Consider the following 222486-nt stretch of genomic DNA (forward strand, 5'->3'; position numbering starts at 1 on the left):
GTTTTTTCTCCCCCCCCCCGCGCGCCGGTGGGGGTTTTGTCGCCCACCCCCCCGGTTGTTTCGGTGGTTGTGTGGGGGGGGGGCCGGGGGGGGGGGGGGGGCCCCCCCCCCCCACCCCGAAACCAAGACCCCCATCGCGTACGGTCGGAGCAGAGGCGCCTGAAGCCGTTGTGAACGGGGGGTTCTCCGTGCAGATGCGTTACCACAGCGCGGTGGAGGTGACCGTCGGCCTGATCGGCGGCAAGGGGCGGGCGGCGGTCCTCGCCCACCTGCACCACGGCGTCCGGCACGACGCGGAACTGCGCCGCCGGATGCCGGACGTGGGCGAGCTGACGCTGGTTCAGCTGCTGCGCGAGCTCGAGGTGGAGGGCCTCGTCCAGCGGCGGGAACTGCCCGGGCACGAGGTGGAGTTCGCTCTGACCGAGGAGGGCCGGAGCCTGGCGCCCGTGCTGCAGGCGCTGCACGACTGGGGTCTCGCGCGGGCGCGACGGCACGACGTGGTCGTCGACGAGCCGGGCCGGGCCGACACGCGCCGGCTGGCGGCGGCCTCGCTCGCGCGGGGCGACGCCACCGGGTGGTTCGAGAAGCTCTACGCCGAGGCGGGGGACGGCCGTGCCGAGATCCCGTGGGACCGGCCGGAGCCGAGCGCGAACCTGCTCTCGGCCGGCCTGCCCGAGGGCGAGGGGCGGCGCGCGCTCGTGGTGGGGTGCGGGCCCGGCCGCGACGCCGAGCACGTCGCCCGGCTCGGCTATGCGACCACCGCGTTCGACATCTCCGAGACCGCGATCCGTTCGGCCCGCGAGCGGCACCCCGACTCCGCCGTCGACTACCAGGTCGCCGACCTGCTGGCGCCGCCGGCGCGGTGGCGGCACGCCTTCGACCTGGTCGTGGAGAGCAACAACGTCCAGGCCCTGCCCCGCGACCTGCGGGAGCGGGCGACCGGCAGCGTGACCGGCTTCGTCGCGCCCGGTGGCACGCTGCTGGTGCTGGCCGCTGCAGCGCAGGAGGCGTCCGGCGACGGTCCGCCGTGGCCGCTGACCCGCGCGGAGGTGGAGGCCTTCGCCCGCGACGGGTTGCGCGCCGAGAGCGTCGAGGAGCTCGAGTCCCCCGACGACCCCCTGGTGGTCCGCTGGCGCGCGACGTTCCGCCGCTAGGCCCTCGGGGTGTCAGAGGCCCCAGCCGTATCTGATCCGGCCGGCGCCGCTGCTGTTGCGGACGGTCAGTGTCTGGTTGGTTCCGCTGCCGGACCGCGAGTACATGGAGTACGGGTCCCAGGTCTTCCCGGACGCGATCTTGCCGCCGATGGCCGGCCAGTAGACGCCGCCAATGCCGAGGGCGCGCTGGCGTTCGGTGACGGCGCGGAGGTACCGGACGAAGTTGTCGGTGCTGCTCGCGTTGTTGTAGTTCAGGCCGTTGTCCATCTGGGCGCCGTATTCGGTCAGGACCGCCCGCGAGGCGCAGGCGCCGAGGCGGGTGTTGAAGTCGCTGAGCCACTGGTCGTAGGTTTTCGTGCCGTAGAAGAACGCGTAGTAGTGGTAGGACAACAGGGTGCCGCTGAAGCGGCTGTCGTTGCAGAGGTCCCGCAGGTCCTGGCTGTAGCCGGTGCCGCCGATGAGAATCCGGCCCCGGGGGACCGACGCGTGGGCGCTGATCCACGAGGCGGCGAAGTTGCGCCAGTCGGCCGAGCTGTAGCCGTGGGGCTCGTTCATCGGCTCGAAGTAGACCTGGCCGTTGGCGCCGTAGGCGGAGACCACCGTGTTCCACATCGCGGTGAAGGCGCTCGTACTGGTGATCTTTCCGCCGGAGGCCGCGCCGTCCTCCCAGTAGGCGAGGATGACCTTGAAGCCACGGGCGGTCGCGGCGTCGATCGTGCCGCGGTAGGCGTTCCACCAGCTGGTGCCGGCGTCCTGGGTGTTGATCGGCAGCCGGACGGTGTTGACTCCCAAGGCGGCCATGCCGTTGTAGATCGCGCTGGCCTTGGCCTGGACGGTGCTGTAGTTGTCGGAGCTGCTCAGCCCTTCGAGGACGTGGGTGCCGGTGGTGAAGTTGTCGCCCACGCGGGCCCAGTTCATGCCTTTGAACTGGTTGGTGGCCGCGGCAGCCGGTGCCGCGCCGCTGACGGCGGCGACCGGAACCAGCATCACCGCGGCCAGGATCCCGGTAAGGACATGACGGCCGGATCGCCGACGGGACGTCGATGGCTCGTCGTGTCGAGTGTTGTTCATGTCTCGTCCTTCCGCATGGGGCCGGTGTCGGCGGCCGCGATACCCAGCACCACTTTGGTAATCCAAGGTGAACGGTCACGCGATCTTTCGAACCGATCCAGCCACAAACAGACATGGACGAACATGTCCGAAGCTTTCAGACGATGATGAACGACGGCGGGTCGTGGCGTAGGAACTCGTGGTGGGAGATGTCCCAGCCGTAGGCGCCGGCCCGCCCGAAGACCAGGATGTCGCCGGCCCGCAGCGACTCCACGTGCTGGCCGCGGGTGAGGACGTCGCGCGGGGTGCACAGCTCGCCCACGGCGTCGACGAGGCAGTCCGTCACGGACGGACGCGGGTAGGGGTGCGGCCACGTGTCGACCGGGACCACGGTGAACGGGTGGCTGTATCCCCAGGCGGCGGGCAGCCGGAAGTGGTGGGTGCCGCCGCGCAGGACGGCGAACGTACGCCCATGGGTGGTCTTGATGTCGAGAACGGTGGCCGCGTAGACGCCGGCGTCGGCCGCCAGGAAGCGGCCCGGCTCGAAGACCAGGTCGATGCCCGGCGGCACGATCACGTCGCGCAGAGGCGACAGATCCATCGAGGTGGTGTTCAGGTAGTCGACGCCGAGGCCGCCGCCCACGTTGACCACGCGCAGGGAGAAGCCGAGCTCGCGCGCGGTCTGCACCGACCAGTCGAGGCTGTCGCGGACGAAGGCCGCGTGCGCGACGCCGTCCACGTTGTTCGACACGGCATGCAGGTGGAAGCCGATCACGTCGACGCCCGGCACCTGCATCGCCAGGGCGAGCTGCGACTCCTCGATCCCGAAGGGCGTCGGCGTCCCGGTCATCGTGTGGCTGCCCTGAAGGCCGCCGCCGGGCCGGTTGACCCGCAGGCACACCGACGGCGGCGCCGGCGCGAGAGACGCCAGCCGGCGCAGCTCGTGCACGCTCTCCACGTTGATCAGCGCCCCGGCCGCCACCGCCGCGGCCAGCTCGGCGTCCGTCTTGCCCGGGCCACCGAACACGATGCGCTTCGCGCCGGCGGCGACGGCCAGGGACAGCTCGCCGCCGGACGCCACCTCGAGCCCGTCGCAGACCGATGCCAGCGCGGCGATGACTGCCGGATTTCCGTTGGCCTTCACCGCGTACAGAAAAGAAGCCGAACCCGGCAACGCCTGCCGGACCATCGCGGCCCGTGCGCGCAGCGCCGCGGTGTCGTAGACGTAGGCGCACGACGGCGCGGGCAGCGCGCGCAGGATCTCATCGTGCATGCAGTGGGTTCCGCACCGGGATGTAGACGTCGCCCGCGCCCTCCAGGCGCATCCGGACCAGGGCCTTGTGCGGCACGAGCGGCGCCGTGAAGGCGGCGTGGTCGTCGCCGGAGCAGCAGCTGTCGAGCACGTCGCGGACGATGCGCCAGGCCCGGTCCTCGTCGATGTCGAGCCGCAGGATGATCTCGCCGAGGTGGGCCTGGAAGAGCGTGTAGCCGATCTTCGCGCGGAACACGCCGAGGTCGTCGGTGCCGACCACCGAGCCCGGCCACAGGGCGATGTCGTGCCCGGCCCCGGCCAGGCGGGGCCGGTGCAGGCGCAGGCCGGCGAAGTCGCGCAGGGCGAGGCGGTGGGGGCGGCCGCCGACGAAGGTGGGCAGGCAGTTCTGCAGGTGCGCCTCCAGCGCGACGCCCTGGGCGGTGAGGCGCATCAGCGGCGGGAGCAGCAGTTCCGCGTATTCCCGCAGCCAGGTCTCGGGATCGCCGGTGACCAGCTCGCCGAGCAGGAACGGCAGCGCGCCGCCCGGGACGACCCGCTCGCCCTCGCGCAGGCGGCCGGCCAGGCCGTCGCGGCGGATGGCCGACAGGTCGCGCCCCGAGCCGATCGGCACCGCCGCGCCAGAGGTCTCTGCCAGCAGCAGAATCCTTTGGTCCGCCACGAGGCGGTGCAGCAGGGTGGACACAGCCGGGCCGTTGCGGGTGCTGGCGACGCTGATGCTGCGTCTGGTGGAGGTGACCTGAATGTCGAGCGAGACCTTGAGATATTCGCCGAGCGACGGCACGAGCAGCGTGCGCAGGGCCGCGGTCGGCACGGCGTCGAGCTCCTCGTCGAGGATCCTCAGCGAGCCGTCGCGCAGCAGGTCGCCGTAACGGGCGGGCAGCACCGAGTCGCGCTGCCAGACGTGCACGGGCTGCACCCGGTAACCCGCCGGGGCGTCGATCTCGGGGAACACGTCGTCGCCGAGGTGCAGCTCGTCGCGGACGGCCACGAAGCCGAGCCGGGTCGACGGCGCCTCGAGGTCGTGGGCGAGCACGTCGCTGGTGTCCCAGCCGAGCCGGGTGCGTCCGCACGGGTGCAGGTTGTGGCCGGCGACCGCGAGCCGTTCGAGCCCGATCGCCTGCCAGTCGGGCCCGTCGCCGATGGGCGCGGCCGGGCGGACCATCGCGATCGCCAGGTTGATGACCGCGTTGCGCAGCTCGGCCGCGAAGCCGGGCGCGTCGATCCCGTCGATCAGCTCGACCGGGTCGCCGACGCCCGAGGCCGGGTATTCCACCCGGTTGAAGGCGTGCAGCGGCCCCGGGCCCATGTCGCGGATGCCCTCGCGGGTCAGTGCCCCGCGTAGCCGCCGGCCGACCGTGTCCGCGGCCTCGGGCAGCGCCGCGACGAAGTCGTCCACCAGCTCCGGGGCGTGCACGGCCAGGGCGGCCTCGGTGTGCGCCAGGCGTTCCAGGGAGAGACTGCGTGTCATTGTGCCGCCAGGGGGTTGTCCAGATAGGCCCAGATGTCGTCGAGCGGGTCGGCGGCGAGCCGCATCGCGGTGGTCGCCTTGACCGGCAGCGGCTCGCGCAGCAGGTGCGGCACGTCCGCGGTGCCGGTCTCGCGCAGCGCCGCCGCCACGATGCCCCACAGCCGCTGCGGGTCGGCGCCGTGCCGGCTCAGCGCCGCGATGATCTCCGCGGCGACGGTGCCGAGCGCGGCCGCCGCGAGCTTGGTGCGCAGCACCTGGGGGTCGTCGGTGGGCAGGTCGCCGCGCAGTCGCGGCGCCTCGAAGCCGGCTTTTTCGAGGCGGCGCGCGCTCACCCGCACCCCGCCGAGATCCCGGTAGACGATCCGCACCGGCCGGTGGCCGCGCAGCACCACGAGCGTGTTCTGCCCGTGGGCCTCCAACGCGATGCCGCGGTCGAGCACGCGTGCCAGCGGCGCGAACAGCACCTTGCCCAGCAAGACCATCATCTCGTACGGGTCGGGCACCGTCGCCAGCGGTTCGCTCGCCCCGTACAGCGCCAGCGGGACGATCGTCTCGCCGTCCGCCAGGCGCGGCGCCTGCCGCACCAGGTGGGCCAGGTGGCGCTGGGGCACGCCGTCCACCAGTACGGCGCCGGCGGCGATCTCCTCGAGCACGTCGATGGGCAGGTCGTTCGTGACCATCTTCAGCAGCCGCGACAGCACCGGCCCGTTCGCGACCGCCGCCGGCGAGACGGTGCGCACCGCCGAGGTCATCTGCACGTCGACCGCGGTCTTGACGTGCGGCCCGCCGCCGGCCATCGCCACGGTGCGCAACGACATCAAGGGCAGGGCCGGCCCGGTCTCCCCGTCGTCGGCCAGCCACGGGTAGCGGTCCCTCATCCGCGCCGCCTGCCAGGGGTGGGCGAGCAGAACGGGTTCGGCCGTGCCGTGCCACCGCTCGGCCGGCACCCGCAGGCGGCGCAGCCGGATCGTGGGGGAGTGCTCGGGCGCGTACGCGAGCACGTCGGCGACGCTCATGCCGCCGCGGGTGCGGCAGCAGGGGTGCAGCGGATGTCCGTCCGTGATGGACTGTTCGGCGATGGCCAGCCCGTCCGGCTCGCCGGCCTCCGGCAACGGCCGCTCCCGACGCCCTGCCCGCGCGAGTGCCATGTTGGCGACGCTGTTGTCGACCTCGGCCGCGAGGTCGCTGCCCGGCCAGAGGATCCGCACGAGCGTGCCCGGGTCGCTGACGAAGGCGCCCGGCGACAGCTCACCCACCCAGGCGTCGCTGTCCTGCCAGCCCTGCGCCGGTCGAGGGCCGGTCTCGGCGCCCCAGCCCGATGCGCTCAGCCCCGCCCACTCGTCCTCGGGCGCCGTCTCGGCCCGCACGGTCGCGGTCAGCCCTTCCTCGGCGCGGGCGAACGCCGTCGCGGCCCGCTGCGAATATCGCACTGTCACCCCGGGGAAGGACACCTCGCCGTGCCGGCGGTCGCTCAGCCCCGGCAGCGGCTCGCGGGCGAGCGCCCCCAGCAGCCGCGCCAGCACGGCCGCCCGCGCTCCCGCGAGCGCGGCGTCGTAGCGTTCGACCAGCTCGGGGCTTAGTTTGGTGAGCTCTTCGCGCGTCTGCGCGGCATCAGCGGTGTGCCGGATCGGCGGGGCGCTGTGCGGGGGTTGCGGCACGCCGCCCATTGTGCGCCCCGGGGTGTGCGCTTCTCGCCCCACCCATGCCCGCACGTGAGCGACGACGCAGTAACCCATCCATCATCCTAGGACGCTGTACGGGGTGTGCGCCGGGCCGCTGTCGGCGCACACCCCAAAACCAGAAAGGAATCAACGACATGCCGCCCTTTCGTTCTCGGTCGACGACCGATGGCCGGGTGGGGGCTCAGGGGCGCGCGGCGGCTCAGGGGCGCGCGGCGGCTCCGAGGCGGGTGGGGGCTCAGGGGCGGGTGGGGGCTCAGGGGCGGGCGCCGGGGCCGGGGAGCAGGTCGATGTCGCCGGCGTGCATGGGGGCGTTGCAGTGGGCGCAGCGCAGGTCGACGTGGCTGATCTCGCCGCAGGCGTGGTGGCGGTAGAGGACGGGTGGGCCGTCCTCGCCGGCCTGCCAGCGGTCGCCCCAGGCGACCATGACCATCAGCAGGTCCACGAGCTCGGCGCCCTTCTCGGTGAGGACGTACTCGTGGCGGGGGCGGCGGTCGTAGGGGCGGCGCTCGAGGACGCCGTGGTCGACGAGGTGGTTCAGGCGCTCGGTGAGGACCTTGCGGGAGATGCCGAGGTCGGCCTGGATCTGTTCGAAGCGGGTGAAGCCGGCGAAGACGTCCCGCAGGATCAGCGGGGACCAGGACTCGCCCAGCACGTCGAGGGTCCGGGCGATCGAGCAGGCCATGTCGCCGAAGTCGGTGCGTTGCATGGTCCCACTCTAGCGATTGGGGTTCCCTCAGGGAACTGTGATCTGGTACGGTCGCGAAGTCTCTTGAGGGAACTCAGTAGGGGAGAAGGACATGCTGGATCCGGAAGTTCGCCGCGTCCTCGACGGCACGCCGCTCGCGCACCTGGCCACTGTGCAGCCCGACGGAGCGCCGCACACCGTGCCGTTGTGGGTGGCGACGCGCGGCGAGCAGATCGTGTTCCTCACCGGCCCGCACGCCCGCAAGGTGCGCAATCTGCGCCACGATCCGCGGGTGGCGCTGTCGATCGCTCCGGCGGACAGCCCGTGGCGCCCCGTCGTCGTGCGCGGGCACGTCACGGCCTGGCTGGACGGCGACGAGGGCTGGGCGGTCGTCGACGAGATGGCGCGGAAGTACACCGGCAACGCGTATCCGAGGGACGAGGAGCGGATCGTCGCGGTGATCGAGCCGGATCGGCAGACCGTCGGCATCGGCTGACCCATCCATCCTAGGACGCTCTACACGTGGTGTGCCAGCTCACCGGCGCACCACAAGGTCAACCCCAAAAGCAAGAAGGAATCAACGACATCCCCTGGCTTGGTTCGTGCCGAGCGCCACGGCCGAATCCGGTTGCGACGGGCCGACGGTGGGGGCAGGGTGGAGGCCGGACCTGATTCCTAGGCAGCGGGGAGTGACTGTCTCCATGTGAGAGCCGGCTGACAAGCACGACGTCCGGGCGCGGTGCTCCGGGCGTACCCATGTCGGTTGTTGCCCTTGGAGATTCCCTTGCTGAAAGTTGTTTCCCTTGCCGCCGCCCACGACGGCGATCTGCTTTTCGAGGGTTTCGATCTGGTCCTCGGCGACGGTGACCGGATCGGTGTGGTCGGTCCGAACGGCGCCGGCAAGACGACCCTGTTGCGGCTGCTCGCGGGCGAGCTGCGCCCGGCGCACGGTTCGGTGACCTATGGTCCGGGGACGCGGGTCGGCTATGTCCCTCAGCAGATGCCGGATCCGGACGGCACGGTCGGCGAGTTCCTGGTCGGCGGGCTCGGTGAGTTGGCCGGGGTGACCGCGCGGTTGCGTGAGCTGGAGCGGGAGCTTGCGGCGGGCGGCGATGTGCTGGCCGAGTTCGGCGTGGTGCAGGAGCGGTGGACGGCGCTGGAGGGCTGGACGGCGGAGACGCGTCTGGCGGAGATCCGGCAGCGGCTCGGCATCGCGGATCTGCCGGATGATCTGGCGTTGCGTTCGGTGAGCGGTGGTGAGCAGGCGCGGTTGTTGCTGGCGCGGGCGTTGCTGGCTGCGCCGGATGTGATGGTGCTGGATGAGCCGACGAATCATCTGGATGCCGAGGGGGCGGCGTGGCTGCAGGAGTGGCTGCGTGCGTTCCCGGGTGGCGTGGTGGTGGTGAGTCATGACCGGGCGTTTCTGGATGCCGTGGTGTCGCGGATCGTGGAGTTGGACGGGATTCACGATGAGCCGCAGGACTTTCCGGGTGGGGGTTTCACGGCGTATCGGGTGGAGAAGCAGCGGCGGTGGGAGAAGTTGCTGCTGGAGTTCGAGGCGCAGGAGAAGGACCGCCGGCGGTGGGAGGCGGATATCGAGCGGACGAAGCAGCAGTCGCTGGGTGTCGAGCTGACGTCGGGGATGGGTGCGGCGGCGCCGCATCTGAAGCGGGTGGCGCGGTTGGTGGCGCGTAAGGCGAAGGTGCGGGAGCGGCGGTTGCGGCGGCGGATGGAGTCGACGCGGTGGATCGCGCGGCCTCGTACGCGGCCGCCGTTGACGTTGGCTTTTCCGGTTGACGATCAGGAGGCGGGGGAGGTGGTGCTGAAGGTCCGGGAGCTGACGGTGGCCTTCGGCGACAAAACCCTGCTGGATGCGGTCGATGTTGATGTGCGGCGGGGTGACCGGATTCTGGTGACGGGCCGGAACGGGGCGGGGAAGACGACGTTGATGCGGGCTCTGGCGGCGGCCGGGGGCGATGAGGTGGCGGTGTTGCCGCAGACGTCGGATGAGCTGCGTTCGGACGCGACGGTGATGGAGTTCTTCCGGTCGCGGGTTCCGGTGTATGTGGATGATGCCGAGCGTCTCCTGCAAGCGCATCAGTTCGGGACGGATCAGTGGGATGTGCGGACGCGGAGCTTGTCGGCGGGGGAGTTGCGGCGGCTTGTGCTGGCGGTGTTGGTGAACAGTCCGGCGCGGGTGCTGGTGCTGGATGAGCCGACGAATTTTCTGGATTTCGATGCGCTGGAGGTGGTGGAGGAGGCGTTGCGGCGTTTCCGGGGGACGCTGCTGACGGTTTCGCATGATCGGTATTTCGCGGCGGCGGTCGGGTATTCGCGGCGCTGGCATGTCGCGGGTGGTGGTGTGGCCGAGAGCTGAGACGATGGGCGCCATGCAGGTGGTGCCTCGGTCCGATGGCGGCGTGGTTGCGGAGATTCGGGCGGCTGAGCAGGTCACGGAGGCGTGGCTGGCGAATCGGCGGTTGTCGGAGCACACGCGGGCGGCTTATCGGCGTGATGTGTCGGGGTGGCTGTCGTGGTGCTCGCGGTCGGGGATTGAGCCGTTGCGTGCGTCGTTTCTCGAGGTCAACGCGTATGCGCGGGGTCTGGAGGCGCGGGAGCTGGCCGCCGCTACGGTCGCGCGTAAGTTGTCGGGCTTGTCAAGTTGGTACGACTTTCTTGTGAAAATTCGGGCTGTTGACGCCAACCCGGTGGGTGGCGCGGATCGCCCGTACGTGTCGCGGGATCATTCGGCGACGGTGGGTCTCGCGCCGCGGGAGGTCGATGCGCTGCTGGCGGCGGCCGGCCGGGCCGGTCCGCGGCATCGGGCCGTGGTGACCTTGCTGGCGGATCTGGGTCTGCGGGTGGGGGAGTTGGTCGGTCTGGATCTGGGCGATGTGGGCTGGGAGCGCGGGCATCGGACGGTCCGGTTTGTCGGTAAGGGTGGGCGGGCGCGGCGGCGGGCGCTGACCGATGGCGCGGCGGCGGCTCTCGACGACTACTTGGTGTTGCGGGGTCACGATGACGGTCCGTTGTTCGTGACGTCGACGGGCGCCCGGATCGATCGGCACGGCGTGTTCCGGTTGATCCGCCGGTTGGCGCGGGAGGCGGGCATTCCGGCCGCGGATCGGCTGTCGCCGCACTCGCTGCGGCACGCGTTCGCGACCGCGGCCCGGGACGAGGGCGTTCCGTTGGAGGATGTGCAGGACGCGATGGGTCACGCGGATCCGCGTACCACGCGCCGCTACGACCGTGACCGGCACAATCTGGATCGTGACCCGGCGTACACGCTGGCGGCGGCGCGTGCCCGCCGCGCCGGGGCGTGACACGTCCCCCTATGCTCATCCGCGGTCAGCGGTTCGGGACAAAGGCGGTCGGGTGTGAACATCTTCGAGGCGGTGCTGCTGGGTGCGGTGGAGGGGGTCACCGAGTTCCTGCCGATTTCGAGTACCGGTCACCTGACGATCATCGAGAAGCTTCTCGGGTACGAGATCGACTCGCCCGACATCACGGCGTTCACCGCGATCATCCAGTCGGGGGCGGTGTTCGCGACGGTGATCTTCCTGCGGAAGGACATCGCGCGGATCGTCCCGGCGTGGTTCAGGGGTTTGTTCAGCAAGGACGCGCGGAAGAACCCGGATTGGCGGTTCGGCTGGGCGGTGATCCTGGGTTCGATCCCGATCGGGATCGTGGGGCTGGCGTTCCAGGACACGATCGAGACGACGCTGCGGAGCCTGTGGTTCGTGGCCGGCTCGCTGGTGCTGTGGTCGGGGGTGATGGCGTTCGCGGATCACGCGGCGACGCAGGTGCGCCACGAGGACGACACGACCTGGAAAGACACGCTGATCATGGGGTTCGCGCAGTGCCTGGCCCTGATCCCGGGGGTGTCGCGGTCGGGCGCGACGATGTCGGCGGGTCTGCTGCGTGACTTCGACCGGGTGACGGTGACGAAGTTGTCGTTCTTCCTGTCGATTCCGGCGCTGCTCGGGGCGACGGTGTTGCAGGTGCACGACGAGGCGGGCAACATCTCCGCGGGGGTCGGCTGGCTGAACACGGCGATCGCGACGCTCGTGAGCTTCGTGGTGGCGCTCGGGGCGGTGTCATGGCTGCTGAGGTACATCGCGAAGCACTCGTACAGCATCTTCATCGCGTACCGGGTGGTGGTGGGGCTGCTGCTGATCGTGCTGCTGGCTACGGACACGATCGCGGCGAAGTGACTGTCCCGGCCCGGGCTCTGGATCATGTGCGGGCGCTGTTTCCGGCGCCCGGGCCGGCGGGTCTGTCGGGGCTTTTCGAGCGGGCGCCGATCACGGTGAGTTTCCACCCGGATCGGGTCGCGGCGTCGGGGCGGACGGTGGCGGAGTCGCTGGCGGCCGAGGGGGTGTACCGGTCGCAGTTCGAGACGGGGATCTCCAACGGTGGGCTTGGCGGTCCGCGGGTGTCGTGGGAGGAGCAGATGTTCCCGGGGGTGTATGCGGGGCCGCTCGGGCGTCCGGTCTACGGCGGGTTGAATCTGGCGGGGTATCCGGACGGGGCGTCGCCGCGGTTCGGCAGTTGTCATCTGGTGTTGCGGTCCGCGGTCGCCGAGCGGGCCACGTTCAGTCACGGGGACAGCGTGACGTCACCGACGGTGGTGGGGACGGCGGCGACGTTCGGTGCGGTGTGGGCCGCGTTGCTCGACGAGGTGGCCACGACCGGGTGGGCGCTGGGGCTGGCCGCCGATTCGCCCGATTCGTGGGTCTCGTTGGTGGGTGCGCCGCGTTCGGTGGCCGGGCGTGCTCTCGACAGCTATGTGGAAGCCCAGATCCACGGGGGACTCGCCCTGAGCGATGACGTCGCGGCCGTCGTTGCCGATCCTTCCTTTCGCGGTACGCCGTACGAGCGGCACCTCGCGTCGCTGACGGGGACCGTGACCTGGTCGCCGGGTTTCACCCTGCGCCCGGCGGAGTTTCCCGCGGATCTGCGCGGGCCGGAGGTACCGCCGCTGGCCGCCGAGATCGCCGGCCGGTACGGCGTCACCGAGCTCGACGCCGCGGTGATCGGGCGGGCCGCTCGCGAGCCCGGCGCCCCGCTTCAGCTGATCAAGTACCTGTGGCACATCCTGGTCCTGCTCGGCAGGCCGGCATGCTGACCGCGCGGCTCGAGTTGCGCCGGCCGACGGAGGCGGACGCCGACGCGATTCTGCGCATCCACAGCGATCCCCTCGCATGCGAGCACAACCCCTCCGACATGATCACGGTCCGGTCGGAGGCGGTGGACCGGTGCCGCCGCTGGCGGGCGCACTGGGAGCGGCACGGCTTCGGCTACTGGGTGCTGCGGCGGCGCGGCTCGGAGCGGGTGATCGGGTTCTGCGGGCTGAAGCTGGTGCGGTTGCACGACGCGCCGGCGCTCAATCTGTTCTATCGGCTCGACCCGGTCGCGTGGGGTGCGGGGCTGGCGTCCGAGGCCGCCATCGCCGTGGTCGCGGCCGCGCCGCCGGGTCTGCCGGTGATCGCACGGGTGCGGCCCGGCAACGTCGCCTCCGGGCGGGTCGCGTTGCGGGCCGGGCTGCACCGGGCCGAACATCTGGACACCGAGGGCGAGGACGGGCCCGACTGGATTTTCACCACGGCTACCCTGTGAGCTCATGGCGTTCCGTCGTGTGCAGATGAGCCGGCAGCATCCGTGGCGGGCCGATCACCCCGACGCGATCCGGGTGGACAGGTCCACGCGCTGGGGGAATCCGTTCAGCATCAAGGAGTACGGGTCCCGGGCGGCGGCGGTCGACGCGTACCGGGAGGCATTCGAGGCGGGGACGCTCGCGGTGACCGTCGAGGAGATCCGGGAGAACCTGGCCGGGCATGATCTGGCGTGCTGGTGCCCGCTCGACGGGCCTTGCCACGCCGACATCCTGCTGCGGGTGGCGAACACCTAGAGGGCGCGCGGGTCGGACAGGCCGGGGTGGGTGCCGGCGCCCGGGGGCGCGAACCAGCCGCCGGTTGCCGACAGGCGCAGTTTGGCCCATTCGTCGAGCTGCGGCAGCTCGCCGGCGGTGAACCAGCCCACCTCCAGGGATTCGTCGCCGTCCGGGCGGGCCTGGCCGCCGACGGGCCGGCAGCGGAACCACACGTGCAGGTATTCGCAGTGGTCGCCGTTCGGGTACGTCACCGGGTGGGTGGCGACGCCGCCGAGGCTCTCGATCGCGACGTGGACGCCGGTCTCCTCGTAGACCTCCCGCACGACCGCGTCGGAGGGCTGCTCACCCGGGTCGATCATCCCGGCCGGGAGCGACCATCTGCCGTTGTCGCCGCGCCGCACCAGCAGGAGGCGCTGCTCGTCGTCGTACACGATCGCGCTGGCCCCCGGCAGCAGGAGCAGGTCGTGACCGATGTGCGCGCGGAGCTTGCCGACGTAATCCGGTACCGTCATGACCGTACGATATCGTAGAATCCGAAATCGTGATATCGGCCCTGCTCGCCCTCCAGCGCACCACCCACCTCACCCTGCACGCGCTGACCGCCCGCCTCACCGACCTGCGCCTGACCCCCGCCGAGATCAACGCCCTCGGCGTCCTGGCCGACGGCCGCGAGCGCACCGTCTCCGAGCTCGCCGCCGACGCCGGCAGCCGCCCCACCACCCTGACCAGCGTCCTCGACCGCCTCGAAGGCCGCGGCCTGCTCGTTCGCGGCCCGCGCCCCGGCAACCGGCGGGTCGTCGTGCTGACCCTCACCCCCGCCGGGGAGGCCACCGCGTCCCGCATCCAGCAAGCGATGACCGATTTCGAGTACGGGGCGCTGGCCGCCCTTCCCGACGAGGCCGTTGCCGCCTTCCACACCGTGCTGGCCGCCTTGGCGGACGCCACCTGAATCGTTCTCCTGGAGGCGACATGACCACCTTCGAACGGCTTCTCACCGCCGTCGGCTCGCCGCTGAACCACCGCGCCCACGTGCACGTCACCTGGCTCGCCGTCCGCGCGGCCGGCATGCCCGCCGCGATCACCCTGGTCAGCGACGGCCTGCGCCGCACCGCCCGCTACGCCGGCGCCCCGCAGAAATACCACGCCACCGTGAGCCGGGCGTGGGTGGAGCTGGTCGCCCACCACGTCGCCGAGAACCCGGCGGCCGACTTCGGGTCGTTCGCCGCCGGCAACCCGGCGCTGCTCGACAAGCGGTTGCTCACCCGCTTCTACCGGCCGGCCACCCTCGCTGCCCCCGCCGCCCGCACCGGGTGGGTCGAGCCGGACCTCGCCCCCTTTCCCTGGCTGGCGTAGGGCCCGCACACCGAGCGAGCCCCCAATGTGCGGCGAACCCTGCCGCCGGGCTACGACATGAATGCCGCGCTGCCGCCGTCCCCCGCCAGCTCCGGGAACCAGGCGGGCGCCTGTGGCGCGGCCGTTGTCTCGATCCGCAGCATGGTCCGCTCGCCCAGCCCTGGAGGCAGCGCGTCCGGCGCGAACCAGCCCACCTCCAGCGATTCCTCACCGTCGGGACGGGCCTGCCCACCGACCGCCCGGCACCGGAACCACACCACGAGATACTGGCAGCGATCCCCGTTCGGATAGACCGCCTCGTGGTTGTCGACCCCGCCGATGCGCTCCACCTCGGCCCGAACCGTGACCGCATCGACCACCGCCGGGAAACGCACGCGGCTGCTCCAGGCGCAGCCGCTCCAGCCTCAGGTGGGCCATGACCTCAGCCAGCGGCGTTCCGCACGTCACCGTTGTCACGCAACGTCCCGGCGGGCGCCTCCGCGAGCGGCAGAGTCAGGTCAGCTGCCGCTCGCGGAGGCCAAAACGATGATGAGAACGACCAGCGCGACGGGAATCCCCACGCCGATCCAGCTCATCGGGCGCTGCAACAGCCGCGGGCCGGGGTCCATCGGCTGGCGACTGGGCGCGTAAGGGTGTGGCTGCGGCGGTGTGAGCCGAGCGACCTTGCCGCGGCGAATGAGATTCATGATGACCGTGATGGGGGTGATGATCATCGAGGCGTAGCCGTACCAGCCCTGCACCAGCGTGCGTGCGGTCATGTGCCGGAAGACCCCGAGCCCGCAGTCGCGGCAGAACGGCCCCGGGGTGCTGAGGAACTGCATCAGCACCAGCATCCCCCGATGCCCCCGGAAGGTGGTGTCGACAGCCGGCACGCTCCCGCAGAGCCGGCAAGCCGTGAACTCCATCTGTGCGCCTGGCGCGGCAACGCCGCCGCCAGGTCCGAACGCCGCCCCGTGGGCAGGCACGCCGAAGCCGGGCGCCCCCTGGACGGGCACGCCGAAGCCAGGTGCCCCCTGGACGGGCACGCCGAAGCCAGGTGACCCGTGGGCAGGCACGCCGTAGCCGGGTGCGCCGTGGACAGGTGCTCCCGGGGCAGGCACGCCGTAGGCCGGTGCGCCGCGGACAGGTGCTCCCGGGGCAGGCACGCCGTAGGCCGGTGCGCCGCGGACGGCTGCGCCGTGGGCAGGTACGCCGTAGCTGGGCGCTCCGTCGCCGGGATAGCCGGCGGGCGCCCCCGGGCCCGAGGCGCCGCCGTGCGGTGCCGGCGGGTACCCGGTCTGCGCGGCGGGATGACCCGGGGCGGCGGCCGGATAGGAGGGTTGCGCGCCGGGATGGCCCTGGGCTGAGGAGTGGCCGGTCGGGGCTCCGTAGGTGGGGCTTGCCGGTGTTCCGTAGGCGGGGGCGGACGGCGGGTGGTTGCCCCAGCCGGGCGGTGGGCCGTATGCGGGTGGCGCGCCGGGATCGCGGGGGTCCGGCGGGTAGTGGGGCTGGGACATATGAGGGCACCTCGGGGGTGGGGAACGGTCAGAGCCGCGTCAGGTTACTGGGTGATCGCGGTGCGCGCTGCCCCGTTGGGGCAGGTGCCGACAAGTGCATCGTGGCGAAGTCGCGGTGGCCGGGACATGAACGTCCGCCGATGTGATGGCTGGCCCCGACGGTGGGCGAGCCGGTTGCGCCGTCGCGCCGGATGAGTAGGGCGGGTGGGCTGGCCGGTTGCTCCGTCGCGGTGGGAGCGGGGCGGCACGGGAGCAAGCGCGGGCAAGGCCAGGCGGGGCGGGGTCAGAGGGACAGGGCGGCTCTCACCAGGGCCAGTGCCTGCTCGGGTGGGAGGCCCAACGCTCGGGTGGTGGCCGCGTAGGACTCGGCTGCCTGCTGGGCCTGGACCGAGGTGCCTGAGGCGCGGGCGGTGATGACGGTGCCGAGACGGCCGCGGGTCTCTACCAGGCCGGCGGACTCGAGCTCGCGGTAGGCGCGGGCGACCGTGTTGGCGGCGAGGTTGAGGGTGGCGGCCAGGGTGCGGACGGGCGGGAGTCTGGTGCCGGCGGCCAGGGTGCCGTCGGCGGCCAGTGCGGCTATGCGCTGGCGGACCTGGTCGTAGGGCGCGACGGGGGAGGCGGGGTCGATGTGGATGTCCATCAGAGCAGTCTGGGGGGTGTGTTGCCGGCGGCCTGGATGGCGCGGCGGATCGGGACCAGGGCCAGCAGGATTCCACCCACCAGGAAGAACACGACCAGGGAGATGATGCCTACGCGGTAGCTGTTGGTGAGCTGGAAGACGATGCCGAACAGCAGGGGGCCGAGCCAGCTGGTGCCCTTGTCGCTGATCTCGTAGAAGCCGTAGTACTCGCCCTCGCGGCCGCGGGGTATCAGCTGGGAGAACAGGGATCTGCTCAGGGCCTGGCTGCCGCCCAGGACCAGGCCGATGGCCACGCCCAGCAGCATGAAGGGCAGCGGCTCGCCGGCGGGGAGCCAGTAGGCGGCGATGACGACGCCCAGCCACAGGGCCAGGCTGAACAGCACCGTCTTGCGGGCGCCGATGCGGGCGGCCATGGCGCCCAGCAGCAGGGCGCCGCCGAAGGCGAGGAACTGGACCAGCAGGATCGTGATGATCAGGGTGGACTGTTCCAGGTCGAGTTCCTCGGTGCCGTACTGGCTGGCCAGGGCGATCACGGTCTGGATGCCGTCGTTGTAGATCAGGTAGGCGAGCAGGAAGAACAGGGTCAGCGGGTAGGCGCGGATGCCTTTGATGGTGTGGCCCAGTTGGCGGAAGCCGTCGAGCAGGATGTTGCCGCGGGCGGTGGAGGCCTCGGCGCCGGGGTGTTCGCGGAGCCAGGCAAGGGGGATCAGGGTGAACAGGGCCCACCAGACGCCGGCGGAGACGATGCACCAGCGGGCGATGTCGAGGGTGCGCTGGTCATTGCCGTCGATGGACAGGATGGTGACGGCCACCAGGTTGAACGCGAGCAGCAGGCCGCCGCCGAGGTAGCCGAGGGCCCAGCCGCGCGATGACACCTTGTCGCGTTCGTCGGGGCCGGCCAGCTGGGGCAGGAAGCTGTTGTAGACGACGATCGACGCGCCGCCGGAGATGTTGGCGATCAGGAACAGCAGGCCGCCGAGCAGGTAGCGGTCGCCGGTGACGAAGGCGAAGCTCACGGTGGCGGCGGACGCGATGAACGCGGTGACGGCCAGCAGCACCTTCTTGCGGGGGGCGCGGTCGGCGACGGCGCCCATGACCGGCAGGACGAAGACGGTGAGGAAGACCGACAGCGAGACGACGTACGGGAAGAAGGAGCCCGCGGCGACGGAGATGCCGAGCGGGTGCACGCGCCCGGCGCAGTCGTCGACGTCGGTGCTGAGCTGGCAGCCGGCGGCGACCTTGGTGACGCTGGTGAGGAACGGTCCGAGGAAGACGGTCAGGACCGTGGTGGAGAAAGCCGAGTTCGCCCAGTCGTAGAAGTACCAGCCGGTGCGTTCCCGGCGGCCGGCCGCGGGGACGTCGGTGGGGGTTCCGGTGGTTGCGGCCATCGTGGCGGCTCCTGCTCGTCGATCCGGTGCGCGGACACTATGCCATCCGCAACCGGTCGGCGGGGAGGTGCCGGGTACTCAGTTTTGCTGCCACCACTTGGCCAGGGCCGCGGTGGCGGGGTCGTCGGAGTCGGCGAGCGTGGCCCACGGATCGACGCCGGGCGGAAGGTCGGTCGCGGCGTACTCGGCGAGCTCCTCCGGGCGTACGGGATCGATGTGCTCTTGATCGTGCAGTGCGGCGGCGATGTCGGCCAGGCCGAGGCTGCCCGAGTCGATCCAGGGGAAGCCGTCGACCGGCTCGGGGAGCTCGCCGACGTCGACCGGCGGCGGGAACACCTCCTCGCCCGGCAGATCCGAAATGTCGGAAAGGCTGTGGGGGGCGGGCATGAGGGAGGCGTCGTCGACAGAGGAGTCAGGGGAGTCGGCGGGGTCGCCCTCGGAGGGAGAAAGGTGGGGCGCATCCAGGTGCGAGACGTCCGGGTGCGACACGTCGGCGTCGGGGGGGTCGAAGTCGTGGGAGAGGTCGTGGGAGAGTCCCGCGTCGTCCCACGCCAGGTGATCGTCGGGTGGGGGCGCGTGGTCGAAGGAATGGTCGTCGTCGAAGGAAAAGTCGTGGTGATCCGTCATCGGTTCTCCTCGTCGTACGGGACGGGCGTCAACGCCCGCGCCCGGATCAGCACGTCATCTGCCTGCCGTAGCTTCGCGCGCGCGGCGTCCAGGTCGGCCGTCGCCGCCGAGCGCCGTTTCGCCCGGCCCGCGGCGTCCTCGGCGGCCGCGGCGTCGATCTCCGCGATGTGCGCGTCGAGGTCGCGCAGCCTGCGCTCCACCGCGTCGTCGACCGCCACCGACAGGGCGTACTGCAGGTCGGTGAACCTGTTCACGATCTCGTCGGCGAGCGCCGCCCGGGCCTCGCCGAGCACGTCGCGCAGCCAGATCCGCGCCTGCTGCCGGTCGGTCTGCACCCGGCGCCGCCACAGCACGTAACCGCCGGCGGCCAGCCCCAAACCGATTCCCGCGACCGGAATGAGCAGCCCGCCGGCCGCGAACACCGATGCGCCGAGGATCGCCCCGCGCCCGGCCATGAACGCGATCCCGCCGGCGGACAGCGCGATCAGCATGTTCTCGCCGGACCCGTCGCGCGGCGGCGCCGCGGACAGCGCGTGCCGCAGCGTCGCGTTGAGCCGGCCCAGCATGCCGGCGCGTTCGGACTCGTCGAACACCTCGGCGAGGACCTTCCCGGCGACCTGGTGAAAGGTCTGCTCGAGCTGCCGCGACAGGGTCGCCGCCAGGGCCTGCAGCGCCGTGTCGACCGCGTCCGGCAGCTTGGCCAGCTCTTGCCCGCGCCCGGTGTCGATCCTTTCCGAGAACTCCTGCTGCAGTGCCGCGACCCGGGTGCGCAGCTGCCCGACCGTCTCGACCCGGGCCCGCTGGGTCTCGGTGCTCAGCAGCAGCGTCCACTGCCGTGCCTCGGTGCGCTTGCGGGCGGCCAGCGCCGAGCGTTCGGCCCGTACCGACGCGTTGCGGGCCGGGTCGGCCGAGGCGGCGTCGAGGCGGGCCTGCGCCGCGTCGACCAGCCGGGTCAGGTCGCCGCGGGCGGCGCGCAGCACGTTCGCCAGTTGCAGCTGATGTCCGCGGCCGGCCAGATCCACCAGCGCGTGCTGCAGGCCGGCGATCTTGGAGGCGTCCACCAGCGCGGCCTGCTCGCCGGGCGGGGACTCCAGCGCCAGGCAGGCGAGGGTCGAGGAGACCGGGAACCAGGGCGCTTCGGCGAAGCGCGGCGCGTGCGTGCGCAGCAGGGCACGGTTGTCGTCGGCGATGCGCCGCCACCCCGGATACGCGTCGATCTTGGTGAGGGCGAACACGACCGCGTCGACGCGTTCGCTGGCGGCGACCAGGAACGTCAGCTCCGGCGCGGACAGCGGCGCCGACGCGTCCGCCACGAACAGCAGCGCCGTCGCCTTGTCGACCGCGGCCAGCGCGACGGTCGCGTGCGCCGGGTCGAGCCCGCCGACGCCGGGCGTGTCGAGCAGGCTCAGATACTGCAGCAGCGGCGCCGGGTGGCTGACCTCGATCCGGCGGGCCTTCTGCTCGCCGGTCGCCCACCGGCGCAGGTCGTCGACCTCGATCGGGTTGGCCGCCCCCGGCACCCAGGCGAGGGCCCCGGCCTCGCCCGGCACGAACTGCAGGTAGGTGGCCGTGGCGACCGCCGCGTCGACCGGCGACAGGCCCGGCACCCCGAGCAGCGCGTTGACCAGCGAGCTCTTGCCGCGCTTGGTCTCCCCGACGATCACCACCGAGGGGCGGACGAGCTGCCGGCGGCGCAGCTCCGCGAGGTCGGCGCCGGCGTCGGCGTCGACACCGCGCACGTACGCGAGGGTGTCGCGCACCGCGGCGTCGAGAACGTTCGTCAGGTCGGCGGTCATGGGCGCACCTGCTGCGCGAGGAGGTGGAACCCGCGGTGCGCGACCTGCGCGACCCGTGATTGTGCCGGCCCGGCCCCGGCGACCGCGTACACGCGCCACCGGTTCGCCGCCTGGCGGGCCGCCGCGGCCAGCTCGTCGGCGCCGGCGCCGGGCAGCCGCAGGATCCACCGCGGATCGTCGGAGGTGGCCAGCCGGGTCAGCTCGGCCTCCCAGCCGGCCGGCAGCGGCACCGCCCCGGTGGCGACCCGCTGCGCCGCGTCGAGCAGCCGCAGCCGGTGATAGGCCGGGTCGCGCAGCAGCCTCTCGACGGCGTCGCGCAGGGTGTCGCGGTCCTGTTCGTCGCGGGTGTGCCCGGCCATCCGTTCCAGCCGGCCCAGCGCCCAGCCCGCCTTGATCGCGTCGGCGCGCCACCGGAACGCCTGCTCGAGGGTCTCGCGCAGCCGCGGGAACCCGGACGCCGCGACCAGCCGCCGTACCAGCTCGCCGGTGCCCAGCTGCGGCTCGGCGGTCAGCTGCGCCACGGCGAACCCGATCCCGTACAGGTCGAGCAGGGTGAGCAGCCGTTCGCGGCGCTCGGCGGGAACCGGGGCGGGCCGGGTGCGGAACAGGTCGACCGAGGCCAGCATCAGCCGCAGCTCACCGGCGGGCAGGGCGGCCAGCTGCCGCAGCGCGGCGCCGTCGGCGGCGGTCAGCCGCCCGGCCTCACCGGTCTCGGCCAGCAGCCCGATCACCGGGACGACATCGGAGACCGTACGGGCGAGCAGCGCCGCCTGCTGCTGTGCCAGCGGGCCCGCCACCGGCCACGGGTCGCCGGCCCCGCCGACCAGGGTGTCGGCCTTGCCGAACACGGCGAGCGCGTTGATCGGCGACGAGGCGAGCCGGGCCGACGCGTCCCGGAACGCGTCCAGGGCGCGGACGTCGTCGGCGCGCACGGCCTGGGTGAAGACGTAGACGACGGCCTCGGCCGCGGCGACCTCGGAGGCGGAGTCGGCGTCGATGTCCGCGTCGAACGGCGCCGTCGACACGCCGACCGCCTCCTGCGCGCGGGCCGAGACCATGGTGTCGGTCGAGGCGAGGCCGGGGGTGTCGACCACGGTCAACTCGCGCAGCTTCTCGCTGGTCAGCGTCACATCCACGTACGCGACCCGGCCCAGCGGCACGCCGAGACGCTGCGGGATCATGCCGTCGTCGTCGAGCGGCAGGCTGCGGCGCTCGCCGTCGCGGCACACCACGTCGACCCGGTCGGCGGGCCCGTAGCGGAACCGGGTGACCACCCGCGTGCATTCACCCACCGCCGTGGGCGCCACCCGCCGCCCGATCAGGGCGTTGACGAGTGTCGACTTTCCGGCTTTCAATCGACCCGCGATAGCAACGCGTAACGGTTCGCCGAGCCGATCACCGATCTGTCTGACCTGGCCACCGGCCTCCTGGCCCAGCCGTCCCGCGATCTGGTCACACAGCGTCGCTACGCTGGCGCTCAATGGGCCGTTCACGACGACTCGTCAGCCATGCATATCGTCAGCGAGAATGGGCTGACCACGGACCCTCCCACGGACGGGCGGGCTCGGGTACCCGCCGCAGACAGCCTACGGACAGCAGCGGAACACGGGATCCCGTGTTCGTGCCACAGGACAACACCAGGGAGGGGAGCAGGTGGCGGAAGATCAGGACCCGGTCTCCACCGCCGCTGCCCTGCTGCACCGCCCCGCCCTCGTCGTGCTGGCCGGACCGCCCGGCTGCGGCCGCACGAGCATGCTGCGCCGCGTCACCGAGGCGGTGCCCGGCCCGGCGTACGCGGGCGGCGGCCTGGCGATGCTGCGCGCCAACCCGGCCCTGGCGTTGTCGCGGGCGGTGCGGGCCCGGCTGCCCGCCCACGACGTGCACCTGCTCGCCGAGGCCGTGCGCTCGCGGGTGCGCGGCGGGCTGCTGGTCCTCGACGACCTGCAGTACGCCGACCCGGCGACCCTGGCCGCGCTGCCGCTGCTGGCCGGGCACTGCCGGGTCCTCGTCGCCCTGCGCACCCCGCACCGGCTGCCGGCCCGCGCCGCCGCGGCGCTGAGATCATCGGCGGCGGCGTGGCTGACGGTGCCGCCGCTGTCCCGCGACGCCGCGACCGACCTGGCCCGGCGCACGGCGGCGCAACTCGACCCGGGCGCCCTGCAAGCGGTGCTCGACCGGGCGGGCGGCAACCCCCTCGCGGTCACGGCGCTGGCCCGGCAGGCTGCCGCGGGCAAGGCGCCCGGCGGGTCCGGCATCGACCAGGTGGCGTACGCGATCGCGACCGCGCTCGCCGACCTGCCCCGCCCCGCCCGCACCGCCCTGGCCGCGCTCGGGCTGCTCGGCCGGCCCGCCCCGGCGGCGCTGCTGGGGCCCGGCGCCTCCGGCCTGCGCGCAGCCGGCCTGATCACCGACGGGCCCGGCGGCGACCTGGTGCCCGTGTCGACGTACGTGGCCGAAACCGCGGCGGGGCTGCTCGACGCGGCCGGCCGGGTCGAGCTGCACACCCGCCTCGCCCAGCTCACCCCGCCCGCCGAAGCGGCCCGGCACCTGGCGGCGGCCGGCGACCCGGCGGGCGCGCACCGGATGGCCCTCGCCGCGGCCGACCAGGTCACCGGCGGCGACCGGGCGGCGCTGCTGCTGTTCGCGTGCGACCTCGACACGCCGATCGACCCGCGGGTACGGGTCGCCGCCGCCGACGCGGCCCTCGCCGCCGGGCAGGCGGCCGCGGCAGCCAAGGTGCTGACCACCGGCACGCCCCTGGGGGTGGAGGCCGACGTGCTGCGCGGCGAGGCGCTGCTGCAGGCGGGATCGCCGGCAGCCGCCCGCGCCGCGGTGACGCCGGTGCCCGACGCGGCGCCCGCGCCGGTCCTGGCCGGCCGAGACCGGGTGCTGCTGCTCGCCGAACTGGCGACCGACCCGGCCTCGGCCCCCGACCTGGCCGGGAAGATCGCCGCCCGGTACCCGAACCCGCCGGCCGGGGTCGCGGCGGCCCTGGCGGCCGTGCACGCCCGCCACCGCACCCCCGGCTGGGACCAGGAACTGGCGACGGTCGCGACCGCCGGCGGGGACCGCCTCATCGCCCGGTACAGCGCGTGGCTGCTCGTCGAGGAACTGGTCGCCGACGGACGGCTCGCCGAGGCCGCCTCGGCGGCGCAGGCCGCGGCCCGGGAATGCGCGCTAGACCTGGCCTACGGGTGGCAGACCCGGTTCGCGGCCGCCGGGGACTGGGCCCTCGCCCTGCACGGCACGCTCCCGCAGACAGCGTCCGAAGGGGAGCCGGAACCGGAACCCGTTGCGGGGCAAGGGCCGGACGGCGTACTCGAAAGAAGCGGAAACCTCACCGACCGGGCCCTGCCCGACGAGGCCCGCGGTTATGCGACCGCGGCCGCGGCGCTGATCGAAGCCGACACCGGCCTGCTCGGCGCCGCCCGGGCCCGGCTCGACCGCGGCGTGGCGCATCCGGCGACGGCCTGGGTGGGCCGCGAGACCGCATGGCTCGACGGGCAGCCCGAACGTGCCGCCCACGCCGACGACGCCGGCACCCACGGGCTGCTCACCGGCCTGCACGCGATCACCGCCCGGTGGGCCGCCCACGACCTCGGACAGAAGGGGACGCCGCCGATCCCGGCGGGCCTCCCGCAAGCCGCCCGGCGGACGCTGACCGCCTGGGCCACCGGCACCGGCTTCACCGCCGCGGCCGACGGGTGGCGGCCCGTCGCGCTGCGGGAACAGGTCAGGTGCCTGCTCGCCGCCGGGCTCACCGACGGCGACCCGGCACGCGCGGTCGCCGCGCTGCTCGACGCCGAGAGGCTCGCCGACGCGGCGGGACTGACCGTCCTCGCCGGACGCGCCCGGCGCGGACTGCGGCGCCGGCACGTGCACCGCGACACCCGCAGCCCCCGATCGGGTGATCAGCTGACACGCCGGGAGACCGACGTGTTACGGCTGGTCGCCGAGGGGGAACCCACCCGGCGCATCGCCGGGCAGCTCGGCATCTCCGCCGAGACCGTCGACACCCACATCCGCGCCGGCATGCGCAAGCTCGGCGCCCGCACCAGAACGGAAGCCGCCGCCCTCGCCTTCGCCACCTTCCCCTCTGAGACGCCCAAGGACGGCCGGTGACCAGACAGCCCGACGCCCCTCGTCATGTCGTCGCCACACCCGGCGAGGCCGACACCGTGCTGCGCCGCCTGATCCGCGACGGCTGGGTGGCCCGCGACGGCTTCGCCCTGCCCGATCCGGTCTGGGACGTGACCGGTAACCGGCTGGTGCTGCACGGCCGGATCGCCGACCCGGAGACGCTGCAGCTCGCGGTGCTCGCCGCGGCGCGCGGGGCCGGCATCGTCGCGATCTGCGACGCAGAGTCCACGCTGGGGCGGGCGCTGATCGACGACCTGGCCCGGCTCGGCCCGGTCCGGCAGGGCGCGGCCGTCGAGGCCGCCGACGCGAGCCCGGTCGCCGACCTGGTGCCCGAGCAGCGGGCCCTGCTCGACCGGCTCGCCGCCGGCGACACGATCGCGGCGGCCGCCGCGGCCGAGTTCCTTTCGCTGCGCACCGCCAACCGGCGCATCGCCGAGGCCCGCCAGATGTTCGGGGTGCGCACCACACGCGAGGCCGTGCTCGCCTACCTGCGCCAGCGCGGACCACAGCCATGACGGTGATCGACTAGGGTGACCGGTCGGTAGAACGGACCGGGGTACGGGGGAACCGACGTGACGACCGAGGCATGGCCGACCGCCGCCCGGCTCGACGCGCCGCGCGTGCTCGAGCGGATCGCGTCGATCACGGGAGTACGGCTCGTCCTGGAAGGACCCGCCCCCGGCGGGGAGGTCGGCGCCGCGTACGTGCGGTGGCCGGACGGGCGCCGCTCGGTGCTCACCGCCGCCCGCACCCGCAGCGCCGTGCTCGTCGACCTCGCCCGCGCCGCCGGCGTGCCGACACCCCGGCACGAGCTGACCGCCCGCGTCGACGGGATACGGGTCGTGGTGCAGCAGCGACTGCCCGGGACACCGCCGGGCGACCTGGACACCGCGGTCGTGCGGCAGATGCTCGCGGTCAACGACCAGCTCGCCGGAGTGCTCGCGGCCGAACCCGACCCGCGGCCGGCCGAGCTGTACCTGACCTCGGACGGGCCGGGATTCTGCCTGCACGAGCCCCTCGAAGCGTTCAACGTCCGCACGGCGCGGCTTCTCGGGTGGGTGCGGTCGGTCGGGGCGGACGGGTCGCACATGGTCGGCGACGACCTGGTCCACATGGACTTCCACCCCGGCAACATCCTCGTCGACCGGGGCCGGCTCAGCGGTGTCGTCGACTGGGACGGCGCGGTGCGCGGCGACCGGCACTTCGACCTGGTCACCCTGCTGTTCCACCTGCGGGCCCACGCGCCCGCGCTCGCCGGCGACGTGCAGGACCGGCTCGGGATGCTGTCGTCGCGGCGGCTGCGCGCGTACTGGGCGCACATGAGCCTGCGGCAGGTGGACTGGTCGATCCGGCATCACGACGCGGCGACCGTCGACCGGTGGCTGGACGTCGCCGAGGCCGGCATCGCGTCGCTGTGAACCCGGTCGTGGTGGCTTAGCCCAGGCCCGCCAGGCGCTCGACGGAGACGCAGGAGATCAGGCAGCGTTCCTTCGCGTCGGCGCGCAGCTGCGCCGTCCACGTGGTGAAACCACCGTCGCCCAGCTCGACGTCGCCGGCGGTGATGCGCAGCGCCGCGCCGGCGTAGTAGCCGCGGCCGCGTTCCCGGTCCGGCTCCTCCCGCAGCAGCGGCACGTCGAGCGCCGCGAAACGCTCGCGCAGCGGCGGGCTGTCGAAGACCGTGTACCGCACCGCGGCGCCGGGCACCGGCTCGAGCACCCGCTGCCAGTAGGCGAGATGCCGGGTCAGCAGGCGGGCCTCGGTGCGGCCGGAACCCGTGTCGCGGGCCGAGGAGACCAGCGCGAACAACCGGAAATGCGCGCCCATGCCCGGCCCGAACACCTGGGCCCGCAACACCTGATGCGTCGCGGCGACATGCACCTCGCCCTGCTGGTCGCGGCGGGCGGCGGCCTCGATCGCCAGCGCGTTGGTGGGGTCGGAGAGCACCTCGACCGGGCGGGTCGCGGAGACGATCCGGTTCTGGCTGGTGGGGGAGACCACCGTGCAGGTACCCAGCGGCGTCACCGGGGACAGCTGCACCCCGTACACGTCATCGCCCAGCAGCTCCCACAACCGCGCCTCGACCCTGCTCACCTCGCGCGCGTCGGCGGCCGCCGGCCGCACGAAACGATCCTCACGCCAGCGGCGCAGCAGATCCGCCGGACGCGCCCGGGCGGCCCGCTCCCGCATCACCGGCATCAGCAACGTCTGCAACTGGCTGCCGGACAGCCCCGCGATCGCCTCGGCGGCGCCGGCGGGCATCCGGCTCCAGACCCGCCGCTCGGCATCGGACATCTCCACCCGGCCACGATCGCCGACCCGGCCCGGCCCGGTCCACCGGATTACGGCAACTCGGTGAGCACCTCGTCCCAATAGGCGAAGCTCGCCGTGCCGTGACCCGCACCCGGCAACGCGACCACGACCGAGCCGGGGATGCGGTCGGCGAGCCACCGGCCGTGCGCCAGCGGGACGAGGCGGTCCCGGTCGCCGTAGTACAGCCGGACCGGGCAGGTGATCGCGGTGACGTCGATGTCCCAGGCGCCGCCCCAGGCGACGTTGTCGCGGGCGTACCCGTCGAAACGCGACAACGCCTCCCGCAGGTCGGCCGCCCAGCTGCGCTTCTTCTCCCGGTCGAGCCAGCGCAGGTCGTCGGCGGGCGCGCCGTCGAGGTACGCGTCGACCAGCGCCTCGTCGTCCTCGATCTCCAGCAGGCCGCGGTGGTCGGCGACGGCGAGCGCGCGGAACCCGGTCAGCGCCGCCTCGGCCCGCCCCACGTCGGTGAGGGTGAGCAGGTCGCGTTCCGGGTCGCCCGGCACCGCCGGCTGGATGATCCGCCACGGCCCGATGCCCGCCACCACCGCGACCGCCGTCACCCGCAGCGGGCCGGCCAGCGCCGTCGCGAGCGCGTAGGGGCCGCCGCCGGACAGGCCCGCGGTCGCGAACCGGCCGACCCCGACGGCGTCGGCCACCGCGATCGTGTCCGCGCCGACCGAGGCGAGACCGGGCGGGGTGTCGGGGGCGGCGCCGTAGCCCGGCCGGTTCACCGAGATCAGCCGCACGCCGTGGCGCCGCGCGGCCGCCTCGACCAGGCCGGCCTGGTGCCGCGACGCCGGGGTGCCGTGGTGGAAGAACACGGGCGCGCCGTCGAGGTCCCCGCCCTCCCGGACCGCGACCCGCCTGCCGTCCGTCAGGGTGACCGTGCGCTCGACCGCCGCTTGGGCTCTCATGGCGCACCATGCTCCCACCTACGTTCGCGGGCCTGGCATCGCCTGTCACCACTGTGGAAACAAGCAGGCCACGCGGGCCGCCCGGGCGGCCTCAAGCCGGGTCGGCTTCAGCCGCGCCCGCTTCAGCCCCCTCAGGCCGGGCCGGCCTCCGTCGCCGGCGAGATGGGATGATCGGCGGGCCGCACGGGCAGCGTCTCGGCGCGCTGGTTCGGCAGCAGCGAGCGGCCCGGCCGGGGACGTACCCGCGAGTTGTCGACCGCCCGGGTGCGGTCGACCTCGCGGGGCATCTGCATCTCGCCGGCCCGCAGGTGGGCGAGGGTCTCGTCGATGCCCTCCATGATGAGCCGGGTGGCCTTCATCGCCCGCGCCCCCGGCGTCCCGGTCACCTGCGACAGATCGACCGCCGCGTCACCGAAACGCACGTACACCACCGGCCGCCGCCGCAACGCCCGCAACAGCGACCGGCCCAGCCCCACCGGCGTCGTGTACGGCAGCACCGTGTGGGTGTTCCACTGCGCGACCGGCAGCACCGGCGCCTCCGCCGCGTAGGCCATCCGCGCCACCCCGGTCTTGCCGCGCTCGGGCCACATCCACGGGTCCAGGCCGATCCGCCCCTCCGGGTAGACCAGCACCATCCCCCCGTCCCGCAGCGCCCGCACCGCGGCCGGCAACGCGTCGGCGACGCGGGTGGTGTTGCGGTCGACCCGGATGTGCCCCGCCGCCCGCATCGCCCGCCCGGCCACGGGCGCGTCGAAGATGCCGCCGGTGGCCATGAACCGCGGCGCTATCCCCACCTTGTGGCAGGCCGCCGTCATCACGATCGGGTCGAACGGGCTGACGTGGTTGGCCGCCAGGATCAGCGCCCGCCCCCGCAGCTCGTCGGGCACCCGCCCGGACACCCGCAACCGGCACAGCGGAAACACCAGAATCCGCGACAACCACAGCATGAACCGCCACATCAGCGGCGCCCGCAACGACGATCTCCCCATAAGGCCGCCAATAATGACACGCCCCGGTTGCCGGCCACGGCTCGTATCCGACCCCGGCTCGGCGGCCCCATTTACGGCTCGTATCCCGCCCGGCCCGGCGGTCCCGGCCCAGGCCCGGCGGTCCCGGCTCGGCGGCCCCGGCTACGGCTTGTGGCCCGCCTCGCCCAGCTCGGCCAGCCGCGCCTCGACCTCGGCCAGCTCGGCCCGTAACCGCTGCGCCTGCTGCTCGGCCTCGGACCGTTCCGCCGCCAGGATCTGCTCGACCGCCTCCTGCACCCCGGGCACGTCGACCAGCGACACCATCCGCAGCGCCTCGGTAGGCTTCACCACGTACGGCTTGGCCAGCACCTTGGAGCCCTGCGACGCGGAAACGGTCCACTCGCCCTCGCCGTACGCGAGGGTCATCGTCAACGCCGGCACCGGTTTCGCCTTGGCCGGCCGGGATGCCTTGCGGGGCGCGGGCGGCGGCGCTGCCTCCATCACTTCTCCACTCTTTCGCGGCGCCGGCGCGGCCGGCGACTCGGGGACCGGCGGCGGGCTCTTACGCGGCGCCGGCGGCTTCTCGATCGGTTTGTTGATCGGTTTGTCGATCACGAACTCGGGAGCGGGCCGGGCAGCCGGTGCCGGCGGCGGCGGGGGAGGAGCGGCCTTGCGCGCCGCCGCCCCACGCGGCGCAATGCGCAGGTCGCCGGGGGAGAAGGGCAACTCGTCCTTGCCGAACCGCACCACCACCCACTCGTCGGCCGTGGCCGGATCTTCCAGGGCCACGACCTGCCCGATCTGCCCGGCGATCTGCCCGGCCGTCTCGGTGAACTGCACCCGCGGCTTGCGCCCGGCGTCCAGCCCGTCACGGATCGTGGAAAGCTCCTCGGTGCTCAACCCCCGGGCCATCAACCCACCCACCTCACTCGTACGTTTGTGCGAATCTTTCTACCAGCACCCACCGACAATTCACTCGCCGCCACACCGGCCGCCCCGTTACGGTCCCCGGCATGGACGTTCTGGCCGAACAACGCGACTACTACCGCCACCGCGCCCCCGAGTACGACCAGTGGTGGCAACGCCAGGGCCGGTACGCCCTCGACCCCGAGGCCGAGCGTGGCTGGTTCGCCGACATCGACGAAGCCGAACAAGCCCTCGCCGCGTTCGCTCCCGCCGGCGACGTCCTGGAGTACGCGGCCGGCACCGGCTGGTGGACCGAGCGCCTGACCCGCCACGCCCGCCACATCACCGCCGTCGACGCGAACACCGAGACCCTCGACCTCAACCGCCGGCGCACCGCCGGCACCGGCAAAGTCACCTACCTGACCGCAGACATCTTCGCCTGGACCCCGCCCGAGAGCACCTTCGACACCGTCTTCTTCGCATACTGGCTCTCACACGTACCCGAAAGCCTGCTCTCGACCTTCTGGGCCCATGTCCGGCGAGCCCTGCGCCCGGGCGGCCGCGTCTTCCTCATCGACAGCTACCACCACGAACGCCTCGCCGGCGACCTTCAGCAGCGCCACCTCAACGACGGCCGCCAATTCCAGGTGATCAAACGCTACTGGCAGCCCGCCGAGCTCGAGTCCACTCCCGGCTGGCGCCTGAAAGCCCGGGTCACCACCCACCGCCAGGCCATCCACGCGCACGGCACGCCGATCTGATCAGGGCGTCCGCCCGGTCACGCAATACTCCCGCCCGGCCGGATCCCGCAACGTCGTCCACTGCCCGGGCACCCGCCGCACGACAACAGCCCCCAGCCCGACATGCCGCCCCACTTCACCATCAACCCCATCACCAGCAAAATCGAGGTGTACGCCCACAGCACCGTCCCCGATCCGCTGTAACAGCAGCCGCAACGGCAGCGCGGAGTCGCCCTGCAGGAACCGGAACTCCGGCAGATCCGAGCGGCGGTGCGCCCACCCGGTCAACGCCGCCCACAACGCCACCTCCGCGTCGTAGGCATCGGCGGGAATGTCGAGGGCGAGCTGGTCCACGAGGCTCGACTGCCCACCCGGCCACCGCACGGCCCGCGGCCGCACGCGCTCCCCGTGCCACGGCACCACACAGAACGGAATGCCGGCGGGGGAGAGCAGCACCACCAGATCCCCGTAGTCGCGCACGACGGATGCCCCGAGCGCCCCAGCCTCATCGGCGGCCGCCGACACGTCATCGACATGCAGATCGAGGTGCGCCCGCGCCGGCCCGTCGCCCACCACCTGCACGCGCAGACAGGCGTCCCCCTCGGCCGGCAGCAGCGTCGCGAACACTCCCGCATCCCGCCGAGCCGACAACGTCGTACCCGTGACCGCCAGCCAGAAAGCCTCCACGTCGGCCGACGGCGAATCGAGAAACCCGGTGACCCAGCGAACCAGCATCGGATGACCGTACAAGATCCGCCATGCCGCGCCACCCGCTCGAACCACACCTCGGACGCATCCGGGCGCGATCGGGAAACCGGCGGTTCAGCTCGGCCTCGACCAGCGGGCCGAGCGACGTACGCGGAGCTCTACGGCATCCAGGCCCGTGCGTATCGATGACGATAGGGCCGCTCCATCGACCAAATCCCAGGTCGATAATTGACATTATGTCAACCAACGTCAGTTAGGGTCGGCGCTATGACGCCAGCCCGCGCCACCAGCGCCTTCGACTCGCTGCGCCTCGACGCCGTGCCCGACCACGAGGCGCTGCGCCGGGCCTACGAATTCCCCAGCGATGCGGCCGTGCGCAAGCAGATGACCGAGCTCACCGAGCAGACCCGCCAGTTGATCAGCTGCTCGTCGCTGGTCTTCGTCGCCAGCGTGGACGCCGAGGGCAACTGTGACGTCTCTCCGCGCGGCGGCCCCGCCGGGTTCGCCGCCGTCCTGGACGCACGGACCGTGGCGATACCGGACGCGACCGGCAACAAGCGTCTGGACACCCTGCAGAACGTCATCGCGACCGGACGGGCCGGGCTGCTGTTCGTCATCCCGGGGCGCACCACGACGCTCAGGATGAACGGCCGGGCCTGCGTCTCCACCCGCCCGGATCTGCTGTCGCAGCTGACCGCCGTGGGCAAGCCGCCGGCCAGCGCGCTGGTGCTGGGCATCGAAGAGGTCTACCCGCACTGCCCCAAGTCGCTGCTGCGCAGCGGGGCCTGGAAGCCGGAACAGTGGCTGCCGGCGGACGCCCAGCCGACCTCGGCCGAGGTGACGCTGGCCCAGCTGCGGATGCCGGAGCTGACGATCGCCGACATCGAGCAGGCCGAGGCGGACATGCTGAAATACCGCTACGAGTAGACCGACAGAACTACGCAAATATGTCAAAATGCTGCATAATAGTGCTTATGCAGGATGGACGTGACGTTGCGGTGCTGACGCTGGTCGACGACTTCCTGACGGCTCGCGCCACTCGCAAGCCTTCGGTGCACACCCTCGCCGCCTACCGGCGTGATCTCCACGCGGTCATCGCGCTGGTACGCGGCGAGGCGATAACTCTCGGTGACCTCTCCCCTCGTTCGCTGCGTGGCGCTTTCGCCCGTTTCGCGGCGGATCGCGCGCCTGCCTCGGTGTCGCGGGCCTGGTCGTCCTGGAACGCGTTCTTCACGTTCCTGGTCACCGAGCAGCTGCTCCCGGGAAACCCGATGTCGGCGATCGACAAGCCGCGGATGCCGGCCTACTCCCCCAAGCCGCTGCGGGGCGAGGACACTCCCGAGCAGTTACTCTCCGCAGTTAGCCAGCGGGATGAGCGTCAGCGCGATCCCTGGCCGGAGCGCGATCTGGCGGTGCTGGCCCTGGCGCTCTGTGCTGGTTTGCGGCTTTCCGAGATGCTGGCGCTGCGGGCCGGCGACATCGTGGGCCGCGCCGGCGAGCGCCGTGTCGAGGTGGCCGGCAAGGGCGGCCGCCCGCGCACGGTTCCGATCGAGCCCGAGCTGGACTCGGTGATCGAGCGGTATCAGGTCAGCCGCCGGGCGCGGTTCGGTCGTTTCGATCCGCGTGACGCGCTGCTGGTGGATCGGGTGGGCGTTCCGTTGAAGCGTGGTGGTCTGCAGTATCTGGTGGAGTCGTGCTACCGGCGGGCCGGTGTCCGCGATCGGGTGCCGCGGGGTGCGCAGTTGCACGCGTTGCGGCATACGTTCGCGACGCGGCTGGCGGAGGACGGCGCGAACGCCTCGGAGATCATGCGGCTGCTGGGTCACGCGTCGCTGACGACGTCGCAGGGCTATATCGAGGTGACGGCGGAGCAGCAGCGGGCGGCCGTCCGGGCGAACCGCACCAACCGGGCGCTGCGCGGCCTGTAACCCGGTCAAGGTTCGCGGAGGTCGGTGATCAGGCGGGTCATGGCGCCGAGCGCTTCGCCGGCGGCCGTCCGCACGGGTTCCGGTGTGTCGGCCCAGGCGGCCCGGGGCGTGAAGGTCACGCCGCATGGTAGGGCGCGGTGGGGCGATGGTCGCGCTATGGCCTGGGGTGGCAGGTGGTCGCGTGGTGCGCCGGGGGCGGCCGGTGTTGTGGTTCGGGGGCGCGGTTGCCCGTACGTGTGAAGGGTTGTGACGCCGGAAGGGTGACCGGCGTCGCGACCGTGAGTGGTCAGGCCAGGCTGAGTTGGACGTCGATGTTGCCGCGGGTGGCGTTGGAGTAGGGGCACAGCTGGTGTGCGGTCTCCAGGAGCTGGTGGGCGGTGGTCTCGTCGACGCCGGAGATCTCGGCTTCGATGGTGGCCTTGAGCTGGAAGCCGCCCTTGTCGTTGGGGCCGACGCCGATGTCGATGGTGACGGCGGTGTCGGTGAGGGTGACTTTCTTCAGGCGGGCGGCGGCTTTGAGGGCGCTGTGGAAGCAGGCGGCGTAGCCGGCGGCGAAGAGCTCCTCGGGGTTGGTGAGGGCGCCGCCGGGGCCGCCCATTTCCTTGGGGACGGCGAGGTCGAAGTCGAGGACGCCGTCGGCGGAGCGGACGTGGCCGTTGCGGCCGTCGCCGGTTGCGGTGGCGGAGGCGGTGTAGAGGGCTTCCATGGTGTCCTTTCAGCGGGGGGTGATGCGGGTGAGCAGGGTGTGCAGCTGGCCGAACTCGTCGAGGGTCAGGCCGGTGGCGCAGGCGATCTGGGCGGGTAGCCCGGCGAGTTGGTCCTGCAGGGCGGTGCCGTCGGGGGTGAGGTGGATCCAGACGGTCCGTTCGTCGGTGGTGCCGCGTTCGCGGCGGATGCGGCCGGCTGTTTCGAGGCGTTTGAGCAGTGGTGAGAGGGTGCCGCTGTCGAGGTGGATCGCGGCGCCGAGGTCACGGACGGTGGTGGGGCCGCGGTGCCAGAGGACGCGCATGACGAGGTATTGCGGGTAGGTGAGGCCGGCGGCGTCGAGGGCCGGCCGGTAGAGGGCGGTCATCGCGCGGCTGGCGGCGTAGAGCTCGAAGCAGATCATCTGCTCCAGTCCGGTGGTGGCCTCCATGCCTCGAATCATTGCGCACAATCTAGTTGTGTGCAAACGGTGTGGCAGTGATCACCACTCTGTGTGAGCATGCTCGGCGTGCCGGAGATCCGATTTGTGAAGCTCTCCCCCGCGGCGCTGACCGCGCTGGTCGAGGGCGACCTGGCGGCCGCGAGCGCGGCCGCGGGCATCGCGTTGAGTCAATTCCTGATGGACGAGCAGTGGTTGTGGGAGATCCGTCTGGAGGACATCGAGCGGGATCCCGCGAGCGCCGACTGGATCGCCCGGGCGGCGGTGGCCGACGGGGTGGTCGTCGGGCACGGCGGGTTCCACGGGCCGCCGGACGCGGAGGGGGTCGTCGAGGTCGCCTATTCGGTGGATCCGCGGCACCGGCGCAAGGGGTACGCGAAGGCGATGCTGCGGGCGCTGCTCGAGCGGGCCGACGCCGACCCGGCGGTGACCGCGGTGCGGGCGAGCATCCGGCCGGACAACGTGGGTTCGCGGGCCACGATCGCCGGGTTCGGCTTCAAGAAGATCGGCGAGCAGTGGGATCCGGAGGACGGCCTGGAGGACGTGTATCTGCGTCCAGTTGCACGATGAGCGGCCGGTGGTCGGAGACGGGCGGGTGCGGGGCGCACACCTGAACGACGCGGCCGAGGCGCTCGGCGCCGCGCGGGTCGGCGAGGATGTGGTCGAGCTGGGCGCGGGGCGCGGGGCTGGGGAACGTGGCGGCCTTGCCGAGGGTTTTCCAGCCGGTGACGGCGCGGACCGGGGCGGTGGGCATGTTGAGGTCGCCGAGCAGCACGCGCGGGCCGGGCAGGTTCTTCAGGCTGCGTACGGCGTGGCGCAGCTGCCGCAGGTTCCAGCCGGGCACGAACGACAGGTGGGTGGTGGCGACGGTCAGCGGACCGTGCGGGGTGTCGAGGACGGCGGCGAGCAGCACCCGGGGCTCGTCCTTGAGCAGGCGCAGGCCGTCGTCGCCGGTGTAGACGGGCGAGCGGACCGGGGCGCCGGGCAGGGCGGTGATCTGCCAGCGGATCACCGGGTAGCGGCTGACCAGGGCGATACCGTACAGCGGGTGGATGTTGTCGTCCTCGGAGGCCCAGGCCTTCCAGGTCTCCCCCGGCGTGCCGGCGACGGCGGCGGCGAAGCGGTGGGTGGGGGCGCCGAGGGCGTCGGCGGCGATCGCGGTGAGGTCGAGCAGGCCGCTGCGGGGCTGGGCCCGGTCGACCTCCTGCAGGCCGAGGACGTCGGCGTCGAGCTCGGCGATCGCCGCGTGGACGCGGTCGGCGTGTACCGTGCCGTCGGACAGCGACCGGCCGTGCAGCAGGTTGAAGGTCGCCAGTCGCACGAGTACCGACCCTAACGAACCGGGAGGCGCCGGTGTTCATCAAGTTCCTGTGCTGTTCGATGTTGGTGTTCGTGGCCGTCGCGGCGATCGGCCTGTGGTTGCAAAAGGCGAGGCGTAAATGAGTGCGGAACTGATCGCGGAGATCGAGCGCCAGGAGCGGGAGCTGGTGTTCGATCGGTTCGACGAGGCGGACGCGTGGCGGCTGGGCTCGCTGCTGGTCTCGCTGGCCGAGGGCAAGCCGGTGGCGGTCGACATCCGGCGCGGGGCGCAGCAGCTGTTCCACGCGGCGCTGCCGGGCGCGGTGGCCGACAACGATCGGTGGATCGAGCGGAAGGTCCGGGTGGTCGAGCGGTTCGGCGTTTCGTCGTTCCTGTTCGGCCGGCGGCTGGCGCGTGACGACAAGGAGCTCAACCCGGGTATGGGTCTCGACCCGGCCGACTACGCCGCGCACGGCGGGGCCTTTCCCATCCGGGTGGGAAATGTCGGGGTTGTGGCGGTGGTGACGGTGTCGGGTCTCCCCCAGGCCGAGGATCACGCGCTGGTCGTCGAGGCGCTGACCCGGTTGCGCTCTGAGCGATAGCTCTTCCCGGGCGCGCACGCATCGGGCATCGTCGATGACCATGAAGCTGCTGATACTGGGTGGGACGGGTTTCGTCGGCCGGGCGCTCGCCGGTGAGGCGGTCGCCCGCGGCGACGACGTGACGGTCTTCAACCGCGGGTTACGCGGCTCCCCGTCCGGCGTGCGGGTGCTGAGCGGCGACCGGCTGGCGCCCGACGGCCTGGCCGCGCTGCAGATCGACCAGAGCTGGGACGCGGTGGTGGACACCTGGTCGGCGGGCTCCGGCGCGGTCGGCCGCACCGCCCGGCTGCTCTCGGGAAGAACAGGGCATTACACGTACGTGTCGAGCCGCTCGGTCTACAAGTGGGGCACCCCGGCCCCGTTGACCGAGCAGGCGCCGCTCGCCGACCCGCGCGAGCCCGGGTACGCCGGCGACAAGGTGCGCGGCGAGCTCGCGGCGGCCGACTTCGGCGGGCCGCTGCTGCTGGTCCGGGCCGGGCTGATCCTCGGACCGCACGAGGACGTGGGCCGGCTGCCCTGGTGGCTGCACCGCCTCGCCCGCGGCGGCCCGACGCTGGCGCCGGGGCCGCGGATCCTGCCGCTGCAGTACATCGACGCCCGCGACCTGGCGATCTTCATCCTGGACGCGGGCGCGGCCCGGCTGACCGGGGCGTACAACGTGGTGAGCGAGGCCGGGCACACCACGATGGGTGAGCTGCTCGACATCGGCAACCAGGTGACCGGCGGGCGGGCGCAGTTGCGCTGGGTGGATCCCAAGATCATCGACGCGTACGGGATCCAGGCGTGGACCCAGCTGCCGATCTGGCTGCCGCCCGGCCCCGACCACGACTTCCTGCACCGCGGCGACGTCTCCAAGGCCCTGGCGGCCGGGTTGCGTCCCCGGCCGGTGTACGACACGGTCGCCGACACCTGGCAGTGGCTGCGCTCGCTGCCCGGGGACGCGCCGCGCCGCACCGACCGCGGTGAACTGGGGCTCGATCCGGCGCTGGAGGCGAAGGTGCTGGCCGAGCAGTTCCGCTAGCCCAGCAGTTCCGCTAGCCCAGCAGTTCCGCCAGCCGGGCCGCGCCGACGTTGCCCCCCGAGATGATCACGCCGATGCGGGCCGGGACGGGGCTGACGTGGCCGGCGAGCAACGCGGCCACGCCGGAGGCGCCGCTCGGCTCCATGACCAGCTTGAGCCGGTCGACGGCGAAGCGCAGCGCGTCGCGGATCTCGTCGTCGGTGACCAGCACGATCTCGTCGACGAGCCGCCGGTTGATCGAGAAGGTGAGCTCGCCGGGGATCGGGGCGGCCTGCCCGTCGGCGATGGTGCGCGGCACCGGGATGCGGACCCGCTCCCCCGCTTGCAGGGAGCGTTTGGTGTCGTCGCCGGCGGCCGGCTCGACCCCGATCACGCGGATGCCGGGCTGCAGGCCCTTGGCGGCGGTGGCGCTGCCGGCGATCAGCCCGCCGCCCCCGACCGGGACGACGATCGCGTCGAGGCCGGGAACGTCTTCGAGCAGCTCGAGCGCGGCGGTGCCCTGCCCGGCGATCACGTCCGGGTGCTCGTACGGCGGGATCAGCGCCAGGCCCCGCTCAGCGGCCAGGCGCTCGCCGATCTGTTCCCGGTCGCCGGTGTACCGGTCGTAGGTGATGATCTCGGCGCCGTAGCCGCGGACGGCGTCGATCTTGGCGGCCGGGGTGTCGGCCGGCATCACGATCACCGCGGTGCTGCCCAGCTCGCGCGCCGCGAGTGCGACGGCCTGGGCGTGGTTGCCGGAGGAGTAGGTGGCAATGCCGCGGGCCAGCTGCTCGGGCGACAGCCGGGCGATCGCGTTGTACGCGCCGCGGAACTTGAACGCCCCGATCCGCTGGAGGTTCTCGGCCTTGAGGTGCACCTCGGCGCCGGCCAGGGCGTCGAGCGTGCGGGAGCGGATCACGGGGGTGCGGTGGGCGGCCCCCGTGATCCGCTTCGCGGCGTCGCGGATGTCCTGCAGGCTGACAGTCGTATCGGTCACGCCCAGATGTTAGGCAGCCTTGCGCAACCCGTGGGCGTCGGTGGCGGCCAGCCGGGTCGCCACGGTGCTGCGGGCGGCGATCTGCGCGGCGTACACGGCGCGGCGGCGGGCGACGCAGCCGTCCTTGGCGTTGCCGGTCTCCTGCTGCTCCATGTGGGTGGCCAGGCCGTCCTTGAGCAGGGCCAGGGCCTCGGTGCGCAGCTGCGACACCCGGGACTCGGTGACGCCCAGCTCGGCGGCGACCTCCGAGAGCGGCCGCTCCCGCAGGAACGACGCCTCGACGACGAACCGCAGCCGCTCGGGCAGCACGGCGACCGCGTCGTGCAGGTAGCCGATCCGCTCGCGGTGCAGCAGCAGCTCCTCCGGGTTCATGGAGGACTCGGTGACCATGTCCTCGGCGGTGCCGACCGCGAAGCCCTGCAACGACAGGACGGCGGCGCGCTGCACGTCGTCGTCGACGTTGGCGAGCTCGGCGACCGCGACGCCGAGCAGCTCGGCGAGCTCGGTCGGGGTCGGGGTGCGGCCCAGGCGGGTGGTCAGCTCCTGCCGGGCGACGTCGGCGCGGCGGGCCCGGGACCGCACCGAGCGGGTCGCCCAGTCCATGCTGCGCAGCTCGTCGAGCAGGGCGCCGCGGACCCGGGCGGCGGCGAACCGGCCGAACGGGATGCCGCGCTCGGTGTCGAACGCCTTGGCCGCGGTGACCAGCGCGGTGTAGCCGGCCGAGGCGAGGTCGTCACGGTGCACGTGGGGCGGGACCTTGAACAGCATCTCGCGGACCATGTGGCCGACCAAAGCCATGTTCTCGCGGATCAGTGTCTCCTGGGCGCGGGTGACGGTCTTCGTTGCGGCGCTCATGTTCGGTTCCCCCCTGTGTGGTTGCGGGGAGAACTTTTCGGGGCGCCGGGTGCAACGAACGGTCACTCATGGTTGCCGCCCGGTTGCATCGCGCGTTTTTCCTCAAGCTTCGAAGATCACGAAAGCAGCCATCCGTTGTCCAGGGCGAGACGCACGGCCTCGGCGCGGGTGCGGGCGCCGGTCTTGCCGATCGCCGACGACAGGTGGTTGCGCACCGTGCCCTCGGACAGGCGCAGGCCGCGGGCGATGTCGGCGACCGTGCCGCCGTCGCGGGCGGCGCGCAGCACGTCGGCCTCCCGGTCGGTCAGCGGGGACTCGCCCTGCGCGAGGGACTGGGCGGCCAGTTCCGGGTCGACCACCCGCAGCCCCTCGTGCACGCGGCGCACGGCGTCGGCGAGCTGGCGGGCCGGGGTGTCCTTGACGATGAACCCGGACGCGCCGGCGGCCATGGCCTGGCGCAGGTAGCCGGCCCGGCCGAACGTGGTGACCATCAGCACGCGGACGGCCGGAAGGTGTTTGTGCAGCTCACGGGCGGCGGCGACGCCGTCGAGGCCGGGCATCTCGACGTCCAGCAGGGCCACGTCGATCTCGTGGTCGCGGGCGGCGGCCAGGACCTCGTCGCCGCGGCCGACCTCGGCGACGACCTTGATGTCGGGCTCGAGGTCGAGCAGGGCCGCCATCGCGCCGCGGACCAGGGCCTGGTCGTCGGCGAGCAACAACTTGATCATGTGGGGACCTCCACGCGTACCCGAAAACCCGCCTCGCCGTCGCGGCCACCCGCGGTGAGGTGACCGCCCAGCGCTTCCGCTCGCCGGCGGAGCCCGGCGAGACCCTGCCCACCCTGCCCGATGTGTCCCTGAAAGACGCCGTCGTCGGTGATCTCCACGCTGCCCGGGGACAACGCGACCGACGCGTGCCGGGCCTTGCTGTGCCGCACGACGTTGGTGACCGCCTCCCGGATCGTCCACGCGAACAGCTCCCGGTTGCGGCTCGGGATCTCGTCGGCCGCGCCGGGCAGCGTCGCCTCCACGTTCGCCGCCGCCAGGGCCTCGCGCGCGGCGGCGATCTCGCCCGGCAGCGAGATCCCGCGCATCCCCATCGCCGTCGACCGCACGTCGGCGAGGGCGTCGCGGGCCAGGCCTTCGAGGTCGGCGAGCTCCTTGCGGGCCCGGTCCAGGTCGATGTCGAGCAGCCGCTGGGCGAGTTCGGCCTTCACGGTCACCACGGTCAGCGAGTGGCCGAGGATGTCGTGCAGGTCGTTGGCGATGCGGGCCCGCTCGTTCTGCACCGCGAGATCGGCGATCTCCTGCTGCGCCACGACGAGGCGGGTCTGCCGCTCGGAGGCGAGCCGGATCCCCCAGGTGGCGAGCGAGCCGAGCAGCACCGCCAGGCCGTAGCCGTTGTCGTGCCAGCCCGGTACCAGCGCCGGCAAGGCCTCGGACAACGCCACCAGCAGCGCGGCGAACGGGATCGCCCGCACCAGCGGCAGGCTCACCATCGAGAACGCCGCGATGTACACCAGGCAGGTCAGCGCGTGCGCGCCCGCGCCCGGGATCTGCAGCAGGAACAGCCCGAGCATCGCCGCGATGCCGAACCCGGCACGGCGGATGTCCCGCCGCGCCGGGGCCGACGTGCGCCGCATGACGCCGGCCAGCCGGACCATGGTCATGTAGGCGACCGCGAACAGCACGACCGCGACCAGCCCGACCACCCGCCAGGTCATGCTGGGCTGTTTGAGCAGGGCGTTGACGGTCTCGGCCAGGTAGAACAACCAGACGGCGGCGAAGATCCAGCCGAACCGCTGCCCGCGGGAGAGGTCGTTCGCCATGGTCATGACGTTAGACGCGGGCTGTGTCGCGGCGGAACCGCCACATCGCGCCCAGCGCGAACAGCGCCGTCCAGACCACCACGTTCAGCGTCGCCAGCCACAGGTTGCCGTCCTGGACGAGGGGGTAGCGGGCGATCTCGCCGACCCCGTACACCGGGGTGAACTTCGCGATCGTCGCGAACGTGTGGCCGAGGTTGTCGACCGGCACGAACAGCCCACCGGCGAACGACAGCACCGCGAGCACCGGGCCGAGGATCTGCATCACGTTCTCGCTGGGCAGCAGGTAGCCCATGAACAGGCCGAACGCGGCGAACACCAGCGCGCACACCCAGGCCAGCAGGCCGCAGAAGATCCAGGCGTGAACCGGCAGCTTCGCCCCCGCGACGCTGCCGACCGCGAACGCCACGGCCACCGACACCAACCCGATGATCATCGCGAGGACGAGTTTCACGGCGATGTAGGCGACCGGCTTGAGCGGGGTCAGCCGCAGCTGCCGGCTCCACCCGGCGGCCCGCTCGATGGAGACCATCGCGCCGCCGCTGGTGGTGGCGAGCATGGCGCCGTAGACGGCCATGCTGACCAGGATGTATCCGGTGACGTTGCCGCCGCCGGCCGCCTCGGCCTTGGACGACGCGTTGGTGCCGAAGAGCAGGAAGAACACCGCCGGCATGACGAGGGTGAAGATGACGGTGCGGCGGTTGCGCATCATGCGCCGCAGCTCGAGCTTGATCATCCCGAGGTTGAAGCCGCCGAGGCGCGGGAGGGATCGTTCGGTCAGCACGGTCATTTCGACGGCTCCTCGTCGGCAGTCAGGGTCAGGAACGCCTCTTCGAGATTCCGCGAGGTGATCTCCAGGTCGCGGGCCGGGGTCTCGTTCAGCAGGAAACGGGCGATCGTGTCGGTGTCGCGCCCGTGCAGGTAGACGGTGTCGCCACGGATCTCCGCCGTGTCCACCCCCGCGATGGACTGCAGGTCGCTCTCGACCGCGCCGGGGAGGGTGGCCCGCACCGTGCGGCCGGACGCGAGGGCCTTGACCTCCGCGGCGGTGCCGTCGGCGACGATCCGGCCGCGGCGCACGAAGACCACCCGGTCCGCGTACGCGTCGGCCTCCTCCAGGTAGTGGGTGGCGAAGATGACCGTGCGCCCGCCCTGGGCGTCCCGGCGGATCGCCTGCCAGAAGTCGTGCCGGCCGCCGACGTCCATGCCGGTGGTCGGCTCGTCGAGGATCAGCAGCTCCGGGTCGGGCAGCAGCGCCATGGCGAACCGCAGCCGCTGCTGCTGCCCGCCCGAGCACTTGCCGACCAGGCGCTTGCCGATGTCGGCGATCCCCGCGCGCTCGAGGGCCTCGGCGGCGGCGCTTTCCTTCTTGCCGAACAGCACGGCCGTCAGGCGGGCCGTCTCCTCGACCGTGTAGTCCTTGAGCAGCCCGCCGGTCTGCATGACCGCCGAGACCAGGCCGAGCGCGACCGCGTCATGCGGCTTGCGCCCGTACACCTGTACCGAGCCCTCGGTGGGCTGGGCCAGGCCGAGCAGCATGTCGACCGTGGTGGTCTTGCCGGCCCCGTTCGGGCCGAGCAGGGCCACCACCTCGCCGGGTCGGATCCGCAGGCTGATGCCGTCGACGGCGGTGACCGCGCCGAAGCGCTTGACCACGCCGTCGAGGTCGACGGCCGGCACCGCGGTGCCGCGGGCCGTCATGTCGGGTGAGGCGGTGAGCGTCATGTCCTCATCGTGATCCCGGCGGGCCGTGCGCCGAGGGGCCACGCGTCATCTCGCGTCCATGACATTCGTCAGGGGGTCAGAATGTGTCGATGGAACCGACCCACAGCGCGCTGATCATCACCGTTCCCGAGGCCGAGCCCGTCGTCGCCCGGCACCGGGAGCGTCTCGACCGGGCCGCGTCGTGGGGAGTGCCCGCGCACATCACGGTCCTGTTCCCGTTCCTGCCGCCCGCCGAGATCGACGAGCACGTCCTGGAGGTGTTGCGCCGCGTCGCCGCGACCGTGCCCGCGTTCTTCCTGACGCTGGACAAGCTCGGCTGGTTCGGCGACCGCGTCGTCTGGCTCGCGCCGCACCCCGCCGAGCCGTTCCAGCAGCTCACCGCCGCCGTCACCGCGCGTTTCCCGGCGGTGCGGCCCTACGACGGCGCCTTCGACGAGGTGATCCCGCACCTGACGCTGGGACACGACCACCCGGCCGGCGACCTGACCGCGGCGGGCGAGGCGGTCACGCCCCAGCTGCCCATCCACGCCCGCGTCGACGCGCTGCGCCTGATCACCGGCCGCCGCGAGGCCGGCGACTCATGGCTGACCCGCGGCCTGTTCCCCCTGGGCTGATTCCCCCTGGGCTGAGGCCTCCGGCTCCGCCTCGCCCAGGAAGGCGTCGACCGTCTCCTTGACCACGCCGAGCCTGGTCAGCGCCGGTTCCTGCTCCTCCAGCAGCGCCAGCAGCAGGTGGCCGGTCCCGACGCCCTGGTGCCCGAGCCGCAGCGCCTCCCGGAACGTCAGCTCCAGCACCTTGCGCGACCCGGCGTCGTAGGGGACCAGGCCGGGCGTCTCCCCGGCCGGCGCGGGCAGCAAGGCGTGCGCCGCGCTGCGCACCGCCTCCGGATCGAACCCCTGGGCCACGAGCGCCGCCGCCCCGAGACCTTGCGGCACATCGAGGACGCCCAGCAGCAGGTGACCCGGGACGATCTCGGCGTGGCCGGCCGCCTTCGCCTCGTTCATCGACGCGACGACCGCCATCCGGGCCGGGGCCGAGAACCGCTCGAACCCCTGGTCGCCCTTGGCCACGAACCGCTTCTGCGCGGCCTGCTTGGTCACGCCCATGCTGCGGCCGATCTCGGTCCAGGAGGCGCCGGAACGGCGGGCCTGGTCGACGAAGTGGCCGATCAGGTGGTCGGCGAGCTCGCCCAGATGGTCGCCGAGCAGCATCGCGTCCTGCAACTGCTGCAACGGCTCGTCGGGGCGGGCCCGGTTGATCGCGGTGATGAGGTCGTCCAGCCGCACCGGCGGCATGCTCTGCATCTGCTCCGTCATGGCGTCAACCCTAGGTTGACGATCGGGCATCCGTCAACACGCGGTTGACGGTCTGCCGGCCGAGCGCGGCGAACGCCGGGTCGGAGACGCGGTAGTAGTGCCACGCGCCCAGGCCGAAGACCAGCGCCCAGGCGCGGCCGCGCTCCCAGGTGAGATCGTCGGGGTCGAGCCGGGCGCGGAAAACCGGGCGCGTGGCCGCGTCGAACACCGTCCAGGCGGGCATGAGGTCGCTCGCCGGGTCGCCGATGCCGGCGCACCCGAAGTCGATCACCGCGCTGAGCCGGCCGTTGCTGGTGAGCAGATTCGGGGGCAGCAGGTCGCTGTGCAGCCAGACCGGTCTCTCCGGCGGCACGGGCAGGTGCAGCGCCGCGTCCCAGATCCGCAGGGCATCCGGGACGTCCAGGTCGCGGGCGGCGGTCCGCACGTACCCGTCGGAGGAAGCGAAGGAGCCGCCGCGGTAGGCCTTGGGGGCGCCGGACGGGATCGGCGCCCGTTGCAGTGCCGCGACGAAACCGCCCAGCTGTTCTGCCATGTCCGGCAGATCGGGGATATCGTGCGTGCCGTCCAGCCAGCGGTAGACCGACCACGCCAGCGCAAAACCCTCCCCCGGCTCGCCCAGCCCCACCGGCGACGGGATCCGCAGGGGCAGGCGCGGGGCCAGCCACGGCAGCCACCGATGCTCCTTGCGGATCACCTCGGCCGCCCCCGGCATCCGCGGCATCCGTACGACCAGGTCGTCGCCGAGCCGGAACATGACGTTCTCGGTCCCCGAGGCCGGCAGCTCCCACAGCGGCCGGTCCGCCCAGTGCGGGAACTGCTCCGCGAGCAGCCGCCGCACCAGGCCCTCGGTGATGTCCAGCTCTCCGTCGTGCAGCTTCACAGCGTCCTCCGCACCACGCGCAGCAGATATTCCTTACGGTCGAGGGGGTCGGGGCCGATCCGCTCGCGCGCCGGCGGTGTTCCGCGCACCGGCGCGTAATGGTCGAAGGCGCTGTCGAGGACCCCTTCGCCGCGGGTCAGCGCCGGCAGCCGCCGCTGCAGCTCGTGCACCTTCGCCGCCGGGATCTCCCCGTCGATCCCGTGCGCGCCGGTCGCGAGGGGGATCGCCCCGAGCCGCGCCAGCAGCGGCAGCACCGCCGGCGCCGTGTCCGGCGGCACCTCGGCGGTGAACGCGTGGATCGGCTCGTGCACCACGGTTCCCGCCCGCCGCAGCGCGGCCATCAGCACCAGCGGGGTGAGCCGGCGGAAATCCCCGGCCGTGCTGGACATGCTCTTGTCGAACACCGCGTGCGCGTGGCTCTGCCGCGCCGAATACCCCGAGTGCGTCATCGTCACGGCACAGTCCGGCACCGGCCAGCCGCGCAGCCCCTGCCGCAGCGTCTCGCGCACGGTCTGCTCGACCGCCACGAAGAACGCCGGCGGCATCGACCCCGGCTCCACCGCCAGATCGAAGGTGATCCCGTCGCCGGGCCGCACGCGCAGCCCGACGGTGGCCAGGAACGGGTTCGGGTCGACCTTGTTGAACTCGACCGCCGTCCCCTGCCCGGCGAGCCGCTCGACGCAGAGGACGGTGGTCTCCCGGAAGGACACGTCGAGGCCGTACTGCTCGGCGAGGGTGGCCTGGATGACCTCCTTCTGCACCTCGCCGTAGAGCGACACGTACACCTCGCCCCGCTCGTCGTCCTGCCGCAGGTTGATCAGCGGGTCCTGCTCGGCCAGCTCCACCAGCGCCGCGTGCAGGCCGGCCCGGCTCTGCGGCCGCGCGACCACGGCGGTCTCCAGGCTGGGCGGGGCGAATTGCGCTTGGTGCGCTTTGTCATCCCGTACGCCGATGGTGTCGCCGATCTTGATCTTGGTGAGGCCGCGGACGGTGCCGATCTGGCCCGCCGCGATCTGCCGGCGGGTGACCGTGCGGCCGTCGGCGAACACGGAGATCCCGGTGACCCGGTCGGCGCCGACGGTGTCGCGCACGTGCAGGGCGCCGCCGAACATGCGCAGGTAGGCGACCTTCTCACCGGCCGGGCCGCGGTCGACCTTGAACACCATGCCGCTGAGCTCGTTGACGCCGGCCTCTTCGTTGCCGGCCTCTTCGTTGCCGGCCTCTTCGGCGGGCGCGGCCGGTAGCAGGCCGGTGATGCCGTCGATCAGCTCGTCGATGCCGGCGCCGGTGATCGCCGAGCCGAAGAACACCGGGTGCACGTCGTCGTGGGCCCGTAGCGGCGGCGGTGTGCGGTCCTCGACCAGGGCGGCCAGCACCGCGTCGTCGTGGTCGGCCAGCCGCCGCAGGTCGGTCCGGGCCCGCACGGTGGCGACGCGGGTGCCGAGGCCGTCGACGCGGCTCATCGGCACGATCGCCGGGGACACGCGGGCCGCGAGCTCGTCGAGCAGGCCCTCCACCCGGGCGCCGACCCGGTCCACCTTGTTCACGAAGATGAGCGTGGGGATCCGCAGCCGGTGCAGCGTGCGCGCCAGCACCCGGGTCTGCGCCTGCACGCCCTCGACCGCGGAGACGACCAGGACGGCGCCGTCGAGCACGCCGAGGACCCGTTCCACCTCGGCGATGAAGTCGGGGTGACCCGGAGTGTCGATCAGGTTGACCGTGGTGCCGCGCAGCCGGAACGACACCACCGCCGACTTGATGGTGATGCCGCGACGGCGTTCCAGCTCGAGCGTGTCGGTGCGGGTGCTGCCCGCATCGACGCTGCCGAGCTCGTCGATGACCCCGGCGGCGTACAACAGCCGCTCGGTGAGACTGGTCTTACCGGCGTCGACGTGCGCCAGAATGCCGAGATTGAGCGTAGCCAAGCGTCATGTCCCTCACGGTGAGCCGGATTCCTTCCTGGGCGGACATGAACGCAGCTCGCATCGTGGGACTCTCTTCACTCGGGATCTCGGACGGGTTCCAGCTCACCAGGGCGGGACGGGTCGCGGCAACCGAATTAACCGCGCTTCTCCGCTTCCCGGCGGCCGCGCTTGCCCAGCGGCACCTCGGACAGGTCGACGGTCTGCGAGGTCAGGTTCTTGACCGGATAGCCGCGCTCGGCCATCCACGGCGCCGCCTTCGCCTCGGCGCCGGCCGTGATCGCCGGGATCTCGGCCTGCTCGGCGGCCTGCGCCACGAACCGGAACGCGAAGAACGGCCGGGCCGGCAGGTCGTAGGCCAGATAGCCCTCCGGAGAGTACTGCGTGTGCATGAAGTCGTGCTGCGCCTGCTCGGCGACCAGCTCGGCCTGCTGCTGCGCGCTCAGCCCGTCGAAGGCCCCGCGCACGGTGACCCGGATCGTCCGGCTCATCTCCCCCACCCTTTCCTCGGCAGTCCGCCGGCCAGTATCCGGGCGCGGGGCCGCGCCCGACACCGATTTCCGATCAGACGGCCGCGCTGCCGGCGGCTCAGACGGCTGCGCGGACCCGCTCGGCGAAGGCGGGCCACAGCGACGGGGCCGCGCCGATGGTGAGCTCGGTGGTGAAGTCGGCGCCGTGGCCGCCCAGGACCACCCCGGCCTCGCGGGCGATCAGGGCGCCGGCGGCGATGTCCCACAGGTTCGTGTCCAGCGCCAGGCCGCCGTCGAGCCGGCCGGCGGCCAGATACACCAGGTTCAGCGCCGCCGGCAGCCGGCGGATGTCACCGGCCACCGGGAGCAGCTCCTGGATCACCCGGCCGGCCCGGGTCTTCGTCGCCGGGCCGGGCTGGAAGCTGATGCCCACCAGCGCCTCGGCCAGCGGCGGTCCGCCCGACACCGAGATCGGCTCGCCGCCCAGGAGCGCGCCGGCGCCGTCGATCGCGCTGAACGTCTCGTCCGCCACCGGCTCGTGCACGACGGCCATCCGGGGCTGGTCGCCCTCGTACAACGCGATGCACACCGACCAGGGACCGGTGCGGCTGATGTAGTTGCGGGTGCCGTCCAGCGGGTCGACGACCCACTTCCAGCCGGTCGTGCCGCCCCGGCCGTGGCCCTCCTCGGCCTGGATCGCGTCGCCGGGCCAGGCCGCGTGGATCGCCTCCACGATGAGGAGCTCGCTGGCGATGTCGACGTCGGAGACCACGTCGTTGGCGTGTGCCTTGGGCGCGCCCACCCGCAGGGTGTCACGGCGTTCCAGCTGCAGCCGGCCGGCCCGAACCGCGAGGCCGGCGGCGAGGCCGCACGCCGCGAGAAGATCCCGATCCATCACGCGTCAGGTTATCGGACGGGCGATGTCGAGAACGCGGCGCCGGCTCCGTCCTGGTTACATCAAGGGCCACCACCGGCCGTACGACGAAGGAGAACCACCGTGACGATCCAGCGCATGGACAACGTCGGCATTGTCGTCGGCGACCTCGACGCTGGCGAAATACCAGTCGCCCACGGCGACCGCCGCCAACCCGCCCCACCCGCCGCACAACACGCTGGGCATGCATCGCGTCATGTTCGCCGTCGACGACATCGAGGACACCGTCGCCCGCCTGCGCCCGCACGGCGCCGAGCTCGTCGGCGACGTGACCCGGTTCGAGGACAGCTAGCTGCTCTGCTACATCCGCGGCCCTGAGGGCATCTTCATCGGGCTGGCCGAGCAGCTCGCCTGACGCGTCCACCACCGACAACGAAAGAGACGACCGTGCAACCGAACGAGATCACCGAAGTCCTGAACCGGCCGGTCAGCCAGGAGCTGCTGGCCCGCGACGTGACCCGCCTGGCCTACGTCGCCAAGGACGGCACACCCCGCACCGTCCCGATCGCGTTCACCTGGAACGGCGCGGACATCGTCATGTGCACCACGAAGAACGCGCCCAAGCTGCCGGCCCTGCGCGCCAACCCGGCGGTCGCCCTGACGATCGACACCGAGGTGCACCCACCCAAGATCCTGCTCATCCGGGGCCGCGCCGACCTCGACTACGTCGACGACATCCCCGACGAGTACCTCCGGGCGACCAGCACCTACCAGATGACCCCCGAGCAACGCGTCGCATGGGAGGCGGAAGTGCGCTCGCTGTACCACGACGGCATGGTCCGCATCGTCGTGACCCCGACGTGGGCGAAATTGATCGACTTCGAGACGACCCTGCCGAGCGCGGTCGAGGAACTGGCCCGCCAGCGGGCCGAGCGTCAGCGACAAGGAGAACATGATGGCGAAATATCTGCTGCTCAAGCACTACCGGGGCGGCCCGGCCCCGACCGTGGAGTTCGCGCCCATCGACCAGTGGAAGCCTGCGGAGGTCGACGCGCACATGCAGTTCATGCGCGACTTCGAGGACCGGCTGAAAGAATCGGGCGAGTTCGTCGACGTGGAGGTGCTGCTGCCCGGCGGCGCGTTCGTGCGGTCCGACGGCGAGGGCCGGCCACCGGTGACCGACGGCCCGTTCGCCGAGACCAAAGACCTGATCGCCGGCTGGTACGTCATCGACGTGGAGTCGTGGGACCGCGCGGTCGAGCTCGCCGGCGAGCTGTCGGCGGCCCCCGGGCAGGACGGCAAGCCCTTGCACGAGTGGCTCGAGGTGCGGCCGTTCTACGGCGCGCAGCCCACGGTCACCGAGTGAACGAGGCACTGCTGCGCGATCTCGTACCCGCGGTGATCGGTGTCCTCGTCCGGCGCGGAGCAGACTTCGCGTCGGCCGAGGACGCCGTGCAGGACGCCCTGGTCGAGGCCGTCCGCGCGTGGCCCGGCGATCCCCCGAAGGATGCCAAGGGCTGGCTGGTCACCGTCGCCTGGCGCAAGTTCCTCGACGCCGCCCGGGCCGAGACCTCCCGGCGGCGGCGCGAGGAACGCATCGACAGCGAGCCGGCGCCCGGCCCGGTCGACGCGGTGGACGACACGCTCCAGCTGTACTTCCTGTGCGCCCACCCCTCGTTGACGCCGGCATCGTCGGTCGCGCTCACGCTGCGCGCAGTCGGCGGCCTGACCACGCGTCAGATCGCGCAGGCCTACCTGGTGCCGGAGGCCACCATGGCCCAGCGGATCAGCCGGGCCAAGCGGACCGTAGCGGGCGTCCGGTTCAACCAGCCCGGCGACGTCGCCACGGTGCTGCGCGTGCTCTACCTGGTCTTCAACGAGGGCTACACCGGCGACGTCGACCTCGCGGCTGAGGCGATCCGGCTCACCCGCCAGCTGGCGGCCAGGATCAGCCACGAGGAGGTCGCGGGCCTGCTCGCGCTGATGCTGCTCCACCACGCGCGGCGCCCGGCCCGCATCCGCCCGGACGGCAGTCTCGTGCCGCTGCCCGAACAGGACCGCGGTTTGTGGGACACCCGCCTGATCGCCGAGGGCGTTGACGTGCTCCAGACGGCCCTCGCCCGCGACCGCCTGGGAGAGTTCCAGGCCCAGGCCGCCATCGCCGCGCTGCACGCCGACGCGCAGACGGCCGGGGAGACCGACTGGGTGCAGATCGTCGAGTGGTACGACGAGCTGCTGCGGCTCACCGGCAACCCGGTGGCCCGCCTCAACCGCGCCGTCGCGGTCGGCGAGGCCGACGGCCCCCAGGCCGGACTGGCCGCCCTGGCGGAACTCGACCCGGCCCTGCCCCGCCACACGGCCGCCGCTGCATACCTGCACGAGCGGGCCGGCGACCCGGTCACCGCGGCCCGGCTCTACGCCGAGGCCGCCCAGGCAGCACCCAACCTCCCCGAGCGCGACCACCTCACCCGACAGGCCGCCCGGCTCAACGCACAACTGCGCGACAATTATTGAATTACCAATATCAGCAATCCCTCAATCGGAAAACGGACATAACGCCGAAGCACCATAATGACTGCTATGTTGTACTCGGATAGTTGATGTCCGAGACGTGTTTCAGGAGCCACGGAAGGCGTCCACGGCGGTGAACCTCAGGCCCCCTCGACAACCTCGAAGATGCCGGTGGGTGACACCACCGTTTTCCTGGCGCCCTCGGAGAGGTGGATCTCGTGGCCGTCGATGCGGACCGTGACCGGACCGCGGAACTGCACCACCCGGGCCGGTCGCCCCTGCGTGACCGAGTCGAGGATCCGCAGGCGAGCCAGTTTTGGCCGGCCGGCACCGGGCGGCGCACGGTCGAGGTAGGCGGCCGCGGCGAGAAGCACCTCCGGCCGGTCGGCCGCGTTGCCGATCATCGCATTGCAGGCGCCGCACAGCAGGCCGCGAACCAGGCCTGTGCGGTGGCAGTGATCCACGACCAGACGGACAGCCTCGGCGGCGGGGCGGCCGTCCAACCGCGGCCTGCCGGTGCGTGCCGGCGGAATGTCGTCCTCGTGGATGCCGCAGATCTGACATCGGTACGCCTGGGCGGCCCGCAGCGCGTCGTACTCCTCGGGAAGCAAACCGTACTTCTGCCGGAGGTTGTCGGCGCGGCGGCCCTCAGGCCCGATGCCGTCACGGTGGGTTCGGTTGGCCAGCCGCCCGCGTTCGAGACAGGAAGAGCAGCGTTGCGCAGGGCGGCCCGACACGGAGACGAACTCCGTGCCGGGCCGGTCCTGGTGGCAGCGAGGGCAACGCCTCAGACTTGGCTCGAACATGTGTTCGAGGCTAGCCGAGGGGTCTGACAAATCAGTTCTGGCCGGCCCGCACCAGGCCGTGCGGGTCGATCACGTACTTCTTCGCGGCGCCCTGGTCGAAGTCCTGGTAGCCCTGCGGGGCCTGGTCCAGCGAGATCGCCGTGGCGTTCACGTTCTTCGCGATCTGCACCCGGTCGTGCAGGATCGCCATCATCAGGTTGCGGTTGTACTTCATCACCGGGCACTGGCCGGTCACGAACGACACCGACTTCGCCCAGCCGAGGCCCAGCCGCAGCGACAGCGAGCCGACCTTGGCCGCGTCGTCGACGCCGCCGGGGTCGCCGGTCACGTACAGGCCGGGAACGCCGATGGCGCCGCCCGCGCGGGTGATCTCCATCAGCGAGTTCAGCACCGTCGCCGGCATCTCGGTCTGCGCGTTCGCGCCGTGTCCGCGGGCCTCGAAGCCGACCGCGTCGACGGCCGAGTCGACCAGCGGCTGGCCGATGGCGGGCGCGTCGTGCCCGAGGATCTGCTGCACCTGCTCGGCGGGGTCGCCCTCGGCGACGTTGACCGTCTCGCAGCCGAAGCTGCGGGCCTGCGCGAGGCGTTCCTCGTTGAGGTCGCCGACGATGACGACCGCGGCGCCCAGCAGCCACGCGGAGGTGGCCGCGGCCAGGCCGACCGGTCCGGCGCCGGCGATGTACACCGTGGAGCCGGTGGTCACCCCGGCGCTGACGCAGCCGTGGTAGCCGGTGGGGAAGATGTCGGTGAGCATGGCCAGGTCGAGCATCTTCGCCATCGCCTGGTCACGGTCCGGGAATTTCAGCAGATTCCAGTCCGCGTACGGGACGAGCACGTACTCGGCCTGCCCGCCGACCCAGCCGCCCATGTCGACGTACCCGTACGCCGAGCCGGGCCGGTCGGGGTTGACGTTCAGGCAGACGCCGGTCTTGCCCTCCTTGCAGTTGCGGCACCGGCCGCAGGCGATGTTGAACGGGACCGAGCACACGTCGCCGACCTTGATGTACTCGACGTCCGGCCCGACGTCGACGACCTCACCGGTGATCTCGTGGCCGAGCACGAGCCCTTCGGGGGCGGTCGTGCGGCCGCGCACCATGTGCTGGTCGCTGCCGCAGATGTTGCTGGCCACGGTCCGCAGGATCACCCCGTGCGGGGCCTTGCGGCCGATGTTGGCCTTGTTGACGCCGGGGCCGTCCCTCATCTCGTACCCCGGATAGTTGATGTCCTGGATCTCGACCCGGCCCGGGCCCTGGTAGACCACTGCGCGATTGGCTGGCATCGTTGCCTCCCATCGTCGTGATAGCGACGAGCAGTACAGATAGTCACGTCGCCGTTACGGCCATGGTTAAACAGGCTCGGCGGAAAGAGAACCGTCGATACTGACAAAAGCCGCTCATTGCGACATCGTGGTGGGCCGGGTCACATCGCGCGATGTCACAGGCTCGGGTGGCTGTCTCGTCTTGGGGCGAAAGCGTCAAGACGAGCAAGGAGTTGACGATGAATCTCGCGCTGTGGATCGCGGCCGCGCTGCTGGCCGCGGTCGCCCTGACCGGTGGCATCACCAAGACGTTCGTGCCCAGGAAGAAGCTGGCCGCGGCCCACGGCGGCGGCTGGACCGGCGACGCCAGCGACGGCTTCGTCAAGACGCTCGGCGTGCTCGAGCTGCTCGCCGCGGCCGGGCTGATCCTGCCGGCCGTGCTCGACATCGCGCCGGTCCTGGTGCCGGTCACCGCGCTCTGCTGGGTCGCGCTGATGGTGGGCGCGATGATCACGCACGGCCGGCGCGGCGAGACGGGCCTGGTGTTGCTGAACCTGGCCTATCTGGCCCTGGCAGCATTCATCGCGTGGGGCCGGTTCGGGCCCGAGTCGTTCTCCTGAAGGGATGGGGCATGGGGCGGGCCGAGGAGTTCCAGGAGCTGCGGCCGCTGCTGTTCTCGATCGCCTACCGGATCCTGGGCAGCGTCAGCGAGGCCGAGGACGCGGTGCAGGAGACGTGGCTGCGGTTCGAGGCGTCGCCGGCCGAGCCGCGGTCGGCGCGGGCGTTCCTGTCGGCGGCCGTGACCCGGGTGGCGATCGATGTGCTGCGCTCGGCCCGGGTGCGGCGGGAGCGGTATGTCGGGCCCTGGTTCCCGGAGCCGCTGCTCGCCGACCCGTACGCGGACCCGGCGCGGGCGGTGGAGCTGGCCGACTCGGTGTCGATGGCGGCGCTGCTGCTGCTCGAGCGGCTCAGCCCGCTCGAGCGGGCCGTGTTCGTGCTGCGGGAGGTGTTCGACTTCGACTATCCCGAGGTCGCCGCGGCGGTGGGACGATCGGAGGCGGCCTGCCGGCAGCTGGCGGCGCGGGCCCGGCGGCACATGGCCGAGGGCCGGCCGCGGTTCGACGCCGACCGGCGCGAGCGGGAGGCGCTGGCGTCGAGGTTCTTCGACGCGCTGCGCGAGGGCGACGTGGCGGGCCTGCGGGACCTGCTCGCCGCGGACGTGTCGCTGGCCGGCGACGGCGGCGGCAAGGCGCCGCAGCTGGCCCGCGAGCTCGCCGGCGCCGACCGGGTGGCCCGCCTGCTGGGCTCGGTCTATCCGCGGATGGCGCGCGCCGACGTGAGCTTCGACCGGCACGAGGTCAACGGCCAGCCCGGCGCGATCTTCCGCGATCGCGGCGGCCGGGTGCTGCACACCCTGGCCCTGGACGTCGTGGACGGCCGGATCCAGGCGATCCGCGTCGTGATCAACCCGGACAAGCTCGGCCACGTGGGCCCGGTCGCCGACGCGTGGGCGGTCGACCACGAGGTGCGCCACGCCCGCCGCTAGCGGTCGATGGGCGCGGGGACGAAGTGGAACGCCACGCCGGGCGCCCCGGGCAGCTCCACCAGGCCGTCCACCTCGGTGAACGCGCCCAGCCGCGCCAGGGCCGCCGAAGCGGACCCGGCATCGCCGAGCTGCACCCGGATACCGGCGAAGGTCAACCAGGCCGAAACGGCAATGTCGATCGGCCCCAACTGGTCGAGGTCGCCGCTGACGGTCACCTCGACCTGGATCCGCGGGCCGTCCTGCGCGAGCACCCGCACCGACACGCGGTCGTAGCGGTGGTGGCCGTGGTGGTGGACGCTGGCCTCGGCCGGCTCGGCGAACGACGTGCTCTCGCACGCGACACCCTGCATGGCGCGCCAGCCGGGCGCCGGCAGCGGCAGCCATTCCACGTCCAGCGCGGCCGGGTCGCCGCCGACCGGCTCGAACGGGATCCGCAGCGTCCAGGTCAGTGCCGGCGGCAAGCCGACCGCCTGATTGTCGAACAGCAGCCCGTGCCACTCGCCGCCCGCGGCGGGCACGAGATCCTGGGCCTTCAGCCCGCCCTCGTCGTCACCCACGGCGGCGAGTCTCCCACAGCGCCTTCGGCTACAGACCGGGCAGGTGGGCGTTCACCGCGCGGGCCTTCGCCGCGAACTCCGTCAGCTCGGCGACCTCGACGCCGGCGGCGGTGAGCAGGGCCACCCCCTCGCAGGTCACGAAGATGTCCGGCTCCCGCCAGGCGATCACCACGCGGGGGATGCGGGCGGCCAGGATCAGGTTGGTGCAGGTGGCGTGCGGCCGGTGCGCGCGTTTCGAGCAGGGCTCGAGCGTCGAGTACAGCGTCGCCCCGCGCAGGTCGAAGCCGGCCGCCGAGAACAGGGCGGACTCCTCGGCGTGCACGAGCGCGTCGGTGTCGCGGGACCAGCCGCGGGAGATCTCGGCGCCGCCCGGGCCGACGATCACCGAGCCGACGGCGAACGCGCTGGCCGAGCGGGGCGAGCGGGCGGCGAGGTCGACGGCCAGGGCCATCCACCGGGCGTCGTCGGGTGCGTGGGCCATCGCGCCAGACTAGTCAGCGCCACTCGTGGTGATAATCGGCGGTGCCCGCCGGCACGACCGCACGGTCGCGCAGGACGACGGAGATCTCGCTGCCGTTGGTTGCGCAGCTTTTCGGGTACGCGCCGGCGCCGTGCGATCGTGAGCCCGTTGGTGTGCGCGGTCGCGACCAGCAGTTTCGCGTACGCGGTGGCGTCGCCGACCGGTCCCGGTCGACGATCGGCACGGCGGCGGCCGGCCGGATCCGCACGTCAGAACAGGGTCAACGGTTCGGCGGGCACGGGTGTGGGCAGCGGCTCGAGCGACGGCACGGGCGCGCGCACCTCGTCGTGGAAGCGCCGGGCCAGCTCGGGGGCGTCCGCGTTGTCGGGCGTGTGCAGGAAGACGGTCGGCGACCGCCCTTCCCGCAGCCACCCGGCGACGATCGGCACCCACTTCTGCCAGCCCGCGACCGTCGCGTTCGGGTCGTCGCGACCGAGGTACCGCACGATCGGCCGCCCGGTCAGCGCGACGGTCCGCAGCGGCATCCGCGGTTTCTTCGTCCAGGCGTCGCGTTCCGCGTCGCTGGTCGGCGGCGCGGCGAAGAACGCCGTCGTGTCGAACGGCACCCATTCCGCGCCGGCCTTGTCCAGCACGGCTTCCAGCGCCGCCGGGGAGGCGAACAGCTCCGGGTGGCGCACCTCCACCGCGTACCGGAAATCGGCCGGAAGCCGGCGCAGGAAGCTCTCCAGAACGCCGAGGTCGCCGGGTCCGAAGGACCCCGGCAGCTGAATCCAGTACGCGTGCGCGCGCGACCCGAGCGGCTCCATCGCGTGCCAGAACTCCCGCAGGTCGGCGCCGGCGAGCCGCTGCTCGTGGGTGACGGCGCGGGGCAGTTTCGCCACGAACCGGAACGACGGGTCGGTCTGCTCGGCCCAGGAGGCCACGGTCTCGCGGGACGGCGTCGCGTAGAAGGTCGTGTTGCCCTCGACCGCGTCGCACCAGCGCGCGTACGCCCGCAGCCGCTCACCGGCCGGCAGGGCCCGCTCGACGAACCGCCCCTGCCAGGCCTTGAGCGACCACATCGCGCATCCCACCGGTAGCCGCACCCCGCCAGGCTAGCGCGCCGCCGGGTTACCGGATCAGCTGCCACTCCAGTCCCTGCCAGGCCACCGGCGTGGTGGGTGGCGCGGGGGCGAGGCCGGCGAGCGAGGCCCGCGGCTGCGGCGGGCGGTAGGTAGCGGTCTGACGCGGTCTGTCCGCGTATTCACGGAAGCGCATGTCCGCATGGTGGCAGCGCCCGGCCGGCCGAGGTCACACCCGGCGTCCGACGCGACGGCCCGGCACAAATAAGCATTGCTTAAATATCCAGGAGCAGAATTAACTGGACCTAACTGCTGGGCGGGGGGCACCGTGGGGGAATGCTCTACGTTCCCGTGATCACCCCGTTCGACGAGCAGGGCGAGGTGGCCTGGCGGTCCCTGGAGGCGCTGGCCCACGACCTGCTCGCCGGCGGCGCGACCGGCCTGGTGGCCCTGGGCACCACCGCCGAGCCGTCGTCGCTGACGGCCGCCGAGCGCCGCGACGTCCTCGACCTGCTGGCCGCCGTGTGCCGCGAGCACGAGTCGCCGCTGATCGTCGGCGCCAACGACGCCGACCAGCTGCGCATCCTCGCCGACCGGCCGGCCGTCACCGCCGCGCTGAGCCTGGTCCCGCCGTTCCTGCGGCCCGGCCCCGACGGTGTCCGGGCGCATTTCGAGCATCTGGCCGCCGCTTCCCCCGTGCCGCTGGTCGTCTACCACGTCCCCTACCGCACCGCCCAGCCGCTGAACGCCGAGGCCCTGCACCGCCTGGCCGCCATCCCCAACGTCACCGCGATCAAGCTGGCCCCGGGCGCGATCGACGCCGACGTGGTCGCCTTCCTCGCCACCGCGCCGCCCGATTTCACGATCCTGGCCGGCGACGACGTCCTGCTCTGCCCGCTGCTGGCGCTGGGCGCCCACGGCGGCATCCTGGCCTCCGCCCACATCGACACGGTCTCCTACGCGCGGGTGATCGCCGCCTGGCAGCAGGGCGACCTCGCCGACGCCCGCGCGGGGGGTCACCGTCTGGCCCGCTTGTCGGCCGCGCTGTTCGCCGAGCCCAACCCCACCGTCATCAAGGCGGTTCTGCACGCCGACGGCCGCATTCCCACCGCCCACGTCCGCCGCCCGCTGCTCGCGGCGTCCACGCCGGCGGTCCAGGCGGCCATGGCCCTGACGCAAGCGCCGATCAAGACCTGAAGTACGGGCGGAGCACAGCTCACGTCACCGGCCGCAGCTCGAGAAACGCGATCCCGGGGTTGGGCAGCGCGAACGTCAGCTCCTCCCCCGGGGTGACCCGCCGCGCCGGTTGCGCCTCCCGCAGCACGTCCTGGGCCTGCAGCCCGGCCCACTGCTCGTCGGTGGGCCAGTCGCCGTCGAAGCGCACGGCGCCGTGGTCGGCGTCCACCCGCCACACCCGCAGCGTGTGCGGCCCGGCCAGGGACGGCGCGAACCGCACCAGCCGGGCCAGCGAAGCCTCCCCGCCGGCCCGGCTGTGATCGAGCGTGCCGTTCCACAGCAGCATCCCGATCCCGCCGTCGTCGTACCGCGACGCCCAGGCTTCGACCAGGCTGCCCGCGCCGTCGCCCGTCATCGACACCGGCAGCTCGACCGGCCCCAGCTTCTGCGCGAGCCACAGCGCCCAGAATTTCGGCTTGGCCAGGTTCCCCACCGTCAGCAGCCCGAACCCGCCGTGCAGCAGCCGCCGCGGCCGGCCCAGCTCCTCGAAGTGGTCCGAGGCGACCCAGGGCGCCAGAGCGTCGACCCGCCCGGCCGCCGACCGCATTCCCTGGAGCAGGAACGCCGCCGCGAACACCGAGTCGTTGATCGCGCTGCCGTGGGTGGCGGTGACCCCCCACTCTGTCCACAGGATCGGCCTTCCCCGCGCCCACGGCCGCAGGTCCAGCGGCAGCGTCCCGTACACGTGCGTGGAGAGGAAATCGACGGGCGCGTCCACTTTCAGCTGGTCGTCGATCCAGCCGACCGCGGCGGTGGCCGGCCCGCCCACCACCAGCGACGGGTCCACCGATTTCACCGCCGCGGCGGTGGACGCGTACAGCCGCCAGTACTCGGCCGGCGTGCCCGACCAGAACACCGACAGGTTCGGCTCGTTCCACACCTCGAACCGCCACCGCGCGCGCAGCTCCTCGATGCCGTAGCGCGCGGCGAGGTGGCCGGTGAAGGCCCGGATCAGCTCGTACCAGAGGTCCCAGTCCTGGGGCGGCGAGATGATCCCCTGGTAGGCGAACACGGTCCGCGACGGGTCGGCCGCCAGGTCCCGGGGCATGTACCCGAACTCGACGACCGGTGTCATCCCCAGCTCGCGGACCGTGTCGTACACCTCGTCGACCCTGCTGAAGTCGTACGCGCCGTCCCGGTAGACGCCCAGGTCGTCGCCGAGGATCGCGTGCGCGCGCACCGTCCGTACGCCGAGCTGGTCGTGCATCCGCCGCAGGGCGTCGCGCAGCTCCTCGCCGATGACGCGCCCGCCGGTGGTGTCGGTGGACAGCAGGTGGCTCAGGTGTTCCGAGCCCACCATCTCCTGCCACACCCGGTGCAGCGGCGCCGGATTCCCCCCGACCTTGACGGTGACCGCGGCCGGGCCGGCCTGCGGCGACGTGGCAACGGGCGCCGACAGCGGCCCGATCGCGTTGACCGTGGCGAGCGCGGCCACCGCATACCAGCCGCCGCGGCCGTCGGTGGTGTCCGCGTACGGCCCGGCGGGGACCGCGAGCACGTCCCCGCCGCCGTGGTCGACCACGTCGAACGGCCCCGATTCGGTGGCCGCCCGGTGCACCGCGTACCCGATGGCGCCCTCGACCGGTTCCCAGGTCACCGTGACCTGCCCGCGCCCGGCCACCGCGGTCACCCCGGCGGGCGCCGGCAGGTCGGCCGCCACCGGCTCGCCGGGGGTGCGGTCCTGCGCGCCGCCGCCGCCCATCAGCTGCGCCCAGCGGGCGCGGGCCTGGTCCTCGATCGTCATCAGCGACCCCTGCCCAGCTGCGGCAGCGACTGCCGGGCCGGCACGTTGAACGTCTCCGCCGCGAGCAGCGGCCGCACCTTGCGCTCGAAGGACGGTGTCACGAACGCCCGCTTGAGCACGTCGTTCGCCGACACGTTCCCGATCGCCCCCATGATCATCGACTGGTCGAGGGAGAGGTACCGCTTCGCGACGGTCTTGCTGCGCACCGCCACCGCGTCGTAGAAGCCGCCCGGCCCGTACGCGCCGAGATCGTTCTTGATCTTGGCCAGGTTGCGGAGGGCAGGCTGCGGCGCGTAGGGCAGCGCCAGGAACGCCGCGTGCGGTGTCACCACCCCGTCGCCGTAGACGGCGGGCGGTCCGGCCGGCCGGCAGTCACCGAACCCGGCGTCGTACTTGCCGCCCTGCACATCCGACGGGTAACCGTCGGTGTCCATGCCCATCGCGTCCACCCCCCACGCCGCGTAGCCGCCGAACGGGTTCGAGGCCGGCGAGAACCCCCAGTAGCCGTAGCGGGCGTCGTTGAGGCCGTGTTCGATCTGCGCCGCGACGGTGGCCGGGTGGTTGCGGCCCCAGCTGTCCGGCCCCCACGCGGCCTCCGGCACGAACAGGTCCGGCATGAGCGCCTCGAACATGTCGCCGCCCCAGCTGGGCACGAACGTGATGCCCCGGTACCGGTAGGAGCCCTCGTAGACCTGCACGCCGAGGTGGGTGGTGGTGAAGCCGTGCGGCTGCATCTCCTGCCAGGAGTAGTCGCAGTTGTCGGGCAGGGTGCGCATGGTGTCGTAGTAGGCGGCCGGCGGGATCTGCCCGGCGCCGATGCCCAGGTAGGTGGCGATGCGCGGCTCGGTGACGGTGATGTCGTAATGGTTGCAGGTGAACCAGACGCCCTTGGCCGCGTCGGCGACCGAGCAGCCGGGGGGCTGGGTGTCCCAGAACCCGCCGCGGATCAGCCCGCGGGCGCCGATCGGGGTCTGCGCGGCCGGGTTGTAGTAGTAGCCGAAGTTCATCGCGGACAGGATCCGGTCGGCCTTCGCGCGCAGTGCCGGGATCGCGCCCTCGACCACCCGCAGTGACGCGGCGAGCCAGCCGTTGTCGACGCTGGACAGGAACGGCGTGACGGTCGAGCCGTCCTCGGGCCAGGTCGTCACCACCGCCCCGGTGCGCGGGTCGTACCAGTTGTAGAACATGCCCGACGGGTTGTGGTGTTTCAGAGTGGCCAGCGTGTCGAGCGTCTTCGACACGCGTTCGGTGGCCTCGCGCGACGAGATGAGCCCCAGCGATCGGGCCACCACGGCCGACCACATGGAGCCGCCGATGTTCGTCGGGGAGGTGTAGGCCGACGGTGCCGACAGGTCGCCGGTGATGTTGTCGGCGACCAGCCCGGTGGCGGGGTCGGTCATGGCGGTCAGCGACCGCCAGGTGTCGCGGGCGTAGCCGCGCAGCGGATCGCCGCCGGCCGACGCGCCGACGAGGGCGCCGAGCACGAGAACGGACGCGAGCACAGCGCCGAGCAGACGTCTCACCACGGGAAATCCCCTCACTTGAGACCGGTCGTGGCGATGCCGCGCAGGAATTGCCGCTGCAGCACCAGGAAGACGATGAGGACAGGCAGCACGACGACGACGGCGCCGGCCAGCAGCAGCCCGAAGTAGATGCGGTTCTGCCCGATGCTGTAGAGCGCGAGCGCGACGGGCAGCGTGTACATGTCGTCGGTGGTGGCCACCACGAGCGGCCACAGGAAGTTGTTCCAGGACGCCAGGAACGTCAGGATCCCCAGCGTGGCGAGCGCCGGTTTGCACAGCGGCAGCACGACCCGCCAGAAGATCCGCCATTCGCCGGCCCCGTCGATGCGGGCCGCCTCGATCAGATCGTTGGGGATCGACAGCAGGAACTGCCGCATGAGGAACACCCCGAACGGCCCGGCCAAAAACGGCAACACCAATCCCGCGTACGAGTTCGCCAGCCCCATGTTGCTGACCAGCACGAACTGCGGCACGAACGTCACCATGCCGGGCACCATCAGCATGCCGAGCACGGTGAGGAACAGCGCCTGGCGGCCCGGGAAGTCGAGCTTCGCCAGGGCGTAGCCGAGCAGCGAGCAGAACAGCAGGTTCCCGACCGTCACGAGGACCGCGACGATCGCCGAGTTCAGGAAGTACCGCGGGAAGTCCAGCCGGGCGAACAGGTCGTGGTAGTGGGTCAGCGTCCAGTGCTGCGGCCACCACGTCGGCGGGTCCGCGCGGATCTCGGCTTCCGGTTTGAACGAGGACAGCAGCATCCACAGGAACGGCCCGACCACGATCAGCAGCCCACCGAACAGGATGGCGTAGAGCACGATCCGGGCGACGAGGTCGCGTCTAGTCAGCATCGCGCGCCCCCAGCAGCCGGAACTGCAGCACCGACAACGCCACGATCGCGACGAACAGCACGTACGCGGCGGCGGCCGCATAGCCGTAGTTGCCGAACCCGAACTGGTTGTAGATGTGGTACGACACCGACAGCGTCGACGACAACGGGCCGCCCTGCGTCATCACCAGTGGCTCTTCGAACAGCTGCAGATACCCGATGCCGGTGATGACCGCGCCGAACAGCAACGCCGGGCGCATCAACGGCAGCGTCACGTGGCGGAACTGCTGCCATCGCCCCGCGCCGTCGAGCGTCGCGGCCTCGTACAGATGAAGGGGTATGCCCTGCAGCGCCGCCAGAAAAATGATCATGAGGGATCCGAAGTTCCGCCACGCCGCCATCACGATGATCGACGCGAGGGAGGTGTCCGGGTCGAGAAGCCAGTTCGGCCCGGTGATGCCGACGTAGCCGAGCAGGGTGTTGACCAGGCCGGCGGACGGGTCGAGCAGGAACCGCCACACCACCGCGATCGCCACGATGCTGGTCACCACGGGCAGGTAGAAGCCGACCCGGAACACCGCACGCAGCCGGATCAGCCCCGAGTTCAGCGCGTTCGCCGCCGCCATCGCCGCGACGATCGTCAACGGCACGCCGATGACCACGAACACGGCCGTGTTCACCGCGGCCTTGCGGAACAGCGCGTCGGCGAACAGCCTCGTGTAGTTGTCCAGGCCCACGAAGTTCACCGCGAACGGGTGCCGCAGATCCGTGGCACGCAGGTCGGTAACGCTCATCACCAGCGACGCCACCACCGGCAGCAGCGCGAACACCACGAACAGGACGGTGAACGGCGCCGCGAACGACCAGCCCGTCACCGCCCGGCGCCACTTGCGGCGCCCGGCCACGCGATCCCCGCCGGCGGCAGGCCGGTCGGCGGTGGTGGCGTCCACCGCGGTCACGACGGCCACGTCAGACCCCGGTCCCGATCGCGTCGGCCTGCTGCTGCACCGCCTTCAGCGCGGCCGCCGGGTCCTCCCCGCCGACGCACACCTTCTCCACCTCGGTGTCGAACACGGCGGCGACCTGGTCCCACGTCGGGTACGCCGGCGGGGCCTTCGCGGACTTCAGTTGCTCGCCGAAGACCCGCAGGATCTTGTCGCCGGTCAGGGCGGAATCGGTCCACGCCGACTGCACGGCGGGCAGATCGCTGACCGTCTGGTACCACTTGACCTGCACGTCGGGCTTGCTCAGCCAGGCCAGGAACTTCCACGCCGCGTCACGGTTCTTCGCGTCCTTGAACACGGCGAGGTTGCTGCCGCCGATGAACGACGTCGACGACTTCCCGGTCGGCATCGGCGCCACCGAGAAGTCCTTGCCGCCCTGGTCCTTGAGGATGCCGACATGCCACGGCCCCGACATGAACGCGCCGATCTGCCCCTTCACGAAGGCGGGCTCGAGCGCGCCCTGCGGCAGGTCCTTCGGCGACAGCCCGCCGGTGAAGAACGACTGGTAGTACTTGAGCGCCTCGGTCATCTCCGGCGTGTCGAACGTGTACTTGCCGTCCGCGGCGATCTCGGCGCCGTTGGACCAGGCGAACGGCAGCACCGACTGCCAGCTGCCGGTCTTGCCGGGCTGGATGTTGAAGCCCCACTTCGCGCCGGCCTTGGTCTGCATCGCCTTGGCCATGGCGGTCAGGTCGTCCCACGTCTTCGGCCCGTCCGGGAAACCCGCCTTGGTGGCGAGGTCGGTGCGGTAGTAGACGCCGCGGGTCTCCACATACCAGGGCACCCCGAACGAGGTGCCGTCCACGACGGTGGTGTCCCACGCGCCGGGGAAGAACGTGCTCTTCTGGAACAGGTCGGTCGGGGTCGGGTCGAGCGCGCCGGTCTTGGCGAACCCGCCCTGCATCGTGGTGCCGATCATCGACACGTCCGGGGTCTGCTTCGCCGCGATCGCCGCCGAGATCTTCTGCCCCGCGGCATCCCACGGCACCGTGGTCACGGTGACCTTGGCGTCCGGGTTCTCGGCGGTGAAGCCCTTCGCGAACTCGGCGAGCTTCTCCCCCTCCGTACCCATCGCCCAGACGGTGATCTCCCCGCTGGCCTTGCCCTCGCCGACCGCCTTTGCGGTCTCGGACTCTCCGCTCGAGTCACGACCACAGCCGGCCGCGACGCTCAACGCCATCGCCGCGCACGCGGCCACGGCGACGAATCGTTGCCTCATCGGTGAACCTCCGGGGAGTGGGTTCCGCAGCTGGTCCGGATGACCAGCCGGGTAGGCAGAATCCGCCGCCGTACCGCGGCGGCGTTGTCGGTTTCGGTGCTGTCGGTTTCGGTGTTGTCGGTTTCGGTGTTGTCGGTTTCGGTGTTGTCGGTTACGGCGCTTCGGGTTACGCCGCTTCCGGTTTCGGTGATGCGCCGATTGAGCCAGCGGGCGGCGGTCGCGCCGAGCTCCCGCATCGGCTGACGCACCGTGGTCAGCCCCGCGAACTGCGCCGCCATCAGGTCGTCCCAGCCGGTCACGGTCTGTTGTGGCCGTTCGAGCAGCACACCCAGCGCGAGCTCGTCGTTGGCGCAGATCACCGCCTGCGGCCGGTCGTCGAGCTCACGCGCCGCGGCCCGCCCGGCCTCCACGTCAAGACCATTGATCCGTACGAGGTGAGCACGCGCCGCGCCGGCCTTCGCCAGCCCCGCCTGCACACCCGACCAGCGCCCCCGCACGTCCGGCGCCCCGTCCGGGTCGCCGAGGAACACGAACCGCTCGTGCCCGTGCTCGAGCAGATGCCCGACCAGCGCCTGCGCGGTCTTGCGGTTCTCGGCGCGGACCGTGTCGACCCCCGGCACCGGATCCCGCGCGAGCAACACGATCGGCAGGCCCGTCGCGGCCAGCTTCGCGATGAACTCGTCGCTGACCGTCTGCCCCATCACGGTCAGCCCGTCCACCCGCGACGCCATGTCCCGCACCGCGGCCTCCGCGTCCGCCCGCCCGTTGGTGGCCAGGATCAGCACGCTGCTGCCGGACCCCGCGGCCACCGCCTCATACCCGAGAACAACCTCCGCGTAGTACGGCCCCACGAGATCCGGGAACACGATCCCGTTCGCCGCATGCCGCCCCTCGGCAAGGGACCGGCCCAGCCGGCTGGGCGTGAACTGCAGCTGCCGAGCCGCCGCGAGAACCCTCTCCCGCGTCTGCTGAGTGACCAGATCGGACCCGCGCAGCGCCCGCGACACCGTGGCGATGGACACCCCCGCGGCCTGGGCGACCTGATAGATCGTCGCCCTTGAAAGCGCTTTCATCGCCATGGCCGGACCGTAACCCGCCCGCAAACCCCCCGAAACTCGAGCGATTCACGGATTCACCATAAGCAATTTCCCCCAAACCCCAACGCTTCACCCTCCCGCCGCCCCGCCGCCCACCCCGCCGCCTCGCCCCACGCCTTCGCTTCGCGCCTCGCCGCCCAACCCACCGCCTTGCCCCCACGCCTTCGCTGCGCGCCCTGCCGCCCCACGCGACAGGCCTCCCCAGCACAGCCCTGAAGACTTACCGCCCCCACCGAACCGGAAGTCATCAGCCCGCGCCTGCGCCCCAACGACGCTCAGGATCTTGATAAGTCGCCGCACGCGCCGAACCGGAAGTCATCAGATCGCGATCGCGGCACAGCGGACAGCTGGCTCTTGGTGAGGTGCCGCCCCCCGCCGCAGCCTGAGGCGCGCCTGCGGTCACAAGGGACCAGCGGGAGCGCCGCGTAAGTGGTACGCGGGGCCGCCGGGCGCCAGCCGCGGTCGCGGCCTCGGCTGAGTGTCAGTGGTGCGCGGGGCCCGCCGGGCGCCAGCCGCGGGCGCGGCCCCGGCGCACGATCAGCGCCGCGGCGGCCAGCAGCAGGACGAGGGCGGCGCCGATGGCGGCGAACCACAGGGCCATGTGCTGGGAGTGGGCGCGGCGGGCGGCGAGCGCTGCCAGCTGCGGGTCGTCGGGGTGCATCACCTGCGGGGCCGCGGCGTTGCGGGTCGCGGGGCCGAGCGACTCGGTGATGGCGCGGTAGGGGTTGAGCAGGCCGGCGCCGTACTCGTCGGAGCCGCCCGGTGGCGGGTCGGCGGTGGCTTTCAGGCGCTGCAGCACCTCGTCGGGGGTGAGGCGGGGGAAACGCTCGAGCATCAGGGCGACCGTGGCCGTCACGAATGGGGTGGAGAAGCTGGTGCCGGAGTCGGTGGTGTGGCCGGAGCCGCGGGCGGCGGCGGTGACGTCTTTGCCGTAGGCGACCAGGTCGACGTAGTCGCCCCGCTGGGAGAAGTCGGCCCTGGCGCCGTCGAGGCTGACGGCGCCCACCCCGATCACGCCGGTGAAGTCGGCCGGGAAGGGGGTGTCGGCATCGGTCTGGTTGGTGCCGTTGTTGCCGGCGGCCGCTACCACGACGACGCCGGCGTCGAGCGCGCGGCGGACCGCGGCGGCCACCTCGTCGTTGTTGGCGGTCATCACCAGCGAGAGGTTGATCACCTGGGCGTCGCCCTGGTCGACGGCCCAGTCGATGGCCTGGGCGAACTGGGCGGGGGTGCCGCGGTCGCCGACCGCTTTGCCGTCGATCTCTTTCTGCTCGCTGATGCGCACCGGAATGATGGTCGCGCCGGGCGCGAGGCCCTGAAAGCCGGTGTCGGAAGCCGGCGCGGCGGCGATGATGCTGGCGACCTCGGTGCCGTGGCCGACGCAGTCCTGATCGCCGTCGTCGTCGCCGTGCAGGAAGTCGGCGCCGCGCTCGACGTTGCCCTCGAGCTGCGGATGGGTGGCGTCGACCCCGGAGTCGATGACGGCGACCCGCACCCCCTTGCCGGTCGCGATCGGGGCCAGCCGCTTCGGCGAATACACCTCGTCTTCCGGCGGGGTGCCCTTGAAGACCTGGGCCTGGGGCGGCGCCTGCTCGCAGACCGCCGCACGGGCCGGGGCCGGCGCCACGAGCACGGCGCACACCGCCACCGCCGCGGCCGCCAGGCGACGCCAGAGCATCGGATCACACCCCCGTCTTCAACGATTCGGATGGATGGTACCGAGGGGGTGCGACAGATTTGGGGACGCCCGGTTGTGCCGGAGGACGGGCCGCCATTAGGTTGATGACACCAATTCTGCGGCGTCGTGAGGGAAACCGGTGAGAGTCCGGTGCGGTCGCGCCACTGTGAACGGGGTGAGAGCCCCGTGAGTCAGAACGCTCACGCGTCGCAGCCTGTCGAACGGGACGCGTCATCCCGCTAGGAGGTTCTGCGCGCATGCCCCAGGCTCAAGCGGCTACCCCGCTCACCAGCCCCGCTGTCTCGCCCCGCATGCTCTGGGCGGCCCTCGCCGTCGTCGCCCTGATGCTGCTGATCACCTATCTGGTCGCGTTCGACCAGGGCGCGGTCTCGCGCAGCGGGATGTTCCTGCACGAGCTCATGCACGACGGCCGGCACCTGCTCGGCGTCCCGTGCCACTGAGCGCCCGCATGACCGCGCCGACCTACGGCGCGCTGCTGCTGCGGGGCCTTCTCGCCGGCCTGATCGCCGGGCTGCTGGCCGGCGTTTTCGCGTACGCGGCGGGCGAAACCAAGGTCGACGCCGCCATCGCGATCGAGGAGGCCAACGCCCACGCCGCCGGCGACGACGGCCACCACGACGACGAACTGGTCAGCCGCGACGGGCAGAAGGGCGGCCTGTTCCTGGCCACCGGCCTGTACGGCGTGGCCATGGGCGGAATCCTCGCGACCGCGTACACGGTGCTGCGCCGCCGCCTGCGCACCTCCAGCGACACCCGCGCCGCGCTCGGCCTCGCCGGCGCGGCCCTGCTCGGCATCGTCGTCGTGCCCTACCTGAAATACCCGCCCAACCCGCCGGCGGTCGGCAACCCCGACACGATCAACCAACGCACGATCAGCTACCTGGCGATCGTCGTGATCGGCCTGGTCGCGGTCTGGGCGGGGGTGGTCGCCGCCCGCACCCAGCCGGTCGAGTGGCGACGGGCCCTGGCCGCCGCGGCCGGGTTCCTGGTCGTGGTCACCATCGGGTACGTCCTGCTGCCGGCCATCAACGAAGTCCCCGCCACGTTCCCGGCCACTCTGCTGTGGAACTTCCGGATCGCCTCGCTCGGCACCCAGGCGGTCATGTGGTCGGCGCTGGGCCTCGGCTTCGCCGCCCTGGCGACCCGCCCGGCACGCAAACCCGCCACCGAGAAGGAGTCCGTCGCGGTCGCCTGACCAGATCGCGGCACCGGGCCAGACGGCCGCCACGCCAGCCGGCGACCGACAGCCGCCCGCCGGGCCGCAGCACCCGGGCGAACTCGGCCAGCGCCGCCACCGGGTCGTCCACGTGATAGAGCATGTGATTGGCGATCACCGCGTCGAAGCTCGCGTCCGCGAACGGCAGCGCCGCCGCGTCGCACTCGCGCCACCGCGCCCGGCACCTCACGAAGCCGGGCACACATGGCCGGGGAGAAATCGGTGAGGGTGAGCCGCAAGTCCCGCCCGGCATGATCGATGCGGGACCACAGCTTCCCGGTGCCGGACCCGACCTCGAGCACATCGCCGGTCAGCGGCAGCCGCTCGCCCAGCCAGGAGAACCAGTCCTGCGGGTTCGTGCCGTAGGCGTGCAGAGCGATCCGCGCGGTCAGGTTGCCGGTGGTCGCGGCGTACTGCTGCACAGCCCGCGCCGAGGGGGTCGTCATCCGCCCGATCGTATTGATCAGCCGCACGCCGCGCCGCCCCGTCAGCCTTCGAGAGCCTCGTCCGCCCAGCGCGCCACGACCTCCAGCACCGGCGCCCGCCCGGCGAACACACCGGCGAGGTCACGCTTGTCGTACGAGGCCTTGGTAGCCGGCGCCCGCACCGCGGCCATGACCATGCGCGGGGCGATCCAGAAGTACTTCGCCGCGCCGGTCGTCTTGACCGCCCGGCGGATCGTCGCCTCGTCGACCGCGCTGTCCAGACCCCGCACATACCCGTCGGCCACGGCCGCCAGCACCAGCTCCAGCAGCGCGATGTCGACCAGCCCGTCCCAGAACGTGTCGAGCGCCAGGTTCGCCGCGTCCTCACCGATCGCGCCCGGCCCCACGAACGCCCAGTCGAGCAGGACGGGACCACGCTGCGCCACGACCAGGTTCATCGGCCACACATCGTGGTGGCACAACGTACGCGGAAAGTCATCGGCAGCCGCGAGCAAATCATGCCGCCGCTCCCACACGCGGCGCAGGCCGCCGCGCAGCGACGCCGGCCAGGCAGCCGCCGCGACCGGATGATCCCAGTCCAGATCCTCCTCGGCGACCGGCTGGCTGAGCGTGTAGTCGCGCAGGAAGTCCCGCGCCAGCCACGGCTCCGTGGGCGGCCGCCCCAGCCACCCGGCCTGCCCGGCCCCGAGCCGGTACGCGACATCCCCGAGCGTGCCCGCGGTGAGGCCGGGCGAGCCCGGCGCCACCACGGGCGACGCAGCGACCGAAACACCGCCTAAATCTTCCAGCCACATCGCCGCCGACCCGTCCGCTAGCTCGGCCACCGAATCCAACGAAGGCGCCGAGACCAGCGGAAACGCGGAAGATGTCAGCCCCGACCCGTACGCGTGGATCTCACGACGCCAATAGTTGAAATGACCCGGATCGGTGCTCGCGGAAAGGTGTGCGGCGGCGCCCGCCCGCCGCGGCGTCGCGATCTTCAGGATCGCGGTGTCCCGGTCGCGGCGCACCCGCCACACCCCGCCCGTGACCTCATTGGCGGTGCTGTGCGTGAGCTCGGTGGCCGTCCATCCGTCCTGCTGCAACTCCCCCGGTATCCCCATGATCGGAAGCCTACAGCCGACCAAAAATACAGGCTGGACAACTTTTGTTTTCGGTGAGAAGGTCGACCCCATGCACGACGTAGCCGTCATCGAAGACCCCGCCGCCGCCGAGGTCTCCCTCGACCCGATCCGCAGCCGGCTCCTCGCCGAGCTCGCCCAGCCCGGCAGCGCCACCATGCTCGCCGGCAAGATCGGCCTACCCCGGCAAAAGGTCAACTACCACCTGCGCACCCTCGAACAACACGGCCTCATCCACCTCGTCGAGGAACGCCGCAAAGGCAACGTCACCGAGCGCATGATGCAGGCCACCGCCGCCTCCTACATCATCTCCCCCGCCGCCATGGCCGCCGTCGCCCCCGACCCCAGCCGCGCCCCCGACCGCCTCTCCGCACGCTGGCTGCTCGCCCTCGCCGGCCGCCTCGTCCGCGACGTCGGCGCCCTGCTCACCGGCGCCACCGAGACGAAACAACGCGTCGCCACCTACGCCCTCGACGGCGAAATTCGCTTCGCCACCCCCGACGACCGCGCCGCCTTCGCCGCCGAGCTCACCGACAGCGTCACCCAACTCCTCAGCAAATACCACAGCGAAACCGGACGAAAACACCGCCTCGTCGTCGCCGTCCACCCCGCGCTGGACTCCCTGAACGAGGAGAAATAAACCATGGGCAAAGACTTCGAAGCCCGCCTCGACGCCACCGTCGACGCCACCCCCGAACAGGTCTGGGACGCCATCGCCAAGGCCCTCAGCGAGGCCCTCCCGGACGCCCGCTACCGCACCCTCCCCGGCCAGACCCACATGGTCAAGGCCGACGCCGTGGCCCCGTCCGTCAAGGAATTCCTGGCGGCTGCCTCCACCCGCTGACCGCGTCGAGCCCAGCCCGCACGGTGCTGGGCTCAGCGTCGTCGCCTGAACCGCAGGTACAGCAGCCCACCGAGCGGGAGACGAACAGAATCACCAGCCGCTCCGAGGCCTGGGCCAAAGGAAAAGGTGGGTAGTCGTTGATTCCTTATGGGTTTTGGGGTGAGCCCGGCTTGTGACGGCGCGCTCGTCGTGTAGAGCATCCTAGGATGGTGCCTGACCTGGGAAATGCCGTCGGTGTGGTGGCGCGGATCGGGCCGCGAACCCGCCTAGGGTGATCAGGCGATGAGCGACAACGACGCCCTGGACACCGAGACCCGCCCCTGCGCCCACTGTGGACGCCCCGTCCCGCAGCGCGCCTCGGCCGGCCGCCCCTTCCGCTACTGCCGGGACAACGACGGCGAATGCCAGCGCGCCTCCCGCAACACCCGGATGCGGCACCGCTCCTCCCCCGGCCTCGCCGGCCAGGTCGCCCGCACCTGGGAGGTCGTCGACCGCCTCGACACCCTCGTCGAGACCCTCACCGACGCCCTGCACTCCGAGCTCTCCCCCGCCGGCGTCGAACGCCAGCTCGCCGAACTTCGCGCCGAGACCTCCACCCAGGTCGCTGCCGCCCACACCGAACGCGACGACGCCCGCCGCGACGCCGAACGCGCCGAGACGTCGGCCGCCAACGCCCAGCAGCTCACCGCGGCCGCCGTCGCCGAACGCGACGAGGCCCGCCACCGCGCCGACGACTCCGACCACAAGGCCGCCGTCGCCGCCGAGACCGCCGACCAGGCCCAGGCCGACCGCGACCAGGCCCGCCGCGATGCCACCGCCGCCGCGGCCCTGCGAGAGCGCGCCGAGTCCGAACGCGACGCCGCCCGCGCCGAGCTCACCGCCGCCCGCGACGAGGCACGCCAGGAGCTCACCGCCGCCCGCGAGGCAGCCCGCGACGAGCTCGCCACCGCCCACGCCCAGCTCCAGGAGACCCGCCGCGAACGCGACACCCTCGAGCGCGACCTCGCCACCGCCATCCAGGAGGCCCAGCAGGCCACGGCCCGCGCCGACGACCTGAAAGCCGCACAACGCACCCTGAGCGATCAACTCACGGCCGCCCAGAAAGCCACCGATTCCGTACGCCGTGAGCACGCGACCACCAGCGCCGACCTGACCCAGGCCCGCCAGGACCTCACGGCCGCCCTCGCCGAACGGGACGCCCTGCGCCGCGCCCAGGACGACCTCACCCGCGCCGCCGACCGCGCCACCCAGGACCGCACCGACCTGGAACGTCGCCTGGCCGCCGCCCTCACCGACGCCGGGACCGCCCAGAACCGCGCCGCCCAGCTCTCCGCCCAGGTGAGCGACCTGGCCTCCGCCCTGGCGTCGCTCGGCGCCAGCCGCCCCACCCTGGCCCCCCAGGCCCGCACGTCATCCTGAGGGCCTCCACCCACCTCGCCCTGGCCCCCAAGGCCGCACCTCATCCTGAGGGGCCTTCGCCTCCGCCGGCACGCTCGTGTTGCAGTGCCCGACCGGGCACACGAGCGACCGCGGGCTCTTCGGCGACGAGGCCGCCCATCGCCTCACCGGCCCGGCCAACCCCACCCACCCGCCCCGCGGTTGGCCGGGCGGGTGGGGTTGTACAAAAGTTGCAAGTTGACACACACGAAGAGGTCGGCCGCTCAAAGGGCCGGGCTGTCGTTGATTCCTTCTTGGTTTCGTGTCCGCGACGGACGTGACCAAGCGCACCCCGCCTGAGGCATCCTAGGATGATGGTTTTGCCCTGAATGCGCGAAATGGCCGTCCCAGCGCGGGACGGCCATTTCGGTGTTCGGTTGCGGGACGGGTCAGCGGCCCCGGCGGGTGCGGACCTCCTGGAGCCGTTCGTTGAGGATGTCCTCCAGCTCCGAGATCGACCGCCGCTCGAGGAGCATGTCCCAGTGGGTGCGCGGCGGCTTCGCCTTCTTCTGCTCGGGCTCACTGCCGTCCACCAGACGGGCGACGCTGCCGTCGAACTTGCACTCCCAGGTGGTGGGCACCTCGGCGTCGACGGCGAACGGCACCTCGAACTGGTGACCCTTGACGCACAGGTACTCTCGGGTCTGCCGGGGAGCCAGCTCGGTGTTGCGGTCGGACTCGTAGCTGACTGCGCCAAGACGGCTGCCGCGCAGCATGCGTTCGCCCATGATCGGCTTTCCCCTCGCTCGTGGTGCTGCTCTCGTTGGTGTAACGAAAGGGACGGCCGCGGGATTCCACGGTCGCCAAGGCTCTGGTACCACCGTTGTGACGGTGGTGTTAACGCTACGAGCGTAACCGGACCCGGCCCGTTCCCGTCACCGTGGACCCTCGCAGAAGTGGACCTTGGTCCACTTTACGGGAATATAGGTGTTCTGCGGGTGGTGCGATGTCAGTCACTCGACCGGTTATCTCGCAATCCGGCGGCCGTTTCCGCCCGTCGACCGGAGATGTTCGTCCGGCGGTCACCGCAAATGAGGGTTAGCGAAGGACCTCACCCTCGATGACCTCGCCCTCGATCGCGCCGCCCGGCGTGCGCGCGGGGGTCTGCTCGGGCACCACGACGGTCACCGGCTCGACGACCGTCACCGGCTCGCCGCGGCGGACCTTCACCCGGCGCGGGCCGAACAGGTCGCCGGCCACGGCCGGGTCGACGCGGCTCTCGGCGAACCGCTCGATGCCGCGCCGGGCCAGGATGCGGCCCGGCGGCAGCAGCAGGAACAGGCCGGCCACCGCGGTGATGAAGCCGGGCACGGCCAGCAGCAGCGCGCCACCGAGGCCGGCCAGGGAGTTGCTCACCTGCGGGCCGGGCGGGCGGCCCTCGACCGCGGCGGCCTGGAACGCGCGCCAGCCACGGATGCCCTCACGGCGCAGCAGCACCATGCCGGTGATCGAGAAGGCGGCGAGCAGAAGCAGGGCCCAGCCACCGCCCAGGGCGTGCACGACCGTCAGGAACACCGCCACCTCGGCGACCGCCAGGACGGCCAGGACGAGGGGTAGCAGGGCAAATCCTCGACGCTGCATGGAAGCCTCCGGTGTCACGCCATTCGGTCAAGCATGACACGCCGCCGCCCGGTCACGGCCAGGTCGAACCCTGGCGGGGCTTGCGGCCCAGGCGCTTCAGGACGCCGTCGCGGCGCGCCCGCACCCCCCACACGGTGACCCTGAGCAGCTGTTCCTTGAAGATGTTGCCGCTCATCTTGCTGACGCCGTGTTCGCGCTCGGTGAACGTGATGGGCACCTCGGTCATGCGGAACCCGTTGCGGTAGGTGCGCCAGGCGAGCTCCACCTGGAAGGAGTACCCGGTGGAGGCGATCGTCTCGACGTTGATCGCGTCGAGGACCGGCATCCGGTACGCGCGGTACCCGCCGGTCGCGTCGCGGAACGGCATGCCCAGCGCCATCCGGATGTAGATGTTGCCGCCGCGGGAGAGCAGCAGCCGGTGCACCGGCCAGTTGTGCACGCTGCCGCCGTGGATGTAGCGGGTGCCGAGCACCGCGTCGTGGTCGCCGAGCGCGCCGAGCAGCTTCGGCAGCTCTTCCGGGGCGTGCGAGCCGTCGGCGTCCATCTCGACGACCGCGTCGTACCCCTTGTCTTTCGCCCAGGCGAAGCCGGCCTTGTAGGCGGCGCCGAGGCCCTCTTTGCCGGCCCGGTGCAGCACGAAGATGTGGTCGTCGGCCAGGGCCAGCTCGTCGGCGATCGCGCCGGTGCCGTCGGGAGAGTTGTCGTCGGCGACGAGGATGTCGACCGCGGGCACCGCGGCCCGGACCCGCCCGGTGATCATGCGGATGTTGTCCGCTTCGTCGTAGGTCGGGATGACCATGAGGACCCGTCCCACTCCCGGGTAGCCTTCCGCCTCGCTCACCGTGCCTCCGCCTTCCCCGCACCCTCATCGGTGTTCGACCGCCGGCGGCGCCGCAGCACGTACGCGCCGACCAAAGCGGCCGCCGCCAGGGCGACAGCCGCGAACTCGGGCAGTGCGCCCAAGCGAGTGGCCAGCGTACGCGACGAGCCGAGATGCATCGCACGCACCTGCACCGACTTGGTGTTGAATCCTGTCTCCTTGTGCACGTTGCCGTAAACGTCGACGAAGCCGGAGACCCCCACCGTGGAGACCATCAATGAGTCGCGGCCGTGCTCGACCGCCCGCAGCTGCACCATCGCCATCTGCTGACGCGCTTCGGCCTCGTTGAACGTCGCGTTGTTGGTCTGCACGGCGAGCACCTGGGCGCCGCCGGTGACGGTGTCGCGGACGATGCCGTCGTACGCGACCTCGAAGCAGATCACGTCGCCGAGGGTGAGCGGGCCCGTCCTGAGCACCCCGGGCTTGGAACCGGCGAGCATGTTCTTGACCAGGTCGACCTTGTCGGAGACGAGCCGGGCGATCGAGCGCAGCGGCATGTACTCGGCGAACGGCACCGGGTGACGCTTCACGTACCGCTGGGTGGGGTCGGGGCCGGCGCCGGGCACCCACAGCAACCCGGCGTTCTTGATGTTGCTGGGGTTGCCGGTGCGCAGCACCGCGCCGACGAGGATGGGCGCGCCGATCTCGTCGGCGGCCGCGGAGATCTCGGAGGCGGCGTCCTGGTTGCGCAGCGGGTCGATGTCGCTGGAGTTCTCGGGCCAGACGACCAGGTCGGGCTGTTTCTGCTTGCCGGCCTTGACGTCGGCGGCCAGCTCGAGGGTCGCCTTGACGTGGTTGTCGAGCACGGCGCGGCGCTGGGAGTTGAAGTCGAGGCCGAGGCGCGGCACGTTGCCCTGGACGATCGCGACGACCTTGGTGGGCCCGCCGGCGTCGCCGACCGGCAGGCCACGCGGGAGCGCCAGGAACGCGAGCGCGATCAGCAGCAGCACCAGAACCGGCTCGCGCCACGGCTTGCGCCAGTCCGGCGACGGCAGAGCGAGCCAAGGCTTGCGGCGCTCGGCGGCCGGCCGGGCGCGCCACGCGGGAAAGAGCAGGAGGAACAGGCCCACCAGCGCGCCACCGGCGGCGGCGACGGCGAAGGTGACGGCGGGGGCGCCGCCGTACGCGGCGAACCGCAGCGCCGGCGCGCCGGCCTGGCTGAACGCGAGCCGCCCCCACGGGAACCCGCCGAACGGGGCCCGGTCGCGCGCCGCTTCCTGGGTCACCCAGAGCAGGCCGAGCAGCAGCGGCCACAGCAGCCCCCGATAGCGATCGAGCAGCGGCCGCAGCCACGCCGTGGCCATGCCGGTGAGGCCGAAGAAGACCGCTTCGGCGGTCGACAGCAGCGTCCACGGCAGCCAGCCCGCCGCGAAGCTCGTCCAGCGCAGCAGCGGGAAGAACAGCACCACCCCGGCGAGGAACCCGAGCCCGAACCCGGCCCGCAGCCGCCGCCGGTGGGTGGCCACGGCGAGCAGCGCCACCCCGACCGGCGCGAGCGGCCACAGATCGAACGGCGGAAGCGCGAACAGCAGCGCCAGCCCGGCGGCGACCGAGAGGATCAGGGCCGGGCGCAGCGGCATCGGCGCGGGCGGTTCGGCGTGCGCCATGACCTGGGGCGCGACCGGCGGCTGGAGCGTCATTTCCACGCGCGAGAGGCTACCGGTCGCAGCTGGGAACCCGGAACACGGGAACAACGGGAAAAGGCGCGACCGCAAACGTCGGGCCACGCCTTTTCTGCTCCCTTGACTCCCGGGCACGGCCGGTGGGTCAGCAGGACGTCGCGTACGCCTTCGGACCGACCCGCCGAGGACTGGCTGCCTCCGTCGTGCCGTTGTCTACTGGTGCCGTTCCGAACCCCTGCCCCACCGACGCTGCGATCGGTCATCGGCCGCCCCGCCGACCCCCGCCCACTGGACCTGGCTGAACGCGCGACCCCTGCGAGGACTGCGGCCAGTGGGAAGGGGAACGAAGTAGACAACGATCGCTTGCCGTGCTCAGGACCTGAAGACGGTACGTCCGGCCCCCGCCCGGCTGTCAACAGCCTCTCCCGCTCTCTGGCGTGTCGCGTTGTTCGGCGTGTCATGTCCCGTACCCGATCGAGTTACAGCGTGTTCAACAAGGCGATCGCGGCGTCACGGTGATCGATGGCCAGCAGGCCGGCCGCGGCGAGCACGTACCGCTCGTCGACCACCGTACGGGCGCCGGCCGGGGCCGCCCACCCGCCCGCCGTGTCGGCCAGGACCGCTTGCAGCACATATCGTCCGCCACCGTGCCGCAACACCCCGCCCGAGCCGACCACCAGGCGGACCTCCCGCAGGTCGCGGCCTCCGGTGCGTGGCCGGCCCGGTCCCGGAGAGTGACCGCGGGCGTGCCGCCGCAGGGCCACGATCGCGGCCGCGGCGGCCAGAGATCGATCACTCTCCGGCGTCGGCGATCGTCCGGTTTCCGGAAGTGCCAATTTCTCGGCTGTGGCAGCCGCCACAGTTCCGGGGGCACCGACTGCAACACCGAGGTCACCCTCGACGGTCCGGGCACGCCACAGCGTGCCGGCCACGTCACGGCGCGGCCCCTCGGTCAGCTCGGCGTCGGGCACCAGCGCCGAGTACACGTCGGTGGTGGCGCCGCCGACGTCGACCACGAGCACGCCGGTGCCGGTCAGGTCGGCGAGCAGCTCCACCCCCGCGAGCACGGCGTCGGGCGTGGCGGCCCGCACCAGCGACGCGAACCGCCCGCCCTTCGAGAGCCGCTTCCCGCCGATCACGTGACGCAGGAAGACGTCGCGGATCGCCGCGCGCGCCGGCCCCGGATCGAGCACGCCGATGCGAGGGAGCACGTTGGAGGTGACGGTGACCGAAATATCCCGTTCGGCGAGCAGCCCCGCGGCGGTATCCGAAATATCGGAATTGCCGGCGACCACGACCGGCACCCGCATCCGCGACGTCGCCAGCCGCCGGGCGTTGTGGAGCAGCACCGACGAGTCACCCCCATCGGTCCCACCGACCAGCAGGATCACGTCTGGGCGGGACGCACGCAGGGCGGTCACGGCACGCCCGTCGAGGGGTCCGGAGGCCACGTGTACGACCTGAGCACCCGCCGACAGGCCCACCCGGTGCCCCGCCTCGGCGGTCACCAGAGCCTCGTAGCCCACCACCGCCAGCCGCAGGCCCCCGCCGGCCGAGCTGCAGACGTACAGATGATCGGTTTTGGAATGACCAACGGCCGCGACCGCGGCATCGAGGCCGACAAGCACGTCGCTCGCGGCGGTCGTCGGCACCTCGGCCCGGCCGGTCATCTCGCCGGTGCCCAGATCGATACGACAGGCTTTCGTGTACGTGGACCCGACGTCGACGCAGACGGCGGCCGTCATCCCTTGGGTGGCACGACGACCGTGCCGAGAGCGGTGACCGCGACGATCGGCTCCTCGAGCACGGCCGCCGTCGATCCCCCGGTCCCCCGGCACACGACCTTCGACTCGAACGCGATCTTGCGGGACCGGGTGCCCATCTTCACGACCGTGGCCGTGATCTCGAGGACGTCGCCGGCCTGCACCGGCGCCTTGAACTGGACGTCGTCGTAGGACGCGAACAGCCCCTCGTCCCCGTCGAGCTGGATGCACACCTCGGTGGCGACGTCGCCGAACAGGCCGAGCGAGTACGCGCCGTCGACGAGGTTCCCGGCATAGTGGGCGTGCGAGTAGGGCACGTAGCGGCGGTGCGTCACCGTGATCATTTGTCTCCCGAGGCGAGGGCGTGGACGAGGTAGGAGGCGACCTCGCGGGGCGTGGTGCCGCGGCCGAAGATCCGGTCGACGCCGAGCTCGCCGGCCATCAACTCGTCGAAGCGCGGCCCGCCCACGATCAGCAGCGGCCGCTTGCCCTCCGGCAGCGCCTCACGGAACGCCGCCGTCATCGCCCGGGTGTTCTGCAGGTGCGCGTCGCGCTGCGTGACCACCTGCGAGACGAGAACGGCGTCGGCCTTCTGCTCGCGGGCCGTCTCGACCAGGTCGGGCACCGACACCTGCGCGCCCATGTTGGTCACCGACAGCTCCCGGTAGTACTCGAGGCCCTTCTCACCGGCGATCCCCTTGAGGTTGAGGATCGCATCGATGCCCACCGTGTGCGCGTCGGTCCCGATGCAGGCCCCGACCACGTTGAGCCGCCTCCGCAGGCGCCGCTTGATGACCGCGTTGACCTCCTTGGCCGACAGCAGCGGAAAGTCCCGCTCGACGACCTGCACCTTCTCGGTGTCGACGAGGTGGCCCACCTTGCCGTAGACGACGAAGAACGTGTACGCGTCGCCCATCGGCTGGGCGTGCACGAGCATCGCCGGGTCCATGCCCATCTTCCCGGCAAGTTGCAGGGCGGCCCCCTCGGCCCGCTTGTCGTGCGGGATCGGCAGCGTGAACGACAGCTGCACCATCCCGTCCCCGGTGGTGTCCCCGTAGGGCCGGATGATCGTCATGCCTGCGCCTCCAGGGCCTCGGTCACCGGGTTGTAGTAGTCCTCGTCGTGCTTTGCGACGCCGTCGAGGCCCTTTCCGCGGTCGGCCGGGCGCTTCATGATGCCGAAGGTGCCGTCGGCGATCGCCTCGAGCAAGGTGTCGTCGACGATCTTCTCGAGGAGGTCGACGGCCTCGCCCAGCACCTGGTGGGCTCGCTGCTGGATGAAGCCGCCGGGCGCCGGCACGAAGTCCTCGTGGAGCCGGCCCGCGCCGTTCAGGACATAGCGCACGTTCTGCAGGGCGATGTCGCGGTCGGAGAGCCACGGCGTCACCACCGCCTCGGTCATCATGCCCACGAGGAGGATGCCCTGGCCGGTGAGCGCGCCGACCAGGTTGAAGAAGCCGTCGAGCAGGTTGCCGCGGAACACGTCGCCGGTCATGTGCTTGGTCGGCGGCATCCACTTCAACGGCGCGTCGGGGAACAGCTCGCGGGCCAGCAGCGCGTGTGCCAGCTCCAGGCGGAACGATTCCGGCAGATCCGGGTTTATCTCGAAAGCGTGACCCAGCCCCAGCTGCCAGTTCTCGAGGCCGGCCTCGTGCGCGAAGAACTCGTTGAGCAGCTGCGACACCGTCACCGTGTGCGCGGCCTCGACCGCGTCCGCCGTAGTCAGGTAGTTGTCCTCGCCGGTGTTGATGATGATGCCGGCGCGGGCGTGGACCTGGCGGCTGAAGCGCTGGTCGACGAAGGTGCGGATCGGGTTGATGTCGCGGAACAGGATCCCGTACATCGAGTCGTTGAGCATCATGTCGAGGCGTTCCAGGCCGGCCATCGCCGCCATCTCGGGCATGCACAGGCCCGACGCGTAGTTGGTGAGCCGCACGTACCGGCCAAGCTCCTTCGACGTCTCGTCGAGCGCCGCCCGCATCAGCCGGAAGTTCTCCTGCGTCGCGTAGGTGCCCGCGAAACCTTCGCGGGTCGCGCCCTCGGGCACGTAGTCGAGCAGCGACTGCCCGGTCGAGCGGATCACCGCGATCACGTCGGCGCCGGCCCGCGCGGCCGCCTGGGCCTGGGGGATGTCCTCGTAGATGTCGCCGGTCGCCACGATCAGGTAGATCCACGGGCGTTGCGGCGGATCCCCGTACCGCTTGATCAGCCGGTCCCGCTCGGCGCGGCGCCGATCAACCCGCCGCAGGCCGTCGCCGGTCGCCCTTCTCGCGGCCCGGCGCGCCGTCGTGACTTCCGCTTTCTTGTCCGGTACGGCGAATCGCACGGCCCCCGCGGCCGCTTTCTGCGCGAGGACCGTGATGTCGTCGACCCCGGTGGCCCGCATCGCGTGGAAGACGGGCACCGCGACGCCGTGGCCGAGCCCCACGTCGGCGCGCACCGCGTCGACGAGCCGGTTCACCCAGGGGATGCCGTCGGAGTCGGCGCCGTGGACGCCGGCCAGCCGCAGCACCGCCCGCTCCACCGACACCGTCGTGTGCGACCGGGCCAGGTCGACGACGGGCCGGCCCGCCTTCGCGGCGAGCCGCCGCGCCTTGCGGACGACCTGCGGGTCCAGATTCAATTTCCCGGCCACCCTGTACTCCTTGCTTCGTTCCCGGCCGGCGCCGTTGCCGGCCGGGAGATCACCCTTCGAAGATCGTTTCGCCGGCGACGACCGTGCGGCGGCAGACCGGCCGCGCCGGCGCGACGCCCTCGATGTCCGGCAGCACGTCGGGCAGGCCCTCGCGGATCCCGCCCGGCGTCTCCCACACCGCGAACGTCGCCTGCTTGCCGGGCGCGAGCACGCCCGCGTCGGCCACCCCGGCCGCCCGCCAGCCGCCCCGCGAGGACGCAGCGAACGCGGACCGCACGCTCATCCGGTGCACCGGGTTGCGCGGGGCCGCCGCCGCGACCACCACCGACCACGGGTCGAGCGCGGTCACCGGCGAGTCCGACCCGAAGGCGAGGGGCACCCCGGTGGCGTGCATCGTGCCGATCGGGTTGCTGGCCAGGGCCCGCGCCCGGCCGAGACGCTGCGCGTACATGCGGTCGGTGCCGCCCCACAGCGCGTCGAAGACCGGCTGCACGGACGCGGTCACCCCGAACTCCACCATCCGCGCGATCATCGGCTTGTCGATCAGCTCGACGTGCTCGACCCGGTGCCCGGCCGCCCGCACCTCGTCCACCCCGGCCTGCTTGGCGGCGAGGGCGAACCCGTCGAGGACCGCCTCGATCGCGGCGTCGCCGATCGCGTGGAAACCGCCCTGCACGCCCACCCGCATGCAGTCGAGGAGATGCTCGGCGGCCTGCTCGGCGGTCACGAACGCCTCGCCCAGGCCGTGGTCGCCGTCGTGGTACGCGTGCCGCAGCGACGCCGTGCGCGAGCCGAGCGCGCCGTCCGCGTACAGGTCGCCGGCCGCGCCGACCGCGCCCAGGTCACGCGCGCGCTCGGCCCCGCCCAGCTCACCCCAGTAGCCGTACACGAGCGGCAGAGCCTGCCCGGAGAGCGCGAGCACCGACAGCAGGTCCTGCTCGCTGGACGTGCCCGGGCCGCCGCACTCGTGCACCGCGGCGATCCCCATCGACGCCGCCCGGGTCAGGGCCGTGCGCTGCGCCGCCGTGCGCTGCGCCGGCGTCAGCGATCCGAGCGCCACCGCGCGTACGGCATGGTGGGCCTGCTCCCGCACCCAGCCGGATGCGTCGTACCCGGCCACGCCCTGCGCCGCGACCAGCAGCGACGTCGACGCCAAGGCCGAGTGCACCGAAGCCTGCGACAGATAGACGCGGCGGCCGCCGGCCGCCCGGTCGAGCTCCGGCGCGGCCGGAGGCGTCTGATCGTCCCAGGTCGACTCGTCCCAGCCGTGCCCGAGCACCACCCCGTCGGCCGGCCGGGTCTTCGCGAACTCCGCGACCCGGTGCAGGAGCTCGGCGGCCGAGCGCACGCCCGACAGGTCGAGGCCGTCGAAGGCCAGGCCGGTGTCGGTGGCGTGCAGGTGCGCGTCGACGAACGCGGGAGTGACCAGCAGACCGCCCAGGTCCACCCGCCGGTCGGCGGACGGAGCGTCGGCGGCGTCGCCCAGCCAGGCGATCATCCCGTCGCGGACCAGCATGGCGGTGGCCCGCGGGTCGGCGGCGGCGTAGAAGCGGCCGTGGGTGAAAAGAACCGAGGGGTGCTCTGTCATAGGCGTCAGTGTCCCGCGACCCGCGACTCGAACAGCCGCCGCACCGCCGGGACACGGCGGAGCAGGTCGACCGCGAACTCCGCGTGGCCGGGCAGGTAGCCGTTGCCGATCAGCATCGTCACGTCGGCGGCCAGGCCCTCGGCCCCGAGCGCGGCCGCCGGGAAGCTGGTCGCCATCGAGAAGAAGATCACCGTGCCGCCCGCGGCAGTGGCCAGGATCGCGCCGTGCTCGCAGCCCGGCACGTCCACGCAGACCACCGTGACCGTGGCCGGGGCGCCGAGGGCCTCGGTGACCGCCTGCGAGACGGCGACCGGGTCGCGGGCGTCGGCGACCGCCACGACATCGGCGAGACCAGCATTCCGGACAATCTCCGCCTCGCGGTCGCTGACCACCACCGCCGCCGTCCGGGCGCCCGCCTCGCGCGCCGCCGTGAGCGACAACGAGCCGCTCTTGCCGGCCCCGCCCAGCACCGCAACGGTCACCGGGGTCTCATATTCGCGGACGACGCGGTCGGTCAGCGCCGGAGCGCCGCACACGTCGTAGACGGCCAGCGCCAATTCCGGTTCGAGGTCATCGGGCAGCACCGCGGCCACCGAGCGGCCGAACAGGATCGCCGTTCCGCGGGCCGGGACCTGCTCGCTGCGGCCGTCCCAGCCGGTCAGGCCGTCGGTGATCCGCAACGGGGTCAGCGTCAGCGACACCAGGGTGGCCACCCGGTCGCCGGGCTTCAACCCCAGCGGCGACTCGGGGCCGGCCTCCTCGACCACGCCGATCAGCATGCCGCCCGAGCCGGTGACCGGATTGTGCATCTTGCCGCGGGTCGCGACGATCTCGAGCACCTCGGCCCGGACCGCGTCGCCGTCGCCTCCGTGCTTGGTGGCCAGCTGGCGGAAGCTCGCCGCGTCGAGATTGAGCCGCTCGACCGCGATGCGCACCTCGCCGGGCGCGATCTCGGGCCGCGCGTCGAGCCGCCACGCCGCCTGCGGCAGCACACCGGCCGGCTCGAGCACCCGCTCGATCCCCACAGAAGCAGACATCAACCCCACCCATCCCAGCAATAAACCCGTTGAACCGCCGTCATACCGTAAATCCTCCGGGCCAAAGGTTTCTAGACGAAAAGATATCCAGTACGTTGGTCGGAGTCCGCACCGCCGCCCCAGGGAGGCACCCCGATGACCGCAGCAACGGGTCAGCCCTACGACTACCAGCGCCGCACCCTGGCCGAGCCCGACTGGACGAGATTCCCCGGCTGGCGTGACGTCACCGCCGCGCAGTGGGAGTCGGCCCAGTGGCAGCGGGTCAACTGCGTCAAGAACATCAAGCAGCTGCGCGCGGTCATGGGCGACCTGCTCGACGAGCGCTTCTACGCCGACCTCGAGGCCGACCAGCAGCGGCACGCCACCATGTCGATGCTGGTCCCGCCGCAGATGGTCAACACCATGGTGCCCGGCCGGACGCCCGACACCGAGTCGTTCTACGCCGACCCGGTGCGCCGCTACATGATCCCGGTGGCCTCCGACCGCGACCCGGTCTGGCCGTCGCACCCGCACGCCACCCGCGACTCGCTGCACGAGCACGACATGTGGGTCGCCGAGGGCCTGACCCACCGGTACCCCACGAAGGTCCTGGCCGAGCTGCTCTCGACCTGCCCGCAGTACTGCGGCCACTGCACCCGCATGGATCTGGTCGGCAACTCGACGCCCACGGTCGACAAGCTGAAGCTGTCGCTCAAGCCGGTCGACCGGTACGACGCGCACCTGGCGTACTTGAAGGCCCACCCCGGCGTACGCGACGTGGTGGTCTCCGGCGGCGACGTGGCCAACGTGCCGTGGAAGCAGCTCGAGGCGTACCTGATGGGGATCTTGTCGGTGCCCACCGTGCGCGACATCCGCCTCGCCACCAAGGCCCTGATGGGCCTGCCCCAGCACTGGCTGCAGCCCGACGTCGTCGAGGGCATGCAGCGCGTCGCGATCACCGCGTCGCGGCGCGGGGTCAACCTGGCCGTGCACACCCACGTCAACCACGTGAACTCGCTGACCCCGCTGGTCGCGAAGGCCACCCAGACGCTGCTCGAGATCGGCGTGCGCGACGTGCGCAACCAGGGCGTGCTGATGCGCGGCGTCAACGCCACCACCGAAGACCTGCTCGACCTGTGCTTCGGGCTGCAGGGCGAGACCGGCATCCTGCCGTACTACTTCTACATGTGCGACATGATCCCCAACGCCGAGCACTGGCGGGTCCCGGTGTGGGTCGCCCAGCAGCTGCAGCACGACATGATGGGCTACCTGCCCGGCTACGCGACCCCGCGGATCGTCTGCGACGTGCCGTTCGTCGGCAAGCGGTGGGTGCACATGCTCAACGAGTACGACCGTGAGCACGGCATCTCGTACTGGACCAAGAACTACCGCACCTCGATCGAGCAGCACGACGACGAGGCGCTGTCCAAGCTGTACGCGTACTACGACCCGATCGACACCCTGCCCGAGTCCGGCCAGGACTGGTGGCGCAAGCAGATGGCCACCGACTGACGTTTCTCCTCTGGGGGTGTGACGGGCCCCGGGACTTCGCTGTCCCGGGGCCCGTCATCCCTTTTACCGTGCGGGTCTACTTGAACGCGTCCTTGGCGTCCTTGCCGGCGTCCTTGACGTGCTCGGCGGCCTTGCGAGCCTCCGCGGAGGCCTCCTGTGCCTCACCCTTGGCCACCAGGCTCTCGTTGTCGGTGGCCCGGCCGACGGCCTGCTTCGTCTTGCCGGCCAGCTCGTCGGCCTCGTTCTTGACCTTGTCGGTGAAGCTCATCGGTTCAACCCTCCTTGGTTGTCATCCAACAAGGGTTTGCCCCCGGCGCTCCGGTCTGAAACCGTGCGGTCCGGGACACATCGCCTGAAGCGTCCTAGGACACTGCGATATAGGATCTTCGCCGTGAATGATCACGCCGCACACGCCAACTCGTTCGGGCCCGCCGCCGAGATCTACGAGCGCGGCCGCCCCGGCTACCCCGACGCCGCCCTCGACTGGCTGCTGCCCGCCGGCCGCCCCCGCGTCCTCGACCTCGGCGCCGGAACCGGCAAGCTCACCCGCCAGATCGCCGACCGCGGCCTCGCGGTCACCGCCGTCGACCCGTCCGAGGGCATGCTCGGCCGGCTCGCCCTCACCGTCCCCGGCGTGCCGGCCCTGATCGGCTCGGCCGAGAGCATCCCGCTGCCCGCCTGCTCGGCCGACGCCGTGCTGGTCGCGCAGGCCTGGCACTGGGTCGATCCCGGGCGCGCGGTCCCCGAGGTCGCCCGGATCCTCTCCCCCGGCGGCCGGCTCGGCCTGATCTGGAACCTGCGCGACGAGTCGGTCCCCTGGGTCCACCGCCTCGGCGAGATCATCGGCAACCAGGAACGCGAGCGCCAGACCACCGTCGGCCCGCCCTTCGGCCCGGTCGAGCTCACCCATTTCCGCTGGTCGACGACGCTCGGCCCGGAGCGCCTCATCGACCTGGTCGCCTCCCGCAGCGCGATCATCCTGCTTCCGGCCGCCGAGCGGGCCGCCCTGCTCAGCGAGGTCCGTAAGCTCGTCGCCACCCACCCCGCCCTGGTGGGGCGCACCGAGTTCGAGATGCCCTACATCACCGAATGCGCCCGCGCCGACCTGCCGGCCTGACCGCACCGACGTGACATGTGCCTGCCGTTCGTGTCGTGCCGGTCCGCTATGGCCGGACGCCAGAGTCCGACTTCGCCGGCGCCGGTCGCTCCCGGCCGGGTCGCGGAGGTGATGCCGCCGCCGCCGGCGTCGAGACGTAGACGAAGGGGCCCCGGACGTTGCCGTTGAACCGTTCAGCGGCCTCCAACGCGACCTGCAGCCGCCGGCGGGGGCCCATCCGGGTCCGGGCGGTGGCGTACAGCGCGCCCAGCGCCAGTTCGTCCCCGGAGCCGACCGCGTCGTAGCCCTGGGTCGATTCTCCGATCTGGTAGTCGGAGTCCACGAAGAACAACCGGCCCGCGACGCCGACCAGGAACACTCCGCCCGACTCGCGATCGTTTTCCTTGCTGGCCCACCCGCCACCCTTGAGGCAGTCGCGCACACCGTCGACGAAGGTCGTAGCCATGAAGCGGTCCAGGTCGCTGGCGGGTGGTTCGGGCGGTGTCCAGGCCCAGCGGATGAGCTGGCCCATCCGGAAGCTGGTGGTGAACCCGAAGGCGTAGGTGCCGGTGGTGAAGACCTTGGTGTCCGCCCGGGAGTGGATGACATAACCGGAGACGCCGGCGGAGTCACCGCCGATGTGGACCAGTCCGTTGTGCGCGATCCCGACTATGGCGGTCATCCAGGTCTCCCTCGATCGAATCCGTCGTGGCGATCCGCGATGGCGGACGTTTCCGGCCGGTGCCTTCATCCAAGCGCCGCACCGGAGTCGGCGGTAGGCGCTCTCCCGTAACCGGTTCGTCCGGGAGCGGCTCGGGGCGAAAATGCCTCGGCAAGGTGGTGCCGCGGCCCTAGGATCGATCCCGCTCGACTTCGGGGGGTGTCGATGATCGCCGCGCGAATGCGATTGCTGCGGCTGCTGCCGCGCTCGGGCGGGGCCATGCTCGCGCTCCTGCAGAGCACCCGGGCGGTGGTGCCGGCGCTCATGGCGCTCGCGGTCGGGCGCCTGGTCACCGTCCTTTTCGAAGACCAGGGCGTGCGGGCGGCGGCCGTCGCCGCGGTTGCGGTCGCCGGGCTGTTCCTCGTCGACCAGGTCGCGTGGCTCGTCTTCCAGCCGCTGCGGACGCTGGTGGTGCGGCGCATCGACGGGGATCTGCGGGCGCGGATGCGGGCGATCGCCACCGGGCTGCCGCGGCTGGACATCCTGGAGAGCCAGGACTTCCAGGACCGGATCTCCCGCGCGGTCGACAAGGGCATGGGCATCGCGCAGGAACGGTCGGCCGGCAACGCGGCGGTCGGGCAGCTCGTGCTGGTGCTGCGGATGGTCAGCGCGGTGGCCGCGGCCGTCGTGGTCGCGACCTTCTCGGTGCCGCTCGCCCTGCTGCTGCTCGCGGCCGCCCTCGCCATGCGGGCGGTCGTGCGCCGGCAGTGGATGAAGATCATCGACAAGCTCGACGCCGAGACGGCCGGGCAGCGGTACGAGTACTACGTCTCCTCGCAGGCGGTGTACCACGCGGCCAAAGACGTGCGGCTGTTCGGGCTCAGCGACTGGTTCGCCGGGCGGTTCCGGGCCGCGGCCGTGCGCACGTACGGGCCGGTCTGGCGCGAGATGCTCGGCGTGCTGCGCCGGCAGTGGCCGATCGTGGGCGGGTCCCTGCTCGCGGGGGCGGTCGTGCTGGCGGCGCCCGCCTGGGCGGTGCTCGACGGGCGGCTCGAGCCGGGGCGGCTCATCACCTGTGTGCTCGCCGGGTTCGGGGTGCTGGCGATCAGCGGCATGGGCATGGAGGCCTACGACATCGAGTACGGGCTGCGGGGCATCGCCGACGCGGATGCGCTCGTCGACACGTACGAGAAAAAGCAGGCCCGGCCCACCACCGAGCCGCAGCCGTCGCCGCCGGAAGTCTGTTTCGACAACGTCGTCTTCAGCTATCCGGGCGCGCAGCGGCCGGTGCTGGACGGGCTGACGCTGACCCTCGCGGCCGGGCAGGTCGTGGCGATCGTCGGGGAGAACGGCGCCGGGAAGACGACCTTCGTGAAGCTGCTCGCCGGGCTGTACCGGCCCGACTCCGGGACGATCACGGTGGGCGGCGGCTCGGCGATCACGGCGCTCTTCCAGGATTTCGTGAAATATCCGGCGTCGCTGCGGGAGAACATCACCGCCGGGCTCGGCGGCGACGACGCGGCGGTGCTCGAGGCGCTGCAGCAAGCGGGCGCAGACGACCTGCCGGCCTCGCTCGACACGCTGCTGTGGCAGGAAGGGCCGGACGGGACGGATCTCTCCGGCGGGCAGTGGCAGCGGGTGGCGCTCGCCCGGGCGCTCTACGCCGTCGCGGCGGGACGGCGGCTGCTGGTGCTCGACGAGCCGACCGCCAACCTGGACGTGCGGGCCGAGGCGTCCTTCTACGACCAGGTCGTCGCCCAGGTGCGGGACACGACCACCATCCTCATCTCGCACCGGCTGTCCACCGTGCGCTCCGCGGACCGGATCATCGTGCTGCACGACGGCCGCGTCGCCGAGGACGGCACCCACGACGAGCTGATGGCGCTCGGCGGGCAATACGCGCGGTTCTTCACCACCCAGGCGCAGGCCTTCCGATGAACGACTGGGCGCGACTGCTCGGGCACGTCACCCGGCTCGCCTGGCACCGGGCCCGGCGGCCGTCGCTGATCCTCGCGGCGCTCACCGTGGGGCAGGCCGGCGTCATCGCGGCCATGGCGCTCAGCCAGCGCAAGCTGGTCGACGACAGCGCCGCGGGACTCACCGCGGGCGTCGTGCTTGCGGTCGTGATCGGTGCTTTCGCGTACGCGATCAGCGCCGCCACCGGCCGGGTCCGCACCAACCTGTGGATCTACATCGTCGCGCGCACCCGGGGCGGGCTGAGTGAGGAGATCCAGCGGCGCGTGTCGTCGATCCCCACGATCACCCACCTCGAGCACGCGCCGTACGTCGACCGGTGGAACCGCATCTTCGACAGCTCGCAGGCCCTCGCCGCGATGCCGTGGTCGACGCTCGACTCGGTGGTGTCCGGGCTCGGACTGGTGGTGACGGTCGCGCTGCTCGTCACGGTCAGCCCCTGGCTGTGCCTGCTGCTGGTGCTGGCGATCCCGCTCGTGCTCGCCAACCGCCGCGCCGACCGCCTGCTGCGCGACGCCCGGGACGCGGGGACGACCCTGCTCCTGCGCGAACAGCGGCTGCACGAGCTGTGCGTGTCCCCCGAGCCCGCCAAGGAGGTCATGCTGGCCGACGGCGGCGTCACGCTGAACCGCACGGCCCGGTCGTTCTGGGACCAGGCGGCCGCCATCGAGGGCGGCGCGCAGTGGCGCGGGGCGCTGTGGCGGTCGCTGGCGTGGGTGCTCTATGCGGCCGGCTTCGCGGTGGCGATGATGGTGGTCGCGGATCTGATCCACTCGGGGCTGGCGTCGGTCGGCACCGCGGTGCTGGTCGTCTCGCTCGTGACCCAGCTGCAGAGCCAGTTGCGCGACGTGCTGGAGAGCCTGCGGGTCGCGGCCGAGGCCGGGCACGCGGTGTCGCACTACTGGTGGCTGCGCCGGTACGAGGCCTCCTTCTCGGTCGCCTCGGGGACGCCGCCCGCCCGGCTCGCGTCGGGGATCACGCTGTCGGAGGTGTCCTTCCGGTACTCGGGGGCGTCGTCAGACGCGCTGCGGGATGTCTCGCTCTGTCTGCCGGCCGGCAGCACGGTGGCCGTCGTCGGCCCCAACGGCGCCGGCAAGACCACCCTGATCAAGCTGCTGACCGGCCTCTACGTGCCTACCGCCGGCGTGGTCACGGTCGACGGCGTGCCGCTCGGCTCGCTCTCCCCGGTGGGGTGGCGGTCGCGGCTGGCCGGCGTCTACCAGGACTTCGCCCGCTTGCGGCTGCGGGTCCGCGAGACCGTCGGGGTCGGGAACGTTCCGTTCATCCGTCATACGCCGTCGGTCGCCTCCGCGATGTCCCGAGCCGGCGCGCCCCCGCTGAACGGCCTGGAGGGCCAGCTGGGCGCCGCCTTCGGCGGGGTCGAGCCGTCGCTGGGCCAGTGGCAGCGGCTGGCCCTGGCCCGCTCGCTGATGCGCGAGGTGGCCGGCGACAGTCCCCCGTTGTGCGTGGTGCTGGACGAGCCTACGGCCGCGCTCGACCCGATGGCCGAGCACGAGCTGTTCCAGCATTTCATCGACCAGGTGCGCGCGGCCCGCATGCAGGGCGCGGTGACAGTGCTGGTGTCGCACCGCTTCACCACGGTCCGGATGGCCGACCACATCGTCGTGCTCGAGGACGGCGGGATCACCGAGCAGGGCACCCACGAGCAGCTGATGGCGGCCGGCGGGGGCTACGCCGAGCTGTACCGCTTGCAGGAGAGCGCCTACCGCTGAGGCTCCTCGACGTCGCGACGGCGCAGCAGGATGGTCAGGACCGCACGCGCGTCGCGACGCCGTTGCGGGGCCGGGGCGAACACCGCGGCCACGGCGGTGACGGCGATGGTGGCCATGTAGAGCAGAGTGCCGATGCCGGCGGCAAGGGCTCCGTCGTGGATCAGGGTGGACATCGGGGACTCCTATGATGGCGTCCTTCGGTTCTCGGGCGTCCGGGAGGTGTCCGCCGAGCGGATAGTGGCTACCATTTTCCGCGTGGGCAGCTCACCACCGGTGGTAAAGGGTCCGGTCCCGGTCCGGGTCCGGATGCCGCCCGGACGGGTGCGCGGTTGAGATGACCGGAATCCCCCCGACCGCTGCCGACCGGCTCGCCACCGCGCTGACGGAACTGCGGCGGGCGGCCGGCAACCTGTCGTTCAGCACGCTGGTCCGGCAGGCCGCCGCTCAGCGGCCCCCGCTGACGATCACTCCGCAGCGGTTGAGCGACTGGTTCGGCGGCAAAGCAGTGCCCGCCGATCCCGCCGCCGTCCGGTTCCTGGTCGAGCACCTCCAACCCCGTGCCTCCCGCAGCGGTTCCTACCAGCTGCGTCCGTTGTCCTGGTGGCTGAACCTTCGCCAAGAGGCGGTACGGCAGCGGCGCCGCGCCACCGATCCGTCGCCGTCACGGCGAAGACCCGACCGGCTTGGCCAGCCGATCGGCGACTGCGACCCCCTGGCGCTGGAGGTACACCGGGCAATCGATCTCCCCAGCCGGAGCGAAGCGGCGCCGGTGCTGCCCCCGTACATGACTAGGGCCCATGACAAGCGGCTGCGCGACGTCGTCGCCGCGGTCGCGGGCGGCGCGAGCCGGATGATGATGCTGGTCGGCGGGTCGTCGACGGGCAAGACCCGGGCCTGCTGGGAGGCGATCCGGCCGCTGGCCCCGCGGTGGTGGCTGTGGCATCCGATCGATCCGACCCGCCCCGCCGCCGCGGTGCAGGGCCTGGCCGAGGTGGGACCGTACACGGTGGTGTGGCTCAACGAGGCCCAGCATTACCTGCACCCGCCGGACGCCGCCGTCGGCGAGCGGATCGCCGCCGGGCTGCGCACGCTGCTGTCCGACCCGGCCCGGGGGCCCATCCTGGTCATCGGCACCATCTGGCCGCATTACTGGGCCGCCCTGACCGGGCCACCGGCGCCCGGCGGCCCGGACCCGCACGCCCAGGCCCGGGAACTGCTCAGCGGCACCGAAATCCCGGTCCCCGACGCGTTCACCGGGCCCGACCTGCAGGCGCTGCGCGCCGCCGCCAGCAGCGACGCGCGACTGCGCCACGCTACCCGTCACGCCGAGGCCGGGCGGATCACACAACAGCTGGCCGGCGTGCCCGGGCTCCTGCGGCGCTACCTCAACGGCGCCACCGTCGCCCGAGCCGTGATCCACGCTGCCATGGATGTTCGACGCCTCGGCCATCCCCTGCCCATTCCCTGGGCATTCCTGCGCCGAGCCGTACCCGGCTACCTCGACGACGCGACCTGGAGCACCATCGGGAAGACTTGGCCGTGCGCGCTGGACGACGCCCTCGCCGACCTCGGCACACCCGTGCACGGCATCCTCGGCCCGGTCACCCCCATCCACCCCCGCCCTGACGACCAGCCCAGCCCACACCCCCATTTCCGGCTGGCTGACTACCTCGAACAGACCGGTCGCACCGAACGCGCTGACGTCTTCCCACCCGCGGGTTTCTGGAACGCTGCGGCCGCCGTCGTCACCGATCCGGCCGTCCTGAGCACCCTCGGCACCGAGGCCCACCGGCGGGGCCGCTACCGCCGCGCCGCCCAGTTCTACCGGCAGGCCGCCGACCGTGGCGACACCGACGCGCTCTGGGATCTGGCCGAATTGCGAGAGCGCGCCGGCGACCTTTCCGGCGCCGCGGATGCCTACCGGCAAGCCGCGGACCGGGGTGACGAAGCCGCGTTCACGAACTTGGCGCGACTTCGAGGAGCGGCCGCCGATCCCGGTCACATCGAAGCGCTCCGCGATCTGGCCCGGCGGAAAGCGCAGGCCGGTGACCTGACCGGTGCGGAGACCTTGTACCGGCAGGCCGCCGACCACGGCGACCTGGACGCGCTCCCGGCCCTGGCTCAGATGCGGTTCATGCTCGACGACGAGGCCGGTGCCAGAGTTCTGCTCGATGAGGCAATGCGCACTGTTGGAGCGGCAATCCGGTCCCTCACCAAACGAGGTAACCAGCAAGTATTCAAGCTCGGGTACCAAGAGGACCGTAACGACACCGGCGCGCTCATGACCCAGGCCGAAGAGCGGGAGGAGGCCGGTGACCTATCCGGCGCCGAAGCTCGGTACCGGCAGGCCCTCAACCGTGGCCATATCGACGCGGTGGGATACCTGGTCACGTTACGGCAGAAGGCCGGCGACGCTACCGGCGCTGAGCAGATCAGGAAGTTCGGGCTTGCCGATGACGGATCGCCCGCAACATCGCTCGAAGGTTGGTCGGCCACACGCTCTCAAGCATCCTAGGAATCTAGGTCACTGCTGATGGCGACGGGTGACTCCAGGCGCGGCGGGCGGTTCTCGTACGGCGTGGACAGCACCACCGTGGTGCGGGTCGTGACGTTGGCGGCCGTGCGGATCTCCTGCAGGAGGCGCTCGAGGTCGGCCGGGCCGGCCACCCGCACGAGGAGCATGTAGAAGTCCTCCCCCGCCACCGAGTAGCAGGAGTCGATCTCGGACAGGTGGGCGAGCCGCTCGGGCGCGTCGTCGGGCTGGGACGGGTCGAACGGGCGGATCGCCACGAACGCGGTCAACGGCAGCTCGAGCGCCTCGTAGGAGACGCGGGCGGTGTAGCCGGCGATCACCCCGCGCTGCTCGAGCCGGCGGACCCGCTGGTGGACGGCGGACACGCTCAGGCCCACCCGCTCGGCCAGGTCGGTGTACGACAGGCGCCCGTCCACGGTGAGGGCGCCCACGATCGCCCGATCGATCTCTTCCACGGCGGAAACACTACTTGGCCAGGAAAGGGGATTACGGGCGGTCGCGGTCGGCGCCGATGTCGTCCTGGTACGTGGCGCCGCCGTCCGCGGCCTTGGTCAGTGGCTTCGCGCCGCCCTCGGGCGGGCCGGCCAGGGACATCTCGCCCGCGGCCAGGTGCGGGAACTTCCCGTCGAACGCCGGGCGCTCCGAGCGGATGCGCGGCATGTGGTCGAAGTTGCGCAGCGGCGGCGGGCTGGACGTCGCCCACTCGAGCGAGTTGCCGTGGCCCCACGGGTCGTCGACATTCACGACCTGACCCACCTTGTAGGAGTGCCAGACGTTGTAGAGGAACGGCAGCGTGGCGCAGCCCAGCACGAACGAGCCGATCGTCGAGATCGTGTTGAGCGTGGTGAAGCCGTCGCTGGCCAGGTAGTCGGCGTACCGCCGCGGCATGCCCTCGGTGCCCAGCCAGTGCTGCACCAGGAACGTGCCGTGGAAGCCCAGGAACGTCAGCCAGAAATGGATCTTCCCGAGCCGCTCGTCGAGCATCCGGCCGAACATCTTCGGGAACCAGAAGTAGATGCCCGCGAACACCGCGAACACGATCGTGCCGAACAGCACATAGTGGAAGTGCGCGATCACGAAGTACGAGTCGGACACGTGGAAGTCGATCGGCGGGGCCGCCAGCAGCACCCCGGACAGTCCACCGAAGAGGAATGTCACGAGGAAGCCGATCGCGAACATCATCGGTGTCTCGAAGCTGATCTGGCCGCGCCACATCGTGCCGATCCACACGAAGAACTTCATGCCGGTGGGGACCGCGATGAGGAACGAAAGGAAGCTGAAGAACGGCAGCAGCACCTGGCCGGTGACGAACATGTGGTGCGCCCACACCGACATGGACAGCGCGCCGATCAGCAGCGTCGCCGACACCAGACCCTTGTAGCCGAACACCGGCTTGCGGCTGAAGACCGGGATGACCTCGGTGATGATGCCGAAGAACGGCAGCGCCACGACGTACACCTCGGGGTGCCCGAAGAACCAGAACAGGTGCTGCCACAGCATCGGCCCGCCGGTGTCGACGTCGAAGACGTGCGCGCCCACCACACGGTCGGCGGCCAGCGCGAACAGCGACGCGGCCAGGAACGGGAAGACCAGGATCACCAGCAGGCTGGTGACCAGGATGTTCCACGTCATGATCGGCATGCGGAACATGGTCATGCCGGGCGCGCGCAGGGTCAGGATCGTGGTGATCATGTTGACGGCGCCGAGGATCGTGCCGAGACCGCTGATGGCGAGGCCGACCACCCACATGTTGCCGCCGATGCCCGGCGAATGCAGCGAGTCGCTCAGCGGCGCGTAGGCGAACCAGCCGAAGTCCGCCGCCCCGCCCGGGGTGAGGAACCCGCACATCGTGATCGTGCCGCCGAACAGGTACAGCCAGTAGGCGAACGCGTTGAGGCGCGGGAAGGCGACGTCGGGCGCGCCGATCTGGATCGGGATCACGAAGTTCGCGAAGGCGAACACGATCGGGGTGGCGAAGAACAGCAGCATGATCGTGCCGTGCATCGTGAACAGCTGGTTGAACTGCTCGGGCGAGAGGATCTGCATGCCCGGCCGGGCCAGCTCCGTGCGCATCAGCAGCGCCATGAATCCGCCGAGCGCGTAGAACACGATCGACGTGATCATGTACATGATGCCGATCTGCTTGGCATCGGTCGTCCGCAAGACCCGGGTGAACGCCGATCCCTTCACCTGTCGCCGGACCGGGTACGGCCGGGTGGCTACCGGGCGCGGGGCGACTTGCGTCATGCGGAGCTCCTCGGATGTCACGCGTACGGGAAACCATTGCGCACCTTTCGTTATAGGCTTCCCCGGGTCCGAACCGCATGATTTCCGCGCAATGCCCGCATCTCCGGCGATCCCGGCGGAGATAACGATATGGGTTGGTCAGCGTTGACGGGCCCGCATGCCCGGGAGCAGGGTGTGTCGATGCGTGATCCCGCCCCCGAGCCGGAGTGGCGGCTGCCCGATCAGCCCGACCCCGACCCGGGCGGCCGGCCGGTGCACGCCGTGCTGATCAGCCTGCTCGCGCTGGCCGTGCTGTGCTGCGGCGGGGTGGGCCTGGTCCGGGCCTTCACCGGAGGCGACGACGCCCCGGACACCGGCGCGGTGGCCGGCGGTTGGCGGGAGCCGGCCCCCTTCGCCCGCGCGACGACGGCCGCCGTTCCGCTCGTGCCGAGGGTGGCGGTCCGGACATCCGCCTCCAAGGCCCCGCCGAAGCGGACAAAACGGCCATCCTCCAAGCCGGCGACGAAGAAGCCCACCACGAGGCCCACAACGAAGCCCACGACGAGGCCCACACCGTCGCCGACGGTCACCGCCGAGGGCCCGATCGTGCGTCCCGGCGCGTTCTGCTCCCCGGTGGGCGCGATCGGCTACACGGCGAAGGGCAAGATGATGCGCTGCACCCGGCGGACGGGCGAGGCCCGCGCCCGCTGGCGAGCCGTTTAGAGCGCCGCCCCGAGGCTCGTCCGTGGGCGCAGCACCCCGGCCGCGAGGGCCCGGGCCGCGACGGCGTCGAGGAAGGGCTGGTGCAGGTCCACGCCGGTGACGTGGCCGCCGGGGAGCTGGGCGAGGCGAACGGTGGCGGCGCCCGGGCCGCAGCCGACGTCGACGATCCGCGGACGGCCGGGCAGCGGGGCGGCCAGGCGCAGCAGCAGTGCGGTCGTGTCCCCCGAGCCGGGGGCCTCGCGGGGCAGGCCCTGGTGGGCACGCCAGAAGATGTCTGTCACGAGGAAGCAGTCTGCCGGTGACGAACGGACGCCGGTCAGAGGGTCTGAAGCTGACGGTGGACGGCGGCCGTCGTCCGGTCGACGTCACCGGTGGCGAGCAGGTCGAGCAGGGCGCCGCGGAGGATGGCGAGGGCGGCGGTGCGCCGGACGAGAGCGCCGGGCGAATCCGGCTCCGCGGCGGCGAGGACGGCCAGCCAGTCGGCGACCGTGGCGGCCGCGAAGCCGGACCACGGGCCGGACGACGGCGAGAGCAGGCTGCGGGCGTACGCCTCGACCCACAAGCGCAGCAACGGACGGTGAGCGTCGGCGGAGAGCCATCGCCAGACGGCCTCGGACGCGGCCGTCAGGCCCGCGGACGCCGGGAGACCGTCCAGCAGCGCGAGCTCCTCGGCCCGCGCACGGGCCAGCAGCGCCTTGACCAGGCCGTCCTTGCTCTCGAACAGGAACAGCAGCACGCGAGGGCTCGAGCCGATCGCGGCGGCCAGCGGGCGGAGCGAGAGGTCCGAGAGGCCGTGCTCGCGGACGTACGCGTATGCCAGCTCCAGCAATTCCTCTCGCCTGCCCGCCGCCACGACCGCTAGCATCTCACTGAAACGACTGTTTCAGTGAGGAGGGGTCAGGATGATTCGGGAGCTCGGGGAGCCGGGAGACCTCGGCTGGGTGGTCAAGGCGCACGGCGAGATCTACGCCAAGGAATACGGCTGGGACACCAGCTTCGAGGCGCTCGTCGCGCGGATCGTCGCCGACTACGCCAACGGCCGCGATCCGGAGCGCGAGAACGCGTGGGTGGCCGAGATCGGCGGCAGGCGGGCCGGGTCCGTCTTCTGCGTCGACGCGGGCGAGGACGACACCGCGGTGCTGCGGATCCTGCTGGTGACGCCGCAGGCGCGGGGGCACGGCGTCGGCGGGCAGCTGGTCGACACGTGCGTCGCCTTCGCGAAGGCCGCCGGCTACGCGCGGATGCGGTTGTGGACCAACGATCCGCTCGTCGCGGCGCGGCACATCTACCTGAAGCGGGGGTTCCGGCTCACCGGCGAACAGAAGCACCGCAGTTTCGGCGCGGACCTTGTGGGCCAGACATATGAGCTGGCCCTACGCTGATCGCATGGATGCCGAGTACGACGACGCGGCGTACGTTTCGACCGGCAAGCTCCCCTCCGCCGACATGGTCCGCAAGGGGCTCGACGAGGCCTACGAGCGCTACCGCGACGAGACCGGCGGCGCGCCCTCCACGCTCTACCCCGCCCTCGCCCGGGTCCCACCGCATCTCTACGGGTTGTGCGCCTCGGGCGTCGGCGGCGGCATCTACGCGGCCGGCGACGCCGAGCAGGGTTTCGCGATGATGAGCGTGGCCAAGCCGTTCGTCTTCGCGCTGGTCTGCGAGGCGCTCGGGGCCGGCGAGATGCGGCGCAACCTCGGCGCCAACGCGACCGGCCTGCCGTTCAACTCGGCCGCGGCCATCGAGCGCTCCCCCGACGGCCGCACGAATCCGATGGTCAACGCGGGCGCGATCGGCACGGTCAGCCTCGCGCCCGGCGGCGACGTCGAGGACAAGTGGAAGTTCGTCCAGGAGGGACTGTCCCGGTTCGCCGGTCGCGAGCTGCCGCTCGACGAGGAGGTGTTTCCCTCGGCCGCGGCGACCAACCATCGCAACCGGGCCCTGGCGAACCTCCTGCAGACGTACGGGTTCCTGGGCTGCGACCCGGTCGACGCGGTCGACCTGTACACCCGGCAGAGCTGCCTGCGGGTCACCGCGACCGACCTCGCCGTCATGGGCGCCACCCTCGCCAACGGCGGCGTCAACCCGCGCACCGGCGAGCGCCTGGTCGGGCCGGCCGCCTGCCATCACACCCTCGCGGTGATGGCGACCGCCGGGCTCTACGAGACGTCCGGGGACTGGCTCTACGACGTCGGCGTCCCCGGCAAGAGCGGCATCGGCGGCGGCATCATCGTGGTGTCCCCCGGCAAGGGCGGGCTGGCCGCCTTCTCGCCACCGCTCGACGCGTACGGGAACAGCGTGCGCGGGCAACTGGCGGCGAGCTTCCTCTCGCGCCGTCTGGGACTGACCCTCTTCGCGTCGAAGTCGGCCCAGGACTGACCCTCAGCCCGCGAGGGCGTCGACCAGACGGCGGGCGGAGCCGGCGAGGTTCCACCGCTCGGCCAGCACCAGCAGCGCGTCCGGGTTCTTCGGGGCCCGGGGCAGCGCCGGGTCGAAGGGCGGCAGCTTCACGTCGAGGGCGACCTTGCAGACCGGCAGCGCCTTCTCGAGGTACTCCTTCGAGGCCGCGAGTTTGGCGCGGACGCCCGGGGCGAAGCCCGCCTCGGGGTCGTCGAGCGCCGCCAGGATCTCGATGACGCCGCCGTAGCGGGTGACCAGCCGGGCGGCCGTCTTCTCACCCACGCCCGGCACGCCCGGCAGGCCGTCGCTCGCGTCGCCGCGCATGGCCGCGAAATCCGCGTACCACTTCGCCGGCACGCCGTACTTCGCCTCGACCAGCGCGTTGTCGGCGTCCTCGAGTTTCGCGACGCCGCGCCCGCAGTAGAGCAGCCGCGTCCTGCGGTCGTCGTCGACCAGCTGGAACAGGTCGCGGTCGCCGGAGACCACCTCGACCGGCGCCGGCTGGGTCGCGGCCAGGGTGCCGAGCACGTCGTCGGCCTCGTACCCGTCGACACCGAACGCCGGGATGCCCACCGCGGCGAGCACCTCGAGCAGGACCGGGATCTGGCGCTCGAGGGACGGCGGAACCACCTCGACGTCGCCGTGGGCAACCCGATGCTTCTTGTACGAGGGGACCAGCGCGACCCGCCACTCGGGCCGCCAGCTCGCGTCCAGCGCGCAGACGAGCCGATCGGGCCGCCGCGTGCGGACCAGTTGCGCGATCATGTCCATGAACCCGCGCACCGCGTTCACCGGCTCGCCGGCGGCGGTCTGCGCCGCCTTCTCGGGGATGCCGTGGAAGGCGCGGAAGTAGAGGCTGGGCGCGTCGACGGCGAGCAGCGGCTGTGCGGTCACCCCGACACTTAACCACAGGAGTGCGAATGCGAGCCGTCGTGCTGGACGCGCCCGGGCCACCGTCGGCCCTGCGGATCCGCGATCTGCCCGTCCCCGTGCCCGAGCCCGGCCGGGTGCTGATCGAGGTGCGCACGGCCGGCCTCAACCGCTCCGAGCTGCACACCCGCCTGGGCCTGGCTGAAGGCGTGGTCTTCCCGCGGGTGCTCGGCATCGAGGCCACCGGCGTGGTGGCCGCGGCGGGCGAAAGTGCCGCTGGCCAGGGTTTACGCGCTCGACGAGATCGCGGAGGCGCACGCCGGCCTCGAGGCGAACCGGGCCGCCGGAAAGCTGGTGGTGTCGATGCTGACGCCTCACCTGAACGGTCGTTAAGATGGACGGGTGACCGTTGACCGGATCCTCCCGACCGAGGAAGCCTACGAGCTCCTCGACCTGACCCGTGAGCTCGCCGACGGTGAGCTGGCCCAGGCCGGCGATTTCGAGCGGCGCGGCGAGTTCCCCCGCGAGATCATCCGGACGCTCGGGCGGGCCGGCCTGCTCGGCCTGCCCTACCCCGAGGCCGACGGCGGCGCCGGGCAGCCCTACGAGGTGTACCTGCAGGTCCTCGAGATCATCGCGGGCCTGTGGCTGGCCGTCGCCGAGGCGGTCAGCGTGCACACGCTCGCGTGCTACCCGGTCTACGCGCACGGCAGCGAACGCCAGCGCAAGCTCCTGCCCGACATGCTCGGCGGCGATCTGCTCGGGGCGTACGCGCTCTCCGAACCGCAAGGCGGCTCGGACGCCGCGGCCCTGTCGACCCGGGCGACCCACGACGGCGCGGGGTGGGTCGTCAACGGCACAAAGGCGTGGATCACGCACGCCGGCCACGCCGACTTCTACAACATCTTCTGCCGCACCGGCGGCCCCGGCGCCGCCGGAATCTCCTGCCTGCTCGCCGACGCCGGCACGCCCGGCCTGCTCGCGCAGAAACCCGAGCGCACCATGGGCCTGCGCTCCTCGGCGCCGGCCCAGCTCGTCTTCGACAATCTCCACCTCGACGCGGAAAGCCTGGTCGGCGTCGAGAACGGCGGCTTCCGCATCGCCATGGAGGCCCTCGACGCGGGACGGCTCGGCATCGGCGCGTGCGCGGTCGGGCTGGCGCAGGCGGCGCTCGATTTCGCGGCGGCGTACGCCCGCGAGCGCACGCAATTCGGCAAGCCGATCGCCTCCTTCCAGGGAATCGGCTTCATGCTCGCCGACATGGCGACCCAGGTGTCGGCGGCGAGGGCGCTGGTGCTGGCGGCGGCGAGGCTCAAGGACGCGGGCCGCCCGTTCTCCATCGAGGCCGCCAAGGCGAAACTTTTCGCCACCGATGTCGCGATGAAGGTGACGACCGACGCGGTGCAGGTGCTGGGCGGGTACGGCTACACCAGCGACTACCCGGTGGAGCGCTGGTTCCGCGAGGCGAAGGTCCTGCAGATCGTCGAGGGCACCAACCAGATCCAGCGGATGGTGATCAGCCGGTCGCTGACCGGGGCGTAGCGGCGGCCGGCCGGTCAGGAGTACCGCAGGTGCAGCATCATGCCGGCGTCGGCGTGCGGCAGGTTGTGGCAATGGTTCGCCCACATCCCGGGGTTGTCGGCGCGGAAGGCCACCTTCCAGACCTCGCCGGGCCGTACGTCGAACGAGTCGAGCCACAGCGGGCTTCCGGTCGCCGGGACGCCGTCGCGGGACAGCACCAGCACGTGGTGGCCGTGCAGGTGCCACGGGTGGATCGCCAGTGACCGGTTGACGATGGTGAACTCGACGGTCTCGCCCAGGTGCACGACCTCATCGGGGATGTCCGGGTAGGCCGCGCCGTTCACGGTGTGGGCGTAGCGGGGCAGCAGGCCGCGCAGGTCGAGGCCCCGGTCGAGCACCAGGGTGAACTCGCGGTCGGGCCGCGGCAACGGCGCTGCGGCCGGGGCGACGCCGTAGGCGAGGGGATCCAGCACCGGCCAACTTCCGGTCGCGGTCGACACCGGCCTGGTCGAGTAGACCGCCCGGCCGTCCGCGAACAGCGCCACCGGGGTGGCGGGGGCCGTGAAGGTCAGGTCGTAGCGTCCGCCGGCGGGGATCAGGACCGCGGTGTCCGACAGCGGCGTGGGCCCTTGCAGGTCGGCGCCGTCGATCGCGGCCACCCGGAACGGGGCGCCGGCCAGGGCGTACCGGTGGGTCGTGCTGTCGGTGTTGATCAGCCGCAGCCGGACGGGAGTCCCCGCCGCGACCCGCTCGGTCGTCGCGGCGGGCAGCGCATTGCCGGCGAGGGTGTGCACCGGCACGGTCACGTCGACGCCGGTCACCGGGGCCGGGCGGACCACCAGCACGCCGTACAGCCCCATCCGGACGCCGACGTCGGAGGCCTCGTGCGTGTGGTACCAGTAGGTCCCGGGCTGATCGGCCCGGAACCGGTACACGAACTGCTGCCCGGGCAGGACCGCCGCCTGGGTCACGCCGGGCACCCCGTCCTGGCTGTTCGGGACGTCGTACCCGTGCCAGTGCAGCGTGACGCCCCGGCCGATGTCCCGGTTGCGCAGCGTCACCTCCAGGAGGTCGCCCACGGTCGCGGTGATCGGCGGGCCGGGCACCTGCCCGTTGAACGCCCAGGCCGCGACGTCGTGCCCGCCCAGCCGCACCGTGGTGGTCCCGGCCGTCAGGGTGATCCGCTGGTCCGGCGCCCCCGCGGCCGGCGTCGCGGCGAACTCATGACGATGGGGCGTGGCCGGCGCCGCGCCCGGCGCGACGGCGAGGCCCGTTCCGGCCACCAGCGCCGCCACCGCACCCCCGACCGCCGCCCGAGGGGTACGCCCGCCGAGCAGCCGCCACGACACCAGCGTCACCCCGGCCACCCCGGCCGCCGCGAGCAGCCCGGCGCTCGCCGACGCCGGGTAGCCGTGCAGGACCGTGACCAGCACGGCGGCGCTCGACGCGTACCCGGCGAACAGCAGCGTGACCGGACCCCGGCGCAGCCCGGCCGCGACGACCGCGGCGAGCGACAGCGGGCCGCCGATCAGAACCTTCTCCCCCGCGAACCACCAGCCGGCCCGGGCGAGCGCGACCGTGGTGCCCGCGCGGGCCAGCGTCGCGAGCAGCGCCGCCACGGCCAGGCCGAGCGTGAGCCGGCGCCGGCCGGATGCCGCCGCCGCGCCCGCGCCCAGCCACCCACCCGCGGCGAGCACCCCGGCCAGGAGGTCCAGGATGATCATCGTGCCGGTGGTCATGCCGGCTCCAGCGCGACGGGAGCGGGGGCGGCCAGCTTCCGGGCCGCCCGCACCAGGGCGACCACGAAGTGCACCGCGACGATGCCGTTGACCGCGTGCAGCCCACCGATGATCAGCGCGACGGGAGTGCTGGCGCCCGCGTCGTCGGTGAGCCCGTTCGCGAGCGCGGCCAGCAGCACCTGCAGCAGCACCACGCCGAGGGGCAGGATCGCCAGGCCGACGACCCGCCCGGGCGCGCGCGACAGCAGGGCGAGCACGGTGGTGAGCACGGTGAGGGCGGGGATGACCGCCATCCCGGTGATGCTGTGCAGCGCGTAGTCGCCGTCCCCGCCGGCGGGCTTCGCGAACGCGCCGACGGCGGCGAACACGAACTGCAGGGCGAACGCGACGAGCAGCAGGCTGCTCGCGATGACCAATGCCTTGCGCATGGCCGGGCTCCTATCGGTGAGCCGGGTCGAGGGCCCGGGCGACGTGGTCGGTGGCGGTCATCGCGCCGTACGCGACGAGCCGGACGAGATCGGCGTCCGACGGATGCGACAGGCGCCAGAGCTCGACGTCGCCCCGGCTGATCGCGGCCGGCGCGAACGCCGCGAGCAGCGCGATCCGGGCGCCCACGCGATCGGCGGCGGGCAGGTCGCGGACCAGGTCGGTGGCCCAGTCGGCGGGCCGGGCCGGGTGCCCGCCGTCCTCCCACCGCGCCGTGGCGGTGACGGTCTGCCGGGCGGTCCCGCTCAGGAGTTCTCCGCCGGTGGCCGCACGCAATGCCGCGTACGCGGCCCCGACCGGGCTGTCCCCGGCCCAGGCGGGCGGGTCGGGAAGGCCGGAGCCCAGCAGCGTGAGGCCACGGCCCGGCGCCTTCTCGACCCGGACATTCCGGGCATAGAGTCGTCCGCCGGCCGAACGCACCGCCGGGAACCGCTGCAGCCCGCCCGGCAGCAGATCCGGGGTGAGCAGCGCCGAGACGACCCGGTTGATGAAATGGAACGCCAGCAGCGTGCCGGTGAGCGCGACGCCATAGGGACTGGTCCAGCCCGATGCCCGGGGGTTCCGGCTGGCCTCGGCCCACTCGACGAGCTCGGCGTGCCGGGGCGAGGCCGGGGTCCCGCCCTCCGCGATGGTCTCGGCCAGCGAGTGCTCGCCGAGCGAGTGCAGCAGCGTCACGTGCGCGTCGACGCAGAACCGGCAGCGATTGGCCCGCGACACGGCCGATGCCACGACCTCGCGGTCCACGCGGTCGCCGGGCGAGGCCAGCAGCGCCTCCCGCATCAGGGCCCACGTGGCGGCCAGGACGTCAGGCGCGGCCGAGAGGGCCTTGAAGGTCGGCACCGGCCCGAGGAAGTCTTCCCGCATCTGCCGGTAGACCTCGGCGGCGAGACCGGTCGCCGGCCCCGGGGTGAAGAAACGGTATGTCATGGGAATCGATGCTCGTCCCGGCGGCCCGGGAAAGCGTCGTGCCGGCGCAGACACCTGGCCTTCCGCCCGCACGACCTGCGCGGTACGCCCACGTACTGCGAATGCAGGATGCTCCGGCCGGGCGCCCGTCCTAAAGTGCGACCATGCGACCCGACCTCCCCTACATCCTGGGCGGCGCCGCCATCGGCGTCCTCCTGCTCGGCGACGCGATCATCGCGCCCGACGCCGGCCCGGTCGGGGCGATCGACGTCGTCCTGATCCTGGCCGCGGCGGCGGCCGTGGCGTTGTGCCGTCGGTTCCCGGTGCCGGCCCTGGTGGTCGTCACCGCGGCCATGCTGGCCCTGCACGTACGGGTCCACGCGGGCGTGTCCGCCGCCTTCCCCGTCCTCGGCGTCGTCTACGTCGCCGCCTGGCGCGGCCATCGCGCGATCTCCGCCGTGGCGAGCGTGGTCTTCCTGGCCGGCTTCCTCGCCCGCGACATCTCGGTGGCGCCCCCCGGCCGGCCCGGTCAGGAGATCATCGAGCGCACCTCCCTGCTGCTGGGCTGGTTCGTGGCCGCCAACGTCGCGGGGCTCGTCGCGCGGCAGCGCCGGGCGTACCTGGAACAGGCGGAACAACGTGCCTTCGAGGCCGAGCGCACCCGCGACGAGATGGCCCTGCGCCGCGCCGGCGAGGAGCGGCTGCGCATCGCCCGCGACCTGCACGACTCGCTGACGCACAGCATCTCGGTCGTCAAGGTGCAGGCCGGGATCGCCGTGCACCTGGCCCGCAAGCAGGGCGAGGAGCCGTCGGCCGCGCTGCTGGCCATTCAGGAGGCCAGCGGCGCCGCGATGCGCGAGCTGCGGGCGACCCTCGAAGTGCTGCGGGAGCCCTCCGATGTGGACTCGGTCGGGCTGGCCCGGGTCGGCGAGCTGGCCGAACGAACCCGGGCCGCCGGCGTCCCGGTGCAGCTCACGGTCACCGGCGGCCCCGCGGAGCTGCCCGCCGAGATCGACCAGGCCGGCTACCGCGTCGTACAGGAGGCGCTGACCAACGTGGCCCGGCACGCCGGTCCGGCCAGCGCCGAGGTCCGCCTCGCGTACGAGTCGGCGCGGCTGACCGTCGAGGTGACCGACGACGGTCTTCAGGGCGCCGGCCCGGTGACGCCCGGCGTGGGCCTGCTCGGCATGCGGGAACGGGTCGCCGGGCTGGGCGGCACGTTGCACGCCGACCACCGCGACGGCGGCGGGTTCGCCGTGCGGGCCACCTTCCCGCTGGACGGCCGCGCGTGATCCGCGTCCTGCTCGCCGACGACCAGGCCCTGATGCGGGCCGGGTTCCGGGCGCTGCTCGACGCCGAGGACGACCTGGAGGTGGTCGGGGAGGCCGCCGACGGCGCCGGCGCGGTCCGGCAGTCGCGCCGGTTGAAGCCCGACGTGGTGCTGATGGACGTGCAGATGCCCGGGCTCGACGGCATCGAGGCGACCCGGCACATCGCCGCCGATCCGGGCCTCGCCGGCGTCCGCGTGCTCATCCTCACCAACTACGGCCTCGACTCGTACGTCTTCGCGGCGCTGCGCGCGGGCGCGAGCGGTTTCCTGCTCAAGGACGCCGACCCGGCCGACCTGCTGCGGGCGGTTGCCGTCGTGGCCCGCGGCGAGGCGCTGCTCGCGCCGGCGGTCACCCGGACGCTGATCAGCGAGTTCGTCACCGCTCCCGCGCCGTCCGACCCGGCGGCCGGCCGCGACCTGCTGACCGCCCGCGAGCAGGAGATCGTCGAGCTGGTGGCCCGCGGCATGAGCAACGACGAGATCGCCGGAAGCATGGTGATCAGCCCGCTGACCGCCAAGACCCACGTCAACCGGGCGATGACCAAACTGCATTGCCGCGACCGCGCGCAGCTGGTGGTGTGGGCCTACGAGTCGGGCCTGATCACCCCGCGCCGCCGCTGAGGTCGCGTCGTCGCCGGTGGGCCTGCTGCGCCGCTCGCGGTATGCGGGATGGGGCGTGCGGTCTTCCGGGTGGAGCGTGCGGTCTTCCGGGTGGGGCGTGCGGTCTTCCGGGTGGGGCGTGCGGTCTTCCGGGTGGGGCGTGCCATGTGCCGGGCGCGATATGCCGGACGTTGGCGCGGCGGGCTGCGCGAGTCTCCGCTGTGGTCGGCGCCGATTTCTCCCGGCCCGCCCCACGCCGATGCGATCGGTATTCGCCATGGTCGGTGGAGGCTGTCGAATGGTGTTTGCCGTTGCGGAAGAATGACGCGGAACACCGTTGACGGAATGGTACGCACGGCGGCCGAAATTTGGTCGGCGCCGCGGGTCGGTGGTGTGTGATCTTGGTCGGCGGGCGCACGAGCCGGGCCACAGTGACGGGTTCTTCCGTAACGACCCGGTGCGGTAGACCCGAAACCGCCCCTGGGCCGAGAGATTCGGTCCTGGTCGGCGGAGGCCAGTTGGTCGCCCGCGGCCGGCATGACCTGCTCGGTGGGTGCGGGCTGCGTGACCCGCTCGCCCGTGGCCGGTTCACCCGCGGCGGGCGCGGCCTGCTCAGTGGGTGCGAGCTGCGTGACCTGCTCGCCCGTGGCCGGCATGGCCTGCTCAGTGGGTGCGGGCTGCGTGACCTGCTCGCCCGTGGCCGGCATGACCTGCTCGGTGGGTGCGAGCTGCGTGACCCGCTCGCCCGTGGCCGGCATGGCCTGCTCGGTGGGTGCGGGCTGCGTGACCTGCCCGATCGTGGCCGGTTCACCCGCGGCGGGCGTGGCCTGCTCAGTGGGTGCGGGCTGCGTGACCTGTTCGGCCGCGGCGGGCACCGCCGGGATGGGCTGCGTGATCTGGTTGCCCACCGGGTGCACCACCCGCTGTGCTGGTGAGCCGAGGCCCTGGCCGGTGCGGGCGGGAGCGGGCGGCCCCACCGGCGCCACGGGCCGCCCAGGCGTGCCGGCGCCGCCGGACCAGAGCCGACGCTCGGCCGCCGTCAAGGGCGAGCCGTCGTCACCGCCGTGCAGGCGGCGCAGCTTACGAGCGTGCCGCTCCACAAGCCCCCACGCGCGATGCCGGGCATGCACGCGACGGAACTCTTCACGCGCCGGCGAATAACGACGCGACCGGGTCGGATCACGCATTTCCGCCAGCTGGGACCTGGTGAAGAACTCCATCTGCCGCACCCCAGAATTATCCCACCTCAAAGAATCCGGCGGTAAGCCCAGAACCGTTTTGGATCATGCCATTCTCGCCCCGAAATAGCCGCCGTCAACAATGGTAATATCAGGCCTGCGCTCCCAAACTATCGGGAAGCCCCAGCCGCGACGGCCGCTGCTACCGCGACCAGGCAGGCACCGGGCGATGGCATCCCCGGCCCGACCACCATCACGCCGTAACCGGCCGCAACCAAGCCGGTCGGTAATGGCACCCCGACCGGACGGTCGGTAATGGCACCCCGACCGGACACCACAGCCGAACCCGACCAGCCAGCCGCCAGCCGCGGCAACCGCAAACCGGCCACCCCCACAGTGGGCAACGAGAGATGCAGCACCACCAGGTGGGGGAAGCGAGACCCCAACCCCAGAACGTCTCTAGTTCCAGAGGGCGGCCGGCGACTCGGCGTCCGGGATCAAGACATGTTCGGGGTGACGAACGCGACCGTGGGCAGCGACGCGTAGTTGCTGCTGGACGGGAAGCTCGCGTAGGTCAGGTTGCTGGCCGCCGGCACGTTGCCGAAGTCGACCCAGCTGTTGTGCTTGCGGCGGTAGGTGCCGCTGGAGCAGCCGGTGTAGCCGTTGGACGGCATCGACTCGGAATAGCCCCGGAACGACAGGCCCGCGGTGATCAGCTGGTTGCCGAGGTTGTTGCCGCTGAACGTCTTGGGGCAGTCGGCCCCCGACGAGTGCGAGGGTCGCCACAGCGACCGATACACGCCGTACGGACATGTCTCGCATCGTCGGCAGGGCCGGACAAGCATGCCCGCACGGCACGTGGACGGCAGATTACGATTGAAAACCGTCGATAGGGAACGCATGAATGCCGGATTCACTCCGACGGCGTGCCCTTCCCCCGCCTGACCAGGATGAACCCGGCGACGGCGGCCACCACGACCACGACCAGCACCCAGATCCACCAGGTGCTGCTGCCGTCGTCGTCGTCGGCCGGAGTCGCGGCCACCGGGGTCACGGAGGTCGTCACGGCGGGCGCGGGCGACGCCGGCGCGGACGCGGACGCCGATGCGGGCGACGCCGGTCCCGACGCGGGCGCCTCGCCGGCAGCGGCGGACCCGCTGGGAGCGGCCGCGGGGCCGGCCTTCAGCGTGACCAGCGGGGCGGGGTGGTCGGGCTCGTCCTGGCCGGGCTGCTGGATCTCGATCCAGCGGACCACCTCGCCGTCCCCGTACGTCTCCAGGGTCTTGAAGCTCAAGCGGGTCTGCCCGGCGGGCAGCTTGGCGATCTTGACTTTCCAGACCGAGTCCTGACCGATCTTGAGGGCGCCGCCGCCGACCGTGAAGCCGTCCGGCAGCTGCTGGTAGGTCCAGCCCGCGGGCGCCTTGACCAGGGTCACCGTGCCCGGCTCGATGCCCTGGGGCAGCACGACCCGCTCGCTCTTGATGCCGGCGCTGTTGCTCTCGGCCTCGCCGGTGAAGGTGAGCGTGACATTTTCCGCCCCGGCGGTCGTCTTGTCCGCGCCGACCTCCACGTGCGCGAGCGCCGGACCCGCCAGGCCCAGCACCGCGAACCCCGCGACGGCGCCGATCGTCGTCACCCGCGACCCGCATCGCACTCCCCGGCCTGCCTTCCCTGAATACGCCACGAGGACACAGTCGTCCGCCGCGGGCGAAAAGTTCCGACGAATAGTACGGCGCTGGGGTTGTCGAAAGCGCTCAAGCCCGGAGCGGGCCGCCCGATTGAGGGCAACGGAGGCAACCCGGCCGACGGTGCGAACGAACGGAGAGCGCATGACGACGCGAGCCGCGCGCGCGTGCTTCGGCGCGTGGATTGTGGTGCTCACCGCCGTCTACTACGCCTTCCCCGGCAGCCACCTGTACACCTGGGCGGCGCTCGGCTACTCCAGCGCGGCGATGATCGTCGTCGGCGTACGCCTCAACAAACCGGCCCGCAAGCTGCCCTGGTACCTGCTCGCCGTGGCGCTGGTGTTCTTCAACACCGGGGACAACACGTACAACCTGATCATCGCGGTCGGCGGCACGCCGACCTTCCCGGGCGCCGCCGACGTGCTGTACCTGCTGGTGTATCCGCTGCTCACCGGCGGTTTCCTGCTGTTCGTGCGGTATCGCTCGGGCGGGGTCGGCAACCGGGCCGCGCTGCTCGACGCGCTGGTGCCCACCGTCGGCCTCGGCCTGCTCGCCTGGATCTACTGGATCGCGCCGTTCACCCGCGCCCACGAGCTGTCGACGCTCGAGAAGCTCGTCTCGGTCGGCTACCCGCTCGGCGACGTGCTCGTGCTCGCCATGACCCTGCGGATGGTCTCCACGCCCGGCCGGCGGCCGCGCGCGCTCACCGCGATCGGCATCGCCATGGTCGGCCTGCTGATCTCGGACATCTTCTACGGCCAGTCGCAGCTCAACAGCGACTGGGCGCTCGGCGGGCCGGTCGACCTCGGCTGGATCGTCTTCTACGCGTTCATGGGCTGGACGGCGCTGATGCCGTCGATGCGCAAGCTCACCGAGCCGTCCGGGGTGACCGGCGGCCACGACATGGGCACGCACCGGATCGTCTGGATGGCCACGGCCGCGCTGATCGCCCCGGCCGCGCTGTACATCGAGTGGATCGGCAGCGCCGAGGTCGAGAAGGCCCGCGACGGCGTCGTCGACGCTCCGGTCATCGCCGGCGCCGCGGCGCTGATGTTCCTGCTGGTGCTGGGCCGGGTCAACGGGCTCGCGCTGGCCCAGCGCCGGGCCCGCGCCCGGGAGCGGGCGCTGCGCCAGGCCGGGGCGGCGCTGTTCGCCGCCGCCGGCGTCGAGGACGTGCTCGAGGCGGCCGGCCAGGCCATCCGCACGCTGATGCCCAAGGACAAGCCCTACGAGCTGCTGATCACCGACGACACCGTCGAGGCGCCGACCCGGATCGGCGTGCGCCTGATGACCGCCGCCGAGCTCCCGCCCGGCGTGCCCACCCACGGCTTCGACGCGTTCGCGGTCGGCCAGCTCCCCCTGCCCGGCGACCCGCCGCGGCAGTCGCTGGCCGTGCTCGCCGCCGCCCCCGAGGTGCTCGCCGATCTGACCGACACCCTCGAGGCGCTGTTCGCCCAGGTCGAGGTCGTGCTCCAGCGGATCGCGCTGACCGGCGAGGTCAGCCGGCGCGACAGCGAGGCCTGGTTCCGGACGCTGATCCAGAACGCCTCCGACGTGATCCTCATCGTCACGGACGACGACGAGATCCGGTACGCGAGCCCGTCGGCCGCCACCGTCTTCGGGCACGAGGACCTGGCCGGCACGCCGCTGTCCGCGCTCGTCGCGGTCAGCCACCACCGGACCATGCAGGAGATCCTCGCCGCCGTCCGCGCCGGGCGCGGCACCCAGAACAGCCCCGACCTGACGATCCTGTGCGCCGACGGCCGGCTCGCGCAGGCCGAGGTCGACGGCCGCGACCTGCGCGACGACCCGACCGTGCGCGGGCTCGTGCTCACCATCGGCGACGTCACCGAGCGCCGCCGCCTCGAGGACGACCTGTCCCACCTGGCGTTCCACGACGGGCTCACCGGGCTCGCCAACCGGGTGCTGTTCCGCAACCGGCTCGAGCAGGCGTTCGCCGAGTGCGAGCGCCAGTGCCGCACGCTCAGCGTGCTCTTCGTCGACCTCGACGACTTCAAGGAGGTCAACGACACCCTCGGGCACGCCGTCGGCGACGAGCTGCTGGTCACGGTCGGCCGGCGGATCGCCGAGATCATCGGGCACGGCAGCACCGCGGCCCGGATGGGCGGCGACGAGTTCGCCATCCTCATCGAGGACGGCCACCCGGCCGGCGCCGCCGAGCAGGTCGCGGCCGCGATCGTCGAGGCCCTGGCCGTGGCGGTCGAGGTCTCGGACGGCATCGGCGGCTCGCACATCGTCAGCGGCGCGGCCAGCGTCGGCGTCGCCGCGAGCACCGACGCGGCCGGCGCCACCGAGCTGCTGCGCCACGCCGACCTGGCCCTCTACCAGGCCAAGGGTGGCGACAAGGGCACCTGGCAGCGATACCAGCCGGAGCTGCACACCGCGATGGTGCAACGGCTGGAGATCCGGGCCGCGCTGCACGACGCGATCGAGGGCGAGCAGTTCCACCCGATGTACCAGCCGATCGTCGACCTGCACACCGGCCTGATCACCGGCGTCGAGTCGCTGGTGCGCTGGGAGCACCCGACCCGCGGGCTGCTCGGCCCGTTCCACTTCATCGAGGTGGCCGAGGAGAGCGGCGCGATCGTGGCGATCGGCATGTCGGTGCTGCGCCGGGCGCTCGCCCAGTTCGTCGCGTGGAAGACCAAGGACCCGGACATCTCGCTGCGGTACGTGAGCGTCAACGTGTCCGCGCGGCAGTTCCGGACGCCCGGCTTCGTCGACCAGGTGCGCCAGGCCATCGTCGAGGCCGGTGCGCGGCCCGAGTGGCTGCTGCTGGAGATCACCGAGAGCCTGGTGCTGCGCGACGCCGACCAGGTGTGGGCCGACCTGCGGGTGTTGCGCGCCATGGGCGTACGCATCGCGATCGATGATTTCGGCACCGGGTCCTCGTCGCTGAGCTACCTGCGCCAGATGCCCGTCGACGTGCTCAAGCTCGACAAGTCGTTCATCGACGACATCCTGAGCAGCGAGCAGCAGCACACCATGGTCGACGCGATCGTGACTCTCGCGCGCAACCTCGACCTCGCGGTCGTGGCCGAGGGCATCGAGGACGCCGGGCAGCGGGCCGCGCTGGCCCGCATGGGCTGCCCATATGGACAGGGATACCTGTTCTCGAAGCCGGTCCGGCCGGCCGAGATCCTCGAGCTCGCGCACAGCGTGCCGGAACTCGTCTGAGGGTTTCTGACGGATATTCACTAGCGGCGGCGGCCCGCCGGGGGCAGGGTTCTGGGTGTGTTGGAGAACCCAGTGTGGGCCGCCCTCTCCGGGCCACAGGCCTGCTACGCCGAGGCGTCCGGTGACGCCGCCTGCTACCGGAGCGACATCTCCCCGTTCGGCGCCCTGGCCGAGCCGGCCGACCCCGCCGGCTGGCGTGACCTCGCCGCGCTGACCGACGACGTGCTGCTGACCGGGCCGTCGCTGACGCCGGGCCCGGGCTGGGAGGTGGCAATGTCGCTGCCCGGGGTGCAGATGATCGGCCAGAGCATGACCGGCGTAGAGGACCCCGAAGCCGTCCTGCTCAGCGAGACCGACGTCCCCGAGATCCTCGACCTGGTCGAGCGGGCCAAGCCGGGGCCGTTCCGCAAGCGCACCATCGCGCTCGGCCGCTATCTGGGCATCCGCATCGACGGCAAGCTGGTGGCGATGGCCGGCGAGCGGTTCCGGCTGCCGGGCTGGACGGAGATCAGCGCCGTCGCGACCGATCCCGACTACCAGGGGCGCGGGCTGGGGGCGCGGCTCACGCTCGCCGTGGCGGCCGGCATCCTCGGGCGCGGCGAGCTGCCGTTCCTGCACGCGGCGGCCGACAACGACCGGGCGCTGCGGCTGTACGAGCGGCTCGGCTTCGAGCCCAGCCACGACGTGATCTTCGCCCAATTCCGTCAGGTCGGCTGAGTTCCGCCAGGTCGGCTGAGCGCCGGGTTCATTCGCCCAGCGCGCCGTCCCGCTGGGGCGGGGCGCCGCCGCCGTCGGCGTAGCGGTCCTGCAGGTCGCCGATCTCCTGGAGGAGGCCGGCGAGCTCGCCGCGCACCTTGGCCAGGCGGTTCTGCTGGTCGGCGGGCAGGCCGCCGCCGTGGTCGTGACCGGCGAGGGTCGTCTCCTGCTCCTCGAGCTCCTCGCGGCGCTCGTGGAGGCGGTTGAGCTCGGCCTCGTACTCGTCCTGGCTGATCTTCTCGGGCTGCATGGTTCCTCTCTACCCCGTTCGGGCGCCCGCGGTCCAGGACGCCAGGACGCGCAGGGCGTCGTGGGACGGGGAGCCGGGCTCGGCCGTGAGCACCATCAGCTCCTGCCCGCTGCCGTCGGGGCTCGTCCACACGTCGCAGTCCAGCGTGAGGTCCCCGGCCGTCGGGTGGTGGTAGCGCTTGGTGCCGTAGCCCGCGCCCGTCACGCGGTGCTCTGCCCACCACGTACGGAAATCTTCGTCCTGAAGCGAAAGATCGCCGACCAGAAGGGCCAGCGCGGGGTCGTCCGGCTCCGCCGCGGCGCGCATGCGCAGCGCCGCGACGGCGTCGCGGGCGTCGTGGGACCAGTCCAGGTGCATGCGGCGGATCTGCGGGTGGGTGAAGAGCACGCGTACGTAGTTGCGACGGTCGACGGGGACGGCGGCGAAATCGGTGTACAACGCGGCGGCGGACCGGTTCCACGCCAGGATGTCCAGCCGCTTGCCGAGCACCACCGCGGGCGTCGCCAACTGGTCGAGCAGGCGGCGCATCGCCGGACGGACCTTCTGCGCGGCCCGGCGGCGGCGCGGCAGCGCGTCCGTCTTGCCGGCCACCTCGTACAGATAGGTCTTCTGATCGTCGTCCAACCGCAGCGCCCGGGCCAGGGTGGCGAGCACGGACGCGGATGCCTGCACGCGGCCCTGCTCGAGGCGGGTGTAGTAGTCGACGCTGATCGACGCCAGCTGGGCCACCTCCTCGCGGCGCAGCCCCCGAACCTTGCGGCGGCCGCCCAGCTCGGGCAGGCCGACCGCGCGCGGCGTCAGGCCGGCCCGCCGGGCCTTGAGGAAGGCGCCGAGCTCGGTTTCAGTCATGACACCATTCTGCGGATCCCGCCGGGCCGTCAGAACAGCATCGTCCAGGTCTCGCGGGTCTCGAATCCCAGGGCCTCGAAGAACGGGACCACCTCGTCGGTGGCGTGCAGATAGGCGGTGTGGGCGCCGGCCGCGCGGCCGTCGTTCAGCATGGTGGCGGTGAGCGCGTACGCGTGGCCCTGACGGCGCGACGGCTCGAGCGTGGCCACGCTGCCGAGGCCGAGGTGGCGGTCGTTGCGGATCGTCACGCCCGCCGCGACCGGCGTGCCGGAGTCGTCCTCGGCCAGGTAGGCCGCGATGCCGGGGTGCACGAGGACCTGCGGGCTGTAGACCGCCGAGACGATCTCGGGCAGGGCGCCGAAGCCGCCGGCCAGGACCGCGGCGAACGTTTCGTACTCCGCGGCCTCCAGGCGGCGGACGGTCGCCTTGGTCTCGGGCACGTCGCCGGTCAGCGGCCGGGTCATGAACGGCTGGGTCGTGTCCGTCGCGAGTCCGTGCCGGCCGGCGATCTCACGGATCTCCGGGCTCGGCTCGCCGCGCAGGCGGATGCTCCACGGCGAGCCACCCGACCGCTCGGCCGCGATGCCGGCCAGGGCGGCGATCTCGGCCGGGTCGGCCACGGCCGCCGGACTCAGGATCGGGTTCAGGGCGGGCACGTCGGCGTGCGTGATGGCCAGCAGCGTGCCGTGCTCGCCCCGGGTGTGGTACGAGCCGGGGACCGCGGCGGCGATCATTTCCATGCCGTCGCGGAAGGCGGCGGCCGAAGAGTCCGTGGTGTTCATCCCGGACATGCTATTGCCGCCCCATTCGGCGCGCCCGGCATTGTGCTCGGCGGGGTTCGCCTGATCCGGCCGAATTTCCGACACATAAGAGGTATCTGTGGCGCCGTTCGTCACTCTAGGTTTTTCGACAAGTGATGAGCGCGAAGGGTGCGGGATGACCGATTTCGTCCTGTCGGTGTGGAAGACCAGCGACGAGCCCGGGGACGGTGCGCCGATCCGGCTCGTCCGGGTGAGCGACGGCGCCCTGCTCGCCGGGCATCCGTCCGGTTTCGACACGGCCGGCTTCCGCCACGACGGCACGGTGGTCGACCCCGAGGACAGCCTGACCGCGGCCGGCCTGATGGACGAGGCGCGCCAGGAGTCCATCGGCGACCAGTTGTGGGCGCGGCTGGCGCCCGGCACGATTGGCGCCACCCTGCGGCCGCTGATCCGCGAGGGACGGATCTATCTGGACCTTCGCTCCGACGACCTGCTGCACCTGCCGTGGGAACTGCTGCGCTGCGACGACCAGTACATCTTCACCGCCGCGAACACCAGCTGGGCGCTCGGCCGCCCCGAGCCGAGCGGCCACTTCGCGGCCGGCGAGCCGCCCGCGATCGAGCATCCGCTGCGCGTGCTGGTCGTGCTCGGCAACCGGCCCGGCGACCAGCGCATCCGGGCCGACGAGGAGCTGATGCTCATCGAGCGGGAGGCACACCAGCGCAACGCCGAGGTGCTGCTCACCGCGCTCGACCATCCGGGACCGGATGTCATCGAGCGGGCCCTCATCGATTTCCGCCCGCACGTCTTCCATTTCATCGGGCACGGCGCCGGCGATCCCCCGCAGATCTTCGTCTACTCGTCCGAGAACGAGAGCGACCCGTGGCCGGCCGACAAAGTGCGCAGCGTCTTCGCCCAGGCGCCGCCGCGGCTCGTCGTGCTCAACGCCTGCCAGACCGCGCTCGCGCCGACCCGCGGATCGTCGCTGGTGCGGGCCTTCACCGACGCCGGGTGCCGGGCCGTCGTGGCGATGATGGGCGAGATCCGCGGCGCCGCGTCGGAGGCATTCAGCCGGCGTTTCTATCGGGAGATCTTCACGGGTACGCCGGTGGACACCGCCACGACCCGCGCCCGGCTCGCCGTTCAGGCGGCGGCCGGCGACGCGGCCGGCGACGTGCTCGAGGTCCGCTCGAACTGGGCGCTGCCGCGGGTCACCGTGCGCGGCGACGCGGGCACGGCGGTCACCATGGCGTACGCCGGGGTGCCGGCCGCCGTCCATTGGCTGAAGTCCGACTTCGTGACCCGCTGGGCCGAGCGCCGGCAGGCCTGGACCTCGATGGACGGCAGCCTCAAGGCCGGCCCGGCCACCGAGGCCCGGCTCGCCGTGCTGGTGGGCGGCCCCGACGCCGGCAAGCGCGAGCTGCTCAACACGATGGCCGAGGCGCGGGCCCGGGCCGGCGACGCGGTCGTCTACGTCAACCTGTTCGGCTACCGCACCGGTGACTGGCGCGACCTGCTGGCGCGGATCGCCGACGAGGCCGGCCAGGCCGGGTTCGACGCCGCCGCGCTGCACGTCACGGCGAAGTCCGCCGAATCGAGCGCCCGGACGTTCGAGCAGTTCCGGGCGGGCCTCGAAGCGCTGCACGACGGCCGCCTGCTGATCGTGCTCGACGGCCTCAGCGACTGGCAGGAGGACCTGGTCGAGCAGACGGTGCTGCCCGAGCTCTGCCGGCCGTTCCTGCGCGCCCCGGCCGGCTCCCGGCTGCGGCTGATGGTGTCGCTGGAGAAACCCGTCGGCGACCAGGTGTGGGGCGCGCGCCCGGCCGGCTGGGCGCCGGTCAAGGTCGGCGACTTCGACAGCGCCGAGTGGCGGCGGGCGGTGGCGCACTTCCGCGACTACTGGTCCGACCGCATCCCCGAGGAGAAGAAGCCGAGCTTCGCCGTCCTGGCGGCGGCGCTCGCGGCCTATCCGATGGCCCAGAGCCTCGCCTCGATGCGCGCCATCGCGGGACGCCAGTCGTGAGCGCGCCGCCGATCGAGACGCTGGTCGTCGACGCCCTGCCCGACGACGACCGCACGCTGCTGCGCCACGGCGCGGTGCTGCGCTACATCACCCGCCCGCTCGCCGAGGCCGCGACCGGCTCGGCCGAGGCGGCGGCCCGCCTCGTCGAGCACCCGGTGGTGCAGGGCCGCGCCGACGAGACCTGGACGATCCCGGCGCCGCTACGCCAGGCGTTGCTGGCCGGCTGGGACCCGGCCGACGAGATCCGGGAGCGGGTCTCGCGGGCCGACGACGGCATGGAGGGCCGCTACGCCCGGCTCTCCGCCGCGCCGAGCCGACCGGACGCCCTGCGCGACCTCGCCGGCGACGTCGGCCGGGCGCTGTCCACCGGCGACGTGCCCCGCGCGCACGACCTGATCCGGCTCCTCGACGAATGGCCCGTCCCCGACGACCCCGCCGCGCGCGGGCTGCGCGACGAGCTCGCGCCCCTGCTGCGCCGGCACTCGCGGGCGCTGCGCGACCGGGACGCGACGACCACGTACCTCGAGCGGGGCTTCGAGGACGTGCTGTGGGACCGGCTCGTCGCCGACGACGGTCGGTGGATGCTGCACCTGCACGCGCCCGGCGGCCGCGGCAAGACGATGTTCGTGAAGAACCTGCTCGGCCGCCGCTGCCCGGAAAGCGACATCCCGGTGGCCCGCATCGACTTCGACCACGTCACCCAGCTCGGCCTGGCCACCACCGAGCCGTGGCTGCTGCTGCTCGCCATCGCCGCCCAGCTCGACCCGCAGCTGCCCCTCTCGCCGTTCGGCTACACGCTCCAGCGGTTCGGCGCGTACCAGGACATCGTGCAGCCGGAGGCCCTGCCGCGGGTCCCGCCGGCCGGCGGCGTCGCGCCCGACACCCGCCGCGACGAGCTGGCGGTCGAGGCTGCCCGCGAGATGCCGGAGAAGTTCCGGGAGATCCTGGCGGCGGCCACCGGCGGTGGCCTGGTCGTCATCGCCCTCGACACGGTCGAGAACGTGCTGCACACCGAGGGCGCCGACCTGCTGCCGGTGCTCGACATGCTCGGCGAGTTGTTCCACGGCACCGGCGAGCCGGGCGTCGCGCGGGTCCCGGGCCTGCGGGTCGTCGTCAGCGGCCGGTTCGACCTGGCCGGCGAGCGCGAGCTCCCGTCGGGGCGGCGCGAGCGCGTGCCCGGCTTCCGGGAGCGGTGGGTCGGCGACGCGGTCACGAGCGAGCCCTCGGCGGGGACCGAGGTGCTCCTCGGGCGCGAGGTCGCGATGCTGGAGGTCCCCGGCTTCACCGAGGACGAGGCGCGCCGCTACCTCACCGAGCAGGGCGGAATCAGCGATCCGGCGATGGTGCGGGCGATCGTCGCGCGCACCCACGACAACCCGATGAAGCTGGCGCTGCTCGCCGAGTACGTCACCCGCAACCGCGACGTCGGCGCCGCGACGATCGAGTCGTTCGCGAACGTCGACCTGTTCTACCTGGTCGACCGGGTCGTCGACCGTCTCCCGGACGAGCACGTGCAGTGGCTGCTGCGGTGGGGGGCGCTGCTGCCGGTGCTGACCCGGGAGGCGGCCGAGGAGGTGATCTGGCCGGCCCTGGCCGCGTTCGCCTCGCTCCCCGAGCCCGGGCGCGACTACGACAACGCCGCCTTGGACCTTGGCGTGCCCCCGCCGGCCGAGGGCGTGCGCCGGTGGCCGGTTCCCGACCTGGCCGCGGTGCGGGCGCCGGGCGCGTTCGGGCGGGCCTGGGAGACGCTGCTCGACTATGCCGCGCAGTCGTCGTGGGTGTTCCGGGTCGAGGGGCTGTCCGACGCGGTGTCGTTCCACACCGAGGTCCGCGAGCCGCTGCGGGGGCTGCTGCGCGACGGCGGGCATCCCGCGTACGACGACATCCACCGGCGGTCGTACGCGTACTGGTCGCGGGAGGTCGGCACGGCGACGGGGGCGGCCCGGGGAGCCGCGCTGCACGCCGTGCTCTTCCACGCCTACCAGCCGTGGACCGGCGACGACCACGACGGGGACGCGCTGTTCCGCGCGTTGCTGGCGCGGGCCGGCCTCGACCGCGGCGATCGGCTGCTGTTGGCCCGGGCGGTGCTCGACATCGCCGGGCCGTCGGTCGAGGTGCGGTCGATCGCCCACCTCGAGATCGCCGAGGCGGTGGTGGCGCAGGCGAACCTGCACGGGACGCCGGTGCACGAGAGCACCCTCTCGTCGCACGTGTCCCAGATCGACCTCGCCGTCCAGGACCGCGAGCAGCGGCGGATCGGCTTTCTCCGGGCGGTCCTGGCGGAGGCGGCCGGCCGCGTCGACGTGTCCTGGGCGCTGCTCGCCGAGGCTCTCCCCGGGGCCGACGTCGCGCTGGCGTCGGGGTGGCTCGCCTCCCGGACGCCGCCGGAGCCGGGTCTGGAGACGGTCCGGCAGTTCCTGGCCTATGCCGCGGGCACGGTGTGGGCCGGCGACGTGGCCCGGTCGCTGACCCTGGGCCTGCTCGCGGCGGAGCGCTGGCTCGAGGCGTACGAGGTGGCGGACCGGGCCGATGCGCCCGAGCTCTGGGCCGCCACCCGGATGGCGCTGGGGCATGCCCAGGAGGTGCTCACCAGCAAGGCCCCGCGGATCTGGCAGGCCCGCGCCCGGCTGCTGCAGTACGAGCCCGGGCGGGTGCTGCGCGCGACGGACAGATCGTCGGCCGCCGCCGTGCTCGTCATCGGTCAGGCCTACGCCCAGCTCGGCAACCTCGACGCGGCACGGGACGACCTAAGCGGGGCCGCGTCGAACTCCGATCCCGCCGTCGCGGTCGAGGCCATCACCGAGCTGGCGCGGCTCGCGTACCGCGACGGGGGCACCGATGTCGCGGCCTCCCTCCTGAAACGGCTGAGCCATTTCTCCGATCCCCTGGTCGCGCTGCGCGCGCGGCTGCTGGAGGCCCGGCTGATCCGGCCGGGGACCTTCCCCGCGGCCGAGGAGCTCGCGGAGCGGATCGAGCGGATGCCGCCGTCGGTCGCCGTCGAGCTGGCGATCACCCGGCTCGTCGTGCACGGCGGCGCCGAGCGCCAGTTCCGTCTCCTGCGCGACGCGGTCGCCGCCGTCCAGGGCTCCGGCGCGCGGCTGCTCGCCCTGCGTGCCCTGGCCGAGGTGCGGCTGCCCGCGGCGGGCCACCGGCCCGCGGTCGCCGACGAGTTGCTGGAGCTGACCCGGTTCAAGCAGGCGCAGAGCCGCACGCCGGCGCTCGTCCTCGCCCGCGCCGACCTCGCGCGGGTGCTGGGCGACCACGACACCGCGGTCAGCCTGCTGGACGGCCTGAGCTCGATGCCGGACCCGGACGGGGCGATCGGCCGGGCCGTGACCGGCGCGCGCGGCCGCCTGGGCCCCGCCCGGCGCGGGGCGTCCGACCCCATCGGCGCGGCGGCCGACCGGCAGCAGGACGAGCGGGCCGTGCCGCTGCTGCTGCGCACCGTGCCGGACGCCGGCCAGGTCGAGGTCAACGTGCCCGGCGAACAGCTCCACCTCGCCGACATGACGGACGCCCTCGCCTCGCTGACCCGTCCGCCCTACACGGTTCTCGACGAGATGGGCCGGGTGTTGCCCGGCCGGGCGGACTGGGCCGCGGATGCGCGCGCGGACCTGATCCTCACCGATCCCGAGGCCGCCCGGTGGCCGTGGGAGGCCGCGCGGGGCGATCTCCCGCCCGCGGTCCTGCGCCGCCGGCGGGAACGCCCGCTGGCCGCCGACGAGCCCCGGCCGGCCCCGGTCGTGCTGCTCGGTGTCCTCAACGAGCGGTCCAAGCACGGCGCCCTGGCGCTGGACGAGCTCACTCGCGGCTACGACGGCCGGACCGTCGTGCAGCCCCGGCTGTTCCAGAACCCCGACGAGGCCCTCCCCGGCGGCGGCATCCTGCACGTCATCGCGGAGCCGGTGGACCGTCGCGGCTACCCGGCGCTGCAACTGACCACCGGCGAGCTGCTCACCGCGGAATCGTTCGCCAAGCGGCTGACGGGCGGCCCCTGGCTGGTGATCCTCGACGTCGCTCTGTCCAGCTACGACCACGACGCCGTGGAGCAGCTCGCCGTCGCCAACGCGTTCTGCTGGTACCTGGTGCGCGCCCACTTCGAGGTCGATGTGATCTGCGGGCCGCTCAGCGACGCGGGCCGCAGCGACGGCGTCCGGGAGCTGGCCCGCCGGCTCGGGCAAGGCGTGTCGCCGGCCGAGGTCGCCGCCGTGCTCCAGCGTCCCATGCGGGCCGGGCCGCGCAATCGGGCTCCGTGGCGGGACGTGGTGTCGGTCAGCACCGACCGGCCGGACCGGCGCTACCGCCTGGGCGGCCCGGCATGACCCTCTTGGACTTCTCCCTCGCCCGGCTGCGGGCCCGGGTCGACAGCCTCGGCGCCGACCTCGCGGACTGGATCGCTCGCGCCTCGAAACCCGGCAACCTGGGTATCCACCGAAACCAGTTGGGCCGGCTCGAGACCTTCATCGTCGGCACCCTCGACACGGTGGTGGACGGCACGCCCCTCGACCCCGTGGACCCGCCGCCGGGCGGCAGCGTCGACGACCTCCCCGGGCTGCGGCGCGGCATCGGCAGCGCCCACCTGATCTGGGACTTCTTCCGGGACAAGCTCGCCCAGCGCGACATGGCCGAGTACACGACGCACCTCGGCGCCGCCGACGACCTCGCCTGGGGCTGCTACGAGCCGTTCCTGCGGGCGTCCGCGCCCGGTTCGGTGGCGCTGCGCGAGCCGCCGCTGGTCTTCTACAGCACCGACCGCACGCCGTTCGCCCAGGCCCGCACCAAGACCCTGCACCCGCCCGGCCTCGACGCCAAGGACCTCCAGTTCTTCCAGGCCGCTCTCCAGCGGCTGCCGGTGCCGGTGATCGGCCTGCCGTGGGACATCGCCAACCGCATGCCGGAGACCGCCCTGGTCGGCCACGAGACCGGGCACGTGATCGCCGAGGACCTCGGGCTCGCGGCCGAGGCGAAGGCGGCGCTGGCCGCGGCGGAGCTCAGCGGCGACCGCGACGACGCGCGCCGCAGGGTCTGGGTCTCCTGGTGCGACGAGATCTTCGCCGACGTGATCGGGGTGCTCGCCACCGGCAGCGCGTACGTCGAGGGCCTGGTCCTCGAGCTGGCCGGGCAGCGCGACGACGTCCGCCTGGCCCGGATCGACGCCGGCGATCCCGGCCGGTACCCCACGGCGGCGCTGCGGGTCGCGCTCTGCCAGCGGCTGCTGACCGGCGTGGGGGTGACACCCACGACGGACTGGGCGCAGACGTACGGGCCGATCGTCGGCGATTCCCGCGACTACGCGCCGGACGTGGCCGTGGTGGCGCCGGCCCTGCTCGGCCGGGCCTGGACCACGCTCGCGGGCCGGCAGCTCGCCGACATCCTGCCGTGGACCGCCGTGCGGGAGCAGCAGGCCGCGCGGGTCGGCCGGCAACTGCTCGACGGGCAGCCGCCGAGCGTTCCCTTCGACGTACGGGTTTGGGTGGCCGCCGCGATGCACGCCTACCGGCTCGACGCCGCCGCGTACACGAAAGGTGATCTCGATGCCCGCCTGGCCACGATGATCGTGAACCGGCGGCAGGCCGGCGTGCGCAGCACGCGGACGCTCACGCCCGGCCGGACGCTCTCGGAAGAACAAGTGCGCGAAGCCGACCGGAAAGCGGGCGCCGACCTCGTCCGCGACCTCGGCCTCGCCGGGAAGAGGGGGATACAGAATGATCACGACCAATGAGCTGGTTGACAAGATCAAGGCGTCGGCGCCCACGGTCCAGCTCGAACTGAAGCATTTCGGCATCTCCGCGACCCGGTTCGTCGTCGAGGGCGACATCGGCATCGCGGAGGCGGCGGTGCCGGCGTACGCGGCCCGGCGGATCGAGATCGCCTCGGCGGCGCAGGCCGACCCGGACGCCGACCGGCAGGGGCTGCTCGGGATCGAGCGCGACGGCCGGACGCTGCGGTGGCGGCCGGGCACGAAGCTGACGTACGCCGTGTGGCGGCCCACGTTCCCCACCGACGCGGAGCACGAGAAAGTGGTCGACGGGATGGCGGCGGCCACCGCGGCGTGGCAGAGCATCTGCGGGTTCGAGTTCGAGTACGTGCCGGCGAAGGACACCGACGAGAACCTTCAGTTCGGGGACGTGTCGTTCCCGGTGGTGCGGCAGGACGGCGGCGGGAACACGATCGCCATGGCGTTCTTCCCGGACGACCCGGTGAACCAGCGGCTGGTGTGGGTGTTCGACGGGTACTTCAGCGGGAACGGCGGGTTCGATCCGGTCGGGGTGCTGCGGCACGAGCTGGGGCACGTGCTGGGGTTCCGGCACGAGCACATCCGGCCGGAGGCGCCGGATCTGTTCAATCCCGAATCGCTCGAACACACCGTCGAGATCACCGCGTACGACCCGACGTCGGTCATGCACTACGTGGCGCCGGGGATCGGGGATCCGCAGTTGCGGTTCACCGAGGCCGACCGCACCGGAGCCCGGGTCGTCTACGGCGGGCCGTATTCGGAGTTCTCGTTCGCCGACTGAGGGGGTCAGCCGCCGACGTGGCGCAGGACGGCCAGGACCCGGCGGTTGTCGCTGTCCGAGGACGGCAGACCGAGTTTCGCGAAGATGTTCGCCACGTGCTTCTCCACGACTCCGGGGGTGATGACGAGAGCGGCCGCGATGCCGGCGTTGGATCGTCCTTCGGCCATCAGGGCGAGCACTTCACGCTCGCGGGGGGTCAGCGACGCCAGCCCCGCGGTGTTCTGGCCGGCCCGCATCAGATGGCCGACCACCTCCGGATCCAGCGCGGTGCCACCGGACGCGACCCGGGTCAGCGCGTCCACGAAATCGGCGACGTCGGCGACGCGGTCCTTGAGCAGGTACCCGACGCCGCCCGGCCGATCGGAGAGCAGGCGGGCCGCGTAGCGCGTCTCCACGTACTGCGAGAACACCAGCACGCCGACGCCGGGATGGTCGCGCCGGATGTCGATCGCGGCGCGCAGTCCCTCGTCGGTGTGCGTCGGTGGCATCCGGATGTCGATGATGGCCACATCCGGTACGAAGGCGGCGATCGCGGTCCGCAACGCCTCCGCGTCGGCCACCGCCGCGCACACCTCGAAACCGCGGTCGGTGAGCAGCCGGACCAGCCCTTCGCGCATCATCGCGGCATCCTCCGCGATCACCACCCGCATGTTCCCGCCTCCGTTCACACGTGTGTGGGCAGCTCGATCTCGACCCGGGTCGGACCGCCGGCCGGACTGTGCACCCGCATCCGGCCGTCCACGACGGCGATGCGGCCGGCCAGGCCGGACAGGCCGGGACCCGCCGGGTTCGCCCCGCCGGCGCCGTCGTCCTCGACGGTCACCTTCAGGCTTTCGCCGGATCGGACCACGCCGAGCCCGATGCGCGTCGCCCGGCTGTGCTTGGCCGCGTTCGCGAGCAGCTCCGATGCGCAGAAGTAGGCGATGGTCTCGATCGCGGGCGCCGGGCGATCGGGCAGCTCGACGGTCACCGCGACCGGGATGGCGCTGCTCGACGCGAGCGTCGCCAACGCGTCGCCGAGACCGTTGTCGAGGACCGGCGGGTGGATCCCGCGCACCAGGTCGCGCAGGTCGGCGAGAGCATCCTTCGCCCCGCGGTGGGCGAGCGCGACCAGCTCGCGTGCCTGGGCGAGGTCGGGCGGCGGGCCGTCGGCGCCGAGCTTCTCGGTCGCCATGCCGAGGTTCATCGCCAGCGTGGCCAGCCGGATCTGCGCGCCGTCGTGCAGATCGCGTTCCAGCCGGCGCATCATCGCGGCCGCGTCGTCGATCGCGCGGGCCCGGCTGACCTGCAGTTCGCGTACCCGCTCGGCGAGCCGCCGCCGCCCGAGCAGCCGTCGCATCGCGGCCAGGTCCATCGTCGTGCCGGCCCGCATCAACCACGGCGCGACCAGCAGCATCGCGAGGCCGGCCGCGGCGATGAGGAACGTTCCGGCGAACGTCCGCGTGCCGATCGTGCCGAACGGGGTCAGCGCCCACACGGGCCCGAGCGTCGTGCCGGGCGGGTGGTTGCGGAACAGCGGCCACCACACCGGGTAGCTGAGGTTGACCAGGCCGAACACGTAGCAGAAGGCGCCGTAGCCCTCGGGGATGGCCAGCGGCACCTTGAGCAGGCAGTATCCGACGGCGCGCCAGCGCGGCCGGGGTTGTGGGGCATCCACGTGCTCGTCGAGGAGCCGGTCGGCGAGCCGGAGATGCAAGGCTCCCATCGCGCGCCCGGCCGGGACGGCCAGCAGGACCAGGAGCGCGATGGTGAGCGGGAACAGGACCAGGAACAGCGGTGCGACCGCCGGTGCGGGCTGCTTGGACATGGCTCCGCTCGCCCAGAGGATCAAGGTGCCCGCGGCCGGCACGATCGCCGGCACGGCCAGGATCGCGACGGCGCTGACCACGCCGGCGAGGCAGAACGCCACCTGGCGCAGGGCCAGTGTGGTGAACGGAGCGCGCAGCGCGGTCATCAGCCCATTGTCGCTGTTCACGCGTCGCGACGGCGCAGCAGCACGCCGCCGCACAGGATCGCCACCGCCGCGTACCCGCACATCAGCAGCGCGCTGATCCAGCCGGAGAACAGCCCGGGTACGGGCGAGGTCACCGCGATCGAGTTGAGCAGCATCAGCAGCGGAAGGAAGCGGCCGACCGGGATGGCGCCCTCGCCGAACATGCCGGCCACGATCATCGGGACGAACATCAGGCCGAACAGCGTGCCGATCGCGGCGCCCGAGTGCCGCACGATCGTCCCGATGCCGACCCCGATCAGCGCGGTGGCGCCAAGATACACGCCGGTCAGCACGACCGCGCGCAGGTTCGCCGAGTCCCCGAGGGACGCGGCCGGGATGGCGGTGCCGCGGATAGCGAGCTGCCCGCCCAGGTAAGCGGCGAAGCTGGCGACCAGGCCTACGGCGAGAGCCGCGCCGCCGCCCACGGCGACCTTCGCGGCCAGGACGGTCCGGCGCCGCGGGACGGCCGCGAACGTCGAGCGGATCATCCCGGTGCCGTACTCGCCGGTCATCATCAGCACGCCGAGCGCTCCGAGGAGCAGCTGGGCCGCAATGGCGCCGCCGAGGCTGTTGTCGAGGATCTGGGCGGCGGTGGCGACCGGGGTGTGCGATCGGTACCCGAGGCCGACCCCGGTCCCGGCCGCGGCCATCGCGACCACCGCCGCGATCGCCAGCCACCACGCCGACCGGACACTGCCCAGCTTGATCCGCTCCATCCGGGCCGCATGCCGGAATCCGTACCTGCTCATGACGCCACTCCGCGATAGTCGGTGTCCTGCGAGGTGAGCCGGAAGAACGCGTCCTCCAGGCTGTCGCCGCCGGCGGCGAGCGCGGCGACGGTGGTCTCGGCCAGCAGCCGCCCGCGGCCGATGACCACCAGCCGGTCGGCGGTCAGCGCCATCTCGGCGATCAGGTGGCTGGACACGAACACGGTCCGGCCTTCGGCGGCGAGTCCGCGCAGCAGATCCCGGATCCAGCGGATGCCCTCCGGATCCAGCCCGTTGACCGGCTCGTCGAGCAGCAGGACGCCCGGGTCGCCGAGCAGGGCCACGGCGACGCCGAGCCGCTGGCGCATGCCGAGCGAGTAGGTGCCGGCGCGCCGCCCGGCCACATCGGACAGACCAACGGTGCGCAGCACCTGCTCGACCCGGGAACCGGGGATGTCGTTGCTGGCGGCCAGCGCGGCGAGGTGCGCACGGGCGCTGCGGCCGGGATGGAACGCCCCGGCGTCGAGGAGCGCGCCGACCGCCTTCAACGGCCAGTTCAGCTCCGGGTACGGGACGCCGCCGATCAGCGCCTCGCCATGGTCCGGGGCGTCCAGGCCGAGGATCATCCGCATCGTCGTCGACTTGCCGGACCCGTTCGGGCCGAGGAAGCCGGTCACCACGCCCGGCTGGACAGCGACGCTCAGCCCGTCGACGGCGATCCGGCCGCCGTAGCGTTTGGTCAGTTCACGTAGTTCGATCACACGATCGACGCTAGGCATCGCCGCCCGGGGCCAGAAGCCGGAAACCATCCGACTTCGCCTGGGGGTTTTCCGCCCCGCCTTAACTGGGTGGCCCGTGGATCTGCCAACGGGGAAGATGCGGCGATGTCCGGTATACCTGAGGGATTCACGTATCGACTCCGCAAGAACGGGGACGTGGAAGTGCTGCACCACGGCCGCCCGGCCGCTGTGCTGCGCGGCGCCGCCGCAGCCCGATTCCTGGTCGACGTGGAAAATGAAGATCCGCAGGAGTTGATGGCGCGCATCACCGGCAACTACAAACACGGCAACGAACGAACCGCCAAGAAGCATCCACGCAACCTGCGCCGGTAGACGCGCGCTGTGGCGATACTGGTCGGGTGAGCGGCGCCTGGTTGTTGCACGTCGATCTCGACCAGTTCTTCGCGTCGGTCGAGGTGCTGCGCCGGCCCGAGCTGCGGGGCAAGCCGGTGATCGTGGGCGGCTCGGGCGATCCCACCCAGGCCCGGACGGTCGTGGCGACCGCGTCCCGGGAGGCACGGGAGCTCGGCGTGCACTCCGGGATGCCGATCCGGCTCGCCGCCCGCAAGTGCCCCGACGCCGTGTTCCTGCCCACGGACATGCCGGCCTACCAGGCGGCGTCGGCCCGGGTGATGGCGATACTGCGGGCTTTTCCCGTACGCGTGGAGGTGTGGGGCCTGGACGAGGCGTTCGTCGGTGGCGACATCGACGATCCCCAGCGACTGGCAACCGAGCTCAGGGCGGCGGTCCTCGACGGGGCCGGGTTGACCTGCGCGATCGGGATCGGCCATAACAAGAACCAGGCGAAGATCGCGGCGCGGTTCGCCAAGAGGGATCGGTCCGGCATCGCCACCCTGACCGGTGAGACGTGGATGCCGGTGATGGGCGAACGGCCGGTCGGCGAGTTGTGGGGTGTCGGACCCAGGACGGTCAAGAAGCTCGGCGAGCTCGGGGTCGTGACGGTCGCCGACCTCGCCGCGGCCGACCTCGAAACACTTGCCCAGCGCTTCCCGCCGCGGGCCGCCACGTGGCTGGTCGTCGTCGCCCGCGGTGGCGGCGACACCGAGCTGACGACCGAACCGTGGGTCGCCCGGTCGCGCAGCAAGGAGGTCACGTTCGGCCGCGACCTGACCGAGCGCACCGAGATCGAGGAGCAGCTCACCATGCTGGCCCGGGCGCTCGGCGCGGAGGTGACCGCGGCCGGCCGGCGGGTGATCCGGGTCGGTGTGAAGGTGCGGACCGCGTCGTTCTTCACGCAGACCCGCGAGGCGAAGCTACGCGACGGCCCGACCACCGACCCCGCCGTGATCGCTCACGCCGCACTGGCGGTGCTGGGCAAGTTCGAGTTGACGCGGCCGGTGCGGCTGCTCGGCGTACGAGCGGATCTGCAGGCCCCGCCGGCCGATGGCGGATCAGGTTGACGCTCGATCAGGACAGTGGGTGACCGGTAGTGCTGTCGACGTGGTCCGGTACCGCGCCGTCGTGCTGATCGCCGGTGGTGGACGTCCCGGTGGGCTCGAACATCAGGATGGCGCCACCGGGAGAGGACGGCTTGTGCTCGGTGCCCCTGGGTACGACGAACACGTCACCGGCATGCAGCGTCACCGTTCGTTCGGCGCCATCACCGTCGCGGAGGGCCACATCGAACTGGCCGTCGAGGGCGAGAAAGAACTCGTCGGTGTCGTGGTGGACGTGCCAGACGTGGTCGCCCCGGGTGTGCGCGATGCGTACGTCGTAGTCGTTGACCCGGGTCACGATCCGCGGGCTGTAGATCGCGTCGAAGGAGGCAAGCGCCTGGCTGAGGTTCACGGGCTGATCCATACGATCCAGACTGCCTCAGCCAGGCATGGTCTTGTAGCGCAGGTGCAACACGTGCTGGCCCGGATCGTCGACCTCACGTGTACGCACCTGCCGGATGAGCTGCAGCTCGACATGCTCGACCTGCTCGGCCGTGAGGTGATCGAACAGGCGACGGCCGCGACCGAGCAGCACGGGAACCACGTGCAGGTCCAGCTCGTCGACCTCGCCGGCGCGAAGCAGGGCCTGCGCCGCACCGGCTCCGTGCACCATGGCGACCCCGTCACCGACCGCGGCCCGGGCCAGCGCGGCACACTCGGCGACGTCGGTGACGAAACGGACGGTGCCCGGCGGCGCCTCGTCGGGGACCTCCCGGGTCAGGACGAGAATCGGCACACCGTTGTGGTGGTCACCGCCCCAGTGGCCGGCCAGCTCGTACGTCCGGCGGCCGGAGATCAGCGCCCGGGTGGCCATGGCTTCCGCGAACACCTCGCCGCTCGGCCCGGGGTCGTTCCGTTTGTCCAGCCAGTTGAACAGGCGGAACCCGCCGGTGCCCAGCGGCGCGTCCGGCCCGTCGGCCGGACCCGTGACATAGCCGTCCAGCGACATCGTCATGTCCACGCGGATCCTGCTCATGACCGGCCTCCCCCGACGACGCGGTAGCGCAGATGCAGGACGCCCGAGCCCTCCCGGGACCGCAGCAACTCCAACTCCACCTGATCCGGCGGAAGGCCGTCGAACAAGCGACGGCCCTGCCCGAGCAGCACGGGTACGACGTGCAGCTCGATCTCGTCCAGCTGCCCGGCCGCCAGGCACGCCACCGCCGCCGACGCGCCGTGCATCATGACATCCCGGCCCCCGGCCGCCTCCCTCGCCTGCGCCACGGCGGACCGGACGTCGGTGACGAATCGGACGTGCCCCGTCGCCGGCTCGTCAGGAACCGAGCGGGTCAGGACGAACACCGGCACGCCGTCGTGGTGATCACCGGCCCACCCGCCGGCGTGATCGAAGGTGCGCCGCCCCGTGACGACCGCGCCGGTCGCCATCGCCTCGTCGAAGACCTCGGCGTTCGCGCCGCTGCCGGCGGGACGATGCGAAACCGGGTCGACACAGCCGTCGCTCAACCAGGCGTGCAGCCGTTCCCCGTTCACCCCAAGGCCCCGGTCAGGCCCATCGTCCGGGCCGGTGATGAACCCGTCGACCGACATCGACATGTAGGGCCGAACCTTGCCTGCCACCTCAGTCATGACCAGGTAGACCGCCGAGCGTCTCGAGAATCATCGCTGGGGGCAGACCGAACCGCGGTGGCCGGCCGGAAGACCGGCCACCGCGGTGGGACGGATCAATGCTTGCGCCAGCTCCAGCGGTTGCCGGAGGGCGCCCAGCCTGTGCTGACCGGCGCCGACTCAGCGGCGACGGTCGCGGTCGAGGCGGCCGCGTCGGAGGGCGGCGTCACGCCGTCGCAGCCGCCGGAGTCGGGGCGGCCGGTCAGGAAGTACGCCTCGAGGTGCTCGGTGCACTGCGGCACCCGCGCGACCGAACCGTGGATGTCGTCCTCGACCGTGAACGCGGTGCCGCCGATCCTCGCCTGCACCTGGGCGATCCACGGGAACGGCGTCGGGCTCTCCCACCGGTGTCCCGACAGCTGCAGCGAAGCGTTCGACTTGCGCAGCTGGAACGGTTCCTTCGCGGGGATCGGCCAGCCGGCGCACATCTGGGTGAACGGCGCCAGGCCCGCGGTGATCGGGAACTCCCGCTGCCAGCTCCGGTACGTCTTCCAGAAGGTGGGGAAGTCGTGCGGGCTGGTGTCGTCGTTGCACAGGATCGCCCGGCCGGCGGCGTCGTTGAACTGCTCGGGAAGGTCGGCGGGCGGCTCGGTGGGCTCCTGCGGCCCGTCCCCGATGAGGATCGGCCGGAGCGCGTCCGGCACGGGGTCGCCGGTCTTCGCCGTGGTCAGCGCCGCCAGCGCGGGCGTGGATTCCGCCCACAGCGGGCTGGGCGCGACGGCCAGGAAGGCGGCCAGGTTGCCGTCGAGCGGCTGGTCGAGGTCGCTGAACACGATCGGCGCCGCGTCCAGCTTCCTCTTCAGCTGCTTGACCAGGGCGATCACTTCCTCGGCGGTGTCGCCGAGGTGGTACGTCGCGTCCCGGTGCGCGGCCCAGGCCGCCCAGCGCGGAATCTTGCCCTCGTCGGCGGCGGTCACGTCGTGGAAGCGCGAGTCGAGCCGGTTCGCGGTCGGGCCGACCACGCTGTCCAGCCACATCCGGCCCACCGACCCGGGGTAGAGGCTGCGGTAGACCTGGCCGAGGAGCGTTCCCCAGGAGACGCCGAAGTAGCCGAGTTTCTCCTGCCCGAGCGCCTTGCGCACCTGCTCGAGGTCGCGGGCCACGTTGGCGGTGGTGAGCTGCCCCAGGAAGGTGGGATCGCTCTGCCAGCAGGTCCGGTTCTGCAGAACCTGGAAGTCGTAGATCTTCTTGGCGGTCTCCCCGGTGAGCGGCCCGGCCGGGATTTCGGGCGGCGTGACGTCGCGGCCCGGGCGCGCGCATGCGGCCCGGGTGCTGTAGCCGACGCCACGCGGGTCGAACCCGATCAGGTCGTACCTCTCGGCGAGCGCCTCGAACTGCGGGCTGGTCAGCGCCAGCTCGTGCGGCATCAGATAGCCGCTGCCGCCCGGCCCGCCCGGGTTCACCGCCATGCTGCCCAGCTTGTGCCGCTGGTCGGTAGCCCGGAGCCGGCTGATCGCGACCGTGATCTTCGTGCCGTTCGGGCGGTTGTAGTCGAGCGGCACCCGGACGGCGCCGCAGTCGGTTCGGGCGAGCAGCGCCCGGATCCTGGGTAACTCCTCCGGCGGGACACCCATCGCTTCGAGGGTCTCGTCCGAGTAGGCCACGCAGTCGCTCCACGTCACCGCTGGTGGCGCCGTGCTCGCCCCGGCCGGCGGGGCGAAGGCGATGAGCCCTGCCCCGGCCGCCATGACGAGCACCCCGATCCCGGCGACAATTCCTGTGTGTCGTGTCATGCAGATATTGATACAGATGGACGCGTCACGCCGAGGTCACCAAAATCGTCCAGATTCCTCTCAGCTTCCGTCCACGTGCTGCTCGGCTGATCCTCAGGTCAGCTCGTCGGAGCGTCCGGCTCCGATGCGGGACCACTGGGCGATGGGGCGTCCGTCGGTACGCCAGACCTCGGGATTCCTGGCGTCACCCCAGGGCTGGGGCCAGCCGTCGGGCGAGTCCTCCCACGTCTCCTGGCGTCCGTAGACGGTCATGTCCAGCAGCCCGTGGGTGGGGGCCATGGCCTCGACGCCGCGACCGCCGGTGTAATACGTCTCGAACACCCGGTCGCCGTCGCGGACGTAGCAGACGAGGTGGTGGCGTTGCCAGTCACGACCCTCCAGGAGTTGCGCCGCCGTCTTCTCGACCGAGTACCACGGCATGTCCAAGCCCAGGAAGTCCCGGTACCGGATGCTCTGGTCGTACGGTCCCTTGCAGAGCGTGGCGTACGTGGCGTCGCGGGAATGGATGTAGGACAGCTCGCGGACCTGGCTGTTGAAGAAGGTGCAGCCCTCGCATTGCTCCGCGGCGGGCTGGTCGGGCCACCAGGCGTGGAAGTACGCGATGAGCTGCTTGCGGCCTTCGAAGACGTCGAGGATCGTGACCGGCCCGCCGGGACCGATGACCTCGATGGTGGCGTCGACCTCCACCATCGGCAGCCGCCGCCGCGCCGCCGCGATCGCGTCCCCTTCGCGGGTGTGTGCCTTCTCCCGCGCGAACAGTGCTTCCCGCGCCGCCTGCCAGGTCTTTCTGTCCACCACAGGCGGGAGGGCGGAGCTGGGTGCTTGGTCGTTCATGATCGCCTCCACGCGGTCGTTGCGGGCTCGCCCAACCAACGAGCGGGACCACACGGGATTCGACATCGAGCCCATTGTCCGTCGCCCACATGAGGAAGTCGCCACCAGCACGCCGCATAAGTGCTTCGTCAAACCGAACGGCGACTCCCGGCCCAATGACATCGACGAACGTGCACCCGTCAGAAGGTATTGTTGCCGACGTGGAACTCGTTGGAGTTCAGAAGACTCTCAGCCCCGTCCTCAAGGCCAAGGCGCTCGACAACCGGCTGCCAGTCCCGATCCTCGGCGACGCATACGCCGAGCAGGTGATGCGCAGCCTCGACCCCGCCTACGACAAGGGACGATTCGGTACCAGCCAGTTGGGCCTCGCCGCCGTGGTGCGCGCCAAGGCTCTCGACGACTGGGCCCGGAGCTTCCTTGCCGATCATCGCGAGGCGGTCGTGCTGAACCTGGGTTGCGGCCTTGACGCCCGGGTGTTCCGGATCGATCCGCCTGCCACCGTGGACTGGTACGACCTGGACTATCCCTCCGTCACGGAACTGCGGCAGGAACTGTTGCCGGCGCGCGAGCACTGCACCTTGATCGGCTCCGACGTCACCGACCTGAATTGGCTGGAGCGTATTCCCCGTGGCCGGCCGGTGCTGGCGATCGCCGAGGGACTGGTGCCCTACCTGACCGAGGCCGACGCCCGGCTGCTGCTGACCAGCATCATCGACGCCTTCCCCGCCGGCCAGATACAGTTCGACACGGTTTCGGTCTCGGCATGGCGAGCGTCGAAATGGGATCCACTCGGGCGTAAGTACAACGCCCAGTTCCACTGCGGCTTCAATGACCCAGCCGCGCTGGCCGATTGGCACCCGCGACTCGAATACATCGACGAGGCGCCGATGAATGACTCGCCGGTGTTGATGGCCAAGGCGCCCGCGACCATACGCCGCATGTTCCGCCTGATGAATCTGTTGCCAGGCTTCAAACGGTCCAGCCGCATCGTGCGGTTCCGATTCTGACGCCCCAACGGCGGGGATCGTACGGAGCGTGACGGCTGTTTGGCCGGCTTGGCGACGCCGCCGTCGCTTGCGAGGTACCGGCTACGTGCCGATCTCGCAGCGGACTTCGAGGGAAGTCGCGGTATGAGCGCATGCTCCGTGAATGGCGTATCCCGTGGCTGTCGAACTCGACCGAACCGACATCGAAACGCTGGCGCGAGCGGCGTCGGCCGGAGACCCGAGCGCGCTGGACGCGCTGTTGGTCGCGGTGCGTCCCGAGACGCTCCGGCTGTGCGGGCGGTTCCTTCCGAACCGTGAGGACGCCGAGGAAGCGTGTCAGGACACGCTGCTGGCGGTGGCTCGCGGCATCGGGAAGTTTCACGGCCGCTCCACCTTCCGCACCTGGTTGCACAGTCTCGCGGCGAATCGGGCCCGGTCGACCTATCAGGCGCTCCGGCGTCGGCACGGCGATGAGGTGGCCGGCGCTCCGCCGCCCGACCGGCCCGACCCGCGGCGCACCAGCGTCGTGGCCGGCACCCGGCTCGACCTGCTCGACGCCCTCGGCGGCCTGCCCCCGGAATACGCGGAGGCGGCCGCCCTGCGCGATGTGCTCGGGCTGAGTTACGGCGACATCGCCACGCTCCTCGACATCCCGGACGGAACCGTGAAGTCGCGCATCCACGAGGCCCGGCGCCGGCTGCGTCTTCGCCTGAACGACCACCGGCCGCGATGACCTTGACAAAGCCGCGAACAAAAGGCGGTGCCGATGTGACTAACCGAGTGACAGACCACAATGACAACGAAAGAGAGCTGTCGTGCTGCACTCCCGAATCCGTCACATTGCGAGCGCCGGTGCGTTCGCCCTGATCGCAACGATTCCGCTGACCGCTTGTGGCGACCCGGTTTCGCCGCGGCCCGCGCAGGCTGCCACGCCGGGCCAGACTCCGGATTCGACGCCCAGCGCGTCGGCTGCGGCCGGAAGCCCCGGACCCGGCGTCACGAAACAGCCGGCCGGGCAGAGACCGGCGCAGACAAGCACCACCAAGCCACACACCACCAAGCCGACTGCCACCAAGCCGACCGGCACCTGCTACGGCGCCGTCCGGCACGACCTGGACCTGCGCAACACCGTGCTGGACCTGGTCAAGTCGATGTGTTTCCACACCGGCGGGGTCCTGCGTCTGCAGGGGATCGGGCCGGGGATGGTGACCGCGGCCCCGGGGTCATTGGTGTCGCAGAGTTACGAAGGCGGCGTGGTGGACCTGCGCTTCGTCCGGGCGGGAACGGTCACCGTGACGATTCCGCAGGACGACCAGACGTACACGATCACGGTGGTGGTGGTCAGCTAGCCCCTCGGGCCGTCACCGTACCTGCACCCCGGCGAGCAGCGTGTCGACGAAGGCCGACGCGTTGTCCGCCGGTGGTGCGATCTGGACGTACACCAAGCCGGCCCCGGCCGGCCCCGTGCCGGCCGCCTCCACCAACTGGCCGCGCTGGTCGGCGCAGCTGAAGGCGGCGATCACCCAGTCGATGCCGGCCTGCCGGCTGTGGCGCACCTGAGCCGGGACGCAGTCGGCGTGCGGAAGCCGGCCGACGAGAGCGGCCGGCGTGCGGCCGGCCGGGCCGTCCCGGGCCAGCCCGATGAACGCGCCCCGTACGGCGTCGTCGGTGCGCCAGCGGGCCGGGTCGGCCGATATCAGGAGCGCCGGGTATCGCGGACCGCCCGGGTCGGCGGGCCAGGACCACCGCCCGGTCGTGGACCTCCACCCCTCCGGGAGCCGGACCGAGATCCGGCCGGTCGCGTCGACCGCAACTCCGGGCTGCTGCGAGAAGCCGCCGCCCACCACGTCGAAGCCGAGCGCGGACACCGTGGCGGCGGACGCGAGCGCCATCGTCGCCCGCGTCGCGGCGCGGGCCCGGGGTCTCGCCCGGGGTCCGGCCATGGCCCGGCCCAGGGCTTCCGCCATCGCCCCGGCGTCCCGGTACCGGCCGGCCGGCCGCTGCGCCGTCGCCACCCGCAGCACATCGGCGACCTTGCGCGGCACGCCGGCGCGCAGCCGCACCGGATCGTCCGGGCGGCGGCGCACCGGTGCGCCGAGGAGCCGGATGCCGAGTTGGCCCAGGCCGTAGACGTCGGTGCGAAGGTCGACGACCGCGGCCGGATCGTCCTGCTCGGGCGCCATGTAGCCCGGAGTTCCCGCGCGGGCGGTCAGACCGGAGGCGGTGGCGAGCGCCTTGGCCAGTCCCAGGTCGGCGATGACGACCTGTTCGGCGGGCGATCCCGGCCCGGACCCGGCGGAACGGGACCGGAACAGCACGTTTCCGGGGGCCAGGTCACGATGGACGATGCCGTGGTTGTGCAGCACCGCCACGCCTTCGCAGATCTCCCGCAGCAGTGGTCCGGCCTGCCGGACGGGAATCGGCCCGCCGGCCAGCCGGTCGCGCAGGCTGCCGCCGTCGGCCCAGGCCATCACCGAGTACGGGCGCCCGTCGGGCAGTTCCCCGAGCGCGTACACCGGCACGATGCGATCGTCGTCGAGCCACCAGAGCATCCGCGCCTCGTCGAGGAACCGCTCGCGGATCCGCAGGTCGTGACTCCAGTTCTCGGCCAGGACCTTGATCGCGACACGGGCGCCCAGCGACGCGTCGTATCCCAGCCAGACGGTCGCGAAGGAACCGATGCCGAGCAACCGTTCGATGCGGTACGACCCGATCCGGACCGGGGAGGTCACCACGGCCTGAGCATAGCCGTGCGGTCGCCGTCGTCCCGGCCATGTTCACGGGCGTTGCCCGGCCTTGTCCACGATGGCGATCCGCAGCAGCGCGGACTTGTAGATCACCTCGCCCGGCTCCGGGTTCGGTCCCGGCCGGAACTGCGCGGACCCTTTGCCGATGTCCGGCGAGCGGACCACCTTCGCGCCGGCCAGGTCGAACGCGGCCGCGATGATGTTGTGCCCGAGATACCGGTAGGTGGCCGGGTCGAAGACCAGCTCCTGACGCGCGCCCGCCTCGGTGCGCGTCACCGCGACGCCTGCGCGTCCGGCGGCATCGGTCACGTCGCGGCGCACCTGCACGCCGGTGATCCGCCCGGCAGCCCGGAAGGCGGCCTCCTGCACGGCCGGCAGATGGTTCTTGTACAGGATCTCGGCGATCTCGTTGAACGCGCGCTGGTCGTCGGAGAGCCGGACGAATCCGCGGGGCAGTCCGTCCGGCCCGGCGCCGATGGACACCCAGGCCGGTTCGGCGGCCGCGACCGCATACACGTACGCCAGCAGGCCGTCGGCATCGGTGGGGATGCGGCCGGGCCGGTAGGCGGGCTCGGGCGTGCAGGCGACCTGGGGCGTGGTCTCCGGCCGGTCGATCGTCTCGGCCTGCTTGCCGTTCGTGCAGCCGTCGATGTGGGTGCGGGTGGGCGCCTTCCGGGACGGCGCGTCCTGGATCACCAGCCCGTCGCGGGTGCCGTCCACCGACAGCCAGGTCCTGGTGCGCAGCGGCCCGGAGACCGTGGTCCGGCCCTTCCGGTCAATCGTCGACTCGACCTCGACGGAGTCGATGAACAGGAACTGGCCCGGCCGGGCGTCCATCGCCGGGGTGGCGGCCGCGTGCTGGGCCGCCAGCAGCAACACCTGCTCAGCGCCCGGCGGGGCCTGCGGCACGGCGCTCCCCCCGGCCTGGGCGCCGGGGCCGGGTGGCGCGAGCCGGCCACCCGGTGCGCCGGCCGGCTGTGCGGCCACCAGGGCTGCGGCGACGGCCGCGGCGGCAACGGCGGGCGCGCCGATCTTCCAGGCCAGGTGTACGCCGCTCAGCCTGGGCAGCAGCCGGGGGCGGCGTACCGGGCGCCGCATGCCGTTCATCACCCGATGGCGGACCTCGGCCGGCGGGTGGTCATCGGCCGGGGCCAGACTCGCCCCGAGCTCCTCGAGAAGGGACAGGTCAGATTTCATCGTTCTCCCCCATGGTCAGACTCGGGTCGAACTTGCTCAGTGCTTTCCGGACTTGCCGCCGGGCCCGGCTGAGCCGGGATCCGACCGTGCCCGCAGGGATGTTCAAGGCGCCGGCCACCTCGTCGTAGCTGAGCTGCCCCCACGCCACCAGCAGCAGAACGTCGCGGTCGCGGGGCGCCAGGCCGGCCAGGGCATCGGCCAGCGGCCCCCGCGCCGCGTCGGCGACCACCCTGGCCGCCACCCGGTCGGCCGGGCTGTCCTGCACGGTTTCGTGCGCCGAGCGGGCCATGGCCCGGTAGCGCGCCTGTTCCCGCCGCTGGTGGGCGGCCACTTCCCGGGTGAGGATGCCGAACAACCAGGGCCGGGCGTCCTGCCGGTCGAGGTCGTAGGACGCCCGCCCGCGGAACGCCGCGAGGAACGCCTCCGCCACCACGTCGTCGGCGATCCCGGGACCCACCCGTTGGTACGCGTAGCGGTACAGCATTGCGGCGTACCGATCGTAGATCTGCGCGAACCGGTCCGGATCCGCCAACGACGCGCGAATGACCGCGGCGTCCGTGTCGGCGTTCGTTCCGGCCGCTGCCTGCGTTGCCGCAGCCATCAGTGATCTGGCCGTTCCATAACGTCGAGCTCCTGTCGTCGGGTTACCTTCCACACGTATCTATGCGCGAGGAACGATCCGTCTTCATCCTCACTCGCCACGGCTCCGCGGGAAGGCTTCCGGATGGACACCGCGACCGCTTGTTGCTGGCGGTGGCCGCAACCACGAAACAGCGTGAGTCGCGTGACGGCCGGCCCGGCATGGGCCTCGCGGCCCCTGACCCGGCCGGCCGTCGTCGCTGCGGTTGCGGGAGTCGCCCGGCCGTACGATCAGGCGATTTTGTCGTTGAGGATTTTCCGGTTGAAGCCGCCGGCCTCGCGGGCGATCACGACGCGGTCGATCTCGTCGCCGTCCTCGGTCACCCCGCGCAGCGTCATCGTCGTGGTGTGGCCCTCGTCGGCGGGCTCCACGTCGACCGCCAGGAACGAATAGCCCGTGTAGCGGACGCGGGACCAGGTGACCTTCTCGGGGACCCGTTCGCGGCCGTGCGCCCAGACGTACGACTTCACCTCGCCGGCGTCGTGCTCGTGTCCGGCGTACGAGTCGGGGGCGTCGAACTCGTACAGGCCGCGGCCGCCCGCGCCGGCGGTGACGTAGACCGTGCCGTCACGCTCGGGGTGGACGGTGTCGCCGACCGGGGTCCTCTTCGCGACGCCGTTCCTGATCACGTCGGCCCGCTCGTACACGTGGTTGTGGCCGTTGATCACCAGGTCGACCTCGTGCTTGTCGAACAGCGGCACCCACTTGTTGCGCACCCCGCCGTCGGAGGCGTGGGCGGGCGTGGTCGAGTACGCGCAGTGGTGGAAGAACACCACGACGAAGTCCACGTCGGACTGCTCGCGCAGGAACCGCAGCCGCTGGTCGAGCCACGCGGTCTGGGCGCCCCCGGTGTAATCGCGGTTGCCGGCCAGCTCGAAGATGACGTCGTTGGCGTCGAGCGCGATCACGCCGACGTTGCCGTAGATGAACGAGTAGACCCCGGTTGCCTTGCCGGGTCCGTTGTCCGGGAAGGCCCACCGGGTGCGCTGGCCGCCGTAGCCGTCGTGGGAGTAGATCGCCTCCATGTCGTGGTTGCCCATGCAGGCCATCCACGGCACGGTCGAGGCGACCGGCTCGTTCTGGGCGAGGAACTGGTCCCAGGTGCGCGGGTTGTACAGGTCGTCCTTCTGGCCCTTGCCGCTGGCGTCGGCGTAGCAGAGGTCGCCGGCGTGCAGGTGGAACGCGGGCCGCTGGGCGATCAGCATGCCGTCGTTGCCCAGCGCGTGCGAGCTGACCCCCTGGTCGCCGAAGGCGGTGAAGGTGAACGGCTCGGCGACCGCGCGGCGGCTCGGCGCGGTGGTGAACGAGTCGATCCGGCCGAAGTCGGACAGGTCGGTGGGATCGTAGCCGTGGTGGCCGACCGCGTAGTAGTACGTCTTGCCGGGCAGCAGGTTCTCGGCGGCGGCGTGCACGTAGTACTGGTTCGTGGGGGCGATGACGTCGTCGAGCTCGGAGTGCAGGGCCCGCAGGTCGGCATCGATCTTCTCGCCGAGCGCGTCGGGTGAGTCGCCGACGCGCAGGAACGGCTTGGTGACGCGGTGCGGGACCTGCCAGGCGACGTTCATTCCGGTACGCGGGTTGGCGCCCCAGGCGAGGTGGCGGCCGAACGGCACGACCATCCGGCCGGGCAGGGGTGACGACCGGCGCAGGAAGGCGGCGGCCGGACTGCCGATCGCCATCGAGGCGGCCGCCGCGGCGGCGCCGGCTATCAGCGTACGGCGTCTGATCAGCAGCCCGTGCTGCTCGGCCATGCTCAGCCGCGCGGCGAGACGGTCCGGCAGGCCCATTCTGGGGATGTCGATACCCGGCACGCGGATGACCGTATCACCCCGATCAGCCGGGATTGTCCATTAGGTCGATGGTGCGCTGATCTTCACTGCCGTAGAAGCGGGCGATGACCGCCCGGAACGGCGCCGGATCGTGCGCGACCTGGGCAAACAGGGTCATGCTCGAGCGCAGCTTGAGGTCGTCGGGGAACGCGAAGAACTGCGCTTGGTGCGACAGAACGGATTCTGTGCATTCCAGCAGGCGCGGGCCGAGCAGGGTATGGGCGAGGTAGGCGGCCGCTTCGGCGCGTCCGCTGATCGCGTAGCGCTGGGCGGCCGGGCTCGAGCCGAGGCCGGCGATCTGCGGGAAGATGAACCACATCCAGTGCGAGCGCTTGTCTCCCGCGACGATCTCGGCGAGGGCCCGCTCGTACACGCCGTCCTGCGCCGCCACGAACCGCTCCAGATCAGCCACCCGGCCATTCTGTCATTCGCGCTCCATTTGCACCGTTTCCGGCCGAGAGTGGAGACATGTCGGACGGCGAGTTCCACGCCTACGCCGGCCTGCTGGGGTTCTGCGGGCTCGGGCTGCTGGCGCTGGCCGTGCTCGGGTTCGGTCAGCGGTCGTACGCCCGGGTCATCGACGGGGTGATCGGGCTCACGCTCCTCGGCGGGGCCGGCTATCTCGTCGTCTCGTCCGTCGATGCCGGACGCCTGTACCACCTGGTGTTCCTGGCGCCGGCGCTCCTGGTGATCCTGCTGGTGCGGGAGAGGCGCCGTGCTCGGCGCAGGCGGCTCGCCGCCGGCTTGCTTCCCCAGATGTACGTGGCGCCGCCACCGCCCACGCCGTTGACGCCCTTTCCCGCTCCCCCGCCGCCGCTCGGGACCGGCCCGGGCAGCGAGCAGGAAACACCCCATCGGTCGACATATCAGCCGCTGCCGTCGGGGCTCCCCCGCAAGCCCGGGCCGACCATGCCCGGATTGTCGGGAAATCAGGCCAGGTCTTCCGAACATCGAGCGGCCGGGCCGGCTCCGTCCCCTTCATCCCCTTCGCACGTCGAGCCCGGCCTCGGCGGGGTGGCCTCGGGACCGGGCGCGCCGTTGCCCGGCCGGGAGACGTTCCGGCATGCGATGGAGCCGCAGCAGGCCGGGCACGACACGGCCGCCGTGCAGGAGACCAGCAGCCGGCTGCGGCGGCCCGCCTACCTGGAGTCGCACCCGGACTCGCCCGGCGGCGGGCGGCACCGCGCCGCCGACGAACCCGAGCCCCCCGAGGAATGGCCGCCCTACCGGCCGTGAGCGGGGGCGTGGCAGGGTGGCGGCATGGACTACCGCCGTACCTATCGATCGGCCGCCGTCGCGTACGCCGACCTCGTCGCCCGCATCCCCGCCGATCGCTGGGGCTCCCCCGGCCTCGGCGACTGGACGCTGCGCGAGCTCGTCGGGCACACCGCGAGCTCGGCGCTGCGGCAGGTGCCCGACGTGCTCGGCACCCCCGCGCCCGTGGTCGAGGTCGCCACCGCCGAGGGGTACTTCGCGTTCGGCCGGGGCGTGCCCGCGCCGGTCCTCGAAACCGCGGTGGCCGCCTCGAGCGAGGACGCGCGCGCCACCGCCGCGCTGCTCGGCGACGACCCGGCCGCGCTGGTCGGCCAGCTCGCCGGCCGGGCCACCCACGCCCTGGCCGCGGCGGCCGACGACGACATCGTGGCGACCCCCGCCGGGGGCATGCGCGTGCGCGACTGGCTGCCCACCCGCACGTTCGAGCTGGTCGTGCACGGCATCGACGCGGCCGGCGCGGCGGGCGTACCGCACCATCTGGCCCTCGAGGCCGTCGCCGAGGCCACCACGCTGGCCACCCGCCTGGCCGTCGCCCTCGGCGAGGGCGACGCGCTGCTGCGGGCCCTGACCGGCCGGGCCGAGCTGCCGCCGAAGTTCACCGTGCTGTCGACCTGAGGCTTCCGCGCGGCGCAGGCCGTCGCGTCAGAGAAGACCGCGACGGCGGAGGAACACGTACACGCCGAGGCACACACCCGCGATGGTGACGGCGGCCACGCACAGGAAGATCGGATCGCGCCCGACGGGGCTCACCGCCGCGATGAAGCTCACCAGGGCGATGAGGATCGACGGGACCACGGCCGACAGCGACCACGCGGCCAGCCGGGCCATGGTCTGGTTCTGGTACATCGCCACCTTCCCCTGGACGAAGCTCGACACCTCCGCGGCCCACTCCGCCAGAATGGCCATCTCGGTCATCGCCGCCGCCGTCTCCGCGGCCGCCATGCCGTCGGGCAGCCGGGACCGTTCGGTGTTCAGCCGCCGGGCCAGGCCGTGCAACCTGAGCGCCTGCTCGCGCGCGGCGAAGGCCATGTCGATCGCGCGCCATGACCAACCGCCGTCGTCCGTGACCCGGTCGAGGTTGTCGGCAACGGCGGGGTGTGCCGCGCCGATCGACGCGACGGCCGCCAGCAGCAGGGCGGACACCACCCCCGTCGGCCCGGCGGCCCGCAGGGGGAGGCTGTCCCGCAGCCGAGCCCGGGCGCTCTCGACGGCAGGCGAATCGGGCCCGTCGACGAAACTGACCACCGCGCCGTCCGTGACCTGGACGACGACCTGCGTCTCCGCCAGGTGTAGCCCCCACACGTCGTCCCGGTGGATCTCCGCGAACGGGATGCGGAAGTGTTGCCACGTCGCTCCCGGCCGCGGCTCGGCGACGCGCAGCGCCGGCGGGACGTCCTCCGGATCGGACACGTGAAGCCACCGGCACGGCGCGTTGCCGGCCGCCGGCCGGAGCAGGCCGGCCACGGTGGCCTCGGAGCAGGTGACGCCGTCCTCCGAGATCTCCACCACCGCGACCGTGCGGGAGGGCTGCACGTCCGTCAGTCTCCCAGCAGGCGACGCTCCACGGCGACGATGCTGACGCCGAGGCGACAGTGCCTTGCGGCCGTCGCCGACACTGCGGGAGAGTCGCTTGTGGAGTTTCGGGGGGTGGTGCTCGGGCTGGCTGCGGTCGCGGTGTACCGGGATTAGCCTGTCTGCGTGCAGCGCTACGAACAGGTGAAGTCCGAGGCGGCGCTGCGGGACTGGCGGGAGATCCACAACCTGATCATCCCGACCGCGCCGCTGTCGGCCGAGGAGGTCGAGGAGCGGGCGATCCGCCATCACCTCGAGGTGGCCTACCTCGGCGACGTGGCGGTGGGCAACTCGACGGTCCGGCCGCCGGCCGAGGGGACGAGCGTGGTGATCGCGCGGGTGCTGCCCGCGTACCGGCGGCGCGGGTTCGGCGAGCAGCTCTACCGGCGGGCGGTCGAGCACGCGCGGGCGTGGGGGGCGAACACGATCGAGACCATCGTGCTGGAGTCCAACGACGACGGGCTGCGGTTCGCGGTGCGGCACGGGTTCGTCGAGGTCGAGAGGTACGTGCTTCCGGGAGACACAGTGCCGTTCATCGAGCTGCGCCGGGCACCCGGTCGAGCGTGATGCCGAAACTTTCCCGGTAGGCGGCCAGCAGCGCGTCGTCGGTCGGCAGTGCTTCCTCCGTACGCGAATCGCCCTTGGTCCTGATGAATTTGCGGCCGCTGATGGTGAGCCGGGCGTCGCCGTCGAGGCGCGTGCAGATCGTGTTCCGGGTGAAATGGGAGTCCGGGGAGGTCCGCTGGTACCAGCACGTCGGGATGAAGTCCGGCAGGTCGCGCTTTTTCATCTCGATGCGGTATTCGAGGCGTCCGTCCTTGAGGACGTCGACGTCGCCGTCGGGCGACGGCACGATCGTGAAGACGCCGCCGGGGTCGGGCTGCGGGTCGCGGGTGGTGAAATGCAACGGGTACGTGCTGTGCGCGCCGAAACCCACGTCGACCAGCCATCCGTCGACCAGCAGGGTCAGGTGGTCGAAGGGCGGGCCCAGGTGATCGCCGCCGTTGACGCGGCAGGCCAGGCGGGTCACGTCGTGGCCCAGCGCCTCCAGGACCAGGGCGAACGCGCCGTTGAGCTCGTAGCAGAAACCACCTCGCCGGCTTTGGACGATCTTGCGAAACAGGTCGTCCGGGTCGAGGCTGATCCGCTCGCCGAGGTGGATGCTGAGGTTCTCGAAGGGGATCGTCTCCTGGTGGAGGCGGTGCAGGTCGCGCAGGCCGGTCGTGCGGTCCGCGCCGATACGCTCCAGATAGGCGTCGACGTTCATTCCGACAGCGTCGTTGCTGAACCGGGGTTGAGGTCAAGGGATCGAGGGGAATCATGGCCGGCATGACGGTGTGGCCGGGAAATCCTTATCCGCTCGGCGCCACCTACGACGGTGGCGGCACGAACTTCGCGGTCTTCTCCGAGATCGCCGAACGGGTCGAGTTGTGCCTGTTCGACGACGACGGCAACGAGACCCGCATCGACCTGCCCGAGCGGGAGGCGCTCGTCTGGCACGGCTATCTGCCGCGGATCGTGCCGGGCCAGCGGTACGGCTACCGCGTGTACGGGCCCTACGACCCGCATCAGGGGCTGCGCTGCAACCCTTCGAAACTGCTGCTCGATCCGTACGCGAAAGCCATCGACGGCCGCAACGAGTGGAGCGAGGCCCTGTTCGCGTACCAGTTCGGGGATCCGCTGTCGCGCAACGACGCCGATTCCGGGGCGTTCGCGCAGAAGTCCGTGGTGATCAACCCGTTCTTCGACTGGAGCAACGACCGGCCGCTGCGCATCCCGATGTGGGAGACGGTGATCTACGAGACGCACGTCAAGGGGATCACCATGCGGCACCCGGGGATTCCCGAGGACGTGCGCGGAACCTACTCGGGGCTCGCCCACCCGACGATGATCAAGTATTTCCGGGAGCTGGGGGTCACCGCGGTCGAGCTGATGCCGGTGCACCAGTTCGTGCACGACTCGGTGCTGCTCGACCGGGGGCTCACCAACTACTGGGGCTACAACACCATCGGGTTCTTCGCGCCGCACAACGACTACGCCTCGTTCGGCGGGCACGGCGGGCAGGTGCAGGAGTTCAAGACCATGGTGAAGGCCCTGCACCAGGCCGGCATCGAGGTGATCCTCGACGTCGTCTACAACCACACGGCGGAGGGCAACCACCTCGGGCCGACGCTGTCGTTCCGCGGGATCGACAACCCGGCCTACTACCGGCTCGTCGACGCCGACAAGCAGTACTACTACGACACGACCGGCACCGGGAACAGCCTGAACGTGCGCCACCACGAATCGCTGCGGCTGATCATGGATTCGCTGCGGTACTGGGTGACCGAGATGCACGTCGACGGGTTCCGCTTCGACCTGGCGGCGGCGCTGGCCCGCGAGTTCCACGAGGTGGACCGGCTGGCGGCGTTCTTCGACCTGGTCAACCAGGACCCGGTGGTGTCGCAGGTCAAGCTGATCGCCGAGCCCTGGGATGTCGGCGACGGCGGGTACCAGGTCGGCGGATTCCCGCCGCTGTGGACGGAATGGAACGGAAAATACCGCGATTCCGTACGGGATTTCTGGCGGGGCGAGCCGGCCGGCCTCGGCGAGTTCGCGTCCCGCTTCACCGGCAGCTCCGACCTGTACGAGGACGACGGGCGCCGCCCGGTTGCGTCGATCAACTTCGTGACGGCCCACGACGGGTTCACCCTCGAGGACCTGGTCTCGTACAACGAGAAGCACAACGAGGCCAACGGCGAGCAGAACCGCGACGGCGAGAGCTACAACCGGTCGTGGAACTGCGGCGTCGAGGGCCCGACGGAAGACCCGGAGGTCGTGGCGCTGCGCGAAAGGCAGAAGCGAAACTTCCTGGCGACGCTTCTGCTCTCCCAGGGCGTGCCGATGCTCTCGCACGGCGACGAACTGAGCCGCACGCAAGGCGGCAACAACAACGTGTACTGCCAGGACAACGAGATCAGCTGGGTGGACTGGCCGTCGGCCCGCGACGCCGACGTCCTGACCGGCTTCGTGCGCCGCCTCACCAAGCTCCGCGCCGACCACCCGATCTTCCGGCGGCGCCGCTTCTTCACCGGCGACCTGGCCGGCGACACGAAGGTGCCCGACATAGCGTGGCTGCGCCGCGACGGCGAGCCGATGACCGAAGCCGACTGGAACACCCAGAGCGGCATGACGATGACGGTGTACCTGAACGGGCACGGGATCCCGGAGCGCGACGCCCTGGGCGAGGCGATCGCCGACGACTCGTTCCTGCTGCTGTTCAACCCACTGGGCGATCCGGTGTCGTTCACGCTGCCGCCGAAGGACTTCGGGCGCACGTGGGAGGTAGTGGTGAACACGGCGGATCCGCTGCTGGCCCAGCGACGCAGGACCGCCCGGGCGGGTGGGCAGGTGCAGGTGCCCGGGCACACCCTGGAGGTCCTCCGCTGCCGGTACTGAGACGGCCCGGTCGTCAAGGGGCGGCGAGGAACTCCTCGGTGCCCAGCACCCGCAGCAGGTCGAGGCGCTCGCGGGACTCGGCGTCGGCCGGCGTCAGGACCAGGAGCTGCTGGCCGAGGTCGGGCGTCACGAGCGTCTCGCAGTCCATCAGGATCGGGCCGACCCGCCGGTGCACCAGCGTCTTGCGGTCGGCCCGCTTGACCCCTACCTCGTGCGAGGCCCACAGCTCGCGGAACTCCTCGCTGGCCGCGGACAGACGGGCGATCAGCCCGGTCACCGCCGGGTCGCCGGCGCGGCGGCCGGCCACCGCGCGCAGGTCGGCCACCAGCTGGCGGGCGTGCCGCGAGGTCTCGGACGGTGGGTGGATCAGGCGGGCCGACGGCTCGGTGAACCAGCGGTACGCGAGGTAGCGCCGATCGCCGGTGAAGTGCTGGTGGTCGCCCATCAGCAGCATCGAGGCGCGGTTCTGGGCGAGCACCTCCCCCAGGTCGGAGATGACCAGCGCCGGTGTGTCGCCGAGCAGGTCGAGCATCCGTACGAGGCCGGCGCGGGCGAGGCGGGCCACGCCGTCGCCGGGCGGGGGCTGGTGGCCGGCCAGGTGGAACAGGTGGTCGCGCTCGTCGTCGGACAGGCGCAGGGCGCGGGCCAGGGCGCCGAGCAGCTGGGTGGACGGCTGGCTGGAGCGCCCCTGCTCGAGGCGTACGACGTAGTCGACGGACATGCCGGCCAGCATCGCGACCTCCTCGCGCCGCAGCCCGGCCGTGCGGCGGCGGGGGCCGTCGGTGATGCCGACCTCGGCGGGGCGGATGGCCTCGCGGCGGCGGCGCAGGAAATCGGCGAGCTGGTCACGCTGCATGTCTCCATGCTGCCCCGGGTCCGGGCGCGCTGACAGGGAGCGGCGCTCCCACGATGAGCTCTCCGCTCCCGCCCGGCGCGAAACCGGCGCACCGTGGACGGCATGACGACACACAAGCTGGGCCTCGGCGCGATGGGCATGTCCGACGCGTACGGGCCGACGGACCGGGCGGAGAGCATCGCCACCGTCAACGCCGCGCTGGACGCGGGCATCACTCTGATCGACACCGGCGACTTCTACGCCAACGGCCACAACGAGCTGCTGCTCGCCGAGGCGTTGCGCGGCCGGGACCGGGAAAGTTTCGTGCTGAGTGTCAAGTTCGGCATGCTGCGCGGTCCCGGCAACCAGTTTCTCGGTGCCGACGCCCGCCCGGCGGCGGTGAAGAACTTCCTGAACCATTCGCTGACCCGGCTCGGCACCGACTACATCGACATCTACCGGCCGGCGCGGCTCGACCCGGCCGTGCCGATCGAGGACACGGTGGGCGCGATCAAGGAGATGATCGACGCCGGGTACGTGCGGCGGCTCGGCCTGTCCGAGGTCGGCGCCGAGACGATCCGCCGGGCGCACGCCGTGCACCCGGTCGCCGATCTGCAGATCGAGTACTCGCTGATCTCGCGCGGCGTCGAGGACGAGGTGCTGCCGGTGCTGCGCGAGCTGGGCATCGGGATGACCGCGTACGGTGTGCTCAGCCGTGGTCTGATCTCGGGCCATTGGGACCCGGCCGGGGCGAGGCCGGGCGACCACCGCCGCCACATGCCGCGGTTCTCGGACGAGAACGCCGGCCACAACCTCGCGCTGGTGGAGGCGCTGCGGCGGGTCGCCGGGGCCAAGGGTTGCACGGTGGCTCAGCTGGCGATCGCGTGGGTGGCCGCCCAGGGCGACGACATCGTGCCGCTGGTCGGGGCGCGCACCCGCGAGCGGCTGGCCGAGGCGCTGCCGGCGGCCGAGCTGACGCTGACGGACGACGACCTGGCCGAGATCGAGAAGGCGGTGCCGGCCGGATCGGCGCGCGGCGACCGCTATCCCAGCGCGATGATGTCGAGCCTGGCCGTCGGCAACTGAAGCCGCCACCGAAGGCGCAAAGGCGCAATGGCGCAACTGGGCCGTCCGCAGAGAGTGCAAAGTTGACATTGAAGGCGGACAATAGGACGGATGAGGCTGCGGCTGTTTCGCAGGCGGACGCCCACCGACGTCTCCGCCACGTCCGCACGGCGGTCGCTCGCGCTGACCGAGCGGCTCATCTCCCGGCTGGACCGGCTCGAGTTCGCCGAACAAGACCCGGGCCGGCTCGCCGATCTGTTCGAGCTCGACCACCTCGCCACGCAGATCCGGCGCAGCCAGGAGAGCCTGCTGGTGCTCGCGGACGCCGAGCCGGCGAACGGCCGGCGCGAGGCGGAGAGCCTGATCGACGTGCTCCGCGCCGCACAGTCCGAAGTGGAGCAGTACACGCGGGTCGAGGTCGAGGTCGACGAGCCGGACATCCTGGTCGCGGCGGGCGCGGCGCACGACCTCGTCCATCTGGTGGCCGAGTTGCTCGACAACGCGGCGAAATTCTCCTCGCCCGACACCGCCGTCGTCGCGAAAGCGCGGCGGCAGGACGGCGGCGTGCTCGTCGAGATCACCGATGAGGGCGTGGGCCTCGACGACGGCCGGCGGCGGGAGCTCAACGAGCGTCTCGCCGGCCGCGGCCGGGACGCCGAGGGGACGCTGGGGCTGGCGGTGGTCGCGCGTCTCGCGCGGCGGCACGGCCTGCGGGTCGAGCTGAAGCCCGCCGAGCCGGGCGCCGTGGCCGAGGTCGCCCTGCCCGAGCGCCTGATCGTCGCGACGCGGGAGACGCCCGATCCGGCGCCGGTCCGGGTCGAGATGCCCGAGAGCCCGGTCATGCCGCCGCTGGCTGAGCGGGTCCGGGCGGTCGTCGCCACGATGTCCCGGACCGGGGTGGAGACCACGGACGAGGGCGATTTCACGATCAACGGCCCGATTGTCGTACGGGTCAAAGCGAACCCGCCGATGGTGGACGTCCTCTCCCCGCTGCTCGGCGGGGTCGAGGAAAGTGAGCAGCTGCGCGCGAAACTTTCCGAGCTGACCGCCGGCATGCCGGTCGGCAGGCTGTACTGGGCCGGCGGCACGGTGTGGGCCTCGGTGCCGGTGTTCGGTCACGACTTCCAGGGCACCCACCTCAAGCTCGCCGTCCAGGTGATGACCGGCCTGGCCCGCGACGAGAGCCTGAAGGACCAGCTGAAGGTGGATGCGGAAGGTGGCGACTAGCCCGTTCAGCGAATGTCTGCGCATTTGTCGGTTGAAGTCCGCTTACGCCACTACTATGCGGAATTTCGCGGTCCCGTCATGGCCGATTCGACCAATTCCGCCCAGTGACCCTCATCCCTGTGATGGACGCTGCTGCATGATGCAGATTTGTGGCGGGTAGAACTGGAGCCGTGCGCCGCCGGTACCTGATCCTCGCCATCTGCTGCATGAGCCTGTTCATCGTCGGTCTCGACACCACGATCGTGAACATCGCGCTCCCGTCGCTGCGGACCGACCTCGACGCGTCGGTGGCCGGCCTGCAATGGACCATCGACGCGTACACGCTGGTGCTGGCGAGCCTGCTGGTGCTCTCGGGATCGACCGCCGACCGGATCGGCCGCCGCCGGGTCTTCCAGACCGGGCTGGCGCTGTTCACGATCGGGTCGCTGCTGTGCAGCGTGGCGCCGGGCCTCGGCTGGCTGATCGCGTTCCGGGCGATGCAGGCCATCGGCGGCTCGATGCTCAACCCGGTGGCCATGTCCATCATCACGAACGTGTTCACCGAGCCGCGCGAGCGGGCCCGCGCGATCGGCGTGTGGGGCGCGGTGGTCGGCATCAGCCTCGCCCTCGGGCCGGTGGCCGGCGGCGCGCTGGTCGACTCGCTGGGCTGGCGGTCGATCTTCTGGGTGAACGTGCCGGTCGGGGTGGCCGCGTTCCTGCTCGCCGCGAAGTTCGTGCCCGAGTCCCGGGCGCCGAAGCCGCGGCGGATCGACCCGATCGGCCAGGTGCTGGTGTTCCTGGTGCTGACCGCGTTCACGTACGGGATCATCGAAGGGCCGGGAGCGGGCTGGACCTCGTACGAGATCGTGGGTTGCTTCGGTCTTGGCGTCCTCGCCCTGGTGACGCTGCTGATCTATGAGCCGCGGCGCCAGGAGCCCCTCATCGACCTGCGCTTCTTCCACAGCGTGCCGTTCAGCGGGGCCACCCTGATCGCGGTGTCGGCGTTCGCGTCGCTGGCCGGCTTCCTGTTCCTGAACTCGATCTACCTGCAGGACGTGCGGGGGCTGTCGCCGCTGCACGCGGGTCTGTGGACCCTGCCGATGGCGGCGATGACCGTAGTGTTCTCGCCGTTGTCGGGGCGGCTCGTCGGTTCGGTCGGCACGCGGCTGCCGCTGACCCTCGCCGGGGCCGGGTTCATCGCGGGCATCCTGCCGCTGACCCGGCTCTCCGCGACCACGCCGTTCTGGCTGCTGACGGTCAGCTACGTGCTGTTCGGGTTCGGCTTCGCCATGGTGAACTCGCCGATCACGAACACGGCCGTGTCGGGCATGCCGCGCGAGCAGGCCGGGGTGGCGGCGGCGATCGCGTCGACGAGCCGGCAGGTGGGCGGCGCGCTCGGCGTGGCGGTGCTGGGCGCGGCGGTGTCGACGGCGACCAGCGCGGACTTCGCGGCCCGCAGCCGCATCGGGTGGTGGATCATCGTGGGGCTGGGCGCGGTGGTGCTGATCCTCGGCCTGGTCACGACCGGGAAGTGGGCGCGCGGCACGACCGAGCGGGTCGCGGCGCACATCGAGTCGCCGGCGGCGGCCACAATGGCTCGGTGAGTCTCAAGCGGGTCGGCTCGGCGGCGGCGGCCGCCGTGGTGCTGCTTCTCGGCGTGTACGCCGGATTTCTGGGCCACCGGTCGCGGCACCCGGTGTCGCTGGCGCCGTCCGGACCGTACCCGGTCGGGCGGGCCGCCCAGGAGATCGCCGACCGGTCGCGGACCGACGAGCTGGCGCCGCTCGGCGGGAATCCGCGGGTGCTGTCGGTGTGGCTCTGGTACCCGGCGGCGTCGCGGGGATCGACGGCGGCCTACGCGCCCGGGCCCTGGGCCGGGCTGCGCCGGTTCGGGTGGGGGCAGACGACGTTCTCCCGGGTCACCACCGGGACCTATGCCGACGTGCCGTTTGCCGACGGGACGTTTCCGCTGGTGGTGTTGCTGCCCGGGCTGGGGTTGTCGGCGCCGCAGTACCAGGCTCTCGCGGCGTCGATCGCATCGCGGGGATATGTGGTGGCCGGGGTGACGCCGACCTACAGCGCCGGGCTCTCGGTGATCGGCGGGAATGCCGTTCGCTCCTCGGCCGCCGGCGAGATGCTCTCCGGCCCGGGCGCGGCCCGGCTGGCCGCGGTGTGGGCGGCCGATGCCCAGTTCGCGGCGCGGCAGGTCGGGGTGCTGCTCGGGACCCACGTGAACCTCCGGCAGGTCGTCTATGCCGGGCACGAATTCGGCGGGGCGGTGGCCCTCGAGGCCTGTCGTGCCGACGCGGCGTGCGTGGGTGCGGCCGATCTGGACGGCGCGCCCAGCGGGAAGGTGGTCAGCGCCGGGTTGCAGCGGCCGCTGCTGATGCTGGGGTCGCCGCTCTCGCCCACCGGGCAGTCGCTGCTGGCCGCGAGCGGGAGGTCGGCGTGGGCGTACACGATCGCCGGGGCCCGGTCCTACGACTTCACCGACTACGCGGCATATTGGCTGGCGGCGCCGGTGCGGGCGGCGCTGCCGCTGGGCAACCCGCGGGCGCTCGCGATCGCCGGGGACTACCTGGCAGCGTTCCTGCCGGTCGCGGTGCAAGGTGCGACATGGCGACCACCGTCGATCTCCGGGGTGCGCGAGGCTGACATGCTTAGCCGATGAGCTCGATCGTTCAAGTGTTCGACGAAGCCGCGGAGGCGTACGAGAACGTCGGCGTCCCGTTCTTCAAGCCGATCGGCGCGGCCCTGGTCGCCGCCGCCCGGGTCAAGCCCGGCGAACGGGTCCTCGATGCGGGCTGCGGCACCGGGGCCGTGCTGCTGCCGCTGGCCGAGGCGGTCGGGCTCACCGGGCGCGTGACCGGAATCGATCTGGCACCCGGCATGGTCGCGCGGGCGTCGGCCGCGGCGACCGGGCTGCCGCAGGTGACCGTCCGGTCCGGCGATGCCCAGGCGCCGGCGTTCGCGGCGGGCTCGTTCGACCTGATCACCTCCGGGCTGGTGCTGTTCTTCCTGCCCGACCCGCCGGCGGCGCTGACGGCGTACCGCACGCTCCTGAAGCCCTCGGGCCGCGTGGCCGTCAGCAGCTTCGCGCGGTACGACCCGCGATATCCCCAGGCCATGCGAGTCCTCGCGCGTTTCGCCCAGGATCCGCCGCCGCCACCACAGCACCACCCGATCTTCGAATCCGCCGAGAGCCTGCGCGCGGCCGTCCTCGCCGCGGGCTTCGCCACGGCGACTGCCACCGAGGTGTCCGTCCGCAGCGATTTCCGCGACGCCGCCCACGTGTACGAGTGGATCGCGTCGCACGGCGGCCGCCAGCTCGTCTCCCGGATCCCCCGGTCCCGGCGGGCGGCCGCCATCGCCACGCTGGCGTCCGAATTGGAACACCCCCTCGAGTTCGAGACGCGCATCCGGATCGTGATCGGCACGTGCTGATCATCGTCAGCGGGGCGCCGGGGACGGGGAAGAGCACGCTCGCGCACGCCCTCGGCCGTCTCGTGGGCTGGCCGGTGATCAGCCGGGACGAGATCCGCGAGGGCGTGATCCACGCCGGGACGCCGGACGAGGGTTTCCTCACCACGTACCGGATATTTCGGGAGACAGTCGGCGGGCTGGTGCGCGGCGGGGTCTCGGCGATCGCGGAGGCGGCGTTCCAGGACCACAACTGGCGGCCCCTGCTCGGCCTCGGCCCGACCCGCATCGTCCGCTGCGTGACCGCACCGGCGGTGGCCCGCGACCGGGTGCTCCGGCGGGCGTCGATGCCGGCCACGCCCATCGGCGTACGTGAATGGGTCCCGATCGCGTCGGCCGACCCCACGCTGATCGTCGACACGAGCGACGGCTACTCCCCCGGCCTCGACGAGATCGCCGCCTTCGCCCGCGAGCAGCCGCCGTCTTCGTAGCCGGGCGGGCGTAGCGTGATCGCATGGAGCAACGCATCACCCTGGTCACGCTGGGGGTTACGGATCTCCCTCGCGCCCGGCGCTTCTACGAGGCCCTGGGCTGGCGCGGCCAGGAGGTCGAGGAGACGGTCTTCTTCCAGGCGGGCGGATTGGCGCTGGTCCTGTGGAGCCGCGACAAGCTGGCGGCCGACTGCGGCCTCGAGCCCGAGCCGCCGGCGCGGTTCGGCGGAATCGTGCTGGCGCACAACGTCCGGTCCGACGCCGAGGTGGACGATCTGCTCGAGGCGGTGCAGCGAGCGGGCGGAACCATCACCAAACCCGCGGGCCGCAATGCCGTCGGCTTCTACTCCAGCGCCTTCACCGACCCCGACGGTCACGCCTGGGAAGTCGCGTGCAACCCGGGGTTCCCCCTCGCCGAGGACGGCTCGCTCGTGCTTCCCGACTTCGGCCGTGGCTCGTGAGCTTCGTCGGGACATGACCGCCGCGGGCTGCGAGTTCGTGATCCGTTCCCCGCAGCCCCTTCACCGACTGGTCATTGGCCGGCGGCGCGGCTGGCCAGGACCTGCCGCGCGTGTGCCTCCCACCGCTGGTGGGCGAGCGAGTACTGCTGCTCCCACGCGTCGCGCTGCTCCTCGAAGCCCTCGAGCCACTCGCCGGTCTCGGAATCGAAGCCCTCGGGGTAGATGTAGTTGCCGTCGTTGTCGTAGTTCGCGGCCATCCCATACAGGGTCGGATCGAACAGCTCTTCGCTGTCGACGAACACCTCGTTGGCCTGCCGCAGCGACAGCGAGATGCGCCGGCGCTCGAGGTCGATGTCGATGACCTTGACAAACACCTCGTCGCCGACCTGGACGATCTGCTCGGGCCGCTCGATGTGCCCCTCGGCCAGCTCGGAGATGTGCACGAGCCCCTCGATGCCCTCGTCGACCCGCACGAACGCGCCGAACGGCACGAGCTTGGTGACCACGCCGGGGACGATCTGGTTGAGCGCATGCGTACGGGCGAAGTGGCGCCACGGGTCTTCCTGCGTCGCCTTGATCGACAGCGACACCCGCTTCTTGGCCTGGTCGACCTCGAGCACCTCGACCTCGACCTCCTGGCCGACCTGCACCACGTCGGCCGGGTGGTTGATGTGCCGCCAGGACAGCTCGGAGACGTGCACGAGCCCGTCGACGCCACCGAGGTCGACGAACGCCCCGAAGTTGACCACGCTGGAGATGATGCCCTTGCGGACCTGCCCCTTCTGGAGCTTGCCGAGCAGCTCGCCGCGGTTGGCGGTCTGGTGCTGCTCGAGCCAGGCGCGGCGGGACAGGACCACGTTGTTGCGGTTCTTGTCCAGCTCGATGATCTTCGCGTCCAGCTCGCGGCCCACGTACGGCTGCAGGTCGCGCACCCGGCGCATCTCGACCAGCGAGGCGGGCAGGAAGCCGCGCACGCCGATGTCGAGGATCAGGCCGCCCTTGACGACCTCGGTGACCGGGCCGCGCACGTACCCGTCCTCCTGCTTGATCGCCTCGATGCGCGCCCAGGCCTGCTCGCGCAGGATCTGAGCGGGGTCGGGCGCGGGCGCCACCGGCACAGCGCCCGGCTCGGGCGCGGGCCCGGGCGCCGGCGGCGCCGGCACAGCGCCCAGCTCGGCCGCAGGCTCAACCGCGGGTTCCGCCGCAGGCTCCGCCACAGCGCCCGGCTCGGCCACAGGCTCCGCCACAGCGCCCGGCTCGGCCACAGGCTCCGCCACAGCGCCCGGCTCGGCCGCGGGCTCCGCCACAGCGCCCGGCTCGGCCGCGGGCTCCGCCACAGCGCCCGGCTCGATCGCGGGCTCCGCCACGGCGCCCGGCTCGATCGCAGGCTCCGGCACAGCACTCGGCTCGGCACCTGGCGCAGCGCTCAGCTCGGCCATGGGCTCGGGCGCGGCCTCGGAAGGGGCCGGCTCGGGAGGCGCGGGAACAGCGGTGGGCTCAGCGGGAGAAGGGACAACGGATTCGGGCGAGCTCATCGACATTCCACCTTTGTCGTCGAACATCAGAGCTTACCAATCCGCAGGCTCGCCTCGGAAGGAGCCGAAACCGGTCGGAAAACGCCGTCGAGGGCCAGATCGATCGATCGACCCGCCGCGATCACGGCCTCGCCCGCCGTGGGAGCGCTTTCCACCACCCCCTCGACCATGCCGAACAGCAGCACGAGATCGTCGGGAACCAGGTCGGCGCGCACGCGGCCGTCCTCCTGCGCCCGCCGCAGCGGGCCGTCCAGCACGGTGATCACCCGCCGAAGGTATCGGCCCCGGGTCGCGGAGTCGAGCCGCCGGGTCAACTGGACGAGTGGCCGCATCGTCACCTGGACTTGCAGGATCGCGTCGAGAGCCTTGCGAAAGGTCGCCGGCTGCTCCAGCCCGGCGGCCACACAGCTCTCCAGACGCTCGATGAGATACGCGATGACCGCGCCCGCCAGAGCCACCCGATCGGGGAAGTGGCGGTAGAGGGTCGCCTGCCCGATCCCGGCCCGCCGGGCGATCTCCGGCATGCCGACCACCGGCTGCTGGCTGGTCATCACCTCGCACGCGGCCATCAGGATCGCCGTGCGGTTGCGTTGCGCGTCCCGGCGGCGGGCCGGCTGAGCACCGTAGAGCACCGCGGCCTCCTCGACGTGACCTACGTTACTGGCAAGTAACGATAATGTCATGAAGTTCAAATTCTCGGAACGGTTTCCTACCGTCCAGTAACCGGGGCGCGCTCCCCGGCCCCGCTGTACCACGACGCGAACGCCCCCGGCCGGACCATCACGATCGCGGGCGGCTCCTACGTGGACGCGGCGGCGGACCTTCGTGATCGCCGCCGGATGAAGTCGGACGTATGCCCGGCGAAACGCGGGGTAATTGCAGGTCATGCACCGGTACGGGGACGAGGTGGCGGCGATCGCGCGCCCGCTGCGCGACCCGGGCGACCTGGATGTGCTGCTCGATCGGGCCGGGAACGCGCGGGTCATGCTGATCGGCGAGGCCAGCCACGGCACGCATGAGTTCTACGCGTGGCGGGCCGCGCTGACCCGCCGGCTGATCGAGGAGTGCGGGTTCTGTTTCGTCGCGGTCGAGGGCGACTGGCCGGACTGCGCGCGCGTGGACGCCACGCTGCGCGACGGTCCGGCGCCGCGGCAGGCGCTGCTCGGGTACGACCGGTGGCCGACCTGGATGTGGGCCAACGAGGAGACCGTCGACTTCGCGGAATGGCTGCGGGGCCACAACCGCCGCACCGGCGCCGCGGCCGGCTTCCACGGCCTCGACGTGTACTCGCTGTGGCAGTCGCTGCGGGAGATCCTCGTCTGGCTGCGCGAGTACGAGCCGGACCTCGTGCCGGTCGCGCTGCGCGCCTACCACTGCTTCGAGCCCTACCACGAAGATCCACAAGCTTATGCGTACGCGACCAGATTCGTCCCGCACAGCTGCGAGGACCAGGTCGTCCGGATGCTGATCGAGCTGCGCGGCAACGACTTCGGCGTCTGGCAGAACGCCGAGGTGGTGGCCGGCGCCGAGCACTACTACCGGGCGATGATCGAGGGCGGCGCGCGGTCGTGGAACGTGCGCGACCGGCACATGGACGCGACGCTCGGCCGCCTGCTGGACCACTACGGCCCCCACTCCCGCGCCGTGGTCTGGGCGCACAACACGCACGTCGGCGACGGCCGGGCGACCGACCAGTCCGAGCACGGCGAGGTCACGCTGGGCGAGCTGGCCCGCGAACGCTACGGCGCCGGCCAGGTCGTGCTCGTCGGCTTCGGCTCGCACCACGGAACCGTCGTCGCCGGCCACTCCTGGGGCGCGCCGATGGAAGTGATGGACGTGCCGGCCGGGCGGCCGGGTTCGCTCGAGGACGTCCTGCACGCCGCGGCGCCGCCGTCGGCGCTGTTCGTCTTCCCGCCCCTGGGCGAGCGCCCCGATCTGCTGGTGGACGAGGTGCCCCACCGGGCGATCGGGGTGGTCTACCGCCCGGAGCGCGACCGCTGGGCCAACTACGTCCCGTCGGCGCTGGGCGACCGGTACGACGCGTTCCTGTGGATCGACGAGAGCAGGGCGCTCAGGCCCCTGCACCCGCTGCACGTCGACGTCCGCGAGCCGGAGACGTTCCCCAGCGGCGTCTGAAAAAATAATCCGGGGACGCTGTCGGATCGGTGCACGGCCGTTCGTAGCAGGGGTGAGAGGCTGCCCGCGAGAGGCGCCCCTGACGAGAAGGGCCACAGGAGATGACCATGCAGTACCTGGTTTCCGTGATCGACGACAACAACGACCTCGCCACCCCCGACGAGATGACCGCGATCGACGAGTACAACGACGGGCTCCGGGCCGATGGCCACTGGGTCTTCGCCGGCGGTCTCGCGGGGCCCGACTCGGCCACCGTGGTCGACAACCGGGTCGGGGAGGCCCTGTTCACCGACGGGCCGTTCGTCGAGACGAAGGAGTACATCATCGGTTTCTGGATCATCGAGGCGCCCGACCTGGACGTGGCGCTCAAGCTCGCCGCGGCCGGGTCGAAGGCGTGCAACCGCAAGGTCGAGGTGCGGCCGTTCCTGTGAGTGGGACCGGCGTCCGGGAGGCGATCATCCAGGCTCATCGGGAGGAGTGGGCCCGGGTGGTCGCCTCCCTGGCCCGGCGTTTCGGTGATCTCGACATCGCCGAGGAGGCGGCGGCCGAGGCGTTCGCCACGGCCGTCGAGCGCTGGCCGGGCGAGGGCGTGCCGCCCAACCCGGGCGGCTGGCTGACCACCACCGCCAACCGCAAGGCGATCGACCGGATCCGGCGGGAGAACAAGCGCGACGACAAGCAGCGGGAGGCGCAGATGTGGTACCACGACGACGTACCCGAGCCACCCGGCGCCATCGGCGATGTCCGTCTCCGGCTGATCTTCACCTGCTGTCATCCGGCGCTCGCGATCCAGACCCGTGTCGCGGTGACCCTGCGCCTGGTCGCCGGCCTGACGGTGCCCGAGATCGCCCGTGCCTTCCTGGTGCGGGCGACCACGATGGAACAGCGGATCACCCGCGCCAAAGCCAAGATCAAGGCGGCTCGCATCCCCTACCGGGTGCCGTCCGCGGAGGATCTCCCCGCCCGCATCTCCGGCGTGCTCGCCGTCCTCTTCCTGGTGTTCAACGAGGGCTACCTGACGACCGGTTCCGGCGCCGAGCCCGTACGCCACGAGCTGACCGCCGAGGCGATCCGGCTCACCCGCCTGATCCGCGCCCTGCTGCCCGGCGACGGCGAGGCGACCGGGCTGCTGGCGCTGATGCTGCTCACCGAGGCCCGCCGCACCGCCCGGGTGTCGGCGGCCGGCGACCTGGTCCCCCTCGAGGAGCAGGACCGCGGGGCCTGGGACGCGGCGCTGATCGCCGAGGGCCATCGGCTCGTGCGGGAGCGCCTGGCGACCGGGGAGGCGCCGGGCCGCTACCAGATCCTCGCGGCGATCAACGCCGTGCACACCTCCGCCCGCGACGTGCGCGACACCGACTGGTCCCAGGTCGTCGCCCTCTACGACCAGCTCGTCCGCCTCGACCCTTCACCGATCATCGCCCTCAACCGGGCCGTCGCGGTCGCGGAGCTCGACGGCCCGGAGGTGGCGCTGGTCGCCGTCAACCGCCTCGGCGACCGGCTGGACGGCTACCACGTTTACCACGCGGCCCGCGCCCACCTGCTGCGCGGGCTCGGCCGCGGCGAGCAGGCCCGCGCGGCGTACGACCGGGCCATCGAGCTCACCGGCAACCCCGCCGAGGCCGCCCACCTCCAGCGCCGCCGCGACCAGCTGCCTCACGAGTAGCGCCACGTCATTGCGTGACACGCACTTGATGCGTGCCACGCAAGTTGTGGTCTATGCTGCCGGTCGTGGACATGCGCGAGCGCAACAAACTGGCGGTGCGCGAGGCGATCGGCGAGGCGGCGCTGCGGCTCGCGCTCGATCAGGGCCCCGACGGCCTCGTGCTGGTGCGGGTCGCCGACATCGCCTCGGCCGCCGGGGTGGCGCCGCGCACCTACAACAACTACTTCTCCAGCCTCCCGGAGGCGATCTGCTCGTTCCAGGCCGATCGGGCCCGGCTGGTGGGCGACGCGCTGCGAGCCCGCCCGAGCTCCGAGCCGCTCCCCCGGGCGATCACGGCCGCCGTGGTCGAGGTCTTCGCGGAACCGGAACCGGACCGCGCGGGCCTCGCGCTGATCCTGCGGACGCCGGCGCTCGCGGGCGAGGCGCTCAAGGCGTTCGCGCTGGCCGAGGAGCCCCTCACCGAAGCGATCGCCGAGCGCTGCGACGGGAAGCTGCGCGCTCAGGTGCTGGCCGCAGGCGTCGCGGCCGCCGTGCGCGTCGCCGGCCGGCACTGGCTCGACACCACCGATCCGCCGCCGTTCGCCGAGGTGCTCCGAGCGGCCCTCGCACACCTTCTGCCGGGAGAGGACCTTCGATGAGCCGGATCGGTCTGGGCGCCATGCGCCTCGCGCTGGGACGCGCCGTGCCCCCGCCCGCAGACGCCATCGCGCTGTTGCGGCGCGCGGTGGAGCTGGGCGTGGATCACATCGACACCGCGGGAAACTACGGCTTCGGCGAGTCCCAGGCCCACGAGCTCATCAGGAAAGCCCTTCATCCGTACGCCGAGAGCCTGGTCATCGCCACGAAGGTGACCGGCGGCGACCTGCGCGCGCAGGTGGAATCGGATCTGCGCCGGCTCGGCGTCGAACGGCTCGACCTGGTCTACCTGCGGACGACGGGCCTGGCCGCGCCCGGCGGCGAGCCGATCGGCGAGCGCTTCGCGGCCCTCGCCGAGATGCGCCGCGAGGGCCTGATCCGCGACCTCGGCGTCAGCCACGTCGACGCCGCCCAGCTGGCCGAGGCGCAGGCCGTGGAGCCCGTCGCGGCCGTGCAGAACCAGTTCCATGTGCACCACCGGGCGAACGCGGACGTCCTGGCCCGCTGCGAGAAGGCGGGCATCGCGTTCCTGCCCTACTTCCCGCTGGGCGGCGGCGGAGCGAAGATCGACCACTCCCGGCTCGAGGCGGTAGCCGCCCGCCACAACGCGACCACCAGCCAGGTGGCGCTGGCCTGGCTGCTGGCCGTCTCCCCGGCGGCGAGGCCGATCCCCGGCACCACCTCGATCGCCCACCTGACCGAAAACCTGGCGGCCGCAGGCCTTCACCTGGCGGACGACGATATGGCCGAGCTGCTCTGATCAGAGAGGTTCGGGGGTCGCGGTCGTCGTCTGTGGACGGCGGCCGGAAATTGTCGTACCCGGCTGTTCTACTGGGCCCCACCCAGGTGCCGGGGCGGGGGAGGCCTGTGGGCCGCCGGGTGATCCGAAATTCTTGTGGCGATCAGTGGCTGGGCGGGGCGTGCCATGGCCGGGGGTCGTGGGTGGGTGCGGTGGGTGCGGCCCGTCGCGCTGAGCCCTGGGGGATCCCGCGATGTGGCGGTCGCGGCCAGTCTGTGGGACGCACTCCCACCGCCTGGCCGGGTGTCCTGCTGAGTGGGCGGATGGCCCATGGTGCGGGAAAGATCCCGGGCGAGCGACGGGAATATCCGCTTATATCGACCGGCTGTTGATCGAGGGCGGCCAACGCTGATGAGTTCCCGTTCGCGGCGAACCGCCACCTATCAAGATCTCCACCCGCGGGCGCAGCAGCTGCGAGAGGGCCATGCGGCCGATGTACGTGGCGGCCCGCCCACCCGCCTCCACCGCGGCCACGGCTCAGCGCGCCCGCAACAGGTGATGGCGCAGGTCGCGGGTCTCGCCGGTGACCGGGCGAGCGGCCAGGATGCACGTGTCGTCGTCCGGGTTGGCCTGGCGCAGACGGGACAGCAGCTGCGCGAGGGGCTGTTGCGGCGACGCCCGGACGGCCTCGTCGACCGTGCGGATCGCCTGCGCGAGGCCGTCGTCGAAGCCGCGGCGGCGATGCTCGACCAGGCCGTCGGTGTACAGCAGCAGCAGGTCGCCGATGTGGAACGCCAGGCGGGACGTCGGGTAGACCGCGTCGTCGACCACGCCGAGCATCGGCCCCGGCGGGCGCTCGAGGGGCGTGGTGTGACCGCCCCGGCTGAGCAGCGGCGGCGGGTGGCCGGCCTGGGCCCACACCACCTCCATGCGTTGCGGATCGAACCGGGCGACCACCGCGGTCGCCGACAGCTCGGGATTCTCCCGTTCCAGCTCGCACGTGAGCCGGTTGAGCTGCCCGAGCAGGATGCCGGGGTCGGAGGTGGCGACGGCCAGGGCGCGCAGCGCGTGCCGCAGCTGGGCCATGGTGGTCGCCGCGGGCGTGCCGTGGCCGGCCACGTCGCCGACCGCGAGCAGCACCGAGCCGTCGCGCATGCGGGTCGCCTGGTACCAGTCGCCGCCGACCAGGCTCTCGCGGCCGGCCGGCAGGTAGCGCAGGGCGACCTTCAGGCCGGGGAACTCGATCGGGCCGTCCGGGATCGGCAGGATGATGCGTTGCAGGCGGCCGGCCAGCTCGTGCTCGTCGGCGAGCTGGCGTTCCACCTCGGCCAGGCGGCGGGCGTCGTTCTCGCGGTCGGTGACGTCCTGCACGATGCCGTAGATGCGCAGCGGGCGGCCGGCGGTATCGCGGACGGCGTCGGCGACGGTGCGCAGGAACTTGACCCGGCCGCCGATCCGCACGCGGGTGGTGACGTCGACCTGGGCGGAGCGGTCGAAGGCCTCGAGCGCGGCCCGGATCAGCGGCGCGTCCTCGGCGACGGCGAGCGCGTCGGACTCGTCGCGGCTCAGCGGGCCCAGACCGGGGTCACGCTCGTAGATCCGGTACAGGTGCTCGGACCAGAAGATGTCGCCGGTGATCAGATCCCATTCGCCCCAGCCGAGGTTGCCCAGCCGCTCGGTGCCCTCGACCCGCGAGGCGGAGGGGCCGGTCTGGTCGTGGCGGGTCCAGTTGAGCAGCAGGCCCTGGCCGAGGCGGTGGGCGCGCAGGGTGTACTGATGGTCGCCGTAACGGAACGGCCCGACCGCGGCGGGGCAGCCGGTGTCGAGGACGCCCTGGTAGACGTCCCAGCGCCCACTGTCGGGAGCGGACGGGAACTGCAGGCTGGCGCGGCGACCGATCAGCTGCGAGCCGCGCAGACCGTCGGGGGTGGACGCCTCGGGCGTGGTCGCGGCCCAGATCAGGTCGGTGATCCGGCCGGTGGTGTCGCGCTCGGGGGTCAGGTAGCCGCACATGCCGGGGGTCACGTCGAGCACCCGCTGCACCACGGTGAGCCACGGCTCGAACCGCTGGGTGGGCGGCGGCGGGAAGCTGGAGACCAGCGGGGGTATCGACCGCTCGGCGACCGTCTCGGCGACGTCGAGCAGGCTGATCACGCCGTGCGCCACGTCGAGCGGCTCGCGGCGCTGGTCGGCGGCCATCCGCAGCAGGTGGCGGCGCGCCTCGGCGATCCGGCAGCGGGCCCGCCCGGCGAGCAGCCCCACGGCACGCTCCACGATGGCGCGTTCCGTTTCGGCGGCAGCGGCGGGGCGCAGGCTGTTGACGGCTTCCGCGTACGCCTGTGCCACCGCGCCTCCCCGGCCTGAGATTCCGACGTGAACTGATCCGGCATCCTGCTTACGGCAACCGGCGCATGAATGTCATCGGCCGTTCATCCGGGTCGACACCCGACCTGCGGCCCGGGTGCACACAGATCACCCGAAGGGGACTCACATATCGAACAGGGCGCGCATCGCCTCGGTGAGGCGCACCATGCTGGCGCCGGTCACCATGCCGATCCGCTCGGCGCCGGTCGACGCGGGCAGCCGGCGCATGCGGTTGACCACCACGACCCCGGTGATCGGGTCCTGCTCGGTGAGGGCGACCGCGTACGGCGGAAGCTCGGTGGCCCCGCGCTGGCGGACGATGGGCGCGCAGAACGGCGCCGCGTTGTTCCGGTCGTTGTAGCTGTCGCCGGAGAGCACGAGGACGCGGTAGCGAAGATCGGTGCGGCTGCCGATGGTCCAGATCTCGCCACGCCGCATATCAGGACGTCCCGCTCGGCATGGCGATGAGCCTACCGCCGCGCGGATCTTCGGTGACGCGCAGCCCGCGGGCGCGCCCGGACCAGGCAATGGGGAAGACGGGGATCGAACCAAGATCGGCCCTGCCCCGTAGGTAAGGTCGAGGCGTTGCAAGCAGCTAGGGAAGGACGTCAATGATGTCGGAGAAGGCACAGATCGGGGTCACCGGTCTGGCGGTGATGGGGCGCAACCTGGCGCGCAACTTCGCCCGGCACGGTCACACCGTGGCCCTGCACAACCGCTCCTACGGCCGTACCAAGGAGCTGGTCGAGCAGTTCGGCCACGAGGGGAGCTTCATCCCGTCGGAGAGCGCCGAGGACTTCGTGGCCAGCCTCGAGCGCCCCCGCCGCGTGGTGATCATGGTGAAGGCCGGCGGACCGACCGACGCGGTGATCGACGAGTTCGCGCCGCTGCTCGAGCCCGGCGACATGCTGATCGACGCCGGCAACGCCCACTACCTCGACACCCGCCGCCGCGAGGCCGCGCTCAAGGAGAAGGGCCTGCACTTCGTCGGCGCGGGCGTCTCCGGCGGCGAGGAGGGCGCGCTGCACGGCCCGAGCATCATGCCCGGCGGCCCGAAGGAGTCCTACGACGCGCTGGGCCCGCTGCTCGAAGACATCGCGGCCAAGGTCGACGGCGAGCCGTGCTGCGTGCACGTGGGCCCCGACGGCGCCGGTCACTTCGTGAAGATGGTGCACAACGGCATCGAGTACGCCGACATGCAGCTCATCGCCGAGGCGTACGACCTGCTGCGCCAGGTCGGCGGCCACGGCCCGGCCGAGATCGCCGAGATCTTCAACGGCTGGAACGAGGGCCGGCTGGGCTCGTACCTCATCGAGATCACCGCCGAGGTGCTCAAGCAGGTCGACGCGGCCTCGGGCAAGCCGTTCGTCGACATCGTGCTCGACCAGGCCGAGCAGAAGGGCACCGGCCGCTGGACCGTGCAGGCGGCACTCGACCTGGGCGTCCCGGTCAGCGGCATCGCCGAGTCGGTGTTCGCGCGGGCCTTGTCCGGCGGCGCCGACGTGCGCAAGGCCGCGGCCGATGCCGGCCTGCCCGGCCCGAGCACCAAGGCGGCCGAGCACGCGGGTGACCTGCAGGCCGACGTCGAGCAGGCGCTGTTCGCCTCCAAGATCGTCGCCTACGCGCAGGGCTTCCAGCAGATCCAGGCGGCGTCGAAGGAATACGGCTGGAGCATCGATCCCGGCGCGATGGCCAAGATCTGGCGGGCCGGTTGCATCATCCGCGCCAAGTTCCTCGACTTCATCAAGCAGGCGTACGACAAGCAGCCCGAGCTCGCGACGCTGCTGGTCGACGACTACTTCCTCGACGCCGTCAGCGGCGCCCAGGACGCGTGGCGTCGCGTGGTCGCCACCGCGGCGGCCCAGGGCATCCCTTCACCGGGCTTTTCGTCGGCTCTCGCCTACTACGACGGCCTGCGCGCCAAGCGCCTGCCGGCCGCCCTGATCCAGGGCCAGCGCGACTTCTTCGGCGCCCACACCTACCACCGCGTCGACAAGCCCGGTTCGTTCCACACCCTGTGGGCCACCGACGACCGCAAAGAGGTCGACGCTTAGCCGATCACCGGGACGGGGCTGGCGTTCATCAGCGCGCCGGCCTCGTCGGCGGGCAGCGGCTTGGCCATGTAGAAGCCCTGGCCGAGCCGGTAGCCCATGTCGCGCAGGCGGTCCAGCTGGGCCTCGCTCTCGATGCCCTCGGCGACCGCCGACAGCTGCAGGTACTCGGCCAGCTGCGCCACCGCCGCCGCCACCGCCAGGCGACCGCGGTCCTCGCCGTCGGCGATGCCGTCGACGAACGACTTGTCGAGCTTGAGCACATCCACCGGGAACGCCCGCAGCAGCGACAGCGACGAATGCCCGGTGCCGAAGTCGTCGAGGGCCAGCCGGACGCCCATCTCGTGCAGCGCGTTGAGGGTCTCGCGCACCTGCCGCCCGTCGGCCACCGACGACTCGGTGATCTCCACGACCAGGTTGGCCGGGAGCAGGCCGGTGTCGCCGAGCACGGCGGCGACCTCGTCCACGAAGCCGGGCTCGCGCAGCTGGCGCACCGCGACGTTGACGTTGATCGCCTTGATGGCGCCGTCGCCGTGCTCGGCCTTCCAGCGGGCCAGCTGCTCGCAGGCCTCGCGCAGCACCCACGAGCCGAGCGGCACGATCAGCCCGGACCGCTCGGCGACCGGGATGAAGTCGCCGGGCGAGACGAACCCGCGCACCGGGTGCTTCCAGCGCACGAGCGCCTCGGCGCCGTGCAGCCGGCCGGTGACGATGTCGAAGACGGGCTGGTACAGCAGGTACAGCTCGTGGCGGATGATGGCGTTGTGCAGCTCGCTGCCGAGCCGGGCGTGGTTGACCACGTCCTGGCGCATCCGCGGCTCGAAGCGCACCCAGGCCGCCTTGCCGCCGGCCTTGGCCTGGTACATGGCGATGTCGGCGTTGCGCAGCACCTCGTCGGCGCTGTCGCCCGGTCCGGCGATCGCCACGCCGACGCTGGCGTGCGCGAGCAGGTGGTCCTCGCCCACCCGGAACGGCTCGGCCAGGGCCTGCAGGACGCGGGTGGCCGCGTCCTCGGCGGTCGTCACGTCGTCGGCGTCGAGCAGCACGGCGAACTCGTCGCCGCCGAGCCGGGCCGGCAGGTCACCGGCGGCGCTGTTGAGGCGCAGCCGCTGGGCGACCTGGTAGAGCAGCTGGTCGCCGAACGCCGGGCCCATCGTGTCGTTGACCGTCTTAAAGTCGTCGATGTCGATCAGCAGGACGGTGGCCGGGCGGTGGCCGCCGAGCCGCTCGGCGAGCGCGTTGCCGAACCGGGTGCGGTTGGCCAGCCCGGTCAGCGGGTCGGTCATCGCGAGGCGCTCGAGCTCGGCCTGCTGGGTGCGGATGCCGAGCAGCAGCCGCTTGTTCTCGCGCAGCCCGAGCAGCTGGCGCGCCACCACGCACACCACGATCAGCACCGCACCGACGATCACCGCACGCTCGCGGGTCTGCATGTCCCGCGCCGACACGGTGATGACCAGGCCCGCGGTGGTGGTGACGGCCAGGAACGGCAAGAAGTCCCACAGCGTACGGCGGGAGCGCGGCGCCCCCGCGACGACGGGCTGGGGGGTGGCCAGCACGATGCGCTGCCGGTACGCGGCGGCGGTGAAGGCGATCGCGACCAGGGGGCCGCCGAGCACCGCCAGGGCCAGCCGGGGTCCGGGCGGGCCGGCGATCAGCATGACGGCCATGAGCACCGCGACGACCGGGGCGATCGCGAGCAGTCGCAGGGCCAGGGAGTCGACCGGGGCGCCGGGCACGGCCGCGGCCTTGCCGATGATCACCAGGCCGACGAGCCCGGCCACGCCGACCGAGCCGGCCGCGACCCGGGCGCTGAGCTCGGTGCCGGCCGGGGCGAAGCTCAGCACGACGTACCAGAAGATCAGGGTGCCGGCGACCGCGACCGTGACCGTGTCGAGCAGGGTCCGCAGCCAGGAGAGCGCGGATTTGTCGCTCAGCGGCAGCCGGCCGAGCGCGAACATGCCCCAGAAGATGCCGACGACGTTCGGCACGGCCGTGTACAACGACATGCCGACGTCGTTGTTGGCCAGCACGACCGCGGCGCCCGAGGCGAACAGCAGCAGGATCGAGGCGTGCGAGATCTGCCGCCAGAACGCCCGCACCGGGCGGGAGATCTTGATCTGGGAGCCGATCCGCTGGCACGCGAAGAACGAGGCGACCAGGGCCAACGGGGCGCCGAGGTACCCGGGCACGAGGTTGCCCGAGTCGTGCACGACCAGCCACACCGACACGTACGCTACGCAGGCGATCGCCACGAGCACGGGTCCGAGCCCGCCGCCGAGCCGGATCCGGGCGGCGCGCACCACGGGACTTGACATGCGCTCCCTCGGCTCCCGATTCGGTAGGTCCGTTGCGGCATACCTGTCGGCCGGGAGCCGGAAGAACTGAGAGAATCGGTTTCGGGTAGGCGGCTCAGCCCTTCAGGGCGGCGGAGACCACCGCGCGGGCCTCCTGCTGGATGCGGGCGAGGGCCTCGGGACCGTGGAACGACTCGGCGTAGATCTTGTAGACGTCCTCGGTGCCGGACGGGCGGGCCGCGAACCAGCCGGACGCGGTGGCGACCTTGAGCCCGCCGATCGCGGCGCCGTTGCCGGGCGCGGTGGTGAGCACCGCGATGATCGGCTCGCCGTCCAGCTCCTTCGCGCTGACCTGGGCCGGCGAGAGCTTGGCGAGCACCGCCTTCTCCTCGCGGGTGGCGGGCGCGTCGATCCGGGCGTACGCGGGCTCGCCGAACTTCGCGGTCAGGTCGCGGTAGTGCTCGCTGGGCGTGCGCCCGGTGACCGCGATGATCTCGGAGGCGAGCAGGTCGAGGATGATGCCGTCCTTGTCGGTGGTCCAGGCCGAGCCGTCGAGACGCAGGAACGACCCGCCGGCGCTCTCTTCCCCGCCGAAGCCGACCTCACCCGACAGCAGGCCCGGCACGAACCACTTGAACCCCACCGGCACCTCGTCGAGGCGGCGGCCCAGCTCGCCGGCCACCCGGTCGATCATCGAGGAGGAGACCAGGGTCTTGCCGATCGCGGCGCCCGACGGCCAGCCCGGCCGCTTGCCGAACAGGTAGTTGATCGCGACGGCCAGGTAGTGGTTGGGGTTCATCAGCCCCGCGTCCGGCGTGACGATGCCGTGGCGGTCGGCGTCCGCGTCGTTGCCGGTGGCGACCTGGAACTTGTCCTTCTGATGGATCAAGGACGCCATCGCGGACGGGGAGGAGCAGTCCATCCGGATCTTGCCGTCCCAGTCGAGCGTCATGAAGCCGAACGTCGGATCGACCCGCGGGTTCACCACGGTCAGGTCGAGGCCGTGCCGCTCGGCGATCTCGCCCCAGTAGGCGACGCTGGCCCCGCCGAGCGGGTCGGCGCCGATGCGCACGCCGGCCTGCCGGATCGCCTCGAGATCGATCACCGAGGGCAGGTCGGCGACGTACTCGCCGAGGAAGTCGTAACCGGTGACCTGCGCCGACGTGCGCGCCCGGTCAGCCGGCACCCGGCGTACCTCCTTGAGGCCCGCCGCGATGAGCGCGTTGGCGCGGTCCTGGATCCACTTGGTGGCGTCGGTGTCGGCGGGGCCGCCGTTGGGCGGGTTGTACTTGAAGCCGCCGTCGGCGGGCGGGTTGTGCGAGGGGGTCACCACCACGCCGTCGGCGAGCCCGCTCGTACGGCCGCGGTTGTAGGCCAGGATCGCCCGCGACACCGCCGGGGTCGGGGTGTAGCCGTCGCGGCTGTCGATCAGCGTGGTCACGTCGTTGGCCGCGAGCACCTCGATCGCCGTGATCATGGCGGGCTCGCTGAGCGCGTGCGTGTCGCGGCCGAGGAACAGCGGCCCGTCGGTGCCCTGCGCGCGGCGGTACTCGACGATCGCCTGGCTGGTGGCGGCGATGTGGTCCTCGTTGAACGCCGTGTTCAGGCTCGACCCGCGATGCCCGGATGTCCCGAATGCCACCCGCTGACCGACCTCGGCCGGGTCGGGGTGCTCGGTGTAGTAGCGCGAGATCACCCTCGGCACGTCGATGAGATCGCGGGCCTCGGCGGGGGTCCCGGCACGGGGATCAACGGACATTGGTGGCCTCCAAAGGAGCAGGTACCCTGCCTGGCAGCCTATCGATACCCGGTTGAACCTTTCCGATACAGGATCCGAACTACTAGATGTGACGAGGGCTGTGCGCGTACTTTTGGTTGTTTTTGTCGCCCTCGGCGCCCTCTTCGCTGCCCCCGCCGGCCCGGCCAGCGCCCACGCCGCGCTCCTCGGCTCCACGCCCGCGCCCGGCAGCGTCATCGGCAGCTCGCCCACCGAGATCGTGGTGACGTTCAGCGAGGGGATCACCCCGGTCAGCGGCCGCGTGCAGGTGCTCGACCCCGACGGCAAGCGGATCTCCGGCACGCCCACGGTCTCGGGCGCCACGCTGCGCATCCCGGTCCGGCGCGCCGGGCAGCCGCTCGGCACGTACCTGGTCAGCTACCGGGTGATCTCCGCGGACAGCCATCCGGTCGGCGGCGCGATCACGTTCTCGGTCGGCGCGCCCTCGGCCTCGCCGCCGGCGCCGGCCGACGAGAAGACCCATCGTTCGGTCGCGGTGGCGACTCCGGTCACGCGCTTTCTCGGGTACGCCGGGCTGACGCTCGCCGCCGGGCCGGTGCTGTTCCTCGCGTTCCTGTGGCCGCGGCGCCGATCCCGCGCGGGCGCGGCGCGGCTCGCGTACGCGGGATTGGGTCTGATCTTCGTGGCGACGCTCGCGTCGCTGTGGACGCAGGCGCCGGCCAGCAGCGGCTCGGCCCTCTGGGATGTCTCGGGCGCCGAGCTCGGGCAGGTCCTGACCAGCGCCTACGGCCTCACGCTGATCGCCCGCCTCGCCGTGCTCGCGATCATCGCCGGTCTCGTGCCGCCGCTGCTGCGCGCCCGCACGTCCCGCCCGCGCGGCATCGCCCTCGCGGTGCTCGCGCTCGGCGGGCTGGTCACCTGGCCGCTGACCGGGCACGCCGCCGCCTCGCCGCTGTCGCCCGCGATCGTCGCCTCCGACGTCGTGCACATGGCGGCCATGGGCGTCTGGATCGGCGGCTTGATCACGCTGAGTGTCTTCCTGCTGCGCCGCACCGACCCGCGTGTGCTCGGCGTCGTGTTGCCCGCCTGGTCACGCTGGGCAGCCTTGTCGGTCGTCTGGCTGGTGGCCGGCGGCGTGGTGCAGGCGGTCGTGCAGGTCGGCTCGGTGCCGGCGCTCTGGCGCACCGACTACGGCCGGCTGCTGATCGCCAAGGTCGCCGTGCTCGCCCTGGTGCTCGGCACCGCCTTCTTCGCCCGCCGCATGGTCAACCGGCGGCAGGTCGTGACCGCGGGCCCCGCCCGGATGCTCCGCGCGGTCGGGATCGAGGTGCTCGCCACCGCCGTGATCCTCGGGCTCAGCGCCGTGCTCGTGCAGGTCAACCCCGGTCGCAGCGCCTCGGTCGACCAGGGCGCGGTCCGCGACGACGGAGTGTCGCAGACGCTGACCTGCCCGCTGTACACGCTGCAGTTCAACATCTTCCCGACCCAGGTCGGCGACGCCAACACGATCCACGCGTTCGTCTACACCCCCGCCGGGGCGCCGCTGCCGGCCGACGAGTGGACCGTGACCTCGCAGTTGCTCGGGCGCGACCTCGAGCCGGTCACCGAGCCGCTGCTCCCGCTGCAGCCCCGGCACCATGCGGCCGGTTCGATCACGTTCCCGTTCCCCGGCCAGTACGAGATCAAGTTCACCGTGCGCATCGGCGAACTCGACCAGGCGACCGTCAAGACCACGATTTCGGTCCCGGCGGATACCTCGACGAGGTGACTTTCGGTCACCTTCTGGGCAGAGATAGGGCCTGACGCCCGTCCCTTGCCCGCACCGGAGGTAAACCGCCGTGCACGTGTCCGTCGTCGGCAACCCCGACGCCTCGGTCGTGGTCGCCGTCCGGGGAAACCTGGATCTCGACAGCGCCACCGTCCTGACCACCACCCTCGACCAGATCCTCGACCGGCCGGCCGCGCGCGTCGTGGTCGACCTGTCCGGGGTCGAGTTCTGCGACTCCACCGGCCTGTCGGCCTTCGTCGTCGGCCACAACCGCGCCGTCGCGACCGGCGGCTGGCTCCGCCTGGCCGCACCCAACCCGTTCCTGGCCGACCTCCTCGAGACCGTGGGGCTGGCCCCGCGCGTCGGCGTCTACCCGACGGTCGCCGACGCCCTGGCCGCGCCGGCGGGCTGAGGATCTGGCCGGCTGACCGGTTGTCTACTCTCGCGACGTGCTGATCCTGCTGCCGCCGTCCGAGGGCAAGACCCCCGCGCCATCCGGTGACCCCGTCAACCACGACGAGCTGTGGCTACCTCGCCTGGCCACGGCCCGCAAACGGGTCCAGACCCGCCTGGTGGCGCTGAGCAGGCGCACCAGCGCCCGCGCGGTGGCGGAGTCCTTGCAGGTGCTCGGCCTGACCGACGGCCTGAAGCCCGAGCTGGCCCGCAACGCCACACTGCAGCACGCGCCCGCGGCCCGAGCCTCCCTGGTCTACACCGGCGTGCTGTACGAGGCGCTCGAGCCGGAGACCCTGGACGGCGCGGCCCGCGACTGGCTCGACCGCACGGCGGTGGTCTTCTCCGGCCTGTGGGGCGTGGTCCGGCTTGCCGACCGGATCCCGGCATACCGTCTCTCGGTGGGCGTGACCCTGCCGCCACCGGTCGGCGGGCTCACGGCGTACTGGAAGAAGCATTTGAAGCCGGCGCTCGACCCGGCGGCCGCCGACGGCCCGGTGCTCGATCTGCGATCCGGCGCCTACGCCGCGATGTGGGCGCCGCCGGCCCGCACCTCGGCGACCGTGCGGGTCCTGCACGAACGGCTGGTCGGCGGCTCGCCCCAGCGGTCGGTGGTGAGCCACTTCAACAAGGCGACCAAGGGCCGCATGATCCGCGCGCTGGCCACGGCCGCCGCCGAGCCCTGCTCCGTCGACGAGGTCGTCACCGCGCTGAAGGACCTCGGCCACCAGGTCGAGGAGGTGCCGATGCCGGCGGGCAAGCCCCGCCAGCTCGACGTGATCGTGCGTGACCTGTAGTCGCTGCGCCGCTCGTTGCTTGGCCGCTCGTCGCTGCGCCGCTCGTTGCTTGGCCGCTCGTCGCTGCGCCGCTCGTTGCTTGGCCGCTCGTCGCTGCGCCGCTCGTTACTTGGCCGCGAGGATGTCGACGACGAAGCGGAGGTCGCCGCGGGACTCGCCGTAGGCCAGGGCCGCGGGAACGTCCAGCTGGATCCGGCTGCCGACCTTCTGACCGGGGATGCCCTGGTCCCAGCCCTGGATCACGGCGCCGACGCCGATCTGGGTGCTGAACGGCTCGCCGCGCGACCACGAGGAGTCCATGACCTCGCCGGTCTTGTAGTTGACCAGCGTGTAGTTCGCGGTGATCGTCTGGCCCTTCTGGACGGCCGGGCCGGTGCCCTTGACCAGCGGCGTCACCACGATCTTGGTGAGGGTGCCCTGGCCGCCCTTGACCACCGGCTCCTTGGCCAGCGCCGCTGGGGTGTTCACCTGCGCCGGGGCCGGCTCGGTGGCCTGGGGCGGCGCGGTGTCCTGCGCCGCTTGCGAGGGAGCGGCGGCCGGCGGGCCGGCCGGAGCGGCCACAGGCGACTTGTCGGAATTATCATGCCGGACCACGAAGAACACGACGGCCAGGACGATGACGACGGCCACCCCCGCGATCGCGCCCGCGAACGCCTGCCCGCGGCGCTTCGCCGACTCCGCGCTGCTCGGCTGCACGGTCTGGGTGCTCATATGCTGTCGGCTCTCTGGTAGGGGACGCTGGGGAAACTTCGGACACGGTACCCGTAGCCGGACACGGCCCCGCGGCAAACCTCCTCCGAACCGCCAGTGCGGGTGATCGGCCTTTCGGATCGTCACTCAAATAGTTCTTCACCGTCACTGCGTGAAATGAGATCGTTTACCGGCTCACTCAGCGAGACCAAGCGAAAAAGATTCACGGCCGGGCGGGGCCGTGCGAACGACCAGGGGAGGGTCGGTTTGCCGTCGACCGGTAAAGGTCGCCTACCCGCGCGCCGCGGCGGTCCGAATCGACGGACCGCACACATCGGATTCCGACGTGCTACAGACTCCCCCGAGGGGGAGTCCCGCGACCGGCGCGGGTGGAACGAGCTGTTGTCGTCCGGCCTGGTGATCCTGGCCGGCGTGATCGTCGTGATCGGCTTCGGCATCGTGGCCAGCCGGGCCATGCGCTCGGATCACGACAATCCGTTGCCCGATCCGCCGCCGACCGCCGCGCTCGGCGGCGTCACGCTGCCCAGCGCCAGCCCGGGCGGGCTGATCCCGCTGGGCTCGCCGTCGCCGTCGCCCACCCCCTCGTCCGCCTCGCCGACGCCGTCGTTGTCGCCGTCGACATCACGGCCGCCCAGCAAGAAGCCGGTGGACCAGGGCGCCATCGCCATCGCGGCGGGCGGGGCGCCCTCGACGGTCGACCTGACCGCCGAGGGAACCCGGGACTGGGTGCACTGGGGTGAGGACGGGACCTTCTCCCTGGAGAGGAACAAGAACGGCGGGTTCGCGATCCTGGAGGGGACGCCGACCGCGCCCCGGTTCCGGCACGCGCTGAGCCCGTCGCGTTTCGCGTGGACCGGCGGTGACCCGGTGGACCACAGCGACGGGACGCCCACCGGCATCCGCACGTGCGGGGCCGGGAACGGTTTCACCATCTCGGCGCCGGCGTCGACGACCAACCGGACCCTGCGGCTCTACCTCGGCGTCGTGTCGGCGAAGGGGGTGTTGCAGGCCCGGTTGTCGGCCGGCAATGCGACATCCTCGGCCACGGCGGAGCAGCGGGACGGGCAGTTCCAGGCGGTGGTCTACACGATCACCTACCGGGCGCCGAAGGCCGCGAAGATCAATCTGACGTGGACGACCGCCCAGGCCTTCGGGAGCGGCTGCGGCGGGGTGGCGCTCGATGCCGCCACATTGCACTGATTTTTCTGCTTTTTTGCGTGGGATAAACGAAAAAGGGGACATAGTGTTCGCGGGCTGGGGATCGTGGGTCGCCCGCTTCCGGTGGCCGGTGCTGACCGTCGCGCTTGTCGCGGTGATCAGCGCCGGCGTCTGGGGGCTGGGTGTTTTCGGTGAGCTGACCGAGGGCGGCTACAACGACCCGAACAGCGAGTCCACCCATGCCGCGGAGGTCGTGCGGGACACGTTCGGCGCGCAGGGCGGCGACCTCGTCGTCATCTACACCCCGGCCAAGGGCAAGATCGACGACCCGGCGCTGGCGAAACGGGTCAAGGACTCGCTGGCGAAGCTGCCGAAATCGGCGGTCACCGGCGCCACCTCGTACTGGTCGTCGAAGTCCGCCCAGTACACGGCCAAGAACAAGTCCAGCGCCATCGCGGTGATCACCCTGGCCGGCGACGACGACACCGCGAAGCTCGAGGCGTACCGCGAGATCGACGACAAGTTCGCGGTCGAGGGCGCGACGGTGCAACTCTCCGGCGCGACCACGCTCGCCGACGCGTCCTCGTCGCGCTCCACCGACGATCTCGGCACCGCCGAGGCGATCTCCGTGCCGATCACGCTGGTCCTGCTGGTGCTGATCTTCGGTTCGCTGGTGGCGGCGTCGCTGCCCGTGCTGGTCGGCGGCGCGGCGGTGCTGGGCTCGCTGGGCATCCTGCACGCGATCTCGGCCCACCACGACGTGAACTCGTTCGCGGTGAACGTGGCCAGCCTGCTCGGCCTCGGCATGGCCATCGACTACGGCCTGTTCATAGTGGGCCGCTTCCGCGAGGAGCAGGCCCAGGGCCGTACGCCCGCCGAGGCCGTCGCCCGCACGGTCGGCACGGCCGGCCGTACGGTGGTCTTCTCCGCCACCCTCCTGATGATCGCCCTCGCCGGCCTGCTGCTGTTCCCGCAGGGCTTCCTGAACTCGCTCGCCTACGGCGGCCTCGCCGCCGTGTTCCTGGCCGCGGTGCTCTCGCTCACGCTGCTGCCCGCGATGCTGGCGGTGCTCGGCCCCCGCGTCGACAAGCTCCCCGTACGTCTCCCCCGTCGTTCCGGCGCCGGCGCGCCCGGCAGCGGCTGGGAGAAGCTGGCCGCCTTCGTGCTGCGCCGCCCGCTGGCGGTGGCGGTGCCGATCCTCGCGTTCCTGCTGCTGCTGGCGTTCCCCATCCGGCACGTGAGCTTCGGCGAGAGCGACGAGCGGATCCTGCCGGCCGGCGACCCCGCGCGCGTCGCCGTCGAGACGCTCAAGGCGGACTACCCCCAGTTCACCGGCGACAGCGTGCAGATCGTGCTGCGCAACGCGTCCACGTCGGCGGACTTCGCCGTGCAGCTGCGGCAGATCCTCGGCATCACCCAGATCAGCGCGGCCCGCAAGGACAAGGGCGTCACCCTGTTCACCGCGACGCTGAAGACCCAGGACGCCTACAGCGCCGAGGCCCGCGACGTCGTCGAGGCGATCCGCGCCATCCCCGTGCCGACCGGCGCGCAGTTGCTGGTCGGCGGCACCACGGCCCGCAACGTGGACAGCCTCGACGCGACCGCGGACCGCCTCCCGTGGATGGTCGGCCTGCTGGTGGGCGCGACCCTGATCCTGATGTTCCTGGCGTTCGGCTCGGTGCTGCTGCCCATCAAGGCGGTGCTGATGAGCGCCCTGAGCCTGTGCGCCACCTTCGGCCTGCTCGTCTGGATCTTCCAGGAGGGCCACGGCTCGGGCCTGCTCGATGTCAGCCCCGCTCCCCTCGAGGTCGGCATCGTGGTCCTGATGGCCGCCGTGGTGTTCGGCCTGTCCACGGACTACGAGGTGTTCCTGCTCTCGCGCATGGTCGAGGCCCGCACGAGAGGCGCGTCGACCGACGAGGCGGTGACCACCGGCCTGTCCCGCACCGGCCGCGTGATCAGCGCCGCGGCCCTCCTGCTGATCGTCGTGACCGGCGCCTTCGCATTGTCGGCCGTGACCACCATGCGCTTCGTAGGCGTAGGCATGATCATCGCCCTGCTCCTGGACGCGACGGTGGTCCGCATGCTCCTGGTGCCGGCGGTGCTCCGCCTGCTGGGCGACGCGGCGTGGTGGGCCCCCGGCCCGCTGCGGCGGCTTCAGCAGCGTGCGGGCCTCACCGGGTACGAGCAGCCCGCGGCCCCCGCGGTCGCGCCCGGCCGGCACGCGGCCCCCGACGACACCCAGATCATCCGGTACGCCCCGTACGGCGCCGGCACCCGAGCCCTGCCGGTCGCCGCTTCGGCCTCTTCCGCCGTTCCGGCCGCCGACTCGGATCGTCACGCCCTACCGGCGGGTTCCTCGCCGTTCGCCCTGCCCGCCGGCTCCCTGTCGGCGGACGACGCGACGCAGGTCTTCGCCCGCTTCGAGGACACGGCCGTCATCAGCCTGGCCGGCTCCCCGCCGCTGGAGGAGGTCGAGGCCGAGACAGTCCCCGACGACACCCCCGCGGCCCCCTCATCGGCCGACGACGACTCCATCGTCGACGCCCTGATCCTCGACGACGAGCCCCCGTTGCCGGAGCCTGGCTCCACCGCTGAGGACGGGCCGTCGTTCGCCGCCGTGGCCGGGGACGACGCTTTCCGGGACGTGGCCGACGAGGACACACCGGCCTTCGCCGAGGCGGCAGAGGCCCGCCCGTGGAACTTGCCGACGGGCCAGTCCAGCACCCCATACGTCGCCGGCAACCCGGCCTCGTCCGATTTGACCACGTGGCGCCCCACGGACCCGTCCCACGAGTCCCACGCCCCCCGCGCCGACTGGACCGTGGCCGACGACGACGGCTTCTTCTTCAGCCCACCAAGCGCCCCCGGCACGACCACCCCACCGGCCCTCCCGCCGGCGCTCCCCGCCGACCCGAGCCCCTACGACAGCCCGTGGACTCCCCCGTCCTCGTACATCCCTCCGTCCTCGTACATCCCTCCGCTGGACGAGGCTCTCGAGCCGCTCCCCCGGCTGGACGACGCCCGGGAGCCCAGCAGCCAGGACTCCGCGCGAACCGTCCAGGACGAGCCGGTCCCCACCGAGCCGGAGGCCGCGGACGAGTCGTTCGCCGAGCCTGTCCCTGCTCCCGAGAGCTTCGAGTCGACCGGCGGATCCGTCATCTACCGCCCGTTCGTGACCGAGGCCGCCGGCCACGTGACTCCGGACGAGCCCGTGGCCGCCGCCGACCAGATCTCGGCCCACCAGCCCGTAGTCGCCGACGGCGAGCTCTCGACCCGCCCGGTGGACGAACCCACCGCCGACGAGCTCGCTCCGCTGACGGCGGACGAGCCGGCGACGGCCGCTGAAACCGTCGAGCCGGCGCCGACCGTGGATCTGGCCGGCCGCGCGGCGCGGCGTCCTTCGTCGCTCGCCGATCAGTTCCCCTCCCGGCGACCGGCGAACACGGTGAGTAGGCCTGCCGATCTCGATGCGTATGCCCAGGCCGGCGCCTCCGAGCTGGTAGGGAACCCGCCACCGCAACCGATCGGCCTCGATGGGCAGACATCGGCGCGCCGCCCAGCTACGCTCGGCGATCAACCGCTCCCCCGGCGGCCCATCCCCTCCCTTCCGGAGCAGCAGTCCATGACCGAGCCACAGCCGCAGCCGCAAGCCGCTGCCGGGCCGGCTGCCTCAGCGCCGGCCGACATACCCACATCGCCCGAGCCGCCGGCGCCCGCCACCACACAGGCGCCCGCCGCGGCAACGCACCCAGCACCCGCACAGCCAGCACCCGCACAGCCAGCACCCGCACAGCCAGCACCTGCACAGCCAGCACCTGCACAGCCGGCACCCGCACAGCCGGCGCCCGCACCGAGCTCGGCGCCCGCGCCGGAAGCTTTGCCCGTGCGGCCGGCGGCAAGCACGCCGGCTTCACCCACGCCGCATTCGCCCGCGCCGGGCAAGGCTCTCGTGGCGAAGGCCTCCACTGTGGTGCCGGCGGTGGTGCGCCGTCCCGCCGATCTGGCGGATCACCTGCGGGAATCGCGACCGGCCGATCTCAGCGACTACACGTCGGGGAAGATCCCGCGGATGCGGCGGCCGGTGGAGGAGCCGCCGCCGGTGCAGCGGCCGGCCACGCTGGCCGACCATCTGTCGGCGCGGACGCCGGGCGAGGAGGCCACGCGCGATCTGCGCGACCACGCCACCCAGGAATGACACCCGTCCCGCGGCCGCCGCAACGTACGTTGCCCGGCGGTCGCGGGCAGATCACCGCCACCATGTCCGCAGCAGAGCCGCGGAGGCACGGGCCGCGATCAGCGGAAGATCAGGCCGCCGCCCACCTCGATCACCTGGCCGGTGAGGGCGCCGGACCCGTCCGAGACCAGCAGGCGCAGGGTGGCGACCAGGTCCTCGGGAACCAGCGACCGGGGAATGGCCTGGGTGGCGACCAGCGGGGCGTGGGTCTCGGCCTCGCGGCCGGCCGCCAGCTCCGCCTCGCCCTCGGTGCGGATGGCGCCCGGCGAGAGCGCGTTGACGGTGATCCCGGCCGGGCCCAGGGTGCGGGCCAGCGAGCGGGTCAGGCCGATCAGCGCGGCCTTGCTGGAGACGTAGGACGGACCCGACGGGCCGCCCATGCGGACCGTCGGCGAGACGACGTTGACAATACGGCCCCAGCCTCGCTCGGCCATCCCCACGCTCAAGGCCTGGGTCAGCAGCATCGGCGCTGTCACGTTGACGGCGAAGGTCTTCTGCCACTCGTCGAGCGGGAGCACGCCGATGTCGACGTTCGAGGCCTTGGCGGCGTTGTTGATGAGAACGTCGACCGGTCCCGCCGCCGTGGCCAGGGACCGCACCGCCGCCGGGTCGGCGAGGTCGGCGTCGAGGAGCTCGGCCTTGGCGCCCAGGTCGCGGCACAGGCCGGCCACCGTCTCGGCCTCCGCGGCGGCGTCGAGGTGGTGCAGCAGCAGGATGTTCCCGGGGCGGGCCAGGCCCACGGCGAGGGCGGCGCCGATGCCGCGGCGGGCGCCCGTGATCAAAATCCGCTGACCCATGTCGTTCACCTTATGCGGATGCCGGCTCACCTGCGGCTCGGCCGGGGTCCGGCTTCCGTGGGACGGAGGCCGGACCCAGCACAAACGTCAGAGTCCCAGGGCGTTGAACAGGTACAGCCAGACCTCGCTGCGCGTGGGGAAGGCCGGAATGGCGTGCCGCAGCCGTCGCAGCGGGACCTCACCCACGATCGCGATGGTCGCGGCCTGCAGGAAGTCGGCCACCTCGGAGCCGGTGAACGTGACGCCGACCAGCACCTGCCGGTCCTCGTCGATCACGAACCGGCATGTGCCCTGGCCGCCGCCGGTGAACGCGCCACCCGCGTTGGCCTCGGTCCCGATGTCGACGACACGCACCTTGATCCCGGCGGCGGCCGCGTCCGCCGCCGTGTAGCCCACCGCCGCCACCTCCGGCTCGGTGAAGATCACGCGCGGCGCCCGGGGGCCGTCCGCCAGGTGCTCGACCACCATGTCCTGGCCCTGGATGTCGGCGGCCGCGATCGCCGCCTGGTACTTCGCCATGTGCGTGAACAGCGACCGCCCGTTCAGGTCGCCCACCACATAGAGCCAGTCCTTGCCCGGCACCCGCATCCGATCGTCCACGTCGATGTAGCCGTCGACGTCCAGGCCGAGGTCACGCGACTGCGGCGTCCGGCCGGCCGCCACCATCACCTGGTCGGCGGTGGCCGTGCTCCCGTCCGAGAGCGTCACCGTGACCTTGTCGCCGTCGCGGCGCACGGCGGTCGCCCACTGCCCGGTGCGGATGTCCACGCCCTGCGCCGTCAGCGCCTCGGTGACCTGCACGCACGCGAACTCCTCCTCGCGCGACAGCAGCCGGTGCTCCCCCTCGACCAGCGTCACGTGGCACCCGAGCGACGCGTACGCCTGGGTCATCTCCGCCCCGACCACCCCGCCGCCGATCACGACCAGTGAGTCCGGCAGCGAAGAGGCCGTGGTGGCCTCGCGATTCGTCCACGGCGACGCGTCCCGCAGCCCGTCGATGTCCGGGATGTTGGCCACCGTGCCCCCGGCGAGGATCACCGCCTTGCGCGCCGACAGGGTCTCGCCGGCCACCTGGACCTGCTTTTCCCCCGCGATCCGTCCCCGGCCGCGCACGAGCGTGATCCCACGGTCGGTCAGCCACGGCACCTGCCCGGCGTCGTCGAGGTGCCCGATGTTGTCGTCGCGCTTCGCGAGGACCGCGGCCACGTCGAGCTTGCCGGTGACCGCCTCGCGCACCCCGGGCACCCGCCGCGCCTCGGCGAGCAGCTCACCGGGACGCAGCAGCGACTTCGACGGTATGCACGCGTAGAAGGAGCACTCGCCGCCGACCTTGTCGGCCTCGACGATCGCCACCGACAGCCCTGCCTCGGCCAGCCGTCCCGCGGCGACCTCGCCCCCGGGCCCGGCCCCGACGACCACCACATCAAAAGTCTGCATACCTTTCATGATTCCCGAGCCGCCGGGCCGGGGAGCACTCAGTGTCGATATCCCGCCGCCTGGAGGGTGAAGAGCCCGGCATGTCGGCCCCCCGCGAGCAGCCCCACGACGCCGGCCAGCAGGTTGAACACCTCGGTGACCAGCACGATCGCCGACTCGGTCCGCGGGCGGCGCGCTCCATGTCGTCGGCGAAGCTGTCCTCGTCGAAGGCCTCGAGGCGTACGGCCGAGGTCGTCTCGAACAGGCGGCGCTCGACCTCGCGGTTGACCTGCGGGGTGAGCCCGTTCAGCGCGTACCCGGTCGCCATGCTCAGCGCCCCGCGCGCCGCCGTCGCCGCGGCCAGCCAGGTCAGCGCCGGCAGGGCCGCTCGCACCCGCTCGGGCGTGGGCCCGCCGCTGAACAGCTCCACGAGCACCCGCTGCGTGGCCAGCAGCCCGAACGTCGCCGTCGCCCCCGACGCCAGCGTCGCCACCGCCACCGCCGCGAAAGGGTCAGAGGAATCGGACCGGTCGTGTGTGCGCCCCCCGATCGTGGCAAGGTGATCTTCATGCCGTTGAGCGCCCAGAAGAGCCGGGACGCGCTGCGCACCTCCGCGCGCCTTTCCGCCCAGACACTGCTGGTGCTGCTGATGACCGGGGTGGCCCTCTGGATCCTCGGCAAGATGTGGCCGGTCGTCTGGCCCCTGACCGTGGCGCTGCTGCTCACCACGCTGACCTGGCCGCCGGTGCGGTTCCTGCGCCGGCGCGGCTGGCGACCGGCCCTGGCCGCCTCGGCCGTGATGGTGGTGTTCCTGCTGGCGGCGTGCGGCACGGTGGTCGGCATCGCGGTGCCGGTGGCCTCGCAGTCGCCGCAGCTGGCCACCGGCGTCGAGAACGGCATCCAGCAGTTGCGTACGTGGGCCGCCGGCCCGCCGCTGAACATCGGCGACGATCAGGTCACCAAGGCTCTCGACACGGCGGTCGAGAAGATCCAGGAGAGCGTGGGCAGCATCGTCACGTACACGGTCTCCGGGGTCAGCACGATCGTCAACGGCGTGGTCACCACCGTGCTCGCGCTGTTCCTGATGTTCTTCTTCCTCAAGGACGGCCCCCGTTTCCTGCCGTGGCTCGCCCGGCAGATGCCGGGCCGTCTCGCCACGGACGTGCCGGCGGTGGCGGCTCGCGGCTGGGACACCCTGGGTTCTTTCGTACGGGGTCAGGCGCTCGTGGGCCTGCTCGACGCCGTGTTCATCGGCCTCGGCCTGTGGATAGTCGGCGTGCCGCTGGTGCTGCCGCTGGCCGTGCTCACCTTCGTGACGGCCTTCATCCCGATCGTCGGCGCGCTGTTCGCCGGCTTCGTGGCGGTGCTGATCGCGCTGGTCTCCAACGGCCCGACCGACGCGCTGATCGTGCTCGGCATCATCGTGCTGGTGCAGCAGCTGGAGGGAAACGTCTTCCAGCCGATCCTGCAGAGCCGCGGCCTCGGCCTGCACGCGGCGGTCGTGCTGCTCGCGGTGACCCTGGGCGGCAGCCTGGCCGGCATCGTCGGCAGCCTGCTCGCGGTGCCGGTGGCGGCGGTGCTGGCGGCGGTCTGGACCTACATCAGGGAGCAGCTTTCCGAGCCTCTCCCCGAGCCGCCGCCGGAACCTGCCGGTGAGCCCGTGCCGGAACTGTGAGGTCATGGAAGGAGGTCATGGAAGTGCTGCGGGCGTACCGGTCGCGGCAACCACCATGCGCGCCCGCAGCACTTCGGACCGGGCGCCAAGGCGTTCAGTCCAGCGTCGGCCCGCCGAGGGCGGCGGCGGGCACCGACAGGATCACGTCCCAATCCCCGGAGCATATGCTCCCTCTCCGCTCGGTACACATAGGCCTCATGGGTCCGGGATGATAAATACTGCGCATGACTTTCTCGATCGTCGCGCGCTCCGCCGACGGCCTCGCCCACGGTGTCGCGGTGGCCAGCAAGTTCCTCGGGGTCGGCGCGGCCGTTCCCGCCGCCCTCGCCGGGGTCGGCGCGGTGGCCACCCAGTCGTACGCCAATCTCGCCTACCGTCCGCAGACCCTGGCGCTGCTGCAGACCGGGGTGAGCGCCGCGTACACCGTGCGGGCGCTGGTCGCCGGCGACGGCGGTCCGGTCGCGCAGCGGCAGGTCGGGGTGGTCGGCGCCGACGGTGAGGGCGGCACGTTCACCGGGGGCGACTGCCATCCGTGGGCGGGCGGCGCGGCCGGCGACGGATTCGCCATCCAGGGCAACATGCTGGCGGGGCCGCAGGTGGTCGAGGCCATGGGGGTGGCGTGGCAGGCGTCGGTGGGTGAGTCGCGGCTGGCGTTCCGGCTGCTCGCGGCGCTGCGGGCCGGCGATCTCGCCGGGGGCGACCGTCGTGGCCGGCAGAGCGCGGCGCTTCTGGTGGTCGCCAAGGGCATGGGGTACGGCGGGACCAGCGACGTCTGGGTGGACCTGCGGGTCGACGACCACCCGGATCCGGTGTCCGAGCTGACCCGCCTGCTCGACCTGCATACGCTGTACTTCGAGCGACCGGATCCCGCGCTGCTGATGCCGTTGACGGGCGCCACCGCCGAGGAGGTCCGCAAGCTGCTCGACGGCAAGGGGCACACCCAGCCCGGTCTCGACGACGCGCTCGCGGACTGGGCCGGCATCGAGAACCTCGAGGAGCGCCTGGTCGCCGGGGCGATCGACCCCCTCGTGCTCGACCAGCTACGCGGCCGGTAGCGCCGGCCCGGCTACGCGGCCGGTAGCGGCAGGCCCGCGACGGTCTCGTGCAGAGCTTTCGACAGCGCGGCGGCGAGGGGGCGGGGGCGGCGGCTGGCGGTGACGATGCCGATGAAGCGCGACGGGCACGGCTGCGCGAGCGGCACCGTCGCCAGCCCGCCCTGGTCGGCGGTGAGCGCCACCTGCGGGATCATGCTGACCCCGACCCCGGCCCGCACCAGGGACTGCGCGAAGACGTAGTCGGTGCCCCGGCAGGCGGTCTGCACCTCGAAGCCGGCCATCGCCGAATAGTGGTCCATCAGGCCGACGATCGACAGGCAGCCGTGCACCCAGCGCTCGCCGGCCAGCTCCGCGAGGCTGAGCGTCTCGCGCCCGGCGAGCCGGTGCCCGGCCGGCAACACTATCCACATCGGATCGTCGAGCAGCGGCGTCCAGGTCAGCCCCGAGCGGTCGCCCGGCCGGATCGGCGGCGGCCCGTCGAAGTGGTACGCGAGGGCCAGGTCGGCCGCGCCCGAGCGCACCAGCGGGAGGCTGTCGTCCGGCTCGTTCTCGAGCACGGTCAGCTCGACGTCCGGATGGTCGGCGGTGAAGCGCAGCAGCGCGGCCGGCAGCAGCCGCTGGCCGCCGCTGGTGAAGGTGGCCACGGTCAGCCGCTCGGTGCGCCGCGTGGCGAGGCGCGCGATCTCCTCCTCGGCGTTGGCGAGCTCGGCGGTGATCGCGTCGCCCGCCTCGGCGAGGACGCGCCCGGCCTCGGTGAGCTCGACCCCGCGGGTGCTGCGCCGCACCACCGCCACGCCGAGGCCGCGCTCGAGCGCGCTGATCTGCTGGGAGACGGCCGACGGCGTCAGGCGCATCGCCGAGGCCGCCCGGTTGAAGCTGCCCTGCCGCGCCACCTCGCGCAGCACGGCCAGCCGGCGGACGTCGATCATCAGCTCTCCTTAACACGGCATCAGCAAGTCACCACTACCGCTTATGACTCTAGAGCGAGAGGGTCGACATGTGAATCGACGTGCCTGGCTGCTCTTCCTCCTCGTCTCGATGCTGTGGGGAATCCCGTACTTCCTCATCAAGGTCGCCATCGACGACCTCTCCCCCGTCTTCGTGGTCGCCGGCCGCGGCCTCATCGCCGCCCTCGTGCTGCTGCCGGTCGCCGCGGCGCGTGGCAGTCTCGGCGCGCTCCGCGCCCGCCTCGGCACGGTGGCGGTGCTCGCGGTGGTGCACATCATCGGGCCGTTTCTGCTGATCACGTATGGCGAGGTGCACATCACCAGCTCCCTGACGGGCCTGCTGATCGCCGTCGAGCCGGTCGTCATCGCCCTGCTCCTGTCCCGCGCCGAGCCGCTCACCCGAGGACGCGTCGCCGGCCTGGTCGTGGGCTTCGGCGGCGTGGCCGTCCTGGTCGGGCTGGACGTCTCCGGCGACCGCCTGGGCCTGCTGGGCGCCGGCATGGTCCTGCTGGCGGCGGTCAGCTACGGCGTCGCGACCATCTTCGTCCAGCGCCGCGCCGCCGACATCCCGGCCGAGACCCTGGCCGGAGGCACCACCGCCATCACCGCCGTGGTCCTGGCTCCGTTCGCGATCATGACCTGGCCCACCGAGCCGGTCCACGCGAACGCCTGGGCCGCGCTGGCCGCGCTCGGGGTGTTCTGCACGGCGGTCGCCCTGCTGGCCTTCTACGCCCTGGTCGCCGAGGCCGGCTCCAACCGCGCCGGCCTGGTCACCTACGTCAACCCCGTGGTCGCCGTCCTGCTCGGCGTGCTGCTGCTGAACGAGTCGCTGCGCTGGAGCACGGTGGCCGGCTTCGCCCTGGTCGCGGCCGGCTGCTGGCTCTCCACCCGCCGCAGCGCGGTCCGCGAGCCGGCCGAGCCGGTCCCGGTCGCCTAGGGTCTGCCCTGACCGCCGCTCGCGTCGGCCGGCCACCCGATCGCGTCGAGGAACTCGTCGATCGCGGTGACCACCCGCCCGAGCACCGCGATCGACTCGACGAGCGGCCCCGGCACGGCCATGCCGTGTTCGGCGCCCTCGACCTCGAACACGTACGGCGACAGGTCGCGCGCCAGGACCCCGTCCCACAGCGGGTCGGCGGTGCCGCCCACGAGCAGGAACGGCGCCGTCGCCCCCCGCAGGGCGGTCGCCACCCACGGCACGGTGAGAACCGGCGTCAGCCACACCGCGGGAAGCGACCGCTCGGCCGCGATCGCGGCGGCGTTCGTGCCGAGCGACTTGCCGATCAGCAACGGGCTGCCGCCCACCGAGTCGAGCACCGGGCCGATCTCGCCGGCGACCCAGTCCTCGATCCGGGGCTCCGACGGATCCGGCGGCGGCTGCGACCACCAGTGCCGGCGCACCGTCGCCCCGCGCCGCTCCGCGACCGCCCCGGCGTACATGAGCAACCCGGCCGCCGGCCCGAACTTCCCGCCCGGCAGCACCACAGCATCGGCCACGCCGCCGACCCTACCGAGAAGGCGGTCAGGCCGCAGGCCGTGCGGCCTCCGCCGGCAGCGCGCACAACCGCGCCAACTCGGCGACCAGCACCGAGGGCTCGGCGTTCGCGTCGATGCCGCGCACCGCGGCCGGGTCGAGCGGCGGGACCGTCACGTGCGAGATCAGCGGATGGAACGGGCGCACATCCGTCTCGCCCTCGCCGAACAGGACCTCGGACAGCTTCTCGCCGGGGCGCAGGCCGGTGTAGCGGATCTCCACCTCGGACGGGGCGAGGTCGACCATCTGCCGTGCCACCTCGGCGATTCGCACCGGCTCGCCCATCTCGAGGACCAGCGCCTCGCCGTCGCGGCCGATCGCGGCGGCCTGGATCACCAGGTGGACCGCCTCCTGGGTGGTCATGAAGTAGCGCGTCACGTCGGGGTGCGTCACGGTGACCGGGCCGCCGTCGGCGATCTGGGCGCTGAAGGTGGTGAACACCGAGCCGCGGCTGCCCAGCACGTTGCCGAAGCGCACGCTCAGGAAGCTTCCGGGGCTGTGCCGGGCCACGTACGCGGTCAAGCGCTCGGTGATCCGCTTGGAGTAACCCAGCACACTGACCGGATCGGCGGCCTTGTCGGTGGAGATGTTGACGAACCGCTCCACTTCGGAGGCGGCCGACAGGACTGCCAACGTACCCCAGATGTTGGTCTTGATCGCTTCGCCCGGATAGCGCTCGAGCAGCGGCAGATGCTTGAGCGCCGCGGCGTGGAAGACCACCTGCGGGCGCCGGGTGCGGAAGATCTCGCGCACCCGGTCGACGTCGCGCAGCGAGGCCAGCAGCAGCGACGGGTCGGTGAGCGAGGCCTGCGGGTCGAGCGAGAGCTGCACGGCCTGCAGCGAGGTCTCGTCGCGGTCGAGCATCATCAGCTCGGCGGGGGCGAACCGGTGGATCTGCCGGCACAGCTCGGAGCCGATCGAGCCGCCCGCCCCGGTGACCAGCACCCGCTTGCCGGTCAGGTAGCCGGCGATCGACTCGAGGTCGGTGTCGATCTGGTGCCGGCCGAGCAGGTCGGTGACCTCCGGCTCGCGCAGGTCCCGCACGTTGATCTCGCGGTCCATCAGCTCGGTCACCGACGGCACGACGAGAAAACACACGCCGGCGTCGGTCGCCAGGTCGCGGATGTCGCGCACCAGCTCGGCCGCGGCGTTCGCCACGGCCAGGACCACGGTGGTCGCGCCGGTGCGGCCCACTTGCGCCGCGATGTCGTTGCGGTCGCCGAGCACGGGTACGCCGTAAAAAACCATCCGGCGTTTCCGGGGATCGTCGTCGATCACGCCGACCGGGAGGTAGCGCCCGTTGGGGTCGTAGCGCATCGACTGGAGCAGGTTGCGGCCCGCCGAGCCGGCGCCGAACAGCAGCACCCGGGTGGCGACCCGCGCGTCGGGCCGGGAGCGGGCGTCGAGCCGTAGCCGCCAGACGAGCCGGGCCGCGAGCATCAGGACCAGTGCGAGCAGCCCGCCGACCAGGGGCGCGCCCGGTGGGACCCGGGAGCCCGGCAGCAGCAGGTCGAGCAGGAGCAGCGCGATGGTGGTGGCGAGGACGGTCTGCCAGACGGTGCGGACGTCCTCGAGCGTGCCGAACGCGTAGCGGCCCCGGTAGAGGTGGCGGGCGTGGCCGAGGGCGGCCTGCAGCACGACCGCGAGGACGATCATCGGGAGGGCGCCGGCCGAATGGTGGGCGTCGAGGCCGAATTCGTACCGGGTCAGGACGGCCAGATTGAGGCCGGCGGCCCAGGCGAGCGCGTCGACGAAAAGGGGAACAATGCTATTCCCACGGGCCACGGCTGCACCTCCCGGCTCATCCGTCACTTGCGGTCGGCCGCTGCCGCTTTTAAAAGCGTAATCGACCTCTTGTCCCGCAGCGGAAGTTCGGGATATCGCCTCGGGGCGGTTCCCGGCCGCTTAGTTTGATCGTTGAGCGCGGGCATTCGGGAGGGAAGCGTGGAGCTACGCGACTACCTCCGGGTGGTGCAGAGGCAGTGGTGGGTCGTCGTGGTCACCGTGCTGGTCGCGCTGGGCGCGACCCAGGTGCTCAACAAGCGGATGCCGACCGAGTACGCGGCGACCGCGGCCTTCTTCCTCTCCGGCAACGGCAGCGAAGGGGCCTCGGCGCTCGAGGGCTCGATGTTCATCCAGGCCCGGCTCAAAACGTACTCGGAGTTGCTGTCCAGCGAGCGGATGGCGAGGGAAATCGCCACCACGGCGAAGGCCGGGCTGAATACCGAGCAGATCCGGAAACGCATTTCGGTGGATTACGCGGGCGATAGCGCATTTATGACAGTAACGGTGACGGATACCGTTCCGGCCCGGGCCCAGAAGATCGCCGAGACGATCGTCGACCGGTTCCCGCCGATCGTGCGCGCCTTGGAGGCGCGCCCGGGCAAGGATGAGAGCCCCGCCGCCACCGTCATCACGGTCGAGGCCGCCCGGCTGGCTTCCGAGCCGGTGTCGCCGCGCCCGCTGCACAACGACGCCCTCGCGGTCGCGGTGGGCCTGCTGATCGGCGCGGCGCTCGGCGCGATCCGCGAGGTCTGCGACCACTCGGTCCGCCTCGCCTCGGCCCTGCCCGATCTGACCGGCACGCCGGTGCTGGCGCTGATCCCGATCGACCGCAAGGCCCGCCGCAAGTCCGGGCCGTTCGTCTCGGACAGCCGCTCGCTGCGGGCCGAGGCGCTGCGCCAACTGCGCACCAACGTCCAGTACGCCGGTCGCGAGCACCCGGTGAAGATTCTGGCCGTCACCAGCGCGATGCCCGGCGAGGGCCGCTCCTCGACGGCGTGCGGGCTGGCGATCCTGTTCGCCGAGGCCGGCCAGCGGGTGCTGATCGTCGACGCCGAGCTGCGCCGGCCCCGGCTCGCCGGGTTCCTCGGCCGGGAGGGCTCGGCCGGGCTGACCACGGTGCTGGTCGGCGCGGCCTCGCTCGACCAGGTGCTGCAGCCGTGGGGGGCTGGGCTGTGGCTGCTGGCCGGCGGGCACCGGCCGCCGAATCCGAGCGAGCTGCTCGACTCGCCGCAGATGAGCGACCTGATCGACGAGCTGCGCGACCGGTTCGACAAAATCATCTTCGACTCGCCGCCGCTGCTGCCGGTCACCGATGGCGCGGTCGTGGCGGCCCGCGCCGACGGCGCGCTGCTGATCGTGCGCGCCCGCAAGACGACCGCCGCGCAGGTGGCCGCGGCCGTGCGGGCGCTCGCCGCGGTCGACGCCCGGATGCTGGGCACCGTGTTCAACATGGTGAACGCGCCGCGCCGGCGCCCCGGCCTGCCGGCCGTCTGCGGCCCGCCCGGCCAGGAGTCGCCGTCGGCACACCGGCCGGGCTGGTGGAACGCGGTCGCGTTGAGCAGCGCGGCGTGACGCCCGTGCCGGCGCTCCGGTTCCTGGCCCGCGTGCCGGCCGCGGTGCGGCGGGACTACGTCGCCACGTTTGGATCGTCCTGGCTGACGCTCGCCTCCGGGTTGTTGCTATTCCACCTGGTCGCGCGGCGGTCGGGGGTAGCGGGGTTCACCTACTACCAGGTCGCGCGCGGGGCGGTCGCCACGATTCAGCCGCTCGTGCTGGCCGGGCTGGTGCCGGCGCTGCACCGCTACCTGCCCCGGGCCGGGCGCCGGATCCGGGTGCTGGCCCGGCAGGCGTTCCTCTTCGAGGTCGTCGTGCTGAACGTGCTCGGCCTGATCACGCTGCTGTTCGCCGAGGACGTCGGCCGGTTGTTCGGGATCGGCGCGGCGGCGCAGGTCCGCGCGGTGGTGCTGCTGACCGCGGGCAACTGCCTGTGCACCCTGGCGGTGGCGGCGCTGCGGGGCTGCGGGGACGTACGGGCCTCGATTCTCGCCTCGCTGATCGGGTTCGCGCTGGTGCCGCTCGCGGCGTTCGTCCTGACCAGCAAGATCGACGTCTTCCTCGCGCTGCAGGGAGCGGCGCTGGCGGCGGTGGCCGGGTGGGCGATCGCGAGGGCCGGGCGGCGCGGCGCCGAAGGGTCTCCCGCCGGCTCGCGGCCGACGCCCGGGTTGCGCACCCTTCTCCGGTACGGGATCCGCCGCGCGCCCGGCGACATCGCGCTGCCGGGCCTGTTCGCGTTTCCCACGTTCTTCGTGGCCGGGACGGCGAGCAACTCGGCCGACGCCGGGTACGTGGGGTTCACCACGTCGACCATCACCCTGGTCTGCTCGATCTTCGGGATGCTGACACCGGTCCTGCTCCCCCGGCTCAGCGGGCATGCCCACGAGGCTGCGGCCGCGGGCCGCGGTTTCGACGCGGATCTGGCCCATGGGCTACGGATCCTGCCGTTCGCCGCGGCCGGGGTCGCGGCCCTGGCGAGCACGGTGGTTGTCGTCACCGCCGTGCCGGTAGTGCATTGGTTTCTCGGAGCCGGCTTCCACGAGGCAGTAGCGGTCGTCCGGTTCGGGGTGCCGGTGTCGGTTCCGCTCGCGGTGTTCTACGCGGCCCGGCCGACGATCGACGCGCTACACGAGGCGCCGGTCGCCACGGGGTTGCTGGTGGGCGCTCTCGTGGCCGAGGTCGTGGCGACCTACCTCGCCGCCGTGGTGGTGCCGGCCTGGCCCGCCGCGTTGTTCGGGTTCGCGGCGGCGGCCGTGCTGCTCGCGGTTTTCTCCTACCTGGCGATGCTGCGGGCGATCCCGCGGGCGGCGCGGAAACCGTCGCGGTGACGTCGCCGCGGCCCAGTCCGTTCCTGGTGGTCGTCATCTTCGTGGCGACGCTCGCCGGGCACTTCACCCTGTCCCGTGCCGGGTTCGCGATCCCGGTCCTCGACGACGTACGGGTGCTGCTCTTCCCGGCCGTGCTGGCGGTGTTCGTGCTCGAGGCGAACCATGCCGGGGTCCGCCCGTTGCACTCAGCCCCGGCGCGGCGTTCCCTGCAGCCGATCCTGTTGCTGTTCGGGTACCAGATGCTCTCCGCGGCGTGGGTGCCCCACAACGCCGTGGTCGGTGACGTAATCGGCGACCTGCTGTCGATGGTCGTCCTGGTCTTCGTCTACGCGACCCTCGCGGAATGGGACCGCGACCGTGTCGTCCGCCTGACCATGGGTTGCCTGTACGTGGCCGGCTGGCTCTATTTCCTGTACGCCGCGTCCGGCCGGGGCCGCGTACAGGGGTTCCGGTGGACGGCCTTCGGCGGCGGCCCGAACGTCTTCGTCCGGGTCGAGGCGCTCGCCCTGTTCGCCACCGCGTACTTCTACTTCGGCAGTGCCCGCCCGGTCTGGCTGATCGGAGCGCCCGCGTTCCTGATCGGCGCGGTGGCCTCGGGCTCCCGGGGCGGCCTGATCGCGCTGGGTCTGACCACGGCGCTGGCCTTCCCGAGCCTGGTGCGCTTCGGGCGCCGCCACGGCGCCCTCAAGCCGCTGGCGGTGGTTCCCCTGACCGGCGCCCTGGTCTGGCTCCTGCTGGGCGACGCGATCATGTCGCTGATCAACAACCGCTTCCTCGCCGCCACGGTCCAGCAGGGGTACACCTCCGACCGCGACGTCCTGTACACGAAGGGCTTCTGGCTCTTCCTCGAACGCCCGATCGTGGGCGTCGGCGTGCACGGCTTCTACGCCGTCACCAACCTCGGCCCCGGTGAGAAATACGTCCACAACCTCCCGCTGGCGGTGGCCGTCGAGGGCGGCGCGGTGGGCCTGCTGTTGCTGCTGCTGGCCTTCTGGGGGCCGCGGCACGAGTACGCGGCGATCCCGAGGGCGCGGCGCCCGCTGGAGGCGCGGGTGTCGGCCTACTCCGCAATTTTCATCCTGGGTGCGAGCTTCTTCTCCGGCGATTACTACGACGCCCGGCTCCTCTGGATCTTCCTGCTCCTCGCGGCGGTGCCCGCCTCTCCCCCGCTGCCGCTCCACGCGCCCGCCGTACGGGTCACGCACGGCCGACCACGGCCACCTCCGTGACCACTGAGCTGAGCATCTGCGCCCCGGATGACCTGAACCAGGACTAAAGTCGCGAGAGAACGTCAAGCTGCTGGCCCGTCAGGCCAAACGCATCCCCCTCGTGCCGGCGTGACCTGACTCGCAGGGTGTGGGTGGTGGGGAATGATCGGCAATAGTCACACCATCCTGCTGTCCGCCCCCGACGTCGGACATCTGGAGCAGGAGTACGTCATGGCTGCCCTCCAGTCCGGGTGGGTCGCCCCGCTGGGGCCTGAGGTCGACCTGTTCGAGCGGGAGATCGCCGCCCGGGTGGGGGTGCCGCACGCGGTCGCCCTCAACTCGGGCACCTCCGCGCTGCACCTGGCCCTGGTGGGCATCGGCGCCGGCCCCGGCGATGTCGTCGTCGTGCCGACCCTCACGTTCGTGGCCACGGCGAACGCGGTCGCCTACACCGGCGCGACGCCGGTCTTCGCCGACTGCGACCCGGCGACCGGCAACCTCGACCCCTCCCTGCTGTCCCGCCTACTCGCCGTGCTGAGCGCCGAGGGCGTGCCCGTGCGCGCGGTGCTGACCGTCGACCTGTACGGGTTCTGCGCCGACTACGAGCAGATACTCCCGATATGCGACCATCACGGTGTCCCGCTCGTCGAGGACGCCGCGGAGGCGCTCGGCTCCCTGCACCGCAGCCGGCCGGCCGGCTCGTTCGGCCGGGCGGCCGCGTTGTCGTTCAACGGCAACAAGATCATGACGACGTCCGGCGGCGGCATGCTGCTCACCGCCGACCCCGGCCTCGCAGGCCGGGCGCGGCACCTGGCGACCCAGGCGCGGCTGCCGGCCGAGCACTACGAGCACGCCGAGATCGGCTACAACTACCGGCTGAGCAATCTGCTGGCCGCGCTGGGGCGGGCCCAGCTGCGCCGCCTGGACGAGATGATGGAACGCCGCCGGGCCCTGCGCGACGGGTACGCCAAGGTCTTCGCCCACGTCGAGGGCGTGCGCCTGCTGGGCGGCGACGACCCGGCGGCGAACTGCTGGCTCACCAGCATCGTCGTCGATCCGGAACGGGCCGGCTGGCGGGCCCGCGACCTGGCCGCGCACCTGGCGCAGCGGAACGTGGAGACCCGGCCCCTCTTCAAGCCGATGCACCTCCAGCCGGTCTTCGCGGGAGCCCGCACTGCCCTGAGCGGTGCCGCGGAGCGCCTGTTCCGCGACGGCCTCACCGTGCCCAGCGGTTCCGCCCTCGGCGACAGCCAGGTCCGGCAGGTCCTCGACGACGTCACCGAGTTCCTGGACCGCCGGGGATGAGCGTCGTATCAACAGGGCAGACTCGCCGCACATACGCCTCGGCGTCGGCCAGCTCGTCGAACTCGCGACGCAAGATGGCCACGCGGAGCACATCGTGCCAGCCGCCGTTGCGGAACACGGCCTCCCGCTCCCGGCCCTCGACGCGCCAGCCGCAGCGGCGCACGTACGCACCCTGGCTTGCGGCGTTGAACTCGAGGATGGCGCCGTGCAGACGGCGCAGACCGACCTCGTAGAAGCTCCACGCCATCATGAGCATGATGGCGTCGCTGCCGGTGCCCTTGGGCGCGCGGCCTGGCATGAGCTTCACGGCGGTGAGCGCCGATCGGTTGTGCCAGTCGATCTCCCACAGCCCGGTCAGGCCGATCGGCACGCCGGACACCAGCTCAGTGACCGTCAACCGGCGGGTGCGCGGGTTGACGTGCGACGCCTTGTGCCAGTCGGCCTGCACGTCATGGCTGACCGGCCAGTCCCAGCCGACGACATTGCCGCGCACCTCCGGATGGGCGTCCAGGTCTGCCAGGAAGTCGAGGTCGTCCGACTCGATCGGACGGATGCCGACAAGGTTGCCCTTCAACATGAGACCTCCGGTGAGGACAGCTCGCGGACCGCCTGCGCCACCAGCCGGAGGTCGGTTGGGTCCGAGCGGAAGTCGGTGTGCAGGAACAGCAACCGCTGGGCGAGCTCACGGTGGCGCTGCGGCTCGGCGACGTCCCACAGAGCGGCCGGGTAGATGCGGCGGGCGATGAGGCCGGATCGGACGAGGTCGCGTACCTCGGCGCTTTGGAACCTGAGCACGACCCCGAATGTGGACGGCAGGATGTCCAGGCCGGACAGTGACGCGGTCAACGTGGCGATGTTCGCGATCCGCTGAGCGCGCCAGTGCTCGATCGGGAACGTCTGCAAAGCGGCGCTCGAGTACGCGGACATCCCGCCCGGGACGCCGTGCCGGAAGCGCTCCTCCCCCGCGGCGAACAGGTCCAGATAGGTCTGCTTGTCGCCGGTCCCGTGCTCCAGATAGGCGGCCTTGAGGTTCATCGCGGCCAGAACCTGCCCGACGCCGGCCAGGTGCCGCTCGGTCGCCTGGGCCGGAGCGGGCAGTGCTCGCCGGGCCGGCGACCAGAGCACGCCGCCGTCCGGGAGTGGGAGTGTCTTGCGGAGTGAGGCGAAGACGAAATCGGCGCCCACTGTGGACAGCCATGGCGCAAGCGGGTCGTGGGTCGCATCGACGATGAGGACCTGGCCCGTGGACCGCGGCACGATGGGCGGCTGCCCGAAGTACGAGACGGCGACCACGACCTCGGTGTTGCTCGGCGCCGGCTCCTCCCGGTCACCCTCCGGCGAGGCGGCATAACGTTTGACGTCCAGCACGGAGGCGACGTCGTCCACGACGTCTGAGCAGTAGTAGGTCGGCAGGTGCACGGCGGTCCAACCGAACGTGTTGCGGCCGTGCACGAGCAGCGCCATCAGCGCCTGACGGCCCGAGCCGAAGAACCGGCCGCCGTCGAACGGACGCTTGTGCTCGCTGCCCAGCACCAGATGGAACGCCGAGCCGCTCTCCCATCGGTCGTCAGCGGTCACCGTCGTCGGCCTTCCGGGCGCTGTGAAAACCGAGGTCGTCGATGTCGTCGAGGGTCTGCCCCGCAACGTCGCCCGGCCGGAACGGCGCGAACAACGTACGCACGAGGATGCCCAGATCCATCCTCAGGTTCCGGGTCCGGACGTACTCGACGTCGAGGTCGAGGCGCTGGCTGAGGGTCAGGGAGCGCCGCCCGTTGATCTGCGCCAGCCCGGTGATCCCCGGCCGCACGTCGTGCCGCCTCCGGTGGACCTCGTTGTACTGCGGGAGGTACTCCATCAGCAGCGGTCGCGGCCCGACGAGGCTCATCTTGCCGGACAGCACATGAAAGAGCTCCGGCAGTTCGTCCAGGCTGGTACGGCGCAGGAACGTTCCGAGCTTCGTCATGCGCTCCGCATCGCTGGTCCACATGTCTTGCCCCGGCGCCGGCGGGCGCATCGTCCGGAACTTCCGGCAGCCGAACGGCTGGCCGTGCAACCCCGGGCGCATCTGCACGAAGAACACCGGCGATCCGTCGAACAGCAGGATGAGCAGTCCGATCGCGAGCATCAACGGGCCGGCCGGGATCAGCAGGAGCGATCCGAGCACGAGATCCGTCAGTCGCTTGAGGATCATGTCAGCTCGCACCTTGTACGGTAGGCCGGGAAGTACCCGGCGCCGATCAGCTCGCTGGGCGGCCGCCCGCACTTGACGGCGCGGCGCTCGACGAGTTCGTCGTAGGCGCGTTCGTCGACGACCACGGCGCCGGTCCAGAACTGCGTGCGCCGGCCGCCGAAGGAACGCTTGAACTTGAACAGGTTGTCGTCGGCCTGGAGCCCACCGCCGAGGTGCAACAGGCGCGCTCCGGTGCGAACCCCCCAATGCATGACCGTCCACAGCAGAAGGTTGTTCACGCCGCACCTCGCCGCCTCCGAGTCAGAACCGGCGAGGTGGTAATGGACACGGTCACGGTGGCGCAGGACGAGCGCGGAAGCGCACACGCTGCCGGCCTCGTTGAAGACCTGGGCGATGAGCAGGGACGGGCCGAGACCGTGGAGGAGTTTGGCGTAGTACACGTCGCCGAAGATGTACTCGGCCCTGCTACCGACCCGCCGCATCGTCTGCTCGTACAGGGTGCGGAACGGCGATCCGCTGTGCAGGTCCGTCGCGCGGGCGGGCCGGACGGTAGCCGTGTAGCCGAGCCTGCAGGCCTTCCGGACGGCCGTGCGGGACCGGCCTTCCATATTGTCCCAGAGCGCGTCGGCGTCGCCGTCGATCGGAACGGTCACAGTGTCGCCCGAACGGGTGGTGCGCACGCCCTCCAGGGCGACGAGCGGCTCGAACGGCGAGAAGCGGAAGAACATCGCCACGAGACCCATGTCCCGCCAGCGCTCCTGGACGAGGCGCCAGAACCGGGCCAGGTCGTGCTCGGTAGTGCCCGGCGCGACGTGGATACCCGCGTACCCGTATGGGCTCGCCGCGTCGAGGTAACCGTCGTCGATCTCGGTGACGACATACGGCAGCAGCAGGCGGTCCTCGTAGTGCAGCGCCTCCCAGCGGCCGTGCTGCGTTGAGGCGTCCGCCCTCCCGTACCCGGCGGTGAAATAGACGTCGGGGCAGTTGGCGTCGTAGAGGATCCAGGACGCGGCCGAGAGCTTCACCGCACGTGCTCCGGCAACGCGATCACGGCGCCGGACGCCCGCTCGATCGCGCCTGAGTCCGGTACGGCCGGACGGTCTGATCCACAGCACGTATCGTCCCAGCTGCTCGACGTACCACCCCAAACCATACGTAACAAATCTAGTACGGAATGTAATGCTATATCTTGAATTCCGGATTTCAGTCTCACCGAGGTCGCCGTGGATCGGCGGAATTATAGTCATTTCGTGTATATAACGTATTTACATCAGTATTTCATCACGCCGGACATGGCCGGCGGGACGCGTTCCTTCGAGTTCGCCCGGCGTCTGGTCGAGCGCGGCCACCAGGTGCACATGGTCACCGGCGACCCGGCCGGGGTCCGGGCGCGGACCAGCACGGAGTCCGGCATCGTCGTGCACTGGCTTCCGGTGCCGTACGACAACGCCATGAGCTACCGGCGCCGGCTCTGGTCGTTCCTGAGCTTCGTCTGCCGGTCGGCGATCGTGGCCGGACGCCTGCGGAACGATCTCGTCTTCGCCTCCAGCACACCCTTGACGGTGGCGATCCCCGGCGCCTACGCGGCGTGGCGGCGTCGGGTGCCGATGGTGCTGGAGGTGCGGGACGTGTGGCCGGAACTGCCGATCGCGGTCGGCGCGCTCCGCTCGCCGGTCAGCCGCTGGGCCGCCCACCGGCTCGAGGCGTGGGCCTACCGCCGGTCGGCGCACGTCATCGCGCTCTCCCCGGGCATGGCCGCCAGCATCCGGCGCCGGTTCCCGCGGGTCCCGGTCGCCGTCGTGCCCAACAGCTCCGACCGGGCACTGTTCGGCGGCGCCGACCGTGCCGGCGAGTCATTGCGCCGGGCCACGCCCTGGCTGCAGGACCGCCCGTTGGTCCTGTACGCCGGGTCTCTCGGCCGGGCCAACGGCGTGGACTACCTCGCCCGGATGGCGGCCCGGCTCGCCGCCACCGACCCGGACGTGCGGATAGCGATCCTCGGCGACGGACGGATGCGGAACGAGATCCAAGACCTCGCCACCGGCCTGGGCGTGCTGGACCGGAACTTCTTCATGCTGGGCGCGGTCTCCAAGGCGGAGGTGGTGGCCTTCTTCAGCGCCTGCGACCTGGCGACCTCCATGTTCGTCAACGTTCGCGAACTGGGCGACAACTCGCCGAACAAGGTGTTCGACGCCTTCGCCGCCGGGCGGCCGGTCGCCGTGAACCACGGCGGGTGGATCGCCGAGTTGCTCGCCGAGAGCGGCGCCGGCCTGGTGCTGCCGCCGGACGATCCCGAGGGTGCGGCCGGCGCCGTGTCCGCCTTCCTGCGGGATCCCTCTGCGGTGAAGGCCGCGCGGGCGGCGGCGTTCGATCTCGCCCGCGATCGCTTCGATCGCGATCTGCTGTTCCAGGACTTCGAGCGAGTGCTGACCGAGGCGGTGGCGCCCGCCGGCCGGTGACCTTCCCGAGTGGCCGGCCGCGCCGGCGGCATTCCCGCGGGCCGAAACATGGCCCGGTGTGGGACAACGCGGCGCGCGGCTCGTCCGTCGACTCGGCCGATCGCGGGCGTTGCCGACCGGGTGACCGGCCGCCGGGGCGGACGAAGCGGGTGGGATCATCATTTGCGCCGATGGAGGCCGCCCTCCACACCACCGTGCCGGTCGCGACGCGGGCCGGCGAGGTGTGGCAGCGGCTGCTCCCGATCGCCGTGGCCGGTCATCCTCGGAGGCAGGCCCGGACCGCGCCATCCTCGGAGGTAGGCCCGGACCGCGCCATCCTCGGAGGTAGGCCCGGACCGCGCCATCCTCGGAGGTAGGCCCGGACCGCGCCATCCTCGGAGGTAGGCCAGGACCGCGTCATCCTCGGAGGTAGGCCAGGACGGCGCGGACGCGCCGGTGGTCGTCGGCGTCCGGTGGCAGGCCGAGCTTGCTCAGCACGCTGCCGATGTGCTTCGCGACCGCCGCCTCGGTGACCACCATGCGCCGGGCGATCGCCGTATTGGAGCGCCCCTCGGCCATCAGGGCGAGCACCTCCCGCTCCCGCGACGTGAGCAGGCTCAGCGGATCCCGCCGCCGCCCGAGCAACTGCCGCACCACCTCCTGATCCACGACCGTCTGCCCCTCGGCGACCGCGACAAGCGCATCCACGAAGTCGGTGACATCCCCGATCCGGTCCTTGAGCAGATACCCGACCCCGGCCCCCTTCCCGGCGTCGTTCCTTCCCGCGTCCTTCCCCGCGTCGAGCAGCTCGGCCGCATAGGCCGGCGCGACATACTGGCTGAGCACCAGCACCGGAAGCTCCGGGTCCGCGGCCCGCAACTCGATCGCCGCCCGCAGCCCCTCGTCGCTGAAGTCCGGCGGCATCCGCACATCGGTGACCACGATGTCCGGCCCGTGCTCGGCAACCGCGGCCCGCAACTCGTCCGCGTCCCCGACCGCCGCCACGACCTCGTGCCCGAACCGGCGCAGCATCACCGCCACGCCCTCGCGCACGATGAGCCCGTCCTCGGCGATCACCACCCGCAGCCCGGCGCCCAACGGCCCCCCGCTACCCAAGCTCTCCCCCGCCGTCCTCATGTCAGCACCGGCATCTCGACGTGCAGGACGGTCGGGCCGCCCGGTGGGCTGGAGATCGCCACCGCGCCGTCGATCGCCGCCACCCGGTCGGCCAGCCCGACGAGGCCGGAACCGCCCGACGGTTCTGCGCCGCCCCGCCCGTCGTCGCGGACCTCCAGGATCAGGCGGCCGCCGGAAACCTCAGCCGTGACCGAGGCCCGGCGCGCCCCACTGTGCTTGGCCACGTTTGTCAGCGCCTCCACCACCACGAAGTAGGCCGTCACCTCGACCATCGAGGAAAGCCGGACGGGCAGCCGGACGTCGACGTCCACCGGAAGCGGCGCCATCCCCGCCACCTCGGCCACCGCCGCCTGCAGCCCGCGGTCGGTCAGCACCTTGGGATGGACGCCCCGGATCAGCTCGCGCAACTCGGTCAGCGCCTGTTTCGCCAGCTCGTGTGCCTGCGCGACCTGCTCGGCCGCAGCCGACCCGGCGGGCAGCTCGAGCCGGGCCATGCCCAGCTGCATGCTCAGCGCGACCAGCCGCTGCTGCGCCCCGTCGTGCAGGTCACGCTCGATGCGCCGCCGCTCCAGCTCGAACGCGTCGACCAGCCGGGCCCGCGACTGGGTCACCTCCACCAGCTTGATGCCGGCGTCGTCGAGGCGCGGCGCGAGAATCGCCCGGGCCATCGCGGCGCGGGCGCCCGCCCAGGCGGTCACCGGGTAGAACATGATGATCGCCATCGTGATGCCGCTGAACGCCACCGGGATCGTGATGTACAGCGGCGAGTCGTCGATGTAAAAGGGCCCCGCGATCAAATTCAGTGGCAGCAGGACAGCCCCGACCAGCACCAGCGCGTCCATCCAGCACAGGATCAGCGCGGAAAGCGTCGTGTAGCCGAGCTCGCGCCACGTCGCCTGCTCGCGCAGCCGGAGCAGAACCCACGCGCGCAGCCCCGCCCGCGGCGCCGGCCGGTGCGGGTCGGGCAGCGTGTTTTCGTCAACCAGCCGCATCCGCCACCGCTCGAGTCGCCCGACCGCGACCCCGGAGAGAACGGTGGCGATGTATCCGGCGATGCCGACGACAACGACTGACAGCACGATGCCCGCCGCCACCAGCACAAGCACCGCGACGATCGTCGCGCAGCCGATCAGCACCCCACCGAACAGGTAGGCCAGCGACCGCCAGGGCCAGGCCGACCGGAGAAAGTCTGTCGGCCGCATCGAGAGCGCTTCGAGCGCGTTGCGAACCGGCATGCCCCGACGCTACCGGCCGGCCGCCCTCGCGTCGGTAGTGCTGGATATACCCTCGATTCTCCACCTGGCTCTACTGTGCCGAGGCCGCCCGGACGGTTGGCTGGTGGGCATGACAACGGGGCACACAGCGGCGGTCGAGCTCAGGACCGTCACCAAGAAGTACGGCGCCGGCGAGCGTGGGGTCACCGCCCTGCACGACCTGAGCGTGACCTTTCCGGCCGGCACGTTCACGGCGGTGATGGGGCCGTCCGGGTCCGGCAAGTCGACGCTGCTGCATTGCGCGGCGGGGCTCGACCGGTCCACCGGCGGCGACGTGATCATCGACGGCACGGCGGTCGCCGGGCTGTCGGAGCGGGCGCTGACCCGGCTGCGGCGCGAGCGGGTCGGGTTCGTCTTCCAGGCGTTCAATCTCGTCGCGGCGCTGACCGCCGCCCAGAATGTGGCGTTGCCGCTGCGGCTGGCCGGCCGCCGCCCGGCACCGGGCGAGGTCGCGGCGATGCTGGCCGAGGTCGGGCTCGCCGATCGGGCCGGCCACCGGCCCAGTGAGATGTCCGGCGGGCAGCAGCAGCGCGTGGCGATCGCCCGGGCGCTGGTGACCCGGCCGGCGGTGCTGTTCGCCGACGAGCCGACCGGCGCGCTCGATGCCAAGTCGGGCCGCGAGGTGCTGCGGCTGCTGCGGGAGTCGGTCCACCGGCACGACCAGACCGTCGTGATGGTCACCCACGATCCGTTCGCGGCGGCGCACGCCGACCGGGTGCTGTTCCTGGCGGACGGGCGCCTGGTCGACTCGCTCGACGGGCCGGCCGGCGCGCAGGAGATCGCGCTGCGGACGGCGCGGCTCGAGGAGGACCAGCCTTCACAGGTCCGGCTCGAGGAGAACAAGCCTTCTGAGGCCCGGCTCGGGCAGACCAGGTCGACGGGGGTGGCATGGTGACGATCGCCTGGCAGATGGTGCGCCACCGGTTCGCGAGCTTCGCCGGCACGTTCGTCGCGATCGCGCTCGGGGTGGCGGTGGTGGCCGGCTCGACGACGGTCTACCTGTCGTCGCGACCCGAGGCGCCAGAGCGATATTCGGCCTCGCCGGTCCTCGTGCGCTCGCCCTCGGTGGGCACGAATGACTACGGCGAGCCGGAGTACCGGTCGTGGACCGCCGCCGACGCGACCGCTTTGGCCAGCCGACTGGCAGCGCTGCCCGGCGTCACCGTCGCCGCGGCGGATCCGGTCTTCTACGTGCAGCGGATGGCCGGCGGGCGGGCGACGGGCGATCCGGAAGCCGCCCGGCTCGACGGACACGCCTGGTCGTCGGCCGCCCTCGGCGACTATCGGCTGACTGCGGGCGCGCCGCCGGAGAAGCCGGGCGAGGTCGCGGTTGCCGGGTCGGCGCCGGGCAGCCGGATCGAGGTGCTGACCGCTGACGGCCCAGCCACCTGGACGGTGACCGGCACGGTCGGCGGGCCCGGGTTCTACGTCGCGGACGACGTGGCGTTGCGGATGTCGCCCGGGGTCCGCGTGATCGGTCTGACCGTCGACGGCGACGGCGACGCGGTCGCCGGGGCGGCGCGGGGTGTGGTCGGCACGGCCGGTGAGGTGGTGACCGGAAGCGGGCGCGACTCGCTCGAGCCGGTCAGCATCACCCGCACTCGGTGGATCGGGGCGCAGCTGCTGATCGCGCTGGTGGGGCTCGGGGCGTTCGTGGCGGTCTTCGTCGTGGCTTCGACCTGCGCCCTCAGCGCCGCCCAGCGGCGGCGCGAGATCGGACTGTTGCGGGCGGTGGGCGCTACTCCCGGCCAGGTGCGCCGGATGATGTACGCGGAGACGCTCGTCGTCGCGGTCCTGGCCGCGCTCGCCGGGCTTCCGATCGGCGCGCTCATCGCGCCGCTCCTGGCCGGCCCCCTCGTGGACGTGGGGCTGGAACCCGCAGGGTTCACGGTGACCGCGCAGCCGCTCGCCCTGGCCGGGGCCTTCGTCCTCGGGGTGATCGTCGCGCTGGCCGGCGTGTGGGTCGCGGCGCGGCGGGCGAGCCGGGCATCGGCGCTGGACGCGCTGCGCGAGGCGGCCGTCGAGCGGCGGGCGATGACCCCGGCGCGGTGGATCGTAGGGGTCGGCGCCGCGGCCTGGGGCGTGTTGCTGCTGGTCACCCTTCCGCAGATGGATGTCAACGTGCAGTCAACGGCGGGGATGGGCGCGGCGATGCTTCTGCTGACGTCGGCCGCGCTGCTAGCACCGGTGGTGATCGTGCCCCTGGTACGGCTCGTCACCTGGCCGTGGCGGCGGGCCGCGACCGGCATGCTGGTGCGGGAGGGCACGCGGGTAGCGGTACGCCGCGTGGCGTCGACGTCGGCGCCGGTGCTGCTAACCGTGGGCATCACGGTCCTGCTCACCGGGACGATCGCCACGATCGACAACATCTCGGGCATCGACGAGGCCGCCAAGCTTCCGGCGGCCACCGTGCTCGCGCCCGACGGCGTCCCGGGCCTCAGCGACGCCGCCGTGCGGGTGCAGTCCGGCACGTCCCGGCTACCAACCCGCGTGCTGATCACCCACGGCGGCGCCATGGCCGGCTACGAAGCGGCTGGGATTCCGGCAGCCGAGTTCCGCAAGCTCGCCGACCCGAAGGAGCCGTTCGTCGGCGGCGAAACGGCGCGGGCAACGGCGCAGGACGGCGGGCTGGTGCTGGACCCGGCGACGGCCAAGACGCTGGGCGCGGCCGAGGGCAGCGTGATCGCCCTGCAATGGCCGGACGGGACGGCCGAGCGGGTGCCCGTCGCGGCCGTCGCCGACGCGGAGCCCGGCGTGCTGCTGACCCGGGAGGCGGTCCGGCGGCACGATCCGGCGGCGCTCACCGACGCCGTCCTGCTCAGCGAGCCGCCGGTGGCCGCGGCGGGGGCGCGGGCGATGCCGGTGCGGGAGTACGTGCAGATCGCCATCGACGAGGAGGGCGACCTGGTCGACCTGTTCCTGGTCGTTCTGATCAGCCTGACCGTGGGCTACACGGGGCTCGCCGTGGCGAACACGCTGCTGATGGCCACGGCGGCGCGGCGGCCCGAGTTCCGGGCGCTGCGGCTGGCCGGCGCGACCACCGGGCAGGTCCTGCGGGTCACCTCGGCCGAGGCGGTGCTGGCGGTCGTGGTGGGCACGGCGCTGGGCGGGGCGGTCGCCGGGATCTCCCTCGAAGGCGTCCGTGCCGCGGTCGAGGCTGAGCTGTCGCGGGCTGTGCCGCTGGTCGTCCCGTGGGGCGCCGCCACCGCGGTGACCGCGGCTTGTGCGGTGGTGGCGCTGGCGGCCACAGCGGGTCCGGTGCTGCGTCACAGGGACGTCGCAAGCGGGGGTGGATCATGAAACAAGGCCGAAACGGAGGGTTCTTCAGCGCGGCGCGGCATGCTCGAATGAGACCCAGGCCACACCGCCGACACGAAGGGGACCGCCCGCATGCTCAACCTCTCCGTCCTGCTGGAGGACAGCGCCCGCAACTACCCGGAGCGCGCCGCGGTCGTGCTGGGCGGCCAGCGCCTGACCTACGCCCAGGTGGACGCGGCGGCCAACCAGGTCGCCAACCTGCTGGTGGAGCGGGGCATCCGGCCCGGCGACAAGGTCGCGCTCTCGTGCCCGAACTTGCCGTACTTCCCGGTGGTCTACTACGGGATCCTGAAGGCGGGCGCGGTCGTCGTCCCGCTGAACGTGCTGCTCAAGGGGCGGGAGATCGCCTACCACCTCGGCGACTCCCAGGCGAAGGCCTACTTCTGCTTCCAGGGGACGGCGGAGCTGCCGATGGGCGCCGAGGGCTACGCCGGGTTCGGCCAGGCCGAGGGGTGCGAGCACTTCTTCCTGATCACGGCGGACCCGGCCGCCCCGTCGCCGATCGAAGGAACCGAGACGCTGGGGGCCGCGCTGGCCGGCAAGCCGCCGAAGTTCGAGGCGGTGCTGCTGCCCGAAACCGACCCGGCCGTCATCCTGTACACGAGCGGGACCACCGGTCAGGCCAAGGGCGCCGAGCTCTCCCACGCCAACCTGATCCTCAACGCGCTGACCTGCAATCGCCTGTTCAGCAGCGTGCCCGGCACCGACACGCACCTGCTGGTGCTGCCGCTGTTCCACTCGTTCGGCTCGACCGTGAATATGAACGCGGGCTTCGCGACGGCGGCGACGCTCGTGCTGCTGCCCCGCTTCGACGCGGCCGCCGCGGTGAAGCTGCTCGAGCAGGAGGACGTGACCTTCTTCGCGGGCGTCCCGACGATGTACTGGGGGCTGCTCAACGCGCTGACCGACGAGGTGGACGTCGCGCGGATCGCCCGCACCATGCGGGTGGCCGTCGCCGGCGGCTCCAGCCTGCCGGTGGAGATCATCAAGGAGGTCAAGGAGCGCTTCGGGGTCACGATCCTCGAGGGGTACGGGCTGAGCGAGACGTCACCGGTGGCGACGTTCAGCGACCCCAACAGCGATCCGCGGCCCGGCTCGATCGGCATCCCGATCTGGGGCGTCGAGGTGAAGCTGATCGACGAGTCCTGGAACACGATCGAGGGCGCCGACGAGATCGGCGAGATCGCGATCCGCGGCCACAACATCATGCGCGGCTACTACAACCGTCCGGAGGCGACCGCCGAGGTGATGCGGGACGGCTGGTTCCGCAGCGGCGACCTGGGGCGGCGCGACAAGGACGGCTTCTACTACATCGTCGACCGGGCGAAGGACATGATCATCCGGGGTGGCTTCAACGTCTACCCGCGGGAGATCGAGGAGGTGCTGATCACGCACGAGGCGGTCTCGCTGGCCGCGGTCATCGGCGTCCCGCACCCCAGTCACGGCGAGGAGATCAAGGCGTTCGTCATCCTCAAGGACGGCGCGACGGTCACGGAAGACGAGCTGATCGCCTGGGGCAAGGAGCAGATGGCCGCGTACAAGTACCCGCGCGTCGTCGTGATCGTCGAATCGCTGCCGATGACCGCCACGGGCAAGCTTCTCAAGCGCGCCCTGAGCTGACGCCACCGCCCGCCCGCGGCTCGAGCGGGCCGCACGGCTCGAGCGGGCCGCGCGGGCCGCGCGGCGTGAGCGGGCCGGGCGGGCGTGCGACCGCGAGCGGCCGAACCGGTGATCGGCCTGCGCCCGGTGGGGGACCCACCGGGCGCCGCTCGTCCGTAGACTCACCCTTTCACCTCGGGGTGGCGGCGTCGGGGCAAGCAATTCAGGGCGGGCCGGTGGCGCCGACGCGTGCCGGGCCGGGTTGAATGATCACTTGCGTGGATACCGCACAGTAGGACGCGCGGTGACACGGCCCGACGGAGGAAGCTTGAGCACAGCCTTGGTGGCCCGGCCAGCGCCGGGCGCGCAGGTACCGGCAGGACCCGTCGGACCGGTGGGCGGCATGCCCGTCCCGCGGCGGCGACGAGGCGTGTTCCGCCGGCTGGGCGGCCTGCGGCACAGCTCGCCGGGGCGGCTCCAGCTGCTGCTCGGCGCGCTGCTCACGCTCGGCGTCCTCACCGGCCTGGTCGCCGGCCTCACCGGCAACTCCGCCGCGGGCGGCACCAGCGACCTGGGCAACCGGGCGCAGCCGCTGCTGGTCGAGGCCGAGACCATCTACTCGGCGCTCGCCGACGCCGACACCACGGCCGCGCAGGCGTTCCTGGCCGGCGGGCTCGAGCCGGCCGCGCTCACCCAGCGGTACAACGAGGACCTGGAGCGGGCGACCACGGCGATCAGCTCGGCGGCCCGGCGCACGCCGGAGGGCAGCGAGGCGGCGGTCTCGGTGGGCACGCTCTCCTCGGGCGTCGCCCGGTATGCCGCCTTGGTCGCGACTGCCCGCGCTGACAACCGGCAGGGCCTTCCGGTCGGGGCGTCCTACCTGTCCGCCGCGTCCGAGCTCAACCGGCAGACGCTGCTCCCCCAGGCGCAGAACCTGTTCCGCATCGCCCAGGAGGAGGTCGACGACGGCTACAGCAGCGCCTCGAGCATCGGCTGGGTGTTGCTGCTCGTGGCCCTCATCCTCGGGCTGCTCGCCGTCCTGGTGCTGGGCCAGCGCTACCTGAGCCGGTCCACGCACCGCACGTTCAACGTGCCACTGGTCGGCGCGACCGTGCTGACCGTGGTGCTCGCCCTCGGCATCCAGGTCGTCCTGGCCGGGCAGCACTCGCACCTGGGCCGGGCCAAGGACGACGGCTCGGCGCCGGTCGCGAAGGTTGCCGAGGCCCGCATCCTGGCGCTGCGGGAGCGCGGCGACGAGGCGCTCACGCTGGCGGCCCGCGGCAGCGGCAGCACGTACACCACCGACTTCACGCAGTCGTCCGAGCAGCTCGGCTCCGCGCTCGGCAACGAGTACTTCTCCACCGACCTGCGCGACAAGCACAGCGCCTACCTCGCCGCCCACCGGAAGGTGCGCGAGCTCGACGACAACGGCGACTACGACGGCGCGGTGAAGCTCGCGATCGGGCCCGAGACCACGCAGCAGTTCGAGTCGTTCACGACCGGGCTCAACACCGTGATCGAGGAGCACAAGGCCGACTTCACCCGGGAGATCGGCGCGGCCGGCCGCGGCCTGGGCCTGCTGACCGTGTTCGGCCCGCTGCTCGCCCTTCTGATCTGCATGCTGGCGTTCATAGGGATCCGGGCCCGGCTGGAGGAGTACCGATGACGCGTACGCGAATGGGCCTTGCCGTCATCGCGACCGGCGCGACCCTTCTCGCCCTCGCCGGATGCGCCGGCGACTCGTCGCCGCTGCCCTCGGCCAGTGGCCGGGCCACGACGGGAACGCAGGCGCCCGGCCAGGCGCCCGCGCAGGCCGCGCCGGACAAGTCGTGCAACCCGCGCGCCAGCCTCAAGCCCACCGGCACGCTCCCCCAGCCGGGGCACATGCCGGCCGGCAGCTACATGGCCGAGATCCAGAAGCGCGGCCGGCTCATCCTCGGGACCAGCCAGGACACGCTGCTGTTCAGCTCGCGCAACCCGTTCACCGGCAAGGTGGAGGGCTTCGACGTCGACATGGGGCGCCAGATCGCGCAGGCGATCTTCGGGGATCCCGACAAGATTCAGATAAAAGTCATCGCGTACGACAAGAGGGTCAGTTCCGCGATGGACGGCAGCGTGGATATCGTCGCGGACACGATGACGGCGAACTGCGCGCGCTGGAAGGACGTCAACTTCTCCAGCATCTACTACGAGGCGGGCCAGCGGGTGCTGGTGTCGAGCGACTCGACCGCGAAGGGCATGGACGACCTGGGCGGCAAGAAGGTGTGCGCCGCGTCCGGCTCGACCTCGTACGACAACATCGCCGCCGCCCCGAGCAAGCCGATCGCGGTCGCGAAGGCTGCGTTCGGCGACTGCCTGGTCTCGTTCCAGCAGAACGAGGTCGATGCGATCTCGACCGACGACACCATCCTCGCGGGGATGGCCGCGCAGGACCCGTACGCGAAGGTGGTCGGCCCGAAGTTCACGCAGGAGCCGTACGGGATGGCGATGTCGCAGAAGCATCCCGAGTTCACCAGCTTCGTGAACGCGGTGCTGGCGAAGAATCGCGCGAACGGGACGTGGACCGCGACGTACAAGAAGTGGCTGGGCGCGTTCGGCGCGGCGCCGGCCCCGCCCGCTGCCGAGTACCGATGACCGCGCCGTCGATCGCGCCGGCCGACGCCGAGTTGCTCCGCCTCGAGACCGCGATGACCGCCATCGCGTCCAACCTCGTCGACCTCGACGACAACCCGGCCCGCAAGGATCTCGACAAGACCAAGCTGACCGGCGCGACGGCCGAGGCGTGGGCGGACGCCACCGACGCGCTGTCCCAGCTGTGGGACGGCTACCGCATGCTGACCGACGCGATCGCGCAGGCCCGCTCGCTGCGTGATCAGCGCAAGCTCAGCGACGCCGACCGGGCCACGTTCGTGCACCGGGTGCTCGGCAAGTCGATCACGCTCTCGACCACGACCGTGCCGCTCGCCCAGCGCGGGCTGCTCGGCGCCGGGCAGGTGCACACCACCTGCACGCCGGCCGAGCTGCTGTCGGCGATGGAGGCCGCCTTCCACACGGCGGTGTCGGTCGCGACGCGGGCCGGCGAGGTGTGGCAGCGGCTGCTTCCGGCAACCGCCGACACGACCGCCTCGGTCGACAACGTGCGCGTCCTGATCCGGCTGCACGGCGGCAACCAGGCCACGATCGACGAGGCCGACCGGCGCCTGGGGAGGTTCACCGCGTCGCTGGCGACCGACCCGCTCGGCGTCGACGAGCGCGAGCTGAACGCCGTACGCGATCTGGTCGCTCGTGCGGACGCGGAGCGCACGTCGGCCGCCGAGCTGAAGGAAACGCTCACCCAGCGCCTCGCCGACGCGCACGCCCTGGCCGGTGAGCTGGCCGAGGCCCAGAGGGCAGCGGACGCCGCGGCGGAGAAGGCCGCGGACCGGTTCCGCGGGCAGGACATCATCCGGGTACGCGGGGCCGACCTGCGCCCGGATCTCGCGGCCGTCGACGCGCTCGCCGCTGCCGGGCAGTGGGCGCTGATCAGCCCGCGCCTCGCCGACTGGACCCGCCGGACCCGGGAGAGGCTGGCCGCGCTGCGCCAGGCGGCGGCGCACAACGACGGGCTGCTCGACACCCGCAACGAGCTGCGCGGGCGGCTCGACGCCTACCGGGCCAAGGGGCTGCGCCGCGGACTCGGCGAGGATTCCCAGCTCACGCCGCTCGCCGACGCGGCGCACACGGCGCTGTACACGGCGCCGTGCGATCTCGACGCGGCCCGCGTGGCCGTCAACGCCTACCAGGATGCGCTCACCGCCACGATCGCGAGGGACGGCCGATGAAGTGCGAACGCAACTGCCCCGGAACGATCGAGGACGGCTACTGCGACACCTGCGGGATGGCCCCAGCGGCCGGCTCCGCGGTGACCGCGACAGCCGGCTCCCCGGCAACAGCGGCTACCGGTTCCCCGGCGGGCGCGGCAACCGGCGGCAACTGGGCCACCGCGGGAACCACGCCGCGGCAGCGCACGGGTGACACCTCGCCTTCCGCCCGGACGGGCGCGCTCTCCACCCGTACCGGATCAAGCGGACGAACCGGCAGCTCCCGCACCGGATCGCGACGCCGGCGCTTCGGCGCCGGCCTGGTCGACATCACCCCCATCGTGCAGGCCGACCCGGCCACCGCCGTCATGTCCACGGCCGAGGTGCCCGAGGAGAAGCGGTACTGCGCGAAGTGCGGCAACCCGGTCGGCCGGTCCCGCGGCGAGCGTCAGGGACGCGCCTCCGGCTTCTGCCCGTCGTGCGGCGAGCCGTTCAACTTCACCCCGAAACTGGTCAAGGGCGACCTCGTCGGCGGGCAGTACGAGGTGGTCGGGGCGCTCGCGCACGGCGGCCTCGGCTGGATCTACCTGGCCGTCGACAAGAACGTCTCGGACCGCTGGGTCGTGCTCAAGGGCCTGCTCAACTCCGGCGACGAGGACGCCCTCGCGGCCGCGGTGGCCGAACGGCGCTTCCTCGCCGAAGTCGAGCACCCGAACATCGTCAAGATCTACAACTTCGTCGAGCACGACGGCGCCGGCTACATCGTCATGGAGTACGTCGGCGGGCAATCGCTCAAGGACATGCTCAAGAAGCGCCGCACGGCGAACGCGGGCAACGCCGACCCGATCCCCGCCGACCAGGCGCTCGCGTTCGTGCTCGAGATCATGCCGGCCTTCGCCTACCTGCACGACCGTGGCCTGATCTTCTGCGACTTCAAGCCGGACAACGTCATCCAGTCCGGCGATCAGATGAAGCTCATCGACCTCGGCGGCGTCGTGCACATCGACGACATGGACGCCGCGATCTACGGCACCGTCGGCTACCAGGCGCCCGAGATGGCCACCGACGGCCCGTCGATCGCTTCGGATCTCTACACCATCGGGCGCACCCTGGCCGTGCTCACCACCGACTTCCGCGGCTACCAGAGCACGTTCAAGGACAGCCTGCCCGACCGCGGCGAGATCGCCGTCTACCAGCAGCACGAGTCGTTCTACCGGCTGCTGCTGCGCGCCACCCGCACCGACCCCGCCGAGCGGTTCGTCGACGCCGACGAGATGAGCGGGCAGATGCTGGGCGTGCTGCGCCAGATCCTCGCGGCGGGCGGCGAGCCACGCCCGGCGCCGTCGCGGCTGTTCACCGGCGAACTGCGCACCGACCTCAAGTCCGACGTCCCGCGCTGGCAGGACCTACCCAGCCCGATGATCGACCTGACCGACCCGGCCGCCGCGTTCCTGGCCTCGGTCACCGTCACCGAGCCGGCCGAGGTGCTCACCCTGCTCGGCAACGCGCCGGAGAACACGATCGAGGTGCGGCTGCGCTCCCTGCGCGCGCACATCGACATGGGCGGCGACTTCAAGGGCGCGCGCGATGCGCGCGACGCGTTGCTGGCCAGCGACGGCGCGGACTGGCGGGTGGCCTGGTACGACGGGCTGCTCGCGCTGGCGGCAGAGCATCACGAGTACGCCCGGCAGCGGTTCGACGCGGTGTACGCGGCCCTTCCCGGTGAGCTCGCGCCGCAGCTCGCGCTCGGCCTCGCGCTGGAGCTGGCCGGGGACCCGGCCGCGGCCGGCTACTACGACGTGGTGAGCCGCACCGATCCGGCGTACACGACAGCGGCGGCCGGGCTCGCGCGCTGCCGGCTCGGCGCGGGCGACCGCAGCGGGGCGGTCGAGGCGTACAACCGCGTGCCGGGCACCTCGTCGGCGTACCGCAGCTCGCAGGTCGGCGCGGTGCGGGCGCTGGTGCGGGCACATCCGTCCGCGGCGGCCGACGTCACCTCGTTGTCGGCCGCGGCGGCCCTGATCGAGCGGCTCGAGATCGAGGCCGCGCAGCTCGCCGCCCTCCGGGCCGAGCTTCTGGAGCAGGCGTTGCGGACGGTCAACGGCGGCAAGGCGCTGCCCGCGACCGTGCTCGGGCCGGCCCGCTCCGGCGAGATCCGGGAACGGGACATCCGGTTCGCGCTCGAGGACGCGTACCGCGAGATGGCCCAGGCCGCGCACGGCCCCGAGAAGATCCGGCTGGTGGATCTCGCGAACGCGTCCCGCCCGCGGACGCGCACATGAGGAACGAGGCACGATGACGATGACCGACTGCGCCTCGTGCGCCGACGAGCGCGCCGCCGGGGCGGCCTTCTGCGAAGCCTGCGGGCGACCGCTGGCCGAGGAGACCGCCGCCGCCGTGGGTGAGCCGTGCCCCAACTGCGGCACGCCGGGCGGCGTGGGGGCCGACGGGTACTGCGAGAACTGCGGGATGCTCGCCCGGCGGCCGCGCGACCACATCGAGGCCGATTACGGCACGGTCGCCGCGGCGGTGACCGACCGGGGCCTGCGCCATCACCGCAACGAGGACCACATGTGGCTGGCCGTGCGCGGCGGCGAGGTGGACGTGGTGGTCTGCGACGGCGTGTCCGCCTCGTTCGACCCCGACGTCGCCTCGGAGACCGCCGCGACGACGGCCGGCGGCCTGCTCGCCTCGTCGACGGATGTGTCGGCGGCGATTCTCGGCGCCAAGGAGGCGGTGGCCGCGCTGGCTGCCGGCGGCGACCCGCGCCGGGCCGTCTCCAACCCGGCCTGCACCATCGTGGCCGCCGCCGTGCGGGGCTCCGAGATCAACATCGGGTGGGTGGGCGACAGCCGCGCGTACTGGCTTCCGCCCGAGGGGCTGGCCGAGCAGCTCACCGAGGACGACTCATGGGCCACCCACGCGGTCGCGATGGGCGCCGATCCGATCGCCGCGATGCAGGACCCGAAGGCGCACGCGATCACGGCGTGGCTCGGTGCCGACGCCGCGCCGGTGCTGCCGCGGACCGGGGCGTTCACCGTGGTCGGGGCCGGCCACCTGGTGCTGTGCAGCGACGGGCTGTGGAACTACCTGACCGATCCCGCCGATTTCGGCTCGGCGGTCCGGGAGCACTTGCGCGAGGGCGGCACCCTGATCGAGGCCGCCCGTGGTCTTGCCGACTTCGCCATCGCCGCGGGTGGCGCCGACAACATCACCGTGGCCATCGTCCCCGTCTCGTCCTCCCCTACCGACACCGCCAAGGAGTAGGAATGCCGTACACCGCCGAGGCCTTCCAGAACGAGTTCCTCGCCCTGGGCGCGACCGAGGTCAACGCGATCATCACGGTCACCTCGTCCGGGGCCGAGGGCGGCCGGCGCACCTCCGGGGCCACCGAGATCATCATCGTCGACGCGTCCGGGTCGATGCAGGCCGAGGGCCGGATCAACGCCGCCCGGCAGGCCGCCAAGACCGCCGTCGAATGCATCGACGACGGCGTGCACTTCGCGATCATCGCGGGGGTCAGCACCGCCCAGCAGCTCTACCCCGCGCCCGGCCAGCTCGCGGTCTCCTCGCCGCAGTCGCGGGCCGACGCGATCCGCTCGATCGACCGGCTCCAGGCCAGCGGCGGCACCGCGATGGGCGCCTGGCTGCTGCTCGCCGCGCAGCTGTTCGCCCAGCGGCCCGGCGACATCGCCCACGCGATCCTGCTCACCGACGGCGACAACGGCGAGCGCGCAGGCTACCTCGAGCAGGTGCTCGACTCGATCGCCGGACGGTTCACCTGCGACTGCCGCGGCGTCGGCGTGAACTGGAAGGTCTCCGAGCTTCGCAAGATCGCCGAGGCGATGCTGGGCACCGTCGACATCGTCGCCCAGCCGTCCGGCCTGACCGCCGCGTTCGAGCAGATGATGGTCAAGGCGATGGGCAAGACCAGCGCCGACGTGCAGCTCAAGGTCTGGACGCCGGTCAATGCGACGGTCCGCTTCGTCAAGCAGGTCGAGCCCGAGGTGATGGACCTGACCGGCAAGCGCATCGAGGACGGGCCGCGGGCCGCACGCTACCCGCTCGGCTCGTGGGGCGCCGAGAGCCGCGACTACCACGTCTGCGTGGACGTGCCGTCGGGCGCGGCAGGCGATGAGATGCTCGCCGCCCGGGTGTCGGTGGTCGAGGGCGACACCGTGCACGGCCAGTCCCTGGTGCGGGCCGTGTGGACCGAGGACATCGCGCTCTCCACGAAGATCAACCGTCAGGTGGCCCACTACACCGGGCAGGCCGAGCTGGCCGAGGCCATCCAGGCCGGCATCGAGGCGCGCAAGGCCGGCGACGACCACACCGCGACGATCAAGTTCGGCCGGGCGGCGCAGCTCGCGCACGCCAGCGGCAACACGGCCACCGAGGAGCTGCTCGCCACGGTCGTCGACATCGAGGACGCGGCGACCGGAACGGTGCGGCTGCGGCGCAAGGTCGAGGCGGCCGACGAGATGGCCCTCGACACCCGCTCCACGAAGACGGTGCGGGTCGGGCGGGCGCAATGAGCATCTACACCTGCCCGAAGGGGCACTCGTCCAGCACGGACGACTTCTGCGACGAATGCGGGGCCAAGATCGGCGGGACCGGGACGATTCCGGTGCCGTCCGCCCCCGCCCCCGCCCCCTCCGCCGCTCCGGCGTCGTCGTCGCCCGCCGCCGAGCCGTGCCCCAACTGCGGGGCGCCGCGGGCGGGCGGAACGCGGTTCTGCGAGGACTGCGGATACGACCACAGCACCGGAAAGGTGCCGGCGCTCGTGCCGCCGCCCGTCACGCCGGCGCCGGTGGCGGGGCAGTGGACGGCGACGATCACGGTGGACCGGAAGTACTTCGAGGACAACGCGATCGAAGGGGTCGAGTTTCCCGCGGACGCGCCGTCGCGGGAGGTCGACCTGCCTGCGCCGCAGGTACGGATCGGGCGGCGGAGCACGTCGAAGGGGACCAACCCGGAGATCGACCTCGCCGATTCCGATCCGGGGGTGTCGCACAGCCACGCGCTGCTGACGCTGAGCGTGGACGGGGCCTGGCTGGTCTCCGACCTGGGGTCGACCAACGGGACGTACCTCAACGACGAGCAGCAGGCGCTGACGGCCGGGCAGACCCGGGCGCTCAAGGACGGCGATGAGGTGCACGTGGGCGCCTGGACGACGGTCACGCTGCACGCCCCGGCGGCGTAGGCCCTCGCCCGCCGGCGTCTCTTTCGGCCGCACTTCCCGCGAAACGGGCACGCCGCCCGTCGCGGGCGCGTTACCTTGCCGAGCGTGTCGAAGGACCGCCGCGTCGGGCCGGCCGAGCGCACCCAGGTGCTCGGGCTGCTCGGCAACGCCTTCGAGGCCGGTGTGCTGCCGGTCGGCGACTACGACGCCCGGGTGGCGGCGGTCGGCACCGCCACGCACGCGTCGCAGTTGCGGCTCCAGATCTCCGACCTGCCATCGGCGTACGCGTGGGGTGAATCGACCGTAACCGTGACCGAGCCGCCTGCCGGCGCCGGGCGGATAGCCCTGATTCTCGGCATCGCGTCGGTGCCCCTGTCGATCTGCGGGATCGGCCTCGTGCTCGGCCTCCTCGCGGTGATCGCGAGCCGGACGCCCGGCCCGCGACGCGGCGTATCCGCGGCCCTGATCGGGCGCGTCTTCGGGGTCATCGGGATGGCGCTGTCGCTGGCGGCGCTGGCCGCCTTCTTCTTCGCCTGGCGCGGGCAGACGGGCCCATAAGCAACCCGGGTTGACTATCGGCGAGCTAAGCAACTAAGGTTGCTTACATGTCCGACGTGGAGATATCGGCCTCCGAGGTGGCCGACCGGCTGGCGGCGGTCGGCGCCCTGCGCCGCCTGGCCGACCGGCTCGAGGACGCCGCCGTCGAGGAGGCCATGCGCGGCGACTGGAACTGGCCGCAGGTGGCCGAGGCGCTGGGCGTCACCCGGCAGGCGGTCTACAAGAAGCACGCCAAGCGGCTCATCGCCGCCGGCGTCTCGCTGAGGAGGCGTAACGGATGAGCACGTTCGACGAGTACTTCGTTCGCATCCTCGACGCCGCGGCCGCGGAGGCGACGGCCGACGGCTCGGCCGCCGTCGAGGCGCAACATCTGCTGCTGGCGATCGCCGGCGAGGGGTCGCCCGCCCTCGAGGCCGCCGGGCTCGACCGGCCGGCCCTGCGGCGGGCGCTCGAGCAGGAATTCACCCGCAGCCTCGCCACCGCCGGCGTGCGCGTTCCGGGCGGCCTGCCGCGCTCCACCCCCGATCCGGCGCGCACCCACTCGATCGGCGCCTCGGCCAAGGTCGCGATCGAGCGCAGCTTCGATCTCGTCGAGCGCAAGCGCGACATCCGCCCCGGGCACCTGCTGCTCGGCGTCATCCAGGCCGAGCTCGGCACGGTGCCCCGCGCGCTCGCCCTGGCCGGCGTCGACCGCGCCGCCCTCCGCGAGCGGGCCCTGCGGGAGGTGCGGGAATGAGCGCCACGATCGAGGTCTCCGGCCTGCGCATGCGCTACGGCGACCGCGACGTCGTGCACGACGTGACCTTCCGCGTCGAGCCGGGCGAGGTGGTGGCGCTGCTCGGCCCCAACGGCGCCGGCAAGACCACCACCATCGAGATCCTCGAGGGCTTCCGCGCCCGCTCGGCCGGCCACGTCGAGGTGCTCGGCGAAGATCCTTCGTCGGCCGGCGAGCAGTGGCGTGCCCGCGTCGGCGTGGTCCTGCAGTCGTGGCGCGACCACGGCAAATGGCGGGTCCGCGAGCTGCTCGCGCAGCTGGCCGCCTACTACCCCGACCCCTGGGATCCCGGCGACATGATCGCCGCCGTGGGCCTCGCCGATCACGCCGGGCAGAAGGTCGCGACGCTCTCCGGCGGGCAGCGCCGCCGGCTCGACGTGGCGATCGGCCTCGTCGGGCGGCCCGAGCTGCTCTTCCTCGACGAGCCGACCGCCGGGTTCGACCCCGCGGCCCGGCGCGACTTCCACGGCCTGGTGCGCGAGATCGTCGCCGAAGGCGGCATGACGGTCCTGCTCACCACGCACGATCTCGACGAGGCCGAGCGGCTGGCGAGCCGCATCCTCGTCCTCGACGGCGGCTGCATCGTCGGCGACGGCACGCCCGCCGAGCTGGCCGGGCTCATCGCCGGTGACGACGAGGTGCGGTGGGTGGTGCGGGGCGAGCGTTTCGCCCGGACCAGCGAGCATCCGGCCCGGCTCGTGTCCGAGCTGTACGGCCGGCACGGTGACGAGCTGCGCGAGCTCGAGGTCCGCCGGTCGTCGCTGGAAGACACGTATCTGGCGCTGGTGCACGCGGCGGAGGCCGGCCGATGAGACGTGCGTTGCGGGCCGGGCGGTCACGGGGCCTGATCGAGCTACGGCAGTCGGTCACCAACGGGGGCGACCTGTTCAACCACTTCTTCTGGCCGATGCTGATGCTGGTGGCGCTGTGGTTCCTGCGCGACCACAACGTCGGCGGCGTCTGGCTGGGCGCGATGCTGGTGCCGAGCATCCTCGGCATGAACGCGGCGATGGCCATGGTCAGCATGAGCCAGCACCTGACGGCCGACCGCGAGGACGGCACCCTGCTGAGGGCGCGGGCCACCCCGCACGGCGTCCCCGGCTATCTCGCGGGCAAGCTGATCTCGATCTCCGGCAGCCTGCTCCTCGACCTGGCCATCTTCCTGATCCCCGCGCTGTTCCTGGTGCACGGCGTGGCGGCCGGGCGCCCCGCGGCCTGGCCGGCCCTCGTGGCCCTGCTCGCGCTGGGCCTGCTCGCCACCCTGCCGGCCGGCGCGGTGCTCGGCTCGGTCATCACGAGCGCGCGCGGCCAGGGCGTGCTGACGCTGCCGATCCTCGCGGTGATCGCCATCTCCGGCATCTTCTACCCGATCACTGCCCTGCCCGGCTGGCTGCAGGGTGTCGCCCAGGCGTTCCCCGTCTACTGGATGGGGCTGGGCATGCGCTCGGCCCTGCTTCCCTCCGAGGCGGTGGTCGCGGAGATCGGCCAGTCCTGGCGCCACTTGGAGACGGTCGGCGTCCTGGGCGCGTGGGCCGTGGCGGGCCTGCTGCTGGCCCCGCTGGTGCTGCGCCGGATGGCCCGGCGCGAGTCGGGGTCGGCGCTCGCACACCGCCGCGACCGGGCCATGCAGCGAAGCAGGTGAGCCGGCCGGCACGGCGCGCGCTGGTCAGGCGGGCTGCCGGCCGCGGGCCGGTCAGGCGGGCTGCCTGCCGCGGGCCGGTCAGGCGGGCTGCCTGCCGCGGGCCGGTCAGGCGGGCTGCCTGCCGCGGGCTGCCTGGCCGATGATCTCGGCGATCACCTGGGACCAGACGGCCACCGGCGGAAACTCGTGGCCTACACCCTCGAGCCAGACCAGGCGTGCTCCGGGGATCTCGGCCTCCAGGGCGTAGGCGTGCGGGGACGGGAAGAACGGGTCCTGCGTGCCGTGCAGGATCAGCGTCGGTGCGGTGATCGTGCCGAGCAGGTGGCGGTACGGGGTGCCGTCCGCGCAGCAGAAGTGGTTGGTCTGGGTGGCTGCCATGTCGGTGGTGCGGTCGAAGATTCGTTCGGCCAGCCGGCGCAGGTGGGGCTCGTCGGCGGTGAAAGGGCCGCCGAGTTCCTGAGCGCTCTCGATGAGGCGGTTGACGCAGGTGCGGCGGTCGGACCAGTCCGGCTCGGCCAACAGCGCCTCCGTGGACTCCGGCGCCGGCGCGGGCGGCGCGGCGGGCGGGCCGACAGCCGGCCCCGCGGGCAGGCCGGCGGGCGGCGCGGCGGGCAGGGCGGCGGACGGCGCGGCGGGCAGGGCGGCGGACGGCGCGGCGGGCGGGCCGGCGGACGGCGCGGCGGGCAGGCCGGCGGGCGGCGCGGCGGGCAGGCCGGCGGGCGGCGCGGCGGGCAGGCCGGCGGACGGCGCGGCGGGCGGGGCGGCGGGCGGGCCGGCGGGCGGCCCCGCGGGTGAGAACGCGTCGGCGGAGCCCAGCCCCGGGCTCGTCGACATCAGCGTCAGCGAGAGGACCCGATGCGGGCGCTCGACGGCGATCCGCTGGGCCAGCGCGCCGCCCATCGACAGGCCGACCAAGTGGGCGCGGTGCACTCCCAGGACGTCCAGCACGCCGAGTGCGTCGTGGGCGAGATCCACGCCGGAGTACGGCGGCAGTCCGGGCGGGAACGACGTCGACCGGCCCGTGTCGCGGTGGTCGTAGCGGATCACGTACCGCCCGCACGCGGCCAGGCGGCGGCAGAACTCGTCCTCCCACCAGTCCATGGAGCTGGCCGCGCCCGCGATGAGCAGGAGCGGAGGGTCGGTCGATTCGCCGAACGTCTCGACGCAGAGCTCGATACCGTTGACCGGCAGGGTCGAGTCCACCATCTCGTCATTGTCCGGCATCGCACTTGACGGCCGGGTTAAAACTCGATCACCGTCCTCCGAAGTGGCGCGATAGACCACCCATTCCGGATTTATCCGGAACCACCCTGCAGGACTCCCGCGATGAAGTCGAACGCCGACGGCAGGCACCGCGACCAGTACCCGAAGTTGTGCCGTCCATCCCCGAACGATCCGGCCCGCGGCGGCTCCGGCAACTGCTCGCGCAACGCCCACACCTGCTCGTACAAGCTGTCCTGCTTCCCGCACCACAACCCGACCGGCGTACCCCGCAGCAGCCGCGCCGCGCCCACCACATCGTCGCCGGGCTGCACCGCGGGCGAGAACGCCGCCACCCCCTTCAGGAACCCCGGGAAGGCCTCAGCCAGCAACAACGCGCCGTACCCGCCCATCGACCACCCCCAGGCGGCCACCCGCGACGTGTCGAACCCCCGCTGCCGGCACCACGCGGGGATCTCCTCGTGCACCATCCGCTGCGGGTCGTCCCCGGCCGAGGGCCGCCACGCCAGCCGTCCCCCGTCCGCCCCGGCGAGCACGAAGGGCGGCAGCCCTCGCCGTACCAGATCGGTCAGGAACCGCCCCAGCCCGAGCGCGGCATAGTCGTCCGGGCTCTTCGAGGCCCCGTGCAGCACGAGGCAGACCGGCAGGCCGCGCCCGTCCCCGAAGCCGGCCGGCACCGCCGTGTAGAAGCCGACCATCCGGCCGCGACCCGCGGACCAGCGGTGTTCCAGCCGCTCCTCGCCGGGCGGCGCCGGCGGGATGACGGGCCGCGATTCGGCCATTCGGGTGCGATATCCGGCCACTCCGACATAGGCGGCAAGCGCCGCGGCGCCGGCGAGCACAATTCGTCGTCTCATCGCCCCCACAACGGTGATATGTCCGATGGCGTGACGTTTCTAGGCTCGCGGCATGCGCAGGCTCGGTGCGGTGGTGATGCTGGTGGCATTGCTGGCCGGGTGCGGTGGCAGCGCCGCTCATGCCGGAAGCGCCACACGCCGCGACACGGCTCCACGCGCACCGCAGACCCGGTTCCGCCTGCTGCATCTCGCCCGCGGTGACCGGCCCCTGCCCACCACCGTCTGTGCTCCGGCCGACGGCAAGAGGCAACCGGTCATCCTGTTCAGCCACGGCCTGGGCGGTCTTCCGTCGCAGTTCGCGCCGATCGCCGCCACGTGGGTCGCGGCCGGGTTCGTCGTGGTGGCCCCCGCCTATCCGCACACCAACGGCAAGGTCAAGGTCGACCCCGGCGACGTACGCCATCAGCCCGCCGACGCCGAGTTCGTGCTGCGCTCGCTCGCCCGGGATCCCGTGATGGACCTGACGCACACCGTGGCCATCGGCTTCTCGGCCGGCGGCACCACCACCCTCGGGCTCCTGCACCCCGGCCACCTGCCCGGCCTGCGCGCCGCCGTCTCGATTGCGGGCCGCCGCCCACCCTCGCCGTTCGGCGGCGCCCCCGTACCCGTGCTCTTCCTGCACGGCGACCACGACCCCACCGTGCCGATCGCCGCCGGCCGCGCCGCCTGGGCGGCCCTGCCGTGGCCGAAGACCTTCGTGACCATCCCCGGCGGCTGCCACGGCGACTACCTGAATCCGGCAGATCCGGCATTCTCGCGGGCCGACCGGGCGATCCTCGACTTCCTGCGTGTCGCCGTCGCGCGCAACGGCACCTCGTACGAGGATTAGCACTTTTACCCAGAGTGGTGCTGACGGTCGGAAGACTCGCCCGTTCGGCCGGGTCAACACCCACAGTGATCTTGCCTAGGCTGCTCCGGTGCACCTCACCCACGTAGCCATGGCCGCAGCGGTCACAGTAAGTGTCGCCGGCGTCTCTTACGCAGCGTTGAACCCCGACCGCCTCGAGCAGCAGGCGCGGGCGGTGGCCGACCGGGCCACCTGCCGCGCGGTCGACTCGGCGATCACCGCCTACGTGGCCCTGCACGACGAGGCCCCTGCCACGATCGCCGACCTGACCGGCTACGTGAAGGGCGACATCACCGCCTACCGCATCGCCGGCGGGGCGGCCGCCGGTCCGGGCTGCTGACGGGACGCGTCAACGCCAGGGCCCTACGGCGCGTCGGGATGCCGCGCGTCCGCGAGCCTTCCCAGCGCTGCCTCCCGCAGCGCGCCGCTCCGGGCGTACAGGGATGCCCCCGGTCCCGGCCGGGTGCGCCCGTTGAGCCCGCTGAACGACCCGCCCGCCTCGGTGACGATCAGCGACGTGGCCGCGAAGTCCCAGATCTGCCCACCGGTCTGGATCGCCAGGTCCAGGTCGCCGCGAGCCACCATCAGCCCCGGGTGGATCCCCCACGGCAGCGGCGAGGTGACCGCTTTGAGCGGCGCGACCAGATGGGGCGCCCACTCCTCGGGCACCACCCCGAGCCGGCTGCCCTCGAGCGCGTCCGGCCCGCCCGCGGTGACGTGCACCGGCGTGGCCGCCACCGCCCGCCCGCCGACGATGCGCCCCTCCCAGGCCCCTTCGCCCCGCACGGCCCACCAGATGCTCCCTTGGGCCGGGTGCGCCGCGACTCCCGTGACGACCTCGCCGTCCTCCTCGAGGGCCAGCAGCACGAGCCACCGATCGTCGCCCTCGACGAACAGCCGGGTCCCGTCGATCGGGTCGATGATCCATCGCCGGACGGCGGTGTCGCCGGAGAGCCCGCCCTGCTCCTCGCCCAGGATCGCGTCGCCGGGGCGGGCCGCCGTCAGCACCTCCCGGATGGCGGTCTCCACGGCCCGGTCGGCCGCCGTCACCACCGACCCGTCGGCCTTGAGCTCGCGCGGCAGGTCGGCGAGCGCGCTGAAGTGCGGCAGTGCCACCGCGGCCCCCGTGATCGCCGCGCGCTGGGCCAGTTGAAGATCCGTCTCCACCAGCCCATCCTGCACGTACGCCCCGATTTTCCCCGGCATGCGACCCCCCGTTGACCGTTTCGTGTATCCATCTCATACACCGGAAACGGCCGGGCGGTTTCGTCCGGGAGAACTCTCAGCGGCCCTGTCCGCGCCGCCGCAGGGAGTTGAGCAGGCTCATCCCGGCCGCGAACGCCCCCGTGCACATCGCCAGGTAGATCAGCAGCAGGGCCGCCCCGGTGTGGAACGGCAACGTCGCGAAGAACAGGGTCAGCACCGCGCCCAAGGCCGCCGACCCCGCCGTCAGTGTCCACCCGACCGCCTTGTCCGCCGGCGTGAAATGGGGCGACGCGCTGGCCAGCAGCATTCCCGCCACCGGCGAGACGACCGGCAGGAAGAACGCCCCCGCCGTCAGCATCCCCACCGCCGTGTACTCCGCGACCCCGGCCTGCTGCGCCGGCAACGGCGGCAGCGGCGGCGCGAACAGCGCCGGCAGTCGCACGTGCGGCGGCAGTTGCCCCCGCCGCACCGCGCTGACCAGCGCCTCGGGTGGCCCTAACCGCTGCACGATCGCGGTGGCATCCTCGAGCGGTGACGAGGCCGCGGCCCGGCGCGCCGCGATGTAGTCGGCCACCGTGGTCATCAGCTCGTCCCGCTGCTGCGGCGACAGGTCCTCGCTCTGCGCCCACAGCGCCGCGAGGTAGTCGAGAACGATCACATCGGTGTGCGCGAGCGGTGCCGTGCTCATGTGTCTCCCCCATGCTGGTCCGGCGGGTGAGAGTCAGCATCCGCGCACACGCGCGCCGGCCACATCCCTCCGCGGACCGAATCCCCCGCCCCGCCTACGCCTTTCGGCCGATGCGGGAGAAAGCCGATGCCGGCGGCACGATCGGGCGGGGGCCGGCTAACCGGCGAGAGCGGGCTGCGGCTGCGGCGCCGACCAGCGCACCCGCGCCGCCGCCCGCACCCGCGAAGCCTTGTACAGCCACAGGGTGTCCCGCCCGAACGACCACGTCAGCGAGACCAGGGCCACCGCCAGCGCGATCTGCGAGAGCGGCGGCGGCAGCAGATCGGCCGTCACGAGCGCCAGCACGATCCCCTGCAGGGCCGCCACGACCTTGCGCGAGAACCGGTACGGCAGGGCCGCGTTCAGCCACGGGAGCGCCCACGAGGCCGCGACGAACAGGTACCGGTACGCGCCCAGCGCGACCGTCCACCATCCGAACCGATCCCCCGCGTACACGCTCAGCATCAGGATCAGGAACGCGTCGACCTCCATGTCGAAGCGGGCGCCCAGGGCCGTCGTGCTGCCCGTCCGGCGGGCCACCTGACCGTCCACCCCGTCCAGCGCCAGCGCCACGCCGGCGACCGCCACCAGGGCCGGGGTGCTGACCGGGTGGGTGAAGGACGTCACGACCAGGGCCGTCACCCCGCCGACCAGGATCGCGCGGGAGAACGTCACCACGTTCGCCGGGCCCATCGCCGGCATGCCGTGCCGCTGCAGGCCGGCGCCGAGCAGTCCGCAGAGCACCAGGCCGTACACCGCTCCGGCGAGCAGACCGGCCCCGGTGAGCCCGAGCGTCGCGGCCAGCGCGACGAGCAGGACGGCTTGCGCCAGGAGGCCGATCATCGGTCCTCGAGGGGGCGCCGACGGGGTGGCTGCGAGTGTCACCGTTCCTCCAGAGCAAGATCGGCTGCGTATCGTTGCGGCTGTCAGCGCTTAACACGTGCGGTAGCGATGTTCGGTTCAGCAAGTTGAGGAGACAGCCCATGTCGGGTGACGCCCGGGCGTTCTGGCTCGCCTCCCCCGGACGGGGCGAGATCCGCTCCGAGCAGGTGAGACGTCCCGCACGCGACGAGGTCCTCGTGCGCACCCTGCACACCGGCGTGAGCCGCGGCACCGAGACCACGGTCTTCACCGGCCGTGTCCCCGAGAGCCAGTGGCCGCTGATGCGCGCCCCGTTCCAGGAGGGCGATTTCCCGGCGCCGGTGAAATACGGCTACCTCAACGTCGGCGTCGTCGAGCAGGGACCAACCGAGCTCCTGGGCAAGATAGTTTTCGCCCTATATCCGCATCAGACCCGATTCGTGGTACCGGCGAGCGCGGTCACGGTCGTGCCCGATCAGGTGCCCCCGGACCGGGCGGTCCTGGCCGGCACCGTCGAGACGGCCGTCAACGCGCTCTGGGACGCCGCCCCGCAGATCGGCGACAAGATCGCGGTGGTGGGCGCCGGCATGGTGGGTGCGTCGGTCGCGGCCATCGCCGCGCAAATTCCGGGTGTACGGGTAGAGCTCGTCGATATCGACGCGGACCGTGCCGCCCTCGCGGCCAGGATCGGCGCCGGCTTCGCCACCCCGGAGAAGGCACAGGACGGCTGCGACATCGTCGTGCACGCCAGCGCCACCTCCGCCGGCCTGACCCGGTCCCTCGAGCTCGTCGCGCCCGAGGCCACGGTCGTCGAACTGAGCTGGTACGGCGACAAGCAGGTCACCGTCCCGCTCGGCGAGTTCTTCCACTCCCGCCGCCTGACCGTGCGCTCGAGCCAGGTCGGCGGCATCGTCCCCGGCCGCCGCCGCGGTTACGCCGAGCGACTGGCGCTCGCGCTCGACCTGCTGCGCAATCCCGTCTTCGAGGCGCTGATCACCGGTCGCTCCCCCTTCGCTGAGCTGCCCGAGGTGATGCCCCGCCTCGCGGCGGGTAGCCTTCGCGCCCTCTGCCACCTGATCGACTACCCCGAGGAGTAGGGACTTGTTCAGCGTCACCGTCCGCGACCACATCATGATCGCGCACAGCTTCGCCGGCGAGGTCTTCGGACCGGCCCAGAAGCTGCACGGCGCCACCTTCGTCGTGGACGCCTCGTTCCGCCGGCCCGAGCTCGACGACGACAACATCGTGGTCGACATCGGCCTGGCGAGCGAGCAGCTGCACGCGATCTGCGGGGGCCTGAGCTACCGCAACCTCGACGACGAGCCCGATTTCAAGGGCGTGAACACCTCGACGGAATATCTCGCGAAGGTCATCGCCGACCGCCTGGCCGCGAAGGCCGCCGCCGG

The 222486-nt window shown here is 72.1% G+C and carries 217 protein-coding genes, 4 pseudogenes and 1 riboswitch (1 of these 222 running past the window's edge); of the genes and pseudogenes, 106 read left to right on the forward strand and 115 right to left on the reverse strand.

The window, feature by feature from the left end:
• The first annotated feature begins 194 nt into the window (after positions 1 to 194).
• The gene (locus ACIA5D_RS18650) at positions 195 to 1154 is read left to right on the forward strand and encodes a winged helix-turn-helix transcriptional regulator (protein WP_396031681.1); all 960 of its coding nucleotides are present in this window, start codon (positions 195 to 197) and stop codon (positions 1152 to 1154) included.
• Between the two features lie 12 nt (positions 1155 to 1166).
• Here ACIA5D_RS18650 and ACIA5D_RS18655 read toward each other — a convergent pair whose 3' ends face one another.
• The 5 genes from ACIA5D_RS18655 to ACIA5D_RS18675 all read right to left on the reverse strand — a co-directional run bounded on the left by ACIA5D_RS18655 (position 1167) and on the right by ACIA5D_RS18675 (position 7333).
• A complete protein-coding gene (locus tag ACIA5D_RS18655; RefSeq protein WP_396031205.1) occupies positions 1167 to 2225 on the reverse strand; it encodes a glycoside hydrolase family 5 protein in 1059 nt (352 codons plus the stop codon).
• Positions 2226 to 2361: 136 nt separating this feature from the next.
• On the reverse strand, positions 2362 to 3477 hold the full coding sequence (locus ACIA5D_RS18660; protein WP_396031206.1) for an alanine racemase: 1116 nt from the start codon (positions 3475 to 3477) through the stop codon (positions 2362 to 2364).
• Positions 3467 to 4945: an IucA/IucC family protein gene (locus ACIA5D_RS18665; protein WP_396031207.1), complete on the reverse strand. Its 1479-nt coding sequence runs from the start codon at positions 4943 to 4945 to the stop codon at positions 3467 to 3469. Before ACIA5D_RS18665 ends, ACIA5D_RS18660 begins: the two co-directional genes overlap by 11 nt.
• The gene (locus tag ACIA5D_RS18670) at positions 4942 to 6603 is read right to left on the reverse strand and encodes an IucA/IucC family protein (RefSeq protein WP_396031208.1); all 1662 of its coding nucleotides are present in this window, start codon (positions 6601 to 6603) and stop codon (positions 4942 to 4944) included. Before ACIA5D_RS18670 ends, ACIA5D_RS18665 begins: the two co-directional genes overlap by 4 nt.
• A gap of 277 nt (positions 6604 to 6880) precedes the next feature.
• Positions 6881 to 7333 (reverse strand): winged helix-turn-helix transcriptional regulator, encoded by a 453-nt coding sequence (locus tag ACIA5D_RS18675; protein WP_396031209.1) that lies wholly within the window; start codon positions 7331 to 7333, stop codon positions 6881 to 6883.
• Between the two features lie 91 nt (positions 7334 to 7424).
• On the opposite strand from ACIA5D_RS18675, the gene ACIA5D_RS18680 reads away from it, so the two are divergent.
• The 7 genes from ACIA5D_RS18680 to ACIA5D_RS18710 all read left to right on the forward strand — a co-directional run bounded on the left by ACIA5D_RS18680 (position 7425) and on the right by ACIA5D_RS18710 (position 13223).
• On the forward strand, positions 7425 to 7808 hold the full coding sequence (locus ACIA5D_RS18680; RefSeq protein ID WP_396031210.1) for a TIGR03618 family F420-dependent PPOX class oxidoreductase: 384 nt from the start codon (positions 7425 to 7427) through the stop codon (positions 7806 to 7808).
• Between the two features lie 276 nt (positions 7809 to 8084).
• Positions 8085 to 9689, forward strand: coding sequence for an ABC-F family ATP-binding cassette domain-containing protein (locus tag ACIA5D_RS18685; RefSeq protein ID WP_396031211.1), 1605 nt, complete (start codon positions 8085 to 8087; stop codon positions 9687 to 9689).
• Between the two features lie 4 nt (positions 9690 to 9693).
• Positions 9694 to 10635: a tyrosine-type recombinase/integrase gene (locus tag ACIA5D_RS18690; RefSeq protein ID WP_396031212.1), complete on the forward strand. Its 942-nt coding sequence runs from the start codon at positions 9694 to 9696 to the stop codon at positions 10633 to 10635.
• A gap of 54 nt (positions 10636 to 10689) precedes the next feature.
• The gene (locus ACIA5D_RS18695) at positions 10690 to 11526 is read left to right on the forward strand and encodes an undecaprenyl-diphosphate phosphatase (RefSeq protein WP_396031213.1); all 837 of its coding nucleotides are present in this window, start codon (positions 10690 to 10692) and stop codon (positions 11524 to 11526) included.
• Positions 11523 to 12440, forward strand: a complete 918-nt coding sequence (locus tag ACIA5D_RS18700; protein WP_396031214.1) for a DUF3626 domain-containing protein — start codon at positions 11523 to 11525, stop codon at positions 12438 to 12440. Before ACIA5D_RS18695 ends, ACIA5D_RS18700 begins: the two co-directional genes overlap by 4 nt.
• Positions 12434 to 12931 (forward strand): GNAT family N-acetyltransferase, encoded by a 498-nt coding sequence (locus ACIA5D_RS18705; RefSeq protein ID WP_396031215.1) that lies wholly within the window; start codon positions 12434 to 12436, stop codon positions 12929 to 12931. The genes ACIA5D_RS18700 and ACIA5D_RS18705 overlap by 7 nt, the downstream gene beginning before the upstream one ends.
• 4 nt (positions 12932 to 12935) lie before the next feature.
• Entirely contained in the window at positions 12936 to 13223 is a 288-nt protein-coding gene (locus tag ACIA5D_RS18710; protein WP_396031216.1) for a DUF4326 domain-containing protein, read from the forward strand.
• On the opposite strand, the gene ACIA5D_RS18715 is transcribed toward ACIA5D_RS18710, so the two are convergent.
• Positions 13220 to 13717, reverse strand: coding sequence for an NUDIX hydrolase (locus ACIA5D_RS18715; RefSeq protein WP_396031217.1), 498 nt, complete (start codon positions 13715 to 13717; stop codon positions 13220 to 13222). The two genes, ACIA5D_RS18710 and ACIA5D_RS18715, sit on opposite strands and share 4 nt — an antisense overlap.
• Before the next feature lie 29 nt (positions 13718 to 13746).
• On the opposite strand from ACIA5D_RS18715, the gene ACIA5D_RS18720 reads away from it, so the two are divergent.
• The gene (locus tag ACIA5D_RS18720; protein WP_396031218.1) at positions 13747 to 14154 is read left to right on the forward strand and encodes a MarR family winged helix-turn-helix transcriptional regulator; all 408 of its coding nucleotides are present in this window, start codon (positions 13747 to 13749) and stop codon (positions 14152 to 14154) included.
• 20 nt (positions 14155 to 14174) lie between these two features.
• Positions 14175 to 14558 carry a hypothetical protein gene (locus ACIA5D_RS18725; RefSeq protein ID WP_396031219.1) on the forward strand — a complete coding sequence of 128 codons (384 nt, stop codon included), beginning with the start codon at positions 14175 to 14177 and terminating at the stop codon, positions 14556 to 14558.
• A gap of 50 nt (positions 14559 to 14608) precedes the next feature.
• Here ACIA5D_RS18725 and ACIA5D_RS18730 read toward each other — a convergent pair whose 3' ends face one another.
• The 7 genes from ACIA5D_RS18730 to ACIA5D_RS18760 form a co-directional block, all read right to left on the reverse strand.
• Positions 14609 to 14932 carry a hypothetical protein gene (locus ACIA5D_RS18730; RefSeq protein ID WP_396031220.1) on the reverse strand — a complete coding sequence of 108 codons (324 nt, stop codon included), beginning with the start codon at positions 14930 to 14932 and terminating at the stop codon, positions 14609 to 14611.
• Positions 14933 to 15055: 123 nt separating this feature from the next.
• Positions 15056 to 15463, reverse strand: a complete 408-nt coding sequence (locus ACIA5D_RS18735; RefSeq protein WP_396031221.1) for a hypothetical protein — start codon at positions 15461 to 15463, stop codon at positions 15056 to 15058.
• An 874-nt stretch (positions 15464 to 16337) separates the two neighbouring features.
• Entirely contained in the window at positions 16338 to 16694 is a 357-nt protein-coding gene (locus ACIA5D_RS18740) for a GntR family transcriptional regulator (protein ID WP_396031222.1), read from the reverse strand.
• On the reverse strand, positions 16694 to 18082 hold the full coding sequence (locus ACIA5D_RS18745) for an MFS transporter (protein WP_396031223.1): 1389 nt from the start codon (positions 18080 to 18082) through the stop codon (positions 16694 to 16696). Before ACIA5D_RS18745 ends, ACIA5D_RS18740 begins: the two co-directional genes overlap by 1 nt.
• Before the next feature lie 78 nt (positions 18083 to 18160).
• Entirely contained in the window at positions 18161 to 18709 is a 549-nt protein-coding gene (locus ACIA5D_RS18750) for a hypothetical protein (protein WP_396031224.1), read from the reverse strand.
• Complete coding sequence (locus tag ACIA5D_RS18755) at positions 18706 to 20505, reverse strand: dynamin family protein (RefSeq protein WP_396031225.1); 1800 nt, start codon at positions 20503 to 20505, stop codon at positions 18706 to 18708. The genes ACIA5D_RS18750 and ACIA5D_RS18755 overlap by 4 nt, the downstream gene beginning before the upstream one ends.
• Positions 20502 to 21998 (reverse strand): dynamin family protein, encoded by a 1497-nt coding sequence (locus ACIA5D_RS18760; RefSeq protein ID WP_396031227.1) that lies wholly within the window; start codon positions 21996 to 21998, stop codon positions 20502 to 20504. Before ACIA5D_RS18760 ends, ACIA5D_RS18755 begins: the two co-directional genes overlap by 4 nt.
• A 160-nt stretch (positions 21999 to 22158) precedes the next feature.
• Between ACIA5D_RS18760 and ACIA5D_RS18765 the strand changes: the two genes are divergently transcribed.
• Genes ACIA5D_RS18765 through ACIA5D_RS18775 form a run of 3 tightly spaced genes read left to right on the forward strand, consistent with a single transcriptional unit; the run spans position 22159 to position 26063 of the window.
• Positions 22159 to 24627 (forward strand): LuxR C-terminal-related transcriptional regulator, encoded by a 2469-nt coding sequence (locus ACIA5D_RS18765; RefSeq protein ID WP_396031228.1) that lies wholly within the window; start codon positions 22159 to 22161, stop codon positions 24625 to 24627.
• A complete protein-coding gene (locus tag ACIA5D_RS18770) occupies positions 24624 to 25160 on the forward strand; it encodes a LuxR family transcriptional regulator (RefSeq protein WP_396031230.1) in 537 nt (178 codons plus the stop codon). Before ACIA5D_RS18765 ends, ACIA5D_RS18770 begins: the two co-directional genes overlap by 4 nt.
• 57 nt (positions 25161 to 25217) lie before the next feature.
• On the forward strand, positions 25218 to 26063 hold the full coding sequence (locus ACIA5D_RS18775) for an aminoglycoside phosphotransferase family protein (protein WP_396031231.1): 846 nt from the start codon (positions 25218 to 25220) through the stop codon (positions 26061 to 26063).
• 16 nt (positions 26064 to 26079) lie between these two features.
• Here ACIA5D_RS18775 and ACIA5D_RS18780 read toward each other — a convergent pair whose 3' ends face one another.
• From ACIA5D_RS18780 to ACIA5D_RS18795, 4 genes are all read right to left on the reverse strand, one after another.
• Positions 26080 to 26937, reverse strand: coding sequence for a hypothetical protein (locus ACIA5D_RS18780; protein WP_396031682.1), 858 nt, complete (start codon positions 26935 to 26937; stop codon positions 26080 to 26082).
• A gap of 47 nt (positions 26938 to 26984) precedes the next feature.
• Complete coding sequence (locus tag ACIA5D_RS18785; RefSeq protein WP_396031232.1) at positions 26985 to 27869, reverse strand: alpha/beta fold hydrolase; 885 nt, start codon at positions 27867 to 27869, stop codon at positions 26985 to 26987.
• Between the two features lie 131 nt (positions 27870 to 28000).
• A complete protein-coding gene (locus ACIA5D_RS18790) occupies positions 28001 to 28858 on the reverse strand; it encodes a lysophospholipid acyltransferase family protein (protein ID WP_396031233.1) in 858 nt (285 codons plus the stop codon).
• A 141-nt stretch (positions 28859 to 28999) separates the two neighbouring features.
• The gene (locus ACIA5D_RS18795; RefSeq protein WP_396031234.1) at positions 29000 to 29749 is read right to left on the reverse strand and encodes a hypothetical protein; all 750 of its coding nucleotides are present in this window, start codon (positions 29747 to 29749) and stop codon (positions 29000 to 29002) included.
• A gap of 101 nt (positions 29750 to 29850) precedes the next feature.
• Here ACIA5D_RS18795 and ACIA5D_RS18800 point away from each other — a divergent pair, with 101 nt between their 5' ends.
• Positions 29851 to 30504 carry a class I SAM-dependent methyltransferase gene (locus ACIA5D_RS18800; RefSeq protein ID WP_396031235.1) on the forward strand — a complete coding sequence of 218 codons (654 nt, stop codon included), beginning with the start codon at positions 29851 to 29853 and terminating at the stop codon, positions 30502 to 30504.
• On the opposite strand, the gene ACIA5D_RS18805 is transcribed toward ACIA5D_RS18800, so the two are convergent.
• On the reverse strand, positions 30505 to 31218 hold the full coding sequence (locus ACIA5D_RS18805) for a VOC family protein (protein WP_396031236.1): 714 nt from the start codon (positions 31216 to 31218) through the stop codon (positions 30505 to 30507).
• A gap of 240 nt (positions 31219 to 31458) precedes the next feature.
• Between ACIA5D_RS18805 and ACIA5D_RS18810 the strand changes: the two genes are divergently transcribed.
• Both ACIA5D_RS18810 and ACIA5D_RS18815 read left to right on the forward strand, forming a co-directional pair.
• The gene (locus ACIA5D_RS18810) at positions 31459 to 32118 is read left to right on the forward strand and encodes an MSMEG_1061 family FMN-dependent PPOX-type flavoprotein (protein WP_396031237.1); all 660 of its coding nucleotides are present in this window, start codon (positions 31459 to 31461) and stop codon (positions 32116 to 32118) included.
• 47 nt (positions 32119 to 32165) lie between these two features.
• Positions 32166 to 33119 carry a tyrosine-type recombinase/integrase gene (locus ACIA5D_RS18815; protein ID WP_396031238.1) on the forward strand — a complete coding sequence of 318 codons (954 nt, stop codon included), beginning with the start codon at positions 32166 to 32168 and terminating at the stop codon, positions 33117 to 33119.
• Between the two features lie 286 nt (positions 33120 to 33405).
• Here the strand turns inward: ACIA5D_RS18815 and ACIA5D_RS18820 are convergent, their stop codons facing one another.
• Positions 33406 to 33825: an organic hydroperoxide resistance protein gene (locus ACIA5D_RS18820; protein ID WP_396031239.1), complete on the reverse strand. Its 420-nt coding sequence runs from the start codon at positions 33823 to 33825 to the stop codon at positions 33406 to 33408.
• A 9-nt stretch (positions 33826 to 33834) separates the two neighbouring features.
• A complete protein-coding gene (locus tag ACIA5D_RS18825) occupies positions 33835 to 34266 on the reverse strand; it encodes a MarR family winged helix-turn-helix transcriptional regulator (RefSeq protein WP_396031240.1) in 432 nt (143 codons plus the stop codon).
• 57 nt (positions 34267 to 34323) lie between these two features.
• Between ACIA5D_RS18825 and ACIA5D_RS18830 the strand changes: the two genes are divergently transcribed.
• Positions 34324 to 34833: a GNAT family N-acetyltransferase gene (locus ACIA5D_RS18830; RefSeq protein ID WP_396031241.1), complete on the forward strand. Its 510-nt coding sequence runs from the start codon at positions 34324 to 34326 to the stop codon at positions 34831 to 34833.
• Here ACIA5D_RS18830 and ACIA5D_RS18835 read toward each other — a convergent pair.
• Entirely contained in the window at positions 34760 to 35584 is an 825-nt protein-coding gene (locus ACIA5D_RS18835; protein WP_396031242.1) for an endonuclease/exonuclease/phosphatase family protein, read from the reverse strand. The two genes, ACIA5D_RS18830 and ACIA5D_RS18835, sit on opposite strands and share 74 nt — an antisense overlap.
• Positions 35585 to 35702: 118 nt before the next feature.
• Between ACIA5D_RS18835 and ACIA5D_RS18840 the strand changes: the two genes are divergently transcribed.
• Together ACIA5D_RS18840 and ACIA5D_RS18845 are read left to right on the forward strand one after the other, a co-directional pair.
• Positions 35703 to 36164 (forward strand): heme-degrading domain-containing protein, encoded by a 462-nt coding sequence (locus tag ACIA5D_RS18840; RefSeq protein WP_396031243.1) that lies wholly within the window; start codon positions 35703 to 35705, stop codon positions 36162 to 36164.
• 40 nt (positions 36165 to 36204) lie between these two features.
• A complete protein-coding gene (locus ACIA5D_RS18845; protein WP_396031244.1) occupies positions 36205 to 37185 on the forward strand; it encodes an NAD-dependent epimerase/dehydratase family protein in 981 nt (326 codons plus the stop codon).
• Positions 37186 to 37198: 13 nt separating this feature from the next.
• Here ACIA5D_RS18845 and ACIA5D_RS18850 read toward each other — a convergent pair whose 3' ends face one another.
• From ACIA5D_RS18850 to ACIA5D_RS18875, 6 genes are all read right to left on the reverse strand, one after another.
• Positions 37199 to 38161, reverse strand: a complete 963-nt coding sequence (locus tag ACIA5D_RS18850) for a threonine/serine dehydratase (RefSeq protein ID WP_396031245.1) — start codon at positions 38159 to 38161, stop codon at positions 37199 to 37201.
• A 9-nt stretch (positions 38162 to 38170) separates the two neighbouring features.
• A complete protein-coding gene (locus tag ACIA5D_RS18855; RefSeq protein ID WP_396031246.1) occupies positions 38171 to 39016 on the reverse strand; it encodes a sigma-70 family RNA polymerase sigma factor in 846 nt (281 codons plus the stop codon).
• Positions 39017 to 39132: 116 nt separating this feature from the next.
• On the reverse strand, positions 39133 to 39744 hold the full coding sequence (locus ACIA5D_RS18860) for a response regulator (protein WP_396031247.1): 612 nt from the start codon (positions 39742 to 39744) through the stop codon (positions 39133 to 39135).
• A complete protein-coding gene (locus ACIA5D_RS18865) occupies positions 39741 to 40844 on the reverse strand; it encodes a sensor histidine kinase (RefSeq protein WP_396031248.1) in 1104 nt (367 codons plus the stop codon). The genes ACIA5D_RS18860 and ACIA5D_RS18865 overlap by 4 nt, the downstream gene beginning before the upstream one ends.
• Before the next feature lie 10 nt (positions 40845 to 40854).
• Entirely contained in the window at positions 40855 to 41631 is a 777-nt protein-coding gene (locus ACIA5D_RS18870) for an ABC transporter permease (RefSeq protein ID WP_396031249.1), read from the reverse strand.
• Positions 41628 to 42566: an ABC transporter ATP-binding protein gene (locus ACIA5D_RS18875; protein ID WP_396031250.1), complete on the reverse strand. Its 939-nt coding sequence runs from the start codon at positions 42564 to 42566 to the stop codon at positions 41628 to 41630. Before ACIA5D_RS18875 ends, ACIA5D_RS18870 begins: the two co-directional genes overlap by 4 nt.
• Positions 42567 to 42655: 89 nt before the next feature.
• On the opposite strand from ACIA5D_RS18875, the gene ACIA5D_RS18880 reads away from it, so the two are divergent.
• Positions 42656 to 43180 (forward strand): 2'-5' RNA ligase family protein, encoded by a 525-nt coding sequence (locus ACIA5D_RS18880; RefSeq protein WP_396031252.1) that lies wholly within the window; start codon positions 42656 to 42658, stop codon positions 43178 to 43180.
• On the opposite strand, the gene ACIA5D_RS18885 is transcribed toward ACIA5D_RS18880, so the two are convergent.
• The 5 genes from ACIA5D_RS18885 to ACIA5D_RS18905 form a co-directional block, all read right to left on the reverse strand.
• The gene (locus ACIA5D_RS18885) at positions 43145 to 43882 is read right to left on the reverse strand and encodes a Clp protease N-terminal domain-containing protein (RefSeq protein ID WP_396031253.1); all 738 of its coding nucleotides are present in this window, start codon (positions 43880 to 43882) and stop codon (positions 43145 to 43147) included. The genes ACIA5D_RS18880 and ACIA5D_RS18885 overlap by 36 nt on opposite strands.
• 10 nt (positions 43883 to 43892) lie before the next feature.
• On the reverse strand, positions 43893 to 44762 hold the full coding sequence (locus tag ACIA5D_RS18890; RefSeq protein WP_396031254.1) for an aminoglycoside phosphotransferase family protein: 870 nt from the start codon (positions 44760 to 44762) through the stop codon (positions 43893 to 43895).
• Positions 44759 to 46687 (reverse strand): GTP-binding protein, encoded by a 1929-nt coding sequence (locus ACIA5D_RS18895; protein WP_396031255.1) that lies wholly within the window; start codon positions 46685 to 46687, stop codon positions 44759 to 44761. Before ACIA5D_RS18895 ends, ACIA5D_RS18890 begins: the two co-directional genes overlap by 4 nt.
• A gap of 134 nt (positions 46688 to 46821) precedes the next feature.
• Positions 46822 to 47175: a DUF6204 family protein gene (locus ACIA5D_RS18900; RefSeq protein WP_396031256.1), complete on the reverse strand. Its 354-nt coding sequence runs from the start codon at positions 47173 to 47175 to the stop codon at positions 46822 to 46824.
• 97 nt (positions 47176 to 47272) lie between these two features.
• Positions 47273 to 48049, reverse strand: a complete 777-nt coding sequence (locus tag ACIA5D_RS18905; RefSeq protein WP_396031257.1) for an inositol monophosphatase family protein — start codon at positions 48047 to 48049, stop codon at positions 47273 to 47275.
• Between the two features lie 133 nt (positions 48050 to 48182).
• Here ACIA5D_RS18905 and ACIA5D_RS18910 point away from each other — a divergent pair, with 133 nt between their 5' ends.
• The 4 genes and pseudogenes from ACIA5D_RS18910 to ACIA5D_RS18925 all read left to right on the forward strand — a co-directional run bounded on the left by ACIA5D_RS18910 (position 48183) and on the right by ACIA5D_RS18925 (position 50542).
• Positions 48183 to 48380 carry a hypothetical protein gene (locus ACIA5D_RS18910; protein WP_396031258.1) on the forward strand — a complete coding sequence of 66 codons (198 nt, stop codon included), beginning with the start codon at positions 48183 to 48185 and terminating at the stop codon, positions 48378 to 48380.
• 161 nt (positions 48381 to 48541) lie between these two features.
• A pseudogene (locus ACIA5D_RS18915) lies at positions 48542 to 48685 on the forward strand (pyridoxamine 5-phosphate oxidase); the annotation flags it as partial.
• A gap of 298 nt (positions 48686 to 48983) precedes the next feature.
• Entirely contained in the window at positions 48984 to 49394 is a 411-nt protein-coding gene (locus ACIA5D_RS18920) for a YciI family protein (RefSeq protein ID WP_396031683.1), read from the forward strand.
• On the forward strand, positions 49391 to 50542 hold the full coding sequence (locus ACIA5D_RS18925; protein ID WP_396031684.1) for an RNA polymerase sigma factor: 1152 nt from the start codon (positions 49391 to 49393) through the stop codon (positions 50540 to 50542). The genes ACIA5D_RS18920 and ACIA5D_RS18925 overlap by 4 nt, the downstream gene beginning before the upstream one ends.
• Before the next feature lie 137 nt (positions 50543 to 50679).
• On the opposite strand, the gene ACIA5D_RS18930 is transcribed toward ACIA5D_RS18925, so the two are convergent.
• Together ACIA5D_RS18930 and fdhA are read right to left on the reverse strand one after the other, a co-directional pair.
• Positions 50680 to 51276 (reverse strand): endonuclease VII domain-containing protein, encoded by a 597-nt coding sequence (locus ACIA5D_RS18930; protein ID WP_396031259.1) that lies wholly within the window; start codon positions 51274 to 51276, stop codon positions 50680 to 50682.
• Between the two features lie 100 nt (positions 51277 to 51376).
• Positions 51377 to 52624, reverse strand: coding sequence for a formaldehyde dehydrogenase, glutathione-independent (fdhA, locus tag ACIA5D_RS18935; protein ID WP_396031260.1), 1248 nt, complete (start codon positions 52622 to 52624; stop codon positions 51377 to 51379).
• 218 nt (positions 52625 to 52842) lie between these two features.
• On the opposite strand from fdhA, the gene ACIA5D_RS18940 reads away from it, so the two are divergent.
• Positions 52843 to 53223, forward strand: a complete 381-nt coding sequence (locus ACIA5D_RS18940; RefSeq protein WP_396031261.1) for a DoxX family protein — start codon at positions 52843 to 52845, stop codon at positions 53221 to 53223.
• Positions 53224 to 53234: 11 nt separating this feature from the next.
• Positions 53235 to 54149: an RNA polymerase sigma-70 factor gene (locus tag ACIA5D_RS18945; protein ID WP_396031262.1), complete on the forward strand. Its 915-nt coding sequence runs from the start codon at positions 53235 to 53237 to the stop codon at positions 54147 to 54149.
• On the opposite strand, the gene ACIA5D_RS18950 is transcribed toward ACIA5D_RS18945, so the two are convergent.
• Genes ACIA5D_RS18950 through ACIA5D_RS18970 form a run of 5 tightly spaced genes read right to left on the reverse strand, consistent with a single transcriptional unit; the run spans position 54146 to position 56444 of the window.
• Positions 54146 to 54706 carry a hypothetical protein gene (locus tag ACIA5D_RS18950; RefSeq protein WP_396031263.1) on the reverse strand — a complete coding sequence of 187 codons (561 nt, stop codon included), beginning with the start codon at positions 54704 to 54706 and terminating at the stop codon, positions 54146 to 54148. The two genes, ACIA5D_RS18945 and ACIA5D_RS18950, sit on opposite strands and share 4 nt — an antisense overlap.
• Before the next feature lie 28 nt (positions 54707 to 54734).
• On the reverse strand, positions 54735 to 55187 hold the full coding sequence (locus ACIA5D_RS18955; protein WP_396031264.1) for a dCMP deaminase: 453 nt from the start codon (positions 55185 to 55187) through the stop codon (positions 54735 to 54737).
• A gap of 13 nt (positions 55188 to 55200) precedes the next feature.
• Positions 55201 to 55434 (reverse strand): hypothetical protein, encoded by a 234-nt coding sequence (locus tag ACIA5D_RS18960; protein WP_396031265.1) that lies wholly within the window; start codon positions 55432 to 55434, stop codon positions 55201 to 55203.
• A gap of 1 nt (position 55435) precedes the next feature.
• Complete coding sequence (locus tag ACIA5D_RS18965) at positions 55436 to 56248, reverse strand: DUF72 domain-containing protein (protein ID WP_396031685.1); 813 nt, start codon at positions 56246 to 56248, stop codon at positions 55436 to 55438.
• A gap of 49 nt (positions 56249 to 56297) precedes the next feature.
• Entirely contained in the window at positions 56298 to 56444 is a 147-nt protein-coding gene (locus ACIA5D_RS18970; RefSeq protein ID WP_396031266.1) for a hypothetical protein, read from the reverse strand.
• Between the two features lie 140 nt (positions 56445 to 56584).
• Between ACIA5D_RS18970 and ACIA5D_RS18975 the strand changes: the two genes are divergently transcribed.
• A complete protein-coding gene (locus ACIA5D_RS18975) occupies positions 56585 to 57445 on the forward strand; it encodes a dihydrodipicolinate synthase family protein (protein ID WP_396031267.1) in 861 nt (286 codons plus the stop codon).
• Between the two features lie 19 nt (positions 57446 to 57464).
• On the opposite strand, the gene ACIA5D_RS18980 is transcribed toward ACIA5D_RS18975, so the two are convergent.
• From ACIA5D_RS18980 to mycP, 7 genes are all read right to left on the reverse strand, one after another.
• Positions 57465 to 59228 carry a xylan 1,4-beta-xylosidase gene (locus tag ACIA5D_RS18980; RefSeq protein ID WP_396031268.1) on the reverse strand — a complete coding sequence of 588 codons (1764 nt, stop codon included), beginning with the start codon at positions 59226 to 59228 and terminating at the stop codon, positions 57465 to 57467.
• Positions 59228 to 60754: a glucoamylase family protein gene (locus tag ACIA5D_RS18985; RefSeq protein WP_396031269.1), complete on the reverse strand. Its 1527-nt coding sequence runs from the start codon at positions 60752 to 60754 to the stop codon at positions 59228 to 59230. Before ACIA5D_RS18985 ends, ACIA5D_RS18980 begins: the two co-directional genes overlap by 1 nt.
• Before the next feature lie 11 nt (positions 60755 to 60765).
• Positions 60766 to 61596, reverse strand: a complete 831-nt coding sequence (locus ACIA5D_RS18990; protein ID WP_396031270.1) for a carbohydrate ABC transporter permease — start codon at positions 61594 to 61596, stop codon at positions 60766 to 60768.
• The gene (locus ACIA5D_RS18995; RefSeq protein WP_396031271.1) at positions 61586 to 62533 is read right to left on the reverse strand and encodes a carbohydrate ABC transporter permease; all 948 of its coding nucleotides are present in this window, start codon (positions 62531 to 62533) and stop codon (positions 61586 to 61588) included. The genes ACIA5D_RS18990 and ACIA5D_RS18995 overlap by 11 nt, the downstream gene beginning before the upstream one ends.
• 10 nt (positions 62534 to 62543) lie before the next feature.
• Complete coding sequence (locus ACIA5D_RS19000) at positions 62544 to 63797, reverse strand: sugar ABC transporter substrate-binding protein (protein ID WP_396031272.1); 1254 nt, start codon at positions 63795 to 63797, stop codon at positions 62544 to 62546.
• Entirely contained in the window at positions 63794 to 64876 is a 1083-nt protein-coding gene (locus ACIA5D_RS19005; protein WP_396031273.1) for a LacI family DNA-binding transcriptional regulator, read from the reverse strand. The genes ACIA5D_RS19000 and ACIA5D_RS19005 overlap by 4 nt, the downstream gene beginning before the upstream one ends.
• 499 nt (positions 64877 to 65375) lie before the next feature.
• Positions 65376 to 66572 carry a type VII secretion-associated serine protease mycosin gene (gene mycP, locus ACIA5D_RS19010; protein ID WP_396031274.1) on the reverse strand — a complete coding sequence of 399 codons (1197 nt, stop codon included), beginning with the start codon at positions 66570 to 66572 and terminating at the stop codon, positions 65376 to 65378.
• Positions 66573 to 66675: 103 nt separating this feature from the next.
• Positions 66676 to 66822, forward strand: a riboswitch (adenosylcobalamin (AdoCbl) riboswitch).
• A gap of 7 nt (positions 66823 to 66829) precedes the next feature.
• Between mycP and ACIA5D_RS19015 the strand changes: the two genes are divergently transcribed.
• Together ACIA5D_RS19015 and ACIA5D_RS19020 are read left to right on the forward strand one after the other, a co-directional pair.
• Positions 66830 to 67033 carry a CbtB domain-containing protein gene (locus tag ACIA5D_RS19015; RefSeq protein WP_396031275.1) on the forward strand — a complete coding sequence of 68 codons (204 nt, stop codon included), beginning with the start codon at positions 66830 to 66832 and terminating at the stop codon, positions 67031 to 67033.
• A gap of 8 nt (positions 67034 to 67041) precedes the next feature.
• Positions 67042 to 67788, forward strand: coding sequence for a CbtA family protein (locus tag ACIA5D_RS19020; protein ID WP_396031276.1), 747 nt, complete (start codon positions 67042 to 67044; stop codon positions 67786 to 67788).
• Between the two features lie 43 nt (positions 67789 to 67831).
• Here ACIA5D_RS19020 and ACIA5D_RS19025 read toward each other — a convergent pair.
• Positions 67832 to 68255: pseudogene (locus tag ACIA5D_RS19025) on the reverse strand (class I SAM-dependent methyltransferase); the annotation flags it as partial.
• A gap of 41 nt (positions 68256 to 68296) precedes the next feature.
• Entirely contained in the window at positions 68297 to 69358 is a 1062-nt protein-coding gene (locus tag ACIA5D_RS19030) for a phosphotransferase (RefSeq protein ID WP_396031277.1), read from the reverse strand.
• A 70-nt stretch (positions 69359 to 69428) separates the two neighbouring features.
• On the opposite strand from ACIA5D_RS19030, the gene ACIA5D_RS19035 reads away from it, so the two are divergent.
• The 3 genes from ACIA5D_RS19035 (at position 69429) to ACIA5D_RS19045 (ending at position 71639) form a co-directional block, all read left to right on the forward strand.
• The gene (locus ACIA5D_RS19035) at positions 69429 to 70016 is read left to right on the forward strand and encodes a helix-turn-helix domain-containing protein (protein ID WP_396031278.1); all 588 of its coding nucleotides are present in this window, start codon (positions 69429 to 69431) and stop codon (positions 70014 to 70016) included.
• 3 nt (positions 70017 to 70019) lie between these two features.
• Positions 70020 to 70220 (forward strand): hypothetical protein, encoded by a 201-nt coding sequence (locus ACIA5D_RS19040; RefSeq protein ID WP_396031279.1) that lies wholly within the window; start codon positions 70020 to 70022, stop codon positions 70218 to 70220.
• Between the two features lie 282 nt (positions 70221 to 70502).
• Positions 70503 to 71639: a serine/threonine protein kinase gene (locus ACIA5D_RS19045; protein WP_396031280.1), complete on the forward strand. Its 1137-nt coding sequence runs from the start codon at positions 70503 to 70505 to the stop codon at positions 71637 to 71639.
• 407 nt (positions 71640 to 72046) lie between these two features.
• Here ACIA5D_RS19045 and ACIA5D_RS19050 read toward each other — a convergent pair whose 3' ends face one another.
• From ACIA5D_RS19050 to ACIA5D_RS19095, 10 genes are all read right to left on the reverse strand, one after another.
• A complete protein-coding gene (locus ACIA5D_RS19050) occupies positions 72047 to 72385 on the reverse strand; it encodes an RNA polymerase-binding protein RbpA (protein ID WP_020517072.1) in 339 nt (112 codons plus the stop codon).
• Between the two features lie 310 nt (positions 72386 to 72695).
• Positions 72696 to 73238 carry an FxsA family protein gene (locus ACIA5D_RS19055; RefSeq protein WP_396031281.1) on the reverse strand — a complete coding sequence of 181 codons (543 nt, stop codon included), beginning with the start codon at positions 73236 to 73238 and terminating at the stop codon, positions 72696 to 72698.
• A 52-nt stretch (positions 73239 to 73290) separates the two neighbouring features.
• A complete protein-coding gene (locus tag ACIA5D_RS19060; RefSeq protein WP_396031686.1) occupies positions 73291 to 74037 on the reverse strand; it encodes a polyprenol monophosphomannose synthase in 747 nt (248 codons plus the stop codon).
• Between the two features lie 38 nt (positions 74038 to 74075).
• A complete protein-coding gene (lnt, locus tag ACIA5D_RS19065) occupies positions 74076 to 75758 on the reverse strand; it encodes an apolipoprotein N-acyltransferase (protein ID WP_396031687.1) in 1683 nt (560 codons plus the stop codon).
• A gap of 461 nt (positions 75759 to 76219) precedes the next feature.
• A complete protein-coding gene (locus ACIA5D_RS19070) occupies positions 76220 to 77485 on the reverse strand; it encodes a glutamate mutase L (RefSeq protein WP_396031282.1) in 1266 nt (421 codons plus the stop codon).
• Entirely contained in the window at positions 77482 to 77847 is a 366-nt protein-coding gene (locus tag ACIA5D_RS19075) for a hotdog domain-containing protein (RefSeq protein WP_396031283.1), read from the reverse strand. The genes ACIA5D_RS19070 and ACIA5D_RS19075 overlap by 4 nt, the downstream gene beginning before the upstream one ends.
• On the reverse strand, positions 77844 to 78578 hold the full coding sequence (locus ACIA5D_RS19080) for an OAM dimerization domain-containing protein (RefSeq protein WP_396031284.1): 735 nt from the start codon (positions 78576 to 78578) through the stop codon (positions 77844 to 77846). Before ACIA5D_RS19080 ends, ACIA5D_RS19075 begins: the two co-directional genes overlap by 4 nt.
• A complete protein-coding gene (locus tag ACIA5D_RS19085; protein WP_396031286.1) occupies positions 78575 to 80137 on the reverse strand; it encodes a lysine 5,6-aminomutase subunit alpha in 1563 nt (520 codons plus the stop codon). The genes ACIA5D_RS19080 and ACIA5D_RS19085 overlap by 4 nt, the downstream gene beginning before the upstream one ends.
• Before the next feature lie 49 nt (positions 80138 to 80186).
• Positions 80187 to 81725: an amidohydrolase gene (locus ACIA5D_RS19090; RefSeq protein ID WP_396031288.1), complete on the reverse strand. Its 1539-nt coding sequence runs from the start codon at positions 81723 to 81725 to the stop codon at positions 80187 to 80189.
• 5 nt (positions 81726 to 81730) lie between these two features.
• Entirely contained in the window at positions 81731 to 82762 is a 1032-nt protein-coding gene (locus ACIA5D_RS19095) for an L-erythro-3,5-diaminohexanoate dehydrogenase (protein ID WP_396031289.1), read from the reverse strand.
• A 135-nt stretch (positions 82763 to 82897) separates the two neighbouring features.
• On the opposite strand from ACIA5D_RS19095, the gene ACIA5D_RS19100 reads away from it, so the two are divergent.
• On the forward strand, positions 82898 to 84253 hold the full coding sequence (locus ACIA5D_RS19100; RefSeq protein WP_396031290.1) for a KamA family radical SAM protein: 1356 nt from the start codon (positions 82898 to 82900) through the stop codon (positions 84251 to 84253).
• A 76-nt stretch (positions 84254 to 84329) separates the two neighbouring features.
• Here ACIA5D_RS19100 and ACIA5D_RS19105 read toward each other — a convergent pair whose 3' ends face one another.
• On the reverse strand, positions 84330 to 84521 hold the full coding sequence (locus ACIA5D_RS19105; protein ID WP_396031291.1) for a CsbD family protein: 192 nt from the start codon (positions 84519 to 84521) through the stop codon (positions 84330 to 84332).
• Positions 84522 to 84644: 123 nt separating this feature from the next.
• On the opposite strand from ACIA5D_RS19105, the gene ACIA5D_RS19110 reads away from it, so the two are divergent.
• Complete coding sequence (locus ACIA5D_RS19110; protein ID WP_396031292.1) at positions 84645 to 85370, forward strand: class I SAM-dependent methyltransferase; 726 nt, start codon at positions 84645 to 84647, stop codon at positions 85368 to 85370.
• A 46-nt stretch (positions 85371 to 85416) separates the two neighbouring features.
• On the opposite strand, the gene ACIA5D_RS19115 is transcribed toward ACIA5D_RS19110, so the two are convergent.
• Entirely contained in the window at positions 85417 to 86031 is a 615-nt protein-coding gene (locus ACIA5D_RS19115; RefSeq protein WP_396031294.1) for a hypothetical protein, read from the reverse strand.
• Positions 86032 to 86235: 204 nt separating this feature from the next.
• Here ACIA5D_RS19115 and ACIA5D_RS19120 point away from each other — a divergent pair, with 204 nt between their 5' ends.
• Both ACIA5D_RS19120 and ACIA5D_RS19125 read left to right on the forward strand, forming a co-directional pair.
• Entirely contained in the window at positions 86236 to 87948 is a 1713-nt protein-coding gene (locus ACIA5D_RS19120) for an ABC transporter ATP-binding protein (RefSeq protein ID WP_396031295.1), read from the forward strand.
• A complete protein-coding gene (locus ACIA5D_RS19125; protein WP_396031296.1) occupies positions 87945 to 89717 on the forward strand; it encodes an ATP-binding cassette domain-containing protein in 1773 nt (590 codons plus the stop codon). The genes ACIA5D_RS19120 and ACIA5D_RS19125 overlap by 4 nt, the downstream gene beginning before the upstream one ends.
• On the opposite strand, the gene ACIA5D_RS19130 is transcribed toward ACIA5D_RS19125, so the two are convergent.
• Entirely contained in the window at positions 89708 to 89890 is a 183-nt protein-coding gene (locus ACIA5D_RS19130) for a hypothetical protein (protein WP_396031297.1), read from the reverse strand. The two genes, ACIA5D_RS19125 and ACIA5D_RS19130, sit on opposite strands and share 10 nt — an antisense overlap.
• Positions 89891 to 90051: 161 nt before the next feature.
• On the opposite strand from ACIA5D_RS19130, the gene ACIA5D_RS19135 reads away from it, so the two are divergent.
• A complete protein-coding gene (locus ACIA5D_RS19135) occupies positions 90052 to 92232 on the forward strand; it encodes a hypothetical protein (protein ID WP_396031298.1) in 2181 nt (726 codons plus the stop codon).
• Here ACIA5D_RS19135 and ACIA5D_RS19140 read toward each other — a convergent pair.
• Together ACIA5D_RS19140 and ctaD are read right to left on the reverse strand one after the other, a co-directional pair.
• A complete protein-coding gene (locus ACIA5D_RS19140) occupies positions 92229 to 92705 on the reverse strand; it encodes an Lrp/AsnC family transcriptional regulator (protein WP_396031299.1) in 477 nt (158 codons plus the stop codon). The genes ACIA5D_RS19135 and ACIA5D_RS19140 overlap by 4 nt on opposite strands.
• A gap of 31 nt (positions 92706 to 92736) precedes the next feature.
• Positions 92737 to 94497: a cytochrome c oxidase subunit I gene (gene ctaD / locus ACIA5D_RS19145; RefSeq protein WP_396031300.1), complete on the reverse strand. Its 1761-nt coding sequence runs from the start codon at positions 94495 to 94497 to the stop codon at positions 92737 to 92739.
• Positions 94498 to 94677: 180 nt separating this feature from the next.
• On the opposite strand from ctaD, the gene ACIA5D_RS19150 reads away from it, so the two are divergent.
• Entirely contained in the window at positions 94678 to 95199 is a 522-nt protein-coding gene (locus ACIA5D_RS19150) for a hypothetical protein (protein ID WP_396031301.1), read from the forward strand.
• On the opposite strand, the gene ACIA5D_RS19155 is transcribed toward ACIA5D_RS19150, so the two are convergent.
• Both ACIA5D_RS19155 and ACIA5D_RS19160 read right to left on the reverse strand, forming a co-directional pair.
• Positions 95196 to 95480 (reverse strand): class I SAM-dependent methyltransferase, encoded by a 285-nt coding sequence (locus ACIA5D_RS19155; RefSeq protein WP_396031302.1) that lies wholly within the window; start codon positions 95478 to 95480, stop codon positions 95196 to 95198. The two genes, ACIA5D_RS19150 and ACIA5D_RS19155, sit on opposite strands and share 4 nt — an antisense overlap.
• A 35-nt stretch (positions 95481 to 95515) precedes the next feature.
• Positions 95516 to 96052 (reverse strand): TetR/AcrR family transcriptional regulator, encoded by a 537-nt coding sequence (locus ACIA5D_RS19160; protein WP_396031304.1) that lies wholly within the window; start codon positions 96050 to 96052, stop codon positions 95516 to 95518.
• A gap of 49 nt (positions 96053 to 96101) precedes the next feature.
• Between ACIA5D_RS19160 and ACIA5D_RS19165 the strand changes: the two genes are divergently transcribed.
• Both ACIA5D_RS19165 and glsA read left to right on the forward strand, forming a co-directional pair.
• On the forward strand, positions 96102 to 96581 hold the full coding sequence (locus ACIA5D_RS19165; protein ID WP_396031306.1) for a GNAT family N-acetyltransferase: 480 nt from the start codon (positions 96102 to 96104) through the stop codon (positions 96579 to 96581).
• Positions 96582 to 96585: 4 nt separating this feature from the next.
• A complete protein-coding gene (gene glsA / locus ACIA5D_RS19170) occupies positions 96586 to 97578 on the forward strand; it encodes a glutaminase A (RefSeq protein ID WP_396031307.1) in 993 nt (330 codons plus the stop codon).
• 3 nt (positions 97579 to 97581) lie between these two features.
• Here glsA and ACIA5D_RS19175 read toward each other — a convergent pair whose 3' ends face one another.
• Positions 97582 to 98493 carry a 5'-3' exonuclease H3TH domain-containing protein gene (locus ACIA5D_RS19175; RefSeq protein WP_396031308.1) on the reverse strand — a complete coding sequence of 304 codons (912 nt, stop codon included), beginning with the start codon at positions 98491 to 98493 and terminating at the stop codon, positions 97582 to 97584.
• A 26-nt stretch (positions 98494 to 98519) separates the two neighbouring features.
• On the opposite strand from ACIA5D_RS19175, the pseudogene ACIA5D_RS19180 reads away from it, so the two are divergent.
• The 3 genes and pseudogenes from ACIA5D_RS19180 to ACIA5D_RS19190 all read left to right on the forward strand — a co-directional run.
• Positions 98520 to 98732, forward strand: a pseudogene (locus ACIA5D_RS19180) (alcohol dehydrogenase catalytic domain-containing protein); the annotation flags it as partial.
• A 7-nt stretch (positions 98733 to 98739) separates the two neighbouring features.
• Complete coding sequence (locus ACIA5D_RS19185) at positions 98740 to 98862, forward strand: zinc-binding dehydrogenase (RefSeq protein WP_396031688.1); 123 nt, start codon at positions 98740 to 98742, stop codon at positions 98860 to 98862.
• Between the two features lie 9 nt (positions 98863 to 98871).
• Entirely contained in the window at positions 98872 to 100011 is a 1140-nt protein-coding gene (locus ACIA5D_RS19190; RefSeq protein WP_396031309.1) for an acyl-CoA dehydrogenase family protein, read from the forward strand.
• A gap of 14 nt (positions 100012 to 100025) precedes the next feature.
• Here ACIA5D_RS19190 and ACIA5D_RS19195 read toward each other — a convergent pair whose 3' ends face one another.
• The 3 genes from ACIA5D_RS19195 to ACIA5D_RS19205 are packed head-to-tail and all read right to left on the reverse strand — an operon-like array spanning position 100026 to position 103142.
• Complete coding sequence (locus ACIA5D_RS19195; RefSeq protein WP_396031310.1) at positions 100026 to 101729, reverse strand: multicopper oxidase family protein; 1704 nt, start codon at positions 101727 to 101729, stop codon at positions 100026 to 100028.
• Positions 101726 to 102157 (reverse strand): DUF6220 domain-containing protein, encoded by a 432-nt coding sequence (locus tag ACIA5D_RS19200; protein ID WP_396031311.1) that lies wholly within the window; start codon positions 102155 to 102157, stop codon positions 101726 to 101728. The genes ACIA5D_RS19195 and ACIA5D_RS19200 overlap by 4 nt, the downstream gene beginning before the upstream one ends.
• Positions 102158 to 102167: 10 nt before the next feature.
• The gene (locus ACIA5D_RS19205) at positions 102168 to 103142 is read right to left on the reverse strand and encodes a carboxymuconolactone decarboxylase family protein (protein WP_396031312.1); all 975 of its coding nucleotides are present in this window, start codon (positions 103140 to 103142) and stop codon (positions 102168 to 102170) included.
• Positions 103143 to 103285: 143 nt separating this feature from the next.
• On the opposite strand from ACIA5D_RS19205, the gene ACIA5D_RS19210 reads away from it, so the two are divergent.
• From ACIA5D_RS19210 to ACIA5D_RS19220, 3 genes are all read left to right on the forward strand, one after another.
• The gene (locus ACIA5D_RS19210) at positions 103286 to 104413 is read left to right on the forward strand and encodes a sensor histidine kinase (protein ID WP_396031313.1); all 1128 of its coding nucleotides are present in this window, start codon (positions 103286 to 103288) and stop codon (positions 104411 to 104413) included.
• Entirely contained in the window at positions 104410 to 105072 is a 663-nt protein-coding gene (locus ACIA5D_RS19215; RefSeq protein WP_396031314.1) for a response regulator, read from the forward strand. The genes ACIA5D_RS19210 and ACIA5D_RS19215 overlap by 4 nt, the downstream gene beginning before the upstream one ends.
• A 497-nt stretch (positions 105073 to 105569) precedes the next feature.
• On the forward strand, positions 105570 to 105986 hold the full coding sequence (locus ACIA5D_RS19220) for a hypothetical protein (RefSeq protein ID WP_396031315.1): 417 nt from the start codon (positions 105570 to 105572) through the stop codon (positions 105984 to 105986).
• A gap of 740 nt (positions 105987 to 106726) precedes the next feature.
• Here the strand turns inward: ACIA5D_RS19220 and ACIA5D_RS19225 are convergent.
• The gene (locus ACIA5D_RS19225) at positions 106727 to 107029 is read right to left on the reverse strand and encodes an alkaline phosphatase family protein (protein ID WP_396031316.1); all 303 of its coding nucleotides are present in this window, start codon (positions 107027 to 107029) and stop codon (positions 106727 to 106729) included.
• A 113-nt stretch (positions 107030 to 107142) separates the two neighbouring features.
• A complete protein-coding gene (locus ACIA5D_RS19230) occupies positions 107143 to 107865 on the reverse strand; it encodes a DUF1775 domain-containing protein (RefSeq protein WP_396031318.1) in 723 nt (240 codons plus the stop codon).
• Between the two features lie 193 nt (positions 107866 to 108058).
• Between ACIA5D_RS19230 and ACIA5D_RS19235 the strand changes: the two genes are divergently transcribed.
• Together ACIA5D_RS19235 and ACIA5D_RS19240 are read left to right on the forward strand one after the other, a co-directional pair.
• Positions 108059 to 111112 carry a putative bifunctional diguanylate cyclase/phosphodiesterase gene (locus tag ACIA5D_RS19235; protein ID WP_396031319.1) on the forward strand — a complete coding sequence of 1018 codons (3054 nt, stop codon included), beginning with the start codon at positions 108059 to 108061 and terminating at the stop codon, positions 111110 to 111112.
• Positions 111113 to 111169: 57 nt separating this feature from the next.
• Positions 111170 to 111829, forward strand: coding sequence for a GNAT family N-acetyltransferase (locus tag ACIA5D_RS19240; protein ID WP_396031320.1), 660 nt, complete (start codon positions 111170 to 111172; stop codon positions 111827 to 111829).
• A 28-nt stretch (positions 111830 to 111857) separates the two neighbouring features.
• Here the strand turns inward: ACIA5D_RS19240 and ACIA5D_RS19245 are convergent, their stop codons facing one another.
• From ACIA5D_RS19245 to ACIA5D_RS19255, 3 genes are read right to left on the reverse strand one after another with little or no spacing between them, the layout of a single operon-like run.
• The gene (locus ACIA5D_RS19245) at positions 111858 to 112118 is read right to left on the reverse strand and encodes a hypothetical protein (protein ID WP_396031321.1); all 261 of its coding nucleotides are present in this window, start codon (positions 112116 to 112118) and stop codon (positions 111858 to 111860) included.
• Positions 112119 to 112127: 9 nt separating this feature from the next.
• On the reverse strand, positions 112128 to 112967 hold the full coding sequence (locus tag ACIA5D_RS19250; protein ID WP_396031322.1) for a helix-turn-helix domain-containing protein: 840 nt from the start codon (positions 112965 to 112967) through the stop codon (positions 112128 to 112130).
• Positions 112968 to 112996: 29 nt separating this feature from the next.
• Entirely contained in the window at positions 112997 to 113749 is a 753-nt protein-coding gene (locus tag ACIA5D_RS19255; protein WP_396031323.1) for a GNAT family N-acetyltransferase, read from the reverse strand.
• Between the two features lie 154 nt (positions 113750 to 113903).
• Here ACIA5D_RS19255 and ACIA5D_RS19260 point away from each other — a divergent pair, with 154 nt between their 5' ends.
• Genes ACIA5D_RS19260 through ACIA5D_RS19275 form a run of 4 tightly spaced genes read left to right on the forward strand, consistent with a single transcriptional unit; the run spans position 113904 to position 122269 of the window.
• Positions 113904 to 115751: a CHAT domain-containing protein gene (locus ACIA5D_RS19260; RefSeq protein ID WP_396031325.1), complete on the forward strand. Its 1848-nt coding sequence runs from the start codon at positions 113904 to 113906 to the stop codon at positions 115749 to 115751.
• Positions 115748 to 120073: a hypothetical protein gene (locus tag ACIA5D_RS19265; RefSeq protein WP_396031326.1), complete on the forward strand. Its 4326-nt coding sequence runs from the start codon at positions 115748 to 115750 to the stop codon at positions 120071 to 120073. The genes ACIA5D_RS19260 and ACIA5D_RS19265 overlap by 4 nt, the downstream gene beginning before the upstream one ends.
• Positions 120070 to 121473 carry a hypothetical protein gene (locus ACIA5D_RS19270; protein ID WP_396031327.1) on the forward strand — a complete coding sequence of 468 codons (1404 nt, stop codon included), beginning with the start codon at positions 120070 to 120072 and terminating at the stop codon, positions 121471 to 121473. The genes ACIA5D_RS19265 and ACIA5D_RS19270 overlap by 4 nt, the downstream gene beginning before the upstream one ends.
• Positions 121457 to 122269 carry a matrixin family metalloprotease gene (locus ACIA5D_RS19275; RefSeq protein WP_396031328.1) on the forward strand — a complete coding sequence of 271 codons (813 nt, stop codon included), beginning with the start codon at positions 121457 to 121459 and terminating at the stop codon, positions 122267 to 122269. Before ACIA5D_RS19270 ends, ACIA5D_RS19275 begins: the two co-directional genes overlap by 17 nt.
• Positions 122270 to 122274: 5 nt before the next feature.
• Here ACIA5D_RS19275 and ACIA5D_RS19280 read toward each other — a convergent pair whose 3' ends face one another.
• Genes ACIA5D_RS19280 through ACIA5D_RS19295 form a run of 4 tightly spaced genes read right to left on the reverse strand, consistent with a single transcriptional unit; the run spans position 122275 to position 125730 of the window.
• The gene (locus ACIA5D_RS19280; protein WP_396031329.1) at positions 122275 to 122919 is read right to left on the reverse strand and encodes a response regulator; all 645 of its coding nucleotides are present in this window, start codon (positions 122917 to 122919) and stop codon (positions 122275 to 122277) included.
• A 14-nt stretch (positions 122920 to 122933) separates the two neighbouring features.
• The gene (locus tag ACIA5D_RS19285; protein WP_396031330.1) at positions 122934 to 124223 is read right to left on the reverse strand and encodes a histidine kinase; all 1290 of its coding nucleotides are present in this window, start codon (positions 124221 to 124223) and stop codon (positions 122934 to 122936) included.
• 17 nt (positions 124224 to 124240) lie between these two features.
• A complete protein-coding gene (locus ACIA5D_RS19290) occupies positions 124241 to 125011 on the reverse strand; it encodes an ABC transporter permease (protein WP_396031331.1) in 771 nt (256 codons plus the stop codon).
• Positions 125008 to 125730, reverse strand: a complete 723-nt coding sequence (locus ACIA5D_RS19295) for an ABC transporter ATP-binding protein (protein ID WP_396031332.1) — start codon at positions 125728 to 125730, stop codon at positions 125008 to 125010. The genes ACIA5D_RS19290 and ACIA5D_RS19295 overlap by 4 nt, the downstream gene beginning before the upstream one ends.
• Positions 125731 to 125904: 174 nt before the next feature.
• On the opposite strand from ACIA5D_RS19295, the gene ACIA5D_RS19300 reads away from it, so the two are divergent.
• Positions 125905 to 126081, forward strand: a complete 177-nt coding sequence (locus ACIA5D_RS19300; RefSeq protein ID WP_396031333.1) for a hypothetical protein — start codon at positions 125905 to 125907, stop codon at positions 126079 to 126081.
• A gap of 26 nt (positions 126082 to 126107) precedes the next feature.
• Positions 126108 to 127169 carry a DNA polymerase IV gene (locus ACIA5D_RS19305; protein ID WP_396031334.1) on the forward strand — a complete coding sequence of 354 codons (1062 nt, stop codon included), beginning with the start codon at positions 126108 to 126110 and terminating at the stop codon, positions 127167 to 127169.
• 7 nt (positions 127170 to 127176) lie between these two features.
• Here ACIA5D_RS19305 and ACIA5D_RS19310 read toward each other — a convergent pair whose 3' ends face one another.
• The 5 genes from ACIA5D_RS19310 to ACIA5D_RS19330 form a co-directional block, all read right to left on the reverse strand.
• Positions 127177 to 127569 (reverse strand): cupin domain-containing protein, encoded by a 393-nt coding sequence (locus ACIA5D_RS19310; RefSeq protein WP_396031335.1) that lies wholly within the window; start codon positions 127567 to 127569, stop codon positions 127177 to 127179.
• A gap of 15 nt (positions 127570 to 127584) precedes the next feature.
• The gene (locus ACIA5D_RS19315; RefSeq protein WP_396031336.1) at positions 127585 to 128181 is read right to left on the reverse strand and encodes a dihydrofolate reductase family protein; all 597 of its coding nucleotides are present in this window, start codon (positions 128179 to 128181) and stop codon (positions 127585 to 127587) included.
• Positions 128178 to 128792: a dihydrofolate reductase family protein gene (locus ACIA5D_RS19320; RefSeq protein WP_396031337.1), complete on the reverse strand. Its 615-nt coding sequence runs from the start codon at positions 128790 to 128792 to the stop codon at positions 128178 to 128180. The genes ACIA5D_RS19315 and ACIA5D_RS19320 overlap by 4 nt, the downstream gene beginning before the upstream one ends.
• A gap of 95 nt (positions 128793 to 128887) precedes the next feature.
• A complete protein-coding gene (locus ACIA5D_RS19325; protein ID WP_396031338.1) occupies positions 128888 to 130564 on the reverse strand; it encodes an alpha/beta fold hydrolase in 1677 nt (558 codons plus the stop codon).
• A gap of 93 nt (positions 130565 to 130657) precedes the next feature.
• Positions 130658 to 131398, reverse strand: coding sequence for a DUF899 family protein (locus tag ACIA5D_RS19330; protein ID WP_396031339.1), 741 nt, complete (start codon positions 131396 to 131398; stop codon positions 130658 to 130660).
• A 200-nt stretch (positions 131399 to 131598) separates the two neighbouring features.
• Between ACIA5D_RS19330 and ACIA5D_RS19335 the strand changes: the two genes are divergently transcribed.
• From ACIA5D_RS19335 to ACIA5D_RS19345, 3 genes are all read left to right on the forward strand, one after another.
• Positions 131599 to 132405 (forward strand): class I SAM-dependent methyltransferase, encoded by an 807-nt coding sequence (locus ACIA5D_RS19335; protein WP_396031340.1) that lies wholly within the window; start codon positions 131599 to 131601, stop codon positions 132403 to 132405.
• A 154-nt stretch (positions 132406 to 132559) separates the two neighbouring features.
• The gene (locus ACIA5D_RS19340) at positions 132560 to 133117 is read left to right on the forward strand and encodes an RNA polymerase sigma factor (RefSeq protein WP_396031341.1); all 558 of its coding nucleotides are present in this window, start codon (positions 132560 to 132562) and stop codon (positions 133115 to 133117) included.
• A gap of 82 nt (positions 133118 to 133199) precedes the next feature.
• Positions 133200 to 133733: a hypothetical protein gene (locus ACIA5D_RS19345; RefSeq protein WP_396031343.1), complete on the forward strand. Its 534-nt coding sequence runs from the start codon at positions 133200 to 133202 to the stop codon at positions 133731 to 133733.
• 12 nt (positions 133734 to 133745) lie between these two features.
• On the opposite strand, the gene ACIA5D_RS19350 is transcribed toward ACIA5D_RS19345, so the two are convergent.
• The 5 genes from ACIA5D_RS19350 to ACIA5D_RS19370 form a co-directional block, all read right to left on the reverse strand.
• Positions 133746 to 135119, reverse strand: a complete 1374-nt coding sequence (locus ACIA5D_RS19350; RefSeq protein ID WP_396031344.1) for a serine/threonine-protein kinase — start codon at positions 135117 to 135119, stop codon at positions 133746 to 133748.
• Positions 135120 to 135161: 42 nt separating this feature from the next.
• Entirely contained in the window at positions 135162 to 136328 is a 1167-nt protein-coding gene (locus tag ACIA5D_RS19355; RefSeq protein ID WP_396031345.1) for a CU044_5270 family protein, read from the reverse strand.
• Positions 136318 to 136929, reverse strand: a complete 612-nt coding sequence (locus ACIA5D_RS19360; protein WP_396031346.1) for an RNA polymerase sigma factor — start codon at positions 136927 to 136929, stop codon at positions 136318 to 136320. The genes ACIA5D_RS19355 and ACIA5D_RS19360 overlap by 11 nt, the downstream gene beginning before the upstream one ends.
• Before the next feature lie 269 nt (positions 136930 to 137198).
• On the reverse strand, positions 137199 to 138779 hold the full coding sequence (locus ACIA5D_RS19365; protein ID WP_396031347.1) for a purple acid phosphatase family protein: 1581 nt from the start codon (positions 138777 to 138779) through the stop codon (positions 137199 to 137201).
• Between the two features lie 22 nt (positions 138780 to 138801).
• The gene (locus ACIA5D_RS19370; RefSeq protein ID WP_396031348.1) at positions 138802 to 139209 is read right to left on the reverse strand and encodes a DUF1810 domain-containing protein; all 408 of its coding nucleotides are present in this window, start codon (positions 139207 to 139209) and stop codon (positions 138802 to 138804) included.
• 56 nt (positions 139210 to 139265) lie between these two features.
• Here ACIA5D_RS19370 and ACIA5D_RS19375 point away from each other — a divergent pair, with 56 nt between their 5' ends.
• Positions 139266 to 140033, forward strand: a complete 768-nt coding sequence (locus ACIA5D_RS19375; protein WP_396031349.1) for a hypothetical protein — start codon at positions 139266 to 139268, stop codon at positions 140031 to 140033.
• Positions 140034 to 140057: 24 nt separating this feature from the next.
• The gene (locus ACIA5D_RS19380; protein ID WP_396031350.1) at positions 140058 to 140687 is read left to right on the forward strand and encodes a maleylpyruvate isomerase N-terminal domain-containing protein; all 630 of its coding nucleotides are present in this window, start codon (positions 140058 to 140060) and stop codon (positions 140685 to 140687) included.
• A gap of 27 nt (positions 140688 to 140714) precedes the next feature.
• Here ACIA5D_RS19380 and ACIA5D_RS19385 read toward each other — a convergent pair whose 3' ends face one another.
• Positions 140715 to 141605, reverse strand: coding sequence for a hypothetical protein (locus tag ACIA5D_RS19385; protein WP_396031351.1), 891 nt, complete (start codon positions 141603 to 141605; stop codon positions 140715 to 140717).
• A gap of 165 nt (positions 141606 to 141770) precedes the next feature.
• Here ACIA5D_RS19385 and ACIA5D_RS19390 point away from each other — a divergent pair, with 165 nt between their 5' ends.
• Positions 141771 to 142211: a GNAT family N-acetyltransferase gene (locus ACIA5D_RS19390; RefSeq protein WP_396031352.1), complete on the forward strand. Its 441-nt coding sequence runs from the start codon at positions 141771 to 141773 to the stop codon at positions 142209 to 142211.
• Here ACIA5D_RS19390 and ACIA5D_RS19395 read toward each other — a convergent pair.
• On the reverse strand, positions 142177 to 142911 hold the full coding sequence (locus tag ACIA5D_RS19395; RefSeq protein ID WP_396031353.1) for an arylamine N-acetyltransferase: 735 nt from the start codon (positions 142909 to 142911) through the stop codon (positions 142177 to 142179). The two genes, ACIA5D_RS19390 and ACIA5D_RS19395, sit on opposite strands and share 35 nt — an antisense overlap.
• 62 nt (positions 142912 to 142973) lie before the next feature.
• Here ACIA5D_RS19395 and glgX point away from each other — a divergent pair, with 62 nt between their 5' ends.
• Positions 142974 to 145082, forward strand: coding sequence for a glycogen debranching protein GlgX (gene glgX, locus ACIA5D_RS19400; protein ID WP_396031354.1), 2109 nt, complete (start codon positions 142974 to 142976; stop codon positions 145080 to 145082).
• A 13-nt stretch (positions 145083 to 145095) separates the two neighbouring features.
• Here glgX and ACIA5D_RS19405 read toward each other — a convergent pair whose 3' ends face one another.
• On the reverse strand, positions 145096 to 145938 hold the full coding sequence (locus tag ACIA5D_RS19405) for a helix-turn-helix transcriptional regulator (RefSeq protein WP_396031355.1): 843 nt from the start codon (positions 145936 to 145938) through the stop codon (positions 145096 to 145098).
• Between the two features lie 102 nt (positions 145939 to 146040).
• Here ACIA5D_RS19405 and ACIA5D_RS19410 point away from each other — a divergent pair, with 102 nt between their 5' ends.
• The 7 genes from ACIA5D_RS19410 (at position 146041) to ACIA5D_RS19440 (ending at position 152560) form a co-directional block, all read left to right on the forward strand.
• Positions 146041 to 147003, forward strand: coding sequence for an aldo/keto reductase (locus ACIA5D_RS19410; protein WP_396031356.1), 963 nt, complete (start codon positions 146041 to 146043; stop codon positions 147001 to 147003).
• Positions 147004 to 147093: 90 nt separating this feature from the next.
• The gene (locus tag ACIA5D_RS19415) at positions 147094 to 148209 is read left to right on the forward strand and encodes a sensor histidine kinase (RefSeq protein ID WP_396031357.1); all 1116 of its coding nucleotides are present in this window, start codon (positions 147094 to 147096) and stop codon (positions 148207 to 148209) included.
• A 170-nt stretch (positions 148210 to 148379) separates the two neighbouring features.
• Positions 148380 to 149792 carry an MFS transporter gene (locus ACIA5D_RS19420; RefSeq protein WP_396031358.1) on the forward strand — a complete coding sequence of 471 codons (1413 nt, stop codon included), beginning with the start codon at positions 148380 to 148382 and terminating at the stop codon, positions 149790 to 149792.
• Positions 149789 to 150859, forward strand: a complete 1071-nt coding sequence (locus ACIA5D_RS19425) for a hypothetical protein (protein ID WP_396031359.1) — start codon at positions 149789 to 149791, stop codon at positions 150857 to 150859. Before ACIA5D_RS19420 ends, ACIA5D_RS19425 begins: the two co-directional genes overlap by 4 nt.
• A complete protein-coding gene (locus ACIA5D_RS19430; protein WP_396031360.1) occupies positions 150856 to 151632 on the forward strand; it encodes a class I SAM-dependent methyltransferase in 777 nt (258 codons plus the stop codon). Before ACIA5D_RS19425 ends, ACIA5D_RS19430 begins: the two co-directional genes overlap by 4 nt.
• Positions 151626 to 152099: an AAA family ATPase gene (locus ACIA5D_RS19435; protein WP_396031361.1), complete on the forward strand. Its 474-nt coding sequence runs from the start codon at positions 151626 to 151628 to the stop codon at positions 152097 to 152099. Before ACIA5D_RS19430 ends, ACIA5D_RS19435 begins: the two co-directional genes overlap by 7 nt.
• A 23-nt stretch (positions 152100 to 152122) precedes the next feature.
• The gene (locus ACIA5D_RS19440; protein ID WP_396031362.1) at positions 152123 to 152560 is read left to right on the forward strand and encodes a VOC family protein; all 438 of its coding nucleotides are present in this window, start codon (positions 152123 to 152125) and stop codon (positions 152558 to 152560) included.
• 71 nt (positions 152561 to 152631) lie between these two features.
• Here ACIA5D_RS19440 and ACIA5D_RS19445 read toward each other — a convergent pair whose 3' ends face one another.
• Together ACIA5D_RS19445 and ACIA5D_RS19450 are read right to left on the reverse strand one after the other, a co-directional pair.
• Positions 152632 to 153999 (reverse strand): S1 RNA-binding domain-containing protein, encoded by a 1368-nt coding sequence (locus tag ACIA5D_RS19445; protein ID WP_396031689.1) that lies wholly within the window; start codon positions 153997 to 153999, stop codon positions 152632 to 152634.
• Positions 154000 to 154121: 122 nt separating this feature from the next.
• Positions 154122 to 154727 carry a TetR/AcrR family transcriptional regulator gene (locus tag ACIA5D_RS19450; RefSeq protein WP_396031363.1) on the reverse strand — a complete coding sequence of 202 codons (606 nt, stop codon included), beginning with the start codon at positions 154725 to 154727 and terminating at the stop codon, positions 154122 to 154124.
• A 253-nt stretch (positions 154728 to 154980) separates the two neighbouring features.
• On the opposite strand from ACIA5D_RS19450, the gene ACIA5D_RS19455 reads away from it, so the two are divergent.
• The 5 genes from ACIA5D_RS19455 to ACIA5D_RS19475 all read left to right on the forward strand — a co-directional run bounded on the left by ACIA5D_RS19455 (position 154981) and on the right by ACIA5D_RS19475 (position 159293).
• Positions 154981 to 156231, forward strand: a complete 1251-nt coding sequence (locus tag ACIA5D_RS19455; RefSeq protein ID WP_396031364.1) for an erythromycin esterase family protein — start codon at positions 154981 to 154983, stop codon at positions 156229 to 156231.
• 107 nt (positions 156232 to 156338) lie between these two features.
• Positions 156339 to 156662 (forward strand): YciI family protein, encoded by a 324-nt coding sequence (locus ACIA5D_RS19460; protein WP_396031365.1) that lies wholly within the window; start codon positions 156339 to 156341, stop codon positions 156660 to 156662.
• On the forward strand, positions 156659 to 157897 hold the full coding sequence (locus tag ACIA5D_RS19465; RefSeq protein WP_396031366.1) for an RNA polymerase sigma factor: 1239 nt from the start codon (positions 156659 to 156661) through the stop codon (positions 157895 to 157897). Before ACIA5D_RS19460 ends, ACIA5D_RS19465 begins: the two co-directional genes overlap by 4 nt.
• 71 nt (positions 157898 to 157968) lie before the next feature.
• Complete coding sequence (locus ACIA5D_RS19470; protein ID WP_396031690.1) at positions 157969 to 158535, forward strand: TetR/AcrR family transcriptional regulator; 567 nt, start codon at positions 157969 to 157971, stop codon at positions 158533 to 158535.
• Complete coding sequence (locus tag ACIA5D_RS19475; protein WP_396031368.1) at positions 158532 to 159293, forward strand: aldo/keto reductase; 762 nt, start codon at positions 158532 to 158534, stop codon at positions 159291 to 159293. Before ACIA5D_RS19470 ends, ACIA5D_RS19475 begins: the two co-directional genes overlap by 4 nt.
• A 516-nt stretch (positions 159294 to 159809) precedes the next feature.
• On the opposite strand, the gene ACIA5D_RS19480 is transcribed toward ACIA5D_RS19475, so the two are convergent.
• Together ACIA5D_RS19480 and ACIA5D_RS19485 are read right to left on the reverse strand one after the other, a co-directional pair.
• Entirely contained in the window at positions 159810 to 161618 is a 1809-nt protein-coding gene (locus ACIA5D_RS19480; protein ID WP_396031370.1) for a SpoIIE family protein phosphatase, read from the reverse strand.
• A 141-nt stretch (positions 161619 to 161759) separates the two neighbouring features.
• The gene (locus ACIA5D_RS19485; RefSeq protein ID WP_396031371.1) at positions 161760 to 162074 is read right to left on the reverse strand and encodes a type II toxin-antitoxin system PemK/MazF family toxin; all 315 of its coding nucleotides are present in this window, start codon (positions 162072 to 162074) and stop codon (positions 161760 to 161762) included.
• Between the two features lie 176 nt (positions 162075 to 162250).
• Between ACIA5D_RS19485 and gndA the strand changes: the two genes are divergently transcribed.
• On the forward strand, positions 162251 to 163690 hold the full coding sequence (gene gndA / locus ACIA5D_RS19490; RefSeq protein ID WP_396031373.1) for an NADP-dependent phosphogluconate dehydrogenase: 1440 nt from the start codon (positions 162251 to 162253) through the stop codon (positions 163688 to 163690).
• Here gndA and ACIA5D_RS19495 read toward each other — a convergent pair.
• A complete protein-coding gene (locus tag ACIA5D_RS19495; RefSeq protein WP_396031375.1) occupies positions 163687 to 166002 on the reverse strand; it encodes a putative bifunctional diguanylate cyclase/phosphodiesterase in 2316 nt (771 codons plus the stop codon). The genes gndA and ACIA5D_RS19495 overlap by 4 nt on opposite strands.
• Positions 166003 to 166096: 94 nt before the next feature.
• The gene (pgm, locus tag ACIA5D_RS19500) at positions 166097 to 167740 is read right to left on the reverse strand and encodes a phosphoglucomutase (alpha-D-glucose-1,6-bisphosphate-dependent) (RefSeq protein ID WP_396031377.1); all 1644 of its coding nucleotides are present in this window, start codon (positions 167738 to 167740) and stop codon (positions 166097 to 166099) included.
• A gap of 100 nt (positions 167741 to 167840) precedes the next feature.
• Here pgm and ACIA5D_RS19505 point away from each other — a divergent pair, with 100 nt between their 5' ends.
• The 3 genes from ACIA5D_RS19505 (at position 167841) to ACIA5D_RS19515 (ending at position 170737) form a co-directional block, all read left to right on the forward strand.
• A complete protein-coding gene (locus tag ACIA5D_RS19505; protein WP_396031379.1) occupies positions 167841 to 169487 on the forward strand; it encodes a copper resistance CopC/CopD family protein in 1647 nt (548 codons plus the stop codon).
• Positions 169488 to 169557: 70 nt separating this feature from the next.
• On the forward strand, positions 169558 to 169899 hold the full coding sequence (locus tag ACIA5D_RS19510) for an STAS domain-containing protein (RefSeq protein ID WP_396031381.1): 342 nt from the start codon (positions 169558 to 169560) through the stop codon (positions 169897 to 169899).
• Between the two features lie 37 nt (positions 169900 to 169936).
• Positions 169937 to 170737, forward strand: coding sequence for a YaaA family protein (locus tag ACIA5D_RS19515; RefSeq protein ID WP_396031383.1), 801 nt, complete (start codon positions 169937 to 169939; stop codon positions 170735 to 170737).
• A 105-nt stretch (positions 170738 to 170842) separates the two neighbouring features.
• Here the strand turns inward: ACIA5D_RS19515 and ACIA5D_RS19520 are convergent, their stop codons facing one another.
• Entirely contained in the window at positions 170843 to 171448 is a 606-nt protein-coding gene (locus ACIA5D_RS19520) for an FKBP-type peptidyl-prolyl cis-trans isomerase (protein WP_396031385.1), read from the reverse strand.
• Positions 171449 to 171829: 381 nt separating this feature from the next.
• On the opposite strand from ACIA5D_RS19520, the gene ACIA5D_RS19525 reads away from it, so the two are divergent.
• Together ACIA5D_RS19525 and ACIA5D_RS19530 are read left to right on the forward strand one after the other, a co-directional pair.
• A complete protein-coding gene (locus ACIA5D_RS19525) occupies positions 171830 to 172648 on the forward strand; it encodes a hypothetical protein (RefSeq protein WP_396031386.1) in 819 nt (272 codons plus the stop codon).
• Positions 172649 to 172691: 43 nt separating this feature from the next.
• Complete coding sequence (locus ACIA5D_RS19530; RefSeq protein ID WP_396031388.1) at positions 172692 to 176804, forward strand: MMPL family transporter; 4113 nt, start codon at positions 172692 to 172694, stop codon at positions 176802 to 176804.
• Between the two features lie 98 nt (positions 176805 to 176902).
• On the opposite strand, the gene ACIA5D_RS19535 is transcribed toward ACIA5D_RS19530, so the two are convergent.
• The 3 genes and pseudogenes from ACIA5D_RS19535 to ACIA5D_RS19545 all read right to left on the reverse strand — a co-directional run.
• A complete protein-coding gene (locus tag ACIA5D_RS19535) occupies positions 176903 to 177640 on the reverse strand; it encodes an SDR family NAD(P)-dependent oxidoreductase (protein ID WP_396031390.1) in 738 nt (245 codons plus the stop codon).
• 87 nt (positions 177641 to 177727) lie between these two features.
• Complete coding sequence (locus ACIA5D_RS19540) at positions 177728 to 179077, reverse strand: dihydrolipoyl dehydrogenase family protein (protein ID WP_396031392.1); 1350 nt, start codon at positions 179075 to 179077, stop codon at positions 177728 to 177730.
• A gap of 92 nt (positions 179078 to 179169) precedes the next feature.
• Positions 179170 to 179561: pseudogene (locus ACIA5D_RS19545) on the reverse strand (ABC transporter ATP-binding protein); the annotation flags it as partial.
• A gap of 63 nt (positions 179562 to 179624) precedes the next feature.
• Between ACIA5D_RS19545 and ACIA5D_RS19550 the strand changes: the two are divergent.
• Positions 179625 to 180731 carry an AI-2E family transporter gene (locus ACIA5D_RS19550; protein ID WP_396031394.1) on the forward strand — a complete coding sequence of 369 codons (1107 nt, stop codon included), beginning with the start codon at positions 179625 to 179627 and terminating at the stop codon, positions 180729 to 180731.
• Between the two features lie 224 nt (positions 180732 to 180955).
• Positions 180956 to 181786 (forward strand): DUF1028 domain-containing protein, encoded by an 831-nt coding sequence (locus ACIA5D_RS19555; protein ID WP_396031396.1) that lies wholly within the window; start codon positions 180956 to 180958, stop codon positions 181784 to 181786.
• A gap of 11 nt (positions 181787 to 181797) precedes the next feature.
• Here the strand turns inward: ACIA5D_RS19555 and ACIA5D_RS19560 are convergent, their stop codons facing one another.
• Positions 181798 to 182715, reverse strand: coding sequence for a LysR family transcriptional regulator (locus tag ACIA5D_RS19560; RefSeq protein WP_396031397.1), 918 nt, complete (start codon positions 182713 to 182715; stop codon positions 181798 to 181800).
• A gap of 70 nt (positions 182716 to 182785) precedes the next feature.
• On the opposite strand from ACIA5D_RS19560, the gene ACIA5D_RS19565 reads away from it, so the two are divergent.
• Complete coding sequence (locus tag ACIA5D_RS19565; RefSeq protein WP_396031399.1) at positions 182786 to 183670, forward strand: DMT family transporter; 885 nt, start codon at positions 182786 to 182788, stop codon at positions 183668 to 183670.
• On the opposite strand, the gene ACIA5D_RS19570 is transcribed toward ACIA5D_RS19565, so the two are convergent.
• Together ACIA5D_RS19570 and ACIA5D_RS19575 are read right to left on the reverse strand one after the other, a co-directional pair.
• The gene (locus ACIA5D_RS19570) at positions 183667 to 184230 is read right to left on the reverse strand and encodes an alpha/beta hydrolase (protein WP_396031401.1); all 564 of its coding nucleotides are present in this window, start codon (positions 184228 to 184230) and stop codon (positions 183667 to 183669) included. The two genes, ACIA5D_RS19565 and ACIA5D_RS19570, sit on opposite strands and share 4 nt — an antisense overlap.
• Before the next feature lie 25 nt (positions 184231 to 184255).
• On the reverse strand, positions 184256 to 186052 hold the full coding sequence (locus ACIA5D_RS19575; protein ID WP_396031403.1) for a polysaccharide biosynthesis protein: 1797 nt from the start codon (positions 186050 to 186052) through the stop codon (positions 184256 to 184258).
• Between the two features lie 159 nt (positions 186053 to 186211).
• On the opposite strand from ACIA5D_RS19575, the gene ACIA5D_RS19580 reads away from it, so the two are divergent.
• From ACIA5D_RS19580 to ACIA5D_RS19595, 4 genes are all read left to right on the forward strand, one after another.
• The gene (locus ACIA5D_RS19580) at positions 186212 to 187624 is read left to right on the forward strand and encodes a polysaccharide biosynthesis tyrosine autokinase (protein WP_396031405.1); all 1413 of its coding nucleotides are present in this window, start codon (positions 186212 to 186214) and stop codon (positions 187622 to 187624) included.
• Entirely contained in the window at positions 187621 to 188934 is a 1314-nt protein-coding gene (locus tag ACIA5D_RS19585; protein ID WP_396031407.1) for a hypothetical protein, read from the forward strand. Before ACIA5D_RS19580 ends, ACIA5D_RS19585 begins: the two co-directional genes overlap by 4 nt.
• Positions 188931 to 190163 (forward strand): O-antigen ligase family protein, encoded by a 1233-nt coding sequence (locus tag ACIA5D_RS19590; RefSeq protein WP_396031409.1) that lies wholly within the window; start codon positions 188931 to 188933, stop codon positions 190161 to 190163. The genes ACIA5D_RS19585 and ACIA5D_RS19590 overlap by 4 nt, the downstream gene beginning before the upstream one ends.
• A 141-nt stretch (positions 190164 to 190304) precedes the next feature.
• Positions 190305 to 191447 carry a DegT/DnrJ/EryC1/StrS family aminotransferase gene (locus ACIA5D_RS19595; protein ID WP_396031411.1) on the forward strand — a complete coding sequence of 381 codons (1143 nt, stop codon included), beginning with the start codon at positions 190305 to 190307 and terminating at the stop codon, positions 191445 to 191447.
• Here the strand turns inward: ACIA5D_RS19595 and ACIA5D_RS19600 are convergent.
• Genes ACIA5D_RS19600 through ACIA5D_RS19615 form a run of 4 tightly spaced genes read right to left on the reverse strand, consistent with a single transcriptional unit; the run spans position 191419 to position 194663 of the window.
• The gene (locus tag ACIA5D_RS19600; RefSeq protein WP_396031412.1) at positions 191419 to 192024 is read right to left on the reverse strand and encodes a GNAT family N-acetyltransferase; all 606 of its coding nucleotides are present in this window, start codon (positions 192022 to 192024) and stop codon (positions 191419 to 191421) included. The two genes, ACIA5D_RS19595 and ACIA5D_RS19600, sit on opposite strands and share 29 nt — an antisense overlap.
• Positions 192018 to 193025: a hypothetical protein gene (locus ACIA5D_RS19605; protein WP_396031414.1), complete on the reverse strand. Its 1008-nt coding sequence runs from the start codon at positions 193023 to 193025 to the stop codon at positions 192018 to 192020. The genes ACIA5D_RS19600 and ACIA5D_RS19605 overlap by 7 nt, the downstream gene beginning before the upstream one ends.
• Complete coding sequence (locus ACIA5D_RS19610) at positions 193015 to 193638, reverse strand: sugar transferase (protein WP_396031416.1); 624 nt, start codon at positions 193636 to 193638, stop codon at positions 193015 to 193017. Before ACIA5D_RS19610 ends, ACIA5D_RS19605 begins: the two co-directional genes overlap by 11 nt.
• Positions 193635 to 194663, reverse strand: coding sequence for a GNAT family N-acetyltransferase (locus tag ACIA5D_RS19615; protein ID WP_396031417.1), 1029 nt, complete (start codon positions 194661 to 194663; stop codon positions 193635 to 193637). The genes ACIA5D_RS19610 and ACIA5D_RS19615 overlap by 4 nt, the downstream gene beginning before the upstream one ends.
• Positions 194664 to 194888: 225 nt before the next feature.
• On the opposite strand from ACIA5D_RS19615, the gene ACIA5D_RS19620 reads away from it, so the two are divergent.
• Positions 194889 to 196097: a glycosyltransferase family 4 protein gene (locus tag ACIA5D_RS19620; RefSeq protein WP_396031419.1), complete on the forward strand. Its 1209-nt coding sequence runs from the start codon at positions 194889 to 194891 to the stop codon at positions 196095 to 196097.
• A 396-nt stretch (positions 196098 to 196493) separates the two neighbouring features.
• On the opposite strand, the gene ACIA5D_RS19625 is transcribed toward ACIA5D_RS19620, so the two are convergent.
• Positions 196494 to 197213 carry a response regulator gene (locus tag ACIA5D_RS19625; protein WP_396031420.1) on the reverse strand — a complete coding sequence of 240 codons (720 nt, stop codon included), beginning with the start codon at positions 197211 to 197213 and terminating at the stop codon, positions 196494 to 196496.
• Positions 197210 to 198448 carry a sensor histidine kinase gene (locus tag ACIA5D_RS19630; RefSeq protein WP_396031422.1) on the reverse strand — a complete coding sequence of 413 codons (1239 nt, stop codon included), beginning with the start codon at positions 198446 to 198448 and terminating at the stop codon, positions 197210 to 197212. The genes ACIA5D_RS19625 and ACIA5D_RS19630 overlap by 4 nt, the downstream gene beginning before the upstream one ends.
• A gap of 109 nt (positions 198449 to 198557) precedes the next feature.
• On the opposite strand from ACIA5D_RS19630, the gene ACIA5D_RS19635 reads away from it, so the two are divergent.
• The 15 genes from ACIA5D_RS19635 to ACIA5D_RS19705 all read left to right on the forward strand — a co-directional run bounded on the left by ACIA5D_RS19635 (position 198558) and on the right by ACIA5D_RS19705 (position 215361).
• Positions 198558 to 199382, forward strand: a complete 825-nt coding sequence (locus ACIA5D_RS19635; RefSeq protein WP_396031423.1) for an ABC transporter ATP-binding protein — start codon at positions 198558 to 198560, stop codon at positions 199380 to 199382.
• The gene (locus tag ACIA5D_RS19640) at positions 199376 to 201787 is read left to right on the forward strand and encodes an FtsX-like permease family protein (RefSeq protein ID WP_396031425.1); all 2412 of its coding nucleotides are present in this window, start codon (positions 199376 to 199378) and stop codon (positions 201785 to 201787) included. The genes ACIA5D_RS19635 and ACIA5D_RS19640 overlap by 7 nt, the downstream gene beginning before the upstream one ends.
• A 90-nt stretch (positions 201788 to 201877) precedes the next feature.
• A complete protein-coding gene (locus tag ACIA5D_RS19645; RefSeq protein ID WP_396031427.1) occupies positions 201878 to 203425 on the forward strand; it encodes a long-chain fatty acid--CoA ligase in 1548 nt (515 codons plus the stop codon).
• Positions 203426 to 203807: 382 nt separating this feature from the next.
• On the forward strand, positions 203808 to 205070 hold the full coding sequence (locus tag ACIA5D_RS19650; RefSeq protein WP_396031429.1) for a hypothetical protein: 1263 nt from the start codon (positions 203808 to 203810) through the stop codon (positions 205068 to 205070).
• Positions 205067 to 206038: a glutamate ABC transporter substrate-binding protein gene (locus ACIA5D_RS19655; protein ID WP_396031430.1), complete on the forward strand. Its 972-nt coding sequence runs from the start codon at positions 205067 to 205069 to the stop codon at positions 206036 to 206038. Before ACIA5D_RS19650 ends, ACIA5D_RS19655 begins: the two co-directional genes overlap by 4 nt.
• The gene (locus ACIA5D_RS19660; protein ID WP_396031433.1) at positions 206035 to 207225 is read left to right on the forward strand and encodes a hypothetical protein; all 1191 of its coding nucleotides are present in this window, start codon (positions 206035 to 206037) and stop codon (positions 207223 to 207225) included. The genes ACIA5D_RS19655 and ACIA5D_RS19660 overlap by 4 nt, the downstream gene beginning before the upstream one ends.
• Complete coding sequence (locus tag ACIA5D_RS19665) at positions 207222 to 209486, forward strand: tetratricopeptide repeat protein (RefSeq protein ID WP_396031435.1); 2265 nt, start codon at positions 207222 to 207224, stop codon at positions 209484 to 209486. The genes ACIA5D_RS19660 and ACIA5D_RS19665 overlap by 4 nt, the downstream gene beginning before the upstream one ends.
• A 13-nt stretch (positions 209487 to 209499) precedes the next feature.
• A complete protein-coding gene (locus ACIA5D_RS19670; RefSeq protein WP_396031436.1) occupies positions 209500 to 210471 on the forward strand; it encodes a PP2C family serine/threonine-protein phosphatase in 972 nt (323 codons plus the stop codon).
• 2 nt (positions 210472 to 210473) lie between these two features.
• On the forward strand, positions 210474 to 211739 hold the full coding sequence (locus tag ACIA5D_RS19675) for a VWA domain-containing protein (protein ID WP_396031437.1): 1266 nt from the start codon (positions 210474 to 210476) through the stop codon (positions 211737 to 211739).
• Positions 211736 to 212407, forward strand: coding sequence for an FHA domain-containing protein (locus ACIA5D_RS19680; RefSeq protein ID WP_396031439.1), 672 nt, complete (start codon positions 211736 to 211738; stop codon positions 212405 to 212407). The genes ACIA5D_RS19675 and ACIA5D_RS19680 overlap by 4 nt, the downstream gene beginning before the upstream one ends.
• An 84-nt stretch (positions 212408 to 212491) precedes the next feature.
• Positions 212492 to 212944, forward strand: coding sequence for a DUF1707 domain-containing protein (locus tag ACIA5D_RS19685; RefSeq protein ID WP_396031442.1), 453 nt, complete (start codon positions 212492 to 212494; stop codon positions 212942 to 212944).
• A gap of 47 nt (positions 212945 to 212991) precedes the next feature.
• Positions 212992 to 213225: a hypothetical protein gene (locus ACIA5D_RS19690; RefSeq protein ID WP_396031443.1), complete on the forward strand. Its 234-nt coding sequence runs from the start codon at positions 212992 to 212994 to the stop codon at positions 213223 to 213225.
• The gene (locus ACIA5D_RS19695) at positions 213222 to 213680 is read left to right on the forward strand and encodes a Clp protease N-terminal domain-containing protein (protein WP_396031445.1); all 459 of its coding nucleotides are present in this window, start codon (positions 213222 to 213224) and stop codon (positions 213678 to 213680) included. The genes ACIA5D_RS19690 and ACIA5D_RS19695 overlap by 4 nt, the downstream gene beginning before the upstream one ends.
• Positions 213677 to 214531, forward strand: coding sequence for an ABC transporter ATP-binding protein (locus ACIA5D_RS19700; RefSeq protein ID WP_396031446.1), 855 nt, complete (start codon positions 213677 to 213679; stop codon positions 214529 to 214531). The genes ACIA5D_RS19695 and ACIA5D_RS19700 overlap by 4 nt, the downstream gene beginning before the upstream one ends.
• Positions 214528 to 215361, forward strand: coding sequence for an ABC transporter permease (locus ACIA5D_RS19705; RefSeq protein WP_396031448.1), 834 nt, complete (start codon positions 214528 to 214530; stop codon positions 215359 to 215361). Before ACIA5D_RS19700 ends, ACIA5D_RS19705 begins: the two co-directional genes overlap by 4 nt.
• 105 nt (positions 215362 to 215466) lie before the next feature.
• Here ACIA5D_RS19705 and ACIA5D_RS19710 read toward each other — a convergent pair whose 3' ends face one another.
• Both ACIA5D_RS19710 and ACIA5D_RS19715 read right to left on the reverse strand, forming a co-directional pair.
• On the reverse strand, positions 215467 to 216567 hold the full coding sequence (locus tag ACIA5D_RS19710; protein ID WP_396031450.1) for an alpha/beta fold hydrolase: 1101 nt from the start codon (positions 216565 to 216567) through the stop codon (positions 215467 to 215469).
• 89 nt (positions 216568 to 216656) lie between these two features.
• Positions 216657 to 217439, reverse strand: a complete 783-nt coding sequence (locus ACIA5D_RS19715) for an alpha/beta hydrolase (RefSeq protein ID WP_396031452.1) — start codon at positions 217437 to 217439, stop codon at positions 216657 to 216659.
• A gap of 52 nt (positions 217440 to 217491) precedes the next feature.
• On the opposite strand from ACIA5D_RS19715, the gene ACIA5D_RS19720 reads away from it, so the two are divergent.
• Together ACIA5D_RS19720 and ACIA5D_RS19725 are read left to right on the forward strand one after the other, a co-directional pair.
• Complete coding sequence (locus ACIA5D_RS19720; protein WP_396031454.1) at positions 217492 to 218268, forward strand: alpha/beta hydrolase family protein; 777 nt, start codon at positions 217492 to 217494, stop codon at positions 218266 to 218268.
• 88 nt (positions 218269 to 218356) lie between these two features.
• Positions 218357 to 218626 (forward strand): hypothetical protein, encoded by a 270-nt coding sequence (locus tag ACIA5D_RS19725; protein WP_396031455.1) that lies wholly within the window; start codon positions 218357 to 218359, stop codon positions 218624 to 218626.
• A gap of 23 nt (positions 218627 to 218649) precedes the next feature.
• Here ACIA5D_RS19725 and ACIA5D_RS19730 read toward each other — a convergent pair whose 3' ends face one another.
• From ACIA5D_RS19730 to ACIA5D_RS19740, 3 genes are all read right to left on the reverse strand, one after another.
• Positions 218650 to 219492: an inositol monophosphatase family protein gene (locus tag ACIA5D_RS19730; protein WP_396031457.1), complete on the reverse strand. Its 843-nt coding sequence runs from the start codon at positions 219490 to 219492 to the stop codon at positions 218650 to 218652.
• A 76-nt stretch (positions 219493 to 219568) separates the two neighbouring features.
• Positions 219569 to 220180, reverse strand: a complete 612-nt coding sequence (locus ACIA5D_RS19735; RefSeq protein ID WP_396031459.1) for an HAAS signaling domain-containing protein — start codon at positions 220178 to 220180, stop codon at positions 219569 to 219571.
• A 156-nt stretch (positions 220181 to 220336) separates the two neighbouring features.
• Positions 220337 to 221062, reverse strand: coding sequence for a CDP-alcohol phosphatidyltransferase family protein (locus ACIA5D_RS19740; RefSeq protein ID WP_396031460.1), 726 nt, complete (start codon positions 221060 to 221062; stop codon positions 220337 to 220339).
• Between the two features lie 140 nt (positions 221063 to 221202).
• Here ACIA5D_RS19740 and ACIA5D_RS19745 point away from each other — a divergent pair, with 140 nt between their 5' ends.
• Positions 221203 to 222177 carry a zinc-binding alcohol dehydrogenase gene (locus ACIA5D_RS19745; protein ID WP_396031462.1) on the forward strand — a complete coding sequence of 325 codons (975 nt, stop codon included), beginning with the start codon at positions 221203 to 221205 and terminating at the stop codon, positions 222175 to 222177.
• Between the two features lie 4 nt (positions 222178 to 222181).
• Positions 222182 to 222486: the 5' portion of a 6-pyruvoyl trahydropterin synthase family protein gene (locus ACIA5D_RS19750; RefSeq protein WP_396031464.1), read on the forward strand. The gene runs 94 nt beyond the window's last position; 305 of the gene's 399 nt are visible here — the first part of the coding sequence; it begins with the start codon at positions 222182 to 222184; its stop codon lies off the right edge, out of view.

It is taken from the genome of Actinoplanes sp. NPDC051513, from assembly GCF_044454685.1.
GTDB lineage: Bacteria > Actinomycetota > Actinomycetes > Mycobacteriales > Micromonosporaceae > Actinoplanes.

Excerpts from the sequence above, each read along its gene's own strand:
- pgm (WP_396031377.1), bottom strand. The coding sequence starts at position 167,740 with ATGTCCGTTGATCCCCGTGCCGGGACCCCCGCCGAGGCCCGCGATCTC.
- ACIA5D_RS19380 (WP_396031350.1), top strand. The coding sequence starts at position 140,058 with ATGGACTACCGCCGTACCTATCGATCGGCCGCCGTCGCGTACGCCGAC.
- ACIA5D_RS19700 (WP_396031446.1), top strand. The coding sequence starts at position 213,677 with ATGAGCGCCACGATCGAGGTCTCCGGCCTGCGCATGCGCTACGGCGAC.
- ACIA5D_RS19550 (WP_396031394.1), top strand. The coding sequence starts at position 179,625 with ATGCCGTTGAGCGCCCAGAAGAGCCGGGACGCGCTGCGCACCTCCGCG.
- ACIA5D_RS19665 (WP_396031435.1), top strand. The coding sequence starts at position 207,222 with ATGAAGTGCGAACGCAACTGCCCCGGAACGATCGAGGACGGCTACTGC.
- ACIA5D_RS19355 (WP_396031345.1), bottom strand. The coding sequence starts at position 136,328 with ATGAAATCTGACCTGTCCCTTCTCGAGGAGCTCGGGGCGAGTCTGGCC.
- ACIA5D_RS18675 (WP_396031209.1), bottom strand. The coding sequence starts at position 7,333 with ATGCAACGCACCGACTTCGGCGACATGGCCTGCTCGATCGCCCGGACC.
- glgX (WP_396031354.1), top strand. The coding sequence starts at position 142,974 with ATGACGGTGTGGCCGGGAAATCCTTATCCGCTCGGCGCCACCTACGAC.
- ACIA5D_RS19670 (WP_396031436.1), top strand. The coding sequence starts at position 209,500 with ATGACGATGACCGACTGCGCCTCGTGCGCCGACGAGCGCGCCGCCGGG.
- ACIA5D_RS19035 (WP_396031278.1), top strand. The coding sequence starts at position 69,429 with ATGCACGACGTAGCCGTCATCGAAGACCCCGCCGCCGCCGAGGTCTCC.
- ACIA5D_RS19630 (WP_396031422.1), bottom strand. The coding sequence starts at position 198,448 with ATGCCGGTTCGCAACGCGCTCGAAGCGCTCTCGATGCGGCCGACAGAC.
- ACIA5D_RS19120 (WP_396031295.1), top strand. The coding sequence starts at position 86,236 with ATGATCGCCGCGCGAATGCGATTGCTGCGGCTGCTGCCGCGCTCGGGC.
- ACIA5D_RS18905 (WP_396031257.1), bottom strand. The coding sequence starts at position 48,049 with ATGGATCGGGATCTTCTCGCGGCGTGCGGCCTCGCCGCCGGCCTCGCG.
- ACIA5D_RS19690 (WP_396031443.1), top strand. The coding sequence starts at position 212,992 with ATGTCCGACGTGGAGATATCGGCCTCCGAGGTGGCCGACCGGCTGGCG.
- ACIA5D_RS19555 (WP_396031396.1), top strand. The coding sequence starts at position 180,956 with ATGACTTTCTCGATCGTCGCGCGCTCCGCCGACGGCCTCGCCCACGGT.
- ACIA5D_RS19270 (WP_396031327.1), top strand. The coding sequence starts at position 120,070 with ATGACCCTCTTGGACTTCTCCCTCGCCCGGCTGCGGGCCCGGGTCGAC.
- ACIA5D_RS18980 (WP_396031268.1), bottom strand. The coding sequence starts at position 59,228 with ATGACGATCGAGGACCAGGCCCGCGCCCGCTGGGCGCAGCTGATGGGC.
- ACIA5D_RS18715 (WP_396031217.1), bottom strand. The coding sequence starts at position 13,717 with ATGACGGTACCGGATTACGTCGGCAAGCTCCGCGCGCACATCGGTCAC.
- ACIA5D_RS19310 (WP_396031335.1), bottom strand. The coding sequence starts at position 127,569 with ATGGATCAGCCCGTGAACCTCAGCCAGGCGCTTGCCTCCTTCGACGCG.
- ACIA5D_RS19405 (WP_396031355.1), bottom strand. The coding sequence starts at position 145,938 with ATGCAGCGTGACCAGCTCGCCGATTTCCTGCGCCGCCGCCGCGAGGCC.
- ACIA5D_RS19730 (WP_396031457.1), bottom strand. The coding sequence starts at position 219,492 with ATGCCGGGGAAAATCGGGGCGTACGTGCAGGATGGGCTGGTGGAGACG.
- ACIA5D_RS19460 (WP_396031365.1), top strand. The coding sequence starts at position 156,339 with ATGCAGTACCTGGTTTCCGTGATCGACGACAACAACGACCTCGCCACC.
- ACIA5D_RS18940 (WP_396031261.1), top strand. The coding sequence starts at position 52,843 with ATGAATCTCGCGCTGTGGATCGCGGCCGCGCTGCTGGCCGCGGTCGCC.
- ACIA5D_RS19070 (WP_396031282.1), bottom strand. The coding sequence starts at position 77,485 with ATGACGGCCGCCGTCTGCGTCGACGTCGGGTCCACGTACACGAAAGCC.
- ACIA5D_RS18755 (WP_396031225.1), bottom strand. The coding sequence starts at position 20,505 with ATGACCGCCGACCTGACGAACGTTCTCGACGCCGCGGTGCGCGACACC.
- ACIA5D_RS18735 (WP_396031221.1), bottom strand. The coding sequence starts at position 15,463 with ATGGAGTTCACGGCTTGCCGGCTCTGCGGGAGCGTGCCGGCTGTCGAC.
- ACIA5D_RS18710 (WP_396031216.1), top strand. The coding sequence starts at position 12,936 with ATGGCGTTCCGTCGTGTGCAGATGAGCCGGCAGCATCCGTGGCGGGCC.
- ACIA5D_RS19005 (WP_396031273.1), bottom strand. The coding sequence starts at position 64,876 with ATGGCGATGAAAGCGCTTTCAAGGGCGACGATCTATCAGGTCGCCCAG.
- ACIA5D_RS18750 (WP_396031224.1), bottom strand. The coding sequence starts at position 18,709 with ATGACGGATCACCACGACTTTTCCTTCGACGACGACCATTCCTTCGAC.
- ACIA5D_RS19705 (WP_396031448.1), top strand. The coding sequence starts at position 214,528 with ATGAGACGTGCGTTGCGGGCCGGGCGGTCACGGGGCCTGATCGAGCTA.
- ACIA5D_RS19260 (WP_396031325.1), top strand. The coding sequence starts at position 113,904 with ATGACCGATTTCGTCCTGTCGGTGTGGAAGACCAGCGACGAGCCCGGG.
- ACIA5D_RS19470 (WP_396031690.1), top strand. The coding sequence starts at position 157,969 with ATGCGCGAGCGCAACAAACTGGCGGTGCGCGAGGCGATCGGCGAGGCG.
- ACIA5D_RS18690 (WP_396031212.1), top strand. The coding sequence starts at position 9,694 with ATGGGCGCCATGCAGGTGGTGCCTCGGTCCGATGGCGGCGTGGTTGCG.
- ACIA5D_RS18945 (WP_396031262.1), top strand. The coding sequence starts at position 53,235 with ATGGGGCGGGCCGAGGAGTTCCAGGAGCTGCGGCCGCTGCTGTTCTCG.
- ACIA5D_RS19445 (WP_396031689.1), bottom strand. The coding sequence starts at position 153,999 with ATGGCCGAGCTGAGCGCTGCGCCAGGTGCCGAGCCGAGTGCTGTGCCG.
- ACIA5D_RS19540 (WP_396031392.1), bottom strand. The coding sequence starts at position 179,077 with ATGCAGACTTTTGATGTGGTGGTCGTCGGGGCCGGGCCCGGGGGCGAG.
- ACIA5D_RS18955 (WP_396031264.1), bottom strand. The coding sequence starts at position 55,187 with ATGGCCCACGCACCCGACGACGCCCGGTGGATGGCCCTGGCCGTCGAC.
- ACIA5D_RS18855 (WP_396031246.1), bottom strand. The coding sequence starts at position 39,016 with ATGAGCGCCGCAACGAAGACCGTCACCCGCGCCCAGGAGACACTGATC.
- ACIA5D_RS19740 (WP_396031460.1), bottom strand. The coding sequence starts at position 221,062 with ATGATCGGCCTCCTGGCGCAAGCCGTCCTGCTCGTCGCGCTGGCCGCG.
- ACIA5D_RS18860 (WP_396031247.1), bottom strand. The coding sequence starts at position 39,744 with ATGATCAAGTTGTTGCTCGCCGACGACCAGGCCCTGGTCCGCGGCGCG.
- ACIA5D_RS18965 (WP_396031685.1), bottom strand. The coding sequence starts at position 56,248 with ATGTGGTCGCTCAAGGCCTGGCAGGGGCGGTTCGTCGAGCGGGCCCTG.
- glsA (WP_396031307.1), top strand. The coding sequence starts at position 96,586 with ATGGATGCCGAGTACGACGACGCGGCGTACGTTTCGACCGGCAAGCTC.
- ACIA5D_RS19080 (WP_396031284.1), bottom strand. The coding sequence starts at position 78,578 with ATGACGATCATCCGGCCCTACGGGGACACCACCGGGGACGGGATGGTG.
- ACIA5D_RS19130 (WP_396031297.1), bottom strand. The coding sequence starts at position 89,890 with ATGTCCACCCTGATCCACGACGGAGCCCTTGCCGCCGGCATCGGCACT.
- ACIA5D_RS19045 (WP_396031280.1), top strand. The coding sequence starts at position 70,503 with ATGAGCGACAACGACGCCCTGGACACCGAGACCCGCCCCTGCGCCCAC.
- ACIA5D_RS18870 (WP_396031249.1), bottom strand. The coding sequence starts at position 41,631 with ATGACCGTGCTGACCGAACGATCCCTCCCGCGCCTCGGCGGCTTCAAC.
- ACIA5D_RS19645 (WP_396031427.1), top strand. The coding sequence starts at position 201,878 with ATGCTCAACCTCTCCGTCCTGCTGGAGGACAGCGCCCGCAACTACCCG.
- ACIA5D_RS18665 (WP_396031207.1), bottom strand. The coding sequence starts at position 4,945 with ATGACACGCAGTCTCTCCCTGGAACGCCTGGCGCACACCGAGGCCGCC.
- ACIA5D_RS19625 (WP_396031420.1), bottom strand. The coding sequence starts at position 197,213 with ATGAGGACGGCGGGGGAGAGCTTGGGTAGCGGGGGGCCGTTGGGCGCC.
- ACIA5D_RS19030 (WP_396031277.1), bottom strand. The coding sequence starts at position 69,358 with ATGGGGATACCGGGGGAGTTGCAGCAGGACGGATGGACGGCCACCGAG.
- ACIA5D_RS18785 (WP_396031232.1), bottom strand. The coding sequence starts at position 27,869 with ATGAGAGCCCAAGCGGCGGTCGAGCGCACGGTCACCCTGACGGACGGC.
- ACIA5D_RS19095 (WP_396031289.1), bottom strand. The coding sequence starts at position 82,762 with ATGTCTGCTTCTGTGGGGATCGAGCGGGTGCTCGAGCCGGCCGGTGTG.
- ACIA5D_RS19485 (WP_396031371.1), bottom strand. The coding sequence starts at position 162,074 with ATGCGGCGTGGCGAGATCTGGACCATCGGCAGCCGCACCGATCTTCGC.
- ACIA5D_RS18880 (WP_396031252.1), top strand. The coding sequence starts at position 42,656 with ATGGAACCGACCCACAGCGCGCTGATCATCACCGTTCCCGAGGCCGAG.
- ACIA5D_RS19055 (WP_396031281.1), bottom strand. The coding sequence starts at position 73,238 with ATGCAGCGTCGAGGATTTGCCCTGCTACCCCTCGTCCTGGCCGTCCTG.
- ACIA5D_RS19455 (WP_396031364.1), top strand. The coding sequence starts at position 154,981 with ATGCACCGGTACGGGGACGAGGTGGCGGCGATCGCGCGCCCGCTGCGC.
- ACIA5D_RS19250 (WP_396031322.1), bottom strand. The coding sequence starts at position 112,967 with ATGACTGAAACCGAGCTCGGCGCCTTCCTCAAGGCCCGGCGGGCCGGC.
- ACIA5D_RS19320 (WP_396031337.1), bottom strand. The coding sequence starts at position 128,792 with ATGACTGAGGTGGCAGGCAAGGTTCGGCCCTACATGTCGATGTCGGTC.
- ACIA5D_RS19735 (WP_396031459.1), bottom strand. The coding sequence starts at position 220,180 with ATGAGCACGGCACCGCTCGCGCACACCGATGTGATCGTTCTCGACTAC.
- ACIA5D_RS19680 (WP_396031439.1), top strand. The coding sequence starts at position 211,736 with ATGAGCATCTACACCTGCCCGAAGGGGCACTCGTCCAGCACGGACGAC.
- ACIA5D_RS18650 (WP_396031681.1), top strand. The coding sequence starts at position 195 with ATGCGTTACCACAGCGCGGTGGAGGTGACCGTCGGCCTGATCGGCGGC.
- mycP (WP_396031274.1), bottom strand. The coding sequence starts at position 66,572 with ATGCTCTGGCGTCGCCTGGCGGCCGCGGCGGTGGCGGTGTGCGCCGTG.
- ACIA5D_RS19090 (WP_396031288.1), bottom strand. The coding sequence starts at position 81,725 with ATGACAGAGCACCCCTCGGTTCTTTTCACCCACGGCCGCTTCTACGCC.
- ACIA5D_RS19595 (WP_396031411.1), top strand. The coding sequence starts at position 190,305 with ATGATCGGCAATAGTCACACCATCCTGCTGTCCGCCCCCGACGTCGGA.
- ACIA5D_RS19015 (WP_396031275.1), top strand. The coding sequence starts at position 66,830 with ATGCCCCAGGCTCAAGCGGCTACCCCGCTCACCAGCCCCGCTGTCTCG.
- ACIA5D_RS18795 (WP_396031234.1), bottom strand. The coding sequence starts at position 29,749 with ATGGCCCGGGGGTTGAGCACCGAGGAGCTTTCCACGATCCGTGACGGG.
- ACIA5D_RS19475 (WP_396031368.1), top strand. The coding sequence starts at position 158,532 with ATGAGCCGGATCGGTCTGGGCGCCATGCGCCTCGCGCTGGGACGCGCC.
- ACIA5D_RS18780 (WP_396031682.1), bottom strand. The coding sequence starts at position 26,937 with ATGTCCGATGCCGAGCGGCGGGTCTGGAGCCGGATGCCCGCCGGCGCC.
- ACIA5D_RS18885 (WP_396031253.1), bottom strand. The coding sequence starts at position 43,882 with ATGACGGAGCAGATGCAGAGCATGCCGCCGGTGCGGCTGGACGACCTC.
- ACIA5D_RS19210 (WP_396031313.1), top strand. The coding sequence starts at position 103,286 with ATGCGACCCGACCTCCCCTACATCCTGGGCGGCGCCGCCATCGGCGTC.
- ACIA5D_RS19560 (WP_396031397.1), bottom strand. The coding sequence starts at position 182,715 with ATGATCGACGTCCGCCGGCTGGCCGTGCTGCGCGAGGTGGCGCGGCAG.
- ACIA5D_RS19395 (WP_396031353.1), bottom strand. The coding sequence starts at position 142,911 with ATGAACGTCGACGCCTATCTGGAGCGTATCGGCGCGGACCGCACGACC.
- ACIA5D_RS18865 (WP_396031248.1), bottom strand. The coding sequence starts at position 40,844 with ATGGCGAACGACCTCTCCCGCGGGCAGCGGTTCGGCTGGATCTTCGCC.
- ACIA5D_RS19280 (WP_396031329.1), bottom strand. The coding sequence starts at position 122,919 with ATGCGGGTGGTGATCGCGGAGGATGCCGCGATGATGCGCGAAGGGCTG.
- ACIA5D_RS19150 (WP_396031301.1), top strand. The coding sequence starts at position 94,678 with ATGCGTGATCCCGCCCCCGAGCCGGAGTGGCGGCTGCCCGATCAGCCC.
- ACIA5D_RS18920 (WP_396031683.1), top strand. The coding sequence starts at position 48,984 with ATGGCGAAATATCTGCTGCTCAAGCACTACCGGGGCGGCCCGGCCCCG.
- ACIA5D_RS18825 (WP_396031240.1), bottom strand. The coding sequence starts at position 34,266 with ATGATTCGAGGCATGGAGGCCACCACCGGACTGGAGCAGATGATCTGC.
- ACIA5D_RS19000 (WP_396031272.1), bottom strand. The coding sequence starts at position 63,797 with ATGAGGCAACGATTCGTCGCCGTGGCCGCGTGCGCGGCGATGGCGTTG.
- fdhA (WP_396031260.1), bottom strand. The coding sequence starts at position 52,624 with ATGCCAGCCAATCGCGCAGTGGTCTACCAGGGCCCGGGCCGGGTCGAG.
- ACIA5D_RS19650 (WP_396031429.1), top strand. The coding sequence starts at position 203,808 with ATGCCCGTCCCGCGGCGGCGACGAGGCGTGTTCCGCCGGCTGGGCGGC.
- gndA (WP_396031373.1), top strand. The coding sequence starts at position 162,251 with ATGTCGGAGAAGGCACAGATCGGGGTCACCGGTCTGGCGGTGATGGGG.
- ACIA5D_RS19040 (WP_396031279.1), top strand. The coding sequence starts at position 70,020 with ATGGGCAAAGACTTCGAAGCCCGCCTCGACGCCACCGTCGACGCCACC.
- ACIA5D_RS19105 (WP_396031291.1), bottom strand. The coding sequence starts at position 84,521 with ATGAGCTTCACCGACAAGGTCAAGAACGAGGCCGACGAGCTGGCCGGC.
- ACIA5D_RS19290 (WP_396031331.1), bottom strand. The coding sequence starts at position 125,011 with ATGAGCAGGTACGGATTCCGGCATGCGGCCCGGATGGAGCGGATCAAG.
- ACIA5D_RS18875 (WP_396031250.1), bottom strand. The coding sequence starts at position 42,566 with ATGACGCTCACCGCCTCACCCGACATGACGGCCCGCGGCACCGCGGTG.
- ACIA5D_RS19325 (WP_396031338.1), bottom strand. The coding sequence starts at position 130,564 with ATGACACGACACACAGGAATTGTCGCCGGGATCGGGGTGCTCGTCATG.
- ACIA5D_RS18975 (WP_396031267.1), top strand. The coding sequence starts at position 56,585 with ATGCTCTACGTTCCCGTGATCACCCCGTTCGACGAGCAGGGCGAGGTG.
- ACIA5D_RS19195 (WP_396031310.1), bottom strand. The coding sequence starts at position 101,729 with ATGACCACCGGCACGATGATCATCCTGGACCTCCTGGCCGGGGTGCTC.
- ACIA5D_RS18800 (WP_396031235.1), top strand. The coding sequence starts at position 29,851 with ATGGACGTTCTGGCCGAACAACGCGACTACTACCGCCACCGCGCCCCC.
- ACIA5D_RS19235 (WP_396031319.1), top strand. The coding sequence starts at position 108,059 with ATGACGACGCGAGCCGCGCGCGCGTGCTTCGGCGCGTGGATTGTGGTG.
- ACIA5D_RS18790 (WP_396031233.1), bottom strand. The coding sequence starts at position 28,858 with ATGGGGAGATCGTCGTTGCGGGCGCCGCTGATGTGGCGGTTCATGCTG.
- ACIA5D_RS18740 (WP_396031222.1), bottom strand. The coding sequence starts at position 16,694 with ATGGACATCCACATCGACCCCGCCTCCCCCGTCGCGCCCTACGACCAG.
- ACIA5D_RS18655 (WP_396031205.1), bottom strand. The coding sequence starts at position 2,225 with ATGAACAACACTCGACACGACGAGCCATCGACGTCCCGTCGGCGATCC.
- ACIA5D_RS19255 (WP_396031323.1), bottom strand. The coding sequence starts at position 113,749 with ATGAACACCACGGACTCTTCGGCCGCCGCCTTCCGCGACGGCATGGAA.
- ACIA5D_RS19600 (WP_396031412.1), bottom strand. The coding sequence starts at position 192,024 with ATGTTGAAGGGCAACCTTGTCGGCATCCGTCCGATCGAGTCGGACGAC.
- ACIA5D_RS19655 (WP_396031430.1), top strand. The coding sequence starts at position 205,067 with ATGACGCGTACGCGAATGGGCCTTGCCGTCATCGCGACCGGCGCGACC.
- ACIA5D_RS18840 (WP_396031243.1), top strand. The coding sequence starts at position 35,703 with ATGAGTGCGGAACTGATCGCGGAGATCGAGCGCCAGGAGCGGGAGCTG.
- ACIA5D_RS19520 (WP_396031385.1), bottom strand. The coding sequence starts at position 171,448 with ATGAGCACCCAGACCGTGCAGCCGAGCAGCGCGGAGTCGGCGAAGCGC.
- ACIA5D_RS19165 (WP_396031306.1), top strand. The coding sequence starts at position 96,102 with ATGATTCGGGAGCTCGGGGAGCCGGGAGACCTCGGCTGGGTGGTCAAG.
- ACIA5D_RS19360 (WP_396031346.1), bottom strand. The coding sequence starts at position 136,929 with ATGGCTGCGGCAACGCAGGCAGCGGCCGGAACGAACGCCGACACGGAC.
- ACIA5D_RS19495 (WP_396031375.1), bottom strand. The coding sequence starts at position 166,002 with ATGTCAAGTCCCGTGGTGCGCGCCGCCCGGATCCGGCTCGGCGGCGGG.
- ACIA5D_RS19075 (WP_396031283.1), bottom strand. The coding sequence starts at position 77,847 with ATGATCACGGTGACGCACCGCCGCTACGTGCCCTACTCGCACGCCCAC.
- ACIA5D_RS19430 (WP_396031360.1), top strand. The coding sequence starts at position 150,856 with ATGAGCTCGATCGTTCAAGTGTTCGACGAAGCCGCGGAGGCGTACGAG.
- ACIA5D_RS18845 (WP_396031244.1), top strand. The coding sequence starts at position 36,205 with ATGAAGCTGCTGATACTGGGTGGGACGGGTTTCGTCGGCCGGGCGCTC.
- ACIA5D_RS19100 (WP_396031290.1), top strand. The coding sequence starts at position 82,898 with ATGACCGCAGCAACGGGTCAGCCCTACGACTACCAGCGCCGCACCCTG.
- lnt (WP_396031687.1), bottom strand. The coding sequence starts at position 75,758 with ATGACGCTCCAGCCGCCGGTCGCGCCCCAGGTCATGGCGCACGCCGAA.
- ACIA5D_RS19050 (WP_020517072.1), bottom strand. The coding sequence starts at position 72,385 with ATGGGCGAACGCATGCTGCGCGGCAGCCGTCTTGGCGCAGTCAGCTAC.
- ACIA5D_RS18990 (WP_396031270.1), bottom strand. The coding sequence starts at position 61,596 with ATGCTGACTAGACGCGACCTCGTCGCCCGGATCGTGCTCTACGCCATC.
- ACIA5D_RS19635 (WP_396031423.1), top strand. The coding sequence starts at position 198,558 with ATGACAACGGGGCACACAGCGGCGGTCGAGCTCAGGACCGTCACCAAG.
- ACIA5D_RS19660 (WP_396031433.1), top strand. The coding sequence starts at position 206,035 with ATGACCGCGCCGTCGATCGCGCCGGCCGACGCCGAGTTGCTCCGCCTC.
- ACIA5D_RS19375 (WP_396031349.1), top strand. The coding sequence starts at position 139,266 with ATGTCGGACGGCGAGTTCCACGCCTACGCCGGCCTGCTGGGGTTCTGC.
- ACIA5D_RS19200 (WP_396031311.1), bottom strand. The coding sequence starts at position 102,157 with ATGCGCAAGGCATTGGTCATCGCGAGCAGCCTGCTGCTCGTCGCGTTC.
- ACIA5D_RS19275 (WP_396031328.1), top strand. The coding sequence starts at position 121,457 with ATGATCACGACCAATGAGCTGGTTGACAAGATCAAGGCGTCGGCGCCC.
- ACIA5D_RS18725 (WP_396031219.1), top strand. The coding sequence starts at position 14,175 with ATGACCACCTTCGAACGGCTTCTCACCGCCGTCGGCTCGCCGCTGAAC.
- ctaD (WP_396031300.1), bottom strand. The coding sequence starts at position 94,497 with ATGACGCAAGTCGCCCCGCGCCCGGTAGCCACCCGGCCGTACCCGGTC.
- ACIA5D_RS19020 (WP_396031276.1), top strand. The coding sequence starts at position 67,042 with ATGACCGCGCCGACCTACGGCGCGCTGCTGCTGCGGGGCCTTCTCGCC.
- ACIA5D_RS18805 (WP_396031236.1), bottom strand. The coding sequence starts at position 31,218 with ATGCTGGTTCGCTGGGTCACCGGGTTTCTCGATTCGCCGTCGGCCGAC.
- ACIA5D_RS19245 (WP_396031321.1), bottom strand. The coding sequence starts at position 112,118 with ATGCAGCCCGAGAAGATCAGCCAGGACGAGTACGAGGCCGAGCTCAAC.
- ACIA5D_RS19745 (WP_396031462.1), top strand. The coding sequence starts at position 221,203 with ATGTCGGGTGACGCCCGGGCGTTCTGGCTCGCCTCCCCCGGACGGGGC.
- ACIA5D_RS18815 (WP_396031238.1), top strand. The coding sequence starts at position 32,166 with ATGCAGGATGGACGTGACGTTGCGGTGCTGACGCTGGTCGACGACTTC.
- ACIA5D_RS19135 (WP_396031298.1), top strand. The coding sequence starts at position 90,052 with ATGACCGGAATCCCCCCGACCGCTGCCGACCGGCTCGCCACCGCGCTG.
- ACIA5D_RS19720 (WP_396031454.1), top strand. The coding sequence starts at position 217,492 with ATGCGCAGGCTCGGTGCGGTGGTGATGCTGGTGGCATTGCTGGCCGGG.
- ACIA5D_RS19535 (WP_396031390.1), bottom strand. The coding sequence starts at position 177,640 with ATGGGTCAGCGGATTTTGATCACGGGCGCCCGCCGCGGCATCGGCGCC.
- ACIA5D_RS19710 (WP_396031450.1), bottom strand. The coding sequence starts at position 216,567 with ATGGTGGACTCGACCCTGCCGGTCAACGGTATCGAGCTCTGCGTCGAG.
- ACIA5D_RS18900 (WP_396031256.1), bottom strand. The coding sequence starts at position 47,175 with ATGAGCCGGACGATCCGGGTCACCGTGCGCGGGGCCTTCGACGGGCTG.
- ACIA5D_RS19115 (WP_396031294.1), bottom strand. The coding sequence starts at position 86,031 with ATGACCGCCATAGTCGGGATCGCGCACAACGGACTGGTCCACATCGGC.
- ACIA5D_RS18810 (WP_396031237.1), top strand. The coding sequence starts at position 31,459 with ATGACGCCAGCCCGCGCCACCAGCGCCTTCGACTCGCTGCGCCTCGAC.
- ACIA5D_RS18745 (WP_396031223.1), bottom strand. The coding sequence starts at position 18,082 with ATGGCCGCAACCACCGGAACCCCCACCGACGTCCCCGCGGCCGGCCGC.
- ACIA5D_RS19440 (WP_396031362.1), top strand. The coding sequence starts at position 152,123 with ATGGAGCAACGCATCACCCTGGTCACGCTGGGGGTTACGGATCTCCCT.
- ACIA5D_RS18820 (WP_396031239.1), bottom strand. The coding sequence starts at position 33,825 with ATGGAAGCCCTCTACACCGCCTCCGCCACCGCAACCGGCGACGGCCGC.
- ACIA5D_RS18970 (WP_396031266.1), bottom strand. The coding sequence starts at position 56,444 with ATGCGCTTCCGTGAATACGCGGACAGACCGCGTCAGACCGCTACCTAC.
- ACIA5D_RS18705 (WP_396031215.1), top strand. The coding sequence starts at position 12,434 with ATGCTGACCGCGCGGCTCGAGTTGCGCCGGCCGACGGAGGCGGACGCC.
- ACIA5D_RS19285 (WP_396031330.1), bottom strand. The coding sequence starts at position 124,223 with ATGACCGCGCTGCGCGCTCCGTTCACCACACTGGCCCTGCGCCAGGTG.
- ACIA5D_RS19125 (WP_396031296.1), top strand. The coding sequence starts at position 87,945 with ATGAACGACTGGGCGCGACTGCTCGGGCACGTCACCCGGCTCGCCTGG.
- ACIA5D_RS19315 (WP_396031336.1), bottom strand. The coding sequence starts at position 128,181 with ATGAGCAGGATCCGCGTGGACATGACGATGTCGCTGGACGGCTATGTC.
- ACIA5D_RS19610 (WP_396031416.1), bottom strand. The coding sequence starts at position 193,638 with ATGATCCTCAAGCGACTGACGGATCTCGTGCTCGGATCGCTCCTGCTG.
- ACIA5D_RS19715 (WP_396031452.1), bottom strand. The coding sequence starts at position 217,439 with ATGAGACGACGAATTGTGCTCGCCGGCGCCGCGGCGCTTGCCGCCTAT.
- ACIA5D_RS19695 (WP_396031445.1), top strand. The coding sequence starts at position 213,222 with ATGAGCACGTTCGACGAGTACTTCGTTCGCATCCTCGACGCCGCGGCC.
- ACIA5D_RS19330 (WP_396031339.1), bottom strand. The coding sequence starts at position 131,398 with ATGAACGACCAAGCACCCAGCTCCGCCCTCCCGCCTGTGGTGGACAGA.
- ACIA5D_RS18680 (WP_396031210.1), top strand. The coding sequence starts at position 7,425 with ATGCTGGATCCGGAAGTTCGCCGCGTCCTCGACGGCACGCCGCTCGCG.
- ACIA5D_RS19640 (WP_396031425.1), top strand. The coding sequence starts at position 199,376 with ATGGTGACGATCGCCTGGCAGATGGTGCGCCACCGGTTCGCGAGCTTC.
- ACIA5D_RS19410 (WP_396031356.1), top strand. The coding sequence starts at position 146,041 with ATGACGACACACAAGCTGGGCCTCGGCGCGATGGGCATGTCCGACGCG.
- ACIA5D_RS19675 (WP_396031437.1), top strand. The coding sequence starts at position 210,474 with ATGCCGTACACCGCCGAGGCCTTCCAGAACGAGTTCCTCGCCCTGGGC.
- ACIA5D_RS19205 (WP_396031312.1), bottom strand. The coding sequence starts at position 103,142 with ATGACATACCGTTTCTTCACCCCGGGGCCGGCGACCGGTCTCGCCGCC.
- ACIA5D_RS18660 (WP_396031206.1), bottom strand. The coding sequence starts at position 3,477 with ATGCACGATGAGATCCTGCGCGCGCTGCCCGCGCCGTCGTGCGCCTAC.
- ACIA5D_RS19060 (WP_396031686.1), bottom strand. The coding sequence starts at position 74,037 with ATGGTCATCCCGACCTACGACGAAGCGGACAACATCCGCATGATCACC.
- ACIA5D_RS19415 (WP_396031357.1), top strand. The coding sequence starts at position 147,094 with ATGAGGCTGCGGCTGTTTCGCAGGCGGACGCCCACCGACGTCTCCGCC.
- ACIA5D_RS18830 (WP_396031241.1), top strand. The coding sequence starts at position 34,324 with ATGCTCGGCGTGCCGGAGATCCGATTTGTGAAGCTCTCCCCCGCGGCG.